This is a genomic window from Vibrio sp. St2, from assembly GCF_947311885.1.
In the GTDB taxonomy this organism is placed as follows: domain Bacteria; phylum Pseudomonadota; class Gammaproteobacteria; order Enterobacterales; family Vibrionaceae; genus Vibrio; species Vibrio coralliilyticus.
On the sequence record NZ_CAMZNA010000002.1, the window covers coordinates 518,050 to 748,735 of the forward strand.

The 230,686-nt window shown below is 45.6% G+C and carries 213 protein-coding genes and 2 pseudogenes (2 of these 215 running past the window's edge); 87 read left to right on the forward strand and 128 right to left on the reverse strand.

Going from position 1 to position 230,686, the window contains the following annotated elements:
- Positions 1-606 carry the start of a S8 family peptidase gene (locus tag QMA41_RS08805; protein WP_281629409.1) on the reverse strand. Its footprint begins 1,104 nt before the window's first position, so only the first 606 of its 1,710 coding nucleotides appear in the window; its start codon is at positions 604-606; its stop codon lies beyond the left edge, outside the window.
- A gap of 461 nt (positions 607-1,067) precedes the next feature.
- On the opposite strand from QMA41_RS08805, the gene QMA41_RS08810 reads away from it, so the two are divergent.
- From QMA41_RS08810 to QMA41_RS08820, 3 genes are read left to right on the forward strand one after another with little or no spacing between them, the layout of a single operon-like run.
- Positions 1,068-1,631 carry a hypothetical protein gene (locus QMA41_RS08810; protein WP_281629410.1) on the forward strand — a complete coding sequence of 188 codons (564 nt, stop codon included), beginning with the start codon at positions 1,068-1,070 and terminating at the stop codon, positions 1,629-1,631.
- Positions 1,632-1,664: 33 nt separating this feature from the next.
- Complete coding sequence (locus tag QMA41_RS08815) at positions 1,665-2,186, forward strand: AAA family ATPase (RefSeq protein WP_281629411.1); 522 nt, start codon at positions 1,665-1,667, stop codon at positions 2,184-2,186.
- A 55-nt stretch (positions 2,187-2,241) separates the two neighbouring features.
- Positions 2,242-2,718, forward strand: a complete 477-nt coding sequence (locus QMA41_RS08820; protein WP_019275915.1) for a PaaI family thioesterase — start codon at positions 2,242-2,244, stop codon at positions 2,716-2,718.
- Between the two features lie 75 nt (positions 2,719-2,793).
- Here QMA41_RS08820 and ompW read toward each other — a convergent pair whose 3' ends face one another.
- The 4 genes from ompW to QMA41_RS08840 form a co-directional block, all read right to left on the reverse strand.
- Positions 2,794-3,438, reverse strand: a complete 645-nt coding sequence (ompW, locus tag QMA41_RS08825; protein ID WP_171351809.1) for an outer membrane protein OmpW — start codon at positions 3,436-3,438, stop codon at positions 2,794-2,796.
- 259 nt (positions 3,439-3,697) lie between these two features.
- Positions 3,698-4,951, reverse strand: a complete 1,254-nt coding sequence (locus tag QMA41_RS08830; protein WP_281629412.1) for a peptidoglycan DD-metalloendopeptidase family protein — start codon at positions 4,949-4,951, stop codon at positions 3,698-3,700.
- A gap of 217 nt (positions 4,952-5,168) precedes the next feature.
- On the reverse strand, positions 5,169-5,468 hold the full coding sequence (locus tag QMA41_RS08835) for an isoamylase early set domain-containing protein (RefSeq protein ID WP_006961487.1): 300 nt from the start codon (positions 5,466-5,468) through the stop codon (positions 5,169-5,171).
- Positions 5,469-5,568: 100 nt separating this feature from the next.
- Entirely contained in the window at positions 5,569-6,186 is a 618-nt protein-coding gene (locus QMA41_RS08840) for a hypothetical protein (protein WP_277685193.1), read from the reverse strand.
- 69 nt (positions 6,187-6,255) lie between these two features.
- Between QMA41_RS08840 and QMA41_RS08845 the strand changes: the two genes are divergently transcribed.
- The 3 genes from QMA41_RS08845 to QMA41_RS08855 are packed head-to-tail and all read left to right on the forward strand — an operon-like array spanning position 6,256 to position 7,889.
- Complete coding sequence (locus QMA41_RS08845; RefSeq protein ID WP_019274342.1) at positions 6,256-6,663, forward strand: GFA family protein; 408 nt, start codon at positions 6,256-6,258, stop codon at positions 6,661-6,663.
- A 12-nt stretch (positions 6,664-6,675) separates the two neighbouring features.
- Positions 6,676-7,047 (forward strand): hypothetical protein, encoded by a 372-nt coding sequence (locus QMA41_RS08850; protein ID WP_227495732.1) that lies wholly within the window; start codon positions 6,676-6,678, stop codon positions 7,045-7,047.
- 53 nt (positions 7,048-7,100) lie between these two features.
- Positions 7,101-7,889 carry a carbon-nitrogen hydrolase family protein gene (locus QMA41_RS08855; protein ID WP_171347134.1) on the forward strand — a complete coding sequence of 263 codons (789 nt, stop codon included), beginning with the start codon at positions 7,101-7,103 and terminating at the stop codon, positions 7,887-7,889.
- A 51-nt stretch (positions 7,890-7,940) separates the two neighbouring features.
- Here the strand turns inward: QMA41_RS08855 and QMA41_RS08860 are convergent, their stop codons facing one another.
- From QMA41_RS08860 to amt, 5 genes are all read right to left on the reverse strand, one after another.
- Positions 7,941-9,194 (reverse strand): FAD-dependent oxidoreductase, encoded by a 1,254-nt coding sequence (locus QMA41_RS08860; protein WP_099607932.1) that lies wholly within the window; start codon positions 9,192-9,194, stop codon positions 7,941-7,943.
- Positions 9,194-10,576 (reverse strand): FAD/NAD(P)-binding oxidoreductase, encoded by a 1,383-nt coding sequence (locus tag QMA41_RS08865; protein ID WP_281629413.1) that lies wholly within the window; start codon positions 10,574-10,576, stop codon positions 9,194-9,196. The genes QMA41_RS08860 and QMA41_RS08865 overlap by 1 nt, the downstream gene beginning before the upstream one ends.
- The gene (locus tag QMA41_RS08870; RefSeq protein WP_021455536.1) at positions 10,573-10,893 is read right to left on the reverse strand and encodes a (2Fe-2S)-binding protein; all 321 of its coding nucleotides are present in this window, start codon (positions 10,891-10,893) and stop codon (positions 10,573-10,575) included. Before QMA41_RS08870 ends, QMA41_RS08865 begins: the two co-directional genes overlap by 4 nt.
- Before the next feature lie 254 nt (positions 10,894-11,147).
- Positions 11,148-12,431 carry an HD domain-containing phosphohydrolase gene (locus QMA41_RS08875; RefSeq protein ID WP_281629414.1) on the reverse strand — a complete coding sequence of 428 codons (1,284 nt, stop codon included), beginning with the start codon at positions 12,429-12,431 and terminating at the stop codon, positions 11,148-11,150.
- Positions 12,432-12,446: 15 nt separating this feature from the next.
- Positions 12,447-14,636 (reverse strand): ammonium transporter, encoded by a 2,190-nt coding sequence (gene amt, locus QMA41_RS08880; protein WP_281629415.1) that lies wholly within the window; start codon positions 14,634-14,636, stop codon positions 12,447-12,449.
- A 197-nt stretch (positions 14,637-14,833) separates the two neighbouring features.
- Here amt and QMA41_RS08885 point away from each other — a divergent pair, with 197 nt between their 5' ends.
- Complete coding sequence (locus tag QMA41_RS08885; protein ID WP_038160013.1) at positions 14,834-15,313, forward strand: YbaK/EbsC family protein; 480 nt, start codon at positions 14,834-14,836, stop codon at positions 15,311-15,313.
- 74 nt (positions 15,314-15,387) lie between these two features.
- On the opposite strand, the gene QMA41_RS08890 is transcribed toward QMA41_RS08885, so the two are convergent.
- The 3 genes from QMA41_RS08890 to QMA41_RS08900 all read right to left on the reverse strand — a co-directional run bounded on the left by QMA41_RS08890 (position 15,388) and on the right by QMA41_RS08900 (position 21,011).
- Complete coding sequence (locus QMA41_RS08890) at positions 15,388-16,932, reverse strand: M28 family metallopeptidase (RefSeq protein WP_198561923.1); 1,545 nt, start codon at positions 16,930-16,932, stop codon at positions 15,388-15,390.
- An 82-nt stretch (positions 16,933-17,014) separates the two neighbouring features.
- On the reverse strand, positions 17,015-19,354 hold the full coding sequence (locus QMA41_RS08895) for a M4 family metallopeptidase (RefSeq protein ID WP_281629416.1): 2,340 nt from the start codon (positions 19,352-19,354) through the stop codon (positions 17,015-17,017).
- Positions 19,355-19,799: 445 nt separating this feature from the next.
- A complete protein-coding gene (locus QMA41_RS08900; RefSeq protein ID WP_064486616.1) occupies positions 19,800-21,011 on the reverse strand; it encodes an MFS transporter in 1,212 nt (403 codons plus the stop codon).
- Between the two features lie 90 nt (positions 21,012-21,101).
- Between QMA41_RS08900 and QMA41_RS08905 the strand changes: the two genes are divergently transcribed.
- Entirely contained in the window at positions 21,102-22,802 is a 1,701-nt protein-coding gene (locus QMA41_RS08905; RefSeq protein WP_281629417.1) for an ABC transporter substrate-binding protein, read from the forward strand.
- On the opposite strand, the gene QMA41_RS08910 is transcribed toward QMA41_RS08905, so the two are convergent.
- Positions 22,780-23,760 carry a ribonuclease Z gene (locus QMA41_RS08910; protein ID WP_281629418.1) on the reverse strand — a complete coding sequence of 327 codons (981 nt, stop codon included), beginning with the start codon at positions 23,758-23,760 and terminating at the stop codon, positions 22,780-22,782. The genes QMA41_RS08905 and QMA41_RS08910 overlap by 23 nt on opposite strands.
- A gap of 8 nt (positions 23,761-23,768) precedes the next feature.
- Complete coding sequence (locus tag QMA41_RS08915) at positions 23,769-24,644, reverse strand: LysR family transcriptional regulator (RefSeq protein WP_281629729.1); 876 nt, start codon at positions 24,642-24,644, stop codon at positions 23,769-23,771.
- A 157-nt stretch (positions 24,645-24,801) separates the two neighbouring features.
- On the opposite strand from QMA41_RS08915, the gene hisC reads away from it, so the two are divergent.
- Together hisC and QMA41_RS08925 are read left to right on the forward strand one after the other, a co-directional pair.
- A complete protein-coding gene (gene hisC / locus QMA41_RS08920) occupies positions 24,802-25,920 on the forward strand; it encodes a histidinol-phosphate transaminase (protein ID WP_281629419.1) in 1,119 nt (372 codons plus the stop codon).
- Positions 25,904-26,677: an ABC transporter substrate-binding protein gene (locus QMA41_RS08925; protein WP_281629420.1), complete on the forward strand. Its 774-nt coding sequence runs from the start codon at positions 25,904-25,906 to the stop codon at positions 26,675-26,677. Before hisC ends, QMA41_RS08925 begins: the two co-directional genes overlap by 17 nt.
- 30 nt (positions 26,678-26,707) lie before the next feature.
- Here QMA41_RS08925 and QMA41_RS08930 read toward each other — a convergent pair whose 3' ends face one another.
- The 10 genes from QMA41_RS08930 to QMA41_RS08975 form a co-directional block, all read right to left on the reverse strand.
- On the reverse strand, positions 26,708-27,526 hold the full coding sequence (locus QMA41_RS08930; protein WP_281629421.1) for a transporter substrate-binding domain-containing protein: 819 nt from the start codon (positions 27,524-27,526) through the stop codon (positions 26,708-26,710).
- A 210-nt stretch (positions 27,527-27,736) separates the two neighbouring features.
- Positions 27,737-28,162 carry a YccF domain-containing protein gene (locus tag QMA41_RS08935; protein ID WP_006961507.1) on the reverse strand — a complete coding sequence of 142 codons (426 nt, stop codon included), beginning with the start codon at positions 28,160-28,162 and terminating at the stop codon, positions 27,737-27,739.
- Between the two features lie 28 nt (positions 28,163-28,190).
- Positions 28,191-28,484: an antibiotic biosynthesis monooxygenase gene (locus QMA41_RS08940; RefSeq protein WP_281629422.1), complete on the reverse strand. Its 294-nt coding sequence runs from the start codon at positions 28,482-28,484 to the stop codon at positions 28,191-28,193.
- Between the two features lie 40 nt (positions 28,485-28,524).
- Entirely contained in the window at positions 28,525-29,253 is a 729-nt protein-coding gene (locus QMA41_RS08945) for a sulfite exporter TauE/SafE family protein (RefSeq protein WP_021455525.1), read from the reverse strand.
- A 112-nt stretch (positions 29,254-29,365) separates the two neighbouring features.
- Complete coding sequence (locus QMA41_RS08950) at positions 29,366-30,910, reverse strand: cryptochrome/photolyase family protein (protein ID WP_281629423.1); 1,545 nt, start codon at positions 30,908-30,910, stop codon at positions 29,366-29,368.
- A gap of 1 nt (position 30,911) precedes the next feature.
- Positions 30,912-32,234 (reverse strand): DASH family cryptochrome, encoded by a 1,323-nt coding sequence (locus QMA41_RS08955; protein WP_281629424.1) that lies wholly within the window; start codon positions 32,232-32,234, stop codon positions 30,912-30,914.
- A gap of 75 nt (positions 32,235-32,309) precedes the next feature.
- The gene (locus tag QMA41_RS08960; RefSeq protein WP_281629425.1) at positions 32,310-33,527 is read right to left on the reverse strand and encodes an MFS transporter; all 1,218 of its coding nucleotides are present in this window, start codon (positions 33,525-33,527) and stop codon (positions 32,310-32,312) included.
- 9 nt (positions 33,528-33,536) lie between these two features.
- Positions 33,537-33,719, reverse strand: a complete 183-nt coding sequence (locus tag QMA41_RS08965) for a hypothetical protein (RefSeq protein WP_080748888.1) — start codon at positions 33,717-33,719, stop codon at positions 33,537-33,539.
- A 123-nt stretch (positions 33,720-33,842) separates the two neighbouring features.
- Positions 33,843-34,445, reverse strand: a complete 603-nt coding sequence (locus QMA41_RS08970; RefSeq protein ID WP_281629426.1) for a glutathione S-transferase N-terminal domain-containing protein — start codon at positions 34,443-34,445, stop codon at positions 33,843-33,845.
- A complete protein-coding gene (locus QMA41_RS08975) occupies positions 34,436-34,849 on the reverse strand; it encodes a rhodanese-like domain-containing protein (protein ID WP_043009910.1) in 414 nt (137 codons plus the stop codon). Before QMA41_RS08975 ends, QMA41_RS08970 begins: the two co-directional genes overlap by 10 nt.
- A 121-nt stretch (positions 34,850-34,970) precedes the next feature.
- On the opposite strand from QMA41_RS08975, the gene QMA41_RS08980 reads away from it, so the two are divergent.
- Positions 34,971-35,909 carry a helix-turn-helix domain-containing protein gene (locus QMA41_RS08980; RefSeq protein ID WP_281629427.1) on the forward strand — a complete coding sequence of 313 codons (939 nt, stop codon included), beginning with the start codon at positions 34,971-34,973 and terminating at the stop codon, positions 35,907-35,909.
- Positions 35,910-35,976: 67 nt separating this feature from the next.
- Here QMA41_RS08980 and QMA41_RS08985 read toward each other — a convergent pair whose 3' ends face one another.
- On the reverse strand, positions 35,977-39,459 hold the full coding sequence (locus tag QMA41_RS08985; protein WP_281629428.1) for a hypothetical protein: 3,483 nt from the start codon (positions 39,457-39,459) through the stop codon (positions 35,977-35,979).
- Between the two features lie 255 nt (positions 39,460-39,714).
- Here QMA41_RS08985 and norR point away from each other — a divergent pair, with 255 nt between their 5' ends.
- Positions 39,715-41,244, forward strand: coding sequence for a nitric oxide reductase transcriptional regulator NorR (gene norR, locus QMA41_RS08990; protein WP_281629429.1), 1,530 nt, complete (start codon positions 39,715-39,717; stop codon positions 41,242-41,244).
- A 260-nt stretch (positions 41,245-41,504) separates the two neighbouring features.
- Here the strand turns inward: norR and QMA41_RS08995 are convergent, their stop codons facing one another.
- A complete protein-coding gene (locus tag QMA41_RS08995) occupies positions 41,505-41,987 on the reverse strand; it encodes a hypothetical protein (RefSeq protein WP_281629430.1) in 483 nt (160 codons plus the stop codon).
- Positions 41,984-43,150 (reverse strand): MFS transporter, encoded by a 1,167-nt coding sequence (locus tag QMA41_RS09000; protein ID WP_281629431.1) that lies wholly within the window; start codon positions 43,148-43,150, stop codon positions 41,984-41,986. Before QMA41_RS09000 ends, QMA41_RS08995 begins: the two co-directional genes overlap by 4 nt.
- Positions 43,151-43,296: 146 nt before the next feature.
- Here QMA41_RS09000 and QMA41_RS09005 point away from each other — a divergent pair, with 146 nt between their 5' ends.
- From QMA41_RS09005 to QMA41_RS09020, 4 genes are all read left to right on the forward strand, one after another.
- Positions 43,297-44,205 carry a LysR family transcriptional regulator gene (locus QMA41_RS09005; protein WP_281629432.1) on the forward strand — a complete coding sequence of 303 codons (909 nt, stop codon included), beginning with the start codon at positions 43,297-43,299 and terminating at the stop codon, positions 44,203-44,205.
- 118 nt (positions 44,206-44,323) lie between these two features.
- Positions 44,324-46,171, forward strand: coding sequence for a M3 family metallopeptidase (locus tag QMA41_RS09010; RefSeq protein ID WP_281629433.1), 1,848 nt, complete (start codon positions 44,324-44,326; stop codon positions 46,169-46,171).
- Between the two features lie 368 nt (positions 46,172-46,539).
- Complete coding sequence (hcp, locus tag QMA41_RS09015; protein WP_281629434.1) at positions 46,540-48,201, forward strand: hydroxylamine reductase; 1,662 nt, start codon at positions 46,540-46,542, stop codon at positions 48,199-48,201.
- Positions 48,202-48,262: 61 nt separating this feature from the next.
- Entirely contained in the window at positions 48,263-49,294 is a 1,032-nt protein-coding gene (locus tag QMA41_RS09020) for a hybrid-cluster NAD(P)-dependent oxidoreductase (RefSeq protein ID WP_281629435.1), read from the forward strand.
- On the opposite strand, the gene QMA41_RS09025 is transcribed toward QMA41_RS09020, so the two are convergent.
- Positions 49,295-50,158 (reverse strand): LysR family transcriptional regulator, encoded by an 864-nt coding sequence (locus QMA41_RS09025; RefSeq protein ID WP_281629436.1) that lies wholly within the window; start codon positions 50,156-50,158, stop codon positions 49,295-49,297.
- A gap of 94 nt (positions 50,159-50,252) precedes the next feature.
- On the opposite strand from QMA41_RS09025, the gene QMA41_RS09030 reads away from it, so the two are divergent.
- Complete coding sequence (locus QMA41_RS09030; protein WP_281629437.1) at positions 50,253-51,212, forward strand: nitrilase family protein; 960 nt, start codon at positions 50,253-50,255, stop codon at positions 51,210-51,212.
- A gap of 69 nt (positions 51,213-51,281) precedes the next feature.
- Here QMA41_RS09030 and QMA41_RS09035 read toward each other — a convergent pair whose 3' ends face one another.
- From QMA41_RS09035 to QMA41_RS09055, 5 genes are all read right to left on the reverse strand, one after another.
- Positions 51,282-52,655, reverse strand: a complete 1,374-nt coding sequence (locus QMA41_RS09035) for a YjiH family protein (protein WP_040121942.1) — start codon at positions 52,653-52,655, stop codon at positions 51,282-51,284.
- A gap of 293 nt (positions 52,656-52,948) precedes the next feature.
- Positions 52,949-53,848, reverse strand: coding sequence for an AraC family transcriptional regulator (locus QMA41_RS09040; RefSeq protein ID WP_281629730.1), 900 nt, complete (start codon positions 53,846-53,848; stop codon positions 52,949-52,951).
- Between the two features lie 71 nt (positions 53,849-53,919).
- Positions 53,920-57,009 (reverse strand): efflux RND transporter permease subunit, encoded by a 3,090-nt coding sequence (locus QMA41_RS09045; RefSeq protein WP_281629438.1) that lies wholly within the window; start codon positions 57,007-57,009, stop codon positions 53,920-53,922.
- The gene (locus QMA41_RS09050; protein ID WP_281629439.1) at positions 57,006-58,148 is read right to left on the reverse strand and encodes an efflux RND transporter periplasmic adaptor subunit; all 1,143 of its coding nucleotides are present in this window, start codon (positions 58,146-58,148) and stop codon (positions 57,006-57,008) included. The genes QMA41_RS09045 and QMA41_RS09050 overlap by 4 nt, the downstream gene beginning before the upstream one ends.
- Entirely contained in the window at positions 58,138-59,025 is an 888-nt protein-coding gene (locus tag QMA41_RS09055; RefSeq protein WP_281629440.1) for an ABC transporter six-transmembrane domain-containing protein, read from the reverse strand. The genes QMA41_RS09050 and QMA41_RS09055 overlap by 11 nt, the downstream gene beginning before the upstream one ends.
- Before the next feature lie 420 nt (positions 59,026-59,445).
- Here QMA41_RS09055 and QMA41_RS09060 point away from each other — a divergent pair, with 420 nt between their 5' ends.
- From QMA41_RS09060 to QMA41_RS09090, 7 genes are all read left to right on the forward strand, one after another.
- Positions 59,446-60,633: an acyl-homoserine-lactone synthase gene (locus tag QMA41_RS09060; RefSeq protein ID WP_082315090.1), complete on the forward strand. Its 1,188-nt coding sequence runs from the start codon at positions 59,446-59,448 to the stop codon at positions 60,631-60,633.
- Position 60,634: 1 nt separating this feature from the next.
- A complete protein-coding gene (locus QMA41_RS09065) occupies positions 60,635-63,148 on the forward strand; it encodes a hybrid sensor histidine kinase/response regulator (protein ID WP_281629441.1) in 2,514 nt (837 codons plus the stop codon).
- Positions 63,149-63,371: 223 nt separating this feature from the next.
- Complete coding sequence (locus tag QMA41_RS09070; protein WP_281629442.1) at positions 63,372-63,929, forward strand: hypothetical protein; 558 nt, start codon at positions 63,372-63,374, stop codon at positions 63,927-63,929.
- A 20-nt stretch (positions 63,930-63,949) separates the two neighbouring features.
- Positions 63,950-64,837, forward strand: a complete 888-nt coding sequence (locus QMA41_RS09075) for a sterol desaturase family protein (protein WP_281629443.1) — start codon at positions 63,950-63,952, stop codon at positions 64,835-64,837.
- Between the two features lie 6 nt (positions 64,838-64,843).
- Complete coding sequence (locus tag QMA41_RS09080) at positions 64,844-65,521, forward strand: response regulator transcription factor (protein WP_043009893.1); 678 nt, start codon at positions 64,844-64,846, stop codon at positions 65,519-65,521.
- The gene (locus tag QMA41_RS09085) at positions 65,518-66,813 is read left to right on the forward strand and encodes a HAMP domain-containing sensor histidine kinase (RefSeq protein WP_281629444.1); all 1,296 of its coding nucleotides are present in this window, start codon (positions 65,518-65,520) and stop codon (positions 66,811-66,813) included. The genes QMA41_RS09080 and QMA41_RS09085 overlap by 4 nt, the downstream gene beginning before the upstream one ends.
- Before the next feature lie 66 nt (positions 66,814-66,879).
- On the forward strand, positions 66,880-67,032 hold the full coding sequence (locus QMA41_RS09090; protein ID WP_006961538.1) for a hypothetical protein: 153 nt from the start codon (positions 66,880-66,882) through the stop codon (positions 67,030-67,032).
- A 32-nt stretch (positions 67,033-67,064) separates the two neighbouring features.
- Here QMA41_RS09090 and QMA41_RS09095 read toward each other — a convergent pair whose 3' ends face one another.
- From QMA41_RS09095 to QMA41_RS09115, 5 genes are all read right to left on the reverse strand, one after another.
- Positions 67,065-68,054: a succinylglutamate desuccinylase/aspartoacylase family protein gene (locus QMA41_RS09095; protein WP_281629445.1), complete on the reverse strand. Its 990-nt coding sequence runs from the start codon at positions 68,052-68,054 to the stop codon at positions 67,065-67,067.
- 105 nt (positions 68,055-68,159) lie between these two features.
- Positions 68,160-69,638 (reverse strand): putative basic amino acid antiporter YfcC, encoded by a 1,479-nt coding sequence (gene yfcC / locus QMA41_RS09100; protein ID WP_281629731.1) that lies wholly within the window; start codon positions 69,636-69,638, stop codon positions 68,160-68,162.
- Between the two features lie 251 nt (positions 69,639-69,889).
- Positions 69,890-70,888, reverse strand: coding sequence for a succinylglutamate desuccinylase/aspartoacylase family protein (locus QMA41_RS09105; RefSeq protein WP_064486646.1), 999 nt, complete (start codon positions 70,886-70,888; stop codon positions 69,890-69,892).
- Positions 70,889-70,901: 13 nt separating this feature from the next.
- Positions 70,902-71,330, reverse strand: a complete 429-nt coding sequence (locus QMA41_RS09110) for a MarR family transcriptional regulator (protein ID WP_281629446.1) — start codon at positions 71,328-71,330, stop codon at positions 70,902-70,904.
- A 25-nt stretch (positions 71,331-71,355) separates the two neighbouring features.
- Positions 71,356-71,982, reverse strand: a complete 627-nt coding sequence (locus tag QMA41_RS09115) for a cytochrome b/b6 domain-containing protein (protein WP_064486647.1) — start codon at positions 71,980-71,982, stop codon at positions 71,356-71,358.
- Between the two features lie 143 nt (positions 71,983-72,125).
- Here QMA41_RS09115 and QMA41_RS09120 point away from each other — a divergent pair, with 143 nt between their 5' ends.
- Both QMA41_RS09120 and QMA41_RS09125 read left to right on the forward strand, forming a co-directional pair.
- On the forward strand, positions 72,126-72,557 hold the full coding sequence (locus tag QMA41_RS09120) for a cytochrome c (RefSeq protein ID WP_172846180.1): 432 nt from the start codon (positions 72,126-72,128) through the stop codon (positions 72,555-72,557).
- Between the two features lie 65 nt (positions 72,558-72,622).
- Complete coding sequence (locus QMA41_RS09125; RefSeq protein WP_281629447.1) at positions 72,623-73,288, forward strand: hypothetical protein; 666 nt, start codon at positions 72,623-72,625, stop codon at positions 73,286-73,288.
- Between the two features lie 31 nt (positions 73,289-73,319).
- On the opposite strand, the gene QMA41_RS09130 is transcribed toward QMA41_RS09125, so the two are convergent.
- Positions 73,320-74,225, reverse strand: coding sequence for a DMT family transporter (locus QMA41_RS09130; RefSeq protein ID WP_281629448.1), 906 nt, complete (start codon positions 74,223-74,225; stop codon positions 73,320-73,322).
- 145 nt (positions 74,226-74,370) lie between these two features.
- Positions 74,371-74,823 carry an Lrp/AsnC family transcriptional regulator gene (locus tag QMA41_RS09135; protein ID WP_019274291.1) on the reverse strand — a complete coding sequence of 151 codons (453 nt, stop codon included), beginning with the start codon at positions 74,821-74,823 and terminating at the stop codon, positions 74,371-74,373.
- A gap of 340 nt (positions 74,824-75,163) precedes the next feature.
- Between QMA41_RS09135 and QMA41_RS09140 the strand changes: the two genes are divergently transcribed.
- Positions 75,164-76,099, forward strand: a complete 936-nt coding sequence (locus QMA41_RS09140; protein ID WP_095571037.1) for a LysR family transcriptional regulator — start codon at positions 75,164-75,166, stop codon at positions 76,097-76,099.
- A 36-nt stretch (positions 76,100-76,135) separates the two neighbouring features.
- Here QMA41_RS09140 and QMA41_RS09145 read toward each other — a convergent pair whose 3' ends face one another.
- Positions 76,136-77,752, reverse strand: a complete 1,617-nt coding sequence (locus QMA41_RS09145) for an NAD(P)/FAD-dependent oxidoreductase (RefSeq protein WP_281629449.1) — start codon at positions 77,750-77,752, stop codon at positions 76,136-76,138.
- Positions 77,753-77,956: 204 nt separating this feature from the next.
- Between QMA41_RS09145 and fdxA the strand changes: the two genes are divergently transcribed.
- Positions 77,957-78,280: a ferredoxin FdxA gene (gene fdxA / locus QMA41_RS09150; protein ID WP_021457767.1), complete on the forward strand. Its 324-nt coding sequence runs from the start codon at positions 77,957-77,959 to the stop codon at positions 78,278-78,280.
- A 65-nt stretch (positions 78,281-78,345) separates the two neighbouring features.
- Here the strand turns inward: fdxA and QMA41_RS09155 are convergent, their stop codons facing one another.
- Positions 78,346-79,083: an RNA methyltransferase gene (locus tag QMA41_RS09155; protein WP_281629450.1), complete on the reverse strand. Its 738-nt coding sequence runs from the start codon at positions 79,081-79,083 to the stop codon at positions 78,346-78,348.
- 134 nt (positions 79,084-79,217) lie between these two features.
- Positions 79,218-80,396, reverse strand: a complete 1,179-nt coding sequence (locus tag QMA41_RS09160) for an MFS transporter (RefSeq protein ID WP_006961566.1) — start codon at positions 80,394-80,396, stop codon at positions 79,218-79,220.
- 212 nt (positions 80,397-80,608) lie between these two features.
- Between QMA41_RS09160 and QMA41_RS09165 the strand changes: the two genes are divergently transcribed.
- Positions 80,609-81,106 (forward strand): GNAT family N-acetyltransferase, encoded by a 498-nt coding sequence (locus tag QMA41_RS09165; protein WP_021457765.1) that lies wholly within the window; start codon positions 80,609-80,611, stop codon positions 81,104-81,106.
- 31 nt (positions 81,107-81,137) lie between these two features.
- Here the strand turns inward: QMA41_RS09165 and QMA41_RS09170 are convergent, their stop codons facing one another.
- Positions 81,138-82,115: a phosphotransferase gene (locus QMA41_RS09170; protein ID WP_281629451.1), complete on the reverse strand. Its 978-nt coding sequence runs from the start codon at positions 82,113-82,115 to the stop codon at positions 81,138-81,140.
- Complete coding sequence (locus QMA41_RS09175) at positions 82,112-82,399, reverse strand: GNAT family N-acetyltransferase (protein ID WP_038160144.1); 288 nt, start codon at positions 82,397-82,399, stop codon at positions 82,112-82,114. Before QMA41_RS09175 ends, QMA41_RS09170 begins: the two co-directional genes overlap by 4 nt.
- 170 nt (positions 82,400-82,569) lie before the next feature.
- Between QMA41_RS09175 and QMA41_RS09180 the strand changes: the two genes are divergently transcribed.
- The gene (locus tag QMA41_RS09180) at positions 82,570-83,307 is read left to right on the forward strand and encodes a PilZ domain-containing protein (RefSeq protein WP_019274283.1); all 738 of its coding nucleotides are present in this window, start codon (positions 82,570-82,572) and stop codon (positions 83,305-83,307) included.
- Between the two features lie 69 nt (positions 83,308-83,376).
- Here the strand turns inward: QMA41_RS09180 and QMA41_RS09185 are convergent, their stop codons facing one another.
- Positions 83,377-84,807, reverse strand: a complete 1,431-nt coding sequence (locus QMA41_RS09185; RefSeq protein WP_281629452.1) for a methyl-accepting chemotaxis protein — start codon at positions 84,805-84,807, stop codon at positions 83,377-83,379.
- A gap of 278 nt (positions 84,808-85,085) precedes the next feature.
- Here QMA41_RS09185 and QMA41_RS09190 point away from each other — a divergent pair, with 278 nt between their 5' ends.
- Complete coding sequence (locus QMA41_RS09190) at positions 85,086-85,550, forward strand: GNAT family N-acetyltransferase (protein ID WP_021457760.1); 465 nt, start codon at positions 85,086-85,088, stop codon at positions 85,548-85,550.
- Here the strand turns inward: QMA41_RS09190 and QMA41_RS09195 are convergent.
- Positions 85,547-86,449 carry a DMT family transporter gene (locus tag QMA41_RS09195; protein ID WP_172853422.1) on the reverse strand — a complete coding sequence of 301 codons (903 nt, stop codon included), beginning with the start codon at positions 86,447-86,449 and terminating at the stop codon, positions 85,547-85,549. The two genes, QMA41_RS09190 and QMA41_RS09195, sit on opposite strands and share 4 nt — an antisense overlap.
- A 303-nt stretch (positions 86,450-86,752) precedes the next feature.
- Positions 86,753-87,922, reverse strand: a complete 1,170-nt coding sequence (locus QMA41_RS09200; protein WP_006961574.1) for a tetratricopeptide repeat protein — start codon at positions 87,920-87,922, stop codon at positions 86,753-86,755.
- Between the two features lie 353 nt (positions 87,923-88,275).
- Here QMA41_RS09200 and nagB point away from each other — a divergent pair, with 353 nt between their 5' ends.
- The 5 genes from nagB (at position 88,276) to QMA41_RS09225 (ending at position 94,024) form a co-directional block, all read left to right on the forward strand.
- A complete protein-coding gene (nagB, locus tag QMA41_RS09205; RefSeq protein WP_006961575.1) occupies positions 88,276-89,076 on the forward strand; it encodes a glucosamine-6-phosphate deaminase in 801 nt (266 codons plus the stop codon).
- 253 nt (positions 89,077-89,329) lie between these two features.
- The gene (locus QMA41_RS09210) at positions 89,330-89,878 is read left to right on the forward strand and encodes an ECF-type riboflavin transporter substrate-binding protein (protein ID WP_281629453.1); all 549 of its coding nucleotides are present in this window, start codon (positions 89,330-89,332) and stop codon (positions 89,876-89,878) included.
- Positions 89,879-89,884: 6 nt separating this feature from the next.
- Positions 89,885-91,576, forward strand: a complete 1,692-nt coding sequence (locus tag QMA41_RS09215; protein ID WP_281629454.1) for an ABC transporter ATP-binding protein — start codon at positions 89,885-89,887, stop codon at positions 91,574-91,576.
- The gene (locus QMA41_RS09220) at positions 91,573-92,412 is read left to right on the forward strand and encodes an energy-coupling factor transporter transmembrane component T (protein WP_281629455.1); all 840 of its coding nucleotides are present in this window, start codon (positions 91,573-91,575) and stop codon (positions 92,410-92,412) included. The genes QMA41_RS09215 and QMA41_RS09220 overlap by 4 nt, the downstream gene beginning before the upstream one ends.
- 133 nt (positions 92,413-92,545) lie before the next feature.
- Positions 92,546-94,024, forward strand: a complete 1,479-nt coding sequence (locus QMA41_RS09225) for a DUF1566 domain-containing protein (protein WP_281629456.1) — start codon at positions 92,546-92,548, stop codon at positions 94,022-94,024.
- Between the two features lie 57 nt (positions 94,025-94,081).
- Here the strand turns inward: QMA41_RS09225 and QMA41_RS09230 are convergent, their stop codons facing one another.
- Entirely contained in the window at positions 94,082-94,861 is a 780-nt protein-coding gene (locus tag QMA41_RS09230) for a PilZ domain-containing protein (protein WP_006961580.1), read from the reverse strand.
- A 364-nt stretch (positions 94,862-95,225) separates the two neighbouring features.
- Here QMA41_RS09230 and rsgA point away from each other — a divergent pair, with 364 nt between their 5' ends.
- The 4 genes from rsgA to QMA41_RS09250 all read left to right on the forward strand — a co-directional run bounded on the left by rsgA (position 95,226) and on the right by QMA41_RS09250 (position 99,585).
- Positions 95,226-96,281, forward strand: a complete 1,056-nt coding sequence (rsgA, locus tag QMA41_RS09235) for a ribosome small subunit-dependent GTPase A (RefSeq protein ID WP_281629457.1) — start codon at positions 95,226-95,228, stop codon at positions 96,279-96,281.
- A 208-nt stretch (positions 96,282-96,489) separates the two neighbouring features.
- A complete protein-coding gene (gene sstT, locus QMA41_RS09240; RefSeq protein ID WP_006961582.1) occupies positions 96,490-97,707 on the forward strand; it encodes a serine/threonine transporter SstT in 1,218 nt (405 codons plus the stop codon).
- Between the two features lie 281 nt (positions 97,708-97,988).
- Positions 97,989-98,471 (forward strand): molybdopterin-dependent oxidoreductase, encoded by a 483-nt coding sequence (locus QMA41_RS09245; RefSeq protein WP_021456568.1) that lies wholly within the window; start codon positions 97,989-97,991, stop codon positions 98,469-98,471.
- Positions 98,455-99,585: a GGDEF domain-containing protein gene (locus QMA41_RS09250; protein ID WP_172849134.1), complete on the forward strand. Its 1,131-nt coding sequence runs from the start codon at positions 98,455-98,457 to the stop codon at positions 99,583-99,585. Before QMA41_RS09245 ends, QMA41_RS09250 begins: the two co-directional genes overlap by 17 nt.
- 101 nt (positions 99,586-99,686) lie before the next feature.
- Here the strand turns inward: QMA41_RS09250 and pstB are convergent, their stop codons facing one another.
- The 4 genes from pstB to QMA41_RS09270 all read right to left on the reverse strand — a co-directional run bounded on the left by pstB (position 99,687) and on the right by QMA41_RS09270 (position 103,228).
- The gene (pstB, locus tag QMA41_RS09255) at positions 99,687-100,436 is read right to left on the reverse strand and encodes a phosphate ABC transporter ATP-binding protein PstB (RefSeq protein ID WP_006961585.1); all 750 of its coding nucleotides are present in this window, start codon (positions 100,434-100,436) and stop codon (positions 99,687-99,689) included.
- 57 nt (positions 100,437-100,493) lie between these two features.
- A complete protein-coding gene (gene pstA / locus QMA41_RS09260; protein WP_019274275.1) occupies positions 100,494-101,357 on the reverse strand; it encodes a phosphate ABC transporter permease PstA in 864 nt (287 codons plus the stop codon).
- Positions 101,358-101,378: 21 nt separating this feature from the next.
- Complete coding sequence (gene pstC / locus QMA41_RS09265) at positions 101,379-102,311, reverse strand: phosphate ABC transporter permease subunit PstC (RefSeq protein WP_021456570.1); 933 nt, start codon at positions 102,309-102,311, stop codon at positions 101,379-101,381.
- Positions 102,312-102,406: 95 nt separating this feature from the next.
- Positions 102,407-103,228 carry a phosphate ABC transporter substrate-binding protein gene (locus QMA41_RS09270; protein WP_006961588.1) on the reverse strand — a complete coding sequence of 274 codons (822 nt, stop codon included), beginning with the start codon at positions 103,226-103,228 and terminating at the stop codon, positions 102,407-102,409.
- 374 nt (positions 103,229-103,602) lie between these two features.
- On the opposite strand from QMA41_RS09270, the gene QMA41_RS09275 reads away from it, so the two are divergent.
- A complete protein-coding gene (locus QMA41_RS09275; protein WP_281629458.1) occupies positions 103,603-105,246 on the forward strand; it encodes a methyl-accepting chemotaxis protein in 1,644 nt (547 codons plus the stop codon).
- Positions 105,247-105,350: 104 nt separating this feature from the next.
- Here the strand turns inward: QMA41_RS09275 and QMA41_RS09280 are convergent, their stop codons facing one another.
- Positions 105,351-106,070 carry an SDR family oxidoreductase gene (locus QMA41_RS09280; protein ID WP_281629459.1) on the reverse strand — a complete coding sequence of 240 codons (720 nt, stop codon included), beginning with the start codon at positions 106,068-106,070 and terminating at the stop codon, positions 105,351-105,353.
- A gap of 154 nt (positions 106,071-106,224) precedes the next feature.
- Here QMA41_RS09280 and QMA41_RS09285 point away from each other — a divergent pair, with 154 nt between their 5' ends.
- Complete coding sequence (locus QMA41_RS09285) at positions 106,225-107,118, forward strand: LysR family transcriptional regulator (RefSeq protein WP_095663512.1); 894 nt, start codon at positions 106,225-106,227, stop codon at positions 107,116-107,118.
- On the opposite strand, the gene QMA41_RS09290 is transcribed toward QMA41_RS09285, so the two are convergent.
- The 19 genes from QMA41_RS09290 to QMA41_RS09380 all read right to left on the reverse strand — a co-directional run bounded on the left by QMA41_RS09290 (position 107,115) and on the right by QMA41_RS09380 (position 128,689).
- A complete protein-coding gene (locus tag QMA41_RS09290; RefSeq protein ID WP_281629460.1) occupies positions 107,115-108,551 on the reverse strand; it encodes a coniferyl aldehyde dehydrogenase in 1,437 nt (478 codons plus the stop codon). The two genes, QMA41_RS09285 and QMA41_RS09290, sit on opposite strands and share 4 nt — an antisense overlap.
- A gap of 128 nt (positions 108,552-108,679) precedes the next feature.
- Positions 108,680-110,419, reverse strand: coding sequence for a protein-disulfide reductase DsbD (gene dsbD / locus QMA41_RS09295; protein WP_281629732.1), 1,740 nt, complete (start codon positions 110,417-110,419; stop codon positions 108,680-108,682).
- Positions 110,419-111,300 (reverse strand): FAD:protein FMN transferase, encoded by an 882-nt coding sequence (locus QMA41_RS09300; protein WP_281629461.1) that lies wholly within the window; start codon positions 111,298-111,300, stop codon positions 110,419-110,421. The genes dsbD and QMA41_RS09300 overlap by 1 nt, the downstream gene beginning before the upstream one ends.
- Positions 111,290-112,513, reverse strand: coding sequence for a DUF3570 domain-containing protein (locus tag QMA41_RS09305; RefSeq protein WP_281629462.1), 1,224 nt, complete (start codon positions 112,511-112,513; stop codon positions 111,290-111,292). The genes QMA41_RS09300 and QMA41_RS09305 overlap by 11 nt, the downstream gene beginning before the upstream one ends.
- Before the next feature lie 19 nt (positions 112,514-112,532).
- The gene (locus tag QMA41_RS09310; RefSeq protein ID WP_281629463.1) at positions 112,533-112,997 is read right to left on the reverse strand and encodes a DUF4266 domain-containing protein; all 465 of its coding nucleotides are present in this window, start codon (positions 112,995-112,997) and stop codon (positions 112,533-112,535) included.
- Positions 112,994-113,458 carry a TlpA disulfide reductase family protein gene (locus QMA41_RS09315; protein ID WP_281629464.1) on the reverse strand — a complete coding sequence of 155 codons (465 nt, stop codon included), beginning with the start codon at positions 113,456-113,458 and terminating at the stop codon, positions 112,994-112,996. The genes QMA41_RS09310 and QMA41_RS09315 overlap by 4 nt, the downstream gene beginning before the upstream one ends.
- A 24-nt stretch (positions 113,459-113,482) precedes the next feature.
- Positions 113,483-114,676 carry a hypothetical protein gene (locus QMA41_RS09320; RefSeq protein WP_281629465.1) on the reverse strand — a complete coding sequence of 398 codons (1,194 nt, stop codon included), beginning with the start codon at positions 114,674-114,676 and terminating at the stop codon, positions 113,483-113,485.
- Complete coding sequence (tadF, locus tag QMA41_RS09325; RefSeq protein WP_281629466.1) at positions 114,669-115,238, reverse strand: tight adherence pilus pseudopilin TadF; 570 nt, start codon at positions 115,236-115,238, stop codon at positions 114,669-114,671. Before tadF ends, QMA41_RS09320 begins: the two co-directional genes overlap by 8 nt.
- Positions 115,228-115,662 carry a TadE/TadG family type IV pilus assembly protein gene (locus tag QMA41_RS09330; RefSeq protein WP_006961600.1) on the reverse strand — a complete coding sequence of 145 codons (435 nt, stop codon included), beginning with the start codon at positions 115,660-115,662 and terminating at the stop codon, positions 115,228-115,230. Before QMA41_RS09330 ends, tadF begins: the two co-directional genes overlap by 11 nt.
- The gene (locus tag QMA41_RS09335; RefSeq protein ID WP_281629467.1) at positions 115,656-116,390 is read right to left on the reverse strand and encodes a tetratricopeptide repeat protein; all 735 of its coding nucleotides are present in this window, start codon (positions 116,388-116,390) and stop codon (positions 115,656-115,658) included. The genes QMA41_RS09330 and QMA41_RS09335 overlap by 7 nt, the downstream gene beginning before the upstream one ends.
- Positions 116,387-117,241 (reverse strand): type II secretion system F family protein, encoded by an 855-nt coding sequence (locus tag QMA41_RS09340; protein ID WP_281629468.1) that lies wholly within the window; start codon positions 117,239-117,241, stop codon positions 116,387-116,389. Before QMA41_RS09340 ends, QMA41_RS09335 begins: the two co-directional genes overlap by 4 nt.
- On the reverse strand, positions 117,238-118,143 hold the full coding sequence (locus tag QMA41_RS09345; protein WP_281629469.1) for a type II secretion system F family protein: 906 nt from the start codon (positions 118,141-118,143) through the stop codon (positions 117,238-117,240). The genes QMA41_RS09340 and QMA41_RS09345 overlap by 4 nt, the downstream gene beginning before the upstream one ends.
- Positions 118,140-119,477, reverse strand: coding sequence for a CpaF family protein (locus tag QMA41_RS09350; protein ID WP_281629470.1), 1,338 nt, complete (start codon positions 119,475-119,477; stop codon positions 118,140-118,142). The genes QMA41_RS09345 and QMA41_RS09350 overlap by 4 nt, the downstream gene beginning before the upstream one ends.
- A complete protein-coding gene (locus tag QMA41_RS09355; RefSeq protein WP_281629471.1) occupies positions 119,477-120,643 on the reverse strand; it encodes a P-loop NTPase in 1,167 nt (388 codons plus the stop codon). Before QMA41_RS09355 ends, QMA41_RS09350 begins: the two co-directional genes overlap by 1 nt.
- Entirely contained in the window at positions 120,643-121,269 is a 627-nt protein-coding gene (locus QMA41_RS09360) for a CpaD family pilus assembly lipoprotein (RefSeq protein ID WP_095559845.1), read from the reverse strand. The genes QMA41_RS09355 and QMA41_RS09360 overlap by 1 nt, the downstream gene beginning before the upstream one ends.
- A gap of 7 nt (positions 121,270-121,276) precedes the next feature.
- Positions 121,277-122,686, reverse strand: coding sequence for a type II and III secretion system protein family protein (locus QMA41_RS09365; protein ID WP_281629472.1), 1,410 nt, complete (start codon positions 122,684-122,686; stop codon positions 121,277-121,279).
- A gap of 18 nt (positions 122,687-122,704) precedes the next feature.
- Positions 122,705-123,544 carry a Flp pilus assembly protein CpaB gene (gene cpaB / locus QMA41_RS09370; RefSeq protein WP_038160217.1) on the reverse strand — a complete coding sequence of 280 codons (840 nt, stop codon included), beginning with the start codon at positions 123,542-123,544 and terminating at the stop codon, positions 122,705-122,707.
- A gap of 24 nt (positions 123,545-123,568) precedes the next feature.
- Positions 123,569-123,751: a Flp family type IVb pilin gene (locus tag QMA41_RS09375; RefSeq protein WP_006961609.1), complete on the reverse strand. Its 183-nt coding sequence runs from the start codon at positions 123,749-123,751 to the stop codon at positions 123,569-123,571.
- A 57-nt stretch (positions 123,752-123,808) separates the two neighbouring features.
- Positions 123,809-128,689 (reverse strand): DUF1566 domain-containing protein, encoded by a 4,881-nt coding sequence (locus QMA41_RS09380; protein WP_281629733.1) that lies wholly within the window; start codon positions 128,687-128,689, stop codon positions 123,809-123,811.
- 171 nt (positions 128,690-128,860) lie between these two features.
- Between QMA41_RS09380 and QMA41_RS09385 the strand changes: the two genes are divergently transcribed.
- Complete coding sequence (locus QMA41_RS09385) at positions 128,861-130,903, forward strand: hypothetical protein (RefSeq protein ID WP_281629473.1); 2,043 nt, start codon at positions 128,861-128,863, stop codon at positions 130,901-130,903.
- A 12-nt stretch (positions 130,904-130,915) separates the two neighbouring features.
- Here QMA41_RS09385 and QMA41_RS09390 read toward each other — a convergent pair whose 3' ends face one another.
- Positions 130,916-131,839, reverse strand: coding sequence for a LysR family transcriptional regulator (locus tag QMA41_RS09390; protein WP_045986491.1), 924 nt, complete (start codon positions 131,837-131,839; stop codon positions 130,916-130,918).
- 114 nt (positions 131,840-131,953) lie between these two features.
- On the opposite strand from QMA41_RS09390, the gene QMA41_RS09395 reads away from it, so the two are divergent.
- The 3 genes from QMA41_RS09395 (at position 131,954) to QMA41_RS09405 (ending at position 134,268) form a co-directional block, all read left to right on the forward strand.
- On the forward strand, positions 131,954-132,475 hold the full coding sequence (locus QMA41_RS09395) for an NAD(P)H-dependent oxidoreductase (RefSeq protein WP_281629734.1): 522 nt from the start codon (positions 131,954-131,956) through the stop codon (positions 132,473-132,475).
- Between the two features lie 21 nt (positions 132,476-132,496).
- Positions 132,497-133,885, forward strand: a complete 1,389-nt coding sequence (locus QMA41_RS09400) for an MATE family efflux transporter (protein WP_281629474.1) — start codon at positions 132,497-132,499, stop codon at positions 133,883-133,885.
- Positions 133,886-133,953: 68 nt separating this feature from the next.
- Complete coding sequence (locus QMA41_RS09405; protein ID WP_040122381.1) at positions 133,954-134,268, forward strand: NIPSNAP family protein; 315 nt, start codon at positions 133,954-133,956, stop codon at positions 134,266-134,268.
- A gap of 68 nt (positions 134,269-134,336) precedes the next feature.
- Here the strand turns inward: QMA41_RS09405 and QMA41_RS09410 are convergent, their stop codons facing one another.
- A complete protein-coding gene (locus QMA41_RS09410) occupies positions 134,337-134,978 on the reverse strand; it encodes a MarC family protein (protein ID WP_038160229.1) in 642 nt (213 codons plus the stop codon).
- A 156-nt stretch (positions 134,979-135,134) separates the two neighbouring features.
- Here QMA41_RS09410 and nfsA point away from each other — a divergent pair, with 156 nt between their 5' ends.
- The 8 genes from nfsA (at position 135,135) to QMA41_RS09450 (ending at position 144,084) form a co-directional block, all read left to right on the forward strand.
- A complete protein-coding gene (nfsA, locus tag QMA41_RS09415) occupies positions 135,135-135,857 on the forward strand; it encodes an oxygen-insensitive NADPH nitroreductase (protein WP_281629475.1) in 723 nt (240 codons plus the stop codon).
- A 431-nt stretch (positions 135,858-136,288) separates the two neighbouring features.
- Positions 136,289-138,040 carry an SgrR family transcriptional regulator gene (locus QMA41_RS09420; RefSeq protein WP_040121995.1) on the forward strand — a complete coding sequence of 584 codons (1,752 nt, stop codon included), beginning with the start codon at positions 136,289-136,291 and terminating at the stop codon, positions 138,038-138,040.
- A gap of 194 nt (positions 138,041-138,234) precedes the next feature.
- A complete protein-coding gene (locus QMA41_RS09425) occupies positions 138,235-139,233 on the forward strand; it encodes an ABC transporter substrate-binding protein (RefSeq protein WP_019276358.1) in 999 nt (332 codons plus the stop codon).
- 73 nt (positions 139,234-139,306) lie between these two features.
- The gene (locus QMA41_RS09430; protein WP_019276357.1) at positions 139,307-140,206 is read left to right on the forward strand and encodes a proline/glycine betaine ABC transporter permease; all 900 of its coding nucleotides are present in this window, start codon (positions 139,307-139,309) and stop codon (positions 140,204-140,206) included.
- Positions 140,199-141,422, forward strand: coding sequence for a glycine betaine/L-proline ABC transporter ATP-binding protein (locus QMA41_RS09435; RefSeq protein ID WP_281629476.1), 1,224 nt, complete (start codon positions 140,199-140,201; stop codon positions 141,420-141,422). The genes QMA41_RS09430 and QMA41_RS09435 overlap by 8 nt, the downstream gene beginning before the upstream one ends.
- A gap of 245 nt (positions 141,423-141,667) precedes the next feature.
- On the forward strand, positions 141,668-142,615 hold the full coding sequence (locus QMA41_RS09440) for a hypothetical protein (RefSeq protein ID WP_281629477.1): 948 nt from the start codon (positions 141,668-141,670) through the stop codon (positions 142,613-142,615).
- Between the two features lie 223 nt (positions 142,616-142,838).
- Complete coding sequence (locus QMA41_RS09445; RefSeq protein WP_281629478.1) at positions 142,839-143,792, forward strand: alpha/beta hydrolase; 954 nt, start codon at positions 142,839-142,841, stop codon at positions 143,790-143,792.
- 1 nt (position 143,793) lies between these two features.
- Positions 143,794-144,084 carry a hypothetical protein gene (locus QMA41_RS09450; RefSeq protein WP_006961623.1) on the forward strand — a complete coding sequence of 97 codons (291 nt, stop codon included), beginning with the start codon at positions 143,794-143,796 and terminating at the stop codon, positions 144,082-144,084.
- 85 nt (positions 144,085-144,169) lie between these two features.
- On the opposite strand, the gene QMA41_RS09455 is transcribed toward QMA41_RS09450, so the two are convergent.
- Positions 144,170-146,155, reverse strand: a complete 1,986-nt coding sequence (locus tag QMA41_RS09455; RefSeq protein WP_281629479.1) for a hypothetical protein — start codon at positions 146,153-146,155, stop codon at positions 144,170-144,172.
- Between the two features lie 95 nt (positions 146,156-146,250).
- On the reverse strand, positions 146,251-146,661 hold the full coding sequence (locus QMA41_RS09460) for a hypothetical protein (protein ID WP_006961625.1): 411 nt from the start codon (positions 146,659-146,661) through the stop codon (positions 146,251-146,253).
- A 450-nt stretch (positions 146,662-147,111) separates the two neighbouring features.
- Between QMA41_RS09460 and QMA41_RS09465 the strand changes: the two genes are divergently transcribed.
- From QMA41_RS09465 to QMA41_RS09490, 6 genes are all read left to right on the forward strand, one after another.
- The gene (locus QMA41_RS09465) at positions 147,112-147,462 is read left to right on the forward strand and encodes a DUF4144 family protein (RefSeq protein WP_281629480.1); all 351 of its coding nucleotides are present in this window, start codon (positions 147,112-147,114) and stop codon (positions 147,460-147,462) included.
- A 90-nt stretch (positions 147,463-147,552) separates the two neighbouring features.
- Complete coding sequence (locus tag QMA41_RS09470; RefSeq protein ID WP_019276350.1) at positions 147,553-148,260, forward strand: class I SAM-dependent methyltransferase; 708 nt, start codon at positions 147,553-147,555, stop codon at positions 148,258-148,260.
- A gap of 24 nt (positions 148,261-148,284) precedes the next feature.
- Complete coding sequence (gene fos / locus QMA41_RS09475) at positions 148,285-148,689, forward strand: fosfomycin resistance glutathione transferase (RefSeq protein ID WP_281629481.1); 405 nt, start codon at positions 148,285-148,287, stop codon at positions 148,687-148,689.
- A gap of 47 nt (positions 148,690-148,736) precedes the next feature.
- Positions 148,737-148,949 (forward strand): GDCCVxC domain-containing (seleno)protein, encoded by a 213-nt coding sequence (locus QMA41_RS09480; protein ID WP_348650163.1) that lies wholly within the window; start codon positions 148,737-148,739, stop codon positions 148,947-148,949.
- Between the two features lie 38 nt (positions 148,950-148,987).
- Positions 148,988-149,752, forward strand: coding sequence for a carbon-nitrogen hydrolase family protein (locus tag QMA41_RS09485; RefSeq protein WP_281629483.1), 765 nt, complete (start codon positions 148,988-148,990; stop codon positions 149,750-149,752).
- Positions 149,753-149,843: 91 nt separating this feature from the next.
- Positions 149,844-150,278, forward strand: a complete 435-nt coding sequence (locus QMA41_RS09490) for a GNAT family N-acetyltransferase (RefSeq protein WP_281629484.1) — start codon at positions 149,844-149,846, stop codon at positions 150,276-150,278.
- A 72-nt stretch (positions 150,279-150,350) separates the two neighbouring features.
- On the opposite strand, the gene QMA41_RS09495 is transcribed toward QMA41_RS09490, so the two are convergent.
- The 9 genes from QMA41_RS09495 to QMA41_RS09535 all read right to left on the reverse strand — a co-directional run bounded on the left by QMA41_RS09495 (position 150,351) and on the right by QMA41_RS09535 (position 157,207).
- Positions 150,351-151,163: a maleate cis-trans isomerase gene (locus QMA41_RS09495; protein WP_051912557.1), complete on the reverse strand. Its 813-nt coding sequence runs from the start codon at positions 151,161-151,163 to the stop codon at positions 150,351-150,353.
- On the reverse strand, positions 151,163-151,618 hold the full coding sequence (locus QMA41_RS09500) for a nucleoside deaminase (RefSeq protein WP_171340564.1): 456 nt from the start codon (positions 151,616-151,618) through the stop codon (positions 151,163-151,165). Before QMA41_RS09500 ends, QMA41_RS09495 begins: the two co-directional genes overlap by 1 nt.
- A 93-nt stretch (positions 151,619-151,711) precedes the next feature.
- The gene (locus QMA41_RS09505; RefSeq protein ID WP_006961632.1) at positions 151,712-152,107 is read right to left on the reverse strand and encodes a multidrug efflux SMR transporter; all 396 of its coding nucleotides are present in this window, start codon (positions 152,105-152,107) and stop codon (positions 151,712-151,714) included.
- 49 nt (positions 152,108-152,156) lie between these two features.
- Positions 152,157-152,480: an SMR family transporter gene (locus QMA41_RS09510; protein ID WP_006961633.1), complete on the reverse strand. Its 324-nt coding sequence runs from the start codon at positions 152,478-152,480 to the stop codon at positions 152,157-152,159.
- Positions 152,481-152,547: 67 nt separating this feature from the next.
- Entirely contained in the window at positions 152,548-153,150 is a 603-nt protein-coding gene (locus QMA41_RS09515) for a DsbA family protein (RefSeq protein ID WP_019276344.1), read from the reverse strand.
- Positions 153,147-155,006 carry an acyl-CoA dehydrogenase family protein gene (locus QMA41_RS09520; RefSeq protein ID WP_281629485.1) on the reverse strand — a complete coding sequence of 620 codons (1,860 nt, stop codon included), beginning with the start codon at positions 155,004-155,006 and terminating at the stop codon, positions 153,147-153,149. Before QMA41_RS09520 ends, QMA41_RS09515 begins: the two co-directional genes overlap by 4 nt.
- A 36-nt stretch (positions 155,007-155,042) precedes the next feature.
- Positions 155,043-155,420, reverse strand: coding sequence for an ectoine synthase (locus QMA41_RS09525; RefSeq protein ID WP_006961648.1), 378 nt, complete (start codon positions 155,418-155,420; stop codon positions 155,043-155,045).
- Positions 155,421-155,470: 50 nt separating this feature from the next.
- A complete protein-coding gene (locus QMA41_RS09530) occupies positions 155,471-155,725 on the reverse strand; it encodes an acyl carrier protein (protein WP_281629486.1) in 255 nt (84 codons plus the stop codon).
- A 9-nt stretch (positions 155,726-155,734) separates the two neighbouring features.
- A complete protein-coding gene (locus tag QMA41_RS09535) occupies positions 155,735-157,207 on the reverse strand; it encodes an AMP-binding protein (protein ID WP_281629487.1) in 1,473 nt (490 codons plus the stop codon).
- Positions 157,208-157,606: 399 nt separating this feature from the next.
- Here QMA41_RS09535 and QMA41_RS09540 point away from each other — a divergent pair, with 399 nt between their 5' ends.
- Both QMA41_RS09540 and QMA41_RS09545 read left to right on the forward strand, forming a co-directional pair.
- Positions 157,607-158,032, forward strand: a complete 426-nt coding sequence (locus tag QMA41_RS09540; protein ID WP_019276340.1) for a MarR family transcriptional regulator — start codon at positions 157,607-157,609, stop codon at positions 158,030-158,032.
- Positions 158,033-158,323: 291 nt separating this feature from the next.
- Positions 158,324-159,916, forward strand: a complete 1,593-nt coding sequence (locus QMA41_RS09545; RefSeq protein ID WP_019276339.1) for a BCCT family transporter — start codon at positions 158,324-158,326, stop codon at positions 159,914-159,916.
- Between the two features lie 56 nt (positions 159,917-159,972).
- On the opposite strand, the gene QMA41_RS09550 is transcribed toward QMA41_RS09545, so the two are convergent.
- The 8 genes from QMA41_RS09550 to QMA41_RS09585 form a co-directional block, all read right to left on the reverse strand.
- Entirely contained in the window at positions 159,973-162,096 is a 2,124-nt protein-coding gene (locus tag QMA41_RS09550) for a TonB-dependent receptor (protein WP_281629488.1), read from the reverse strand.
- Between the two features lie 157 nt (positions 162,097-162,253).
- The gene (locus tag QMA41_RS09555; protein WP_281629489.1) at positions 162,254-163,564 is read right to left on the reverse strand and encodes a SidA/IucD/PvdA family monooxygenase; all 1,311 of its coding nucleotides are present in this window, start codon (positions 163,562-163,564) and stop codon (positions 162,254-162,256) included.
- A gap of 52 nt (positions 163,565-163,616) precedes the next feature.
- Positions 163,617-165,401: an IucA/IucC family protein gene (locus tag QMA41_RS09560; protein WP_281629490.1), complete on the reverse strand. Its 1,785-nt coding sequence runs from the start codon at positions 165,399-165,401 to the stop codon at positions 163,617-163,619.
- On the reverse strand, positions 165,401-166,321 hold the full coding sequence (locus tag QMA41_RS09565) for a GNAT family N-acetyltransferase (protein WP_281629491.1): 921 nt from the start codon (positions 166,319-166,321) through the stop codon (positions 165,401-165,403). The genes QMA41_RS09560 and QMA41_RS09565 overlap by 1 nt, the downstream gene beginning before the upstream one ends.
- Positions 166,314-168,098 carry an IucA/IucC family protein gene (locus QMA41_RS09570; RefSeq protein WP_281629492.1) on the reverse strand — a complete coding sequence of 595 codons (1,785 nt, stop codon included), beginning with the start codon at positions 168,096-168,098 and terminating at the stop codon, positions 166,314-166,316. The genes QMA41_RS09565 and QMA41_RS09570 overlap by 8 nt, the downstream gene beginning before the upstream one ends.
- Before the next feature lie 216 nt (positions 168,099-168,314).
- Entirely contained in the window at positions 168,315-170,273 is a 1,959-nt protein-coding gene (gene fhuB, locus QMA41_RS09575) for a Fe(3+)-hydroxamate ABC transporter permease FhuB (RefSeq protein ID WP_281629735.1), read from the reverse strand.
- A 38-nt stretch (positions 170,274-170,311) separates the two neighbouring features.
- Positions 170,312-171,208 carry an iron-siderophore ABC transporter substrate-binding protein gene (locus tag QMA41_RS09580; RefSeq protein WP_281629493.1) on the reverse strand — a complete coding sequence of 299 codons (897 nt, stop codon included), beginning with the start codon at positions 171,206-171,208 and terminating at the stop codon, positions 170,312-170,314.
- Between the two features lie 25 nt (positions 171,209-171,233).
- Positions 171,234-172,001: an ATP-binding cassette domain-containing protein gene (locus QMA41_RS09585; protein ID WP_277685120.1), complete on the reverse strand. Its 768-nt coding sequence runs from the start codon at positions 171,999-172,001 to the stop codon at positions 171,234-171,236.
- A gap of 152 nt (positions 172,002-172,153) precedes the next feature.
- Between QMA41_RS09585 and QMA41_RS09590 the strand changes: the two genes are divergently transcribed.
- Positions 172,154-173,359, forward strand: coding sequence for an MFS transporter (locus QMA41_RS09590; RefSeq protein WP_281629494.1), 1,206 nt, complete (start codon positions 172,154-172,156; stop codon positions 173,357-173,359).
- On the opposite strand, the gene QMA41_RS09595 is transcribed toward QMA41_RS09590, so the two are convergent.
- A complete protein-coding gene (locus QMA41_RS09595; protein ID WP_281629495.1) occupies positions 173,356-174,087 on the reverse strand; it encodes a siderophore ferric iron reductase in 732 nt (243 codons plus the stop codon). The genes QMA41_RS09590 and QMA41_RS09595 overlap by 4 nt on opposite strands.
- A 323-nt stretch (positions 174,088-174,410) precedes the next feature.
- On the opposite strand from QMA41_RS09595, the gene QMA41_RS09600 reads away from it, so the two are divergent.
- Positions 174,411-174,968 carry a type II secretion system protein gene (locus tag QMA41_RS09600; protein WP_038160295.1) on the forward strand — a complete coding sequence of 186 codons (558 nt, stop codon included), beginning with the start codon at positions 174,411-174,413 and terminating at the stop codon, positions 174,966-174,968.
- A 109-nt stretch (positions 174,969-175,077) separates the two neighbouring features.
- Here QMA41_RS09600 and QMA41_RS09605 read toward each other — a convergent pair whose 3' ends face one another.
- The 4 genes from QMA41_RS09605 to QMA41_RS09620 all read right to left on the reverse strand — a co-directional run bounded on the left by QMA41_RS09605 (position 175,078) and on the right by QMA41_RS09620 (position 181,497).
- Positions 175,078-175,674: a fructose PTS transporter subunit IIA gene (locus QMA41_RS09605; RefSeq protein WP_038160297.1), complete on the reverse strand. Its 597-nt coding sequence runs from the start codon at positions 175,672-175,674 to the stop codon at positions 175,078-175,080.
- Positions 175,675-175,684: 10 nt separating this feature from the next.
- Positions 175,685-177,376 carry an alpha-amylase family glycosyl hydrolase gene (locus tag QMA41_RS09610; RefSeq protein ID WP_281629496.1) on the reverse strand — a complete coding sequence of 564 codons (1,692 nt, stop codon included), beginning with the start codon at positions 177,374-177,376 and terminating at the stop codon, positions 175,685-175,687.
- A 15-nt stretch (positions 177,377-177,391) separates the two neighbouring features.
- Positions 177,392-180,013, reverse strand: a complete 2,622-nt coding sequence (locus QMA41_RS09615) for a glycoside hydrolase family 38 C-terminal domain-containing protein (RefSeq protein WP_281629497.1) — start codon at positions 180,011-180,013, stop codon at positions 177,392-177,394.
- 80 nt (positions 180,014-180,093) lie between these two features.
- Complete coding sequence (locus tag QMA41_RS09620) at positions 180,094-181,497, reverse strand: fructose-specific PTS transporter subunit EIIC (RefSeq protein WP_019276325.1); 1,404 nt, start codon at positions 181,495-181,497, stop codon at positions 180,094-180,096.
- A gap of 171 nt (positions 181,498-181,668) precedes the next feature.
- On the opposite strand from QMA41_RS09620, the gene QMA41_RS09625 reads away from it, so the two are divergent.
- Complete coding sequence (locus tag QMA41_RS09625) at positions 181,669-182,316, forward strand: MurR/RpiR family transcriptional regulator (RefSeq protein ID WP_171747798.1); 648 nt, start codon at positions 181,669-181,671, stop codon at positions 182,314-182,316.
- On the opposite strand, the gene QMA41_RS09630 is transcribed toward QMA41_RS09625, so the two are convergent.
- Entirely contained in the window at positions 182,313-182,873 is a 561-nt protein-coding gene (locus tag QMA41_RS09630) for an SOS response-associated peptidase family protein (RefSeq protein ID WP_281629498.1), read from the reverse strand. The genes QMA41_RS09625 and QMA41_RS09630 overlap by 4 nt on opposite strands.
- 236 nt (positions 182,874-183,109) lie before the next feature.
- Here QMA41_RS09630 and QMA41_RS09635 point away from each other — a divergent pair, with 236 nt between their 5' ends.
- The 3 genes from QMA41_RS09635 to QMA41_RS09645 all read left to right on the forward strand — a co-directional run bounded on the left by QMA41_RS09635 (position 183,110) and on the right by QMA41_RS09645 (position 184,580).
- Positions 183,110-183,769, forward strand: a complete 660-nt coding sequence (locus QMA41_RS09635) for a nitroreductase family protein (RefSeq protein ID WP_006961689.1) — start codon at positions 183,110-183,112, stop codon at positions 183,767-183,769.
- A 31-nt stretch (positions 183,770-183,800) separates the two neighbouring features.
- The gene (locus QMA41_RS09640; RefSeq protein ID WP_099608025.1) at positions 183,801-184,091 is read left to right on the forward strand and encodes a putative quinol monooxygenase; all 291 of its coding nucleotides are present in this window, start codon (positions 183,801-183,803) and stop codon (positions 184,089-184,091) included.
- Between the two features lie 288 nt (positions 184,092-184,379).
- A complete protein-coding gene (locus QMA41_RS09645; protein ID WP_281629499.1) occupies positions 184,380-184,580 on the forward strand; it encodes a hypothetical protein in 201 nt (66 codons plus the stop codon).
- A gap of 90 nt (positions 184,581-184,670) precedes the next feature.
- Here QMA41_RS09645 and QMA41_RS09650 read toward each other — a convergent pair.
- A pseudogene (locus tag QMA41_RS09650) lies at positions 184,671-184,940 on the reverse strand (IS3 family transposase); the annotation flags it as partial.
- 307 nt (positions 184,941-185,247) lie between these two features.
- Between QMA41_RS09650 and QMA41_RS09655 the strand changes: the two are divergent.
- Positions 185,248-187,242: a hypothetical protein gene (locus tag QMA41_RS09655; RefSeq protein ID WP_281629500.1), complete on the forward strand. Its 1,995-nt coding sequence runs from the start codon at positions 185,248-185,250 to the stop codon at positions 187,240-187,242.
- A 412-nt stretch (positions 187,243-187,654) separates the two neighbouring features.
- On the opposite strand, the gene QMA41_RS09660 is transcribed toward QMA41_RS09655, so the two are convergent.
- Complete coding sequence (locus tag QMA41_RS09660; RefSeq protein ID WP_281629501.1) at positions 187,655-188,251, reverse strand: tyrosine-type recombinase/integrase; 597 nt, start codon at positions 188,249-188,251, stop codon at positions 187,655-187,657.
- Between the two features lie 151 nt (positions 188,252-188,402).
- Positions 188,403-189,230 carry an NAD(P)-dependent oxidoreductase gene (locus tag QMA41_RS09665; RefSeq protein WP_171339814.1) on the reverse strand — a complete coding sequence of 276 codons (828 nt, stop codon included), beginning with the start codon at positions 189,228-189,230 and terminating at the stop codon, positions 188,403-188,405.
- A 147-nt stretch (positions 189,231-189,377) separates the two neighbouring features.
- On the opposite strand from QMA41_RS09665, the gene QMA41_RS09670 reads away from it, so the two are divergent.
- From QMA41_RS09670 to QMA41_RS09690, 5 genes are all read left to right on the forward strand, one after another.
- Positions 189,378-190,259, forward strand: coding sequence for a LysR family transcriptional regulator (locus QMA41_RS09670; protein WP_253817434.1), 882 nt, complete (start codon positions 189,378-189,380; stop codon positions 190,257-190,259).
- A 238-nt stretch (positions 190,260-190,497) separates the two neighbouring features.
- The gene (locus QMA41_RS09675; protein ID WP_281629502.1) at positions 190,498-191,196 is read left to right on the forward strand and encodes an IclR family transcriptional regulator; all 699 of its coding nucleotides are present in this window, start codon (positions 190,498-190,500) and stop codon (positions 191,194-191,196) included.
- Between the two features lie 123 nt (positions 191,197-191,319).
- Complete coding sequence (locus QMA41_RS09680) at positions 191,320-192,009, forward strand: SDR family oxidoreductase (RefSeq protein WP_281629503.1); 690 nt, start codon at positions 191,320-191,322, stop codon at positions 192,007-192,009.
- A gap of 187 nt (positions 192,010-192,196) precedes the next feature.
- Positions 192,197-192,535, forward strand: coding sequence for a cytosolic protein (locus tag QMA41_RS09685; protein ID WP_281629504.1), 339 nt, complete (start codon positions 192,197-192,199; stop codon positions 192,533-192,535).
- A 321-nt stretch (positions 192,536-192,856) separates the two neighbouring features.
- Positions 192,857-193,696 carry a class I SAM-dependent methyltransferase gene (locus QMA41_RS09690; RefSeq protein ID WP_281629505.1) on the forward strand — a complete coding sequence of 280 codons (840 nt, stop codon included), beginning with the start codon at positions 192,857-192,859 and terminating at the stop codon, positions 193,694-193,696.
- A gap of 76 nt (positions 193,697-193,772) precedes the next feature.
- Here the strand turns inward: QMA41_RS09690 and QMA41_RS09695 are convergent, their stop codons facing one another.
- From QMA41_RS09695 to QMA41_RS09705, 3 genes are all read right to left on the reverse strand, one after another.
- Positions 193,773-194,675, reverse strand: a complete 903-nt coding sequence (locus QMA41_RS09695; protein WP_281629506.1) for a GyrI-like domain-containing protein — start codon at positions 194,673-194,675, stop codon at positions 193,773-193,775.
- Positions 194,676-195,343: 668 nt separating this feature from the next.
- A complete protein-coding gene (locus tag QMA41_RS09700) occupies positions 195,344-196,270 on the reverse strand; it encodes an alpha/beta hydrolase (RefSeq protein WP_281629507.1) in 927 nt (308 codons plus the stop codon).
- A gap of 37 nt (positions 196,271-196,307) precedes the next feature.
- Positions 196,308-196,706, reverse strand: a complete 399-nt coding sequence (locus tag QMA41_RS09705; protein WP_171351543.1) for a hypothetical protein — start codon at positions 196,704-196,706, stop codon at positions 196,308-196,310.
- A 265-nt stretch (positions 196,707-196,971) separates the two neighbouring features.
- Here QMA41_RS09705 and QMA41_RS09710 point away from each other — a divergent pair, with 265 nt between their 5' ends.
- Entirely contained in the window at positions 196,972-197,889 is a 918-nt protein-coding gene (locus QMA41_RS09710) for an AraC family transcriptional regulator (RefSeq protein WP_281629508.1), read from the forward strand.
- Between the two features lie 88 nt (positions 197,890-197,977).
- Here QMA41_RS09710 and QMA41_RS09715 read toward each other — a convergent pair whose 3' ends face one another.
- Positions 197,978-198,862 (reverse strand): LysR family transcriptional regulator, encoded by an 885-nt coding sequence (locus QMA41_RS09715; protein ID WP_038160342.1) that lies wholly within the window; start codon positions 198,860-198,862, stop codon positions 197,978-197,980.
- 117 nt (positions 198,863-198,979) lie between these two features.
- Between QMA41_RS09715 and QMA41_RS09720 the strand changes: the two genes are divergently transcribed.
- Positions 198,980-199,651 (forward strand): type 1 glutamine amidotransferase domain-containing protein, encoded by a 672-nt coding sequence (locus QMA41_RS09720; RefSeq protein WP_171351546.1) that lies wholly within the window; start codon positions 198,980-198,982, stop codon positions 199,649-199,651.
- Between the two features lie 52 nt (positions 199,652-199,703).
- On the opposite strand, the gene QMA41_RS09725 is transcribed toward QMA41_RS09720, so the two are convergent.
- Positions 199,704-200,087, reverse strand: a complete 384-nt coding sequence (locus QMA41_RS09725; RefSeq protein WP_045986453.1) for a helix-turn-helix domain-containing protein — start codon at positions 200,085-200,087, stop codon at positions 199,704-199,706.
- A 150-nt stretch (positions 200,088-200,237) separates the two neighbouring features.
- On the opposite strand from QMA41_RS09725, the gene QMA41_RS09730 reads away from it, so the two are divergent.
- On the forward strand, positions 200,238-200,780 hold the full coding sequence (locus QMA41_RS09730) for a nuclear transport factor 2 family protein (protein ID WP_281629509.1): 543 nt from the start codon (positions 200,238-200,240) through the stop codon (positions 200,778-200,780).
- A gap of 318 nt (positions 200,781-201,098) precedes the next feature.
- Complete coding sequence (locus tag QMA41_RS09735) at positions 201,099-202,658, forward strand: methyl-accepting chemotaxis protein (protein WP_281629510.1); 1,560 nt, start codon at positions 201,099-201,101, stop codon at positions 202,656-202,658.
- 85 nt (positions 202,659-202,743) lie between these two features.
- Here the strand turns inward: QMA41_RS09735 and QMA41_RS09740 are convergent, their stop codons facing one another.
- The 5 genes from QMA41_RS09740 to QMA41_RS09760 form a co-directional block, all read right to left on the reverse strand.
- Positions 202,744-203,400 carry a DUF1826 domain-containing protein gene (locus tag QMA41_RS09740; protein ID WP_281629736.1) on the reverse strand — a complete coding sequence of 219 codons (657 nt, stop codon included), beginning with the start codon at positions 203,398-203,400 and terminating at the stop codon, positions 202,744-202,746.
- A 381-nt stretch (positions 203,401-203,781) separates the two neighbouring features.
- A complete protein-coding gene (locus QMA41_RS09745) occupies positions 203,782-204,660 on the reverse strand; it encodes a 6-carboxytetrahydropterin synthase (RefSeq protein WP_281629511.1) in 879 nt (292 codons plus the stop codon).
- Positions 204,661-205,055: 395 nt separating this feature from the next.
- On the reverse strand, positions 205,056-205,754 hold the full coding sequence (locus QMA41_RS09750; RefSeq protein WP_019276295.1) for a VC0807 family protein: 699 nt from the start codon (positions 205,752-205,754) through the stop codon (positions 205,056-205,058).
- Positions 205,755-205,933: 179 nt separating this feature from the next.
- Entirely contained in the window at positions 205,934-206,716 is a 783-nt protein-coding gene (gene map / locus QMA41_RS09755) for a type I methionyl aminopeptidase (RefSeq protein WP_281629512.1), read from the reverse strand.
- Positions 206,709-206,933 (reverse strand): ParD-like family protein, encoded by a 225-nt coding sequence (locus QMA41_RS09760; protein WP_006961764.1) that lies wholly within the window; start codon positions 206,931-206,933, stop codon positions 206,709-206,711. The genes map and QMA41_RS09760 overlap by 8 nt, the downstream gene beginning before the upstream one ends.
- Positions 206,934-207,261: 328 nt before the next feature.
- On the opposite strand from QMA41_RS09760, the gene QMA41_RS09765 reads away from it, so the two are divergent.
- Both QMA41_RS09765 and QMA41_RS09770 read left to right on the forward strand, forming a co-directional pair.
- Positions 207,262-208,569, forward strand: coding sequence for a hypothetical protein (locus tag QMA41_RS09765; protein ID WP_006961766.1), 1,308 nt, complete (start codon positions 207,262-207,264; stop codon positions 208,567-208,569).
- A 163-nt stretch (positions 208,570-208,732) separates the two neighbouring features.
- Positions 208,733-209,530 (forward strand): Cof-type HAD-IIB family hydrolase, encoded by a 798-nt coding sequence (locus tag QMA41_RS09770; RefSeq protein ID WP_281629513.1) that lies wholly within the window; start codon positions 208,733-208,735, stop codon positions 209,528-209,530.
- Positions 209,531-209,678: 148 nt separating this feature from the next.
- Here the strand turns inward: QMA41_RS09770 and manA are convergent, their stop codons facing one another.
- The 3 genes from manA to mngA all read right to left on the reverse strand — a co-directional run bounded on the left by manA (position 209,679) and on the right by mngA (position 215,622).
- Positions 209,679-210,866 carry a mannose-6-phosphate isomerase, class I gene (gene manA / locus QMA41_RS09775; RefSeq protein WP_171351562.1) on the reverse strand — a complete coding sequence of 396 codons (1,188 nt, stop codon included), beginning with the start codon at positions 210,864-210,866 and terminating at the stop codon, positions 209,679-209,681.
- Between the two features lie 50 nt (positions 210,867-210,916).
- The gene (mngB, locus tag QMA41_RS09780) at positions 210,917-213,556 is read right to left on the reverse strand and encodes a mannosylglycerate hydrolase (protein WP_281629514.1); all 2,640 of its coding nucleotides are present in this window, start codon (positions 213,554-213,556) and stop codon (positions 210,917-210,919) included.
- Between the two features lie 125 nt (positions 213,557-213,681).
- On the reverse strand, positions 213,682-215,622 hold the full coding sequence (gene mngA, locus QMA41_RS09785; protein ID WP_281629515.1) for a PTS 2-O-a-mannosyl-D-glycerate transporter subunit IIABC: 1,941 nt from the start codon (positions 215,620-215,622) through the stop codon (positions 213,682-213,684).
- A gap of 288 nt (positions 215,623-215,910) precedes the next feature.
- Here mngA and QMA41_RS09790 point away from each other — a divergent pair, with 288 nt between their 5' ends.
- Positions 215,911-216,630, forward strand: coding sequence for a GntR family transcriptional regulator (locus tag QMA41_RS09790; protein ID WP_281629516.1), 720 nt, complete (start codon positions 215,911-215,913; stop codon positions 216,628-216,630).
- Between the two features lie 26 nt (positions 216,631-216,656).
- Here QMA41_RS09790 and QMA41_RS09795 read toward each other — a convergent pair whose 3' ends face one another.
- From QMA41_RS09795 to QMA41_RS09835, 9 genes are all read right to left on the reverse strand, one after another.
- Complete coding sequence (locus tag QMA41_RS09795; RefSeq protein ID WP_040122059.1) at positions 216,657-217,247, reverse strand: hypothetical protein; 591 nt, start codon at positions 217,245-217,247, stop codon at positions 216,657-216,659.
- 87 nt (positions 217,248-217,334) lie between these two features.
- Complete coding sequence (locus QMA41_RS09800) at positions 217,335-218,180, reverse strand: DMT family transporter (protein ID WP_281629517.1); 846 nt, start codon at positions 218,178-218,180, stop codon at positions 217,335-217,337.
- Positions 218,181-218,323: 143 nt separating this feature from the next.
- On the reverse strand, positions 218,324-220,096 hold the full coding sequence (locus QMA41_RS09805) for a GNAT family N-acyltransferase (protein WP_165579833.1): 1,773 nt from the start codon (positions 220,094-220,096) through the stop codon (positions 218,324-218,326).
- 1 nt (position 220,097) lies between these two features.
- Positions 220,098-220,550 carry a hypothetical protein gene (locus QMA41_RS09810; RefSeq protein ID WP_038160379.1) on the reverse strand — a complete coding sequence of 151 codons (453 nt, stop codon included), beginning with the start codon at positions 220,548-220,550 and terminating at the stop codon, positions 220,098-220,100.
- Between the two features lie 15 nt (positions 220,551-220,565).
- Positions 220,566-221,003, reverse strand: a complete 438-nt coding sequence (locus QMA41_RS09815) for a YHS domain-containing (seleno)protein (RefSeq protein WP_006961785.1) — start codon at positions 221,001-221,003, stop codon at positions 220,566-220,568.
- The gene (locus QMA41_RS09820) at positions 221,000-221,746 is read right to left on the reverse strand and encodes an NRDE family protein (protein WP_040122062.1); all 747 of its coding nucleotides are present in this window, start codon (positions 221,744-221,746) and stop codon (positions 221,000-221,002) included. Before QMA41_RS09820 ends, QMA41_RS09815 begins: the two co-directional genes overlap by 4 nt.
- Positions 221,747-221,749: 3 nt before the next feature.
- On the reverse strand, positions 221,750-222,271 hold the full coding sequence (locus QMA41_RS09825) for a hypothetical protein (RefSeq protein ID WP_172853709.1): 522 nt from the start codon (positions 222,269-222,271) through the stop codon (positions 221,750-221,752).
- Positions 222,272-222,322: 51 nt separating this feature from the next.
- Positions 222,323-223,453 (reverse strand): D-alanine--D-alanine ligase, encoded by a 1,131-nt coding sequence (locus QMA41_RS09830; protein ID WP_281629518.1) that lies wholly within the window; start codon positions 223,451-223,453, stop codon positions 222,323-222,325.
- Positions 223,437-224,036, reverse strand: coding sequence for a VTT domain-containing protein (locus QMA41_RS09835; RefSeq protein WP_006961789.1), 600 nt, complete (start codon positions 224,034-224,036; stop codon positions 223,437-223,439). The genes QMA41_RS09830 and QMA41_RS09835 overlap by 17 nt, the downstream gene beginning before the upstream one ends.
- Before the next feature lie 322 nt (positions 224,037-224,358).
- Between QMA41_RS09835 and QMA41_RS09840 the strand changes: the two genes are divergently transcribed.
- A complete protein-coding gene (locus QMA41_RS09840; RefSeq protein ID WP_031343434.1) occupies positions 224,359-225,135 on the forward strand; it encodes an SDR family oxidoreductase in 777 nt (258 codons plus the stop codon).
- 4 nt (positions 225,136-225,139) lie between these two features.
- Positions 225,140-226,135 (forward strand): AraC family transcriptional regulator, encoded by a 996-nt coding sequence (locus tag QMA41_RS09845; RefSeq protein ID WP_281629519.1) that lies wholly within the window; start codon positions 225,140-225,142, stop codon positions 226,133-226,135.
- On the opposite strand, the gene QMA41_RS09850 is transcribed toward QMA41_RS09845, so the two are convergent.
- Positions 226,132-227,037 (reverse strand): LysR family transcriptional regulator, encoded by a 906-nt coding sequence (locus QMA41_RS09850; protein ID WP_021455300.1) that lies wholly within the window; start codon positions 227,035-227,037, stop codon positions 226,132-226,134. The genes QMA41_RS09845 and QMA41_RS09850 overlap by 4 nt on opposite strands.
- 126 nt (positions 227,038-227,163) lie before the next feature.
- Here QMA41_RS09850 and QMA41_RS09855 point away from each other — a divergent pair, with 126 nt between their 5' ends.
- The 4 genes and pseudogenes from QMA41_RS09855 (at position 227,164) to QMA41_RS09870 (ending at position 230,293) form a co-directional block, all read left to right on the forward strand.
- Positions 227,164-227,727, forward strand: a complete 564-nt coding sequence (locus tag QMA41_RS09855; protein WP_281629520.1) for a nuclear transport factor 2 family protein — start codon at positions 227,164-227,166, stop codon at positions 227,725-227,727.
- Between the two features lie 13 nt (positions 227,728-227,740).
- On the forward strand, positions 227,741-228,703 hold the full coding sequence (locus QMA41_RS09860) for an NAD(P)H-dependent oxidoreductase (protein ID WP_281629521.1): 963 nt from the start codon (positions 227,741-227,743) through the stop codon (positions 228,701-228,703).
- A gap of 108 nt (positions 228,704-228,811) precedes the next feature.
- A complete protein-coding gene (locus QMA41_RS09865; protein ID WP_281629522.1) occupies positions 228,812-229,681 on the forward strand; it encodes an alpha/beta hydrolase in 870 nt (289 codons plus the stop codon).
- 150 nt (positions 229,682-229,831) lie between these two features.
- Positions 229,832-230,293: pseudogene (locus tag QMA41_RS09870) on the forward strand (GNAT family N-acetyltransferase).
- 57 nt (positions 230,294-230,350) lie between these two features.
- Here the strand turns inward: QMA41_RS09870 and QMA41_RS09875 are convergent.
- On the reverse strand, positions 230,351-230,686 hold the end of the coding sequence (locus QMA41_RS09875) for a LysR family transcriptional regulator (RefSeq protein ID WP_281629523.1). Its footprint extends 570 nt past the window's final position; only the last 336 of its 906 coding nucleotides appear in the window; its start codon lies beyond the right edge, outside the window; the stop codon is at positions 230,351-230,353.

Here is a 230,686-nt window from a genome sequence, read left to right on the forward strand (position 1 = left end):
TTCTAGATAGTCTGCTTCTACGCCCTTGTAGTATTCACGCTTCTTACGCGGGATCCAGTGATTACCTTCTTTCAGCTTCAAATATTTTTTGTACTCACGAGTCACTTCTAGTGTGTCTTGATCCACATTGACACCAAGAGAGTTACCAAGGAAGTTCCAACCGTGAACGTCATCGATATATCCGTTACCGTCATCATCGATGCCGTTACCTGGAATTTCGTCTTCGTTAGTCCAAAGTTTGTTTTTCAGATCTTCATGGTCAACATCAACACCTGAGTCAAGAACCGCAACAATCACAGGCTGTGGCTTTAAAGGTGGCAGTAGTGATTCATAAACATAATCGGCACCCACACCCTGCAGGCTAGAGTAGTTTGCAGAAGCATTAAACCAGTCTCCACGATCATCTGACGGGTTGCTCATCATGCGTATTGAGAACAATGCGAAAGGTTTAACTGGCTTAGGCGAGTAATCTTCAACAATGTTACCTTTCACATCTTTGATGAAAGGCGAGTTTGCTGGAACTGGTTCAGCACTGACGCTGACTGAAACCGACGCTGAAGCCATCATAGCGACAACAAGCGCGGAAAGCTTATATCCGTTTATCATTCTGTTACATCCTATTTAATTATACGCTTACAAAGCGCACAAAAGATAAAATGCAACTCAATTAAGATCATTCACAAAATCAATTAAATGAGTATAAGATCTCACTAAGAGAGATATTTATCGCTCAAAATTTGAGATAAATTCTATTAATAATATCAACATTTATATAACGCATGACGTATATTAATTTAATCTTTTAATTCATAAATTTAAGATCATTAATTAAATAGATATCTATTCATAAATATCCAATAAATTATTATCAAATAACTCATTAATAATTTAAAATCTTATTTATTCCGAGATACCTCAATATTTATTAATATCATTATCCACAATAAATAATGGAACACCGATCATGAAAAATTGGAAACTTCAGAAAATACCTACGTATGGCATTGTGGTATTCATTCGATTATTAATTTATTTTAGATTCTCATCATTACTAATAGGTAAGAAACATGTCCCAGCCACTGCCACAACTCAACTTGTCTCACTTGCCGCTGCAACAAGCCCTAGTCGATTCGATCTATCACGCTTTTATCGACCACGAAGATGTTCTTGCTGCGGTATTGCTAGGCTCCTTGGCTGCGGAGACAGGTGACAGGGTTTCTGATGCCGATGTTATTGTCTTCACGACCAACGGTTTCCATCGAACATCGGAGCTGGCTTACCAAGCATTTGAAAGCAACAAAGAGATCTTTTACTGTCTCGAGGGCTTCCACAATGACCATGCTTTTTTCAAGAAATATATCTTCAACGATATGACCAGTGCAGAGATTCACTGTCTCGATCTAGAAGAACCTTTCATGCTCTCAAAACCTTATAAGGTACTATTTGATAAATCAGATATCGTCACCTCCCGCCTTACTGATGCGCCAGCACCCAAGCATAAAGACTTCCCAGCTTATACTAGCGGTGATCAAGGGCTTATTTGGGAGTTATTCGACTGCATCAAATGGCTCAGCCGTGATGACACCAACTTAGCAAAAGAATACATTAAGAAGCTGGCTAACAAGCTTTAAGTACGTCCAGTCACACACTGGTATGGAGACTCTTTGAATCGTCCAATTTTATACACCTTTTCTGGATTACCAGCCTCTGGTAAATCAACACTTGCTCAGCGCCTCGCACAACATACATCATCAATATATGTGCGTATTGATACGGTCGAACAAGGCTTGCGAGACCTATGCAGCTTTAAAGTAGAAGGGGAAGGCTACCGGCTCAGCTACAGAATCATTGAAGACAACCTTCGACTAGGTATTAGCGCGATTGCAGACTCTTGTAACCCCATAGAACTCACACGACGTGAATGGCGTGATGTCGCCACCAGTGTAGACGCCCGCTTTGTCGACATTGAAATTTGGTGCTCGGATAAAGAAGAGCATAAACATCGTGTTCAAACACGACCTAACACAGTTAAAAACCTTGTCTTGCCAAATTGGGAACAGGTTGAAAATCGCCACTATGAAGCATGGCCTGATGACGTCATCAGGATTGATACCGCTGGAAAAAGCATTGAGCAAGCCTTCACAGAATTGCTAGATAAGCTTGAAGTCTGGTCATCTCCTGCTTAACTAGACTGTGTATAACTCTTTGAAATCTAAAAATACTAACGTCTCAGGAGCCAGTATGGAGCAGAACAACGCCTTTCAGGAACAGATTCCCAATAACCATTGTTTTGGCTGTGGAGCCGAAAATGCGATGGGGCTACAAATCAAAAGCTACTGGAATGGAGACAATGAGTCTGTCTGTACTTTCACTCCTTCTGCTCATCACAGTGCCGGCCCTTTGCATTTCCTCAATGGTGGGATCATCTCAACCATCATTGATTGCCACTGTGTCTGTACCGCCATAGCGAAAGGCTATGAGATGCAAGGCAGAGAAATAGGAACAGGAGAGATGATTTGGTTTGCAACCGGAAGTTTGGATGTCAAATTCCTCAGACCGGTTCCCATAGAAGATGACGTTCAACTTATCGCTTCTATCATTGATGCGAAAGACAACAAAATAGAGCTCCAATGCGAACTGTTTTCTGGTAACACGCTTTGCTGTCAAAGCCGGGTTGTAGCCGTCAAAGTCCCCAATGAATGGTTTGAAGGCAGATAAACACAACTAAAAAAGCCAGCGACTCGCGTCACTGGCTTTGCGTAAACCATCCAACTTATTACGTCGAACCAGTCATTAGAATTTGTAACCGCCACCAATCATAAATACCCATGGGTCGATTGAAACATCAACAGATTGAGCACCTAGCGTTGCATGATCGAATGTAGCAGTTGTATCAATATCAGCATACCAAATCGACCCGTTTATAAACCAATCTTCATTTAGCATATAATCTAGGCCAACATTTGCTGCTAATCCCCAAGAGTCGTCTAGCTTTAAGTTACTCAGAGTCGCAGCCGTACCATTGCTATTAAAGCTCTCGTCAAAAAACGTTGTATAGTTAATACCAACACCTACATATGGACGAAGATCGCTGCTAGCTTCGCCAAAGTAATATTGAACCATAAAGGTTGGTGGTAAGTGCTTAGTCTCACCAATATCTTGATTTAGCAAATCCGTGGAAATTGTGTGTTTGAATGGGGTTGCAGCAAGAACTTCTAGACTGATGTTGTCAGTCAACATATAGCCAAAAGTCAGACCAATTTGTGTGTCTGAATCTACTTGCAGCTCTTTGTCTGAACCTAATATTTTATCACTGCTGTCATTTGGAGAAACCATCGCTAAACCAGCGCGGACAATAAAATCACCTTCTTGGTGAGCTAGAACATTACCGGAAACAAGGGCAGCAACGACTGCCAAACCACATACTGTTTTTTTCATTGTTGATTTCCTTACGTAGGGCTTTCTTTTAATTAATGATTGAGGGAATCTTATTTATTGTGGCGTGCAAGTTAACACACAAAGACCTTACTCTTTTGATGGAAATCAATTTGTGAATTTTATTGATTAGCGATTTACATTTGTTTCGACTTGATCACCTTTTCAATGCAAAACAATGACATTTATGTAATGCAGCCTTTGCGTGTGTCACAGACAAAAAAAGCTCCCGAAGGAGCTTTTTGTTTAGATATGTTTGCGGTTAGCCTGTGGTTTCAGGTTCACTTTGTTTGGCAAGTTGAATTTCTTGTTGTCGCAGCATCGCGTCAAGTTCATCTCGACGTACCTTAAATGCGGTCATTTCACTTTTCGGAACTGAGCTCGCCATTGGTATATTAGCCGTCATGGCATTAACAGGCCTGCCACGGTCAATCAATTCATAGTGAATATGAGGACCAGTCACACGGCCAGTCGCACCAGACAAACCAATTCTTTCACCACGTGATACTTTCTGCCCTTTTCGAACGAGGATTTTACTCAGGTGCAGATAACGCGTTTTGTAGCGGCTACCGTGCTGGATCACAACATAGTTACCCGCATATGGGTGTTTGCGGGTCATGACAACCACACCGTCACCAGTTGACACAATCGTCGTACCTGTTGGCGCAGCCCAGTCAGTACCATTGTGCGGAGCAATTCGCCCAGTGACTGGGTGTTTCCGCGTTGGGTTAAAGTTAGAACTTAGTCGGTAATCTGCGTTAAGCGGTTTACGTTGGAATGCGCGTTGCAGGCTATTACCATTCTTATCGTAGTACTGCCCATCAGAGTGAAGGTAAGCCGTCACTTCTTTGCCGCGATTATAGATTTTCACCGCTTGAAGCTCTTTGTTACCCGTTAGTTGCTCGCCAACATATTGCTTCGACAAGACCACTTCAAACACATCCCCAGCACGGAGATCGCGGGCAAAGTTAAGCTTGTCTTTGAGCAGCGATACGATCTGTTCGTTCTCACTACTTCCTAACCCCAATCGGTGCAGAGATTGAGAGAAGCTACCTGCGATTTCCCCAACTAGCGCTTGTTCTTTCCAAGTGCCAGGAATCTTCACATCCTCAAAGGTATAACTGCCATCATCGTGACGATTATAAACAGCGCGTTCTACGATGCTGAACTCAAGCTCCATTTTCGCTAAGTTCTTAGTTTCAGCATCTCGCCAAAATCTTAGAGTATTTCCAGGTTTTAAAGTATCCAGCGCAAGATAGTTAAGGTCTGTTTCCATAATCTTCATCAGCTCGCTATAACCAAAGCCTAGCTGGCTGAAAATGGAACTCAGATTATCGCCTTTCTGAATCACGTACTCATAGTTTGGCATGTCATGAATGACTTCAACATCAGTAAGCAAGTCATTCACAATGCTGGATTCAGGAAGCGAAAGATCAATAGTGCGCTGATACTGGTTGCTTTTGTTTGTTGCAGATAAAACCAATGCGGCAACAACAGGAAGGCTCAAAAGCATCATTTTTCTCGACTTGGAGAGCTCTCGAAAGCGAGATGTCAATCTTTTGGATTGCACAGTTTGACCTTATTGCTTGAATTTCAGAAAGGCCTAAGGGTACGAATTTATGCCTAGCTTGTCACCTATGGAATGTCAGGTTTGGATCAAAAAAGGCGCAAACGCGCCTTTATAAATATGACTTATGGTTGATAGTAATCACCCACTTTCACATGCATTCAGATTACTGATAAGTGGAAACTAAACCATTATCTGAGCCAAAGCCGTTTGGCTGATATTGGTCCGCATTCGGATCGTTTATCCATTTTTCATTATCAACCAAATAACGAAATTCAAATTCGCTGTCTTTCGGCAGACGCGTTTTAAACTTGTAGGATTTACTCTTAGCTACCTTCTTCATTTCGGTTGGTTGCCAATCCAGAAAATCCGCTACGATAGCCACTGACTGTCCAACTTGTTCCGCAGCAAGTTCGAACGTTACTTCTACTTCGTCTTTAGTTTTAAAGAATCGCTTATTGATCATGTTTAACTCCATTAACGACAAAAACAAATCCATCTCATAACTTGTCAGGCCAAATAATAAGCAATCCGTACTCCATGCACAATACCGTATTGAACACTGATTATTCGACACGTTCCAGGCTATCCTGCCCAGTCAACTCGAAAAGTATAGTCGTTGAAATGGTAGGCTCTTGTGACATGGGTTGATCAGCATCACGTTGTTTAATACTCACGCTAATATTGTGCTGCTGTTTTTCTAGTGCATCGACGACGATCCGGTCCCCCAGAAATTGAGCTTCTTTCGAAATCATGCGTTTTCTAAAATCATCATAGTGAAACGTGGCTAGATAGTAGAACACGCCGGAGCCCTGATTTGAGACAGTCATAATCGAGGCAAACATCGTGGGGGTAATCTGAAGCAACTTGCTTGTATCAACAGTGACGACGCCACGCTCTTCACCATCTTCATACGTGCCACTTGCCAGACCTTTCGTTGGGTTTAGCTCTTCCATAAACGTATAAGCCTGACTTTCGGGCACTTTCACCGTCCAAGGGTTTGTAGTCGAAAGACCAAAAACAGACTGCATAACCACATCACTGCTTGCAGCTTGATTAGGAAACTTTGCCATGATCTCTTCATCAGAAAGACTGAATCGGTACAGGCCAGCGATCGTGACTACTATTAATAAGAGGATTGGAATCAAAAGAATCAGAGGAATTGGTAAAAGGCGCTTTTTCATCTTGTAGTATGTCTTATCAGATACATGAACATAGTGACGTCATGTTAGCAGCAAGGACAAGGAGATAAAATGGAACACGAGCAGAAAATACGTATGGCCGATTGCAGTTGTGGACAGGTCAATCTGGTTTGTCGTGGTGAACCAGTGAGAACGTCAGTCTGTCACTGCTTTGAATGTCAAAAGAGAACCGGGAGCGTTTTCGGAGTCCAGGCTAGATTTAATCAAGAGCAAGTTTCTTTCAGCGGTGATCTTGTCGAATACACTCGTATCAGTGATTCAGGTAATGAAGTCACCTACTCTTTTTGCCCTAGGTGCAGCACGACAATGTCACTCAAACTCAGTGCCGCCCGAGATTTCATTGTCATACCTGTCGGTATTTTCCAAGAGCAGGATTTTCAGACCCCAAGTTTCTCTGTTTACGAAGAAAGGCAACACGGCTGGGTCAAATTTGACTGCCAGATGGAACATCACCATTAACAGAATGAGATATTGATTCACAAACCTTCTCTTAATTTGGGCTGTACTCTGTATTCAGCTCTCACAGTGACGGACAATGATATGAAGTTTGTTGTTTTACTTTCAGGATTGATGTTTCTTTCCACAGCACACTCCACCGAAACGGAAAAAGCGTATGAATGGGTGACAGATCTCGACTTGATGTTTCAGTTGGATGATACTCCCGATACCGTTGAAACATTCAACGATCAGGGCATGGAGTTTACTCACTACTTTTACAGTAGCCTGAACCATTCTTTTCTAGTCAACATTGAAACCGGTGAAGTGTGCCACGCCTATATCGGACCCGAAAGAAAAAGCTGTTTTCCATGCGGTGAAAATGAAGTCAGTGACGTCTGTCCGTAGCAGATAGCGATTTTCCTCAAACCTTTTCGTTCTTCAAACAAAGAGACCATTCTATGCAGATCACTCTGGTTCAGAACAAGGTGTTTTATAAAGACAAAGCACGCAATCTTGACCATATTTCCTCATTAGTCGCTAACCAAAAAGAGGTTGGTGAAATTCTGCTTCTTCCTGAGCTTTCAACGACAGGTTACATTTTTAACACCACAGAAGAAATTCATGCGCTTTGTGAGGACTTTTCTGACAGCGAAACGATAGCCACACTGCAGAATCTGGCTAAGCGGCACAATACCTTGGTTGTTGCGGGGCTGGCGGAAAAGCACGGCGATAAGTTTTATAACAGTGTGGCTGTAGTAGATGAACATGGGCTAAAAACTCGCTTTCGCAAGGTCAGCCAAACCAATATCGATAAGCGTTACTTCTCACGAGGTGACCAGCTAACCTGTTTCGAACACAAGGGAGTGAAGTTTGGTATCGCTATTTGCTTTGATCTCTGGTTTCCAGAAATCACTCGCGAATATGCCAAGCAAGGTATCGATGTACTGCTGCATCCAGCGAACTTTGGTGGCGAATACAGCTTGCATGTCGCGAGAGCAAAAGCACTCGAAAATGGTTACTACATAGTGACCTGCAATCGTGTGGGCGAAGATGTGACTGAAGAGTTGGTTGGAGAATATCGTGGCGACAGCCGGATTTGCACACCTAATGGGGAGTTGATTGCCCCTTTCCACCAAGAAGAAGCCATCTATACTCTCGACATTGAATGCCCGTTGCCGACACCACGCAAAGTACTCGGTGTGGAACTGCTTCCTGAAATGGCCTCAGTGAGTGACGTGCTGAGCTAAAAAAGAGCCAGCGTAGTCGCTGGCTCATGTCGTATTCAAAAGCAAACCTATCTATAGCGCATGATCCAGTTGGTATTTACCGATCATTTCCCCTTCGTTATTTAGGAAACGCTGGTAGGAGAAAGGTGAAATATCAACACAAGTCGGTAAACTTCTCACCAACTCATCGAGAATTCGACCCGTAATCGCTGAGGTCAGCATACCGGTACGGAAATGGCCGCATGCATTGAGGTAACCTTCTACACCCGGAACCGGACCAAGAATCGGTAACTCATCTGGTGAGCCAGGACGCAGCCCCGCCCAACAGCGCTTGATGTTCATGTCCTTGAGAGCAGGGATGGATTTCATCGCACCCTGACCTAACTGCTTGATGTACTTAATATCATTGCTGGTATCAAATCCACGTTCTTCGGTCGTAGAACCAATCAAGATCTCACCGTTGTCTTTCTGCGCAATGTAACAGTCACTGGTCGTCAAACAGCCGTTGAGTAACTTCGGTAGTTTCTCTGTGATGATCACCTGCCCTTTAACCGGGAACACTGGCAGCTTATAACCTGTTGCCCATTGGCTGATGGTTTCTGCCCAAGCACCTGCAGCATTGACCATCATTTTACACGGTAAAACACCCTGTTCTGTTTTCACTGCTGTAACGCGATTACCCTGCCTCTCAATTCCTGTCACTTTAGTATTGAGATAAAGTTCAACCCCGTTCTGGCGAGCGGCTTCCAAATACGCTTCATTGAGGCGATATGGATTAATTTGATGGTCACAATCAAACTCCATCGCACCAATGGCGTCTTTGGATACGTTAGGCTCTTCAGCATGCAATTCTTCTTGAGAAACCCAACGAACATGGTTGTGACGATTAGGCACCGCTGCTGCGATTTGTTCAGCGTACATACGGTCATATTTATCGAACATCACAAACTTCAGGCCAGTGCGTTCAAATTTGAAGTCGACACCGTGGTTTTCAACCAGCTCCTCGTATAGTGCTGGGTACATCGCATTCGACATCATCGCCATATCAAAAAATGGTTCTGGCATAATATGCGGGTTCATTTCCGGTGCTTCATTTGCTCCTGACTCCTGCATTTGCTTCGATAATGTTTTAAATAGAATGACGCCACAGCCAAGACCAGTCGATTCACCCATTGCCCATAGTCCACCGGCAGATGCACGAGACGCATTTCCCGGATATTTAAAATCAACAACAGCAATCTTGAGATCTTTCTGACGGCTCAGGAAGTACGCAATGGACGCCCCAATAACACCACCACCACAAATGACTACATCATACGCTTTCATTACTCTTCCTCCAGCGCTGCAAATGGGATTGGATCGAGTGGGAATCTAGGGCGAACTAGGCCTTGTTCCTGACTAAATCCTTCTTTCTTCAATCGGTCGTAGCAATAGTGGGCACAGGTTTTGCCTTGGCAATCACCCATTGTCACGCGGGTGCGCATTTTTAAGGTCACAATGTCTCGGCAACCTTGAGCTATCGCTTCATCTATCGCTTTTTTCTTCACCTGTTCACAGCGACAAATCACGGTATCCTCCTCTGGTAGAGAGAGCAGGCCGAGTTCGCGGAAGCCCGCATTATCAAAGGCCTGACGGAAACGATAGAGGCGTGACAACTTACGTCGCATTGCAGCAATGTACTGCTCTGCGTCTGCACTACCCAGTTTGCCAAGTTCACAAGCAATAGCTTTTGCGGCGATCTTACCTTCCAGCATGGCGGCATCGGCACCCGCAATTTTAGCGCTGTCACCTGCACAGAAAATGTTTTCCTGACTGCTTCGCTGCCATTTATCGACAGCAGGGATTGCCCCACTCATGTGGTCATAATCAATATCGAGGCCGATAAGCTGAGCGAGTTGCGAGCGAGCCGCAAAGCCATAACCCACCCCTAACGTATCCACAACATGAGTCACAGCTTGAGAGTGATCTGGGAACCAGTTGTCATCGTAAGGCGCAACGGTAACTTCATTGAGCTGGCGGACACCTTCTGCTTTCACCAATCCCCATCCATAGTGGAGCGGGATATTATGCTGCTTGAGGTACCACATCATCGATAGCCCATCCAACGCTTGTTGAGGACGATTGAGCATCGCCAGCGTTTCTTTGGCTACCGACGAAAACTTCGCCGCTTCATAAATCGCTTCAACCTGACAACCCGCTTTATGCAGTTGGCAAGCGACCAGAACTAACAGCGGGCCACTCCCTGTAATCACGACTTTGTTACCCGGTCTGACTAGCCCACTCTTGAGCTGAAGCTGTATCGCACCTAAAAGCATCACACCCGGAAGCTGCCATCCCGGAAAAGGGATGCTTCGTTCCTGACACCCCGTCGCCAATAGCAAATGGTCATACTCGATATTAGACAGTTCGTGGTCATGGGTAACCAATAGATTGTTGTCACCCAAAGGCCCTAGGACTCGTGTCTGAGTTCGCAAGTCAATGAAAGACGCATTGCTTTGATAGTCCTCTTGAAGCTTGTCCATCGCAGTGGTCAGCTTTTCGTCCAGATGGGGCATGTCCGCCGTTTTTCGCCATGGTCCTCGATAAATAACACCACCAGCTTTAGGTGCTTCATCAATCACAGTGGAATGAATACCAAAGCGTGCAAGTTCAGTTGCCGCCGACATACCTGCCGGTCCACCACCTACAATCACGACTTTCTTAGTCATATCTCACCCCCTTGCTCAAGTACCAAGTTTCGGCTGGTCTCAACCTCCATATCTGGCTTGACGATAGTCTGGCAGGCTCTCTGCTTGTGGCGACCATCAATGTGCAACAAACAACAGTGACATACCCCCATCCCGCAGTATGGGCCGGATTCAGCACCGTAATCATTTGTCATCAACTGACGAATATTTGAAGCCAACAAAGCGCTTAGCACACTTTCACCTTCAACCGCCGGAATGGGTTTCCCGTCAACATTTATGGTGAAGGGCTTATCGAGCACCTTAGTAATATCTTGGTTTCTTTTTGTAATAGAATTCATATACCTCTCCAATGCAACAAAGCGCATACGCATCATACCCATAAAAAAAGTAAGGGAAATGATCAAAAAAGACGCATTTTCAATTTAAAAAGAACCATCACAATTATTAAGGGAAATACTTGTGCTACTACTCAGTATCTCATCAGACCACTGCAAAAATATGGAAGATAAGAACAAAAGTAGGTTCAAAGAAGAACAGAAATATATGTAATATTTATTAAATGGAAGGGTTTTATTGGATTAGAAAAATTAATTTAGATGACATAAACAAAATTCTGACTTTCGAATTCTTCAAGCTCGAACAACCGATCTAGCATCTCCTGATTAAGCCTGCTCCCTCTCTTAATTAAGACTTTTCCGTTTGGCAGGGAGACATCACGTTTTATTTCAATCCCTGGTTTTAGATCGCCAATACTGACGCAATATTCAAATGTACTTGTATTATTTCTGCGCTTATCTTCTAGCATATGAAAATAAGTATTCAGAATGAGCGGATCATAATGACTCTTAGATTTTTCTTTCATTAAACTTTCAGCAACCGCAGGCAAACGAAGCTTTGTTCTATCAACGTGATTGACCGTTAGATAATCGTAATCCTTCACCACTCTTATAATTCTCGACAATACAGGGATTTGCTCTCCTTTTAATCCTTCAGGAAACCCTGTTCCATCCATATTTTCATCCTGATATTGGATTCCCGCGAGAAGTGGTTGGAATGACGCATTATGCAGAAGTAAGTCAGCGGCTTTATGACCTGAGCCACACGGGCCAATGTGATGAGCTGTGTACGCTGAAGATAACTGCTGTTTAGACTGACAAGAGACCATGCCAATAAGATGGAGCAGAGCCGCTTGATAAGCTTGAGCATTTGATACTTCAGATGACGTTATATGCCCTGCAAGCTCCTTGACGTGTTCAGCGATTCTCAGCAAATCTTGCTTTTCAACATGAACACTTTCAGAGATCACGTTCACCAACAAACTCAACGTATTATTCATCAGTTCTTTGTGCCTATGGCTTGCACTTTTGTACTTTAGATCGAGTTGTTTAATGTGTTTATTCTTCTCCTCTATCTGCCCTTGCAAGCTTTCATTATCTCGGAGAAGCTTAGCGTTGATGGCTTCCTGATGTTTCGCATATTTTTCTATGCCTCCCGTCATTTCAAACTGGGACTTGAGCCGAAGCAGCGTTTTCTTTACCTCTTCGTTTTCCCATGGTTTAGGTAATACATAGCTAACATCCCCTTCGTTGATAAACGCTGTTAAATCATTCTGCTCCGCATTACTTGATAGTGCGACACGTATAGCCCCAGGTTGGACATACCTAGCCTCATAAAAGAATTTAGAACTACTCATGGACGGCATACTGGAATCCGCAACAACGATGGAGACTTCGTAGTCATTGAGATATGTCAGGGCCGAAATCGGGTCATTAAATGTCACAACACAGAAGTCTTTCCTTAGCAGTCGTGACAGTGCACGAGTGATTTGAACTTCACTATCAACGATAATGAGTTTTACTGCGGTGTCTCCATCCATAAGAGCTCCCTGCCACTAGTGATGGTTTGATATAGGTAAGCGCACAGTGAATTTGGTGCCTTTACCGACTTTACTCACTACATCGATTTTGCCCCCATGATTATTCACCACCCCATGGCAAATAGATAACCCTAGCCCTGTGTTGCTCATGTCCATGCGAGTGGTGAAAAAGGGATCAAAGATTTGAGGCAGATTTTCTTCAGCAATACCGATCCCACTATCCACAATATGAACGACTACGTCTTTGTCACAAAGGCTCGTCATCACTTTGATTACACCGAGTTCACGGCCAATTGCCTGTAACGAATTCTGCAGTAAATTAACAAAGAGCTGTTCAAGTTGATGTGCACTACATGAAACTAAAGCATTTTCAGCATCGTAAGACTCAATAATCCGACAGTTCGACTCAATACGATCTGAGAGGCTTTCAATTGATGATGACAAAATGACGTTAATATCTCTTAAGTCGAATTGCTCATCACTGTAATCTGAAAACGTCTTGATATTAGAAAGTATGCTGTCAATTTTCAAAGCCCCTTCCGACGTTGCCTTAATAAGCTCATCGCTGTCTTCGAAGACAAAGTCGAGATCTTCTTCTTCACAAATTCGATCAATTCGGCTCAACACTTCCTTCGCAACAACAGGATGTGCCGACGCAACCGCAGCAAAGGTTTTGTACTCTGTCACTAAGACTTTGAAAAAGCGATTGTAGTCTTTAAGCGTATTAATGTTGCTCAAGACATAGCTGATAGGTTCATTGATTTCTCTGAGAAGCCCAGAGCTTACCTGACCGAGATTCGACAGCTTCTCATCTCTCTCTAGCCTAGCTTCCATATCCTTGATACGTTGGTTCGACTCAACAAGAGAATGATGCTTTTTGGTGACCTTCACTAATGCTTCTTCGAAGCGTGACAACACCCGATTGTATTGACGGGCAATCATTCCAATCTCAGATGTCGGATCGTAATCGACTCGCTGTGTAAAATCACCGCTCGCCTCCTGATGCTGCATTACAGCGACGAGATCATAGAGATCACTGCCCGCTTCATGAGAAGAGATATTAAGACCGATAACCTCTTCTTCCTGCTTCACTCGCAAAGAAATTACTTTGTTAAGCAGGTAGAAACTCAAATAGCTGATAGGAAAGACGAATGCACTGGTCGCGCTAATACCGAATATCTGAATCAGTAACTGGCTGGTTCTATCTTCCGCTATCAGTACTCCAGAAAATGCGTCTTGAGGTGCGAATAAAGCGACAGCCAAGGTCCCCCAGATACCATTTGCCAAATGAACAGGGATTGCTCCAACTGCATCATCAATTTTCTTTCGAATTAACAAATGGTTGGTCAAGGTATAAATCAGTGCAGCAACCATACCTATCACAACCGCACTAGGTGCATTGACTAAGTTACAGTTCGCGGTAATTGCCACCAGTCCCGAAAGAATACCGTTGCAGAAATGAGGAACATGCACTCGCTTAATCAAGTGAAGCGAGACCAATGCGGACGTTAATCCGCCCATCGCTCCAGCGAGTATGGTATTGAGGATAATATTGAAAGTATTTGAACTAAATGCAAGCGAGCTGCCCGCGTTGAATCCCAACCATCCAATCCATAGGAATACGACACCTGCGACCGTCTGTACCAAGCTGCTGTGATTAAAAGCCTGCCCGTCTTTGAAACGGTTCAACCTTGGTCCAATCACAATCACTGCGGCTAACGCCGCCCAGCCTCCCACCGCATGCACCGTTGTCGAACCAGCAAAATCGACAAAGCCGTATTGCGATAACCAACCTTGTTCCGCCCACACCCAGTGACCCACAACAGGGTAAATAAAGGCAGCAACCAGAACAGAAATCGCGATATAGCCCTTGAGGCTACCTCGCTCTGCGATAGCACCGGAAATAATCGTAACCGATGTGGCACAAAACACCATCTGATAGAAGAAAAATGCACCCTCATCAATAGCATCAAATTGCGGGATCATGAACTGATTAGTGCCTGCCAGTCCTTGCCATGATTCACCAAACATAATGCCGTAACCAAGCAGCCAATACAGTCCCAGAACCACAGCTAAGTCGATTAAATTCTTAGCCGCGACATTGACCGTATTTTTTCGTCGTACAGTGCCAGCTTCAAGCAGCAAGAAGCCGACCTGCATCAGCAGGACCAGCAACGTACACAAAAATACGAACAATGAATTCATAACACCTATATGTTTTCAGCGCCTTATTAAGCAACTGAACTTACATCCATGTAATTGCATATGTGTATAAATATAGATCCAAATTCAACAGATTGGTTTACGGCGAAGCAGCCTTCACACGAGTCGAAAAGCGCAAATGGTGACTTAAGTGTTCGTTACCTATACTCAACATGGGCCCCAGGCACATGGAGGTTTGTATGAGTATTGCAACACGATTAGACCAATATCTAAGCGAACACGATATCCCGTTCCAGACAGTCAGGCATAGCCACAGCCAAAGCTCACTTCAGAGCGGTGTTGCTGCAGGTATACCTTTGGTGTGTCTGGCAAAGGGCATCGTTCTGGAAGATCACGATGGTCATCACATGATGGCTGTTTTACCCGCCAACAATAAGATCAGCTTGTCCCGGCTAAATGACGAGCTAAATGCCAATTTCCACCTTGTTAAAGAGCGGCAGATTTATGAGATGTTCGACGATTGTGAGAATGGTGCCATACCACCTGTTGGTAGCGCCTACCATATGTCGACCACTTATGATGAAGTGTTGACTCGCCAGAACTACGTCTACTTTGAAGCAGGCGATCATGAAACCTTGATCAAACTCGATCAGGAATCTTTTCGCCAATTAATGGGCCAGAGCAAAATGATGAGATTCAGTAGCCAGATCTTCCATTAACTTAATTTAAAACGAAATCCGGTGACGATTCATCATCAAAAGAAGTCCACCAATTGGTGGACTTCTTTACGTTACTATTGCTTCTGGTCCTGAGCGTTCTCAGGACTAAAGCTAGCCACAATATCTACTTCATCAAAGTTGCGGTAACCACGAATCATAATGTTGAACTCACCAGCTGGTTTGTTAAACACGCACTGTTCGTTGCTGCCATTCTGGAACGGACGACAGTCATATTCTGTTTTCGAAACCGGACCTTCATAGGTCACGTATAGATCCGCATCGCCACTGCGTGGGCCTGTAATGGAAATCGTTACTTCGCCCGGCTCTGTAGTGCGGAAAACAAAGAACTGTTCATCGAAATAACCGGATGTCAGGTTCTCCACTGGTGTACCGTTTTCCAGCTCCTTCACTGGCGACTCTGCTTCATCCAAACTGGTTTCCACCAAGTATGCGATGGCTAACTTAGCAAATTTAGTCGCATGGCTTGCGGTTGGGTCGGAATTCTCCAACGTGTCGTGCTCAGTGTGGATATGCGGGTTGTAATCATTGAACATGGTTTCAAATGGCATTGCTGACGGGTAACCAGCGTTATGCCATGAAGCGTGGTCAGAACAGGCGTAGCCACAGCGGTCAAAATCATAAGTAATTTCACTCGCGTAGGTATCAATCAACTCGCTGAGAAATTCCGTTAAATTCGCGTCTGTGTAATCGTTGATGAAAGTAATATCATGAGCCGAACCGTTGTAGTTGGTCATATCCAGTTGCAAAGCAGAGACAACATCCGCCTGCTCGCCTTTCAGCGTTTGTGCGATGTCCTGAGAACCTCGCAAGCCCACTTCTTCTGCAGCATAGCCGTAGAACTTGATGGTGCGATCTGGCTGGATACCGCTAGCAATCATAAGACGCAATGCTTCTGTCACGGTTGCAATACCCGAAGCGTCATCATCGGCTCCCGGTGATATTGTACCTTCGGTTGTCCATGACCCAACTGTTGAATCTAGGTGACCACCCACCACAACGATCTCGTCTGGATGCTTGGCACCGACTAAAGTTACTTCAACCGATTTCTGTGGGTAATCACTGTGTGAGATTTGCTGAGCTGAGGCATAAGGTACATCCTTAATCTCTTCTTGCCAGCGCTCTAGCAACCAGTCCGAAGCAGCGATACCCGTAGAAGTGGTATAAAAACGGTTAGTAAAGCTGGTTAGGTTTTCAATGGTAGTAACCATGTTGTTTGGCTCAACTTGCGCAATCAACGACTCGACCGTATCGTGGTGGCTGATCACCGGCTTCTCAAACGTACTCATCGACAGTGGCATACCCGCCGCTTTCATTGCGCTTGCCTTGTCCTCATGCACCATGTAACCACCACAACGGTGTTTCGCTTCATGCATATGACTGGATAGTGCCGCCAGCTGCTTCTCATTGATTTTGGCAACCACAGCATTTGGATTTGCTGCAAAGCCGCTAAATACCGCTGCACCATGCTGCGTTATCAAATGCTGAGCATCAGCATCCGTGGTAATCCATACTTCCCCATCTTTCAATACGTTGGCATCTGATGCTGCAAAGGCAGAAGCGCTCCCAAATAGAGCTAAAGCTAATAATGTCTTTTTCATAGCAGAACTGAGTTCCTTGTAAATTCTGTAGACGTGATACAAAGCAGGGCTCCATTCGGAGCCCTGTCGTTTTTAGAATGGATTAGTTGGCTTTGATGAAGCGGTAGCGCTTCGTTTCAGAACAAACGTCACCTGAGGTACATACTTGGTACTCAACATCAATCGTGCCGTTGTGACGGAACTTATCGACGTAAGAAGTAAATTCAGTTGCACCCACCACTTTGCCGTTACGTTTCACAACAAAGTAGTCGTCTGTTAGGTATTCCCAAGCCAGCTTAACGCGTGCCTTGCCATTAGGCTGCTTGTTACCAAATTGCAGTTTGAGTGGGAACGCGTCTGTTGCCGTATCTTCAATTGTGATGGTCTTGTTGGTAGTCGTTGCAGCACCTGCATTATCCGTTACCGTCAGAGTCACAACGTAATCACCAGCTGCCGCGTAAGTGTGGCTAGCCACTGCACCTGACTGAGAGTTACCGTCACCAAGGTTCCACTGGTAAGAAACAATCTCACCATCGCTATCACTACTTGTGCTGGTTAGGTCAACTTTCTTGCCTGTGACAACGTGATCGAATGAAGCGACCGGCGGAACGTTAGTGCTACCAGAATCAAACGATGCTTTTAGGTTTGCATCGGCATATTCTGAGTAACCGAATACGTTGACGGTGTAACGACCAGCCGTTGGGTTTTCGATGACACAAACTTCATCAGTCACCGACTCACTCTTACAGATGTTTTCCTGCGAGCTTGGCGCATAGTCAAGGCCAACATAGATGTCTGGGTCACCAGTTGAAACACCAAGTTCGACTGTTAGCTTATCTTTACCTTCAGGCACTTCGATGTCGAAGTAGGTCTTCGAACCTGTACCGCCAGCAACAGTAACGGCTTGGCCATTTTCTAGACGCTGATACTCTGGTTCTGGCGGTAGCGGTGGCTCTGCACATGGCTCAACACCCACAACGCCAAACGCTGCTACGACGTCTTCAGAGTTATAACCTAGGTCATCTGCTGCGTTTTTCACGCCACATGCACCTTGCCAGAAGTCACTGTCTTCTGCCCAGTAGATCTGGTTAGCCAGAACAAACAGTTCGAACGCCTTCTTAGTATCCCAACCCTGAGTGGTAGCGATGTGATAGAAAGCTTTATTGAATACACCAGAACTGTAGTGAACATTCAGCCCATCGTAGTAATCAGAAGCGTGGTTGATAGAAGAACCGTCACGTGAAGGATCGTCCATGTAGCGCAGTGCGCCGTCTGCTTTGAAGATGTCACGACCGACCATCCAGTCGTTGGTCCCTTTCATGTAGTATTCAGCAGCTTCACCAGCGATATCTGAGAAGGCTTCATTCATACCACCAGATTGATTCGCGTAGATAAGACCTGAGTTTTGCTCAGTGAAACCATGGCTGACTTCGTGCGCAGACACATCCAGACTCACCAATGGGTAGAAGTAACTTTCACCGTCACCGAAGGTCATCGCCTGACCATCCCAGAAGGCGTTTTCGTAGCCGTTGCCGTAGTGAACACGCATCATCAGTTTGAATGTCAGCGGCGCTGTATCAAACCAATCTTTGTACATGTCGAATACAACGTTACCGAAGTAATGCGCATCGTTCAGTGGAGAATAAGCACCGTTAATTTCTTTGTGCTCGTTGCGCGGACATTCGTAGGAATAAGGCGTTGTACCTGAAGTTGCACCGTTTAGATCCACAGTTACAACGTTATCGGATTCCATTACACATTCAGTGCCGTTTTCCGTCACATCAAGATAGTGGTAATCAGTACCGTATTCATATTGACCCGTTTTCTCGTTACCACCAGGACCAGTACCGATTTGGGCATGGGCAATACCTTCCCAACGGTCGATGATTTCACCGCTGTGTGCATCCAGCATAGTAAACGGACGCGATGGGTGTGCTTTACCTTCAATCAGATAAGAGATTACGTAAATCAGACGAGTTTTATCACCGTCTTGATATACATAAAGATCGTCTTTTGCGTTCGCTAAAGATGGGCTCGCAGCAACACCAGCTTTAAGATCTTTGCTCGCTAACTCTAGTGCTTGTGCGCGGTTTAAAGAAGGTTTTACGAACTTACGATCAACGCCGGCCATCTTAACGTATTTGCCCTGAACAGCTTTTAGGGCGCCGCCTTTGGCACTTTGCGTTGCGTTTAGGTAGTGGCCCCAAACAGGCACTCCCCAGATGTTTTGCTGGACTTTAACTTTGTAGATGCCGCGCTTCTTCAGATTCACTTCTTTTACCATTTTGAAGCTGGAAGCATTGTCGACACCAAGCTGAGAATTCAGCCCAGAAAATGATGTAAAGTTGATTGGTTTGCTTAAATAAACTGACTCACCGGCATGTGCAGATAGTGACATCGCACTCGCCACGGCTACTGCCAAAAAACGCTTGGCTATTTTCATTATGATTCTCCTTATCGTGGCATTTTATAAATGCCGGGGAGAAACATATCATTAACAATTAGAATTAATACTCACTATTCTTAATAATTATTTAATAAACCAAACAAGCGCACAATATGATTAGCATTTATTTTATCAATCATAAAATAAATTAATTAAATTCAACCTAAAAACAAATAGTGTTAAATATATAGATTACAACGTCACGATAAGAATAATGGTTATTTGTATAATACAAATAACCATTATGGATAGAACTATCTAATTCCAATTCAATCAATAAAATCAGTTAATTATTGAATGCAGTAAGAGATTAGACGACAAACCATCATAGAAAGATATTTATTTAAATATTAATCTCATTAAAAATAAATGAGTAAAATAATATTTATAAGCACGCAGATAGCACACTGCATTCAAAATATAAACCACACAACAATGATGATTATTGAATAAATCGAATTCGGCTGAATAATAAGATTAGTGCGACCAAGAGTTGAAGTATAAAGCATGAAACGAACACCGCTTGCTCACCAAAGCTAGCAACCATATACCCTGACGCTGCTAAACCAAACGGCATGAGCAACTTAAACAACGAACCCGTAATTCCCGTCAGCCTGCCGAGGCATTGCTCATCGAACGCTTCCTGGCGGTAACTCCAGATGCAGATCGAGCTGTATAAGCCAATGGCAGAAATCCACAAGAAGGCAAAGACCAGACTCCACACTCCGGGAAGCACCAGAGGAATGAGGAAACCAAACGCCTCCAACGCAATTGAGGCAATCAATAACTGGCCTAAACCAAACTTGGTACGTATTTTATCTGCGGTAAATGAACCCAATAAGCCACCTACACCCGAAGCGGCAATCAAGTAGCTCACTTCAACTGAATTCAGACTGAGAGTGGATTTCGCATAGAAAATCGACTGAATCCAGAATATTGCACCTGTAGTGTTAATTACCATCACGGCCAAGGTGATGTACCACATATTGGTTTCAGCACGCAGTATCGCCCACCCTTCTGCCAATGCTTTTAGCACGGGGGGATGCGATTTCGGCTCTGGTTTCACTAAAGCTAACTTTTCCAGTTGCCAATAGGCCAGTACCAGCATCGCTGCCACTCCAAGAAAGACATTATGAATCGCTGACAAGAGCATCAACGCACCAGAAAGTACCGGTCCAACCGTTTCCATAAAACTACTCAGCGAACTCATGCGCGCAATAGCAGTATTTTGCAGTTCATGAGGAATACCGTTTTTCATCATCGCCATGCGTGCATTGTGATAACCGTAATTACACGCCATCATGAAAAACGCCGACGGAAAAAGAACCCAGAGCGGGTTATCCAACCATTCCACCGCAAAATAACAACTCAATACCATCAGCAACTGGCCTAACAACATCATTTGAGACCAGCGCTTTTTGTCGACTCTATCGACCCATACACCAATAAACAGCGCCAGCAATAAATTAGGTAGGAATTCAACTGCTCGCATCCAGCCCATCATCTGAGACGACTGAGTCAATTCATACACCAACAAAGGCAATGCCAAATTATAAATCTGGGCACTAAACGCCACGAACAATGCGCTGGAAAAGAGCACCACAAACGATCTATTTTTCCACACTGAATTTTGAGGGTGAGATAACGTCTCCATCGAATAATCCTTTCTTCCTGATAAGAATCCACTATTATCCGAACCAAAAGATGAAGAAAAATAGAAATAAGAAAAAGGAATTTCACCTTTATGCGTTACTGGAAATCCCTCGCGTTCTGCCGTGATAATCTGCAATTTGATCAATGGCAGCCAATGTCCTTGGACAATTTCAGCCAATCACTGGACTGCACAAGACGCAATGCCCAATTACTCATTAAACGCTTGATCAAAGAACGTTTCCTCGAGTGGCAGCCGGGGGTAGGCCGAGGTAATTTACCCAATGCAAAGCTATTGAAGTGCCCAAACGAACGATTGGAGCAACAAGCTTTTCGTCTATTAGAGGAAGGAAAAATCGCACAGGCTCTGGTACTGATCAAGGACGCACATCGCGATCTATTTCTAGAAAACTATCTCGCTCAGTTTCAGCCAAAAGATGAGTCAAAACATATACTAAAGATCCCTTTCTACCGCGGCACTCATTGCCTAGATCCCGTCTTTATCACGCGGCGAACAGAAATCCACCTTGCACGCTATCTTTATGCCAATCTGCTTACCATCAATACCGATAATCTCGGCATACAAGCTGATCTGGCACACTCATGGAAGCTGAGCGGCCACACACTTGAAATAACATTACGCAAAGGGCTTAAATTTCAGGACGGCAGTCCTTTGCTGGCTCAGGATATCAAAGCTCACTTTGAGCGATTGATGAGCTCAGACGCTGGTTGCAAAGTTCTGTTCGAATTTATCGATGACGTCGTCGTAATCGATGACCTATCTATTCACTTTGTCAGCCATTCAATGCCGAGTCTACTGCCTAAACTGCTGGCACACTCTGCTATGGGCATCACCAAAGCAATCAAAGGTAAAATCGTCGGAACTGGTCCATTCTGCTTAGAAGAGCAAACTGAGTGGCGAACACTGATGACCGTTAATCCACACTATCACGGGTTCAGACCTTGGATAGACGGTATTGAGATCTGGAACATTGGTGATAAAGCTAAGAACTTTGACCTTAACAGTCATGTCGTACATGGCAGCCACATACGTGAAGGACACGCATCTGGCTTCCGTGCGCAAAATCAATGGGAGGAAGGTTGTGTCTACGCAACATTCAACGTGAATCGTAATGGATGGATGGCCAAACGAGCTCATCGGGCTGTGCTGCAAGAGGTTTTATCTCATATGGGCGCACCGCATTCACAACAGTGTGAAGCGCTCGCTGTAGCGAGCGGCATGATGTCTTCTCCCGAGTCACTCAAACCATCAGCGTTAGATTTAATTGCAGAACATATTCGTTCGCTCCCTATGCCGGAAGCGCCTCTCTCTGTCGTCACCTACCAACTTGCAACCCATATAGAAACCGCTCGGTTAGTTGTTGAATCGCTAGAAAAGTTAGGCATAGATGCCAAACTGACCGTTCATGAATACCCCGTGTTTGACCAACTCAGTACCTTATCTCAAGCGGATGTCATCATTTGTGGCGAAGTGTTCGGTGAAGATACTGAAATGTCTTGGTTAGGATGGCTATTTAACACCAGTGCTCTTACCGCCTGCCTGACCGATAAAGAGCAACATTGGATCAAGCAGAAATGTACTGAAGCAATGGCACAACCTAAGCTAGCTGCGAGACTCAAAAAGTTTGAAAAGATTGAGAAAAGCTTAATCAGAAATGGCATTTATCAACCACTCTTTCATGTAGAGCAGGACCTCAATATCTCAGACACCGTGACAGCGCCTGCACTGCTTGCTAACGGCTGGATAGACTTCAATCAGGTGGTGATGAAATAGGTGGATCGACTAATGTCACTTTCCCCTGTTTGTCGATCCGATAGCGCAGTAAGTCTTGTGCAAGGAATAAGTTGCCAGAATATACCTGCTCAGCCTCTGAGCGAATAATCTCGACTGGCAGCTCTGCTTCAGGGTGAAGCTGATAACGTGGGCTGAAATGGGTGAGAATCAAGTTAGGGATACCAGCGGCTTCAGCAAACTCCGCAACCAACTTTCCGTAGCTGTGGCCGAACTCTTTTGCCTGCTTGGCGAAAGTTTGGGCATAAGTCGACTCATGCACCAGCAAATGGCACTCTTCACACAATTGTTTGAGCAACTCAGGATCGGCATTGTCACCGGCGATAACAAGCTTTCTTGGCCCGTGTTCTAAGTAGGTGAACTCTTCGCTGATCAGCGTTTTGCCTTCATGTTCGACATTTTGCCCTTTGACTAATTGCCCCCATAGCGGGCCTCGAGGAACACCTTGCTGTGCCAGCTTGTCAAAATCTAGATAGGCTTTAATCGTACTTTCAGAAAAACAATAGGCGAAGGAAGGCACGCGATGCTCTAATTCACACAATGAAATGGTGAATTGACCGATCGTCATTGAGGGTAAAGATTCAGCAGAGACAAACTGAAGCTCGTAAGGCAGGTGAAGCTTAGTAAATTGCATTGTCGCTTCAAGCCACTCTTGAATCCCTTTCGGCGCAATAATGATTAATGGGTCTGAACGACGATTCATACCAGCGCTGGCAAGTAAGCCCGGTAAACCGTAGCAATGATCACCATGTAAGTGAGTAATGAAAATCGCCTTAAGGTAATTGAGAGACAAAGGCGTATGCAGCAATTGGTGTTGGGTAGCTTCACCACAATCAACCAGAAACCAACCTTTGCCCTTGCTTTCCATCACGGCCGTTGCAGAGACATTTCTGGCTTTGGTCGGTGTGCCTGATGACGTCCCTAATACACAGATTTCCATAACTTACCTTATTGTTGCTCCAGCCAGTCAGATAACGCTTTGACCGATTCATTCGGCTCTTGATTGGCCGAAAGCAAAAAGTAACTATTGCCAGATCGGATACGTTTATCAAACGGGCAGAGCAAGCGATTTGACTTTATATCCTGCTCCGCCAAGGTCACATCTCCCACGGTCATCCCAAACCCCTGCTGAGCCGCGTTCATCGCCTGATCTAACGTAGCAAACGTCTGATTCCCTTTTCCTTTAAGTGTAGATTCGTCACAACTGTTGCACCAAAGCATCCAGTCAGACTGCTCTGGGTTTGCATGTAACCAAGTAAAGCGATTAACCAAATTGTCGTGTAGAGATTCATCTGGCTCAACGAACTGTGACCACAGCTGAGGAGAACAAACGGGCGCGAGAATTTCGTCAAACAACAAGGTTTGGGAGACCTGCTTGCTTCGCACTGGCTTACCATAAACGATCACCATATCAAAACTGTCAAAGTCCGGATGAAACTGGTGCTTAGTAGTTGAACTCAGTTCGACATTCACTTCAGGGTTAGCCTGCTGAAAATTAGCTAAGCGCGCTAGTAACCAAGTGGTAATACAACTTGGTGCCAGCAGTTTCACACGGTTGGCACTTTCGGACACTTCTCTCACCGATCTTTGTAAGCGCTTGATGATGTCCTGCGCGAGTGGAATGAACATACTCCCTTCAGGCGTCAGGGCGAGCCCTCGAGCGCGGCGATAAAACAAGCTCACTCCCATCAAAGATTCGAGAGACTGAATCTGCCGACTGACCGCGCCTTGCGTCATGTTGAGCGACTCGGCGGCATGGGTCAGGTTAAGGTATTCGGCGGTTGCCAAGAATGCCTGTAAGTTTTTCGTCGAAGGTAAGCGCATCATTACCACCATACTAGCTATGCATTTTTTGCATAGCTAGTATGCCTTTATTTCGATTCTACTCAAATAGGTTTTTGACTACATTTTTATCAAATAAGAAATTCTAGTTATTAATTTGATTTCAATTCGATTAATTATGCAGTAAAGGAATATTGAAATGGCGTCACTGGCAGACAAGATTGCACCAGATAACATAAAAAAATTAATACCTTATCAATCCGCACGGCGAATTGGAGGTTCTGGTCGACTGTGGCTCAACGCCAACGAGTTAGAGCAACCACTGCATTTCAGTGACCAACAAAATGCTTACCATCGTTACCCTGACTTTTTGCCTCAGGACATCGCTTCTGCTTATCAGGATTACTGCCACACCCAAAAGCCCGTTCTCGCAGTGAGAGGCGCTGATGAAGCCATTGACCTTCTCGTGCGCACTTTCTGCCAACCGGGTAAAAGCCGCATCGCTATCTGTAGCCCTACGTATGCGATGTATGAATTTTGTGCTGATTCACTTGCCGTTGAAACCATTGACGTCCCTTTGCTTGCGCCGGATTTTGCTCTGGATGTGGACGGTGTTGTGAAAGCGGCGGAGTCGGCAAACTTGGTGTTTCTTTGTTCACCCAATAACCCGACAGGCCAGATGCTGAGTCGACAAGATGTACTGTCTGTTCTCGACCAAACGCAAGATCAGGCGTTGATTGTCGTGGACGAGGCATACATTGAGTTTGAACTTGAAGAAAGCGTTGTCAGCTTAATCGACCAATACCCTAATCTGGTTGTTATTCGTACTCTCTCTAAAGCCTTTGGCCTTGCGGCAGTGCGATGTGGCTTCATCATCGCTGATACATCTGTGATGAACTACCTATATAAAATGGTTCCCCCTTACCCAATGCCAGACAGTTCAGCCGAAATCGTGTTAAACGCACTGAGCCTAGAAGGGTTGGCCAAAGTGACACAAAGTACTCAGCAGTTGATCGCCACTAAAAATTGGTTTGTTGACCAGCTCCAGTCATTAAGTTGGATTGAAAAGGTCTACCCTTCTTCCACCAACTTCGTGCTGATTCGTACCCGACCGGATGTCGATCTGTTCAACTACTTGCTTAAAGCTGGAATTGTCACCCGCAATCAATCACATGAACCGAGCCTGAAACACTGCGTGAGAATCACGATTGGCTCACAAGAATCTATGCAGGAAGTCGCTACCATCATTAGCCACTTCGCTGACCCAGTATCAACGAAAAACGAAGATAAGGATTTCGAACATGAAAAAAGTGCTTAGTGTCATTGCTTGTACTGCTGCCCTTCTGTCTGCACCCACTTTTGCAAAGCAAGTACGTCTGGCATCCGACTTCACTTACCCGCCGTTTAACTACAAAGATCAAAGCGGCAACCCAACAGGGTTCGACATCGAAATTGCCGACGCACTGTGTGCTGAAGCCAAACTGGAATGTACTTGGGTCGCCCAAAACTGGGACTCGCTCATTCCGAGCCTACTGGCACGAAAGTCGGATGTCATCATGGCTTCGATGCGTATTACAGAAGAGCGCAAAAAGCGTGTGCTGTTTACCAACAAGTATTACCAGACTCCGGCTCGTTTTGTCACAGCGACGGACGCTAAAGTCGACATTTCAGCGCAAGGGATGAAAGGCAAAGTCATCGGTGTTCAAGGTGGCACAATTCACGATCGCTACGTGACGGACAAGTTCGGTGACGTTGCAGAGATCAAACGTTATACCGGTCAGGATGAAGTCTACATTGATATGGTAAACGGTCGCTTGGATCTGACTTTTGGTAATTCAGATCAGCTAGCCTTAGCGTTTCTGGCCAAAGACATTGGTCAGGGCTTCAAATTTGTCGGTCAGCCTGTTACCGACAAAGCCTACATAGGTGAGGGAACAGCGTTGGCATTACGTCAGAATGACAAAGCGCTAGCTGAGAAATTCAATAAAGCCATTGTCGCCATTCGCGCCAACGGTACGTATGACAAGATTGCGAAAAAGTACTTCTCTTTTGACATCTACGGCGAAGAGCTGTAAATCCATTCGGGCCTGTCTTCAGGCCCTTTTTTATCGCTTAGCCGCCTGTTTTCGATAACGAAGCATCACCGCGCTATCCGGCTGATAAGCGTCAATCAAAGCCGCCAGCTTCCCTTGTTTTTTCAACGTTTCAAAGCTGTGGTTTAAAGCGCTCACCACCTCTGGTGATGTTTGTTTCCCCGTAACTAACCACAGCGCTTTGCACAATTGCTTCACTTTCATTACTTCGACAAAGTTATCGGGATCAAAGCCATATTGTTCCATACGATAGGGGTAACTGACCGTTACTAAAGGTGCGTAGTCGACCCGATTCGCACGCAGCAAACGAATCGCATCTTTACCGTAGTTAACAGGGATAATCCGCTGAAAGCCCAGAGACTCGATCAACTCTTCAAATGAACCCTCGGTTTGTGCACCAAAACGATAGCCTTTGAGCGCCTGCAGCTCATCCGTTTCTAATTTAGGCCCAGTAATATGACGATAGATCCCGACTTCATAGGGAGAGACTTCACCAATCCAATGAAATTTATCCTCTCTCACTGGCGTACGCGATACAGAGAAGAACAAGGCGTTCGCACGATTCTGCGTAATTCGCATTGCCCGCTTCCACGGAGTGAAGTGCACCTGATGAACTTCCATCGGCAGGGATTGAGCAGCGTCTTGTACCACAGCTTCGACAAACTTGACCACATAACCTTCTGCCACACCATCCACTTCCACCTGTAGCGGTGGAAATTCCTGAGTGTAGAGTTCCAGTTCCACGGGATGGGGATGCGCATCACTGGCAATGGATACGATCAAGCTTGACGCGCAGAGGAAGGTTTTTATCTTTGTTATCCAGCGCAGCATTGAGTGTTTATTCTATTTTTATAGCAGCAAATTTAGCGAACTACTATAAATGACAATTATGTCGGGTCAATGCCATACAGGTCCAATTTGTCGGGTGACGCTGTCTCTTTTATTGGAGGAGATAGAAGAATTTCTGACGAGCCTTTCCGGACTAGACTGAAGTTGCTTAATAATTGACGGACAAAAGAAAAGCCCCTATTGGGGCTTTCATTATTTAGAATATCTTGCCATTGCAGCTTGCTCTTTAGGTACCACTGTTTTACCAATCGGCGCTAGCGAGATGTACGCCAGTTTGAGGTGCTGAATAGCAAATGGAATACCTATGATGGTCACAAAACACGCCACCGCTGACAGGATGTGGCCTATCGCTAACCAGATACCTGCAAACACAAACCAAATGACGTTGCCGACCAGACCGAGCGGGCTGGTTCCAATATCCATTTCATTGGTCAGCTCATCTCGGGCAATCGCTTCCTGACCAAATGGGAAGAAGGAAAAATTCCCCATGACAAAACAGGCGCGTCCCCATGGAATACCTACGATACTGATGAAAGCCAGCAGACCGAAGAACCACCACATCAGGCCCATGACAACGCCACCGAGCAAAAACCAAATTATATTACCTATCGTTCTCATAACCTGTTGTTTCTCCTTTTAGAAAACCTTAACCGAACACACTCTCATAGTGTTCTACGGTCGGGAATGGATCATAAAAATGATGTAAAAGTGCTTTCCATTCCTGGTACTCAGCAGATTGTCTGAATCCGATTTCATGGTCTTCCAATGTTTGCCAGTTCACTAGCAAAATATAGCGCCCCGGATTTTCAATACAACGTTGCAACTGATGTGAAACATAGCCTTTCATGCTTGAAATAATGGCCTGAGCTTTTGCAAAGTTTTGCTCAAAATCTTTCTCCATATCCGGCTTCACATCCAGAATTGCGACTTCTAGTATCATGGTTTTTCCTTAACCTAAGATGAACATCAATAAAAATGACTTATGCCAAACCCTGCCAGACTGCCGTCGCGCCACTTACGGTACACAGCATCAATGCCCCAAGACGAATCTTTTCTTTGGGTAGAGACTGAGTCGTTGCTAAAGCGAGTTTATAACCCAGCCATGCAGCAGGAAGAAGCGGAATACTGATCCACAGATGGTGCGTAGTCAAAAAGCCCGCCGGCATTTGGATAATCAACGAAATGATTGAGCTGAATACAAAAAAGGCCGACAAATTGCCTCTCAACTGATTCGCTTCCTGATGTTGTAACAACAAAGCCATCGGCGGTCCACCAATACCTGAACTGGTGCCGAAGAAGCCAGAAAAGAAACCTGCAACGCCCATGCGGGTTGGTGTCGGTTCAATACGAAAAGGAAGTAAGCTCACTGCGACAGCAAACAGCACCAATAGACCAAGCCATAATGCCAACAAGTCGGTAGATACCATCACCAATAGCACGCCTCCCGCTATAGAGCCAGGGACACGGCCAATCAACGCCATCTTAAGCCCACCAATCTCTACGCTATCACGGTGCTTCAAAGCATTCAGAATTGAGATATAGAGCGCTACCAAGCAGATAGGGGCGGGAACATAATCTGGCGAGACAAGAAACAGTAGAGGCGCGGCAACAATGGCTAAACCAAAACCGATCGCTGTCTGTACGAACGAGCCAAGGAAAATCAGGAAAGCAGCAAGCAATGCCTCTGTCGTTATCCATTCAGCAAACATATAAAGAAAGACCGTTGGGAACAAAGGTCTTCATCATAATCTAATTTGTTCTCAAGCGATCCCAAAAATACCTTCTGGCACGTTTTTATTTTCCACCACGCTAGAGATTGAATTACAAGGCTTCGATATGCTCCAAATAATACTCTGCCTTTTGCAAAATCTCACTTTGTGCATGGTCATCAAGATTGTCCCAAGATCGATAAATAACGCCAATACGTGGGTTCTGCGTTAGCATTTCTCTGTGTTTGTGCATGAAGCGCCAATACAAGCTATTCAACGGGCATGCGTTGTCCTGCGTTTTTTCACTATGGTTATAATGGCATCCTTTGCAGTAGTCACTCATTCGATTGATGTACGAGCCACTCGCAGCATAAGGTTTAGTTCCCACAATGCCACCATCCGCGAACAGAGCCATACCTCGGGTGTTAGGCATTTCTACCCATTCAATCGCATCCACATAGATACCGAGATACCATTCATCAACCTGGGCTGGGTCAATCTCTGTTAACAAACAAAAGTTGCCCGTCACCATGAGTCTTTGAATATGGTGCGCATAGGCAAAATCCAACGACTGTCCGATGGCTTCCTTCATACATGCCATCTTCGTCTCTCCAGACCAAAAATACTCAGGCAAGTGGCGTATAGCGTCGAAGTGGTTGTACTCAGCATAATCTGGCATATTGGCCCAATACACGCCTCGGATGTATTCCCTCCAACCGAGTATTTGACGTATAAAGCCTTCTACCTGAGAAATATCAATGTCTGGGTTTGACTCATACGCTGACAACGCACTATCAATCACTTCGAGAGGGTGAAGCATTTTGCTGTTTAAGGCGAAGGACAATCGACTATGGTAAAGCGACCATTTTGATTCATGCGCCTGTGTCATTGCATCTTGAAACCGACCAAAGTTAGGTAGGCATACGGAGCAAAAGTGGGCAAGCAATGTCAGACTTTGATTGCGGTTAATCGGCCATAACAACGGGCCTTCAAGTTGCCCTATGGTGCTGATATTGTGCCGCTCAAGCGACGCTCTAATCTCGGTGACATCATTGCCAAACATTAGAGGGGTCGGCAAACGCTCTATATCCGCTGCTTTGAGTTTGTTGCGATTGTTCGCATCGTAATTCCACTTTCCACCTTTGGGTTTTCCATCATCCATTAAGATGCTGAAGTTTTTTCGCATTTTACGATAGAAGTGCTCCATCATAATGTGCTTTCCTTGAGGAAAGTGCTGCTCAATCTGCTCAAAAGGAAGAAGGAAATGTTCACTCTCTGTACGTTGAATACGGCAGCCTTGTATCTCTATTTCATCGAGGAGCGTTGCTAAACGAAACTCATCTGGTCTTTGATACTCGAACACTGTTGCACCAGACTCTTTGACATAGTGATGAACGAGTTGCGAGACATCAGAAAATTCCAAAGTTTGGCCCAGATTGAGATGCAACACTTCGTGCCCATCTTGCTGAAGCTCATGCGCAAAGGCCTGCATTGCAGCGAAAAATGCACACACCTTTTGTACGTGATGCCTAACATAAGTTGCCTCTGGATGGAGCTCTGCAATCAAGTACAACACTGATTCGTCTGATTCATTAAACCAAGAGTGACGCATATTGAGCTGATCGCCGAGAATAAGGCGGATAGTGTTAAACGTCATCTTACTCATCTCCTTTTGAACAAGAGAGTGGCCAGTCGACCATATCAACATGATCACTTGGTGTAATCACTTTGTTTCCATGCCACCGCTCTATGAAAACCTTATCTGGATCGTACATTTCCGTTTGTTTCGCTAAATTAAAATGACGAGAACCTCTAAGGTCCGCACCCACGCCCGCCAAATATTGCCAATTCCCCCAGTTCGAAGCGACATCATAATCAACAAGTTGAGTCTCGAAGTAGGCTGCCCCGTAGCGCCAATCCAAACCAAGTTCATGAATCAAACAACTTGCTACGAGCTGCCTGCCTCTATTGGACATGTAGCCCGTCGCTTTAAGCTGATTCATGCAAGCATTGACGATTGGGTATTGAGTTTCACCATGCTTCCATTGCTGAAAACGGTAGCTGTAAAAACTTGTCAATGGAGCAGCATCTTTCAAGCCGGAAAACTTAAACAGACGTCTTCCCCACAGTTTTCCGTACCAATGGAAATACTCACGCCACAACAGCTCAAAGAAAATCCAGTATGTTGAGTCATTTGCCCCCTCCCTCTGCTCATATTCTTGAAGCAATACAAAGATCCTCTTCGGACTCAGGCATCCTACGGCTAGCCACGGAGAAAACTTAGTAGAAAAGTCAAAACCATCAAGCTCGTTGCGAGTTTGTTTGTAGTGACTTGCTAAAGATGTAGTAAAGTAACCTGAACAGTGAGCAAACCCTAGAGTTTCTCCGCCAGCGAATAGCAGACACGATACCTGTTCCATGTTTAATGTGCTGATTACCTGCGCAGGTGGTTCTGGCAATGCAGACAGGCTTGAATCTACACCGATAGGAAGGTGCTCGACTTGCTTTCTGAATTGAGTAAAAGTGCTGGGCAATTCACCTAACGTAAAAGGGAGAAGGCGTTGGCTGAAGAGTGTGTTAACTGGCTCTTGAATGCAGGTGAGATCCGAGTGTAGCTGAGACAACCTATCGACTACGCTTTGCTCATTGACACCGGAAAAAAGATCACAGTAAAAATGCGTGACGCCGTAATCTTGGATAAAACGATTGAGAACATCTAGGGGACGGTCATCAAAAACGAGCAATTTCTGGCCCATATTTTCGAGAGACTGCGATAAACAGGCCACGGATTGTTGCAGAAATGCCAATCTCTCAGAGCCTAAACTCTGCTCTTGTGAATAACGAACCAGATATCTGTCCATTTGAGGCAAGCAATAGACGCAAAGCAGGCTGTCAACTTCGCAACTCGCCTGCCATAGCAATGGGTTATCTTGGATGCGAAGATCACAAGTGAACCAGTAAAGACCAACTTTTTGTTTCAAGCCTCAGCTCCTGACTTTTCTCTTTCACGTTAGTACGTGAAAAACAGGAACTAAGACTTGTGGTGAATAAATTTATTACGCTACTGCAAAGCGTCGAACAGGCTTGTCGTTGATTGGCAGGTGAATAATCGCCGCAGCAAACGCGAGTACAACCGTCGACCACCAAATGGGCTCATAAGAACCGTAGTAATCGTAAATACGGCCACCAGCCCAAGCGCCTAAGAAGCTACCGACCTGATGTGTGAAAAAGACCAGCCCATAAAGCGTCGACAGATACTTAGCGCCAAAGATCTGCCTTACTAAGCCAGACGTCAATGGCACCGTACCTAGCCAACAAAAACCAATGGCCGCACCAAATATCGCCGCTGTATGCTCTGTGACTGGCAACGTCACAAATGCGCCAATCACCATGGTACGCATCAGATACAGAGCCGACATCACATGGCGTTTGCTGAATTTATCGCCCATCACTCCCCAAAAGTAAGAGCCGAAAATATTGAAAACCCCGACGTAGGCGAGTGCCATCGCAGCCGTTGAGGCTGGTAACTGTTTGTCTGCTAAATAGCTAGGTAGGTGCGTCGCAATGAACATCACATGGAAGCCGCAAACGAAGAAACCAAGATGGATCAGCCAATAGCCTCTATGAGAAAACGCCTCTCTTAACGCCTGCCTAAGCGTTAAATGATCTTCCTTTGTTTCACTGGAAGAGTTTCCTTGGCTGGCCGTTGTTTTCGGCGCTCGCATAAACAATGCAAATGCAATCATTGTTGAGCAGAGAATAGCGAAGCTCTGTAATGCCCCTTGCCACCCCAAATCACTCAGCAGCATCTGCGCTCCGGGAATCATAGCAAACATACCAAAAGAGCCTGCGGCGGTGGTCAAGCCAAACGCTTTTGCTGCGTGCTCCGCAGGGACAACTTTAGCAACAGCACCAAGGACAATGACATAGCTGGTTGCGCTCAGGCCTAAACCAACGAGAACACCAAGTGTCCAATAAAGTGTTGAAGGTTCGACAGCGATCGAGGTCAAATACAGGCCGACGCCATACGCGATAGCACCTGCAATGATGATGCGTTTAGCACCAAATCGGTCGGCAGCCATACCGACGAACGGCTGAAATACACCAAAAAGCAAATTTTGCAGCGCAATAGCAAAGCTGAAAAATTCACGTCCTGTGTGAAAGTAATCGGAAACCGGCATCATGAAGATACCAAATGATTGCCTGATACCCAGGCAGATGACCAAAATGGCGATGCCTAACCAGACCATTGCTGGAAAACGGAAAATGCTCATGAACTTACCTTAATGATGGTGATGATGAGAATGGTCACCGGACATATCATGACTTTGCTGGTGGCAACCGCTATTGGTGGCCTGCTCCGCTAACAGCTCCATCAGACGCGGTGACTGATGGACGGCCAACAGAGTTAGGCAAAGCAATACCGTCATTCTCACGAGCTGAGCAAAAAGTGATTGAGAAAACATGATTCATAGTCTCAGCAAGAAAATAAAGAGCGCGAAGTGTATTGAGCCTCTCGTTATGACTCAAATGACATTTTTACAATGACTCTATGCATGTTAATCATAGAGCCATTGTAGATTCCTCAATCACCCGTTACGCCACTCTGTGGCGGCTTCAATCGCACTGGTCAATCCGTGCCACTCAAGCAAGCTTCTTTGGTAGTTCGCCGCTTTGCCTTGAAGAGAAAGGCCGTAACTCTCAAGCCGGTAAGCTAATATCGCATAGAAGGCGTCAACCATGGTCGGCTCATCGTACATAAACGGCAGCCGAGCCTTGGCAAAAATGGTGTTGATACGCGTGAGATCAGAAGCCAGCTCTTGCATAGGAAGTGGGTCGACATCCGGTTTATCCAGAGTAAACGAGCAATACGTTCTCAATGCAACAAAACCTGAGTGCATTTCACAGCATAAACTCCGTGCTTCTGCTCGTTGAGACTCGCTTTGAGGTAACAATTTCCCTCCCGATAGCTCGTTTAAATACTCACTAATAGCAAGCGAATCATGGATTACACAGTTGTTATCCGTAGTGAGTGCTGGTACGAGCCCTGTCGGAGACATCAGTTTAAGCTGTTCTTTCGCCTCAGGTTTCGATAGATCGATCACCTGAGTTTCCATCTCTATTCCTGCAATGTAAGCACATATCCAAGCGCGCAAAGACCACGTAGAATCTGTTCCAACAATTAAACGCATGTTTCAACCTCCTGTTTAACCAGCTCAAACCCTTCATCAAGCCAGCCAGTGACTCCACCAATCATTTTTTTCACAGGTCTACCAAGTTTTGCCAAACGAATAGCCGCCTTCTCGGTGCCATTACAGTGTGGCCCCGCACAATACACCACAAACTTCGTGTCTGGTGGAAAGGCATTCAGGCTCTTTTCATTCAACCTCGGGTGAGGAATGTTAATCGCTCCCTTTACGTGTCCTTGCGCAAACAGCTCTTCTCCTCTGACATCAAGCAACACAAAATCCATACGATCATTGCTGATGGCATGATGAACATCCCAGCAGTCTGTTTCAAATTCTAATAGCCGACTGAAATGCACCAACGCACGCTCACTACTAGCGGCTGGAACTCTAGTTACTGCACTTGTCATAACGTCTCCTTGTTTGTCTTTTGAATCATTATTGCGTTGAAATGAGCAACTCAACACTGGCCTAAAAGTCAATATTCGATAATAATCAGCCAAAGACTGTCACTCACTAACGAGTTTCCAGATGATCAAAGTTGCCATTCTTGCCCACTCTCACATCACCTTGTTTGAAATGTCCTGCGCTGCGGAACTGTTTGCCTTGCCTCGACCAGAGTTCGATCCTTGGTATGACTGCGAGATAATTAATATGGAGAATAAAGATGTTGACAGCACAGGCGGTGTTACTCTCAGGACGACATTCGTAGAGAGTTTAAAGAGTTACCACACATTGATCATTCCCGGCTGGCCGACTGGAGACTACGCGATTCCTCCCCTGATTCAGCGCGAGATTCGTCAGTTTGTCGCTGATGGTAAACGCGTTTTGTCGCTCTGTTCAGGCTCTTTTTTGCTGGGAAAACTCGGACTGCTTAAAGGGCGTAAAGCCACCACACACTGGATGTATGAAAATGCATTTCGTGAGCATTTCCCTGATGTCGAATACCAGAAAGATGTACTTTACGTATTAGATGGACAGATTGGTTGTTCAGCTGGAAGTGCATCTGCCCTCGACCTTGGTCTGGCGATTATCCGTCACGACTACGGCTATCAGATTGCCAATCAGGTCGCGAAAAGGCTGGTCATATCTTCCCACCGAACAGGCGGACAAGCGCAGTTTGTTGAAACACCCATGCTCAAAGTTCCGGGCACATTTTCACAAGCTATCGCCTGGGCGTCTGCGAATCTGGATAAAGCCATCACTGTCGAAGACTGGGCTCAACAAGCCAGCATGTCTCGACGTACTTTTGATCGTAAATTTCGCGCCAGTTTCAGCCTTTCCCCTAAAGAATGGCTAATCCAACAGCGCATCGAAAGGGCAAAAGGGTTGCTGGAAACCGAGTCCCTACCAATCGAACAATTGGCTAACCAAGCAGGGTTTGATAACGCCGTCACCATGCGCCATCATTTTCGCCGCTTGGTGGGCGTTTCACCGCAGAAGTACAGAGCGCAGTTTGGAAATATCTAGTCTAGGAAGTTTTCTTTTTCAACGTAGACAGAAACGGGCGCATACAATGCACCCGTTTATCAACGTCTTAGCTAGGGGGATTTAACACTACACTTTGATCAACAAAGACATTTTGTTTCTCATTAATTAACGATTCCACACTTCCCCACACCACAACAGATTCATCTGCTCTAACTGCGTAAAAACCTCTACGTCCCGCAAATAGCCGCTCCACATTCACTAATTTACTGGCTAACTCAGGGTTCTCACCACCATCAGGTGTACTCGTAGAAACTTCTCCCCACGATACAACCGTTTTGTCATTACGCAATGCTGCAAAAGAACTGTAGTTGCTCACCATAGATTTGACGGACGATGTTTGAAAGTAACCAAATTCTAGTTTGTAGGTTGAACTGTCATGCTGCCAAGAAGTTAAACTACCATCTTCTTTTAGTACAGCGAACCCACGAGCACTTGTCACCACTTGCTTAACTGGACTATCAGATTGCGGAATCTCTTTGGGTTGAGTGTATAAGCACCAAGAGTAGGTAGTCCCATCGAGCTTATATCCTACATAGCAGGAAGGAAATATACTAACAACTAACTGTTCAATACCTAAAGGAAAAGGGGTTAGATAGGCTCGATAATTCCACCAAATAGTGTTTCCAACTTTGTTGAGTATTACAAGGCCATCATGGCTTGTTACAACCGCTTTGGCTTCGCCAAGTATACCTTCGGGAACATGTGATGGGTATACAATCCCCCAGCCTAAACGAGGCCATGTTACGAGAGTTCCATCTGCTTTCAATACCAAGCCTGCTGTCATATTCGAAGCAACATCAACAACACCAAAACTAAGAGAGGCACTAAGAGAATCTTGGGCAACATCTCCCCAGATAACCAATTCTCCAGTGTCTTTTAGTGCCGCTAAAAACCATTCACCAGTAAAAATTTCAGTCACTCCAGAGGACAATTTATCCATAACGGCACTTGAGTCACCACCTCTTTTGGAGTTACCCCAAGTAACAACACTTCCATCACTTTTTAGTGCAGCAAAGCTACCATCGCCAGTGTGAATAGACTTTACACCAGACGTAAGCTTGTCTTTCACTAAAGAGAAGCTTTCAGAGTATTTTTCTCCCCAAGCAACAACACTTCCATCTTCTTTTAAAGCAACGAATCCATTACCATCACCGTAATGTATAGAAGCCACGCCCGCTACCAACTGATCACGCACCTCCAGAGAGCTTCCACCCTTGTCACTATTTCCCCAAGTCACAACTGATCCATCCTGCCTAAGAACAGCGGTAGCATAGAAGTTATCAACAATATTGGCGATTGGAGAATAGGTTAATGAGTGTGCTTGTTTGTGTCCCTTGGTTGCCGCTTGAATCAGCCAAGCCTTTCCGGCGACAGGATCAATATCCACACCTAAGCCATTAATATACATTAGACCCAATTGGTATTGAGCTTCCATGTCTAAAGCGAGTGCTGACGATTCATAAAGCTTGAACGCCTGCTGATAGTTTTGCGTTACGCCCTTACCTGTTTCATACAATTTCGCAAGAGTCGTTGCAGCTGCCACATATCCCTGTGAATGCGATTTATCCAACCAGTTGTATGCATTTGCGTAGTCCAATACAACGCCAAAACCAGACAAGAAAAAATGCCCAATTTTGAATTGTGCTTCAGCAGAACCTAACTCGGCTGCTGCCAAATAATACTGGGCGGACTTTTCGGGGTTTAGATCAACCCCAATACCTTGCTCGTACATAGCGGCAATTTTTAGCAATGAAGGGACATGCCCTTTGTTAGCAGCTTGCTCATACCACTTTGCGGCCTCTACGTAATAACGTTGAGACATCTTAGCCAAGCGCTCATTTTTTTCACCAAGGCTGAACATAGCTTCAATAACGCCAGCTTCTATAGCGCGAAGCGTCCAATCTGTTTGTTTTTCTTTAAAAGTACAACCAGGGTCATTGATAAGACTACAAACCTCACCCAATTGATATAGGGCGCGTGGATCAAAATCGTAAAATGCAATTGCTTTGCGATACCAGTAAAGCTCCTCATTACGCCCCACGAGTTCCCCCATGTTTGTATACGCAGGCGAAAAGTCTTGCTCTATAGCTTTTTGATACCATTGCTTGGCTCGCTCAAGATCAATATCGACACCTAACCCGTGTTCATAAAGATGACCCATACTATTTTGAGCACTAGGCTCAGGAGAACTCCCCACAAGTGCTTTATCAAACCATGTTTTAGCTGTTTGGTAATTGAGCTCCACACCTTTACCATTTACATACAACTCGCCAATGCGTGTATACGCCGGCTTGTAATTAGCATCTGCAGCCTTATGGTAATATTCAAGAGCCGTAGTATAGTTGTAATGTACGCCTCGCCCATTTTCATACAAGTTTCCTAATGACACATAAACAGCTGCGCAATAGTCTGGTAGTGTTTCTAGCAAATCACACTGTTTTTTGGCGGTTTCATACCAAGTAAGTGCTTTATCAAAATCTGGGCTACCTAAATGGCCAAGTTCATACAATTCAGCAAGATTTAGTTGCCCGATGATATAACCTTGTTGGGCGGTTTCGACTAATAAAGTATGAGCTGCAACGTAGTCTGTTTTCCCACCTTGACCATAGGCATAAAGTTTTGCGAGATCATTCTTGGCCGCCACATCACCTTGAGCAGCAGCTTTTCCATACCATCGACGTGCCTGTTCAAAATTTGAGGAGGTGTAATCTTGTCCATTGAGTTTACCGGTAGCAAAGTGCTGCGCTAACTCAAACTGAGCAGCGCTGTAGCCTTGCTCTGCTGATCTTTCTAGATAGTAGCGCCCTGAAGAAAGATCTTGATCTCTGCCTATTCCATTTAGATTAAACTCAGCCATTTTGTACAAAGCTAAGCTGTGATCATCTCTTCCCGCTTGCTCATACCATTCGTAGGCGAGCGCATAATCCTGATCCACAGACATACCCTGTTGGTATGCTCGTCCTAGATTAAATTTTGCGCTTGGGCTTCCATTACCTGCTGCGCGTCGATACCAAACGATCGCCTCATCGCTGCTTTGTTCAACTCCTTTACCATCTTCGTGCATAACACCAATCAAGTTTTGCGAGGTACTATGTTCTTGCTTTGCAGAAGATTGAAGCCAATGGAGAGCCTGATCGTAGTCAACTTCAACACCACGTCCGGAATAATAGGAATTTCCTAAGTTATACTGGCCAAACATATTCCCTTGATTAGCAGAAGCTAAAAACAGACGATTCGCCGCATCGTTATCTTGTGCAGTCACGACACCTTCTGTGTACATAACCCCCAAGTTGTTCTGAGCACCACTGTGACCTAGGTCCGCGGCTTGGGTATAAAGTTCAAAAGCTTTGGTTTGATCGCCTTGATCATCGTAGGCTAAAGCATCCAAAAACAAATCTTGCGCTCTTTGAGAGACACTTTGCGTGGTGCTATTGCTTCCAGAGTCATTAGCACCTCCACCACCGCCTCCACCTCCGCAGCCACCCGCTAAAAGAGAACAGAGTAATAAAGGGAGTAATTGATATTTCATAATAATTTCAACTAGAGCAACTGATTAAATACTTTTTATAGGATTTCAAAGGCGTGGATGATATTAGATTAACCACTCTAAATCACCCAATCCATCACTTAAATCAATTAATAATTCGACAACTCTCACATATGCGAACTATTGCACCTCAAAATTGACCTTAATCAAACGTATGGCGTTTCTATCCTTTATGACGATGTGAAAACGACAACGCGCTGATAGCATGGCTGACGTCGTTCACTACCGAAGTCAGCTATGGATGCAAAAATGAATCAGGTGCTATTGGAAATAGCCCTCAACCTGAGTTCCAACCTCAACAGCGAAGCCCAGTATCAGCACTTGATTGATGGTATTGATCGGGTATTTCCTTGCGATGCCAGCGCGCTATTCATTTTGGATCAGGATGGATTTCTCACCCCCGTTGCGGTGAAAGGCTTGTCCACCAGCGTCCTCGGTCGACGGTTCTTTCCTCAAGCGCACCCGAGGCTGGAAGCAATCATGGCGAGCAAGCAACCGGTTCGGTTTAGTGCCGATTGTGAGCTACCTGATCCCTTTAGTGGTGTACTACTCAGCGAAGAGGCTGAGCTAGATGTGCATGACTGCCTCGGTTGCAGCTTATACGTGGATGGACAACTGGTCGGCATACTGACGCTGGATTCGCTCAACATCGGCGCGTTTGATGCCATAGAACCAATGACCATTGAGACGTTTGCAGCACTGGCGGCTGCCACGTTACGCAATATTGGCCAAATTAAAGCGCTCAAAGCACAAAATCGCAAACAACGCTCTGTCACTCAAACCCTGATTCAGCAAGCCCGCTCAAAGCAGGGGGAGATGGTCGGCCTTAGTCCTCAAATTCAGCAGCTTAGAACCAATATTGCCACCGTCGCTCAATCAGATTATGCCGTTTTGATCACAGGTGAAACGGGTGTAGGAAAAGAGTTGGTGGCTCATAGTGTCCACGCGCAATCAAGCCGCCGAGACAAACCAATGATTTACGTCAACTGCGCGGCTTTACCCGAAGGCTTGGCAGAAAGTGAGCTGTTTGGTCATGTCAAAGGCGCCTTTACCGGAGCCAACAGCTCACGAGCAGGTAAATTCGAGCTGGCTGATGGCGGCACCATTTTTCTTGATGAATTGGGAGAGCTACCTTTAGTTCTGCAAGCGAAGCTGCTGCGTGTGATTCAGCAAGGTGAGCTGCAACGTGTGGGTAGTGACAAGCATTTACTGGTCAATGTCAGAATCATTGCGGCAACGAACCGTTCACTTGAAAATGAAGTCGAACAAGGGCAATTTCGCGCTGACCTGTTCCACCGTCTAAATGTGTTCCCGATTTCCGTTCCTGCGCTGCGCAACCGTGAGGGTGATATACCTGTTCTTGCGGGCTACCTTCTGGAAAAAGTTCGCAGCCAGTTCAACATTCCGAACCTGCATTTACACCCCAAAGCCTTGGTGCTTTTGGAAAAACAGAACTGGCCCGGTAATGTACGAGAACTAGAGCATACGCTAACCCGCGCAGCGTTAAGAGCCATTCAAGATCAACAGCAGATTATTCACCTCAATCACTTTGACGGCGGCTTTGAGAATACGGATGTAAAAAGCACATCACACTACCTGCCGCAAAGTAGCCAAGGAATGAGAGATCTCGTTGAGTCTTACCAGAAAGACCTGATTGTTCACGCTCTGGAAAAATCGAACCGGACATGGTCTAAAGCGGCAGAGTTTCTACAAATGGACCGTGGTAATTTGTACCGAATGGGGAAAAAACTAGGCGTTGAAACCTAAGTTCAATAACACATAGGTAGGCCCGCAGGCCTACCTGATCTCTCACAACCGTCTAACAAGACTAAGCCAAAGAAAGTGTCGCCTCCGAACAGCCCCCTTTCTGGTGTGATTGTCTTAGTTTTTCCTTGAGATAAACAATGAGTTCATCAACAGCTACCTGAGTAATTGTCCCGTCCTCACGACATTTTATCGCTAGACTGTTTTCGGCTCGCTCTTTGTCTCTCACTGCAAGCACATATTTCAACCACATTGTTGAAATTTCAATCTTCCAACGACTGGGTTGTATCGATCATTTTGAGTGCCTGATGATAGAACACTTCGATCAAAACCAGTGTCGAGTTATGCTCTTGCCATGTAAACCTAGAGATTCTTCCTTGGCTCTGCATGAGGTCACACTGCTCCGAATGACCGATTGTAGGAAGTGAGAACTCAATAAATTGATAAGGGCTACGCTTAACCGATTGATAGGAGAAAAGTAGCTGCTCTCCCAATGATTGACCTTCTAAGCCGCAATACGCTGCAACTGTTTTCTCATGCTTAGAAAACAAAGTTGATTTAGCCCAAACCAAAGGCAAGGCGCCGTCACAAAGTATCACTTCCCGTGTGTAGATCGGGCTTTGACTGACCACACGTAACGGTTGAATCTGGAAATCTTCACTCGCAGAACGTAAAACCTGTGTCAGTGAGCCCAAGCTTTTCATTGCTTGAGGCACTGCTGTTGAGTCAATCACGCGGAAATTCATGCCACTTCCTCCACAACCGTCTCTCTGAGGTCAGGGACTAACTTGAAGCACAAAAGGCTTACCACACCAATTAAACTACCCAGCAATAGGAAAAAACGCTCTGTACCAAACAGGTTTTGCAAATCGAGCACGAAGGCGCTCAACGCCTGCCCCAGAAAATAGAACATCACAAAACCGCTCAGCACGGATGTTCTCTGCGCTGGTATGCTCGTCTGAATAACCAGATGAGTGAGCACTGGCAGCAATAATCCAAACCCAATACCTGTGCTGACTAATACTATGTACGCGCGCCAATCATATTGTGTTTGCGACAACGCCCAAAATGAGGTGGTGAAACACACGAAACAAAGTGCCATGACAAGTTTCTCACCATAGTTGATGACGCCATGTCTAAAGAAATACGCTACGAAGGCTGACAACAGACTCATCGCCCCCATCGCCAACCCCGTTTCAGAGCTGTTGAAACTTTGAGACGTTTTCAATAGATAAGGTAAGCCAAGCAATACTAGGTAGTATGACAACATACCCACACACCCAAGTAGATAAAACGGCAAAACCGACCTAAAGCCCAACCAGCCCAGTTTAGGCCGAAATTGAGTACGCACTTTTTTACTTGAGGGAATTCCTTTTAACGACATTGCGAGTGTAAGCAAAGCAATCAGGTAAATAGTAAAAGGCAGTCGCCAATGCAAAGAGGCTAACCAACCGCTGGCAACGACAAAAGCAATCCCTCCAAGGTTTACCGCAATGGCCTGTTGAGAGATGAAATGCACTCTTTCCTGACCTAAAAAGTAGTCGCTAATCAACTGGTTGATAACCGTCATGCAGATGACGATACTTGCCCCGAAAATGACTCTTACAACAAGCAACGCTGCTAATGAATCCAGCCACAAGCCACTACTACCCGCGACTCCATAAAATCCAAGCCCTAACATTAAGCTTTTCTTCTCCCCCAAGTAGTCAATCATACGACTCACAAATGGCGCAAAGCCAATGACCGCAATGGAGGGAAGCGTCATTAACAGTGAAACGCCGAACGGGTCATCAAACACATGGTTTAGTTCAGTCAAAGACGGCGCAATCGCAGCATTGGCCATGACGAGCAAACTGCTACCAAGTAGTAAACAGGCTCGGGTTAAGTTAGGAACTGATGAAGTTTTCATTATTGGCCTTAAGTAGGGCTGACATAGTCCAAAGGTTAGAAGTTTTCACTCAAGCCAAATAGCGCAAAATTGGCAACACAGCGTTGCTTTGGATATAGGTTTCAATGTGTTATTAAAGAATCAAATTGAGAGAGAAAGCAGATAGTATGGACTGGAACCTAAACGATCTTCCGATATTTATTGCCGTCATCGAAACTGGCAGCGTTTCAAAAGCAGCAAAAAGGCTTGGCAATCAAAAATCCAGTGTCAGCCGAGCCATAAACAGATTGGAAGAGTCGTTGAATATTAAACTGCTTGAGAGAAACAGCCGACATCTGAACCTGACCTCAGACGGAGAACAGCTGTACAATCAACTTAAGCCGCTGATGCAGAACCTGTCTGCAATCAAAGAGCAAGTTCCATCGCAAACTCTGTGTGGCACGCTCCGCATCGCGACTACTTTCGCCTTTTCTCGGGAAATATTGTCACCTAACCTTAAGGCCTTCACCGAACGTTACCCCGATATACAGCTATCTATTCGCAGCATGTCGCACCGTGCTCACTTACTGGAAGACAAACTTGATCTCGCGATTCAGCTCGGTGATTTAGCCCCTTCTGGTTTTTATGCCAAAAGGCTCACTGTTGTGAAATTACTCTGGTTCTGCACACCTGAATACTTGCTGGCGAATCCAGAGCTCCAATCGGCTACGTTGGAGACTTTGCAACAGCACGTCAGTTTTTATCACGATCAGGAGAATAACCAGTCGATGCTGTACTCAACAAGGACTGATGGCGGTAAACAAACCATAGAGTTTAAACATGCCAACCAACTGGATGATGTTCTTCTGGTGCGAGATATGGTCGCATCTGGCAGTGGCGTTTCTCTGCTGCCTGACATTTACTGTCGTCAATTGTGTCGTGACGGTAAGCTAGTACAAATCGCCCATGATATTAACGTTTTACCGCATGTGAATATTTCAGCCGTTTACGCTAGCAAAACCACTCATTCTCCTCGCTTAAAAGCCATGCTCAACTTTATGGAGGAAATCACCGCACAGTACGTTGGCGAGTGTTAAACGTAAACTCGCTCAGAGCTCGGTATTGAGAAAACATCAAAAACGCCACGTATGTAACTAATTTCATTATATAAATCATGCCATAATAGTGCTTCACACCACCATTTTATGGACTGAAATGACTGCAACTCAATACCTCAAAGATCTTAACCAGCGTTATCTAGACGTTCATCGTACCAAAGAAGATTTGTTCTGGGACACCTACATGGGGATCAGCAACGAACATGATCGTTTTGCCACTGCGCAAACCGCATGGACTCACTTCCTGAGTAATGCCGATCAGATTTCTGACATCGAACAACAGCTCAGCACGCTCAATGAAATAGCTGACTTAGAAGAGCGTAAACAAACTCAGATAGGGCTTGAAGGCTGGCTAGCCACTTTCCGCTCACACGCTATCGAAGGAGATAAAGCTCAGGCACTCAAGACAGAACTGATAGCATTTGAAACGGAACTATTTGAGAAAAAACAAAATCATGCACTGGTTTACGTCAACGAAGAAGGAGAACAAGTTGACGCCTCTTTACCAGCACTACGCTCAACCATAATGGCAAACGAGAATGAAGCCGTGCGCCAGTCAGCACATCAAGCATTGTTAGATCTTGAGCAATGGCTACTTGGCAATGGCTTTATCGATTTAGTCAAACTGCGTAACCAGTTTGCTCGCTCGTTGGGGCACGACAATTTCTTCGATTACTCAGTACTGAAAAACGAAAAAATGACCACCACTGAGTTGTTTGCCATTCTGGATGATTTCGAGCAGCGGACCAGACAAGTTAATCTCACCAGCTTAGATAAACTCGCCAGTGAGAAAGGCCAAAATGCGCTCACAGGTTACAACTTCAATTACTCTTTTTCTGGCGATTCGATGCGTGAGCTGGATCCATACGTTCCGTTTTCCAAGTCACTCAGACGCTGGGTAGAATCTTTCGGTCGGCTAAACATTGATTACTCTGGTGCCGAACTCACTCTGGACTTGCTGGATCGTCAAGGTAAATACCAAAACGGTTTTTGCCACGGCCCGATACCTTCGTTTTATGACGACGGGCGATGGATAGCAGCCAAGGTCAATTTCACCAGTAACGCAAAGCCCGATCAGATTGGCAGCGGTTATGATGGCATCAACACCCTTTTCCATGAAGGGGGACATGCCGCCCACTTTGCTAACGTCAAAATGAACTCACCTTGTTTTTCTCAGGAGTTTGCACCGACGTCCATGGCTTATGCCGAAACTCAATCCATGTTCTGTGACAGCCTGCTGAATGATGCTGACTGGCTGAAACAATACGCTCTGGATGCGAATGGAAATCCAGTTCCAGACGAGCTCATTCAATCGATGATCAATAGCAGCCAGCCGTTTAAAGCGTATCAGGAACGTAGCATTTTGGTGGTGCCTTACTTTGAGCGAGCCTTGTATCAGCTTAGCGATGAGGAACTGACGGCAGAACACATTACAGCATTGGCTCGTCAGTGTGAAAAGCAGATTCTGGGACTAGAATGCAGCCCTCGCCCATTGATGGCGATTCCTCATTTACTTTCTGACGAAGCGTCCTGTGCTTATCACGGTTACTTGCTTGCCAACATGGCCGTCTATCAGACACGCGCTTACTTCCTCAACAGGTTTGGGTACCTGACTGACAACCCTGATATTGGCCCTTTGCTGGCAGAGCATTATTGGCGTGCAGGCAATCACTTGTCTCACAATGACACCATCAAGAGTCTGACGGGGGAAGGCTTCAATGCCAAATATCTTGCCGAGGCATGTAGCCTCACCGCCGAGCAAGCGTGGGAAATTCAGAAACAAAAGATTGCTGATTTAAACTCCCGTGAACGACCCGATGCCGCACCGTTGAATGCAAAGATCAATATTGTTGATGGTGCTGATTGCTTAGCTGACAACGCTACATCCGATGAGCTGATGTGCAAGCAGTTTGAAGACTACATAGCAAAAACGTACGGCTGTTAACCTTCTCTATGAGCCAGATTCAAGTCTGGCTCATCTCCCATTCAATGGAGTTGATGTTAAAAGCACATCGCACGCTCCAGCTCACCCCATCATGATAATCATCATCTAACTTTCTGTTTTACTCGCTTATCCTCAGCTCAAAATTCATACATTTTACTGACTGTCTTATTTACTGTTTAGCACTTCGCAGTATTTATTGATGTGTTATTTACATCATCACCGTTGTCATCTAGACAACAGCTCTATATCCAAATACAGGCAAATCCTTTAAATATCAAATATTTAAATAGTGGCACGCTCTCTGCAATTATAGCGCTAAACAAATCCAAGCGGCGTGACCGCATAAAGACTATTACTGGAGAAGCGCAATGTTCTGTATTCAATGTGAACAGACTATTCAAACCCCAACTGTTAAAGGTTGTTCTTTCGCCCAAGGCATGTGTGGCAAAACATCTGAAGTTTCGGATCTACAAGATGTACTGGTCTATACCCTTGAAGGTGTTTCGTACTGGGCAGAACAAGCTCGTCGCTTTGACATTATTGATGACGAAGTTAATCAATGGGCGCCAAAAGCCTTCTTCTCGACCTTAACCAATGTGAATTTCGACCCTGAACGTATTCTTGAACTCGCTGCGCAGGCTGCGCAGTTTAAATCCCGACTTAAAGAGCAGACACTCGCTGCGGCAAAACTGGCTGACGTTGAACTTGAGCCCGCACCTAAAGTCGCTAATTTCGAGTTACCAGCGAGTGCTGAAGCGATCCTCGAATTTGCTCCTCAGGTTGCGGTCAACCGTGGCTATCAGGAGATCAGTGAAGATGTGATTGGCCTACGTCTGCTGTGCCTTTACGGCCTGAAGGGTGCTGCCGCTTATATGGAACACGCACGCGTCTTGGAGCAAACCAATAACGATATTTACGCTGAATATCATGAAATCATGGCGTGGCTAGGCACTGATCCAGAAGATCTTAACGCTTTGCTTGAATGTTCAATGCGTATTGGTCTGATGAACTACAAAGTTATGGAAATGCTGGACCTTGGTGAAACCACTACTTTCGGCCACCCAGAGCCAACTCAGGTCAACGTTAAACCAGTTAAAGGCAAATGTATTTTGGTTTCGGGGCATGACCTCCATGATCTAGAGAAAATTCTTCAGCAAACCGAAGGAACCGGAATCAACGTTTACACCAACGGTGAAATGCTCCCTGCGCACGGTTACCCTGAACTGAAAAAATACCCGCACCTGGTCGGCAACTACGGCAGCGCATGGCAAAACCAGCAGAAAGAATTTGCTAACTTCCCTGGCGCGATTGTCATGACGTCTAACTGTCTGTTGAACCCGAACATGGGTCAGTACTCAGATCGTTTGTTCACGCGTAGCATCGTTGGCTGGCCGGGTGTCGCACACATTGAAGGTGATGATTTCAGTCAAGTGATTGAGTGTGCACTGGCGCAAGACGGTTTCCACCACGATGAAATTGAACACATGATCACCGTAGGCTTTGGTCGCAATGCGTTGATGAGTGCAGCCCCAGCAGTGGTTGAGCAGGTCAAAGAAGGTAACATTAAGCACTTCTTCTTAGTTGGTGGTTGTGACGGTGACAAAGCAGAACGTAGCTACTACAACGATTTCACCGCCAGCGCGCCTGAAGATACTCTGATCCTGACACTGGCCTGTGGTAAGTTCCGCTTCAACAAAAACCAGTTTGGCGACATCAACGGTATCCCGCGCTTACTGGATGTTGGCCAGTGTAATGACGCCTATTCAGCCATTCAGCTTGCCCTAGCATTATCGAAAGAATTTGATTGCGACATCAACGAATTGCCGCTAACACTCGTGCTGTCTTGGTTTGAGCAGAAAGCCATCGTAATTTTGCTCACTCTGTTCGCACTAGGTGTAAAAGGCATCTACACAGGCCCAACCGCACCTGCATTCCTGACCGATAATCTCATCCAAATCATTCAGGATAAATTCGACATGCGCAGTATCGGCAATGTTGAAGACGATCTGAAAACTATCCTAGCAGCTTAATCCCTGCCTTTTGATAGCCCAGTCAGTTTGTTTGGCTGGGCTCTTTTACTTGTGAGGAATTATGATTCGCGAATGGCAAAATAACCAACCCGCCCAACTTCGTTGTGTTGATAAGTGGCAGGAAACGTCAGATACCGTCAGCTTGACACTGACCTCTGATACTCCCCTACCAAATGGATTTGATTTCAAACCGGGTCAGTTTATTTCGTTAGGTTTTGAGTTCGACGGCAAGGTGGAATACCGCGCGTATTCTATTTCTTCGTTACCGGGGGAATCGCATCTTAAATTGACCATCAAACGAGTCGAGAATGGCTTAGTATCCAACTACATCATTGACCACTTCAATTCCGGAGACAGCGTCTTGGCACTGGCGCCGACTGGACCATTCAACAGCATCGATTGCCCACCGAAACATAAAGTGGCTTTGCTCAGTGCAGGTTGTGGCATCACACCTGTCATGTCGATGGCAAAACACTGGCTGAAAACCAAAGCAGACGTCGAGATAACCTTTATTCACATGGCGAAAAGCGCTGCTCAGACTATCTACTTTGATGAGCTGGAGTCCATGGATGCGCAATACCCAAATTTCCACTTAAAACTTCTGCTTAAAGACAATACAGGCACACGCCACCCGCAAGGACGGCTCGACAGAGAGTGGTTAGCCAAACTCTGCCCGGACCTTAACCAACGCACGGTTTATCTCTGCGGACCAACTCTGTTTATGCAGGATATGGAGAGCAACGCGTTGGCGCTGGGCGTTGAGGCGGCGCAATTCCATCAGGAAAGTTTTACCCCTATCGAAGCTCATAATGAAAGCTTGTCAGATGGTGTTGTTCAGTTCGAAGTGCCAGCGTTTGGCGTATCAAAAGAAATCAGCCAAGGTGCGACCTTAGCTGACGTGCTGGAAGAAAGCGGGGTGCCGATTATTATCGCCTGTCGCAGCGGCATGTGTGGATCCTGCAAATGTAAAGTGACTAAGGGCGAAGTCAGCCGCACCAGTACGGAAACGCTGACTGAAGAAGATCTCGCCAATGGTTATACCTTAGCGTGTTCGAGCCAAATTCAGTCCGACGTCGAAGTTGAGTTGTGTTAATCAGCGCGATTTAACCAGATCAACAAAGCGAGACACCAGTGGATTGCTATTGTCTCGCTGCCAAACCAACCCAACCTGCCAACTGGCATACTCACCATCCAAGGGGATGTAACGTATGCTAGGGCTATGAATTTGCTGAGCACTTTTCGGCATAATGGTGAATCCAAGACGCGCAGACACTAACGCCAGCAAAGTTAAAATATCGTCTGCTTCTTGCTCCGCGACTAAATTTTGGTGCTGACTCATCAGATAACGGTCAATCTGAAGATTGAGCCCGGGGCCACGATTGGAGGCCAATTTGAGGTAATGCATGTTTCGCAACGAATACCAGAGATTGCCTTCATCCAAGTGCTCACTCTCATGGACAGCCACTACCAACTGATCAGAATAGAGCGCTACTGCATCGTATCTGTCTTCATCAGGTATTCGATTGAAGCTCAAATCCAATTCACCGCTATTCAATTTCTCCAACTGAGTTTGAGAAGGAATGTCATTGAGTGTCATGCTGACATCGGGATAACGTTGTTTAAATTGTGCCACCCAATGCGGTGCCTGATGATACGTCGAAATACCAAAGCCAATGTTGAGGTGGCCAGCTACGCCCTGAGAAACTCGCTCAGACAGTCGGTGAAACTGTTCGAACCGTTCGACCAGTCGTTTCGCTTCAGGCAACAGGGTTTGCCCTGCGGCACTCAGCACTGCTCCATGCCTGCCTCGTTCAAACAAACGAGCAGCCGTCTTCTCTTCCAAGCGCTGAATCTTTTTCGTTAGCGCTGACTGGGTGATGAACAGACGCTCCGATGCCAAGCGGTAGTTTTTGCTCTCTGCCAATACACAGAAAGCTCTCAGGTGCTCTAAATCCATTCCAGTTACTCATTGAATGTCGAATATCTTTCATTATATGGAATTGATAAAGATATCTAAACTCGATGTCAGTTACTTAACTGGAGAGATCACAATGAAGAAGCTGAAAGTGGCATCGGTTCAATTTAACCATCACGCCGGAGACAAAGCGTACAATTTGTCGACAATCAAAAAGTTTGTTTATGAGGCTCAAACTCAGGGCGTAGAACTTATTACCTTTCCAGAAATGTGCATCAGCGGCTACTGGCACCTCAACACACAGGAGCGCCATGAGATTGAAGCGCAGGCAGAAGCTGTACCTAACGGTCCATCCAGTCAGGCTTTGCTGGCGCTATCACGAGAAACGGGAATCACCATTGGTGCTGGTTTGATTGAAATTGATGCCGACGGCAATTTGTACAACACCTTTGTTCTCGCCATGTCAGATGGTCAAATCACTAAACATCGTAAATTGCATACTTTTGTTAGCCAATACATGAGCAGTGGCAACGAATACACCGTCGTCGACACGCCTCACGGCTGGCGAGTGGGTATTTTGATTTGCTGGGATAATAATCTGGTTGAAAATGTTCGCATCACGGCTCTTAAAGGTGCTGACTTGTTGTTAGCCCCCCACCAGACAGGTGGCTGCCATTCGAGAAGCCCGAACGCTATGGGGCTCATTGACCCTCAACTATGGCACAACAGAGACTCCAAACCGCAGGCGATCAAATCGGAGATGCAAGGCAGAAAAGGCCGAGAGTGGTTGATGCGCTGGCTACCTGCCCGTGCTCACGATAATGGCCTTTTCCTAATATTCAGCAACGGTGTTGGCGTCGATGTTGATGAAGTGCGTACTGGCAATGCGATGATTCTTAACCCTTATGGCGAGATCATCACTGAAACGGACAGTGTCGAAGACGATATGGTGATAGCGGAACTCGACCCAACAGAGCTGGAAATGTGTACTGGCCGACGCTGGATTCGTGGACGACGACCCGACTTATACACCGATCTGACCCAACCTCTTGGGCATGAACTGAATCCGTACCATGCCCGCTTTGATGATAAATAGCCCATAAACAAGTTAGCCCGCCAAGTCAGACTTAGCGGGCTATTTCATCAAGCAATGTCAATCAACGTATCAGAAGATCCAATGTGCGACCAAGACAATTATTGGCAGCGTAACTAGCGTTCTTAGCAGGAAGATGGCTACCAACTCCAAAAAGTTCACAGGGACTTTACTGCTTAGAATGACAGAACCAGTCTCTGACATGAAAATCAGCTGAGTTACAGACAACGCTGCCACAACAAACTTGGTCAGATCAGCATTAATCGTTGACGCTGCAATGATCGAAGGTACGTACATATCAGCAAAACCAACAAGCATAGTTTCTGCCGCCGCAGCCGCTTCCGGAACATTCAACGCGTTTAGCAGTGGAATGAACGGTGCACCCAGTAATGAGAATAATGGCGTCGTTTCAGCGACAACCAGACCTAAAGTACCGATCGCCATAACCACAGGCAGCACGCTGATTACCATGTCCAGTGCGTTGTGCACACCTTCTTTAGCAACCGCCCCAAGGCTTTTCACTTTGCTTGCTCTGTGCAGTGCCAACTTCAAGCCAAAGCCCATAACCGACTGGCCCGCAGGCACCAATTCGTCATTACGATTAGGCTTAGTACCATCAATGTACAGGTCTTTCTTATACGATAACGGTGGCAGATACTGAATCACCATCGCAGCAATCACACCAGACAAACAGATAGAGAAGTAGAACGGGACAAAGAAATTCTCTAAGCCAACCTGAGTTAATACCACCAGCGAGAAAGAAATCCCAACCGGAGAAAACATAGTCGCGACAACCGCTGCTTCACGCGCAGTGTATTTTTTATCTTCATATTGTTTACTAGTCAGAATTACCCCAACGGTGCCATCACCTAGCCAAGAAGACATACAGTCAATCGCAGCACGACCTGGCAAACGGAAAACCGGGCGCATAAAACGGCTCAGAACAGTACCGAGCAACTCAAGCAAACCAAAGTTGAGTAACAGTGGCAGCAGCAAACCGGCCAAGAAGAAAGTCACCAGTAAAGAAGGCAGAAGGTCATTAAGAACCAGCCCACCCGTGTTGCCGTTCCAAATCACTTCAGGCCCGATCTGATGCAATGCCATAAGAGTGAACACCGCACCTAAAACTCGAACGACTAGCCAAACTGGCGTCAGAACAAACAGTCTTGTCATCAATGCAGATTGAGTCACAAAAGTTGGCTTGATGAGACTGGCAAGAATAGAAGCGACCGCAGAGAAGCAAATCACAGCGGTGACGGTTGGTAAAATCGCATCCCCAAGGACCGCTTTGACGCCTTTCGCCATCAGCGCTAGCGGAAAGGTGAAGTTGCCATCAATGGTTAAAGGTGCAAGGAAAAAGAAAAGACCCAACAAAGACGGAATTGCGAACATCAATATGTTGCGACTGTTTTTGTGGTTCTCTTCGGCTAAAAGTGTATCACTCATCTGACTGCTCCCTAGATGATTATATTTTCACAATTAGTGAATAAGTTCTCTTTGCCGCAATTATAACGACAAAGATTTCACACTCAAGCAAATAATGAAAAATAATTCACTAAAAACGCATAACAATATAAATTAATACGTTATAGAGCTAAGGTGATTGGTGGCATTTTGTACGCACGTGCTTTAACAATAACCACAGACTCTTTAATTACCCCCTTTTATATCGAGCATAAATATGACTATTTATGCAGCACCAATAAACAAAATGATTCGAGTAGGATCGATGAATAGAGTTAGCGGATAATAGGTATCTGAAATGAAAACGTTGCCCCTCCTGTTAAGGTCAACTCAATATCACGAACCATTTCAATCAAAAAAGCACTGCCATCAATTTCCAACTTCTGTTCGTGTACAATCTCAAACAGCGCTTCTAAAGCCGCACTGTAAGCAACATCAGAAATCAGATACACCTCAGCACACAGGTAGTACCCTTCAGGAATCACAAAATCGTAGAGAGCTTCGTCGACTTGCCAATCACCAATGAACGTCTCAATTTGGTCCCATACTTTTTCAAGTTGGTTAATCGGTGTTGCGCCAAGTAAATTGACAGTTTTTTTGCCATAGATTTCGATCACCGAATCCCAGTCAGGATCTTCCAGAGCAATCTTTTTCATACCTCGCTGAGGGTACCAGATCAACTCAGTCGGCATAGACTTGGCCAGCTCGTTCTCAATCGACTGCTGAGCACCGGGATGAGCAAGCTTAGCGATAAAATCAGCGGTCTCTCGCGGTGTGGACTCATAACCCATTTTACGAATTTGTTTCGCCGTCACACCAAGCTCTCTCTTTAAAGCCTTGCCTAAAGCTTGTGAAGAAGAGAAACCGCAATAGTGAGCAATCTCCATCACACTCCAAGGTTCATCATTGAGCAACAGATTCACCGCGACTTGCAGTCGTAATCGGCTGAGATACTGCCCTGGCGTCTCATGGAACAATTCGCTAAACTGACGATGGAAATGATAAGGAGATATAGCGCTCTCTGTAGCAATTTGCTCCCACGATCTGTGTTCTGCCAGTTCGTCATGCATCAACTTCAATGCGTGAGCAAAGCGCTTTCTAAAATGCTCTGGTAGTGGTTCTAATAACGCAATTTCGGGCACCAGTTTAAACGCTGGTTTCTCTTGCTCTGACATAGATACGGGCCTCACTGGGGCGACCAGATCACTATCGCCCGTCAAGCGGATAAAATCAATCACGCTCAGCATTAGGCTCCCTCTAATGCCACTTCATCTTCGACAGGCTTTGCCGCTTTACGACTGGTCATCCCCAGCAGTATTGGGATCAGAAGCAGGGTTACCGCCGTGGCAAATAGCTCACCAAACACCAATGAAACCGCTGCAGGTTTTAAGTACTGCGCTTGCTCAGCGGTCTCACTGAGTAGCGGCAGCAAACCACATACCGTAGTAATAGTCGTGAGGAAAATCGCCCTCAATCGACTGGTTCCAGCCGTCACTAAAGCCTGTTTAAGCGGCACACCGCTGCGATACTCAGCGTTAAAGCGCGTGATCAGTACCAATGAGTCATTGATCACTATGCCCGTCATTGCCATCATGCCAAACATAGACAGCAAACTGATTGGCAGATCCATCAAGTAGTGACCGAAGATAGCACCAGCAAAACCAAATGGAATCACTGCCATGATGATGAACGGCTGCCAGTAAGACTTCAGCGGAACCGCCAACAAGATGTAAATCAGCAGAAGGGTCAAAATCATCGCGGAGCGGAAGCCATCTGAGACTTCACCAATCTCTTCAAATTCGCCGCCTGCTTTGATCCGAACTCCTGGATACTGCTGATGCAGCGTTTTGATCTCAGAGCTAAGCTGAGCCATAGTCTGCTCAGGCGCCTGAACGTCTCGGTTCTGCTTCCAATAGAGGTTTACTACTTGCTCACGATTACGTCGGTAGAGTATTTGAGGCTCCTGCTCATGACGAAATTCAGCAATATCACCGAGTAAGACACTCTTCCCTTCAGACAGCAACACCATAGTCTGCTCAAGCTGAACGAGGGTTTTACGCTCTGAACGAGGATACTGCAGCAGCACCTTGGTTTCTTGGCCTTGTTCCAACAAGCGATGAATTTCTCGCTCACCAAATGCCTCACCCGCCAATCGCGCCAACTTGTCTTGCGTCAATCCGAGCTGCTGACCATATTCATTAAGCACTAGCCGCACCTGAGGCTGGCCGCTTTTACCGTCATCATAAATATCCGCTACGCCAGGCAAAGCAGCCAGTTTGTCCGCTAATTGACTACTGACGCGCTTAGCAAGTTCACGGTCACTGGATGATATCGAGATGAATGTTCCACCAGCAGGCGCTTCAGCCGCACTAAACTGAACTGAATACGCTCCTTCAATGCTCCCAGTATGAGTACGCCAACTATCGGTCAGTAAATTACCCGGCAAGAGGCTCAGGGCTTCACTGGTTAGCTCGGCGGTCACTTCCACCTCCCCATAACCATCGGACCACGCAAGCAGGTTGACCACGGGTGGCAGGCTCAACGGGTAGTCTCGCATCAGCTCGTCTTCGACGTTGATCATCGCCTGTTCGATTTGATCTAAGGCCTTCTTTTGTAACGGCAAAGGGGCACCGTCTTCTAGCTCGACTTTCGCGGTAACGTATCGACCGGGGATTTCAGGGAAAATGGCACTTCGAATCGTCCCAGTCGACCACATGCCATACGCCAGTACGATCGCGGCGACAAAGCCCAGCAGTGATGCCAGTTTATAATCCAGTACCTTCTCCAAAGTGGGCTTGTACACTCTGAAATTGAACCACTCCAAACCACCGTGAGCCACAGACTGAACGCGAGAGAAAATACCGTTGTTTTTTGTACTTACAGACAACTGTGCTAGGTGCGATGGCAGAATAAACTTACTTTCAATCAGAGAGAAGATCAGCGCAAATATCACCACAGCGGAGAACCCAGCCAGAATCTTCGCAAAATCGTTGTTAATCCAAAGCATTGGCGAAAATGCCGCAATAGTGGTCAAAACACCAAATACCGTTGCAACGGAAACCGAGTGTACACCGTGCCATGCCGCTTTGCGCCCGCTCGAATGTTTGCCTCGCTGCTCGTGAATGGCCTCGCCAACAACCACGGCATCATCGACTAGAATCCCCAATACCAGAATAAAGCCAAACAACGTGATGTCATTGATGCTGTAGTTAGCCAGTTGCATCGCTCCTAAGGTACCTGCGATAGCGACTGGTATACCCACAGCCACCCAAAATGCCAATTTCAGCTCTAGAAAAATGCCCAGTAGCACCACAACAATCAAAAGGCCTTGCCACGCATTATCACCGAGTCTGAACAGTTGATCTTCAATATAGGGTGCCATATCTGCCATGGTATTCAGCTCAATGTCTGAAGGCAGGATTTTGCGTTGCTCCGCCAAGGTATCCTTAATTGCATCGCTCACTTTGAGCAGGTTGTCGGTCTGGCTAGTGCTGATCAGCAGAGCGATTGCGTTGATGCCATTATTACGGACGATGGAGCCACTGCGCTCATAGCCACGACTCAGCTTAGCGATGTCACCTAAATAGACGGTACCGGATGGACGAGAGACGATCGCCAGACGACGCAGCTTCTGTACGTCATCCGCATAGCCATCACCACGGATGACCATGCGGCCCTTGTCACTGATCAGCTCACCCGTGCGAGACTCAAGTGACATCTGTCCGATGGTGCTGGCTAAATCTTCCAGACTCAAACCCAGTTTCTTGAGCTGCGCTGGATCTGGCTCAATGATAAGTTGTGGTTTGCGACTTCCCCAGTTGGATACTTTAGAAATCTTGGGATTACTTTTTAGCGCTTGCTCGACCTGTCTTGCGATGGGTTGAAGCTGCTCATCGCTGCGTGGCCCCGAAACGACAACAAAGGCGGCCAAGTTAGTAAATTCATTTCTAACCACCTGAGGCTTTTCAGCTTGAGCAGGAAAACCATTGATCGCATTCACTCGGTTACGTACATCATCCAGCAGCTTGTTGATGTCGGCGCTGCTGGTTTTGCGTACAACAACGCTCGACATTCCTGCGCTAGACTGGCTGGTCACCTGTTTAATACCAGAGATACCACTGATGGACTCTTCAATTCGCTGCGTAACACTCTCATCAATCTGTTTAGCTGTACCTCCCGGGTAGGCAACATTGATCACAACCGATGACGGCGCAATCTGCGGAAAGGACTCCACACGGAGTTGACCAAACGCCATAACACCACTGGCGATGATCGCGAGCATCAACAGATTCGCCCCTACGGGGTTGTTGATAAACCACTTAGTCAGCCAGCTCATTGATTACCCTCCTGCTTCGCAACCAATATCTGCGCAGCTTGAGGAGCGACTTGCTTCCCCGGTAACATCGACAGCAGTGGGTACACCACCACCTGACGTGCCTTAGCGCTGTCCTGATCAAAGCGGGCATAAACCTGATTACGCGCTTGTCCTATTTGCGTAATCCACTCTTTCTGCAATCGGTTCTGCTCATCAAGTGTCCAGACGTATCCATCTCGTGTGATCGCACTGAGTGGCAAGGTCACTATTTCTGGCCTTAGCCCGAGACTAACGATGACTTTCACCTGTTGATTAGGCAGCAAGCGAGTCAATCCTTGATAAGGCTCGCGAACAGACAAAACCACTTGTCGCTGACGTGTGGTTGGATCAGCCTGCGGCGAGAAATATCGAACTTGTGCCTGCCACTCGCTGCCATCTCGATTCACAATTGTAATCTCAGGCTGACGCAACGCGGATTGCACCTGCTGCCAGTGAAGTTCCGAAACAGGCAGCTCGACATCCAGTGAGTCGCTGGCGGCGAGTTCAAAAGTCACCTGACCGGCTTCCAACCATTCACCGGGGCTGATGTTACGACGCATGATCACAGCATCAAACGGCGCTGCAATACTCGCTTCCTCAAGCAACTTTGCTGCACTGGTGTAAGCCTGTTTTGCCTGCGCGAGTTCTGCCTTGGCTGCCAACACCTGTGGCTCACGGCGGGCATACGGAGAGCTTTTGGTTGGCGATAACATTTTTAACGCGACTGTTTGTTCGTGCTGTGCCTGTTTTAGGTTTAGCTCTGCCTGCTTAACGCTGCTGTTCGCCTGAGCCAGATTAGACTCTAACGCGCTGGTGTTGAGCTTCGCCAACAAGGTCCCTTTTTTCACCAGTACGCCCGGTTCGATATCGGGATTCAACCACGCTAATTGAGCACTGCTTGAGGCCTTAAGCTGGATCGGCCAACGCGCAGTGGTTGTTGCCAGCAAAGTCAAATTGGAATCGTGATCTTCCGGCGTCACTTGCAGTACCGAAACGGGGTTTTTGCTCGGCGCTTTTTGCTCAATCACAACTGGCTGAGGCTCTAAAACATCTACAACCACCAATGCCGCGAAAATTGCCCCACAGCCAGCTAATATTGCAAGAGTCTTTTTAAATTTCATAAGGCTTCTCCTCTACAGCCAATTGAGCGGGGTTTTGATTTAGTCGTTGGCTGATCTCCATCAGACGCGACAAGGTTTGCAGTGTGATAGGCAGCATCACTGCTGTTTCCACGAATTCCAGTGAGTAAGTTACGATGGAAAAAACCTGACCCACAGTAAGATCAGTAAGAATGCTCACCATCCAAAGGTTGGTTAGGACTGCGGCAAATAAGACTATAAAGATCAGCCCATACACCAGCGCTTCGGTATCGGACAGTTTGATTTCACAGCGTTTCAAGCGTTCAAAGTGCGTTCTAATCGCCGCAAAAGGCTGACCGCTGAGCACTCGAACCTGTTGCTCTAACTGATCATTTAACGCGCCATTAAGTCGCGTAAACGTTTGATGGAACAGGGCATAAATCAGCAGCATACTCAGCCCTGCGATCAACACGCATAATGCAAGTTTGATGTGAAAAGTGGCGAGAATGACAACGGTAGCGACCAACTGCACAACGGCAGTAATCAGCGATGGTAAATCTTCTTCTAGAAAATCTACCAGCTCGCGGGACATGGACAGTCGGGCGTCTTTGACTGATACCGATTGACCGCGCAAATTACGCTCAACCAAATTGGACAACCGCACTCGGATCCCGCCATAAACGCGAGTATCGTAAAAACGACGTGCAACGCTGATGACCACCAGTACAAACAAGATCGCTGCAAACATAAGCAACGGCTGCAAGTTTTGCTTAAGCACACCATCAATAGCAAAACCGATAAACAGCGGCAGCAAAATCATAAATACGTTCTCAGCCAGAACCATCAGCCAAGTAAACATGACTTTAATGGGACTCAGCCGGATAACGGACCGAAGTGTGATGGGTTGATTGAACAACATTATTGATCCCACAAATGAATGTGGCGCCAGTATTACCAATTATTAACCAGAAAAAGTGTCCCAGATTGCTGTTTTGGGCAGTAATCTTTGTAGAGTTACTTAATCTGAGTCACCAATATTCAATAATTTAATGACAAATACATCATTAAATTAATCATCTGAGATCGCATATTTGGTGCCTTTACACGTAAAGAAGAAACTGTAAAATGCAAGACGCAAGCTAAGAATTAACTTCGTTTACATTATACGTCCTCAGATACTTAAACTGATTTGGGAAATATGACGTACATTAAAGTTAAAACTATCGACAAAAATGCTGTTCAAGTCGCTTTTCTGAGCATGGAAACACGAACATCCACATGATATATTTGAGATTTATAAAATACACAACAATTATTCATATTCTTAATAAGGTATATCATGAGCCTTGATTTTCATCTGGATCTTCTGTCGAGTAAAAATTTGACCATTAAAGAAAAGAAACAAGCTCTGGTTGACCTTGTTCTTCGCCATTTCAGCAATAAACAAAGAGAGGAACTTTTTCTGAGTGTCACTAACTTTCGTAAAAAACAGTTAGTTACACTATTTCCTGAATATAGATTAAGGAGCCTTTCAACACTATTTGAATTAATTGACTATCATGACTTCATAAAAAAATATCCCAGTTCATTTCCTGAGAATATACGTAATTTAGAATACCAGGCATCATGTTATTACTCTCACTGGTTAGACTTTTGGTGCCAGTGTGAAATTGAAGCTATAAAGAAAAACTCTCCTACATTCAATAAAATAAACTCAGGAGATAAACTATCCTTCGAGGATAACGATTATACTTGCATGCTAGTTGACAAGGTTGAGGACTCTGGGCTCATCGTAAAAATGCCAGGTCATGCCAACGTTATGTCACTAAAAGATGCTATTACTCTCAGTAATCTGGAACAGTTTATACAAGATGAAAAGTGGTATGAGATGCTTCCCCTACTTTCCTTATCACAACAAGGAAAACACTTTATTCTGTATAAAAATAACCCTACTGAGCCATACCCTACGTTAGTCGCTTCTGCGCTCGTACAAGATTGGGTAAACCAAGCTAGCTGGTTGAGTTACACCCCGCAATTTACTAATAACAAGTGGAAGTTCTGCTTACCAAAGCAAGCATACTATGAATTTTCTCGTCACCAGTTGTTTGACACGCCAGCATTCCCCAGTTGTTACTCTCTTTCAGAGTTTGACCATCATTTTAAGCTTGCGCTCTCAAAGCCTGAACAAGTATGCGAGGTTCTACGGTTGGCAGTCAACGGAAGTACCCAGCAGAAGCTCTATTTCTTATACTTAGCACAGAAAAAGCTAATGAGCTTAATGCAACAGAAGGGATATAAATTTGGATTTACGGTAATAGAACAAGTTTTTATGCTGAACTATTATCAATCAATTGGTGAAAATGCATACTTCCATGCGGGTTATTGTGATATAAATGACGACCATAAAATCACTTACCGTGGTTTTTGGAATTTTGAGAAGATGGCAGAAGCACTAAACAACACCAAATTCAGAGAGTATAAACGAGCCGTTTTTTCACAAAAACAACTGTGTTCCTTAAATGAATGATATGTCTGATTTAGATTCAATAGTTATACTTTATCCTAAGGCTATAACCCTAATTATTGTAATAGCAGCAGTACTGCTATGGATTGTTTATTATTGCTTTAGAATTAGAGCAAAAGAAAAAATCATTGGCTCATACCATGCTTCTTATATTGCATATTCTCTATGTATCATTTCTTGGATAGGTTGTAACTTTTATTTTCATACTGGACTTCTTCCTTATCTAGGGACTGATTCCGGTATTTTCATGGCGAAGTTAGCCAACCTAGCCTCATTTTTCGCTTTCGCTTTCGCATATTATCTATCATGCCAATTAGCAGCGGATAAGAAAAAATCCAAAGTACCATTGTGGCAAAAAGCTACGTTTATTCTCTCTTCTATATATTCCATATATATTAATATTCAACCAGGACTAACTGTTGAAAATATAGAAATCGAAGGCCCAAGTCAGTTCGTATTAGTTTTTGGCCCGCATACCTTTTATTTCTTTATAATTTTAGTGCTCTTTGTTCTTCTGACACTATTAAACCTCATGGTAATGCGAACAAACATTGGTAGAATAGCACAAGCAAAAAACAACTATATGATCGCCGGTATTCTAATTTTTATGATATCCACAGTGATCATACACCTTGGGGTTACCTATTTCTTTGGCGACTTTTCTCTAACATGGTTGCCACCAGTATTATCTATTAGTGAAACTCTACTATTCGGCTACGCCTTGTTAACAACTCGTTTCTACAGCTTTAAGTACATTATGTATACAACGACGAGTGCTCTTCTGGTTAGTGGCATTTTCGCAGTTTTTCTAAGCTACGCTTTTGCCCCTTTAGTTAACAAAGATGCCTTGTTCCTAATTCCAGCCATCGCATTTATTGGTACGACTTGGCAGGTGCTTTACAAGCGAATCAGTCGCTATGTATCTCTTCTTATCTATGGCAATAAAAACACACTAGTACAACAAATTCTCGCATTAGAAGAGGATTTTAAGTTATCAATCGATGACGCGATGGTACGTCTAAGTAACTTACTCAATATCCCGAACGACGAGCTGCGGCTTGTCACCAGCGATGATGCTGATTCTAGTTATAAAGGTTTCTTATCATCCAACGACTCTATATTACTGTTTGATGAACTGTCTGAGGTCACTAATAATCCGCGCAACTTAAAAAGCTCGGTAAAAGCCTTATGTGATGAGATGAGTTCCAATAATATCGCTTTGGTCATGCCTCTGTCCGATCAATGCCAGTCAATAACGCACCTCTTAATTTCGTCGCATAAAATCAATAAGCAACTTTTCTCCAGTGAAGAGATTTCTGCACTGAAAATACTGTTAAGTCGTATACAAAGTTCTATTGAAGCCGATCAGAAAATTAATCAGAACCGAGTATTGGCTCACTCTATCGCTCATGAGATGCGTAACCCTCTCGCACAAGTACAATTAAAGCTAGAAGCACTAAAGCAGCGTATCTATAAAAATGGGCCAATAGAACAGACCCAGCTTGATATAGAGGATAGCCTACAAGCGATACTGCGGGGTCGCCAGCTGATTGACCTTATTCTTCGGGAAGTAAACAGCTCTGTCACAGAGCATGATTCAACGACTTTTACGTCCATCCACACAGCTGTTAAACACGCCGTAGATCAGTATGGCTTTGAAAATAGTGTGCTTATGGAGAGAGTTCGACTTCCAGAACACACTGATTTTGTAATCAAGGTAAATGAAACGCTTTTCAATTTCGTCATCTTTAACCTAATTCGCAATGCCGTTTACTATTTCGAAGAATATCCAAATAGCCGTATTGAGATCAGTACTCATACAGAATTGTATGGTAATGTCCTTGTTTTCCGCGACACAGGGCCAGGGATCGACGAGTCTGTTTCAAATAAGATCTTCGATGATTTCTTCTCTTACCAAAAGAGCGGTGGAAGTGGCCTTGGTCTAGGTTATTGCCAGCGTGTTATGCGTTCATTTGGAGGCAAAATTGAGTGCCGTTCCAAGCTAGGCGAGTTTACAGAGTTCCATCTGTACTTCCCTATCGTACCAAATGCTCCAACCTTAGACGCATTCGATGTACCTGACCTAGCAAACAACCCTAAAGGCCAACTCAACCCAGAGCAATCACATGAGACGAACATCGATATTAACAACGATGCTCCAACCGTGCTTATCGTCGATGATCAAAAAGTTCAACGTTCTCTTGCACAGATGTACTTAAATCAACTTGGAGTCAATAGCATACAAGCCAGCAACGGTAAAAACGCCATTGAAGTATTCAAAACAACCCAAGTAGACCTTGTTTTAATGGACATTCAAATGCCGGTTATGAACGGCTTTGATGCAAGTCAGAAAATTAAACAGCTGTCTCCTAAAACCCCTATCATCGCATTGTCTGGTGAAACTGGAGACATCGAACTGGAGAAGATTCATAATCTAATGGATGGGCGATTAGATAAACCCACCACTTTACCCGCTCTAAAACATGTTTTGGCAGACAGATTTGAAGCCGTAACTTGATCGAATGTGGCACATACGCTTCGCCAACTCATGAGAGTTTGTTATCAGCACTGAAATCAATTGAACAGTTTGCGTGACATCAAATAAAAACCAAGCGCTTACGTTTCAATTGATTTCAACCCTCCTCTAATTTACTGATTTAGTCAGTAACCTTTTGTTAACCCCTTCGCACTTATTCTTCTCGCCATATTTAACACAACAGTAAATATGGGACGGAGATGAAATGAAACTGTTCGCTTCAATACTGACTACTGCCGTGATTACTGGCTCTGTTTGGGGGCTGGTTGTACTTCAGCCTACGATGGCCGACAGCACGCAGCAAGCGCAGATTAACAATGAATCCAGCGATGTTTCTCGTGGCGTTAAACGAGGCAGTACGTCGCAGCAATACTTACGTGGAGTAACCAAAACAATCTCCCTTGAATCCTTACCTTCGCTGTGGCGAGAGTTTGATCGCAAGCTGGTCGAACCCGATAAGCTCCCAGACAAATTGGACAGAATCGTTGTCTTGTATCAAGAGCTCAACAGCGACTTTACTGAAGCTCAAGTCACCATAGGCTACCCAACCGAAAAGAGCCCATTGGCGATCGACTTAGTCGCGCTACCTGCGATTGAGCAGGCGGAGCTGCTGATGAATAGAGGTAAACATTCAGAATCGGAACTCATTGACGCTTGGGGACGAATTAATTTTCAAAAGTCCGTCGATGCTTTAGTGGAGATCCACTACCTCAATTCACAAGGACAACCGGAATCCACCCAGTTGTCTGTCTACTATAAATAAAGGGGCACAGGAGATACGTTATGGAGTTTATGTCTCAAATTTTCTCTGAGGCGACCATTATCTTCACCGAAACTTGGGTGGACGATAACTTTGTTCTCATTGCCGTTGCGATCTTTTTGATCGAGCTGATTCGATACGCGTTCAAAAAGAAACTGAGCTGGAATATGCTGGGTGACAGTGCGACCAACTTTGTGACACTGCTTTTCCTCTTAGTGACGATATTCTTTGTCGGCTTAGCCTACGTTGCAGCGTTTGTCTTTGCTTATGAGAATCTTAGCCTGACCCATCTTCCTATCACCGGCTGGACCATTCTGGGTTGCTTGATACTGGCAGATTTAGCCTACTACTGGGAACACAGATTTTTGCACAGCAACGGCTTAGCGTGGGGGACACATTCCGTGCACCATAGCTCTCCGTATTTTAATATTTCCGTGGCTTACCGCTTCGGGCCGCTAGACTGGTTTTTCCCATTCTTTTTCCATTTGCCGTTAATACTGCTTGGCTTTAATCCTTTTGTAGTCTTGCTGTGCGAAACCTTTGTTCAGCTATTCCAGACGCTGCTGCATACCGAAACCGTGAAGAAGTTTCCGAGACCAATAGAAGCCATCTTCAATACACCGTCACACCATAGAGTTCACCATGCGACGAATAAGCAATATCTGGATAAGAATTACGCGGGTATTCTGATCATCTGGGATCGTATGTTTGGCACCTTTGCTCGCGAAGATGAAGAGGTGAAATACGGAGTTTACCCACGGATTAATTCCGTCAATCCATTTAAAGTATACTTCCACGGCTATGCCAAACTGATTCAGCAATTGTGGCATGCACCGAGCTGGAGTTATCGCCTACAACTTCTGGTCAAGCCGCCCATCTGGGCATGGAAACAAGAACAACAAAGGAAATAGAGCATCATGAGTATTAACGCCCTGCTAATCGAAGACGACAGAGATCTGGCTGAAGCCATCAGTGACTATATGGAGCTCGACGGCTTTGAGTTTGATTTTGCCTACAATGGCGCAGCGGGGCTTAATCTAGCGTTAACCAATCAATACGACATCATTCTCACCGACATCAATATGCCCAAAATGGATGGTATTGACGTCTGTCAGTCACTCAGAGAGCAAGGCGTCAGTACTCCTGTTCTGATGCTCACCGCAAGAGATACACTAGATGACAAAGTCACAGGGTTTGCTGCTGGATCTGATGACTATTTGGTTAAACCTTTTGCCATGGAAGAGCTCAAAATTCGTCTGCAAGCGCTGATTCGGCGCTCGCAAGGTACCGTCACCTCTCTTAAAGTCGGTGATCTGAGTATCGACTTAGATAAGCATCAAGCCACTCGTGCAGGCCAAACCTTAAAGCTTCCACCTGTGTGTTGGAAAATGTTGGTTTGTCTGATGCGTAATAGCCCCAACGTCGTCAGTAAAACCAAGCTGGAAGAAGAAGTCTGGGGAGATGAGCTTCCCAGTGCCGATAGCTTCAAAGTCCACCTATTTAAACTTCGTCAGGCTATTGATGCCCCTTTTGATACTAAGCTGGTTCATACCGTGCACGGTGTAGGGGTAACAATCAGAGAGGAGGAGGCATGACTCGGGTCAGTATAAAGCGCGATATCTACCTCTACCTGTTTGGTATCGTCATCAGCTTAACTGCAATTTATGGACTGATGATCAACCAGAGTTACCAAACGGGGCTGTATGAATCCGCCAAGTATGGCTTTCTTTATGAACTTAAAGCGGCGGAAAGCGAGTACCTCAAAACTGGGCAACTCCCTCAATCTCAAAGTAGTACGCTTCAGGTCTACCTCGATTTCAATCAAGTCCCGCAGAAGTTTCTGACCGCCTTCGACTGGAACAGCTTTGAGAACGACGCCATCTACGAACGCTATATCCCCGCCACCGATGCAGCGTCGGGCGAATATCTGTATGCCGCCTACCATCATATCCCCAGTATCGATGCCACCTTGTATGTGGTGTCTCAGTATGACGAGTCCATTTATCTGGAATTGTTTGAGCTCAATCCTCCCGAGTCGGTCAGCCAATTTAACTCTGCCTTTATCATGATTGGCGGCTTACTGTTGCTGGTCTTTCTCATCATCCGCTTGTTGATCTATCGCCTGACCAAACCCATTCTCGTGCTTTCTCAGTGGTCGGAAACGCTGGATCTAAATCAGACAGAGAAACTAAAACGCTTTCGCTATCGCGAGGTGGATCTTCTCGCCAACCAGTTGGTCGAAAGTGTCCGTAATGAAAGAGATGCGATCGAGCGTGAGGAATTCTTTCTCAGAGCCGCCAGCCACGAGTTAAGAACACCCGTCTCGATTATGTCTGCCAGTGGCGAAATGCTTGGGCGCTTGTCTGATTCCATGCCGCGAGGCGGGCAAAGAGCGGTTGCTCGTATCCAACGTTCGGTGGCGACGATGCAAACCCTCATCACCACGTTGTTATGGATGAGTCGAAATACCCAGACGGAACTCGAAGCCAGCCGCGTCAACTTCAATCACCTTGCCAGTGAGATCATCGAAAGTCATCGCTATCTGATTGAAAGCAAAGACATCAGTGTAGAGTTGGACGCCAGCTCAGACTCTTTACAAACACAGGTTCCACTCGCGCTAATCCAAATTGTCCTGACCAATTTAGTACGCAATGCTTTTCAACACAGCGCTGACGGCATTGTCCATATTGAATTGTCTGAGGAGCACATTACCATCTCCAATCCCGTAGAGCTGTCGGATAGTCAACAGTCCACCGAAACGTCCTTTGGAATTGGCTTGGTTCTGATTGAAAAAGTGTGTCGAAATCAGGGCTGGCACTTCATTCATCAGCAGAAAGATGACACCTATTTAGCCAAAGTCGATTTACAGAAAGAGTATGAATCGTAGACGGTAACCAAAAATTAACCTGCCATCGACTATCCTTGTTCCCAAGTTAAACAGCAGGAGTCAAACATGGGAACCTGGATTTTAGAAACATTACTTTGGGCAATCGTGACCGTTGCGGTTTGTGTCGCTATCTGGGGATTCACCCTACCCAATATCCTGATTGCACTAGGGGTCTCTGTCGGTGTCTCATTGCTACTCGGGAATAGCTGGCGCAGTTAACGGAATGCACCAGACATCGAATCAAACGATGATTACTTAATCATCCTAACAATGAGAGACCCCGGAGAACGCAGTGCTTCCAGATTGCAACTGAGAACAGTGCCAGATTCCGGGGCATAGTAACTAGCGACATCAAACCCTAGGCTGTTGTATTGAATCGCAAGCAACTCACCCTTCTCAACCTTCTGCAACAAAGACACCTTTGGCTCGACAAAACCACCTTGCTTCGCCCGAATGCTGATGACTTGCTTCCCTTCTAGACACGAGTCATTTTCAACAACCTCACCTGGTAACACCTTATGATAGCGCAGCACATTCAGAACACCTTCTGCGGCACGCTCAACCATTTCAGCATCATGGTATCGGCCAGAACCGACCTCCACAGTGATGCTTGGTACACCATGTTGATTCCAAGTGGATTCCAAAACGCCTGACTCACCCGGATCGTTCAAAATAACATCTGGATTCATTAGCTTAGCCAGTGTCCTTGCCTGCTCAATACGGTAGTCAGCAAACACGTATAGCGGGTAGCTGGTGCCGGTGGTTTGAGTATGCAAGTCAATCGCGATTTCGGCATTGGGCTTAAGGACATGCTGCCAAAGGTTCCCTAAATAACGCGCCGCTTCATTGCCCGCCTTATCTCCGGGGAAAAAGCGATTGAGGTTAGCGGAAGAGACATCCGGATCAACGGTGTGAAAGTCACGACTATGGTGAAGAATGCCGCTTAGGTTGATGGTCGGGACGATAGTAACGCACCCTGCCAGCGATTGCCCTACCAGCGCTTTTGCTACTTTCAAAGCGGTAACAATACCGTTTTGCTCATCCCCATGAACACCTGCTGTGATCATGACTTTTGGACCAGGCTTCGCACCTTTAAATACTCGGACAGGCATTTGCTGCCACAAGCCAAGTGCATCCGTTGCGACGGCAAATAAAAACGCATGCTCACCCGCTTGCAGTGAATCAACATCAAGCGAATGAATAATTGGAAAATGTTCCACCACAGGGGCAACGTCAGACATACCCAAACTTCCTTATAGAACAAAGGCGAGCATACACTCGCCTTGAAAAAACAGCTTACTTTAATCTCTGTTGCTAGTTGTGAATAGCACCAGATTAGAATTTTGTTAGGCAAATCCCGCCATGTGCGCGGCAACCACGACGATGCTGGAAAGCCCGAACAGAATTAACATAAAGCGACCACAGAACTTGACCCAAACGCTCCAGTCAATGCGACACACACCCAGCGTAGCCATTAGAGAGGCTGAGGTCGGAACGATGATGTTGGTAAAGCCGTCACCCAGCTGGAAAGCCAATACCGCAACTTGACGTGTCACACCTGTGATGTCAGCCAGAGGAGCCAACAACGGCATAGTAAGTGCTGCCTGACCAGAACCAGAGGTCACAAAGAAGTTAAAGATGGATTGGAACACATACATCAGCCAAGCCGCCATCACATCTGGCAAACCGCTGATCAAGCTTCCTGCGCTATTTAAAATCGAGTTTAGGACACTGGCTTCATCAGTTGAACCTCCGCCAAGGATCAGCAATACACCTTTGGCACAGCCAACCAGTAACGCAGGTGCCAGCATGATACTTGCACCATCTTTAAACGCCGCCGACGCATCGTTTAACGTCATCCCATTAAGACGGAAAATCGTGCCAAGGATTGCCACAATGAAACCCATAGTGAAAAACTGAGAGGCAATTTCAGGGATATACCATGCGTGAGCAACAACACCCCAAACCACCCAGGCTGTCGTGCCAGCCACGGTTAGCAGTACTAAGGTATCACCAAATGTCCATTTTACCGCTGGTTGATCCGACGCATCCTGCTTTCTAAAGTAAGCATCTGTGTTGTAGGTGATTGATTTGCTTGGGTTCGCTTTAATTCGCGATGCATAAGCCATGGTAAAACCAATAGCTAGTAGGGTGAAGCCTGCCCACATGACCATTCGCATCGTCATTCCAGACAGCACCGGAACTCCGGCAATACCTTGTGCAATTGCAACGGAAAATGGATTCATCCAAGACGTCGCGAAACCAATTTGGGTCGCGACATAAGTCACCATTACGGTGGTGATACTGTCATAACCCAATCTCACCATTAATGGCGCGATGATAATGGCAAAAGCGACCGCTTCTTCGCCCATACCAAAAACGGCTCCGCCCAAAGAAAACAGCAGAAACAGCACTGGAATGAATAAGATCTCGCTGCCCTTTGTTTTGTCGATCAGATAGAGGATACCGTTGTCTATCGTGCCAGTGCGGATGACCACACCAAACGAGCCACCGATGAGCAACATGAACATGATAACGCCAATAGCGCTGCCCCATTTAGAGCCCGAAACCAGCCCTTCAAAGGGGAAGTTCATCAGGCCAATACCGCCACCCGATGCGAAGAAACCAACGCTGTTGTACACCAGTTCCCCTTGCTCATCCCTTTCATAAGAGAAAGATTCAGGGTCGATGACTGAACGTGTTTTTTCTACTCCGTCCGCGATGTAGGCCACTTCTTGGCTCTCAAATGAGCCAGCGGGTACAAAGTAGGTGAGAATGGCAGCGAAGATACCGATAATAAAGATGAGAACTAAAGTGTCGGGCATCTGCCAGGTTTGGGCTTTTTCTACCCCAGATTGTTGTGTTTGAGCGTGTGACATCTTATGAATATTTATAGTTTAAAAACGCATAAAACATCACACAATTAGTTAGTATGTTCAACTACTAAAGAGCTCAAAATCGCCCTTTGAAACAATTTAATACGAAAAAACAGTAATTCTTAATAATATAATTTCATCACTGTTAAATATTGTCGATCAGCCAAAAACCACAAAAATGGTAAGCCCCTCATTGATAACTAATCAATCAACCGAACAACCAATGACCCCGGAGCACGAACCGACTCAACATTGTGGCTGATCACAGTCGCTTTGATTGGTGAGTAATACGTCTGGATCTCATCACCAAAGCTGTTGTACTGAGTGGCCAGCTTCTGCCCAGCTTCAACTAAATCCATCAGCTCCACATGACAAATTACGAATCCGCCTTGCTCAGCCCGAACACTGGTGATTCGCTCTCCTTCCACACAAGGGTGGTCCAGTTCGACAACATCGCCTTCTATAAGCTGATAATCCTTGAAAATATTCTGTACTCCCGTGGTCGCGCGCTGAATCATCTCCAAGTCAGTGTATCGACCTATCCCTACTTCAATGGTGATGGATGGAATATCAGCACGGTTATAAACTGTTTCCAAAATGCCCGGGTCTCCGGGATCATTGAGAATCACATCGGGATTAATGAGCCTTGCCATTCGAATCGAATCATCCAATCGATAGTCAGCAAAAGCGTATAAAGGATAAGCCGAGCCACTGGTCTGAGAATGGAGATCGATGGCCAAATCCGCATTGGGTTTCAGCAAGTTCTCCCAAAGGCTATTGGCATAGCGGCTAGCGTCATCGCCATTTGGATTACCTGGGAAGACGCGGTTAAGGTTAGCGGATGAGCTATCGGGGGCAGCAGAATGAAAGTCTCGGCTATGCCTTGCGATTCCAGAAAGGTTAACAGTAGGCACTATGGTAATGCAGCCTGAGATAGACTGGCCTTCCAGCTCACGCGCCAGTTTTTGTGCCGTTAGAATTCCGTTTTGCTCATCACCATGAACACCTGCAGTGATCATGATACGTTTACCCGGTTTATCACCTTTAAACACACGTACAGGCAATGTCTGTGGATGACCAATGGCATCTGTGGCAACCGCAAACCAGAACTTATGCTCTCCCGGCTCCAATGCATTTACGTCCAACGCTTGTATCGTTGGATACATAGGCACAATGCACTCATTTAGTGGCTTCGTCATCAGTTCTCTTCCCTTAAACAGCGGCGACCATTTTTTGCAGCAGGCGGATGATTTCATCACGCTCTTCAGGCTCAAGCGAGCTAAGCAGCTTTTGATTGATCGCCATAGGGATAGGAACCAAGGATTCCTTTAACGCTCTTCCTTCATCAGTCAGATAAATACGAAAAGCGCGACGGCTATTAGGATCAGGCTGGCGCTCAACCAGACCTAAATTTTCCAACTTATCAAGAGTGCGTGTCGTAGTTGAATTTTCCACTTTGGATTTCTGAGCGATATCGCGTTGGGTCACGCCTTCCTCTTCCCACAAACACATAAGCGTTGGCCAAAGGGCAAGTGTTAATCCATGCTTTTTTAGTTCCGTATCAAAGGTTTTTGCAGCATCATTCGCCACCACATTGATCAACCAGCCAAAGCTGCTTTGTCTATCAAACGTCTCACTCATCGACGAGTTCTCTCAACCAGTAAATTTACAAAGAAAAGGCAATAATTGTCATGGTAACTGATGTAGCTATAACTAGCACTAGCAAAGCTCGAAGTTGAGAAACAAACAGAAGCGTCGGATACTGAGACACGCCTTTCTGAACACCAGTAACCATCGCCCAAGTTAACGGCTTAGCACGCAGTTTGTAAACAATGATTGCCCCGACATGCAGCGCGATCAAAACCGGAAAAACATTAGCCAAGGTTAAATGCACAACTTCCAGCATATTGAATAAGCCATCCGTTAGCCAAATCTCCGCCAGAGGCAAATTGTCTAACATCCCAGCTAACGCCAAACCAGAAACGCACTGTAGAAGCAATGCCGTGATCATAGCCACAACCATCCACCCACCCGCTGGATTGTGGCCAGGTTGTGCACTTGCCCTACCCATCATATAGCGGACAACTACTTTAGGTGAACGTAGAAACTGCCTGAAACGACTGGTTTCGCTACCCACATAACCCCAAATTAATCGCCAAAGAATAAGGGTAAACAAGGCTAATCCGAGTTGTACATGCGGGCCGTTACCTGAAAACCCAGACGCCATTAATGCAATAAACAAAACAGCTTGTAACCAATGATAAAGGCGTGTCGCCAGATCCCAAACTTTCATTTTCCACCTCGACGGTATTGTTGATGAACTAATCTTTGCATAAATTTACACAGCAATAGTTGCAATTGCAACTATTGCTGTGTAAATTTAATTTCATCAACGAAGAAGATCCTTTTCGGATCGATTAATCAGGAGAGAGTCACATGAAAAAGATACTCATCGGTTTAGCAGTGGTGCTGCCTTTAACTGCAATTGCACAAGACTTTAGTCAGCAGATAACAGAACGCCAGAATGCCTTTGAAGACATTGAATCGACCAGCAAACTGGTCAACAAAACCTTGAATGGCCGTGATACCGATTGGAGCAAGCTTGAAAATCAAAGCCAAAAGTTAGCAAACCACAGTCAAACGCTGCTGACTCTTTTTCCGCAAGGAAGCGATATGAACAGCAAAGCAAAGCCTGAAATCTGGAGTAAACCAGACAAATTCAATCAATTGCTCACACAAATGGATCAAGGCTTCCAAGACCTCTATCAAGCGAGCCAAAACAAAGACATTAAGATGGCCGAATCAGGTTTTGAAAGCGCTCAAGATACCTGCCGCAGTTGCCATCGCAGCTACCGTTCTCGCTGGTAACTTCATTTAATAACCACAGATAGCAATAACAAATAAAGCCATTTTCAAACTATTAAGGAAATAACATGAAATTTATTCGCTCATCCGTACTCTTAATCTCTCTTTTCATTTCAGGTACCGTCTTCGCTGCGGACTATGGTGTCGAGCTCTCATGGAACACAGACGATGCTGAGCAAGTATTAAAAACGCTACCAGAACAAAAAGCCGCATTTGGCGAGTTAGTCGAGCAAGGAGCTGTCAAAGATATGTTTGTTATTCGAAGCAAAGTGGATGGCAAACCGATTCAGTTATTGAGGTTCGTACTTGAGGCAGACAGCGAAGCCGATGTACAGCGTAAGCTAAAAGACTTGCCTATGTACAAAAAGGAGCTGGTCAAGATCAGTAACATCCGCATGTTGGGATCTAAATGGCTAGATAACACGCCTGTCTACAACAACTACGGTGTTGTCATCACTTGGAAAGAAGGCATAGAAGCGCTTGAAATGGACAGAGTATTAGGCATCGACTTGCAGCGTGTCATCAGCCTCAATCAAGCTGGGTTTATTACCTCCTCTTATCTTGATACGCAGAAACTATCTAATGGTGTCGTACGCCCCATTTACTCAGTCTCTTTCCTTGCAAAAGATGCACAGCATGCTCGTGAACTCAGTAACCAGTTTGAAGCGGTAACTCTAGGTTATGCCACTATCGAAATTCAGCACTTAGGCCACAAGATTAGCTTAAGTCGATAATAGAAAAGCGGACTGCAAAGTCCGCTTTTATTTAAGATTCTTTATTCGACGTGACCACAACACTAAACAAAATTAACACCCCACCAATAACCTGCATTGCAGTGAACGACTCCTGCAACCAAGCCATAGCAAATAGGGCGCCGAATAACGGCTCACTCCCCATCAGCAAGGATACGCGCGTTGGAGACGTACGGCGCACTGCATAGTTCTGAACATAAAAGGCAAACAAGGTACAGAACAAGACGAGATAGATGACCGTTAACCAAAACTCCCATGAAGCAGGAACAACAAACTCAGATGTAGGTAAGTAAGTAACGGCGCATACAATTGCCACCAATGCCACTATTAAAGATTGGAGTGATGTTAAGGTTGATGTGGTGATCACCTTACCTTCCGTAAACCGCTTGGTCATAGTAACCATTAATGCACGGAGCAGAGCCGCCGTTAAAATGAAGTAATCACCACTGTTTAGGGAAAACTCAACACTCTCTTCGCTCGTCAGTAATAAAACGCCAGCCACACTGCAAGCCGTTAGCCCCCATAAGGTATTACTGACTTTCTTTTTATTGATCAACAGCTCTGCGAAAGCGGTCAGAATGACAGACAAGCTGATCAAAAACGCCGCGTTTGATGCTGAGGTTTGGGAAACACCAAACACTTCACAGAAAAAAATCGCCGATAGAATAAAACCAGTGGGAATCGCTATCTTCCAGTCTTTATTCAATCCTCGGCGAAAGTCTCGAATCACCACAGGTAACAGACATAAAAAGGTGATCGAAAATCGTATCGAAATAAACACCAAAACACTTGTGTATGCCAAGGCACTTTTCGTCAGGCCGTAACTCGTCCCCCAAAATATCGCAACCAGTAACAACAATGATTCCGTTACGGGGAACCTCACATTCCCTTTTTTTAGCGAATTTGCAGCTGTTGTCATTTCATTCCTCCATCCTTGTGAATGCTATTGCGAGTACGTCCCTGTACGCGCACTTGTCCAAATAAATAAGTCCTTTGTAGTTGGTGATAAAAACACTGAATCACGGGATTTGTTTTAATGGTTCAGGTTCAAATCTCGAAAAAGATTAACGTTGAATAGTTTGATGCAGTACTACGGTGTTGTTTAATGACTGAATGCCGTTAAACGACTCTATTTCGTTACACAGGGTATATATCGACTGAAGATCTGGCGCTTCAATGAGAGCAATAATGTCATAAGATCCTCCTACGATACTCGTCAGCCTTACCTCTGGAATCTCTCTAAGAGCTTCCGTCACATTATTCTTTTTGCCTTTCTCACATGAAATCAGCAAGTAACTTGCTGCTGTTCTGCCTTCTTGCTCAACTCTGATTTGAGCGGTATAGCCTTTAATGATACCGGTTTTTTCCAACCGGTTGATGCGCTCAGTAACTGCGGTGCGCGATAAACCAATGTTACGCGATAAGTTAGCGATTGACTCGCGGCCATTAGATAAAAGGTTAGAGAGAATTTTCCGATCCAGTTTATCTAGGCCCTGAAGGTTAGTCGTTGACATCATATATCCTGCCGTACGTTGTTATTATTAATTTGCTTTTTATAGGTTGATGGTTTTAGGTAAAGAGAGTCGATACAACTCTACTGGAGTAAAAGTCGGTTATTTTTCGAGAGTGGCGCTATCCGTCATAACCATCAAAACCAGACAGCTCACCCTTGTTCACAATGATTCGACGCTCTAGTCACGAGTTAACTGGATAATCATTGAGATGCATCCCCAGCACTTCTTCTTTGTTCATACATCACGTATTGGAAGCACTGGGTATACCGTCAATTGACTTGCTCAGTATCCATAAGTAACTTGAGCGAAACAATACAGCCAAAATGCAAAGGATAATTGCACTGTGGACACAAATAAATTAATCCCTCTCTTATCAGAGATGGCAATTTTCGTCAGTGTTGTCGAGTCTGGAAGTTTTTCAAAAACCGCCCAGAAGTTAGGTGTCTCACCGTCTTCCGTTAGTCGTTCTATTACTAGGCTGGAAAGTGCATTGCAGGAAAGGCTACTGGAAAGAACTACCCGAAAAATGCGCCTTAGCACCACAGGGCAAGAAGTTTATAACCTGTGTAGTGACATGATGAACTCAGCCAAAATGGCGATATCCGCCGCTCAGGCTGACAAAACGAATGTATCCGGCGCGTTACGAGTCGCAGCACCAAAAGCCCTGTCACGACAAGTTTTGATGCCGATGATTTTGGATTTCATCGACCACTACCCCAATATCTCATTGCAGCTTAAAGCCGCCGATCACTATATCGATCCAATAGGTGATGAAGTAGACATACTCATCCATATCACTGACAACCCCACAGCAGGCCTAATCGCCAAACAATTAAGCCAGTGTCGTCTGATCATGTGTGCCAGTCCTTCCTACATCGAAAAACATGGTATGCCCACGCACCCAGAAGACATATCTGAGCACAACTGTCTGTGTTTAGGGGAGAATCCAAAAGATCGAATATGGGACTTCACCAATAACAATAAAAAACTATCGATAAATGTGAGTGGTTCATTCGCGGTAAACCACAGTGAAATTCGCCGAGAAGCGGTATTACGTGGAGTAGGAATTTCTGTTTTTCCTGAGTTCGTGATTCAGCCTTACATCGATTCAGGAGACGTAGTTGAAGTGCTAAAAGACTGGCATGTCGGTGGAAACTACCAAGGCAAAATTATTGCTCAATATGCTCAATCTAAATACATACCCAGCCAGATTAAGACTTTTATCGAGTACTTGCAAAGTCGCTTCAATGAACAGCAGCAAATAAAAAAGGGCAGCTAAACTACTTAGCTACCCTTTTACTCATCATCAAAAGCACTATGCGTTGTCGATATCTGCCACCATGGCTTTGGCCAGCGCCTCTGCTACTTTAATACCATCAATGCCCGCAGATAGGATACCACCTGCGTAACCCGCACCTTCACCAGCAGGGAAGAAGCCTTTCAAATTGATGCTCTGGAAGTCTTTGCCACGCTTAATGCATACTGGCGAAGAGGTTCGGGTCTCAACACCTGTTAGCAAACCGTCTTCTGAAGCAAATCCTTTGATCTTCTTATCAAAAGCAGGAATAGCTTCACGAATCGCTTCGATTGCAAAATCCGGTAGCGCTTTAGAAATATCTGTCAGATGGATACCTGGCGTAAAAGATGGTTGAACGTCACCGATCTCACTTGGATCGCGACCTTTCAGGAAGTCACCAATCTTCTGTGCTGGTGCATCATAGTTCTCACCACCTAGCACATAAGCACCTGACTCAAGCTCACGCTGGAAACGGATACCAGCCAGAGGATCACCAGGGTAATCTCGCTCAGGATCAATACCTACAACAATTGCACTGTTTGCGTTACGTTCTGAGCGCGAATACTGGCTCATACCATTAGTCACAACGCGACCTTCTTCTGAAGTTGCCGCAACCACTGTGCCACCCGGACACATACAAAAGCTGTAAACGGTGCGGCCATTCTTACAATGGTGAACCAGCTTATAGTCCGCAGCACCCAAAATAGGGTTACCTGCATTAGGACCAAAACGTGCTTCATCAATCATCGATTGCTTGTGCTCAACACGGAAGCCGACAGAAAACGGCTTAGCTTCCATATAAACACCACGCTCATGCAGCATTTCAAAGGTGTCACGTGCACTGTGTCCAACCGCTAACACAACATAACGAGATTGAATCTCTTTACCGCTTGATAGTGTTAGACCTGTAATTTGCTCTCCGTCCATGTGGATATCATCGACGCGAGTGCTAAAGCGGATCTCACCACCCAGCTCGATGATTTTCGCGCGCATTTTCTCAATCATGGTCACCAGTTTAAAGGTACCAATATGCGGCTTACTGACGTATAGAATTTCTTCTGGAGCGCCCGCTTCCACGAACTCAGTGATCACCTTTCTTCCGTAGAAATTTGGATCTTTAACCTGACTGTAGAGTTTGCCGTCGGAGAACGTACCTGCCCCGCCTTCACCGAACTGTACATTGGATTCTGTGTTCAGAGTACGTTTACGCCAAAAGCCAAAGGTATCTTTGGTACGTTCACGAACTTCTTTACCTCGCTCAACCACAATCGGCTTAAAGCCACTTTGCGCGAGAATCAATGCAGCAAACAAGCCACAAGGGCCGAAGCCAATAACCACCGGACGTTCAGTAATGTTCTCTGGAGCCTTAGCTACAAACTTGTACTCCATATCTGGAGTCTGCTTAACATGCGGGTCATCCGCAAATTTCACCAACAATGGCTCATCGTTTTCAACGACAACATCAAGTGTGTAAATCAACAGAATATTTGTCTTTTTACGAGCATCATAACCACGTCGGAATACATTGAAAGAGATCACTTGGTCTTCAGAAATACCGAGTTTTTTGGTGATGGCGGCAATCAGTGCCTCTTCCTCGTGGTCGAGAGGGAGTTTAATTTCAGTTAAACGTATCATGTTGATGTCTCGTAATATCAGGTGTCTTAGCCAGAGTCGCTCAGCGACCAGCTCACAATGGCGCGCATTTTACGAGAATTTGAATTGTCTGTCATACTAAATCAAGCGAGAACAAAACATTCACAGTAGAGGATGTTGAATTTTGCCTTGGGATGAGTATTATCCCCATTCCTCAATTTTTGACTAACTTAAGAGCGGATCATCATGGCGTTCGTCGTAACCGATAACTGCATTCAATGTAAATATACTGACTGTGTCGCAGTATGCCCTGCAGATGCCTTCCACGAAGGGCCAAACTTCATGGTGATCAATCCGATTGAATGCATTGACTGCGGCTTATGTGTCGATGAGTGTGACGCGAATGCAATTTTTCAGGAAGACGAAGTGCCTGAGGACCAAACGCTTTACGTTGAGTTAAATGCCGAACTTGCCGAACTATGGCCTGTACAAACCGAAGTGAAGCCAGCAATGGATGATGCCGAGAAGTGGAATGGTGTGCCTGATAAACTGGGTATGCTAGAGAAATAAAGCACTCTAACTTCAGATACAAAAAAGCGCAGTAAATCACTGCGCTTTTTTGCATTCAGGACTTTTTATTCACCATGCTGACGACGCAAGTTATCTAAAATAATTCCCGTCGCCATAGCCACGTTGAGTGACTCTGCACCACCAAAAGCGGGAATGGTTATCTTGTCGGTGACAAACTGAGCGGCTTGCTCACGGATACCATGAGATTCACTGCCCATCAGAAGAATACCCTCAGCGTTAAATTCGGTTTTGTGGATACTTTCGCCTTCCAAGAACGCGCCATAAACAGGAATGCTTGCCTGCTCTAAGTAACTTGGCAGATCCAGTTGACTGACTGTGACACGGCCAAAACTGCCCATAGTGGCACTGATGGTTTTCGGGTTGTACGGGTCCGCGCAATCTTTACTCGCAACAATATGCTTGATGCCATACCAGTCAGCAACACGAATGATGGTGCCGAGATTACCGGGGTCTGACACGCCATCTAAAGCAATCATCAACCCCTGAGCTTGAGGTACCGTAACCGAAGGAATTTCTACCACCGCAATTGCCGCGTTATTACTGACCAGCGTACTTGCTTTAGTCAGATCATCTAACGACGCTTCGATACACTCGAAATCAGCTAATTGATCTCGATTCGCGGCCAAAAAATCGCCGGTAGCAAAAATCTGTTTAACTTGAAGCTCACTGTTCACCAATTCAAGTACGTTCTTCTCACCTTGGACCAAAAACAGACCGTGCGCTTTGCGCTGTTTCTTTTGGCCTAAAGCACGTAGTAATTTGAGTTGGTTTTTCGAAATCATAATGTATCCAAGGTGAAAACGGGATGTCCCAGATAAAAGCGCGGCAATTATAGAGTAAAGCACCCCAGACCTAAAGAGTCTCATCCCCTAATCCACAATCATAAAAAAGCGAAGGCTAAACCTTCGCTTTATCTCTAACTCCAGCGGAGAACTCGCACTTCATTACCTTCTTCAGGCTTGGCGGGAATATTAAGCGACAAAATGAACGAAACGACCGCCATTGCCGCGCCAATGTAGAATACGGCTGACGGGGACACTAACCAGATAAGGCCAAAGGATACCGGGATAAATACCGCTGCAATATGATTGATGGTGAATGACACACCCGCTGTCGAAGCCATGTCTGCAGGATCGGCAATTTTTTGTAGATAGGTTTTGATCGCTAACGCTAAAGCGAAGAATAGATGATCAATAACGTACAAGGCTGCCGCCCATTCCGCACTTTGCACCAAGCCGTAACCGATAAAGACAAATATCAAACCTGTGTATTCAAACAACAAAGCTTTACGTTCACCCACTTTACCGATGAACTTGCCAATTCTTTTCGCGAACAGGAAGTTAAACAGGTAGTTGATCAGAAATAGCATGGTGATATCTGCCGCCGAGTAACCAAACTTCTCCACCATCAGGAAGCCTGCGAAAACAGTAAAGATTTGTCGGCGTGCACCACTCATAAACGTCAGCGCGTAGTACAACCAATAACGCTTGCGCAACACCAGTTTCTTATTCTGCTGGACTTGGGTTTGGAACTGCGGAAATGCAAACGCCATCCAAACCACCAACAGAAAACCAATGCCACCAAAAGTCAGATAGACCCACTTGAAGTCCATTTGAAACACTTCCAGACAGACCCAAAGCGCACCATAAGTGATTAGTGATGCCAAAGCGCCCACAGAAATAAACTTACCTAACATCTCTGGTGCTTCGTCTTTTGAAAGCCATTGCAAAGAGAGAGACTGCTTTAGGGTTTCAAAATAGTGAAAACCAGTAGACATCAACAAAGTCGTTAATAGCAATCCAAACAGTGAAGGGAAAAAGCCAGTAATAGCGGTACCCAAAGTGAGCGCCCCAAGCGCAAGTAGCATGAACTTCTGTTCGCGAATGAACATCAAAACAAACACAGCGGTGAAGGCCAAGAAACCCGGGATCTCGCGGACACTTTGAAGAAGGCCAATATCAGCACCATCAAAATTCGCTTTTTCAATCACGAAGTTGTTGAGCAGCGCCATCCAACTAGAGAAAGCGATGGGCACCACGATAGAAATGATGATCAAAAAATTCTGAGGAGTTTTCCAGCCAGCCGACGTGTTCATTTTTCATTCCTTTTATGAGCTCTCAAACACCTTAAGTCTTCGCCAACAAATAAACAAACTTATTTACAATTTATACGTCTTAGCCACCGCTCAAGCTTCAAACATGTCAGAGTTAAATTTATACCTATTAAAATAAGTGAAAACAATGCTTTATCTTTGGTTACTTGCTCGTTATGGTTGAGTGATGTTTAACCAGTCGAGAAGGTAATAATATGGAAATAATAATTCGCCCTACTCTAGTGAGCGATGCAGCCGCAATGTGTGAAATTTTTTCACAACCTAAGGCGCAGCGTGAAACCCTCCAACTCCCTAAGCCATCTGTGGCAATGTGGACACAACGACTGGAAAACATGCCTACTGGGGTCTATAGCTTTGTCGCGGAACTAGATGGAAAAGTAGTAGGGAACATCGGTTTTGAGCACTCTCAGCGACCGCGTACCGCTCACCGCGGCACTTTTGGGTTAGCAGTTCATGATGATTATCATGGAATGGGCATCGCCAGTAAGCTGATCGAAACCGTCCTTGATTTAGCGGATAACTGGCTGCAAATAAAGCGCGTTCATCTCGAGGTTAATACCGATAATGGCGCGGCCATCGCGTGCTATAAGAAATTTGGCTTTGAAATAGAAGGTGAAGCGAAGAATGCGGTATTCAGAGAGGGCGAATACCAAAGCACTTATTATATGGCCAGGATGAAGCCAGAATCATAAGGGTAATAGCGAGCTATTGAAAAGGCTTACCTCATGGGTAAGCCTTTAACAACTCAAGCGCCTTGTAAGCCAACGCTTCTGTGTAATCATTGATTTTCCAATGGCCGGGACTCCAACCTTTGACAAATCGATGAAAATCCGCCCATGCAATCGCAAATAACGGCCGCCAGCTTTGCTCGACATCGTTGGCATCAATGTCAGGCTCTAATTTGTTGAGTGCCCGTTTAAGGTGGGAAAAATAGGTATCCAGAATCCAGTTTTCCATTTCATCACACTGTTCCGGGTCAACCGCACTGCTCATGAACAGAGCGACATCTTTCATCGCACATCCCCGCCCAACATACTGAAAATCGACCGCTGCGGCTTTACTGCAGTCAGAAGTAAAACAGAAATTAGCCAGTTTGGCGTCACCATGGACCAGTGTCTGATATGGTGCTTGACGAAGCACTTGGTCAATTTGAGCCGCAGCTTGTTTCAAGGGGAGATCATCTAGCGCTTCCAATTCATCAGGTCTTGTATCTAGGTGCCAATAAGTACCGACGTCCCACAAGCCTTCTCCTCGCTCTCCAATATGCGAAGCATGAAACCAAGCAAGCCACTTTAGCGAAGCTTCCATTTGCACAGGACCCGCGTGTTGATGCGTTTCGGTGTAACCCAATTGATGTAAGTCTTCCATCACCAGAAGGAGTTCCGTTCCTTGCTGTTCAACGACTAAAGGCTTAGGTTGCGGACAATGACTATCGGTCGCCTGAGCAAAGCGCTGATACCAATGCAGCTCAACCCGATAGGATTTCAGTTTACGTTGGTGGGAGAGATCGCTATTCCAACCTCTCGGATGATGGGAAGGTTTAGGCAATTGCACATGCTTGATAACAATACTGGTTTCATCTACATGGAGCCTGACCAATTCGCCATAGCCACTCCACAACGATTGCAAAACTTCAGTGCCTTTAAGTTCTTTATAACCTAAACGTTGACTCAAAGCTTGGTAGTCATAGGAGGTGCTCATGGCTGTTCCGCAAGCAAGTGGGACCATTCTGGATGACGTGACATATAATGCACGACATAGCTACAGACAGGTTTGATTGTGACTCCAAGACGCTCAAGCTCTGGCAAGATCGTTTCCATCATCACTTTCCCATACCCTTTTCCTTGCAAAGCCTCCGGCACTTTGGTCGACGTGATGACGTAGACATCATCATGTACTTCGAACTTCATAATAGCTTCATGTTCTGCTTCTAGAGAAACACGAAAAAGTGAGTTTGGTTCATCAAAAACTACCTTATGTAACATGCAGACTCCCAAAAATGATATCTAGCTCAAACTTATTGAGTATTTTGCTATTTGAACAAACGGTAAAGCACACATAGAATCGAATGCATCCAAGAAAGTAATAATTCTTTAACTAAGGATAACTTTGCCTATTCCTAAAACGATAACATGGCGACTCTAACGGAGGCTAGATGAATACTCAGGCGATTGCTAATAAAGATCAACCTTCACGATCACCTTCAAGAGAGAAGAGTGTTTCCACGTTGAATAGTACTGATGCACTGGCAATGTTGGAACACGGAGGAGAACTCACTATTGGTATCACAACACCCGTTGGTACCACTTTTAGGTGCAAAACAACATTCATCGGCTCCCATTCTCAAAACTTGGTTCTCGCTGAGTTACCTAAAATCTCAGATGATGATCTCGACTTTTTCTTCCAACCAGGCTTTTGGGCTGCGATAAGAGCTATTTCTCATCGTGGTGAAGGCGCTATTATCCACTTTCGGAGCCAACTTGAACATGTAATGACTGAGCCTGTACCAATCGTTGCATTGACGGTTCCCAATGCCATGCAGGTCACCCAATTACGTAAAGAGCCTAGGTATGATGTGAATCTTGCCGCTCGTGTTAATGCATCGACTCATAGACTCGATTGTCAGATTCGCGATCTTTCAAAAAGTGGTTGCCGTTTTGTCACTGCACCATTAAGTCGCGCGTTTCAAATTGGCGATGAGATTGCTTTGGAAGTGCACTCTAGCATGGGAAAATCAAGTAAGTTTGAGCCTTTATATGGCAAGATATGTAATCTGCAAAGCTCGCTGCATTACGCGCGTTACGGTGTCCAATTCGATGAAAACGGAACCACCAATGCTAAGCACTTGCTGGCGAACCTGAAATTTGATGGTTCTAAACTGACACTGCGTTAGATTTTTCTAAAAACACGGCAATAAAAAAGGCTTGGTGATTAACCAAGCCTTTTTAACGTCTGATAAACGTTAAGTGCGATATTGCTTAAGGATATCAGCCAGTGAAATGGACGCCTGAGTCAGGTTGGCGACACCTTTTGAAGACTGCTCAGCCACACTGCGGATAGTATTAGACTGAGTACGGATATCACTCAGCTCAGAAGCAATGTCATTTGCCACCGCACTCTGCTCTTCCGCGGAGGTAGAAATCTGAATACTCATATCCATGATACCGCGCGCCGATTCTGAAATAGATTGCACATCACTACCAATGTCTTCAATTAAATCGCTACTGGTGCGAGCTTGCTCTACAGTCTGTTCAGTAATCGAAGCAATGTTTTGGCTTTCTGCCTGCAATTTTTCAATCATTGACTGAATCTCAACGGTTGCTGCCTGAGTACGGCTAGCTAGAGTACGAACCTCATCCGCTACCACTGCAAACCCTCGGCCTTGCTCACCTGCGCGCGCCGCTTCAATCGCTGCATTGAGTGCCAGCAGATTCGTTTGCTCTGAAATCGCATTGATCGTCGTGATCACCTCATTAATTTGAGTCGTGTTGTCATTCAGCGTTGCAACAGAGCTGGAAGCTTGCTCGATATAGCTCGACAGTTTATCAATCTCGTTGATCGCAGACTGGACACGCTTGTAGCTACCATCAATGTGTTGCGAATCTTGCTCCGTTTGCCCCATGGCTTGCTGTGAAATGTTGGACACTTCTTTCGCAGAAGCAGTCATCTCTTCCATCGCTGTCGCAACAGAATCTAAAGATGCGTACTGGTTGCTGATCTGAGACTCACTCAACTTCATCTCTTCTTCAAACGAAGCAGAGGTTCCACTTAGTGTATTGGCGTTCTCTTTAACATTGTTCACTAAGTCCGTTAGCGTATCCATTGCTTTATCAAGAGCGCAACCGATAGTACCGAACTCGTCTCGCCCTGGGTGGAAGCCCAAACGCGAAGTCAGATCGCCTTCGCCAATTTTTTGAGTTGTGGTGTAAAGCACCCATAACGCTCCACCAATAAACGTCGCAACCCAGTAACAAAATACCGCAAAAGGAATCACCCAAACAAAGCTAAAGAAGAAACTGGATAGGGCTTGGGAGCGAGCTTGCTGATCTTGTACCTGATTGTTTAAAGTCAGTTGGTAGACATTGCCATCCTTACCGGTTTGAGACACGGTCACAATGCCGTTGTTGTAAGCAGGCTTACTCACGCTTGAGACCTTGCCAATATTGGCTTGGCCAGCTATCGACGCTTCAGAACCCGTACTCAACATTCCATCGAGTTGATGACTCGCGGCTAAAATCGCCGTTTTCTCAATTTGTTCAATTTTAGAGTAATAATTTCCACCAGCGATGCTGCCAATAGCAACAAGAAAAATGGCAAAAATCACCCACATTTTGTCATTGATAGACATTTTAATAAAAAGCTTATCTATCGTTCTGAAATCTACTTCTTTCATGTTAATCCTGCCTCTTCTAACCAAGAACTCCCTATACGGAATGTTGGTTATATAAAACTATCGGCCTATAAGAGTAATTTATGAGACATGAATCAAGTAACAATGAAATGTAATACTATTGAAATGTCATTTATGAGATCTAACCCTTACTTATACGACCTATCGTACTGCAATAACTCATTACATTCGCAACATTTAAGCAACTGATTGATTAGTGGTGATTGAGAAATTTCTACGGAAGATTTAGATTATTTGTACACCATCAACAAGGAGAAGTGATGAAGATAATAGTAGACGAATTAGACCACCCTGATGTCATCCATTTGCTCCAAGAACACTTGGCGGATATGAATGCGACATCGCCACCTGAGAGTGTTCACGCTCTGGATACATCTGCCTTAAAAGCCCCTGAAGTCACTTTTTGGACAGGCTGGAAAGAAGAGCAACTCTTAGGTTGTGCCGCCATTAAAGAGCTGTCTGAGTCACATGCTGAGTTGAAATCAATGAGGACAACACCTAGCGCGCGAAATAAAGGCGTCGCCTCAGCTCTTCTTCAGTATGCGATTGAACAGGCAAAACTGAGAGGCTATCAGCGGATTAGTCTAGAGACAGGCTCGATGTCCTTCTTTAAGCCTGCCAGAGAACTGTATCAAAAGTTTGGCTTTGAATACTGCTCTCCTTTCGCTGACTACCAACCTGACCCAAATAGTAACTTTATGACTCTCGATCTAAACGAGCATTAACCCGAGACCTGCTCAGCGACACGTGATTTCTTCAACAGCTGGGCAGGAGAGAACCCCGTTACAAGCATAGTACCAGACAACACAAGCACGGTTCCGGCAAAGGTATTGAGGCCTATCGGCTCGTCAAGGATCAACGCTCCCCACATGATGCCAAACACCGGGATCAAAAATGTTACCGACAGTGCAGATGCCGCCCCTTCATCAGCCACTAATCGGAAATAGAGTAGATAAGCCACACCTGTGCAGACCACACCCAGCGCAACCACAGAGAGCATTTCGTGGGTGCTTGGCTCACCTTGCATCGGGACAAATGGAAGCAAAGGTAATATCCACAGAACGGCCGCCCACATGTTTCCGTGCGCATTTTCAAATGCAGCTACTTTAGGAGCTGTTTTGGTATAGTTGGTCGCAATTCCATAACAGCAAGCTGCCATGACACCTGCGGCAATGGGTAGTGCTGCGCTAATACCAATGTTCACCGCATCCCAGCCAACTAGCACAACAACGCCACTCACACCAAGCAACATGCCAAATATCGCTTTACCGGTCAGAATGGATTTATGCCAAAACACGCCAATCAGTGCTCCCCAAATCGCCGCCGTTGAGTTCAGAACGGACAAAGTCGATGCATTGAGTGTTTGAGCGGCGTAAGCGAACAATAAAAAAGGTAACGCCGTATTAAACAAGCCGATGATCATGAAGTGTTTAAAGTGATTTCTGAAAGCTAATTTCTTGCGTAGATAAAGAGAGACTAGAAACAAACTGATCGCAGCAAAACCCACTCTGAACTCAATCAAATAGGCTGGACCAAACGTATTGGCGGCAATCTTCATAAACAGAAAAGAGCCACCCCAAATTGCAGCGAGACAGATTAGGCGCAGGAAACTAGCGGTAGACATGATTTATCCCTCTTATTGTTTGCGCCTAATGTGAATCAATTGTTAAGCAGAATCAATCATAAATTGCATTACATTTCCGAAAATGGCCATATTCTCAGTTAACGCATTTCATACGCTTTCTTCGAGAGTATCACAATGAATTTAAAGACTATTTTTTAGGTCGGTTTGGGTAAGTTAAATAGATTCATCTCGTTCAAAATCGCAACGCGAATACCGATGCCCACTACATGTCCGTGCGACGAGAAGATGCAACTGGAGAGTCTGTATAAAAACAAAGCCCCTTAACAAGTAAGGGGCCGCATATCATGCTTTGTCGATATTAGATTGAGAAAAATCGAGCTTCTCTTTAATTGCAGGTTGAGCGTCATTCTCTGGTTGAGGGTCACTGCCATCATCTGGAGAAACCAGAGGCTCTTGAGAAAGATCCAATTCGAGCTCCTCAGTAGCCTGGCTACCAAGTACCTCTTTCTCTTCAAGGGGAATATTGCGCTTATATAACTTGTTGAGCGCTTTAATCACAGCGTGCTTGCTGACTTTCTTATCTTTAATTTTCTTTAGGATAGGCTTAGATAAAGATTGCAAACCCACAACCGTATCCACACCAAGGTTTAATGCTACTTGGTCACGCAATACTCTTGCAGGCTCATGACCTAACTGCCCAGCCAAGAACAACCAAATATAAGCAATCGCATTGCCATTTGGACGATGATTCATCCAAGCTTCACCAGCATTATACATAGCGTCGGTGTAACCTTTTTCGGCCGCGCGTTCGAGCCAGTAACACCCTCTGGCATGATTAGACGCCACGCCAATACCGTGAATGTAGTTCAACCCAAGTTTCATACGCCCTTCATTGTTTCGCAACGCAGCGGCTTTCTGATAATACTCTGTGGATAGGCTTGGTTTAGGTTCAGGGTTATGCGGTGACGCATACCAGTCACCTAGAAATATCAGGGCGTCGACATAATTCTGCTCCGCTGCCTGCTTCAATATTTGAATCGCTTTACCAATGTTCTGATCCGTTCCTCGACCATGGAATAAAGCTGTCGCCATTTCAAATTTATGGGGAATGCTACCTTCCATCGCAGGAATACATGTTTGCCAGAATTTAGCTTCTTCTCTCAGCACTAAGTCCTGATTCATCTTATTACTGATGCGAACAACACCGTACATGCCTGTGACGTTGTCCAGCCGCGCTGCTTTGTTGTACCAGTACAGTGCTTCTTTCAGTCTTGAACGTTCAGCTTCCTTCGCCAAAAACAGGATGGTCGGAATATGGCCACTCTCGGCCTTATGAATCCGATCTTCATGTTCTTGCTTACGGTTTTTTTCCATTGCTTTCCGGTAAGCGATTTCACGCTCTTTACGCTCTTGCTCCAGTCGTTTTTTACGCAGCTGAAGTGCAAGCATCCACATGAACATGCAAAGCAGTAACAAACCGGTCGCCCCGATGGCGATCCCTATAACATTCATCTATATCTTTTCTTCACCTTCGACTGGCGTTTTTGTCGTATGAAATTCTTGTCGGCCAGCCACAACAAAAGTTGAGGATTTATACCATCTTTCTCTAATTGTACCTCACTCCAATGATTGGTTGATGAATAAAATACAAAACATGTCACAGGAGCAAACATTTACACGCTTAATTTTCGAAATAAATTTATATTGTTAGTGACAGGCTCCTTTTGGGAAAAGACAGCTAAAAACTCCCCTAAATGAAAAGAAACGTGAAAAGTTGACCAAAAACAATAGCCGTCTCAATAAACTTATTTTATAATGCAAATTAATGTTTCAGAGCATCATAATTCCAATACTAGGGGCAACCAATGAGACTAATCCCGTTAAATAAAGCTGCACAGGTCGGTAAATGGGCTGCGGCGCACATTGCTAAACGCATTAACAACTTTGAGCCAAGTGCTGATCGTCCGTTTGTACTAGGTTTACCAACCGGCGGTACACCGCTTGCTACGTATAAAGCGCTTATCGAACTGTACCAAGCTGGTGAAGTAAGCTTTAAACACGTTGTAACGTTTAACATGGATGAGTACATTGGCATTCCAGCTGATCACCCTGAGTCGTATCGCTCTTTCATGTACAGTAACTTCTTCAATCATATTGATATTCAGGAAGAGAACATTAACCTGCTAGACGGTAATGCGGCCAATCACGAAGCCGAATGTCAACGCTATGAAGACAAAATCAAGTCTTACGGTCGCATCAATCTGTTTATGGGTGGCGTCGGTAATGATGGTCATATTGCCTTCAACGAACCTGCGTCTTCACTATCTTCTCGCACCCGCATTAAGACACTGACAGAAGACACCCGTATTGCAAACTCCCGCTTCTTCGATGGTGATATCAACCAGGTCCCTAAATACGCTCTGACTATTGGCGTGGGCACTCTGTTGGACGCAGAAGAAATTATGATTTTGGTTACTGGCCATAATAAAGCACTGGCATTAGAAGCCGCCGTAGAAGGCAGCGTCAATCACCTATGGACAGTCTCCGCGCTTCAGCTACACCCTAAATCTGTCATTGTGTGTGATGAGCCTTCGACACAGGAATTGAAGGTGAAGACAGTGAAATACTTCACAGAGCTTGAAGCAGAAAACATCAAGGGTTTCTGATTCATCAAACAAGCTCAAGTAAGCCAGTAAAAGATAATAAATCCGATGCATAAAGCATCGGATTTTTATTTTCTAACCTATCGAAACCTTAGAGGTGGTTTCTTGAACATACCGGTTAGCCATCAAGACAGTTAGCTTTCCAAGCTTATTCCCAACAGGTATAATCTGCGCCTTAAAATCACAAGTGAACAAAAGTTAACCAACCTGATTACTTGTGACTGTTCTTTAAAGATTTAGAGCAAAAGGGCTATCTATGAATCTTTCAGCTAAAACTGTGGTTGTAATTGCAATTGGCGCCGCACTGTATGGTATCGGTGGATTACCAATGTTTGGCGTTCCGGTATTCGCTAACACCACGCTGAAGCCAGCGATGGCAGTTCTGGCACTGTTTTCAGTTCTGTTCGGGCCTCTGGTTGGTTTCTTAGTTGGATTCATTGGCCATTGGGTTACAGACCTATTTGCTGGCTGGGGTGTATGGCTGACTTGGGTATTGGGCTCTGGCATTGTCGGTATGGTGATTGGCTTCTTCCCTCGCCTAACCGGAAATCGAATCTCAAAGGGCGAATTCAGTTATAAAGATTTTTCATTGTTCGTCATTCTCGCTCTCATCGGAAACATTGCCGGCTATGGTTGTTCCGCATTTCTAGATACAGTGCTTTATGCTGAACCTTTCACTAAAGTCTTTACCCAGCTGACGATTATTGCTGCGGGTAACACTGTCCTTATTGCAGTGGTAGGCTACTTCATTCTTAGGTCTGTCGCTAAACGAAACAAACAAAGCCGTAACCTAACAGAGGCTTAATCGGCAATGACCATCGTATTTTCTGACTTCTCTTTTAGATATGAGTCACTGGATAGACCGACGCTAAAACATATCAATCTAAGGATAGAGAAAGGAGAGAAAATCGTCATCATTGGCCCGAGTGGTAGTGGAAAATCTACGCTAGGCCAATGTCTTAACGGGCTTATCCCCCATTCCATTTCCGGCGAGATATCCGGCTCTTTGACCTTGAATGGTCAGGACGCATCACAATGGGAACTACACCAGTTTACTGAGCAGATAGGCACTGTTCTTCAAGATACCGATAGCCAGTTTGTTGGTCTTAGTGTCGGTGAGGACATAGCCTTTGCTCTTGAAAACCAGTTGGTGTCGAATATCGACATGTACCCAGTCGTTAAATCAACGGCTCAAATGGTAGAACTTGAAGATATGCTTACCCGTTCTCCTCATGATTTATCGGGCGGGCAGAAGCAGCGAGTTTCTCTAGCGGGCATTCTCGTCGATGACGTCGATACACTACTGTTCGATGAGCCTCTTGCAGCGTTGGATCCTAAGACAGGCCGCAAGACTATTGAAATCATTGACCAGCTACATAAAGAGAGCGGCAAAACCACCATCATTATCGAACATAGGCTGGAGGACGTTCTCCACCGCCCTGTGGACCGAATTATCCTGATGGAACAAGGGGAAATCGTCGCGGATATGACGCCAGATGCCCTACTCACGTCATCACTTCTGGAAAAACACGGAATCCGCGAGCCCTTGTATTTGTCTGCACTTAAAGCAGCCAACGTTGTACTCAGTGATGAGGACAAACCGTCCACATTAGGTGGAATTAATCTTGAGCAACATGCCAAGCAATTCTCTCATTGGCAATGCGACCTGGCAGTAGCATCAGCACAATCAAACACATCCTTACTTTCCATTGATAATTTGACTTATTCCTATGATGGTGAAAAGAACGCTCTTGAAGGTGTGAGTTTCGATATTCATCAGGGCGAGTTTGTGTCTATTCTTGGTAAAAACGGATCCGGTAAGTCAACCATCACCAAGTTAATCATGGGTGTCATCGATCCTGATGCCGGCAGTATAGAAATGCGCGGCCAAGATTTGTCAACACTGTCCATATTTGAACGAAGCCAGAAAATTGGTGTGGTCATGCAGAACCCAAATCACATGATTTCACACCATATGATTTTTGATGAAATCGCATTCGGACTGCTCAACCAAGGTCTGAATGAAAAAGAGATTGAACAGAAAGTACTTCATGTGCTCGAACTATGCGGGCTAAGCAAATATCGCCATTGGCCGATTTCTGCTCTGAGCTATGGACAGAAGAAGCGAGTTACTATTGCTTCTATTTTGGTTCTTGAACCGGAGCTGCTCATTCTTGATGAGCCGACGGCTGGCCAAGATTATCGCAACTACACATCAATGCTCGACTTTATCCAGACACTCAACAAGGAGCTAGGTATCACCGTTGTGATAATTTCTCACGACATGCATTTAGTCTTAGAGCATACTCAGCGCTCAATTGTAATAGCGGATAGCCGTTTGATTGCAGATGCTCCAATGACCCATGTATTTTCTCAACCTGACTTGCTCAACCAAGCTAACCTGACGACAACCAGTTTGTACGATATGGCGGAGAGACTCGACGTTGCAGACAAAAACCAGTTTATGCAGCATTTCATCAAACTGGAGCAGCGAGTCGCATGAATACCTCAAAAATGAAGTTTGGTATCAGTTATGTGGATACTCAATCTCCTTTGCACCAACTGAACGGCATCACAAAATTTCTGTTATTTATCGCTTGGATCACAGTGGTACTCACCACTTTCGATTTGCGCCTTATCTCAACCCTGATAGCAGGCGGGTTATGGTTGCTTGCAAGCACCAAAGTACCATTTAGAGTCTACAAACCTTTATTGCTAGGAACAGGTGGAGTACTGATGCTAAATGCACTCTTTATGTTCTTACTAGCACCACAACAAGGTAGTGAGTTGCTGGGGAGTACAAACGTCATCCTTAACCTTCCTGGCCACTATGCATTAACACAAGAAACTCTGTTTTATTTGGTAACGGTGACTCTTAAGTACTTTAGCATGTTCCCGGTTGCGCTGGCGTTTGTCTTCACAACCCACCCAACTGAGTTTGCAGCGAGTCTTAACCGTATTGGCGTGCCTTATAAAATTGCATACGCCGTCAGCCTGACATTACGCTATCTACCTGAAGTAAAAAAAGATTTCATCAATATTATGCATGCCCAACAAGCACGAGGGTTGGATATATCCAAAACTGCGCCGCTATTTAGCCGAATGAAAAACGTCGCCAACATCCTTGGGCCATTGATCTTTTCTAGCTTGGAGCGAGCAGATGAAATCTCTAACGCAATGACACTGCGCGGATTTGGTCGCCACAAACGACGCAATTGGTATAGCCAGAAACCTCTTTCCCGCGCAGACAGATACTGTATCACTGGTATCTTCGTCATTGTAACTCTAGCCATAGTCAAAAGAGCGCTAGAGCCCCAGTTGTTCTGGTATCCATTCTAAATTCCTCTCTAAACCGAGCACTCTGCTCGGTTTTTATTATCTACTCTCTTTACGTTCTTTTACTCGCTCACTACTCTCCTTTACACATCTGACGATAAAATTCATCATATAAATCATTGAGCAAGGATACGTCATGAAGATAAATTACATGGTCATCACCCTGATGGCCTATAGCATCTCTTGGACTAGTTCAGCCAGTCTGACCTACCCTATTGTTGATACAGGCCAAACAGAATGTTTTGGCATTAAACAAGCGTCTTCGACCTGCCCCACCTCTTCTGCCGACACTTTCGGTCAGGACGCACAATACGTTGGTAACCATCCCACATACCTAGCCAACATCGACGGCACCGTCACGGATAAGGTGACAGGGCTAGTTTGGTCGTCAACCACTGATATCAACAACGACGGTAAGATCAACGCCGACGACAAGCTCAGTTATCAAGAAGCGATTGAGTATGTAGACAAGTTACGTCTTGCTGGTTACGACGACTGGCGTTTACCTAGCATTAAGGAACTTTACTCGTTGATCTTATTTGATGGTCAAGACCCCAGCGGACTCAAACAAACTGGCGATGTTAGGTTAATACCATTCATAAACGATCAATACTTTGCAATGAACTCTGGAGACACACTATCGGGAGAGAGGCTCATTGACAGTCAGTTTGTATCGAGCACTAAGTATGTCTCAACAACAATGCGTGGAGATGAAACAGTATTTGGCGTTAACTTCATAGATGGTCGAATCAAAGGCTATGGTATTGAAAATCCACGAGGTGGTAAGAAAACCTTTTATGTTCTAGCTGTACGCGGCAATACTTTGTACGGTCAGAATCAATTCACAGATAACAAAAACGGCACGATCGAAGACACGGCTACTGGGCTGCTATGGCAACAAAGCGATAATAGAAAGAATGTTAAATTCCCGGAAGCCCTAAGCTACTGTCAGAACTTATCACTCGCAGGCCGAAGTGATTGGCGCTTACCAAATGCCAAAGAACTGCAATCCATCGTGGATTATTCTCGCTCTCCTAATACATCAAATTCTGCAGCTATAGATCCGATGTTCGAGACCACTACAATTCGCAATGAAGAAGGACAAACAGACTACGCCAACTATTGGAGCGGTACCACTCACCAGAATTTGCGCAATGGCGCCAATGCGGCTTATATCGCTTTTGGTCGTTCAATGGGATACATGAACAATCAATGGATAGATGTTCATGGTGCGGGTTCACAACGAAGTGATCCTAAGTCTGGCAGCAGCAACATGTACCCAACAGGTCATGGACCTCAGGGAGATGCGGTACGTGTCGAAAACATGGTGCGCTGTGTGGCAGGCGGTGATGTCCAGTTTGTGCAAAACCCACCTCAACATCAACGCATGGCTAAAGTTTTTACTAACAGTGGGACAAATACCAATTCTATGAAAAGTAGCCGCCCACAAAAAGATGTCTCAGGCTCAAGGGGGTTACCGCCAAGAATGGATCGAAATGGTGACGGGAAACTTTCACGCAATGAGGTAAAAGGGCCGTTGAAAAAAGATTTTAGCCGCCTAGACCGGAATAACGACGGTTACCTCACACCAGATGAAATTCCCCCAAGACGCTAAGGCATAATAAAAGGGAGCGCCTGGTACAAAGGCGCTCCCTTTCTTCGTAATACTTTACTAAAGTGTAAATTTTTGGCTCATCTGACAAAAGTTGAGCCCTTCAATTAAGCTTGCTACAGGCTCGAGACTACTTTTCTCAAACTGCACTCCGAATTTACAATAGCGGCTGGTCATTTTCACGTTTCTGACCACAGCTTCAAGCACTTGAGGCTCTGCAACTTTATCGGTTTCCGTTACTTGGATGCTCAATGAGATAAGATCACCAACTTTATGATTAGTCAGGTTGCGATCGACAACAATCAAGCAGCCATTACTCGAGATGTCGCGAATCTGACACTTAAAGTGATGAGATTGTGGAGCCAATACCCCTTCTAACGCTAACTCTAATCGAGCACTTTCTCTCAACCCAGCAGCAACCTGAGTCGCAGCAGGTAAAGTAATAAGAAATAGACTGTTACCTCCCGCTTCAATCACATATTCCAGCTTACTCTTAAAGTAAATTCTTGCGCCTTCACCAGCCTCAGAAATGACGCAGGCTTTGATCGCGTAACCGCGCTGAAAAAATACGGCCACTTCTTTGGGGGAAACCTTTGGCATCTCTAGCAGCATGAGGTTGTTTGAGTGGAGACCAATATATTTGGTTTTGCCTTTAAGGTTTTTGCCTGTTGGCGTGGTGATCAGGAATGCAACTTCACTCAACGGCTTAACATCACGGAAAGCATCTTCACCATATTTGATGTTATCAGAAGGCGGTTTGGGAGCTTCTTTAGTCTGGGCAGCTTCAGCGGAAGATAGCTCGATCACTTCCGCTGTCTCGCTTTGCGTCGCTTCTGTCATTATTCTACTGTGTCCATATAAACCAACTCACATATACAGTTTATAAGCAATCACACGGTATCAGCAAGAAAAGTTAACATTAGATTTACATCAATTTATAATGCGCTTAAAAAAGAGTCGATTAGAAGAAAAATCGAGATTATAATCTGGCTGAGTTTGGCTAAACTCACCACAAAATCAAACCGAAAAATTTAGGAGGATACGATGATTGTAGCAAGAACCCACCCGGCAGAATTAGTGAAGACCTCATAAGTAACAATAGGTTACAGACTTCCCTTCCTTTGCCCGGTGTAATCATACCGGGGTCTAATGACCCTAGCTGACAAATTAATGCAGAAACCCTTCTGCAGGTCTGGGGTACACAATGAATATCATTCCCAAGCAGCCGTTGAATTTACCTCAACTTGGCTGGAATAACTTATTTCAACAACAACTGACACTTGAAGAACTTGAACACAGCCGCGTTGCACGCGTAGTAGAGCACCATAGAAGTGGCTACAAGCTGCTCAACGAAGATGGTGAAACAACATTAGCCATCCATAAGTCACTGCCCATGATGACTGTCGGCGACTGGCTTTTGTTAGACAAACAAGGTGGCTTCGAGCGTTTATTGGACCGCCAATCTTTGTTTGCTCGTAAAGCTGCTGGCAGCAAAGTCGCCGAGCAGCTGATTGCTGCAAACGTGTCCACTTTGTTTATCGTTTGTGCGCTTAACGATGACTTCAATCTAAGCCGTATTGAGCGCTATCTGGCCACTTCAAACGAAGCCGAGGTCGAGCCTGTCATCGTGTTAACAAAAGCTGACCTAGTCACTGATGCAGAAGAGAAGCGACAACAAGTGCAACAACTCGATCCTTTGCTTATGGTAGAAATGCTCAATGCTTTAGATGGAGAGCAATATACATCGCTAAGCAGTTGGTGTAAGTCAGGCTCCACTGTCGCTTTCATGGGCTCCTCTGGTGTCGGAAAGTCGACTTTGGTCAATGGCTTACTCGGCGAGTCTGTTCAGTTAACTGGAGGCATTCGAGAAAGTGACAGTAAAGGACGACACACCACCACTGGCCGTTCAATGCACTTCCTCCCAAGTGGCGGTGTCTTAATTGACACACCTGGAATGAGAGAATTGCAATTGTTCGACTGCGCGGATGGCGTGGCAGAAACCTTTTCAGATATCGAAGCGTTTGCGGAGAAGTGTCGCTTCTCTGACTGCCAACACGACCGTGAACCGGGTTGTGCGGTAATAAATGCAATCGAGACAGGGCAATTAGAACAGCGAAGGCTGAATAATTATCTGAAGTTGATGCGCGAACAGCAAAGAAATAGCGCTACTATAGCTGAGCGTCGCGCTTCTTATAAACAGCAGACTAAGATGTACAGGAACATTCAAACGGCCAGCCGAAGTCGCAAACAAAGTTTGTAAATTTAAAAGGGGCTAAACGCCCCTTTTTTTGTACAATACTGACAACATAAATAACATAATATTCACATTTTAACATTTCCAATAATTTATCATGCTAAAAATCAATTAATTCTAGACACATTATATCAACACGCTAGTATTGTCCCACTCAGTTATCAATAACTGAAATTACTAGAAGTTTATAAAATAATTCATTGCAGGGATAACTATGCAACACAACTCTATCTTTGCCCGCTTTGCTCGCGGAAATCTGGTATTACAAATCTTAGCCGGTATCGTTCTCGGTGTAGGCTTGGCAACTGTATCTCCAGAATACGCACAAAGTGTTGGTTTACTCGGAAGCTTATTTGTCGGCGCATTAAAAGCCGTCGCCCCTATTCTTGTTTTTATTCTGGTTGCTGCATCAATCGCTAATCAGAAGAAAAATCAGCACACCTACATGCGTCCAATCGTGGTTCTGTACCTTTTCGGCACGCTGACCGCGGCGTTAACCGCAGTCGCACTTAGCTTCATGTTCCCGACCACATTGACACTGGTTTCTGGTGCTGAAGGTGCCACTCCACCTCAAGGTATCGGCGAAGTTATGAACACTCTGCTGTTCAAAATCGTTGATAACCCAGTGAGTGCACTGATGAATGCTAACTACATTGGTATTCTGGCGTGGGCGATTGGTTTGGGCCTTGCACTTCACCATGCATCAGGCACAACTAAAGCAGTATTTGAAGACTTGAGCCACGGTGTCTCTCAAATCGTTCGCTTTATTATCCGTCTAGCACCATTTGGTATTTTTGGTCTAGTGTCTTCAACGCTAGCAACGACGGGTTTCGATGCTTTGGCAGGTTACGCGCAGCTACTAGGTGTACTGCTAAGCTCAATGTTGTTTATTGCACTAGTCGTAAACCCTATCATTGTTTTGGTCAAAACTGGCGAAAACCCTTACCCGCTTGTATTCCAATGTCTACGTGAAAGTGGCGTAACAGCCTTCTTCACACGTTCAAGTGCTGCGAACATTCCAGTAAACATGGCACTGTGTGAGAAACTAAAGCTTGATGAAGATACATATTCTGTCTCCATCCCGCTAGGTGCAACTATCAACATGGCAGGTGCTGCAATCACGATCACCACATTGACACTTGCAGCTGTTCATACAATGGGCATTGAAGTCGATATTCTGACCGCCCTACTTCTGAGTATCGTTGCTGCTGTTTCTGCATGTGGTGCTTCTGGTGTTGCAGGTGGATCACTACTACTAATCCCATTGGCTTGTGGCCTATTTGGTATTCCTAATGAAATCGCGATGCAGGTTGTGGCTGTAGGCTTCATCATCGGTGTGGTTCAAGACTCAGCTGAAACCGCACTCAACAGCTCGACAGACGTTGTGTTCACTGCAGCAGTATGTAAAGCGAAGCAAAAGCAGAACGCTTAATCTTCGTTGTTTACACACATATTAGAGCCCGGCGACATGCCGGGCTTTTTTTATTCGCTATCCACCGCGTCTTCCATAGAAATCATCGTAATAATTGCTTCTCAGGAAGTGTCTCCCACCCTTAAATATTTCATAACAAGCTAAAGACTAAACACTGTTAGCTCAGGGAGTTAAGCCAGGTAAATCGACTTAGTTGGTAAATTAATTTCCATGGCTAATATCTGAACATATACTTAGTGACATAATGCTTATTAATTAACTGCCGTATTTAAGGAAGTTCTATGAGAGGTGTTGTTATCGCCTTTGTGCTTCTGTTTAGCACGCCCCTGTTCAGTGCAGAGTTGGTCGTTCGCATGGAAAACCAACAGCCTAAGACTTTGGTTTATGACCAACTGGTTTCCCAATACCCCTCAATCACCTTCACAACCCAGCTTCCATGGTACCCAGATGCCAATCAATTCACGGGCTTTAGAGTCTCTGACCTGCTCAAGCAGCTTGGTGTTGAAGACACGCTCGCGGTTTCATTCATAGCTCTAAATGATTATGCAGCTAGTACCACGATCGAAAACATCCTCAAGTATGACCCGATAGTTGCCTACAAAATGAATGGCGAGAAAATGAAGGTGCGAAATAAAGGTCCTTATTGGCTGGTCTTTAATTTAGATAAGTACCCTGAGATCGATAACACCGCTTTTCACTCTCAGATGGTGTGGCAAATTGACGAGATAAAGATTCACAGATATATCGATGAGAAATCCAACTAGAGTTCGTAGTTTTAACCAGATTCTGTCTAGAGCTAAGGTATTACTGATCTTTCTCTCTGCGATACTGATCGTCGCCAATCTTTACTTTCTTTCTGCTACTCGAGACTTAGCCCACTCTTACAGTGAACAGCAAAACCAAGCTACGTGGTTTCTATTTCAACTAACAAAAGAATTTTCTGAGCTGAGAGCCATCACTCCTTTAGCTGAAAAAGATGACGAGTTTTTAGATCTTACGATACTAAAATACGAGCTCACTTGGAGTCGCTTCGATCTACTAATAAACAGCCGCGAAGCCGATACATTTATTGCATTACCCGGAGCAAAGAGCTACTTCAAAACCTTGTTTGAGCAATTTAAGAGCTTGGAGCACAAAATAGAGCGGTTACCTGAAGACCGAGAACTGGCATACAGCCTCGCAGAAGACTTCGAATATCAATACATGTCGATGATCAACTACGTAAATACGAACTTTCGTATTAAGAGTCCGCTATACCAATCTCAAATGAAGCAAGCTCAGACAATAACACATGCGCAATTCGTCCTGATGATGCTACTTTTTGCCTGTGTTGGTGTCGTCAGCTATATCATCCACAAGGAAGCACTATTTCATAAGCAAGCATCCCTGACTGACTCTCTGACAGGGATTGCGAATCGCTTAGCATTCATGAGGCAACTGACTGATTACATCGAACAGAATACTGAATTCTCATTGATTTTGCTCGATCTCAACGGTTTCAAAAAAATCAATGATTCCCACGGCCATCAAGCAGGCGACCTCGCGTTGAGGATCGTCTCTGCGCGCTTGGTCGAACTAATGAGTCGTCACAATCTATCTGTATTCAGGATTGGTGGTGATGAATTCGCGGTTCTCACCAACTCATCAGATGAAGCCACCATCAAACAGCTGTCGGAGTCCATCAATCGCTGCTTTGACGACAGTATTACTATTCAGAACCAGAAGGTCTATCTTTCCACTAGTCTAGGAATTGCAACCTATCCACACGACGCTACCAGCCTTAACCAACTGATTTCCATTGCCGATCAGAGTATGTACCAAAAGAAGTTCTCTACCAAAAGCGGTGACGACAACGTCTTTAGCCTCAAAAGACACTAGCAATAGTCCCAACCCCGAGACATAAAAAAGCCCCTCTCGAAGAGGGGCAAAGTACCATCGCTTATTGTTATAGTGATAATGCCAGTAAAACGGTTGGGTGATTAACCGAAATCACCATTTACATATCCCTTAGTGCGGTCATCTTTTGGTTCGCTAAAGATAACCTGAGTGTCATCGTGCTCCACCAACTCTCCCATCAGGAAGAAAGCCGTACGGTCTGAGATACGACGAGCTTGCTGCATGGAGTGAGTCACGATAACAATTGTGTAGTTTTTCTTGAGTTCTTCCATCAACTCTTCAATTTTGTGTGTCGCAATTGGGTCAAGGGCAGACGTTGGTTCATCCATCAAGATGACATCTGGTTCCATCGCAATCGTACGAGCGATACACAAACGCTGCTGCTGACCACCAGAAAGACCAAATGCGTGTGATTTCAAACGATCTTTGACTTCATCCCAAAGTGCAGCACCACGTAAAGAGCGCTCGACTACGTCATCAATATGCTTTTTATCCTTGATGCCCTGTGCACGTAACCCGTATGCCACGTTTTCGTAAATGCTCATTGGGAATGGGTTTGGCTTTTGGAAAACCATACCAACTTTGATACGCAGGTCTGCTACATCGATGTTGCCATAAATGTTTGTACCGTCCATATCCAGCTTACCCGTAATCTTAACGCCTTCAATTAGGTCATTCATACGGTTAAGGCAACGAAGTAGTGTAGACTTACCACAGCCTGAAGGGCCGATAAGCGCTGTAACTTGGCGTACAGGAATAGGTAGGTTAATGGATTTCAAGGCTTGGTTTTCGCCGTAAAACAGATCTAGGTTTTCAATATCAAATTTGTTCATGTTCTCAATCTCTTAAATCTAAAATTCGTGTTAGTGCTTAATCAGTAATGTCGCTTGTTAGTAGCTCGCTGTGTTGATGCGACTTGCAATTAACTTAGTGATCATGTTGATAACGAGAACAACGACAATCAGCACGGTTGCTGTACCATAAGCTTGGTTCCACTCTTCAATAGTGAACAGCTCAGTAGTCAGCTTATAAAGGTGAACGGTCAACGTACGACCTGAATCGAGAAGCGAGTCAGGAATACGTGCCACCATGCCCGCTGTCAGAAATACAGGAGCTGATTCACCAATTACACGACCAATACTTAGAATGACCGAGGTTAAGATACCTGGCATTGCACTAGGCAATATCAAACGCCAGATAGTGTAGATTTTTGAAGCGCCTAAGCCATATGAACCTTCACGATATGTCTGAGGTACTGCCATTAGCGCTTCTTCCGTAGTACGGATGATAACAGGCAGAATCAGAATACTCAGTGTTAGCGCACCCGATAAAATCGAGAAGCCAAGACCAAGAATTGCCACGAAGAAAGTCATACCGAATAGACCGAAGATGATTGACGGGATACCCGCCAATGATTCAGTACAGAATCGGATAACTTTTACGAGCTTACTACCCACTTTGGCATATTCTGTTAGATAGATAGCCGTCATGATGCCCAGTGGCGCGGCAACCGCGATTGACGCGATTACCATGTAAACCGTCGCTACAATCATTGGGAAGATACCGTGTTCTTCGCCAGTACGAGTGTAGTTGTCCGTAATGAAGTTCCAGTCTACGTGCTGTAAACCGTTCGACAAAATGTACCAGATAATCCAGAACAAAAAGCCAACCGTCAGCGCAGCGGCAGCCCAGATAAAGCCGTTAAAGATGTTGTCTTTAAACTGGCGTGCTTTTTTAAGTTTTGCGCGATCCATAATAGTCACCTTTAACCCGCTTTACTTCGCTTTCTCGCGATTCAAATAAAGCAATGCTGCGTTAAGCATCATGATAAACACCAGTAGAACAACACCTGTTGCGTAGAGTGCATTGGCGTGAACACCACTTGCGTAAGACATTTCAATGGCGATGTTAGCGGTTAGGGTACGAGCCGAGTCTAGTATGCCTTGTGGCATCGCAGGGGCATTACCCATTACCATGATGATTGCCATCGTCTCACCCAGAGCTCGACCGATACCGAGAATAACACCTGTCATAATGCCGGAACGTGCTGCTGGAACGAGCAACTTAAAGATGGTAAAGATTTTGGATGCGCCAAGAGCTAAAGAGCCCTCTTTGTAAGTACGAGGTACCGCGCGAATTGAGGTTTCTGAAACCGTAATAACCGTAGGAAGAATCATCACACCCAGTACAATGATACCCGCTAGAATCGTGTTACCTGCCGGAACATCAAAGACGTTCTGAATCAAAGGAACAATGATTACCAGTCCAAAAAAACCATAAACCACTGATGGAATACCCGCTAGCAACTCTACGGCAGGGCGAATGATGTCAGCTAAACGCTTCGGTGCGATTTCGGCAATAAAAATCGCCGTTAAAACACCCACTGGCACGCCAACAATAACTGCGCCAAACGTCGACACGATAGAAGCAACAATCATTGTTGCAACACCGTATAGCGCTGGCGGCAACCAGTCCTGACCAAGCACTATGCCAGTCACACCGGCTTCTTGGAAGGCTGGAATAGATTCTTTAACGATGAAATAGGCGATAACCGCCAGAGACACAATGCCAATTACAGCACTGGTAAGGAATAAGCCATGGAAAATGCGCTCTTTCCAGTCCACACGCTTTTGAGCACGTAAACCAGGCTTAGAAACTTGAGTCGCTTCAGTATTCATAAGCTTGTCACTATTTGTTGCGATGGTCATAAAATTCTTACCGTTCTCACGAATTATGTTCGCTTGAAGTCAAGAAAAGGCTCAGCCCAAAGTGGGCTGAGCAATTAAGAAGTCTTACTAAAAAATTAGTTAACTGAGATGTAGCCTTTGCTGTCTACTAGAGATTGAGCTTCAGTAGAAACCATCCAGTCTAGGAATTTCTGAGTTTCAGCAGAAGGTTGGCCGTCTTTGTAAAGAACAAGGAATGGACGAGCGACTTTGTAAGAACCGTTCTTCACGTTGTCTACATTAGCTTCAACACCATCGATAGGTAGTGCGTTTACTGAGTTATCAACAGTACCTAGAGAGATGTAGCCAATTGCATATGGGTTAGATGCAACCATAGTTTTTAGAGCACCGTTACCGTTTGCAACTTGAGCACGCTGAGAGATAGCTGATACTTTTTTACCAGAGATTTTCTTCTTCAGCTTCATGATGTCTTCGAAAGCACCGCGAGTACCTGAAGCTGTGTCACGAGTGATTGCTACGATTGGCTTATCAGCACCACCAACTTCTTTCCAGTTAGTGATGTCGCCTTTGTAGATAGCTGTTACTTGTTCAGCTGTTAGTGCTTTTAGGTCGTTCTTAGGGTTAACAACTACTGCAATACCATCTAGTGCAACAGTTAGCTCTTTAAGAGCTGGCTCTTTTTCAGAGTCTTTCAGGTTACGAGAAGACATACCTAGGTCAGCAGAACCGTTTTTCGCTGCTTTAACACCAGCAGATGAACCTGGGCCCTGAACTTCGATAAATACGTTCGAGTTAGTCTTCATGTATGTTTCAGAGAAAACTTCCATCAGTGGAGTTACGCTGCTAGAGCCCACTGCAGAGATAGTTTCTTTAGCAGAAACTGAAGTCACTGCCATTGCGCCTAGAAGTGCGATTGCACCGATAACTGTCTTTTTCATCACAATTTCCTTAGTTGGCATTATTGCCGTTGTATTTCACTTGAACGGTGCTCACTTTAGGACTCAAATGTGACAGTTGTGTTTCACTTCGTTGAAGCCTGTATGACAGATGAGATTTGCTAGGAATTTTTGATGGGGAATTACTGACAGGTCAAACAATGGTGTAACAAGCTGTAAGATTCGACTATCGAAATACGACAATAGAGCAATAACCCTATGACTTAAAAAGAAAATGATTTTCGAATTTATTAAGGATAATTTTATAAAATCATCATTTTCCAGATTGAATTATATCTGAGACAAATTAGAATCATTCCTCCTAATTATAAAAATAACAACATACAACTCACTAACAATATAGAAGAGGACAATTCATGCGCCAATTACTTAGTGGGCTTTCCATTAAGCTCCAGGTAGTGGTTCCTGTCATATTCACATTGCTACTACTAGTGGTCGGGATAAGTTACAGCACAACCAGTCTTAAAAATGCTTTCAATCAAGTTACCGTCTCAACAGAAAACCTCGTTAATCATAAAGATGAACTGACTCAGATCATCGATAACACTTATGGCATGCGAATCAAAGCCATCTACAGCCTTTTTCGCGCTGAAGATGTAAAGCAACTGGCGACACATTTGCAAAGCAAACAGCAGGCAAACCGTCAGTTACTCCAGTCTCTCAGTACAGTAGAAGGCTTGGAGCAAGAAATTGCTGATATGAACACCGCTATCGACCATTACGTGAACTACTCCATCAATGTGATGATCCCTTTGCTCAACGTGCGCCACGGCAGCGACAACCCACCAGCAGGGTTTGAGACCAAATATGATCGCGCGGCAGGCGACTATCGCACTGCAGGCAACCAAATGGTTCAGGCAATCGATAGGCTATCGAAAAAGCTCAACACATTGGCACTTGATGAAGTGCATGCTAACGAGGCCATCCACTCCAATGTGATGAACAGCGGTATTGTCGGTCTTTTATTGGTTCTGTCTGCAGCGCTAGCCATCAGCTGGATGCTGGCGGGTATCATAGTGACACCGATTAAGAAACTACAGCAAGCAATGAAAGAGCTCGCACAGGGCAACTTGTTGGTTTCCGTAAAAGAGGATGGTAACAATGAAATCTCTGCCCTGTCTCGCGACTTCAATAGCACAGTTGGGCAGCTACAGAATACGGTCGACTCACTGGTTCGAATCAGTGTTGATGTTGCATCCGCTTCCACTGAATTAGCGGCGGTTATGACTCAGTCAAGCACCAACTCTGATCAAGAGAAAAATGAAGTCGAGCAAGTTGCCTCCGCGATTAACCAAATGGAAAGTACCGCAACGGAAGTCACTCAGAATGCCAACAACGCAGATTCCGCTTCCATTAATGCGGATAAACTGGCGCGAGAAAGCTTAGAAACATTTGAACAAAATACCCGCGCCAGTGAAAAGATGGCTCAGCATCTTTCTCAAGCCGCTGGGGTGGTTAACTCGTTAAAAGAGCAGTCGGAGCAAATTGGCAAGGTCATTGAAGTGATAGAAAGCATCTCAGAGCAAACCAACTTACTCGCACTGAATGCAGCGATTGAAGCGGCTCGCGCAGGAGAAAGCGGGCGTGGTTTTGCCGTTGTTGCAGATGAAGTAAGAATGCTTGCAGCTCGAACTCAGGAGTCGACAAAAGAGATTCAGGTGATCATTGAAGATCTGCAGCGCCAGTCTGGTGTTGCAAATGACAGCATGAACTCAAGCCTTGAAATGATCGAACAAAACCAAACTCAAGCGGCCAAAGTGAGTGAGGCACTCGGTCACATCAGTGCATCAATTTCAGAATTGACGAGCATCAACGCTCAGGTCGCCGTCGCGTCTGAGGAACAAGGCCAAGTCACATCCGACGTCAATAACAACCTAAGTAACATCTATGAACTGGTGAGCCAAAACGTGACTGGGATTACCCAAGCCGCCGCAGCCAGTCATGAGTTGTCTACTTTGGCTGAAAAACAAAAACAGCAGCTAGGCTTTTTTAAAGTTTAGAATAACAATCGCCGACCCATGGGTCGGCGTTTTTACCCCACTAAATACCACTAGCAAAGTAAAAAAGGCCAGCATTCGCTGACCTAATTTGAATCATAAAGTGATTATGGCTGTTGCTTAGTTGGCGCTAGCGCAATCTCACGAATACACACGTTTTGAGGTTGGTTGTAAGCAAACTCGACCGCACGAGCGACATCATCTGCTGCCAAGACACCACCCATGTCCACTTTCCAGTCGTCATAGCCATCTTTGATTTCCTGAGAAGTCGTGTGAGACAACAGTTCAGTCTCTACCGCACCCGGAGCAATCGTCGTTACACGTACGTTTGACGCGGCTACTTCTTCACGTACATTTTCAGAAATGGCGTGAACGGCAAATTTAGTACCGCAGTATGCTGCATGATTCGGGAACGTTTTCTTACCCGCGATAGAGCTGACATTGATAATCGTGCCGCTGTTGCGCTCCATCATAGGTGCCAGTACAGATTGCATACCATTCAGTAAGCCAAGTACGTTGACATCAAACATGCGTTTCCATTCAGTCGAATCCTGAGTATCAATCTGACCTAACAACATAACGCCAGCGTTGTTCACTAAGCCATCAACCGGGCCAAATTGCGCCTCTGCTTTTGCAATCGCTGCTTCAAATGACGCTTTGTCTGTCACGTCCACTTTTTCACATAAAGTGTTTGGCAGATCTAGTGCTTCAAGACGCTCAACACGACGAGCAAGCAGAAGCAGAGGATGACCTTCGTTGCTTAGACGACGAGCAATTGCTTCACCAATACCAGAACTTGCACCTGTGATTACGATTAGTTTTTTCATCTTTATTTCCTCTGTAGTTGTTCAGTAGCAGCTCTGTTTCGCTGCGATGGAGGTATATTACGTAAATCGTTTTTGTTGATATATATCACTTCAGTTGAAACACTGTTGCTACAGTGCAACAATAAATAGAATTAGATTTGATTGGATATCTACTGTGCTCAACCAGATTAATCTCGCTGACATCCGCTCTTTTGTCCTCATCGCACAATTGGGGAACTTTACTAAAGCTGCAGAAGCGCTGGACGTGTCGCGCTCTCACGTATCACGCCAGATAAGCAGCCTTGAAAATCAAATGGGCGTGACGTTACTGATACGAACCACTCGAACACTCAAGCTCACTGAAGCAGGGAAAGCCTTTTACCAGCAATGTGAGAAAGCGCTGCATAATATTGATCAGGCGTTATTGGCTGCAGTGGATGACGTAGAAAAGGTACAAGGCGAAATAAAGATCAATTGCGTGGGCGGCTATCTCGGGGAGGAGCTGATCGCTCAAATTGCGACGGAGTTTATGCATGTGCACCCCGATGTCAGCATCAATCTAGACTTCAGCAGTCATCGGGTGGATTTGATTGAAGATGACTTCGATATAGCCTTTCGCATGGGCAGACTTGAAGACTCAGGATTCGTCGCTCGAAAGCTGCTTGATATCAAAATGGGGACTCTAGCCAGCCCTGGCTACCTAAAACGATATGGTCAGCCTAACCACCCTAAAGAGCTTGTTCAGCATCATTGCTTAACGGGTTCAGTCAAAAGGTGGAGCTTTGAAAATACAGCGGATACGCAACACTACGATGTGTTAGTCAATGGCCACATGCAGTGCAAAAATGGCCGTGTACTGGTAAAAGGCGCGCTCAATGGCAACGGCATCATACGAGTGCCGATGATTTACTGTGAAGAAGAACTAGCACGAGGAGAACTGGTCGAAGTATTTGATCACTGGGGAATTCCGAGCGTCGATTTTTCGGCCATCTATCATAGAGATCGTTTTCAGCCTAAGCGGCTACGAGAATTCATCAGCTTTGTGAAGCACTACTTCGATACTCGCTAGCGGATAAATAGTCGCCCTAAGACTTTTTCAGCCAAATTTCTGAAGCGCAAAAGAATCCGGCTTCTTGGCAGCCAAGCTGGGGAACTCAAAACGGTTTTTGCTTTAGAGAAAGTCTGAAAACCTTCGAAGCCATGATAGTGACCAATGCCAGATTCCCCTATCCCGCCAAACGGTGCATCTTCAGCCGCCACATGTAACAGAGTATCGTTAATCGCAACACCGCCACTGTGGGTCTGCTCGATGATTTGTCTCTGCAGGATGCGATCTGTCGACATCAGATACAAAGCCAGCGGTCTTGGTTTAACGTTAATGTAATTGAGCGCCTCATTCAGATGGCGGTAGCCAATCACAGGTAGCAGTGGACCAAATATCTCTTCCTGCATCACCTGCATATTTTCTGTAACCCCCGTAATCAAATGCGGCAGCATCTGACGCCCATCCAACGTCACATCCTCTATGGTATAAATACCGGCACCGTGGTCTTTTGCGTCCGCTAACATCGTGTGAAGACGGTCATACTGCCGTTCGTTGATGATGTGGGTTACCGTTGGCGCTTTATCGCCATCTACATACAGTGCCTTATAACGTTTCAGATACAGGTTGATGAATAACAGCTCTTTTCCTTGGGGCAGCAGAACATAGTCTGGCGCAACACAAATTTGCCCGGCATTAACTGATTTGCCAAGTAACACGGCATCAACTGCTGCGCGAAGATCAATGTCATTATCAATCACGACAGGCGACTTACCACCGAGCTCCAACGTCACAGGGGTAAGGTTTTTCGCCGCAGCCTGAGCGACTAGCCTCCCTACTGGCGTCGACCCCGTAAAGATAAGATGATCAAAGGGGAGCTGAGAAAAATAGCTGGCGATATCCGCTTCGCCCTCAATGGGATAAATGTGTCGGTCTAAGCAAGACAAGATCTGGCTGAGTACTTGATTGGTATGATGAGTATGCTCACTCAGCTTAACCATGACTCGGTTTCCCGCCGCAATCGCCGTCACGATAGGTGCAATGCTCAACACGATTGGAAAGTTCCAAGGGACAATAACCCCTACCACACCTAGCGGTTGATACTCTACTGTGATTGAAGAAGGAGATAGCAACAAGCCCGCTTTACGTCGACTTGGTTTCATCCACTTTTTCAGGTGCTTGATGGTGTAATTGATGTGAGAGACTGCGGGTAAAATATCGCAAATCATGCTGTCGAAACGGCTACGCGCACCATAGTCCTTTTGCAGAGCCTCAACCAACTCTTCCTTGTGTTCAAGTAAAGCTTGCTTAAGGATCTTTAGCCTTTTCATCCGCACGTTGTAGCCAGAAAATGGCTCACTCAAATAAAAAGCCCGGACTTCAGCATAGAGATGAAGTAACTCTTGCTGCGTTCTGATGTGTTCTTTTTGCCAACGATTAAGATCTACGACGCCTTCCATGTGCCATCATTGCCTGATTGGTTATTCTTTGCCCATAAGTATAGTAGCCAGATTCGACAGCAATGTCTTGGCTAGCACGTCCCTAACGTGCATAAGATAAAGGCGACATAAATGCCGCCTTCTGTTAATTACTGCAATTGGGTCATCACAGATTGAAAATGCTCAAGCCCTGTGGCTCCGACAATTCTCTGCTGAGCAATTTCCGCTCCTTTGGTATCGAAGAAAAATACCGCCGGTGGACCAAACACATTGCGCTCTGCCAGCCACGCCATCTGCTCAGGGGTACTCTCTGTGACATCAAACTTAATCGTATTCCAGTCAGCAAACTTATTCTGTACAGATTGGTCGCCAAACACTTCTTTCTCAATGACCTTACACGAGACACACCAGTCGGCATAAAGGTCAATCATTACTGGCTTACCTTGCTGCTTCGCGAGTACTAATTGTTGATCCAAGACTTCAACAGAGCTGACTTTCTCAAATGGTAAAACCGCGACTGGTTGGTCTGATGTAGTCTGTGCAACATTAAGTGGTTTAAGAGGATCATTTGAGCCTGTCAACATGCCGACAAATAAGATCAACCCGTAGAACAGAGACATAAATGCGGCCAGTTTACGGGTCCTCGCCCAACCTGGTTGCGCTGAATCCAGCGCGCCAAAATGAATACCGCTTCCAATGGCAAGCACCGCCCATAAGAGCATCGTCAACCAATCCGGAATAAAACGGCTCAACAACACAATCGCGACCGCCAGCAACAACACACCGAACAGTTGCTTCACGGCAATCATCCAAGGGCCGCTTTTGGGGAGCAATTTACCGCCACTCATGCCAATCAGAATCAGTGGCACACCCATACCCAGAGCCATTACAAACAGAGTGACACCACCCAAGACCCAATCTTGCGTGGTGGAAACATAGAGTAACGCCCCAGCCAATGGTGCACTCACGCAGGGCGACACCACCAGAGCCGAAACCGCGCCCATCACAAACACACTCGCCACTTTACCGCCGCCCAGTTTGTCTGAGCTTGCATTCAGTTTCTGTTGAATGGATGCCGGCAATTGCAGCTCATAAAAGCCAAACATCGCTAAAGCAAGCAAGACAAACACCACCGCAAATATCGATAGCAACCAAGGTTGCTGCATCGCCGCTTGCAGGTTAACACCTTTAGCCAGCGTCGTGGCTAAGATCCCCGTTAGCGCATAACTGGAAGCCATACCCAACACATAGGACGTTGACAAAACTAGACCTTTTCGGCCTGTCATTTTTGCGTCACCACCAATGATGCTCGACAAAATAGGCACCATGGGCAACACACAAGGTGTCAGTGACAGCCCTAAACCAAGTAGGAAAAAGATGAGGAGAGCCTGAGTTTTGGACGCGCTGCCTAAGAGCTCAGACAGGCCCGCCGTGTCTTCCGCCAAACCGCCAACTTTATCCCAAATAGAGGAGCTGCTGTCATTCAGTGTATTGGCGGGCAAGTCGAGTTTGATCGTCTGAGGTAAGTAACACAGACCTTTTTCTGAGCAACCTTGATAACGAACCTTTAGTTGACCTTCGCCACCATAAGGTACCAGCACGGTTACTGGCTTATCGAAAACGACGACTTCGCCAAAGTACTTGTCTTGTTTCTGTTTGCCCGGTGAAGAAAATTGAGGGTCAGTCAACTCAACGCCGCTATCTGCTGAAAACTTAAATCGGCCTTTATAGAGATAATATTCAGGCTGAGTCGCGAAATGGATCTGCACACCTTGTTCACTGACCGACCATTGATAAGGAAATGCCTCTTCGACAGGCAAAAAGTCAGGATCCTGCGCGAACGTAAAGGCAGAGATAAACAGTAATAATGGCAGGATGAAAATTCTGATCACGCTACAAACTCCGTGTCTTGATGAATAGCTAATTGATCGTCAATAAATACAACACCGACTTGTTCAGGGACTGGTAAAGTCGGCTCTAATGTCAATGCCGTACTGAGGGCGCCGGCTTCCAGTGTCGTTGGAGCTAAGACGCTGACAGAGAGCACTTGAGGATGTGTTCCACGTTGCGACAATATGTGTGAGCTTTCCTCATCACCAAATTGGAAACTTCTCTCGTAATGAGCGGATGTCGTCAAAGCGGCATCAGCCAGTGGCAATGAGAAAAATGGCTCATGCTTATTCTTCGGATTAAGCACCGCCACATTGAAAGGTGAACCGTCTGGCTTAGTGCCAAGCGCTCGAATGTCTCCACCAAAATTCACCAGCGCAGAGGAAACACCAAATTTCTCTGCGATCATCACCGCCTGATCGACCGCAAACTCTTTAATCACTCCACCCAAGTCAAATTGAGTCTCTGCGTGAGGGATAGAAAGCGTTTTATCTGATAAAGACCAAGCATCAACGCCCATAAACGCTTTAGCGCCTTCATAAGCCGCATTTCTGTCCAATTGAGGCGTGCTGGCCATCAATGACTTGACCGTACCGACCGTTGGGTCAAAAACACCTTTCGTGCCATCAACCAAACGCTTCAAAACTTCAAATACAGCGTAGCTTTCATCATCCAAAACCACAGATGATGATTGACGTTGATTCACATGCTGATTGAGCCAAGAGTGAGAATCATAAAAGTTAAATTTCCGCTCTAATCTCAGAGTATTAGACTCGATTAAAGCCGCTATATCTGCGGCTTTCTCTGAGTGATACAACTGAACTTCACAAGGAACCGTCATCGCCTGAAATCGGTGAACAAACGGCGGATTAAAACTCATAGGTTGCCCCTACTGCCCACCACTGAGCTTCAAAACCGTTGGACTGCTCGTAATAAGCGCCAAGCAGATTGAAACGCAGTTTCTTATGCACTTTAAAGCTTGCGCCTAATTCATAGGCATTGGCCGTAAAATCACCAAGACGTAAATCAGAGGTCGCATAACCCGATGAAGCAAACGTAGGATCGCTACCATTAGGGTCACGGTAGAAATCAGCAGCACTTTGGGTGTACCAGAAATAACCCGGAGCTAGCGTTAGCCAACTGTTGACCGTCCAAGAAAGCTTGCCGCCAAGCTGATGAGAGGCTACGCCCCAGTCGTCCTGGAACCATTTGTAACGAGGGCGAACCACTAGAGTTTCGGACATTGCCCAGAACGCCTGAATATTTACGCCACCTGACAAACGAGTATCCGGGCGTGAATCCTGACCAAGAAAGACCTCGTCAGTACCAATCGAGCCATCGCCATCAATATCCACCTCACGCAACACCGTCAGATAGTGATTGCTAAGATAACCAGAACGATAGCCCGCATAGCCGGTAAAGACCATGTAGTAATTTGGCGAGAAGGTTTGTGAAAGTCCTGCCTCAACATTCCCTGTAAAGATGTCTTCCCAAGATTGTGGATTGGTCGAAGTTTGATATTTGCCAAACGTCATCGTTTCATCAAACAGAGTAGAGAAGCCTAAGCTGTACGAGCGGTTTTTCTGTGCGTCTGCGTAAATTAGCCCTTTACCATTTAAGCCAATACTGCGGTAATCCTCTTCTTTGGAAAAGTTAGCGCCGAAAGTCCACTCGTTACGCAGCTCGTCTCGGTAAGTCGCGCTGCCATTGATCGATTTACGGGTATCTTCCAGCTCATATTTCTGAATTTTGTAGCCACTGCTGTGGGGATCGTAGCCAGCGCGGATCACCTGATCCGTCATGTTTTGAGCTTGTTGAGTTTTCGTCGCACGGTTTACCGCATCCGCTGCACTGCCAATTGGAGTGGTTGGCCCCCAAGACGGTGACGCACCAGAAACGGTGTCGTAGCCCAATTCAAGATTGATGGTCCAATCGAGACCAAAACTCTTTTCGATAGAAACAACGCTGTCGCCTGCTTCTACTTTATCGTCGTACTCTTCGTAATTTAGATAGTGAACAGAGATATGGTCTTCTGCCAGCGCACTATTCGCCACTGCCGCTGCGCTCAGCAGCGTTAAAGGTAGTTTTTTCATTCTGATTTATTTTTAGTATTTAGTTACAACCACAGCCGCCGCCACCGACGCCACTGCCACCCACTGAACCTTGCTTGTATGAGAAGACTTTCTCCGAAAATAAGTCGAACTCAGGCACCGGCCCTCCGGGTTTCATCTCTTTCTTAGCCAGAGTTCCTTTTTCCCACGGCTTAACGGGTTCAATACCCAATGCTTCGTCGACAAAAGCGAGTGCTGACTTTTCATTTGCGACGGCTTGTGGCTTATTCAGCGTTAAATCTTTAGCCTGAGGTTTGACTAATTCAACGTTGCGACGAGCACCGATTTCAGAACTGCCACTGGTGTAGACCTGACCAGAAATCACCTCTTCTTCAATGCTGGAACCACTGACAGATGTTTCCGTAGCTTGGGAAGGTTTTTTCCCTAACTGACTTAAATCCACTTTGGGTGCAGCAACGCTCAGCGCCGGAAAGCAGAGAGCAAATACAAGAACGACTGGCTTCATAGCTGCACTCCCATATCAGCCAGATCAGTGAGAATAACGTTACGAATATCGTTGATGGCGCCAAACCGAACTTTGAGTACTTGGCCCTGATAGATGTAGTAGAGAGCTGGCATACCAATCGGCTTGAACTCGGCGATCAACTGTTGCTTTGGATCGATGACGACAGGAAAGGTCAAACCTAACGATTTTTGAAACTCAAGGCCAACTTCGACCTCTTCATCGACATCCACACCGACAACAGTCACGCCTGTCCCTTCTAGTTCACGGTAGAGCTGATTAACCAAAGGCAGCTCATGGCGACATGAAACACACCACTCCGCAAAGAAATCCACTATCGTTAACTGGCTTTGATCCAGCTTGAGTCCCGTTGACGCTGAATCTGTAATGGTGTCTCCTTCTTTAAACGCAGATGCAGAGAAAGAAGCGCATAAAGCGAATAGCACAACCAATTGTTTAATCATTATTTTCTCCATAATTTTGTTGTTTTATTTCTGTCCGAAGTTAAGCGTGGTGTCATACTGAACTTCTAATATCTTTGAAAAGTACTCATCGAGTTTCTCGGTGTTGGTTGCAGAGAAAACCTGCCCCTTGATTCCGTCTGTATTTGCGGCGTTGATGCAGCTCTGAAACTGAGCTAGGCGGCTGTCTTGGACATTGAAACCAATAAAATTGAGCTCAATAGCAAATTCATTGGCTAAACGGTCACAAAGGCCAGCGTCAATCAGGTCATCCAGTACATAACCACTATCAACTCCATCAGTCATCAGAATCAGCTTTTGCTTAGGTGCGAGCGAATAAGGGTTATATCCCCATTCTTGGCGCCATCTTGGAATCAGTTGACGAGCCCCCCAGATAACCCCTTGATAGGAGCGGGTGCCACCTGTCGTAGTCAGGGCATTAATTGCTGTTTTCACTTCGCTCATATTGTCGGTAAGCGGGACAAGGGCAGCTGAGGCACTGCAATCTGCGAGAAACTCGTCCGGTGCACGATGGCTGACCGCCTTTTCAGAATGGATTCGGTCTAGGTTTTGAACGGTTTCATTCACCAATACAGAGCCGCCAGATTCTTTGGTTAATCCATCAATACAGAAGACGCCTTTGTCATCCAGCCAAGCGGCATTGCGAGCAGATACCCCATCAGAAAAAGGCACAATAGAGATACTGATTGCTCGCCTTCCATCGATTTGTACATTGTCTTGCTCTATGCGCTCTATTGCTCGAGTAAGGATGCTCTTTAGTGTATCGATTGACCCTGTCATGGAACTAGAAATATCCAACACTAAAGTCATTTCCGTTGGGGTCACACTGGCCGATTGATTGACGTGCGCTTGCTCTACTGAGCCTGATTGTGCTGAATACGAAGCCTGTGCAAATTTCAATGATGAGAATAGCCCTGTCAGCTGATACCCCATGTTCAGCTCACAGCCTGAAGCACTGTATATCTCGCTTTTCACCAGTTTTACGTTGGGCTGGTAATACTCCAAATAGGCCTGATTAACGCTAGGATCGGAGTAATCGGCAAATGCACACGCCAAAGAAGCCGCGTCTACGGCTTGCATCGCACGGCTGCTCAGTTGTACCTGAAAGCCAATCATGATGGTCGCAGCAGATAGCACCACCAAAGGAATCAGCAGCGCTAAGAAGGATAAGGAGACAGAGCCTGTGTGTTGCTTAAGCACTGTAGCGCCTCCCTATCATGGTAGCTTGGCTGCGCATAGATGTTGGAAGCGGTAACGGCAGCCAATTGAAAATGGCACTATCCGACTCCAACGGCTCAGAGACACAAAGCGTTACCTGATATAGGCTCGCAGTCTTACCACGTAACGAGGCGATCGAGCTTCGGCTAACTGGAGCGAGTGCAGAAAGAGCATCTATCGTTTGTTCTACCTCGCAGTCACTGCCTGCTTTTTGGGTGACGAGCTCTGTGAGTCCAGCAGTCACAGTTCGAATTTCAAGTACAAGCCCTATACGCTCTGCTTCAAAACCTGTGGGTAAAGAACGCTGTGCAACACTCAACAGTTGATTAGCACTCGCATCGTCATAGGCTATGGCGCTACCTTGTGGCACTAACGCTCTTGCAGCAGCGCTCGCCATCGAATATGCCGTACTATCGACACGACTTTGAAGGTAGAGCAGCTTGTACACTGCGAACAGCCCCAAAACGATGGTCAGAATTCCGAGCACAACAAACGGAAACTCAATCACGGTTGCGCCATTTTGCTTTGAAACACTACGCATCATGACTCACCAATACGGTTCGACTTAAAGACGCCACTGAAGGAAACGTTTCAGACAGGGCTGGTACCAATAAAAAGGTAAAACGGTATCGAATGTGGTACTCGGCCATCACCGCAGTCAGAGAAGTGGTCGTTCTCCCCAAAGCTAAAGATTGAACGCTATCGCTATAACGTGGAGGGTCAATGTCGATCTTCTCTAGATCGAGCAATGGAAACGAGGCGATGCGATCGCGGATTCGACTGTCTAAAGTCGTGGAAGGTGGCAGCGTTCTTACATCCCTAACCGCAGCATTGACGGCAGATTCAAAGATCATGGTGACCCACATCAGGCGAGCAAATTCAAATGCCGCCAGTAGCACAATCATCAGGGGAACAATTACCATTGCAAACTCTATCGTCTGGCTCCCAGAATGACGCTTCATCACCATGCGCTAGCTCCCAGCTCAGCAAGATGCTGGTAATACGCTAAGTTGTTCTCTAACTCCGCTTTGGTCAGATCGCCCATCGCGATCGTTCGTGCAGCATCGACCTCACCTTGCAACGCATAAGATAATGCTAGATTAAGCCGCAGCTTAGTTGTCGCTTCACCACGTTGGTAAATTGGGTAAAGAATCCGAATACTTTGACCTGGCTGACCATCTAGCATCCAGCTCAACGCGAGGTTGTTTCGGTACTCTAAGCTGTCCGGCCTGATGTTAATCGCCTGCTGAAATGCGTCACGAGCAGCCGCATAGCTTTTTTGCAATGAATAGCTCACACCAAGACTGTTTAGCGCCACTTCGTCTTTCTCGTTTCCTTCCACCGCTCTGCGCAGTGATTCCGTCGCTAAACGAACATTTCCTAATGCTAAGTGCGCGCGACCTAATTCACGATCAAACTGTGGGGAGGGCTTAATTGCACTGCCCTTTTTGAGGTAATGCAGAGCCTCATCGTAACGAGCAGCTTGATTACTGGCACTGCCCGCCAGAAACAAAAGCTGGGGATCATCTGGAGTCATCTCCAGTTTCTGCTTATAGATGCTAAGCGCATTATCCGCATGACCGTTTGTCAGTGCGGTTTCCGCCAGTTGAAAATCGGATTGCTCAACCTGACTGTCTGTAGACTGACAACCAAAAACCAATAGACAAAAGCAGGCTGAGAGAAATGGTTTAATCATAATGTGTCCAAGGTATTAAACAGGCTGAGAACAACAGGGGCGACAATCATGACCACGACTGGAAGCATGATGAACACCACAAGTGGGAAAGACATTTTGGCTGGAATTTTTCCTACCCATTCTTCGAGATCAAGCAACTGGTATTGACGACTATCAGACGCAATCAGGCTCAATGCCTGCGAGAGAGGCGTACCAAACTGAAGCGCTTGAGACATGGTCACAACCATGTTGTTGATATCTGGTAACTCCAATCTCTGATCCAGATTCTGCAAAGCTTGCTGCGGAGAATCCAGCACCGACATTTCCGTTGCGGTCAGTGCCCATTCTCGGGCTAAAGCCGGAGAAACTGACGTCATTTCTTCACCAACAACACGGAAAGTGTTTTCCAATGTCAGCCCAGAAGCGACGCAGACCACCATAAGATCGAGTGCATCGGGTGCCACTTTGGAGATTTCCTGACGAATCTGGTTAACACGCCATTCGAGCAGTCGATCAACCGCAATACCACAAGCGATTGCCACCGCTATGTCCTGAGCAAAATCCGCCGACGACCAGTCCAAAGAGCGGCAAAAATGCCACAAACCAGCGCCGCAAAGCATCAAGACAAAGCGAATCAATACAAACTGGGTTTCTGCATGATTTTGGTTAAAGCCAAGTAATGCCAATTGTTTTTGACGAGCAGGGTTCGACTTCCATCGCCATTTTTCGCCTAGTGAGCGAGTATGCAGTGTCGAAATACTGACCTGTTTTAAGCGGCGATGGATGACGTCTTGCTGACGTGCAAGCTGAAAGCAAATCACGGAGCTAATGACGCCCACCACAATCAGTAAGGTCGCAATCATAGATATCATGAGAACTTCCTATTTTTTGTCAGCGAATGGAGCGTGAAGCCGCCAAAAGCAATACTGGCTGCACAATAAATCAAAATCGACTGACCGCTTTCGGTGTAGACCAGTAACTCGAACAATGACACATCAATCCACGCAACAACGGCCACCAGCAACAAAGGCAGCAATGAGAGAAATTTTGCCGTCATTCTCGGTTCCGCGGTCATACTTTTTACCTTCTTGAGCATGGCTCGATTGTCATGCATGGTGCGGCTCAGATTGTGGAGGATCTCCCTCAACTGACCACCGTTACTCTGATTAAGAATCAGAGCGACGGAAAAATAACGAAAAGTACGGTAAGGAAGGCGAGTACAGGCTTCATCAAGTGTTTGACGCAGTGAAATACCTAGCGCCAAATTGTCTGTAATAAGCGCAAATTCCCGCCCCAATAAACCTGTTTGAGAGTTCGCCACTTGTTCGATGGCTTGAGGAACAGAAAGTCCGGCGGACACCGCACGACTAACAAGGCCCAACACCTGAACGATATTGGTATCAAACTCTTCAATTTGCTTTTTACGACGCACAACAAACAGCGCACAGAACAAGACACCAAAACACACTAAAACAACAGCGGTTTGCCAATACCATGCCAGCGCTTGCAGCCAGAATATCGTACCAAGCGGTAAAGCGAATGCTGACAAAGCAAGCAGTAGCTTGTCCTGACTTGGCAACAAGGCATCAGTACGATACAAGAACTCGCGCACTCTCCCGCCAGACTGGTGCGATTTGACAATCGAGCTTAAATGACTCGTGCCCGCATCAGGGACGTACTTCGACAAACGTCGCTTCACATTACGACGCTGGCTGTAGTAATGAAGAGAAACCGCTACGGTCAGGCACCAAATCACGACCAGAGCAAGGATCATAAGTCGAGCTCCATGGCCGAACGTAATTGGCTGTCAAGTTGGTAATATTGCGCTTTGGATGCAAAAGTAGGCAAGCTTCTGGCACTCATGTACTTGCCCAGCAGTTGACCCTGATGATCTTCGCCCTGAACCTCAAAGCGGTAGAGATCGTTGGTGACATATTGCTCACCTTCCAAGCCGATAACCTCTGTGATAGCGACGACACGACGCTTGCCATCACGCATTCTCTCAACCTGAACCACCACATCAATCGTATCAGCCACTTGTCGACGCAATGCAAACAATGGCAAGGTGGATTGCGCCATCATCAGCATGTTTTCAATTCGAACCAATGCATCTAACGAAGAGTTCGCGTGTAAGGTCGACAAAGAACCTTCGTGGCCAGTGTTCATGGCCTGCATCATTTCAAAGGCTTCGTCACCACGCACTTCTCCGAGGATGATGCGATCAGGACGCATCCTTAACGCATTCTTAACCAGCTCTCGCTGACTGACAGCAGCGAGCCCTTCTGCGTTTGCAGGTCTGGTTTCAGCTCGAACCACATGCGGCTGTTGAAGTTGAAGTTCTGCGGCATCTTCAATGGTGATAATTCGCTCATGAGGCGAAATACTGAATGACATCGCATTGAGCAGCGTCGTTTTACCTGCACCGGTTCCACCCGCAATCAAAACGTTCAACCGACAACGAACAATGATGTCCAGTAAGCGCACCATACTGTCTGACATGGCGCCATTTTGCGCCAGCTGATTTAGAGACAGTTTTTCCTGATTGAATTTACGAATTGAAATACATGTGCCATCCAACGCAAGTGGAGGGATCATGACATTGACCCTGCTACCATCTTCTAAACGCGCATCAACCAGTGGTGAACTTTCATCAATTCGACGACCTACTTTGCTCACGATTCGACGAGCTAGGTTGAGCAACTGCTCTTCACTGCGAAACTCGACCGACGTCTTTTGCAATTTACCCAACTTCTCGATGTAAACCTCATTGGGTCCATTAACCATGATGTCACTCACCATAGGATCGTCGATCAATGGTTGTAGCGGCCCCAAACCCAATAGTTCATCCACCAGCTGTTTAACCACTAGCGCGACTTCACGATTGCCCAGCGGCAGCTGATGAGTCGCAACCACGTCCGTCACCAGCAGTAAAATCCTCGCTTCTAATTCCTGAGGACTCAGCTTGATGACAACGCTGGCTTCAATCGCGTTCACCACCTGAGAGTGGATCAGATGATAATGTTCACGAATAGGATCCGATTGCGCGGCTACGGCACTGTGTGCGTGATTTATCGCTAATGGCTCTTTCGCTCTTGTCGACTTAAACATTACGCCCCTCGCTTCCAGAATCTGAATGAGCGTGATTGCGGTGTGCCTTCAACTTTATCCGCTAAGTCAGAAAACGCTTGGCTGACCTTACGGTTCCCTTTGATGGCAGACTGCCCCAGCGACTCTTTAGCTAAGAAGTGATTCGGTGCAAAAGGCACTGAAACATCAATATCAACACCCAGTGCACGGTGAACGTCATTCAATGCAATCAAGGAGGCTTTGTTCGATTTGGTGTGATTGACGACTAAAAGGTTTTGCTTAGCGAGGCCAGCTTCTGCCCCAGCAGAAAGGAAGCTAAAGATTTGCCCAGCATTACGAATTGACGACAAGGTTGGCTCAACGACGATAACGCGCACATCTGCACTTTTTAGCACGCTCATACCGACCTGATCTCTCAGAGAGAACGAGGGAATATCAAAGATGAGATTATCGGCGTGCTCTAGGCAGTATTTACTAAAATGTTCTAACGCGTTTTTGTCCGGCCAAAACGGGTCAGTATCCAAAGGTAAATAGCCCGTGAACAAGGTTAAGTCTGGCTGAACCGTAATGCCACTTCGTTCAAAGACTACTGGCTCAAGGCGCTCTGGATACTGCAACATTTCAACCAAAGCGGTATTCCCTTGAACATCGAAGTGCAAGTCCAGATCCCCTGAGGCAAAATCAAGGTCAGCCACTGCTGTCGACTGGCCACGGCTGTTCATCATTCGCGCGAGATTCGCAACGACAGTGGAAGTGCCAACGCCACCTTTAGTACCCACCACAGAGATACGTTTCCCACTTTGGTTTCCATTGTGATGGTGACCAAAATCGAGAGACGCGAATGCATCCGGTGCAATAGGATTCACCAGATATTCGAGAGCTCCAGCCGATAGTAAACTGCGGTAGTAAGCGATCTTCTCATCATCACCAATTGCGATGACCTTGCAGCCTGTACGATGAACTAGATTACTCACGAGGCTTTGAGCATCTTCAATTGACAAACCAATCACATCTAGCGCAATAACGCTGTGGTTATTGATCAGTGCCTGCTTGATGATCTGCTCACGCTCTAAAGAAACCTGAGTAAGCTGAGTGATCCCTTGCTCTGCAAATGCAAGGCTTAGATGGTAGCTGTCCAGCGCCGGAGAGCTTGCCACCAATACTGAAAGGTTCTGATTTTTCATCATTAGTTACCACCCGTACTAATCGAAATCACCGAGCCGTTATCCTGACTATTTTCATTGGTGCTTGCTGGAGCAACATAAGCATCAATGGCTGCAACGGCTTTTGCCCCATTCGTTGGACCGAGCTTTTCACCCACAACCAAATCTTTCGGGTTAGCGACCATTTGCGCTAAAGCCGCAGCATTACTACACCCGTATGCCTGATGCGTTTTATATTGGTTGAAGATGACCGGCTGTGATTTATCGGTACCACACCCAGGTACTTTGGCACGAAACGACTCAACGATGACCTGCACATCACCAGATTGAGTTCCGGTCGCACGTTCAGTCATAATCTGGTGCTTGGCGAGGCCCTGTCCGAGCAACAGGTTTGAAATAGGCTTAACCTGAGACTGTCCTTTAGGCGAATAGCTCACCAATTTCACTCTTAGGCTATAGGGGTTTCCACGCTGAACGATGAAGGATCGGATATCCTGTTGCTGCTGCGGAGTGAGCGATTTCTTTTCGACCGCAAGAGTAAGCTTATTGGTTACGGAGACCACATCAATGGCAGGTTGACGCGCTATTTGATCAGAAGCACAGCCACTCAGGACGAGCAAAACAGGCAAAAGTAACGATTGTAATTTCATGCGCACCTCAGTAGTAAAATCCATTGTCGCCCAGTAAACGAGGCTTGCGGTTGTCGGTGTAAGTTGCTTTGCCACTGGTTCCGACGAAATCCTCGTCAGGCAGCGCCAGCAGTCTCTCCAGATCGCTTTGTGGAATCAGAGCATCGGTAGGAATCGGTAAGTTATCGCTTCGTGTTGGCTCGACAAGGTAAGCGGTAGCAATAATGATCAGTTCTGTTTCACGGCGTTGATACTCGTTAGAACGGAAAAGGCCACCTAGAATTGGAATATCCCCCATACCCGGCAGTTTTTGCAGTTGCTCAATTTCACTGCTTTGCAGCAAACCGCCAAGTGCAAAGCTCTGCCCGCTAGCCAGTTCAATCGTTGTTGACGCTCTACGTGACGTGAAGGAAGGCAGCACATTGCCATTTAAAACCGCTTGATTATCAACAGACACACTGCTGACCTCAGGCTCAACCTTTAAGCTGATTCTATCTGGGCCAAGCACAACAGGTTTGAAGTTCAGATTGACACCAAATGGTTTGTACTCAACCGTCGCAGTGTCTCCTTGAATCAGAGGAATTGGCACTTCGCCACCAACTAGGAAGTTGGCTTCTTCACCGGACATTGCGGTCAAGTTTGGCTCTGCCAGAATCGACATATCACCAGTAGACGCCAGCGCATCAACCAAGGCACTTAGGTTAGGTTTGCCCCAACTACTTACATCCCAAGGCTTATTGTAAAGAAAGCTACCGACCGTATTCTCAACGGTGCTGCCATTGGTGACCAGAGAGCCCCACTTAATGCCGAGTTTATTCGATACATTGCGCGAGACTTCTGCAATTCGAATACGGATGTTGACTTGCGTTGGCATCGTCACGACCAACTGGTTAATCAGCTCGTCACCATTCGAGTTTTGCTGATTTTCAGAGTTACTCTCCGATGATTTACTGCTTTTTGAAGAGTCATTGTTATTGCTCTCTTGCGGAGCGACGATCGGAGACAAATACCCTTTCGCCACATTAACGATACTGTGCGCCATTGCCGGAGTCGGTACAGACCCTTTAAGCCACAGCTTGCCACCGAGTGACTCAGAATTCACAGAAGCATCAGGGAACTGAGCTTTGATTAGTTCATCCAATTCCTGAGTATCATGGACCACGCGAATTTTGTTGCTGTAAATCACTCGTTCCTGCTCATTAAGAACGGTGATCGTGGCAGTGCCAGTCTGCATACCAAACACCATGATTTTGGTATTGGTCATAGGTTGGTAGTCCGCGATGTGTGTATTGGAAATAAAAATCGACTTTGCCTTTTCTGACAGGCGAATCATTTTCGCTTCATTTATGTTCACTTCGAGGGCATTTGCCCATGTTGGAAGCGCAAAAAGCCAACCGGGAAGCAGCAACAAGCTCCACCAGCGCAGTAATGTGTTCATTGTTTCGTCCTGAAGTTGTTAGTTTTTGTCGCTGTTTGGTCGTAACTGAATCAGGTCTACGTCCGGAGCAATTAGTTTGCTTTCCGGATTCAGCTGAGTCGTTGTGATGGTATGGCTTTGCGGTAATGAAAAGTCTGTTTCACCCGAACCACGCAATGAAAGAGTCAAGCGGCCTAACTGATTAGCAAGCACAATTTGTGTTGCCTGCTCTGGCGTCACTTCAAGTGATACAGAGCTGTTATCCGGTATTTTCGCCCCGTAGTCATGACGCTTTTCCTGGAACCCTTCAGATGATGAGAGATTATTGAAAGCAAGAATACGAACGTTGGTTGCAATAGTGCTGACGTAAAGGCCTTCAACCACATTATCGTACTTCTTCAACTCGCTGACCTTAGAACCCAGCAGTAAAATATCGACCTTATCACCCGGTTGAACAAAGCCAGAATTGGCAGTTACCTGATCAACAGGCACCGATACCGCTCTATACCCTACTCTGACTTTCAAGGCTAATGAAGCCCCACCCTGTGGTGGTATCAAGTCAGCCGCAGCGATAACTTGCCCTTGCTTAATTGCAATATGTGCAATACCACTCGCTAGGTTAATGGAAGTGATCTCATCTTCCGTCACGTAGTCGACGTAATCAGAAAGCTGCTCTTCACTCAAAGATTGCCAACGAAACATATTGGGTGTGTAGACATCGCCGACACCGATATCCTGACCCGAAACCAGCACTCGCTGGAAAACTTGCTCAGGTTGCTCTTTCGTCTGATGTTCTGAGTTATCTTGCCCAAGCAGCAACAATCCTATACCTACGCTAGACAGTAAGATAGACAACATCATCAATCGCTTAGCCGTCATGATTATTCCTTCAGCCTTGTCGGTTTAGTTACCAGAATCCTGAGTTTGCTCCAGTGATTCGATCACTGTCTCGTAGGCACCCACAATGGCTTTGGTTAACTTGCCATCACTGCCCCCAACAAATGAAAGAAGAACAACAGACATTGCCGCTGCCAAAATCGCGTATTCAATCGCAGCTGCGCCACGTTGCTTATTTTTATTTAACATGAATAGACTCCTGAAAAAGAGAAGGTTCAGCCCCAATAAAAGGGCTGAAAGTTATTATTATTTTGAGATAAATCGGTATAGGTAATGATGCCCACCCGAACCATATATCTGAGTATTGATAATTTTGCTTTGCAACAAATCTACAGATTCAAGAACGTTACCTTGCATGCCGTTAGTGACGTATTCTTCCTTTTTGTAGCCACTGGTATCATTAGGGAAAACGTTGGCAAACACAGTTTGGTCGATTGGATTCAAACTCAATAGCTCATACGCATTTGGTAGTCGCCAATTCGATTCTCCGCAAAAAGATTGGGAATTAAGTGTTCTTAGTTCTTCTTCAGCGGAAGCCAAGAGCTTATAGCGATTACTTGCATCAGTATCTTGGAATAGTTGCCAAACTTCGCCAGTTGCCACGTTTTTAGCACATCTCGCGTTATTTCTTTCAGAGATAGACAAACCTTCTGCAGATAAGAATTGCCATGAGACGGCGTTTTCACGAACTAACCGAACTAACGTTACGCTACGTTCACCGTTTTCAGCGTTTGCAGAGAGCATCTTGGATGCGGAACTATAGTGGTGATTAGAATATGAGAATCCGTACTGGTAAGCTGAACTATATGCCCAATTTGTCCAATAAGAAAATTGGATACCACCGTAATAATTGGTGCGGTCATATTCCGGTAGCATAGCCTTGTGATTAGGGAACACTTCGGTGTTAATTGTATATCCATCACCTTTTATTCCATCGCGCTTGTGCGTGGCTAAGCTCTTCAATTGAGTAATGTGAGGCACAGACCAATCACTATGACCACAAACGTTTTCGCTATTGGCTCGCGCTAACGTCCCATTAACTCCCATCACGCTAGCAACACCAGTGCCATCAGGGAAATAATAGGTGTCATCAGATCCATTAGGTAAACCATCAGTCAGAAGCATCCAAACCCTTTTTTTATGTCCAGAAGACACATCTTCAACGCACCTCCAAACTTTTAGTGAGTTTGCTTCTGCAGGTAAATAACGGCCTAAGATATCAATCTTTGCAAAGCGTCCATCAATCATTGCATCAGCCACATCTACTCGGTAGCCAGAATCATGAGCACGGTTAAGACCACCCTTAGCATCTTGATATAGCGAATCGACATCATGTTTAGATTCAATTGAACTAATCTCAGCTTTAAGCGCACTCAGAATCTTATTTACTGAGTCATACTCACCGGTTAGGCCTAAAACACTTTGCTCTAGTACATTAAGGGCTGAATTATTCGCTTGAATTGCGACTTCAAAAGCAGAGAGCTTTTCATAGAAATCTAATGTTGCTTGATGAATCTCAATACCTAGGGTAACCGAATCCAGATTATCCTTACTCGTTGTCAGCAAAGAAGAATTGGCCTTTAATGTATTTAAACTGACAGCACTTTTTGCAATGTTAATTGTGGCAAGTAACACCTTATTATTCGCTGATAACACTTTGTGCTTCGTGTGATAGGCTGCGAACCTTTCAACAATCTTGCGGTTTGTTGAATCCGCTTTGGAGTTCGAAAAGTAAACATGTTGAGTTAGTAACGCTAAGCTCTCTTCGATCTTAGCCTGATCAGCTTGATAAACTGACAACACATTTGTCAGTCGTACTTGTTCAGCTAAAGCTTCGTCACCAAGTACAGCGTGACTTTTTATCTCTTGTTCACTACTTTTTAGCCAATCAATGAAAAACAAATTCGTTTTGTTAATCTCATCCACTTGGTTACTAATAAGGCCTTCTATCACCGTAACCTCAGCCTCAATTGTCGCTAGTAATTGATCGTTTGGTTGTGGCTTCCACTTCGAAATTACGTAGTTCCAATATCCCGAGGCATCAACTTCAATTCCGTTGGAAACGGTAACAACTGCACCTTGCTTGTTCGACCATATTTTGCCTAGCCCATCTGAGATCAACTCATTTCTAGCATACTCTGGGAGAGTATCTTCACTTCTAGATGACAGGGTAAGCGCTTCCCCTAAATCGGGAAGTTTCCATGCTACAATTTCACAATCATTTTGTTCTTCGACTTTCGATAAAACGTCGACTGCATTTGATACATAGAACTTCGACGCCCAAAACATCGGAGAACCTTTCCCTTCACTATCATACTCAGCGATACAATTCTGTTGGGATGTTTTCCAACCGCTGTTTGAAGCAAAACTCGTTGCTTGCGAATAGCTGATCATTGGTACAAATTGAAGCGCTGCAAAATCCCCTGACATCTCTGTGGACCATAAAATTTCACTTGCAACGGTCTTTAACCCAGATATCGCGTTGGGCTTTAGCCTCAACCCTACGTTTTCTTTGACGTACGCTTGAGGCCCTACAAACTGAGGCTTGCTTGTCACAGTCTGCCAAATTAAGCCCTGATCGGTAGTAAACTCATAGTATTCTGGCTTATCAAAATCCACTTTGTTTCCACCCACAGACGTCGAAATATACGCCCAATCAATTGAGTTGGAGTGTTGCCCTTTATACTCCAAAACAACCCCATTTGTAGGCGCTGGCAATTTTGGCAGCTCTGTAAAGGCAGTGTCATTACTGGCTTGCGCGCCCGCTGGCATACCGTTTTCACCATTAGCACGAACGCGTACCTGAACCTGATCGATACTTTTGGCGACATCGCCCACTACCACAGGTTTTTCTAGCACTGGAGCCCAATCAGTTCCCTGATTCATTGACCACTCATAGTCGGACAATGAGGTAAAGCCAGTGACAAAGGTCCAGTCCAAGGTATCAGCGGTGTCATCCACCACCACACCTGTTGGCGCTGCTGGCGCTTCTGGTTGCTTTGTCAGAGCCTTAGTGTTAAACAAAGCTGGACTAGCAAGGCGTCCTGTGACGGGATCGTACTTAACACGGACCTCTAAACTACCAACGGCATAAACTTTGTCTTCAAGTTGAAGAGGTTTGCTCTGAACTGTTACCCAACCGGCACCGTCGACGCGATATTCATAATCACTATCCGAATTAAAACCATCGACCCAATCCCAATTGAAGGTATTTAACGCATCATTAACCAGTCCATTCATCGGCGCACTTGGCGTGCTCGGAGTGACAGTGAATGCCTTGTCTGAACACAAGTTTTCACCGACAGCATCATCGTCTGATGCTTTGATACGTACACAGACTTGTCCCACTTTGAATACTTCATCAGGAATAGCCTGGGGCTTTGATGTTACAGGGCGATAGCTGATTCCACTATCAAGTGAGTATTCGTATTGCTCCGCGTTCGGATAACCGTCAACGTTCGTCCAGTTCAGAAGGTTGTCAGCATCGTTGATGACTGGAAGCGTCGGTGCAACAGGCTTGTTCAACACTTTGTTGAACGCGCTGCTCACCACCAGACTTTTACCAGCCGGGCGGCCATCAATCGGGTTCGCTTTCACTCTCAGTTGAATGGTGTTGGCTGGAATGTTTACATTGCCAATTTGGTAAGGGTTCGCTGACGCATCTTGCCATCCGCTGCCGAGATTGATTTCATAATCAGCGGCGTTACCGAAACCAGACACGTTTTCCCAAGCCAAGATATCTGAATCATCATTCGCAGAGACTAAAACCGGAGCGACGGGCGCATCAGGAGTGACCGTCATCGCGGTCTCTGATTTCACCACCAATCCAGCAGGACGGCCTGAATTTTGGTCGGCTTTAACTCTGAGTTTTAAGTCTCCGACTGGAATCGCAATATCAGCGATGTTTTGTGGTTTGCTCACTACATCGTGCCAATTTTTTCCACCATCCAGAGTGTATTCATAGTGAGCGACGAGCTGAAAGTCTGCCGAGTGTTGCCAGTCAAAGTTATTATCAGCATCGTTGAGTGTCAAAGATGTCGGAGCTGCAGGTACAAGCGTCGCCGTGAACGCTTTAGTCGATAGAAGTGCCATGCCTGATGCCAAAGATCTCGCTGGCTTTGCCATGATACGCACCTGAACATCACCAACACTTCTTGCCGGAGCACCGACATTAATGGGCTTTGACGTTGCCGGTTGCCAGCTTTGACCTCTATCTAACGAGAATTCGTAAGCGTTAACCTCTGTGAAACCCGGAACAAATTGCCAATCAAAAGTGTCAGCCGCGTCATTGACGACTCCACCACGGGGCGCTCTCGGTCTGGTCAGAATATTGTCACCATCTAAGTCTTCTGGCTTAATTTTAAGATGCTCATAGTAATCAGAACCGATCTGAGCTAACGCTTCTTCCGTATTGCTCGCGCCATGAGATAACTGATCGGTACGAAGCTTTAGTTGCGCGGCGTCTAAATTCGCCAATCTTTGAATCGAGCCTTTTCTCGCCACTTCCTGACTGACACCGTCATTGACGGAGCTTTCCTGAGCAGACTGCAAGACTCGGGTAATCCCTCGCGCCAGCATGTGTATCTCTCGACTTTCCTGAGAAGTATCTGCCGCATAGTCAGACTTAAGCACATCGGCGGAAACACTTAGCTCGCTAGCAAGGCTTTCTGCAGCTTCATCAAACGTTGCCCCAGAACTTGTTGCTAGGCTGGCAACCATCGACGTCATAGGGCTGATGATGCTCGGTTGTGATGATGGCGTTTCCAGAGTGAAGCCCTGAGTGACAGCTTGATTTGGGTTGTCCATGTCAACCGTCACATTGGCAATGGCTTCTACCAGCAACTTGTAATTTTCGACGTTGCCTTCAAAAGGCAATGTGTACTGACCCGACTTGTCCGTCTGAACCGTTGTACCATCTCCACTATCACAGACCGCATTGTTGTTTTTATCCAGACAAACATTCGCTTTGTAAAGATAACCATCGAGTACCACACCAGATAATACTGAGCCAGAGTTGCCTGTTGCAGGCGTCTCATTTGAAGTCAGTTTTGGGTCAGATTCATTTCCTCCGCCACAACCGAAAAGTGCAACGGAAATAGCCCCGACACTGAGCTTTTTGGTCAGCATTTTCACCGCTGGATACTCCTTAAATTTGTAGGTCTAATCAAAATTCCGGCGGCGATATTAATTTAAATGATATTTATTATCAATATCATTTGATCTTTTATTTCACATGGTGATTAAATAATAGAGATAAATGCTAGGTCTGATATTAATTAACAAGATTATTGGTTTAACATGCTTAAGAATACAACAATATGCAGTGTAGCCCTTGCTGTATCTAGTGCTATAGCTCTATCCGCATGCGGTGGTGGCGGAGAATCTGGAAGTTCATCATCGGCGGCAACAGCCAGCACATACAGCTACCAAAGTATGGCATCCTGTGCGGATACTGACCTTGATGGCAGCTGTAGTAATTATGAGAAACAAGTGGCGGTTACGAGCGGCTATTCGAGAATGATCGATGCCAATGGGGCAATACTTACCTCTCCCGCTGAATTGAGTATCATTTCTCCCTTCACGACTCTGCTCCACAGTGAGATGTTATACAACCCATCAACGAGTGGCAGTGTAGAAAAATCAAAGGTTTACCTTCAGTCCGTGCTAGGTCAACACGTAGGCGTCGACTTCACATCGGTGGACGTCAGCCATGGCCCTCAGCAAGCGACAAATCTTCTGATGGCATCGCTGAAACAAGCTCAGACCCAGGGCTCAAGCAGTTCGCCAATGGTGAACATTGCCCAAGCTCTTGATGCTATGATTGAACACAAGACGCTTGATCTTTCCTCAATAAACTTGGCGACTCAAACATCACGCCACGTCAGTTTTGATGGTTCACTGTTAATTCATGGGTCACAAAGCGATGCTGGCTTGGCCGCTATGAAATCGATCGCCCTTAATCCAGCCAACAGCAGAATAATCTACGTTGACGCGCGAGATAATGTTCGAGAGCTGGACACGGCGACAAAACAATCGGTTGCAATCGGCGCTTCGAGTTCATCATTTAGTTCTCGTAGTATCGCTTCCTATGATGACGACGATGAAGATGAGCATGACGATGATGATCATTATGGCGGAAATGCTAACAAACTTCCTGGATATCAACAGGATACCTCCAACACACTCAAGGAAGTCGTTCCCGCGCTCAATAGTGTTCAGTCATACAAATTGTACGAACCTAATGGCGTTCGAAACCAGAGCTTCGTCTGTAATACGACAGGGGGTAACGGCATATTCCTGACCAGCCTGCAGGACAAAACAGGCAACCCGAATACCAACGTCGCCGTCAGAGCAACAACGCGGAAATTGCAAATCGATGCGTACGGAGGTGCATCAGGAAGCGAGCTTCCTGTTACTCCACCACCTGCTCCACCGACCGTTCCGCTGTCTGCGTCTTCCTGCTACAACGATAACTTTGAGTGGATGCACCCTCTCTATCAGCAAGGTACGATGATTGCTAAGTTGGATGACGGATTAAATGCAAACGGGGATCAGCTACGCCGCTTAGACGCCACTACGCTCAGTATGGAGTCCATTACTTACACGTTGGATTCTGATGAGAAAACCATTGTCTTCTCCAAAGATGATAATGAAATTCTGATTATCTCGGATAATCGTCAATCTGCACCTAAGTTAGTTGAAACTAAGACTCTAACCGAACGGTTAGCCTTGAATATCACCGACGTCTTAAATGCCAGCTTCGCTTCTGGCGGTCAAATAGTGATGGCACTGGCATCGGAAAACAAAATCATTTGGACAGATAAAGCGCCTAATACTCAGCAACTTGGCTCTGTTAATCTAGACGGTCAGGTCAAGCTGATGGACTCATCGCCCAATGGCGCGTTCACCGTTGCCATCACTGCCACCAGCGTCTACTTGCTCGACAATGTTAAGCGAGAAATCGCTAAGCAAATCAGCTTTGACGCGAGCCAGACAACAAATCTGTTTGTCCAAAACGACAAAGCGATAGCTATTAACAAAAATGGAGTAGATTACTTCCAGTTCGCCAACATCTCAGGGCCTAAGCTAAAAGTTGCTTCTCAATTAGTAACCAAGGAGCTGCTTGAGAGTTGGGAAAAAACCTCGACCTCTCACTGGAACTCAACCAGCTTAGGTTATGTGCTGACTCAAACAGGAACATCGGCAAGTTCAGCGCAGGCGTTTAATGATGTCACGTTAAATTGGAGCCCTTCAACAGCGACACAGGCTAGCCAGATTACTGGAGTCTACATAAACGGCACAAACCGTGGTGACAGAGTGCAACTATACAAAGCGTTGTAACCATAGGGAGGCCTAGCCTCCCTTTATTTTGTGAGTACACTTTGCAGCGAGATTCTCAGCCATAAAGTCGATGAAAGTTCGAACCTTAGCGGACATGTGTTTTCGGCTCGGGTATACGAGGCAGAGATCGATTTTTTGTGTGGGAAGATCGCTAAATAATTCCACCAGCCGACCTGTAGCGATAGCTTCTCTGGTGTGCTCTTCAGGAAGACGCGTTATCCCAATCCCTTCCACACACATTCCCATCTCCATTTCAGGACTGTTAGCCGAGAAAACGCTCACTACGTCCACTTTAATGGATTCACCGTCAGAGTCGCTGTATTCCCAAACATTCGGGTTCTTTTGGTAGCTGTAGGTAATGGCTTTATGTTGACTGAGCTCGGAAGGGTGTTTGGGCGTGCCATATTTTCTCAGATAACTTGGAGCGGCAACCGTCACGGACCTCGCGGTTTTTATTCGGCGGCTGATCAAGCTTGAATCTGCGGCTTTATGCACCGCGCGCACTGCCACATCAACACCTTCAGCCACAAGATCAACTTTGCGATCACTTAAATCCACTTCAAACGTTACTTTCGGGTACTGAGCCATAAACTTAGCCAACATAGGGCTGAGTTCTACTATGCCAAAACTGACCGGACAGCTAATTCTGAGGTGTCCTTGAGGTTCACTTTGTTTGCCACCAAGAGCGTTCTCAACTTCTCCTGCACTTTCAACCAGTTGCTTACAACTTTCATAATACAACTCGCCTTCAGGAGTCAGGCTCAAAGTACGAGTGGTGCGATGCATCAGCCGAACCCCAAGGCGTTCTTCTAACTTAGAGATTTCTTTACTGATGTAAGAGGTCGAATGGCCTGTGGCCTGTGCCGCATTGGTAAAGCTGCCAGTGTCCACAACGTGTACAAAGATCACCATGCCGTCTAGCAGGTTTGTTTTCATTTTCCAACCCAATTAAAAGCCATATGGAAACAATCATTACACATTTACCCTATTAATCAACAACAGGAATCAACTTATAGTTAACTCAACGCAAAGATGAATGAGGAAATGATGATGAAAGTATTGGCATTTGGCGCAAGTAACAGCAAAAACTCAATTAACCAGCAACTCGCTTTCTACGCAGCGAAGCAGATAAAAGACGCAGACATTTCACTACTTGATATAAACGATTTCGAAATGCCTCTCTTCAGTGAAGACAGAGAAAAAGAGCTCGGCTCCCCACAACAGGCACAGCAATTTTTCAAAGCCATCGGTGAAGCGGATGTAGTGGTGATTTCTTTTGCTGAACATAACGGCTCATACACTGCAGCGTATAAAAACCTGTTTGACTGGACGTCACGCATTGACATGAAAGTGTTCCAAAATAAACCTGTCATCATGCTAGCCACGTCACCTGGCCCAGGTGGTGCAAGCAGTGTACTAGGCGCAGCTCAAGGTTCAGCACCCTATTTTGCTGCCGAAGTGAAAGGCGCTCTGTCATTACCAAGCTTTTACGACAATTTCGATTTAGAAAAAGGCGCAGTGAGCAATCAAGAGTTCAATCAGAAACTGCTTGATATCGTAGAAACGCTTTAGTCAATCTGATCGAACTTCGCCATGTCTCATCCACTTCTCACTAAGCCCGTCAAAACAGCATTACTTTCGATGGCAGCACCTGCTGCCTTCGGCATGCTGATGACCTTTCTCTTTCAACTGGTCGACAGCTACTTTGTCGGCCAGCTTGGCACTCAACCTCTGGCTGCAATGAGCTTTGCCTATCCCGTCTATATTCTGATCGTCAGTCTGTTTATGGGTATTGCCTCTGGCGTTTCAGCAACAGTTGGAAAAGCATTAGGGGAAAATAATCAGCGTAAAGCGCAATCCCTGACCAGCTTGTCTGTACTGCTGTTTAGTGGTGCCACCCTTGTGCTGGGCTTAGTTGGATATTCCGCGTTACCTACTACCTTTGCACTGCTTGGTGCAAACTCATCGACCATTGGCCTTGTTGCCCAATACATGGGCCCACTCTACCTCGGTATGTTCGTTCTGGTCGGTGGACTGATTGCCAACTCGGCTTTGATGGCAAAAGGGATCATGGTTCAAACCACCTTAGTGATGGCGCTTGGCGGTATTACCAATGTCATATTCGACTATCTACTTATTTTCGGCAAAGGGCCTTTTCCTGAGCTCGGCTTAATGGGCGCCGCGATCGCGACCTTGATTTCCTGGCTGGTGATCCTGCTTCTCATGCTCGGTTTGCTCTACAAAAACGCCCTGCTCTCCCTGCGCTCAATTTTTTACGTCAGCACACAAGTTAAAGAAGTGCTTACCATCTCTTCCCCAGCAATCGCCGCACAGATTTTAAACCCTGTCGCCATCGCCGTGATCACCAGTCTGGTCGCGCAATATGGCGATAGCGCCATTGCTGCCTACGGTATTGCAACTCGCATCGAGTCTTTGTTGTTAACGGGCATACTCTCATTAAGCGTGATCCTAACGCCATTTGTCGCCCAGAATTACGGCGCTCAAGAGAAGCAAAGATTGGATAAGGTGATCGCTTACTCAGGAAGAATGACCGTCTATTGGGGAGTGATGGTGTTTGCCATTGTTGCCTTCTCAATCGACTCCATTATGGCTATTTTCTCAACCAATAACGACATTATCGAGCATGGCCGTTGGTACTTTATTCTGGTGGGTGTGTCATTCCCAGCCTACGGGTTGGTGCTCATCACCAGCGCATTTCTTAATGGTGTTCAGCAAGCGAAGATGTCGCTCAAACTGACTCTGGTTAAATCGCTCGTGCTCACCATACCGCTTGCGTTGCTCGGCGCGCAATTTGGCAGCGAGTTTATCTGGATAGCGATTAGCACAGCCAATATTGTCGGCGCAATGTACGCTAAGCGCCTTCTAGAACAATGGCTTGATGCTCATCGATCGTCCTTGCTCAGTCGCTCGCCAAAGCTCGATTACTGGCGTGATGTCAAAACTTTGTTTCGTCTGACGTAAAATATTGCGTTTGTTATTAAATCGGATTACAACAAGAAACATCACTTTATCTACCAGTGGATGACACTTTGAAACTCATTGAACTTCGTGAATACAAGCTCAAACCCGGCATGACTCAACAATGGCTAGACTGGATGCACGAGGAAATTCTTCCTTATCAGATCTCTAAAGGCATGAAAGTACTCAATACCTATATTCACAAGGGTGAAGACGGAGAAGATTACTTTATCTGGTTACGCGAATTTGACGATGAAGCATCACGCGAGAAAATTTACGCGGAAACGTACAACGAGTGGTGGATCAGCGAAATTCGCCCACGGGTATTTGAACATATCGACCAAGACTCAGTCTCAGTGCGTATATTGACGCCTTCGGGTATCTAATCACGAATTGAACCGCATTAAAAAAGGCCATCCATCAGGATGGCCTACGTTTATCAATTCAAAAGTGCTTAAACAAAGACAGTTTTATAAGCTTCCGCCAAACCTTCTATCAGCATCTGAGTACCAATCACCGCCAAAATCAAACCCATCATTTTAGTCACCACGTTCAGCGCACTTGGACCAACGGCTTTCACCAGCTTGTTACCAAACAAAAAAAGAACGTAAGTGATGGCACACAATACCCCAAACGCGACGATAGTAATGATCGTCTGGTCAAAGCCACCTGTCGTGGCGAAGTTCATTGCTGTGGCGATCGTGCCGGGGCCAGCAAGAATAGGCATCGCAAGCGGAGAAACCGCAACACTCAAAGCCGCTTGTTGCTGCTCTGGAGAATAGGCTTTTTCCTTGGTTTTATGATGAGTGGAATTGCCTTGCAGCATATGAAAACCGATCAGGAACACCAAGATTCCCCCCGTGATGCGCAGCGCGTATAACGTGATGCCAAACAAGTCAAAAATCAATTTTCCAGAAATGGCGAACACTGAAACAATCACAAAAGCAAAGAAAACCGAACGAAAAGCAATCGATTTTACCGTCTGTCGGTCATCATCGCTGGTCAAGCCAAGAAAAATGGGAATATTGGCAATCGGGTTCATGATGGCGAAAAAACCCATAAACACAGTAACAGCATGCACGACTAATTCTTTCATAAGTCCTTCTTATTCTATAAATTTTCGATTTCAGTATAGAAGGAGACCATAACTGTGAAACAGAAAAGTGACAACTAAGTGATCTCTGACTCGACATTTCCACGCATACTCGATATGTTGCACAAGCAATTTATACCAAGAGCAAAGGACTCAGCCATGACACCGACGATAGACACTATCCTGTCTCACCGTTCGATCCGTAAATTTACCGATCAGGCCATCGATTCATCTCAGCTAGACACCATTATTCAGTCTGGCCTTGCAGCTTCGTCTTCCAGCATGTTGCAAGTTGTGTCGATCATCCGCGTCACGGATAAAGAAAAGCGTAAGGCGTTAGCGCATCTAGCAGGCGAACAGCCTTACGTAGAAAGCGCGGCAGAGTTTCTTGTGTTTTGTATTGATTATCAGAGACATTTTGAGATTAACCCGCAGGTAAAACCTGAATTTACTGAGCTGACACTGATCGGGGCAGTAGATTGCGGCATTATGGCGCAAAATTGCTTAGTGGCAGCCGAATCGCTCGGGTTGGGCGGTGTTTACATTGGCGGTTTGAGAAGCTGTGCTGAGGAAGTTGACCAGTTACTGAATCTGCCAGCCAACAGCGCGGTATTGTTTGGGCTGTGTTTAGGTCATCCAGATCAAAACCCTGAAATCAAACCGCGCCTTCCTGCACACGTCATTGTGCATGAAAACGAGTATCAGCCTCTGAATCTAGACGATATTCGTGAGTACGATGAAACAATGCAGACCTACTACGCAGGCCGTAGCAGCAACCAAAAACAAAGTACTTGGTCTGAGCAAGTCACAGGCAAACTCGCTGGCGAGTCCCGCCCGCACATCAAAGGTTATCTAAACAGCAAGGGCTTAGCCAAAAAGTAACACCTAGCAGACTCAGGCACGGGCCTGAATTCGTGGTAAAAAGAGCAGCACTGCCAATCATGTTCGTGGGGGTTTTAGGAGCATGTTTGCCTGCCAGTGCTGCTGTCTTTAGCCACTTACCAGTGGCAAAGTTGTATCAAAGCCAGAATCGCTGAACGTTCCAACCAAGAATCCGTTTTTTCCAACCTCTCATGGTAGTACGAGACCAGATTTCTCTGCTTGCTATAGTCCATCTTTCTTCTCTCAGCTTGTTTGTGTTGACCCGTTTATTATTCCCTTTAAACCGGAACAGAAAAACCGAGAGATTTATAGTTTTTCCTTCCTGTTTTTATCAATCATGCGCTCAGACAAAGCATTATTGGGCAAGATTTTGTAAAATAGGGAAATCAAATGGCTAAGCAGTGCTTATTTTTCTGCTATCTGGAGTACTTGTGTCGGATTTAAATTTATTGCGTTACTACTCTCGCCTCGAACCATTAGGCGTTGGAGAGGAGATAAAAACCGCCTTGCCCCAAGTCGCTGAGATGTTGTTTACCAGCCCTCGCCATGCGCGCAATTTACTCAATCAAATGCAACAACTAGAGTGGTTGGAATGGTCACCTAAAGTCGGACGAAACCAACGTTCTGGTTTGCTGCTCAACCATCCGCTGGATGAACTGAAATCTCAACTGGCTGCCAAGCGTATTCTGGAAGGGAAGTATGAGAAAGCCCTCAGCATTCTCGATGATGATGAAACCGCATTTGGCCGCTTGCTACAAAGCACGTCGGGAGCCTCACTCAGAGAAGGGTTGCTTCATATTCAGCTGACCTACAAGCGTCCTTTTGAACGCTTAGTGCCTCATCAATTACAGCGTTCCAGTGAGCGATACTTACTGCGCCAGATTTATTGCTGTTTGGTGAGCAGTGACTCCGAAGGCAACTTAGAGCCTCAACTCGCACATCATTGGCAATACGATGAGACTCACTATCAATGGACGTTTTATCTCAGGCCGGCCCTCACATTTCACAACGGCGCAGCGATAGACGCAGACAGTATTGTAAGCCTGTTTGCCAAACTCTCCACTCTTGCTAATTACCAGAGTGAACTCTCTCATTTAGTCAGCGTTACTTCTCCGATGGCGAACAAGGTTGTGTTCCAACTTTCAGAACCCGATCAAGGTTTTGGCGGCCTTATCTCTGGCGTAAAATATGCGATTCAGCCAACCAGCCAAGTCAACAATGCCCACAGTTACGCGGTGATTGGTTCTGGCCCCTTTCAGGTAAGTGAACATTCACAAACTCGCCTTTGCCTAGAGGCCTTCGAGCGTTACTATGGCTGCCGCGCGTTAACCGATCAAGTCACTATCTGGAAGCTTGATGAGAGTGAATTGGCCAACAAGCAGATACAAACTAACCAGCCCGGCGCTCAAGAAAGCAGCGAGTGCAATTATTACCTCTCTCATGCGGTGGACGTGAAAGTGCGCAATGACACTCAGCAGACTCGTATAGAAGATGGCTGTATGTTCATACTGTTCAACCAGATTGCCTCCACCACTCTTAATGATGCTCAGCGACGCTACCTGTCTTCACATTTAAGTTCGTCTCGTGTTTTTGAACAGCTCAAATCGAGTCAGACACTGTTTGGCTGCGAAATCGCGCAGAACATGCTGCCAATGTGGCATCCGATTATTCGTCCAGAAGCGGCCAACGTGGCGCTGCCTCAGCAACTTGATATTGCTGTCTACGACTATACGGTGTTGAGAAACTGTGCCTTTGCTGTCAAAGCGATATTGGCGAAATTGGGCGTAAAAGTAGAGGTTAATACCTATTCTTATCGAGAACTCAATGAACTTGCTCAAAGTCAGCAGCTTAACGAATCGATGATCATCACCAACATCAATCTGGACGATAATCGACACGCCTCCGCGTTTAACAGCCTGTATCACAACCCGGTTCTACAACGCTGCATCGGTGAAGATTCAAAGCGCTGGCTCACTCAATCACTCAATACACTAAGATCGCAAACACCGCTACATCAATACTTGGATGCACTGGAACCCATCGCTTCCGCCCTGATCAATCAGTACTGGCTAACACCGCTTTTTCACCACCGTCAGACACTGCGTTTCCACGGAGTACTCAAAGATGTAGAACTGACCAACTGGGGCTGGCCAGACATCAGAAACGTATGGTCGGCTGACTAGCCTAGAAATCATTTGTACTCTTATATTTAGTACACTAAGGGAGAATTCAGCTTGAATTCTCCCTTTTTAATATAAAACCTGAAACACAGCCGCTAAAACCAATCTCTCACTTCTTATAACTAACAAAGTAATCATTTGAACTCTAAACATTTTTTTACTACTCTGTGCTTGTATACATCAGAAAGGAATTCGAAATGAAATACACAACTGCAGCGTTAGCATTAGTTGCCGCCAACGCAGCCTTTATTTCTCAGGCTTCAGCCAATGAATGTGGCAAAGTCACGATCGCCGACATGAACTGGAATTCAGCCAGTCTTATTGCCAATATTGATCGCTTTATTCTTGAACATGGCTACGATTGTGAAGCAGAGCTGATACCGGGTGATACCATGCCAACAGGCACATCCATGATAGAAAAAGGTCAGCCTGATGTTGCCCCTGAACTGTGGAGCAACAGCCTGAAAGACGCATTAGATAAAGGTGTCGAGGAAAAACGATTACGCTATGCAGGTCGCTCCTTAGTCGATGGGGGCGAGGAAGGTTTCTGGGTTCCATCTTATCTGGTCAAACAATACCCTGAAATGAAAACCATTGATGGCATCAAAAAGCACGCTAACCTCTTTGAACACCCTGAAGATCCTGACAAATCCGCATTCTACAGCTGTCCGGCTGGCTGGAACTGTCAAATCAGCGCAGGCAACTTGTTTAAAGCACTTAAGCTAGATAACTCTGGCTTTGTCATTGTCGATCCGGGTTCAAGTGCTGGTCTTTCAGGTGCCATCGCAAAAGCTTACGAGCGTGAAGAGGCATGGTTCGGCTACTACTGGGCTCCAACTGCGGTTCTGGGTAAGTACGACATGGTTAAGGTCGATTTCGGTAGCGGTGTGGATGAAAAAGAATTTATCGACTGTACAACTAATGCAGAATGTGAAGCGCCTAAAGCCACTATGTATCCACCATCACCAGTGCACACCATCACAACCGAAGCTTTCGCGACACGCGCACCGGATGCATACCAATACTTTACCAAACGTGGTTTCACCAACGCCGATATGAACCAACTGCTTGCTTGGATGGAAGACAATCAAGCCGATGGTGAAGAGACCATGTACTACTTCCTTGAAGATTATCCGCAAATCTGGACCAAGTGGGTATCTCAGGACGTAGCAAATAAAGTAAAAAGCGCGCTTTAACAGACCGTTAGAACACGTATGAAGTACTCCAAAGCCAGCCCTGTCTGGCTTTGGTTTTAAAAGGAATTAAATGATGTCTGCAGAAAACTGGTTTAACAGCTTTCCTGAAATGGAACGCTCAGATCTTAGAGCTATCCGCAAAACGCTTGATGGCGCCTACCGCGAATTCTCCCGTGAACATGGTGAGTTCATTGAATCTCTCTTCGACCCACTGCTCTCTTTCTTAATCTGGTTTGAAAAGCTCCTTCTCTCCACTCCTTGGGTCTTGGTGCTGGCCGTCTGTACTGGGCTCGTTTTCTTAGCCAGTCGTTCATGGAAACTCACTCTGGGTTGCTTTGTCTCTTTGATACTGATCGGCTACTTCGGTATGTGGGAAGACACCATGCGTACCCTGAGCATCATCACCGTCTGTACCATGCTTTCAATAGCTTTAGGGATCCCGATAGGCATTGCAATGGCACGTTCGAATCGCATCCAGTCCGCCGTCACGCCTATGTTGGATATCATGCAGACCATGCCCGCCTTCGTATACTTAATCCCTGTCGTAATGCTATTGGGTATAGGTAAAATTCCGGGGCTAATCGCCGTTGTCATTTATGCTATCCCTCCGGTTATCCGCCTAACTAACCTCGGTATTCGACTGGTTGATAAAGAAGTGCTTGAAGCAGCAACTGCCTTTGGTGCCAGCGCCAAACAAAGACTATGGGGCGTGCAATTACCACTTGCTATGCCAACCATCATGGCAGGGATCAACCAAACCATAATGATGTCTTTGTCGATGGTGGTTATTGCATCCATGATTGGCGTCAAAGGCTTAGGCCAACCTGTACTTAAATCCATTACCAACCAATACTTTACTTTAGGTCTACTTAACGGCTTTGCCATTGTGGCGTTGGCGATTCTATTTGACCGCGCGTCACAGGCCTACGCAAAACGTACTCAAGCCCATCTAGGAGATATGAAGCATGACTAAACCTCTTATTGAAATCAGTGGCTTGTATAAGGTATTTGGCCGAAAGCCACAATCTGTGATGGATCGGGTAAAGGCGGGCGAGAGCAAAGATAAAGTCCTCGCTGATACAGGCCACACGGTCGGCCTCAAAGACATCAACTTGCAAATCAACAAAGGCGAAATCTTCGTCATCATGGGCCTTTCTGGGTCCGGTAAATCGACGCTTATCCGCCACTTTAACCGCTTGATTGATCCGACCGAAGGTCAGATTCTGGTCGAAGGCACAGACGTTATGAAGCTCAATCAAAAAGAGCTGGAAGAGTTTCGTCGCCATAAGATGTCGATGGTTTTCCAGCGATTCGGTTTACTACCGCACCGAACAGTGGTGGAAAACGTCTCTTACGGGCTTGAAGTGCAAGGGATTGAAAAATCGCAAAGACGCGCCAAAGCCGAACAATGGCTGGATACTGTTGGTCTAAAAGGCTACGAGAATCAGTACCCAGCGCAACTGTCTGGTGGTCAGCAGCAGCGTGTTGGCTTGGCAAGAGCACTTTGTACTGATGCGGAAATTCTCCTGATGGATGAAGCGTTCTCTGCGCTCGATCCTTTAATCCGAAGTGAGATGCAAGATCAACTTATCGAGTTGCAAGAGAAGCTGCATAAAACCATCGTATTTATCACCCACGATTTGGACGAAGCACTCCGACTTGGCGACCGCATCGCGATTCTGAAAGATGGCTTGTTAGTACAGCAAGGTACACCTGATGAGATCTTGCTGCATCCTGCCGACGACTACGTTGAAGCGTTTGTAAAAGACGTAAATCGAGCTCGCGCTCTGACCGTCGAAACCGTAATGCAGCCACCAGCCTACCGCATTTCAGCGACCAACATTCAAGAAGCCATCAAGCAAATGAAAGGCATCAAGCAAGATTACGCCTATCATGTGACTGAAGAGGGCTATCAGGGTGTCGTGACCAAAGAAGGCCTACTGGATGCAGCGAAAGACACTTCCAGTGAAGAGTTTAACGAAGAGATTTACGAAGAGGTCCCTTCCATTTCTCCAGATGCTGCTATCGAAGAAGTACTGATGGACAGCATCTCTTGTGATTACTCACTACCAGTTGTTGATGATGAAGGTAATCTGCAAGGCGAGTTGGAACGAAGTGCCGTTGCAGAGATTTTCTCAGATCAAGTGGAGGAAGATTCCCCAGCCCCAAAGTTGGATAAAGTCTCCTAGGCTCAACGAGAGCCAAGCTGGCTCTGCAAGCACGAAGCAAGAACCCCGTACTATTGTGGTATGGGGTTTTGTATAAATAGCCGCCCTTTCTAACACTCCTCCTTACCACAGCAAACTATCAATCCATCTCGGCTAACTTTTCGCCATTGCTTCAAACTTTGAACATAATCACGCAGTTGCATTTGAAATCAAAAAATTAGTCCGTATTGTGTATGGGAAAGCCAAAATACTGTATGGATAAACAGGTGTCAGCCAATAAATTTCAAGTCCACTATTACTTCAACGACGATTCTCACTCGATGGATGCACTGGTGCGACACCAGTGCGAAGCTGAGATCATCGCCATACTTTTTGAAGTTGCCACCACAATTGATGAGAACATTCAGATAGAAAGCGAAGCACATCAGGAAGGCGGTCTGCGTGACATCTGGAAAGTCGCCAACGCGAACGCTGGTATCCTTTCCGTAATTGTTGGCATTGCCTCGCTGGCTATCCCCCTTCTTCCAAAATCAGACTCCGAGCTTGAACGTTTACAAAAAGAAGAACTGCGTTTGAGCATTGAGGAACGTAAGCTGAGAATTGAAAAGCTAAAAGCGGAAGTAAAGTCTGAACGTGTCACCCCAGAAACGGTGTCAAAGGTTGCTGAGGTTGTTAACGAAAATTATAAGGTCATCACACGGCGTTCCAACCTGTTTAAGTATCTTAGTGCATACCCTAAAGTCACCAAAATTGGCATCAATGGACTCACCGAATCCGGCTCTGATGCTATGCCCGAGTTACACATCAGCAGGGCCGTTTTCAAAAAATTTGTCTTACCTTCCCACCGACTACCGATACAAACCATCGACGATGCAGTCATAGAAATAGTTTCGCCAGTATTAAGGCAAGGCAACTATCGATGGAAAGGCATCTGGCAAGGACAAAACATCAGCTTTACGATGAAAGATCTGAGCTTCAAACAAGATGTTCTGAGCAAACAAATCAGCTTCCAACATGGCTCTTCTATCCGCTGCGTCATGAATATTCGCTCTAAGCTAGACCACATTGGTGAAATCGTGATCACCAGTTTTTCCGTGGAGACGGTTCTGGAACATGGTCATGGCGTTGACTCTCATGAAACTCCGCAGGGTAGCGCCTATCATCATCGACGAGGTTTGGAGGCGGCTCAGGGCGATCTGTTTGAAACCTCTTGAGAGCTGAAATTACTTTACCTTTACTCACCTAAGGCTTTTCTCTCCCAAAATGTGCTCTATAACATCAAACACATTTTCGTCTTCAATCACTGCTTAAGGCTACGTTAATCCCATATTCACAGCGATTTGACCGCTATCTCCCAAAAACTGAACTGTATGTATATACATATTAATTTTATAAAATTAGAATCAAAACTATGCAGTCTAGTGGTAAGGAATAATAATGATTGAACACTTGGAGTCAGGTATCCGAAAACTGGTTGAAGGATTCATTGACGCTGGAAAGCCTTGTCCTTCTGAGCAACCCATTGAAGCGAGACGCGCCGGTTATCAAGCAACAGTTGAGCTGGCAGGCAAAGGCCCTGAGATGGCGCAGGTGTATATCGATATCGTTGACGGGATTACGCTCAAAATTTTCAGACCCAGCAACGCTTCTCACCTGCCGATAACGATTTACTTCCACGGAGGTTGCTTTATCAGCGGAGGCTTTGACACCCATGAGCAGCAGTTGCGTCAACTCGCGGCCGAGTCCAACAATGTGGTGATCGGCGTTCAATACCGATTGGCGCCAGAGCACACTTATCCTGCCGCTCACGATGATGCCTACAATGCCGTTGTCGCAATCCGAGAAATGGGCTCGAAATATGGTGGTGATACTGAACGTATCTCCTTGGTAGGCGATAGTGCCGGCGGCCATCTCACATTAGTGACAACAATGCGCCTTAAGCAAAGACAAAACTGGCTACCTGAGCGCCAGATTCTCATTTACCCAATGCTCGATCCGCATGGTTCATCGGCCAGTTACAAAGTTAATGCAACCGACTACATCATTACCGACAAAATGCTGCTGTCTGGCTTTGATATGTATCTTGGTGATAAAAGTCCAGAGCACATTGATGCAAACCCTGAACTCAACCCGCTGTTATGTGGTGACTTTCGAGGTTTACCTCCAACTTCGATTATCACAGCAGAATTTGATCCATTAAGAGACGAAGGTGAGCAGCTTTACCGTCAGCTGTTGAAACATGGTGTAGAAGCGCATTGTGAACGATATTTAGGTGTCATACATGGTTTTTATCAGCTTTCTGCTGTCAGTCAATCAGCAGTACGTTGTATTAGTCGTATTGCCGCCGAGCTGGCTAGCTCGACTCCAAGTACATTAAACAGAGGTCACTGACATGATTGAATTGGATTACCTGGTTCAAGTCACTAAGCTACCGAGCGATCTACAGAGTGCTTCTGGGGATGTGAATCACCATCTGTACGACACCTATGAAATTTATCAACGTGTCATCGATTCTAACTTGCTGTGGCGAGTCTGGTTAATTGACGAATACGATCAGGTGTGGCTTGAAGTTAATTTCATCAACTCTGACGGTGAGGCAGAGTTTCACACCATTATGATCGATGAAGGCACCTACCACAAAGTGGACTTTGATCGATACCAAGCGCTAGATAAGCTTGAGTAGATGTACCGAAACCAGTAAATGATAAGAACAAAAACGCATCACCGACTGGGTGATGCGTTTTTATTTTTCCTTTGTTTACGAACGTTTAATGATATCGAGTACCCGGAAAGCCTTGATGCAACCCTGTCGATATCACTTCATAGCGATCAGCGCTGAAGTTAGGAAACGGATCGAATACGGCTCGCGGTAAGCGAGGAAGCTGGACTAAATATCCCTTCGGAGCGGCCAGAAAGCCAACGTCAATGCCGATTTTCTTTAGCTCTGTTTCAAGCTTCGGTAAATAAAACCCTCCACCAACGTTACATGACTGCACCTTTAGTACACCAACCTGTCGAAGACCCAAATCGAAAAGCTTTCTTGCCAATCCTGTCGGTGTCAGTGATGTTTCAATACCACTTTGATTCATACAAACTGGGCCATAAGGATTACCGTGAGCAACCACATCCAAACGATGATTGAACGTCAAAGATGACAGTTGATCGGATTGCGCGTGAGGGAACAAGTTATTGAGGTGGCGAGAGCTTACGTCACCGTCACTATACAAATTCCCTTGAGGGATACCATAGCGACTCTTAACGTTCTCTCCAAAATGTCGAAACAGTGACGCCGGCTCCCCTTTCCCAAGTAGTAGTACATGACGATATTCACCCGAGGAGACCCAATTGTTCAGGCTGGTAGCGGTTTGATTCAGCAACCACCCCGTGGCTCCGGCTCGGGTTACCTTATGCACGCCGAAAGAACCAGCTCCTTCAAACAAAGCATACTCGTTACTTGAAGGGAAGCGTCGAACTCGTTGCCAAGCTCCTTGTATATTCGCGACAAAATCAGCGCCTTCTACAGCCCCTTCACCTAAGTAGTAATGCAACCCTGGCTCCACTTGTTGCCCAATGAGTGTTGAGTCAACGACCTTACTCACCTGTAAAGCGCCACTTTGCGTCATCTGCTCGCCCAATACCGCAGTTTCTTCTGTGGCAAGCTCAACAACTTCGCTCGTATAGACGGCATCAGCCACTCTCGCTCCATTAAACATCGTCCTTGAAAACAGTAGCCCTTGCGCGATTTCTCCCAACGCTAACTCGCCAATCACCTCAGGGGCAATTAGCGTCACTATCGTGATCGCAGCTAGCGAAGGAAAGCTCCAACGACTATGATGCGGTTGTTGTTTTATTTGACGAACATCGTTAACCAAAGCTTCGCCGACCATAGAGTAACCATATTTTGAGCCAGGTAGATTCTCAATATGTTGATACCACTCCTGTAGGTTTTCCCTATTTGCCTCTCTTAGCGATGGCCAGCGGGCCAAAAGTGTCGTTTGCAACATAGCTCCAACTCGAGCATAGGGATGTGAACCATTTTGATACTGCGAAAAGTCGTCATAGACAGGCTTCCAGTCAGTTGCCGATTGCTTAAGTTCAGCCAATAACACCTCTTCTAAGCGATCTTTGAATGTTCCTCCTCCTGAGAAACCTGAAATCAAAAATTGACGTATTGAGTCTGCATAACGACTACCCGTTTGCTGTGCTAGCTTTTGGAGCAGTTGAGATTCTCCATACTTTTCTAAACTTATGTTCAACGCTATCGAGTATATGGCCAAACCAGGAAGATCATTTTGATAATAACGTTGCAGATACAGTGCTTCATCTTCCGCTGAAGGGGAAACAAGCTCCAGCTCTCGTGACAAGTTGTCCAGAAAAATCTGCTTCATATACTCTGCTGGAAACAGCTCATAATGAGGCAAATCGTGAGCCTGTGACATAACGAATAACGTAGCTGACTCATTAATGATGGCGACATCTAATGAAGAGAGACCTTCTGTACTAAAATTTTGGTTGGCAGATTCCTTCAGCCGCGCAAAAAACAAGTCTGGCATATAGGTAATGCCGTGCTTCTTTTTCACCACATTGAGCGCGTCGACTGCACTGAGTGAATGCTGCTGAGATTGCCAGTCCACCCACTGACTGACCTTATCCCTCATCGCTTTATGATGTTCGTATTGATTGTACACAGAGGAAGTCGCGCTCGTGGGTAAACTTAGCCCAAGCGCTAAAATAGACAACAGTATTTTTTTCACAATTTTATATTCTGTAGTGTATTGAAAAAAGGGCACAATCTGATGAGTAGTGCCCTAAAAGAGGTAAGAACTTCAGTTCGTCATGAATCTAGGGATTAGCGATTGAAGTCGACTGGATTTGCCACTTCTAAACGAGTTAGAACATGATCAGGAAGGTTATTAAAGAAGGCATTAAGGTCAAGCTCAAACGGGCTGTTTGCTCCCGAGCGGCACATGATTAAATCGTCACCCATTATGGCCAGTTTCGGTGTAACTCCATCCCATATCAGCTTAGCGGTAAGGTTTAAATCACTGATATTAATGCCACAGTCGTAAGTTCTAGACCTCAGAACCCCATCTTCAACTGTGTAGCCGCCTAACAGAGCGATCGGGTGCTGAGATTTCGGAAAGACAATAGGTGCATCTGGAACTGAAGAAGAAGCTTCAGGAAAGGTAATGGTTTCAGTAGCTGAAACGCAGGTTGCAGCAAGTAGGGCCACTAAGCCAATGACGTTGTTAGTTTTCAATTTTAATTCTCCAAATATTTATAGTGGGAATAATCCCAATGAGAATGTATATCACTAACAAACAGTCATTCAATCCGCATAAAGCTACGATTACTGTAGGAAATAGCCGTTTTATCTTTTTATGCACTCAATGATTAAAAATAAATATAAAACAACACCTTAAATATACAAATTTAATATCAACCGTCTCCTAGGAATACTAAAAAAGCGTCACAAGAATAAGAACATAAGAAGCCACCAAATTTAAGCCCAAACAAAAACAATTTTAATCAAATAGTTAAAGTAACAAATCCAACATTAAACAAGGGAGCAGCAATAGGCCAAAGCACCACATCTATGTATTAAAGTCAGCAAAAATTAAATGGTTGATATCTCACATCAAAAAAGGAAAATGTTTATACAATAGAGTCTTGATCAAGTTTTGTTCACCTAAAAAACCAAGGAATCGTTTTGATAGCTACCGCAATCAACAAAGAGGGCAATGAGATTCAATGGCCCGCTTTACTTAAGTTCGAAGGTGATAACGAACTCATTTTCCTCGCTTCACAAGATATGCTTTTTCGAGAATTAGAATCACTGATACTCGACACCAACGATTTGGTCATCGATTCTGGAGGGAGGTGTTTCCAACTGGAATCAGACTCTGAAAAAATCGGGGTAAACATGACGCCAAAAACATACGACCTGACCGAAATAACCGACCTAATTCAGGCACATGAATTCAGCAAAGCTCAAGTTTGTATTATAAAGATTCAATTTGATTCCATTCACGCCGCGATCGATTCATTACGCGAACAATAAAAGATCAACATTTGTTCACGCCGGACGTTCGCGCTTACAATACGCTTCTCTCCTGTAGCGGATTCGCTGCTCACACAAAAGGTCTCTATCATGTCTGAAATGTACACCAAACACGCTAAACAGTACGATGCTGTCGTCAAGGACAACATTTACAATGCCTTGCTAGAACGCCCTTCAACCATGGCGCTTCTCGATGACCTTTCAGGTGCTGATGTCGTTGACATGGGCTGCGGTTCAGGCGTGTATGCTGAGTGGTTTATCAGCCAATCGGTGAAGCAACTGACTTGTGTTGATGCGTCTAGCGATATGATCGATCTTGTTCAGGCCAAACTGGGCGATCAAGTCAGCGCTTACGTACAGGATATTGCGAAAGGCCTTCCTCAAGAGTCAAGCAGTAGCGCCGATGTCATCGTGTGCCCTCTGGTGTTGCACTATATCGAAGATCTCACACCAGTCTTTGCAGATGTGTATAGAGTTCTTAAACCCGGTGGTTACATCGTATTTTCAACCCACCACCCTTTTGCAGATTTTGAATGTTCAATCTCGGGCAATTACTTTGAACGCGAATACATCGAAGAAGAGTGGAACACGGTCGGTACGCCAGTCAAAGTGAGCTTCTATCGACGCTCTCTGATGGAAATCAGTGAGGCAATTAGTGCGTCTGGGTTAAAGATATCTCGTATTACCGAAGGTAACGTGGATGAAAAAGTGAAATCCGTTTGTGAAGTTACCTATCAGCGTTTGAAGAACAACCCTAATTTCATTTTCTTCCGTTGTGAAAAGCCAAGCGCAGACTAATCAAACAAAACCTGTGGGGTAACGATGATAACCGGACTCAACCACATCACTCTCGCTGTAAGTAACGTAGAACGTTCGTTGGACTTCTATACTCGCGTTCTTGGCTTCGAGGGGGAAGTCAAATGGGAGAAAGGCGCTTACCTCTCGATCGGAGAATTGTGGTTGTGCCTATCTCTAGACTCACCTTGCCCTAAAACCGATTACAGTCACATTGCATTTAATGTTGCTGAGGATGACTTCGCGACCTTATGTGAACACCTAGAAAAACACAAAGCTGAGCAATGGAAAAGTAACCAAAGTGAAGGCTCATCTGTGTATATTCTCGACCCCGATGGGCACAAACTAGAGATTCACTGTGGAAGTTTGGAAAGCCGTTTAAAAAGCTTAAAATCAAAACCTTACCGTGGATTAAAGTGGTTGAAGCCCTAGTCTGATATTCGCACCTATGCTTAAATAGTGCAAACGGTGGAGGTGCAATCATGGAAGTAGTAACAGAATCCAAACTGGCTTGCCCTAAGTGCGGTTTTTCGAGCCTAGAATCTATGCCAGATAACGCCTGCGTTTACTTCTACGAATGTAAAAGCTGTGGCGAACTCCTTAAGCCACTACCAGGCGACTGCTGTGTATTTTGCTCTTATGGCACGGTTCCCTGTCCACCCATTCAGATTTCAGGAAAATGCTGCCAATAGCTTAGCAGCAAGCCATTAAAGGAAAGGTATAACTAAGGATGGAACAAACACTAATCATTGGTTTGGCTCAGGCTCCAGCCAAGAGAGGAGACATTGAAGCCAATTTGCGCGCTCACCTTATGCATGTGGAGCAATCTTCTCAGCTTGGAGCAAATCTCGTCGTGTTTCCTGAACTGTCTTTAACAGGGTACGAACTGGATCTAGCCGACGAGCTTGCCTTTGACCCATCAACTTCTGCGATTAAAGCACTTTCATCCGCAGCTACTGCGCATAATATTACGGTCATTGCGGGCTGTCCGCTTACAGTGCCAGACTCAAAACCACATATTGCCGCGGTTATTTGCTTTCCAAACGGAGAGATCGAGTTCTACTCCAAACAGTACCTGCATGACGGTGAAGGCACTTATTGCGCTGCAGGAAAAAACAATTACGTGCTCAACATTAATAATAAGCGTATTGCGCTTGCCGTATGTGCAGATTTTACTGAACCTGAGCACGCCCAAGGCGCAGCCGACAACAAAGCAGATCTTTATCTTGTAAGTGCCCTGATCTCACCAACTGGTTTCACCCCTGATGCTAATATTTTGTCTGGCATTGCTCGTAACCATGCGTTCCCAGTCCTCCTTTGCAATCACATATCGAAAACAGGTGGATGGGATACTTGCGGCAAGAACAGTGCTTGGAATGCTCAAGGGGAATTAGCAGCTACATCCGACAATGCTCAGCAAGGTCTACTTATTTGTACGATTAGTAAAAACCACCTTTCAGCACAGTTTCATTCTCTTCAGGAAAGCGGCTCTTGATCACCAATTTTGACAAATCGGTAACTTATTGATAGGTATTGATTTAAAACATTGTTACGTCCAACATCATCTGCTTAGCAAGGAGGCTAAATTGGTGACCATCCGCCCAATGACAATCGAAGATTACGACGCCGTAATCCGGTTGTGGCTTCAGACTGAAGGCATGTCCGTAAGAGATGCCGATTCTCGTGAGAACATTGCGCTCTACCTCGACAGAAACCCCAATTTAAGCTTCGTAGCAATCAGTGAAGGTAATATTATCGGCGCCGTCTTGGTCGGAACCGATGGCAGGAGGGGCTATCTGCAACACCTAGCAGTCTTACCTCAGTTTCGTGGTCAGAGAATTGGCTATCAGTTAATAAGCCAATCCATTAACGCACTAGCCAAGATTGGTATTCCTAAAACTCACCTGTTTGTCTACGACGACAACCTCAATGCACAAAAATTCTATGAGAAACTGGGTTGGTTCCCTAGAGATAACATCAGGATGTATTCGTATAATTCTTCTCGTAATTCCAACGTCTGAATAATCAGATAGACGAAAACCTTACACTAGAACAAAGGCAGTTAACCCATGCCAACTGCCTCAAAGGATGCTCTAGCTGAAAAGCCTGCCATAACGTTCAATCTTGGCATCTGAGCCAATTGAACGTAATGCATCCCACAAAATTAGCTGATTTCCAGTGATCATGGTAACACCTAAAGTTTCTTCAACCGCTTTGATAATGCCAACAGATCTTTGTCCGTTACCACCGACAAAAACAGTGTCAGCACCTGAGTCCAAAACAACGTCTTTTATCCAAGTGTAAAGGGCTTGAGGAGTAACATACTTTTGCCCACTTTGAATACCACAAGAACTATGATGAACGACATTGAATCCCGCTTTTTCAAAGTAGCTTGCGCCTTGTGCGCTTAGGTCATAGTCAAACCACGCAGGGTTCACTACTGCTAGCTTTTGAGTACCCAGTTTCTTAAGTGCACGCTCTGCAGAAAGACAAGTTGAAACAATCGGTATCTCTCTTGCTACTGGTTTAAGACGTTCAATCAGCGCTCTTTCTCCATCCGGTCCATGTTTATAAGCTGAACTGGTAAAGGCTAAACCCACACAATCAATTGGTGACTGACAAACTGCCTCTACAGCCTCATCCAGATAAGGTGCCTGCACAAAAGATTCCACAGGAGCATGAGGAATTTTGTCATCCATCTCACCACCCGCTCTCATCGCTGAAAAAAAGATACGACTGCCGTGAACCGTTGCATGATCTCCTGCCATGGCGCCAATTTCGGCTTCTGGGCCGACATCAGCATGCGGCACCACAACGCCAATTCGAGCCGTTCGGTTCCAGCCGTCTGGCTCGAATAAATGTTCAATCGATTGTGTATTCTGAACTTCCAGTTCCAGCTTACTCATTAAAATTTCCTTTTACTTTGCAATAGCTTGAATGGTTCAAGCGCATTTTCCGTTGATTGTTTACGAACCAGCATTCCCCATTTTTCAGGGAACCCTGCCAACGCTGAGTATGAATTGCGATAATCAAAACCATGACGTGCGGCTTCATCTCTATCAGCGACATAAACCACCTCACTAATACCAGCGAATAGCGCATTCAAGTAGCACATGGCACATGGTTCACCTGAGGCGAGCAGCGTTAAACCTCTGAGATGAGAAGACTTGGTATTTCGGCATGCATCACGAATCGCTTCCACCTCTGCATGGGCTGTAGGATCATGGTTTTCCAGTACTCTATTAACCCCTTTGCCAAGGACCTCTCCTTTTGAATTAACAACATAAGCCGTGAAAGGGATGCCGCCCTGATGCACATGATCGACTGAGTAATTCACCAGACCATCTAAAAGCGTATCCATATTTTCGATCTTGCTCTTACACATATTCACCTCGCATAGAATTAAAATCTGGGTGTAAGTGGGTATTTTCAGCACCACTTACACCTCAATCGATCATTGGTTTGAAGCTAATACTTGGTCAGAAGATTGAAGCTTTTCACTACTCGCCAACTTTAGCCATATAACACCAGCGATAATGACACTTAGCCAAAATGCTTGATACAGAGTCAGCGTTTGGTCAAAGACAATAGCGCCAAATACCGCAGCACCAATTGCCCCGATACCAGCCCAAACCGCATAACCAATACCAACATCGATTTCTTTAAGGGCCACACTGAGTGCATAAAGTGTCAGCAAAAAGAAAATGACGGCGGATACAGACCATTTTAAAACGGTGAATGCTTCACTTCCCGCCACACTCAATGCATAGCCGATTTCAAATACGCCTGCCAGCAGCAGCATTATCCAAGCCTGTTTCGTACTTGCTTTGTTCTGTTTAGTTGTTGCCATGTTATTAACCTCTTATTTTTTAATAATTTTTATGATTTACCGACGTAGTTTATGCAGCGCCACTCATTCTCAGACCAATCACTCCACCAATAACCAGAACAATGCCTGACAGCTTTTGTAAGCTCAGACGTTCACCAAAGAACAAAGCGCCTAAGATGACAATTCCGACACCAGCTGCAGAGGTCCAAATTGAATAACCCACCCCGACATCAAAACTGAGTAGAGCGAGGCTGAGGAAGAAAGTAGCTATCGCACCACTAATCAATGTCGCTGCGGTCCACTTTGGGTTAGTGAAGCCATTCGCATTGCCAGCAGAGATAGCCACTGCGATTTCAAATAGCACTGCCGTGCCGAGGTAAAGCCAACTGATCATATTAATATCTCCTAGTGTTTATGATTGTTGTGGCTCAGTTTCCCTAAGCCACACTTTTAATGCCTTTCTAAGCCTGTATTTCGTCCAACGCTTCTATCGCGAGCCTTAGCTCTGTCGGGTCTGGGACTCCTGAGAACTTTCGTGAACCAACATAAATGGTTGGAACAGAAGAGATACGAGCCTCTTCAACCGCATGTTTCAGCGCCGTTTGGTGGTGCTCTAAGTAGGTTCCATTTGATAAAGCTTCAAGAACCTCATCTCTCTCCATGCCAATCTGGCTGGCAATATCGGCAAGAACATCTGGCTCACCAATATCTCTTTCCTGTTGGAAAAAAGCCTTCATAACGGCAACTGAAAATTCGTCCCCTAGACCCACTTGCTCTGCCAGTGCAAACACTTGGAAAGCTTTGTCTGTTCTCGGTTGAGGAGAAATTTCTGGGAGTTTCAACGCTACTCCTAACTTCGCTGCCATTGGGTACACAGAGCGCTCCCAAATTTCTGGCAAATATCGGTCTTCCGTTCTTAGTGTCGGTACTGGAGCGGGCCTTAATTCAAAAGGACGCCACTTGATTTCAACATCTAATCCCTGAATGACCTTGTTAATCACGTGATCTGCAAGCAAGCAGTACGGGCAGACGTAGTCGGTATAAATCTGAATTTGCTTTTTCATAAAATCGACCTGTTCTCATTAGAAGACTTTGGTTTTCTAGCCTGCGGGACCGTACCCGACTCAGTCACCATGTTTGGGTGGTGGGCATCAACTAAATCGATCAATTGCTGGTAGTTTGGCTGTTCAAACCGAATCGGTTCACCGATGTAATTCATGGTGCCGCCGTCGCTATATGGCTGCGCAAGCGCATCGCTAAAGCCATCAAACTCAAGTGTTTCTAACCCATACAACTTGCACAGTAAGCTATTAAACACCGGGGAAACTTTAAGCCACTTACCGTCAATTTTGACTTCGTTGTACCAATGTAAGAATACTTCTCCACCGACTAGGTCCTGCAGCTCAGGCGTTGAGATATGGTTGTTCACCCGATTGGCGACGATACGACATTCAATACCTTGAGAATGACAAGTGGCGGCGTAAAGGATCGCCTTATGTAAACAAAACCCTATACCTACTTTGACAATAGAGCTCGCTCGGAGACCCTTCTCACTGATGTCTGTGTTGAACACCATATACGCAATTTTGTCTCGCACTGCATAGTAGAGTTTGACCGCGGTCTCTCGCTTGTTGAGTTTCTCTGAACCTAACGCTTTTTGCACAAATGACTGCACATCAGGATGCTGATAATTAAACACGGCCTCACTCTCAGAATGTTCAGCTACTTTGGGGGCTTTCTTAACATTCGGCACGCGAATCTGGTTGCTCTCTGATCGCTTTTTACTTTGAGTTGCTACCCCCAACATCGCGGCGATTCGCCCTCGTTGGATATCATTTGTTCCCGAATAGATTGGCCCTGACAGTGCGTTACACACCTCCTCGCCAAAACCATTTGACGCGACATAACCGTATCCACCGTGAATGTGAAGTGCATCGACCGATGTCGCCAAAGCGTTTTCGCTAACGAACACTTTAGCGATAGCCACTTCACTCGTAATGTCCTTGTTATCAATCATTTTTTCAGCAACGTGGTAAAGCCACTGACGACTCAGTTCATAGCGGATTTTCATGTCTGCAATTCGGTTGGAGACCGATTGAAACGAACCAATAGGGCTATCAAATTGATGACGCGAGTTCACGTAGCTGACACAGCGATCTAAGCGGCGTTTCATCTCACCCACGTTGAGCATAAAGGCAAAGAGAATTTCTCTTTGCATCACATGACTGAGGACGAAAAAGCCTGCTCCACGTCGGCCAATCATATTGGCTTTGGGAACACGACACTCTTCCAGTGTCAGTTCACATAGAGGAGAAGTATGTAGGCCCACTTTCTCCATCTCTTTCCCAAGGCGCACACCTTGAGTTTTGGTATCAACTAAAAATGCAGAAACACAGTCTGCTGTACTCGAGTCACTGGTTTTTGCATAAACGACGATAACGTCAGCGATGCTTCCGTTAGTGACAAAAGCTTTGTGTCCGTTGAGCACATAGTCATCACCCTCTTCTCTCGCCGTTGTCGTCATACTGAGTGCATCCGAACCAGCTTGCGGTTCGCTGATGGCATGAGCACCGATCAGACGACCTTTGACTAATGATTCCATAAACTCATGTTTAAGCTCCTGCGAGCCAAACTTATTCAGAGCGGTAATCGTGCTCGCTAAATGCGTAGCCACCGAAAAGCTCAGACCGGAGTCTTTACATATTTCTCCCAGCCGTTCTAAACCGTGTAAGGTCGAAAGCACGGATTCACGCTTGTCGATATCACTACTGACTGCTCGCTCAAATATCCCAGTTCTGGCAATTGCTTCCCATTTATCACGCGGAAACCGTCCGCTACTGGCTTCATTTTCTAATTCATGTATCGCGGCATCGATGAAACTTCTCGCACGCTTTTTTATATTTTTATCCTGACGTTGCATTTTGCGTCCTTTAGAAACTGTTATTGGACAATCAAATTAGTACTGTGAAAATCCATCAGCACTTAGCTGATGTTTCTCTTGGCCAGTTAATGGAGGGTTGAATACGCTGACTAGATGTAAGTCGTCACTTTCGTCAGCAATCAGGATATGTGGGTCATTTTCATCAAGTGCGTAGATTGCACCCGGTTCAATATCGTAGATTGTGCTGCCATCGGCTGAAATCACTTGCCCCTTGCCGCTGATGCAATAACAAGCTTCTAAGTGGCGACGATACTGAAGACGAGACTCACTACCCGCCTCTACAACGGTGTGACAAACCGTAAAACCCATCCCATCTTTCTCAGTGAGTAGTCGAAAGCTTGAACCATTGCCCCACTGAACACCTTCAAGTTCCTTTTTGTTTCGATGTATCATTTTTTGCTCCTTCAAATACGTGTTGTTTGGATTTAGCGTTTAATGCAAAGCTAAGCTGTTAGCGGTGCATGTTCATGAATAAATTGTTCAATGCGTTCGATCGAACTGAAGTCTTCAGGTGCGATTTCGATATCACCGGTTGGTATCTCAAACTCTTCTTCCAGCCAGGCCACAAGTCGAACAAGAGACAAGCTATCAATGACGCCTGTCATAAGAAGATCGCAGTATTCAGGCAATGTCTCAGCAGCGATATCAGGAGCTAGCTCCCCGCAGATGTAGTTTTTAATCTCGGTACGGTAGTTCATGTTTTCCTCCTATAGGTTTAATGTGTGAACAATTTTGGTTCTGTCCGGCTTCCCTGTAGATGTTCTGGGCAGGGAAGTTTTACTAACGTGAAAACGAGATGGAATAGACGTTCTGGGCAGATGCTTGGCGCACAGCAGACGCAGGGACATCCCATCAAAATCCTGTTCTGAATTACAGTGAACAACGGCGTGAAGTACCGAGCCAGCAACCTCATCCCTTACCGCCAGTACAAGAGACTCTTTGACCTGCTGCGAAAGGTTAATGACATGTTCGATATCCTTTAAATTAGTGCGCACGCCTCGAACCTTTACAATGAAATCAGTTCGACCAATCAATGAAATCTCGCCACGGTCACTGACGGAAACCCGATCACCCGATTTGTAGAACCATCGGTTATTGGCTTCATCAAAATAGAAAGCCTGACTCGTTTTGTCTGACTCGGTGTAGCCAAGGGACATGAAAGGCGTAGAAGTATGCAGTTCCCCTTCACCTGCACCGTTAAGCTCAAAACCTTCATCATTAACGATCTTAAAAGTTGAGCCTTGAATAGGTATTCCCAAAGGAAGTACTTCTAGCTGACAGATCTCTACAGAATCGGCACTAAAAACAAATGAGTCATTGGTTTCCGTACAACCATAAACATTGTGGAAGCGGGAAGAGGGATAGTATGCCGCGACTTGCTCTCTCAATGATTTCGTCGTGACGTCCCCCGTAAACACAATATGTTCAGGTGAGTACACACTTGGTTCTGCCTTACTATCCTGGCAAAGCAGCGTATAAAGCATAGGTACACCTTGTATAAGGTTTGGCTGGGTTCGAGAAACTAAAGCTTTGAGATAAGAAGCCTGCGTTGCTTTTTCCTGACTCACCATAATCACGCAAGCCCCGAGCATCAGTGGCGCCCATACTTCCAATAGGCTCAAATCAAAGTTCAGTGGTGCGTAACTCAAAACCTTGGATTCATTGCCAAGGCTAAAGAATTCTTCTGACCAGTTAACAAATGCATCGATTCCACTTTGAGTTAAGCGAACAACCTTGGGAACACCGGTTGACCCTGATGTTGTGAGCATTAATGCCACATCTTTCTTGTCCTCTAGAGAAGACACACATTCAAAATCCCAAGACCCAACAACAGAAACCTTATCTTCAATTTCACTTATCGCCAGCTCACAGCAGACAGCGGCTTTTTGATAAATGTGAGGTTTAACTTCATCACCCAAATCTTTAGAAATCAGCAATGGAGCACAGCCCTTTTTACCAAGAGCCACGCACAAAGCCACATTTGCAACAGACTTGACTGCAGACACCGCGACAGTTACCTGACTAGGGACCTTCAATCGGACCAATTCTTGTTCGGCATGCTGAACAAGCTGATCAAATTGGCGGTAACTCCATGTTTTATCTTCAGTAACAAATGCCGTGCTTTCTGGATCTTTTTTCACTTTTTCCGATAGCGCTGACACAACCCTCGCCAGTTTCATGACTCTTCCTTGTCCAATAACATTAACTTGCATGTGCAAGCATATTATTAATCAGCGATAATCATGTCAACATGCTTGCACATACAACATGTTTGATATTTAGAATGAAAATTATGTGTTTTTATTACTAGAACAAAAGGTTAAGCGACAAATATATATAAATAGGTTATATGAAACAGTTCTTTATAATGATGATTTTGAATTTAATAAAATAAATCGATGCAATGAAACGCCTAAAATGAGAACTTTATAAAACACTAAATATGTGAAGAGTTTCACAATAATCTGTTCTACTGCTATAATTCAGTCTTACAAATTAAATGCATGTACATATTTATATAAGCAAATAACAACAAATCGGTAAGGGTGACGCCTCACCAACGACGAAGAGGTCCTCAAATGAAAACGCAATTTCTTCTCTGGCAAAAACTGAAAATTGTCATCGACAGCGTTGAAGCCCAGATAGCGAAAGAACTACAACAAAAACATGGGTTAGGTATTACAGAGTACCGAGCGCTAAGCTTGTTAATTGAGGCTCCTGATTCAGAACTAAGAATGCAAGAGCTCGCTAAATGCTTAGGATTGAATCAAAGTTCCGTCACCAGACTCGTAGAAAGACTAGAAAAAGGCGGCCACACTATCCGCGACTTGTGCCCAAAAGATAAGCGAGGCGTGTACACCGTATTAACTGGCAAAGGCCGGGAAGCTCAAACCTCAGCAGAAAAAGAGTATGCTGAATTCCTCAACAATGCACTGAGCGAAGCAGCTCTGATCGAGGACAATGCGGATATAGTGCAAAGTCTGCGCGAGATGATCCAACTATAGCGACACTGAAATACCCCCCTCTTTTACCCTCTCGAAGGTTATGGCAGCACCGACAAAAGCAAGGATCGCTGCCTGCCCATAAAATACTCTGCTTATACAGCGTTAGCCTCTCTAATGAGGAGAGCAAATCACCATTGAGGCCTGACACATTTCATTAGACCTCTACTTAATCTTCCTTCCATTATTTACTCAATTATTGTTAATAAACCAGACTCACTTTCGTTTGAACTGGCATTCTGTTACCCTTCGTCGGAAAATTTATTTCGAACTCTAAATAATTAGCGAGGATTAATGAGTAGTACTAAGGATAGGTATAGTATTGAAAATACCGATTATACCGTCGGTCAGGACAACGTTCAGAAATGGGGTTTTGACGTTCACAATCCAGTTTTTGGTGCCAGTGCGGGCCTGATCATTGTCTTTCTTGTCGCCCTTCTTATCGCCGATCCTACCGTTGCAAAATCCACTATTGATGGCGTAAAACTGCAAATCATAGAGTCATTTGACACGCTGTTTATGTGGTCAGGAAACGTGTTCCTGATTTTCTGTATTGGTCTGGTCTTATCGCCGTTTGGTAAAATTCGTATCGGTGGCGTCGATGCCAAACCTGAGCATTCCAATCTTTCATGGATCGCCATGCTATTTGCCGCTGGCATGGGTATCGGCTTGATGTTCTGGGGTGTTGCTGAGCCAGTTGCTTACTTCACTGGTTGGTTTGAAACACCACTAGGTGTCGAGCCATACACTGAAGAAGCAGCCAAAGTGGCCCTAGGTGCAACCATGTTCCACTGGGGTCTACACCCATGGGCGATTTACGCAGTGGTCGCGTTAGCGATGGCCTTCTTTGCCTTCAATAAAGGTCTGCCACTTTCTATTCGCTCGGTGTTTTATCCTATTCTTGGTGATCGCACTTGGGGTTGGTTTGGTCATATCATCGATATCCTTGCAGTGCTAGCGACACTATTTGGTCTTGCAACCTCATTGGGTCTAGGCGCTCAGCAAGCCGCGAGCGGTATCAGCCATGTGTTTGGTATTGATGGTGGTCTCGGGTTGCAGCTGGGAGTAATTGCATTTGTCACCAGCCTTGCTGTTGTGTCTGTTGTCCGTGGTATTGATGGCGGTGTCAAAGTGTTGAGTAACACCAACCTGATTGTGGCCTTCGCCCTATTGATGTTTGTGATCATTGCAGGTCTGGCGACGGCGCTAGGTACCATTCCAACAACACTGACTGGCTATGTGGAAAATATGCTCCCATTGAGTAACCCATATGGCCGTGAAGACGAAGCTTGGATGCAAGGCTGGACAGTATTCTACTGGGCTTGGTGGGTATCTTGGTCACCATGTGTCGGTATGTTTATCGCCCGTATTTCAAAAGGCCGTACCGTACGCGAATTCCTTTCTGCAGTTATCCTAATTCCAACGGCTATTACCCTAGTCTGGATGTCCGCATTTGGTGGTATCGCGATTGAGCAAGTCATCAATCAAGTCGGTGAACTGGGTCAGAACGGCCTGACTGATATTACTTTGTCACTGTTCTACGCCTTTGACGCCATGCCAATGGGAACACTGCTTTCAGTAATCTCTATCGTATTGATTATGGTGTTCTTTATTACCTCATCTGACTCGGCGTCACTTGTTGTCGATAGTATTACGTCAGGCGGTAAAGTGGATGCACCGATTCCACAACGCATTTTCTGGGCATCGGTAGAAGGTGCTATCGCAGCAATGTTGCTTTGGATTGGTGGTACAGAGGCCATTCAAGCGCTTCAAGCAGGAACCATCTCAACTGGCTTACCATTTACTGTGATTCTGCTAACCATGTGTGTCAGCCTACTGATGGGTATGCGCACAGAGCTGCAGCATCACAAACTCAGCTATGCGTAAGAGATACCAATAGAAAAGGCCGCTCTGTGAGCGGCCTTTTTTACTTAATGAAACTCTTAGAACTTAACTTGATAGTTCAAAGTGTACGTACGGCCGCGGCCTTTGTATTCGTACATTGGAGAGTTGCCGTACCAATGGATTGCACGCTGACTCCAAGTAGTTAGGTAATCTTCGTTCAGTAGGTTTTTAATACCGAAACCAAGGCTACCAACAGGAAGCTGATAGTTACCCACGAGGTCAACCACGGTGTAACCGTCAAGTTTGCGATTGTCAGCATCGGTGTAATCAAACGTGGTCAAGCTTTGCAGCTTCACGTTGTAGTCGTATTCATACCAGCCAACCCATGCGCTTGCTTTTGACGTGCTTGCTTCCATGGCTTCGTAATCTTCCCAACCTGAATCCGCTTTGATTTCCGAAACAACATAGTGCCCAGAGGTACCTAGCTGAAGGTTATCCATCGCCCAGTAGCTAACTTGTGCTTCAAGACCATAAACACGCTTTGGATCAGAAACGCCACTGATACTCTGGTCGTCAGCGTATTCAATTGAGCCGTCTGAGTATGAGTAGTACGCTGCTGTTTGCAGAGAAACATTATCCCAATCGCTGCGATAACCTACCTCGTAACTGTCGGTCTTAATGCCTTCCAGTTTAGTATCATTAACGTTTACCAAAGCATCTTTACCGTAGTACTTGGCTGGGTTTGCCAGATCAAAGCCTTGAGAGAAGTTAGCCCATACTTGAGAAGACGGTGTTAGGTGATAGATGGTACCGATGTTGAACAAGCTTTCTGCATAGTCCGTCTCACCGCCAGGAACGAAGTCAGAGCTAGCATTCTTCTGGAAATCAGAGATCTTAGTGTTTAGATATTGATAGCGATAACCACCTTGAAGCACCCAATCCGGAGTTAATGCGTATTCTGCTTGAATAAAGCCCGCAAGCGCATCGGTATCTACACCCGGATAACGGCCTTCAATGGTATCGATAACGTTAATCATACCGCCGCTGTTTTCAGTCGTGGTTTGATCGTAGATAGCATTATCACTGTCAAAACGATCAATAAATCCATCAACCCCGTAAGTCAGATTGAGCTCACCGAAAGACTTATTCAGTGCGGTTTTGATAGACAGGATATCGGTGTTTTGGGTCGATGAACTCAACACCAGTTCAGTGCCGCCACCCGCTGTGTATGGCGTAAAAGTGTGGTCTTCTTTACGGTAAGAAACTTCTGCAATCAACTGATGATTAAGGAAGTTAGCATGGCTGTATTGAGCACTCAGCATAATGCGCTCCGTACCTTGCTGACGATCAGCTGAGTAACCATCACGGACTTCAACAAACTGGTAGTTTCCGCTACCGTCTTTTTCAAAGTACAGACCGTATGGCGAATCTTGTTGGCTGTCGTAGTACTGCGCTAGCAAGTTTAGGTTTTGGTCTTCTGCAAGATTGATCTGCAAAGTACCCAGTAGGTCAATCGTCTCATTAAACTGAGTCGAGCCTTGGGAAATGTCTGGCGTAACGATTGTGCCATCAGCGTCAAAGTAGCCTTGAGTTTTGGTGTAGGCAACCGATGCTCGGCCCTGCACTTTCTCGTTCCCGCCTGCGACGGATTGCGCCAGTTTGTAGTCGAAATCTTCACTTGAATTCAGACCAGACGTACCGCCAACAAAAGTCTCAAACTCCGGTTCTTCACCCTGCGCTTTTTTGGTGATGATGTTGATTACACCACCGCTAGCACCAGCACCGTAAATTGAACTTGCACCTGATAACACTTCGATTCGCTCAATATTAAACGGGTCAATTGAATCCAACTGGCGGCTGATCGAGCGAACAGACTGTAGAGACACACCGTCAATCATCACCATGATACTGCGGCCACGTAAGTTTTGGCCTGAGTGAGTACGACCACCGCTACTAACATCGAGTGAAGGAATCGTCGCCGCTAGGATTTCATCCAAGCTTTTACCACCGCGATACTCTTGCTCGATTTGCTCAGCATCGATATACCAAACAGTACCTGGGATCTCACTGATCGCTTTTGGTGTTCTGCTGGATACCACCACCATTTTCTCTTGGGTCGTAGTGTATTCTTCAGCGTTTGCTGCTGAAGCAACGGTTGATGTTGCTGCTGCCACTGCAATTGCAACAAGGCTAAACGGGAATGCCCCTTTATTGAGTTTCATGTTTATCACTCTGTTTATAATTAAATCAAAAGCGTTATTAGAACGAGAATAGTACTCACTAACACTTTCACTTCCACCTTTATATAAAACTATTATTGGTATAATTATTTATATAAATCAGATATATAGAAATTGGCAATGCTGTTATTTTCACTTCTCAAACCGAGAGCGATTCATGGACTTTCGAAGGTGTCGTCCATTCAATCATGCCCTTTCCAGCATCAAGGTCGTAGAGGGGCTCTTGAGCTAAGCAGTTGATTATTCTTGCGCTTCTCCACGCCATTAGGCTCAGCTGTGGCTCCGCAATGCCGTGACTATGCATACCCGCATTGACGGCGAAAATCTTGTTGCTCGCAGAACCGCTCCACTTGAGTTCAAAATCAGGACTCATCTTGTAGCGCTGCTGCTCGTCAAGTTCCAACAATGGCAGGATGGCATCGAGACAGGCAGGATAAGGTGACTGAAAACCGGTCGCCAGAATCACAATATCAGCATCATGTACTTCGGATTGCGAGCTGAGAGCATTGGATGTTTCCAGTTCAAAGCTTGCTTGCAGTTCGGACATTTTGTTAAGCGTGCGGTGAGGTAATAGGCGCACCCATTTGTCTTCTTTCAGAACATCAAACCTGTGGTAGAGCTCCTGATAAATCTCCAACAAAGCTTTTTGTGTCACGCCGTCAGACGTAAGCTTTTGCGCCTGTACTTCTGCTTGCTTAACTTCCGGCGCTAAACCGACAAAAGCATCAACGTAATCTGGGGTAAAAAACTCATTGGTAAACGCCGCTTCATCCAGAGGTTGGAAATTTGATCGTCGTGAGATCCAGTCAAGCGAGGCGACCTTACCCCACTTACCTCTTAGTACATTAAGGAAAATGTCTGCCCCACTCTGACCACCTCCTACAATAGCAACGCGCTTACCAGTAAAATCACGTTGGCGCAGGCCAATTTCAGCCGCATGAAACACACGCTCACCAATATAGGCTGTCGCGCAATCAGGAATAAACGGTACCTTACCCGTCCCAATGCATAGGTTCTTCGCAGCCACTTTTCCCTGACTGGTGTGCAGCTCGAAATGGTCACCCGTGAACTCAACATGCTCGATACGAGAAGAGAACTGAACGTTATCTAACTGATGAGCCACCCATGCGAGATAATCAGAAAATTCGTGACGACTAATGCAGCTCAACTCCGCAGATAGAAAACGGTAGAACTTCTTGTTTTTGACTAAATAGGACAGAAACGAGTAAGGGTTTTCTGGGCATACCGCGCTGACTAGATCCTTGAGGAACATGGTCTGCATATTAGTGTTATCAAGCAACAGCCCAGGGTGCCACGAAAAATGCTCCCTACTTTCAAAGAATCGGGCATTGATATGGTTTTTCTGAACCAATAGTGCGGCAACACTGAGATTAAATGGGCCAGCTCCAATGCCAGCCAAATCAAGTATGGTGTCGTTAGTGCGTTCCATAATGAACGTTCCTTAGTTGTTATTAAATCAAGGCTTAAATAAGCGTTAAACCTTATTGCAGCTCTGTGGCTGCTTGTTTATTTGCTGACAGATAAAGCGGATTATCGAGCTGGTCGTCCATATCCGGCAGCATCCTTGATGAGCTCGAATCCGTGTTGTGTCTGAACTTGGCGAGGTTAAGGCCAATTCGAAGTATTCTGGGCTTAAATAGATCAAAGGATCGGAAGCGCTCTTCCAGCTCAGGAAGCGATTCTGAATAACTGCGAATGCGGTTTCCAAGTATCTGGTAGAAGGTTTCCTCGCTGACACCGATTTGCTCCACCAGCGGAGAGATAAAGCGCAAGACAGTAACGAAATGTCCGGTTTGAAGATCATGAATGATCAGCTCTTCGGGTAATCGCACCGTGACTTCTTTTACTGAGTCAGACAGTGAATCCTGTTCAGGGTAATGCTTGTCGACCAAACGCATATCACCTTGAAAGTCTTTAAGAAGGATTCGCTTGGGTAGGGAGTCTTCCATTACCAAAGTAACGTTCTGACCATGTGCAATCAGAGAGACGCCATACTTGCACAGCAGGTGGTAGTAAGGGATCACGACCGCATCGAACAGCTGGCCAAGCCATGACTCGATAGACACACCCGATGCGAGAATGTACTCGCTAATCAATGACGTCCCATGGCAGTCAGTCTCCATCAAGGCAGCCATTAGTATCGCGCTTTCACCATCTTTGAGCTTAGAGATTGCCGACTCTCGCCAGATCACACCAAGCAACTCATGATAACGATAAGGCGCGTGTTGCAACTGTGCGTAATAATGTTGAGCGGCAAATGCTGCTGCGGGCTCTTGCAGTACTTCGGCTTGCTTTTCCAACAATGTTGGGTCGCTTTGGAAAACAGAATGGATCCAGTCAGAAGCGGTAGGGCCCGCTAGAATATAACGCCCCGGAATACCGCGATAGCAGGAAGTATTCATCACTGTTAGCGGCAGTTTAATATCAAAATTCTGTGGACGGGTGACATTGCTCAACGTACGTAAGGACAGCTGAGGAAGAAACTGATCACCAAACTCACCCAAATAAATCAACTGCTTGCAGGCCTGTTCACGAGTAAATAGCAAAGCAAGTTTGTTGTACCATTGCCAAGGGTGGACAGGCACAAAATGGTAATCAGCAACATCTTGATCCAATCCGGAAATCACCGTTTGCATTTGGTCAATGTCAGCCTTGTTGACTGCGCTTTCCACCAGTTGGCCCCAATTGACTTCTTGATTGGTCGATACTTGAAGAATATCGTTGTGTACAGCGACCCAGCCTAGCTGAAAGGCTTGATGGGATTCAGGTGCATAGCGCAGCAAGTCCTCACTCCCCCAACCTCTTCTACCTTTGTTAAAAGCAAATTTTGGGTGACCATCGAAATAAGATTGTTGCTCTTCACACGACATTAGACTCAAATCTTTAGCCGTTATCGATGCCTTGCGCGCCATTAACTGACAATCACTCCACAAGGTTGCATTGAGGTCTTCAAGGTGCTCTGCCATGGCTTCATCTGGCATCTCAAGCAAAGCCTGAATGTCGCGCATAAACAGTGCTGCACTAAGCGGTTCTTGTTCACCATTTCGTGATGTGCGAGCCAGTGATTGCGGCTCAATCACGATTTGGCCCCAGATGTTTTCCTTTCCGTCAAACTGGTAGGTGGTACCATTATCAAGCTCAAGCCTAAAACCTTGTTCTAAACGTCGGATCGAAAACGCCTGCTCGTAACCAAATTCACTGATGAGCTTGGCGACCATTTTGAGGTTCGCAATGTGCCAATACTTGTGAAGTGCGGATTGTGTCATCACCATTGCTCCTCAAAGAATCGATCACGATTGAGCATTAACAACGCAGAACGTTTGTGAGGAAAATTGAATTCCATACATTTGTCATAGCCAAGCGGCAAAATGCGCTTGAATAGCCTCTGATTGTCGTGGCGAGGTTCAAGAACAATACGCTGAGTTCTGGCGTCATCAATAAAGAGATAGTGACTGATTGCTCTCATCCAGCAATCAAAATACTTAGGCCCACGAAAACTTTCTTCACCGACCAACAAGTGGATACCGCGGTCAAAATTTTCGACCGGATAATACGGGCTCAATCGATCTTCAGCGACCCAGTAAGCTTCAATGTAACCAAAAGGCTGACCGTTAAACTCCCCTATCAAAGGCACAATATGCGGATCAGCGAGTCGCTGCTGAACAAACTCAGCCAGTTTCTCTCGACTCCATGCTTGCTCCCAAAATTCGGCCACACGCGGATCGTTCATCCAAATCGTAAAGTTATCGAGGTCTTTCTCCAACGTAAAAACACGAAAACTCACGGTTAATTCAGACTTAGCGTCATAACGTTGGTAGACCAAACCTTCCGGCATCGGTGGCCTCTTTGGGTGATGGCGATATCGGCTATCCGTCTGGACCTGAAGCAATGGATAGCGATCGGAAGGCTTGTGCTTTAGCCAGTTAAATTGGCTCTGATAGAAGGCGGCGCGCTTTAACGTACGGTCAGTAAAGATAGGCAACTTCTGCTTAACTTTGTGCCAGACATTGATGTCCTGACATTCGATCTCAACAGCCAAAAGCTCAACATGCTGGCTAAACAAAGCATCCAGTTCATCCACCATCAAAGACAATAAATCAGCTTGGTTTAGGCCACTATCTTGTATAGCGATAGTGACTTTAGGCAGGTTATCAGGCTGATAGGTTACGGTGCGAAACTCATGCATGGCTGGTCTCCTTAACGCGAACTAACGGGTTAGGTAAATCGAAATAGATCACCGCAGGATCGGGAATAGAGTTTTCATTGAAATTCTGCAGGTAACAGAAGAAATTGCCCTTACAGCATAAGGACTGGCTTTCCAGTACATAGCGCAAACACTGATCATCTCGAACTCCAGTATCTAACAACCGACGGAGATGTTTATGTAAGATAGCCACGAGTTCCAACTCCTCAACTCCACATTGGGCGGCTAAGTTGCTGATGACGTTGTACGAGGAATTAATGATCAGATAGTAGGCGAAATAGCGTCTTACCTTGCCCTGATCCCAATAATTCTCAACATCTCGCTTGGCTTCTTTTAGCTGCTCACCAAAAAGTTCAAAAGCAAGATCGGTATAGCCTGTTCCTTGGCAGTCTCGATAGTACATTCCGATTGGAAAACCATTCTCCAACTGCATGACTATGTTCTGCTGATGGGCGAGGAACACCACACCAAAGTTAGCTTGCAGATGAAACAGAGGCACCACTGTGTGTCGGCAGTAAGCGTCAAACCAATCTGTTGCCGCATGTTTCACATCAATGTTTTGTGTGCGGGCATATTCACTAACACGGTTCACCAAGAGACTTGCCCCACCATACGGGTTTTGTTGGGTCAAGGTAGCCAACACGACGGCTTCCTGATCAGGCTGGGTTGCTAACGGGTTATCACGCAATGCGACAAGGCTTTCATCAATCACTTCACCATTTTGATCCACTAAGCCAAGGAATGCAGGCTCCTGTATTAATTGGAAACCCGCCCCATCGCCAAGTGTTTCCTGTAGTGACGAGTGCTGGAAAAGATCATTCAATCGCGTACCACGTACGACTTCTTTGAGTGACAAATTGCGAATGGAGTTAGTCAGTTTGACACTGAGAGAAAACTTCAACATGTATGGTAACGACGGGGAATACAGCGAACGTGTCGACGATGTTGGATACCACTGTGCGCCCAACTGGCCTAGTTGACGAATTTTGCCCTGCTGCAAATAATTCTGAATGCTTGGCAGTTCTTGCATCACTTGCCACTGCCAAGGGTGAGCAGGCAACAGCGTCTCGCCATCATTCAGTCGACCTTCAAGCCCATGGCACAAAGCCCCATCTTGTGAGACTAACGCCTGCAATCGCTGCGACAACGTAGAATCAGCAGAGCTATCGCCAATCAGCACATCTTCGCTAACCGCCAACCAAACTAAAGCAAAATGACCACCAAACTCAGGAGAGAACTGCTTCGCGTCTTCAAAACTAAATTGTTCACGACTCTTTGGTGCTGGGTGGAACGAGTGACCAACCAAAAGACTCTGCTCTGCTTGAGTAAAGTCCAGCCGCTGTTCAAACAATTTAGCTCCATACGGATGATGCTGCGCAGCCAGATAAGTATTGTGGTAGCTCTCAGTCACACGCTGGGTGAATATCGCTTTTTGCTCTTTGCTGAGCAGCCCAACTAAGGCAGGCTCATCAAGCACTAACGCAAGCAACTGAGAAAACCTAATAGGTTGAGAAACATCGGTTGCCTGGTCATTCAACATGGCTGGAAAGAGGTATTCGTGACCTCCAAGTGAAGAAAAGTGACTGAGCTTAATTGAAATACTTCGTTCACCGGACAAGGGAATGTTGTACAAGGTAACAGAGGAGTTATGCTCAAACTGAATAAGCTCACTTTCGCGCGCAAGGGCATTAAGAAAGCATGCAACGGGAACATCATTAACTGCTTCGAAAGGGGGGATCTGATCGTTTAAACGATTCATTAGATATCTCGATTTCCATATAACTGACATCGAGAACGATAAGAATTCTTATTTTCGTTAACAAATAAAATTAACTAAATAATTAAAATAGCCACCTCATTAATATAAAAATATCAAAAAATCTGTGCCGTATACTCATTACAAAGTTGGCACAGCTATAGTCCAGTAAGGCTTAGCGAGTGGTTTGAACAAACTAGACCACTCTCACCAACAGCATTACTTTCTCATCAGATATAGGAAGTAGGCTCCGCCTAAAATCGAGGCTAGTAAGCCTGCGGGGAATTGCCATGGGAACCACAGCGTTCGACCGATCCAGTCCGCCATCACCATCACCACTGCACCGATAAGCGCAGCGGTAATTAGTTGATTCTTGGCTTGATATTGATTGAGTGATCTCGCCATATGCGGCGCCAACAAGCCAATAAAACTTAGCGGGCCAATAACAATCGTACATAGCGTAGTAATAGCCGCGACTAAGATCAGCAGCAGTAAGCGAACCTTGCGACAATCAACACCAATGCTGCTGGCGGTAGTTTCACCAAGGCCAATCAGCTCAATCCAGCGTTGAGCCAGTAATGCCGCTCCGCCAAGTACAGTCACACCCACGAGCAACAGGCCAATATCGTAACTTGAAACCAAATAAGTAGAGCCGGAAAGCCAGGTAAGTAGCGCGCGGACATTGTCCTGCCCTGACGTCATTGCGATGCGCAAAAAAGCATCCAAGCCAGCACTAAGTGCAATACCAGTCAGCAAGGTCTGAGTTGGCGCAAAATTGTGTTTGCGACCGAACAACCACACCAGCCAAGTCACCAGCAATGCGCCACTTGTACCAAGCAGCATTTGCTCATGGCGCTCAACCGCAAAACCCAGCATTGCTCCGAGAACGAGTGCTAAGGCTGCGCCCGAGCTGATACCGAGAATCTCAGGGCTCGCCATTGGGTTGTTTGATACGCGCTGAATGATGGTTCCCGCAAACGCCAAACCAATACCTGCAAGTAAGGCAACAAATACGCGCGGCAGACGGAGCTCAAGCACCGCCATCGAATCGGCAACCGACCAGCCCGTCTGATTCTTACCGACAAATATCCCTACCACAACTGCGATAACAAGCATAACCACCAAGCCTGAGACCACTTTAATTAGACTCCGGTGACGATACTGCTCAACCACCTCATCGCGTGCCTTAAGGTCCGATTGCAAGGATTTGCGTTGCAGCAGCCAAAGCAAGAAGGGAGCACCTAGCAACGCCGTCATCGCCCCGGTTGGCAGTAGCTCGCCACCCACTCCGGAGAAAGGCTGAATACTCAGGTCGGCGAGTAGCAACATGGTTGCTCCGACTAAACCACTGATCAGAATCTGCCAGTGCAGCGCTCTCGCGCCTAACATTCTTGCCAGTGCTGGAGCGACGATACCGACAAAACCAATCAAACCGACTTCACTGACAACCGCCGCGGTCACAAAGATAGCCAGAGTCAGACACGCTACTTTGATTTGTTTGACGTTCACACCCAGTGACGAAGCAACCCCATCGCCAAACTGCAACGCTGATAATGGTCGTTGCAAGACAAGCAACAACAGGGTTGGAATAATCACCAAGGGCAGCAAAGTCGTGACACTCGACCAATCATTCTGATTCAAGGTCCCTGCGCCCCAGACAAATACACTGGTTAGCTGCTGCTCGTGTAACAGCAATAACATGGTATTGAGGGCACCAAAGAACAGGCTGACAACCATACCCGCCAACACCATATGAACGGGCGAAAAACCTCGTTTCGCACTTAGAGCAAACACCAGAAAAGTCGCCAGACATCCACCAATAAAGGCCGGAATAAAACCAGCAACACTCATTCCAGCAGGTAGGAGGAGTATTCCCAGTACCATGCCCAGTTCTGCGCCTGCCGCAACGCCTAACGTAGTGGGTGAGGCAATCGGGTTACGCAACACAAACTGCATCACACAACCTGCAATTGCCAGCGCAAAACCGCAAATGACGGCAATCGCCAAACGCGGCAGATAAGTCAGATGAGTGATCAGGTGTTGATAGTTTGCCGCATCATAGTGAAACACCGTATCCCACAACAGAGACCAGCCTTGTGAGTAAGGGGCAGTGATCTGCACTAGCCAGACAAGGGTCGCCAATAACAAAAACGCCACTAAAGGCGTTTTTAAGTTCATCGCAGCACGACGTTCAGTCTGCGTTTGTGTCACGTTCATTATTTATCGCTGGTCAGTTGTTCTGTGATGTGGTCACTGAACCTTTGTGCAGCAATCAGGCCGCCGAAAGTCCAGATAGCCGGTAGCTCATACACGGAATCGGTACGAGTGAATTCCATCGCCTGCCACAGCGGTGATTGAGTCAGTTGCTTGCGCTCTTTGTCTTTTAACGGACCAAAGATCATTAGGTTTGTTTTCTGATGCTCAGCTAACTTTTCAGTCCCCGCGGTAGTAAAGCCCCACATATTGGTTGCTTCGTGCCAGTCGTTCTTCAGGCCCATCTTTGTAATCGTCGACTGTGCAAGCGAGCCATCACTATGAATTCGTAGCGTTTTATCGTTAATAAAGCGAACGAACATTAAAGGTTTCAGATCCGCATTTGCCGCTTTTATCTTGTCACCATTGGTTTTAAGACGAGCCGTGGTTTGCTCAATCACCGTTTGTGCTTGCTGCTCATTGTTGAAAAGCTTGCCAAGAGAACGTGTGATGCTCTCCGCCGATGCAAGCGGTGTTTTTGCATCACTGTAGACGGTATAAACCAGAACTGGCGCAATCTGCTCTAGCTGCTTGTAGGCCGGTGCAATGTGTTCACTAATTAGGATCACATCAGGCTTAAGGTCGGCGATCAATTCAAGATTTGGCTCGCGGCGGGAGCCAACATCAATGACATTTTTATCCAGCTCAGGTTGTGCCACCCATGTATTGTACCCTGCCACATCGGCAATACCTTGCGGCATAACACCTAGGCTTAATACGGTTTCAGTTAATGCCCAGTCGAGCGCGACAACCTTCTTTGGTGCCTGTTCAAAAGAGGCAACCCCGAGCTCGTGTTTGATTTCGAATGCATTCGCGGCAAAGGCTAGAAAAGAGGTCAAAAGTATGATGATTCGTTTCACAAACGGATTCCTCAACGATCAAAAATTATGGGATGTAGCTGATAGGATGGCCGGTATCCGGATGCGGGAACAAGGCCAGCTCCATACCGTAGATCTTCATGAGAGTGTCAGGTGTCATCAATTCTTGTGGTGTGCCCTTGGCGATGACTTGACCCGAGTGCAAAGCCACCAGCTCATCACTGAACTTGGCCGCCATGTTCACGTCATGCAGCACCATGATAACCGTCAGTCCCAAGCTTTGATTCAGCTCTCGAATCAGCGCCAACAACTCATATTGATGCGCCACATCCAGCGCTGAGGTCGGTTCATCCAGCAAGATGCACTGACTTTGCTGGGCAAGTAACATTGCCACCCACGCGCGCTGCCTCTCACCACCAGACAAAGTAGCAACAAAACGATCGCTAAACTGGGTTAACCCGACCTTCTCAATCGCTTCGTCCACTAACGCGTAATCTTCTTGACTGTAGCGGCCAAAAGCACCTTTCCACGGATAACGTCCAAAGCACACCAATTCACGCACCGTTACGCCATCCGTCATTGGAGGGTGCTGAGGCAAATAAGCAACATTAAGGGCAAAATCTTGGCTGGTGTAGGAAGACACCGCCTTTTCACTGAAAAGCACTTGACCACTGGCGGGTTGATTCTGTCGGCTGAGTAATTTAATTAGCGTCGATTTGCCGCAACCATTGTGACCAAGCAAGGTCGTCACCGCGCCCTTTTTAAAGGTCAGACTTGTCGGATGTAAGATGGTTTTATCTTCGATTGCAAACGAAGCATCCAGTAATTGAAACATGAAAATGAAGAGTTGTTTTATTTGGCACCAGCGGTTAACTTTATCACACCGCAAGGTTAATGATAATTATTTTCATAATCATTAAATATCACGTTATTTCGATGCATTTTCATCACCAAGATCAATAAGAAACCGACAAACGGTGCTTTCTAATGTCAGTTGTAAAAAATACACGTATCCAACTCAGTGTGATTGGTTTAATCGCCGCCTTGATGGGAATTGGCCAAAATGGGCTTTTGGTGTCATTACCCTTCCTGGTTGAGCACTCCGCTTTTGCCTTACCAACGTGGTCAATCTTAATTGCCGTCGGGAGCTTTCTGTTTCTCCCCGCCGCCCCTTACTGGGGACGCCACAGCGATCAATTTGGTCCGAAACGAGTCGTCATTCAAGCACTGCTGGGAATGGCAGTGAGCTTCTTGCTATTGCTGGTGTTTGCAATACTCAGTGATCAAGGTCAGCAATGGATCGGGTGGTGCCTAGCGGGGCTCGTATTTGCGCGAATCATCTACGGTTGTACCGTCGCCGGCATGGTTCCCGCCAGCCAGCATTGGGCGATTCTCCTTTGTGGTGAGCAAAACCGGATTCAGGCCATTACCTCAGTGAGTATCGGCCTCAGTACAGGGCGTCTACTTGGGCCTTTGCTTTCTATTGTGCTACTGAAGTTCTCGCCTTTCGCCCCATTAATGGTGATGGTGCTGTTCCCTGTCTTAGCGTTAATGGGAGCTTACTGGCTCCCTTCCCCGCCATTGGACAAACCATGTGCAGGTGAAGAGAAACCTCGCCCTTCTTGGATACCTAACACTCCACTGATGCCATTTCTGTTGTCTGGTTTACTACTGTGTTCGGTCATCGCGTTGCTGCAATACAGTTTCTCTCCACTGATTTTTAGCGTCACAGAATGGCCGACTGACCAAATCAGTAATGCTATCGGCATTCTTCTGACAATCAGTGCCGCCATGACTCTGAGCACTCAGATACTGGTTATCAAAAAGAAGAAGCTGACGCCGACGGCAATGTATCAGTTAGGCGGGCTGGCAATGCTGATTGGGTTTGTTTTGTTCCTTATACCCAACATCTGGCTATTCGGCGTTGCAATGGCGATTGCAGCCAGTGGCGCTGCACTCTTGGTCCCTGCTTATACGGCGAAAGCCACGGAAACAGACAAAAGCTCACCAGGTGCGATTTCGGGGTATATTTCAATGTCACACACGCTCGGATATGGGCTCGCTTCGCTATTGGCTTATAGTGCCACCATCAATCCAATTTACCCGATCTACATTTGTATCGGCTTTTCCGCAATCATTCTCACCATCGCGCTTAAACAACGTAGCGCCGGAGCGTTGGAAACACAGGGCTAGGCTTTATTATCCGGATGTCGCGGACAATCCTCGCAGAGTTTACGTCCGTGACATTTGTATACCAGACAACAGCTGGTGCGCACCAGTTTCAGCTCTCCACTTTGTTCATCCACGGTCAGTGTTTTAGCCAATTTAGCTGGCAGCCCACACGCATCCAACCAAAGTGAAGCCTGCTCAAGCAGATAGTCATTCGGAATATGCGGGGCAAACTTGCTCAGCTTGACCAGACAACCCAGCACGCCATCAGCGAACAAGTGGTTGGTAAAGCCCGGACGAATCCGCGTCCACTGGCTCATCTCTTCACGGAAAAAAGCAAACAAGGCCTGCAGTTGAACGCCTGCTTTTGCTACTAACTCCGCCTCTGTGCCATGAACATGCTCTGTCGATTCGAATTGAAAGCCTGCTACAAACTCCGACTGCACTTTTTGTCCAATGCGAGTGAGATCAGGCAAACCATGTAATGCATAAATGGAGATGAATGAAAGGTAGACGGGTTGCCAACAAATCAGATCCCACGTTCGAGTTAGCCAATAGGCAGAACCAGCTTCCGGGTGAGCCGCCTTAAGGCGCTCATACAAGTCTTGGATATTTTCACTGCACGGATGATCGACGTGGAGAATGTCTTGCTGAGGCGCATCTTCGGGGATCGGTGAAATCACACCAGCCAGATAAGGCGTTACTTGTTGAGAGTATTCGAAGAGGTGTTCGAAGAAAGCGTCTGAGCTCATAGTGGCGATATTTATAGAATCAAAATCAGCTTGTTAGGATAGTGATAACACGAGGTTAATGCAATTGATTATTATTAACCAAAATACCGAATGACAAAATTCAAAATCCAAACTAATTCAGTTTACGGACTCGCTTTCAAAGGCAGCGTTGCGACATTAACAAAGTTCAAGTAGCTTTTCTGCTCTCGATTCATTAATCTCAGTTATTTATAAAATACCTTTCAGTGATTTTAGTTATTTGTTGTCTCCATAATTGCCCCTATTGGATGGTTCTGGTACGTGGTTGTAGCCAACATGTGCATAGATAATAGGCGTATTGAAGTTTGAAAAGAAAAGCAGGTTTTACACTCATTGAACTAGTTACTGTCGTGGTAATTCTAGGCACTCTGGCCGTCGTGGCTGCACCTAAATTTCTCAGTATTCAAAAATCTGCTCGTGAAGCAACCATAGAAGGTATTGCAAACGCGATGGAAGGCGTTGTAAGTCAAGTGAGCGCCAAAGCTTATGTTAACGGATTGACACCTAGCACCTCTAACCCAGGTAATCAGCAGGACTATATCTTGGATTTCGGTATCGGAACTGTTGAAGTTGATTGGGGGGCTCTATGCCCAGAGAGTGAGGGCGAATCGGGAGATGCATTGACCATGCTCGATTTTATGACGCTGGGTACAACCGATGATCTCACAACAGCCATCGGCAATCGGCATACTGTGATAGGCTTTGAACACTCTTTTTCTGACACTGAGCTTAACAGTAGCAACATCACCACTCTGCCGCAGGGTTGTTATGTCATCTATGATTCCTTTGGAGGAAGATCTTCTGGCACCTGCCCAGCAGAGGGCTGTGTCTGTACCGTACGGGTTGAAAATACCAACTGTTAAATCAAAGTCGCCTTCCCATCTAAGCAAATCCGTTTTGCTTACTTTCAGCACAAAAAAGCCCGGTCATGCCGGGCAAAACAGAGAGAAAAAATCCCTAAGACTTATCGTCTTAAAGCAATAAGAACAAGAAAGCAGAAATCAGAACACCCGCCCCCAAGACAAGTGGATACGCATGACGACTGATATCCTTTGCCATTTCGGGTTGCTCTTGTTCTACTTCCGGTTCAGGGGCTGCTTCTGTTGACACTTCTTCTTCAGCGCCAAACAGCTGCATGACTTCTTTACTCGATTTCGCTGCCACCAACTGGTCACGGAAATCGTCATCCACCAAAGAGGAAGTGAGCGTAGTCAGCACTTCCATATGTGTTGAACCAGCTTCTGCTGGCGGAATGGCGAGCAAAAAGATCATGGTCACAGGCTCATCACCATCCAGACCTTTCCACATCATTTCATCTTTAACGAATGCACAGGCAAATACGGGTTCCGTGACAGCAGCAGATTTACCATGCGGCACAGCAAGATATTCACCCAGTGCTGTCGGTCCCTCGTCTTCACGCTTCAATACCGCTTCTAGAAACTGACTCTTATCCGTCAGTTTTCCTTCTTGCTCGATTTTGTCTGTAAGAGCATGAATAGCAGCAATTCGGTCATCAAACGCCGCATCAAGCATGATCAGATTTTCAGAGGTGAGGTTCGCAAGTTTCATAGTGTGGCTCCTATTGCTCTGTCAGCCAGACAAATTGATACGGATTAAGAGTAAACTGTTTATCAAAGCTCTGGTCGCTGACCAGATCCTTACCACCAGAGCTCAGAGTGACGGATTGTGTCTGCTGAGACAAGTTGACGACGAAGCGAATCGCCTTGTCACCTTCGCCACGCTGTAAGCCAAACAGGCCATCACCCAGCTCTAATACCTGCTGAGATGAACTTGGTGAGAAAGCAGATTGCTGCTGGCGTACGTTTAGCAAGCGTACCATTTCACTGTAGACGCTATTGCGCAGTGAGCCTTGCTCAGCCAACTCGGCTTCGAGCGATTCGACTGAGAACTTTTTGCGGTTGATACGACGATTGATGCCAGACTCTTCCATTCCGGCCACATCGTTCTCACTGCCAAGGAAGCTGTGGTAGTAGACCGCAGGCACACCAATGAAAGAGAGCAAGATTGACTGCGCTGCGAGAAACTTCGCCGCTTTCGTCTGTGTGTCATCTTCAGGCTCAGTAATGGCACTCAAATAGTTAATGTTGAGCTCGTACGGTGACTGAGTACCATCCCCATTGTTCTTGTAGTTGACTCGACCACCCTTACGCTCAACCTGCTGACACATCATGTGGCGATCGTCGTCGCTAAGAATACCTTCCGTCGGACGTACACCAATACCATCATGGCTGGCAAGGAAGTTAAAGTAAGTCGTTTTGCTTCCAGCTTGCAACGATGCCATGGCTTCGCTTGTTAGTCCCTTCGCCCACTCGGTCAACACACTGCTGTCCTGGCTTAGGAAAGCATGCAGCGTTAAAGGTGGCAGTGGGAACTGGTAAACCATATGAGCTTCATCGCCCTGACCAAAGTAAGAGATATTCTCTTTATGCGGCACATTGGTTTCTGTAATCAACAAAGAGCCCGGCATAACGTCATCAAGAACGATACGCCATAGCTTGATGATTTCATGAGCTTCCTCAAGGTGAATACAAGTTGTGTTAAGCACTTTCCAGATAAAGCCAATGGCATCAAGACGAATAGAACGGCCACCGTTCGCTGCGTACATCAGCAAAATATCGATGCTTTCCAACAGCACTTTCGGGCTTTTAAAGTTAATGTCGATCTGATCGTCTGAGAACGTTGTCCAGACATGTGTCGTCTCACCCGAGGCCTTGGTAAACGGCGTCAGGAGCGGTAGTGCGCGGGGACGCGTAACGCTCGAATAATCAAGGCTCGGGTCAGACTCTACAAAATAATCCTGATAAGCCGCATCGCCCGCGAGATAGCGCTGGAACCAGTCGCTACTCTTAGAGATGTGGTTAATCACGCAGTCGTACATCAGGTCAAAATGTTCCGCCAGCTCATTCAACTCTTTCCAGTCACCCAAGTTCGGGTCAACCTTGCGGTAATCCACTACGCTGAAGCCGTCATCCGAAGTGTATGGGAACATTGGTAGAATATGGATATTGCTGATCGCGCCACGCAAGTACTTATCGGCAAAGTACTTCATGGTATTCAGCGTCGGCTCTCCCTCGCGGCGAATACTGTCGCCGTATGTGATGAGGTACGCCGTCGACTCGTCGACCCAATCCTGATAAGACGGCGCATGACCACGCCACTTATCAACCAGTGCTAAAATGTCCTGTGTCAGTGATGGTGCCAGCTCTTCACCGTACAGCTTGGCAACTTTGTTATAAATCTTCTCTTTCATTGTGATTCCAACCTGTTAAATCTTGAAACTAACGCGCAGGTCAATGGCATTGTTTGGTTTGACTATCCAATTCTGCTCGACACTCTGCTCTCGGTGATTGACACGCTCAACATCAGCGAAATGAGCGAACGCGGTGACATCGAGTTGCTGTTCACTGTCCGTCGCATTAAATAGGCGCACAATGACCGCATTGTCTTGATAGAATGAATGGCCAACGCTGGATAAAACCAACGGCTGGTTCAGTTCAAACAGGCTGAATTTTTTCTCGGCTTCACGGCTATCAAATCGAACCTGAAAACGTTCGAGACGATTCTCAAAGCTATTGAGCGACTGTTTCTGGTAGCTGAATGGGCTATCAAGATATTCGCTTTCCAGCTCTCGGATTGTCTGATGCTCAGCGTTGTCCGCCAAAGCAATAGCAAAGCTGAACTGCATAGATTTCTGTAACTGAGCATCCGGCGTGTACACCACGGTGTTATTGATGCCAGAGGCGCGGCCAGGTCGCCATAACAGGTCATCTTTACCAAGCTTGCCCGTTGCCTTGAACAAAGTCAGAGCAATCAAATCACTGGTGTCACCTTTCAGGATCTGGAACTCTTTCAAACCACGACCGTTAACAATCAAAGCTCGATCCTCTGCCGCTACCGCAACCGCGCCATCGGTGGTTTCAATATCTACCGGACATTCGCGGAAGCTGTCACGCCAGCCATCAACATTTGGTGCCACCGGACGAGTCATCAACGCAAATGGCTGAGTGCTGATGGATGTGTCGGTCTGAACATCTGAATTAATCAAAACGCGTACACGGTGATCATCAACCTGATTAAGCGTATCGATCTCTACTTCCAGCGATTGTTTACCTTGAGTAAGCGTCAGGCGAACGATAAATTCCGCTTGAACAGATTTTTCACCGTTCTGGCGAGCTTCTAGGTTCTCCGGAAGCTCTAGACTTGCTCTCAGTATCATCGACTGCTGGCTTTCACCCACATGAGATTCAACCCAGCTTAGTTCGCTGGTGTACAGTGGCGTATCGCCTTCCAGCGGTGAGAAGTCATAAGAATCGCCGTCATCGGCCTGCTCTTCAAAGCGGATAAGCTGCTCAATGATGCGCTCTGAACGTTTATCTTTAAGCTTAAGCTGACCATTCTCTAACCAAAGCGCCAGTTGGCTATTTTCAATCTGAGTTACAGAAGATACCTGCACTTGGGTATCGCAATCTGTTTCCACTACCTGAAATACCTGATAACCCATTGCTGGCAGATCTGCCACATCAACATTGAGCTCAAATCGGTAGTAAGGAGGAACAGGCACTTCTTTTTCGCCATCTTTAGTCACTTCGATGACTTTACCTCCATCCAGTGTTTCACGAGTGACCACTTCACTGCGAAGGGTTTTCTCGCCATCACTTAGCGCGATGGATTCATGCTTGGAAAACGCAACAACACGAGTAATGCCGCTAAATGACGTCGTCTGGCCGTTGAAGATCATGACTTCCGAATCATCACAGGCATTGGTGGCAATTTCTTTGACAACTAAGTTGTACAAGCCATGACAGATTTCTTCCGCCTGCTTAAGACGATGCATGATATCAGCGTTGGTGGCATCGCTATTACAACCACCCATGCTGTCGTGCGCATGGCACTCAAGGATCTTCTTCCATGCCAAGTCCACAAGCTCTGTGTGCACCGTCATGCCCTGTGCTTTGGCAATCGCAATCACCACTTCCAGTTTCTTGATCAAGAACTGTTCGATCTCAAAGTTAAGCTTTTTGATGTCGTAGCGCACAGAACCAATGGTCTTGTGAATACGTGTGTAGCGCGGTGTTTTGAACTCACCATAGTAAGTCTCAAACCCTTCACTATTGCGGCGTAGGAAATCGACGAAGTTTTCCATCGAAGAAATAGAATACACATCGCCAGATGGAGAACGCTCAGACGCAGCCGCTAACGTGGCTGGCAAATTCGGGTCGATATTGACTTGGTCGCCACCCGATGGAATCAATACTTCATCAAGGCCTGACAACGACTTGATCTTCTCAATCATTGGGAAGATTTTCTTATCCAGATGCTCAGCATCCGGCACGATGTTCTTCGCTGCACCGTAACCATGAACTAGGTTGTAAGCGTATATCTCATCGCCACCGTGAGATTGCCACATGAAATGGGATTTGCTGACATGTTGGTCATAATCAATACCGCGCCAGAAGACGATGTTGTCGATACCCATACCGCGGAATAGCGTTGGCATTTGCGCGTTATGACCAAATGTGTCAGGCAGGTAGCCGACTTTCATGCTGTGGCCCAACTCTTCTGCGATGTGCATGCCGTATTTCAGGTTACGGATGATGGACTCACCCGCTACGTTGTAAGTATCGGTCTGGGTGTACCAAGGGCCAATGAATAGCTTTTTGTCTGCCACCAGCTGTGCAATACGCTCACGCATATGCGGCAGAACCTTCAGGTAATCTTCAACAATCGCAGACTGACCATCTAGGTGATAGCAGCTGTAATCCGCCTGACTTTCCAAAGTTTCAATCACTTTGGTGAAGTTGTAAGTCGCTAAAACGTCACTGTCTTGCTGAGTAAAATACCACTCACGATCCCAGTGAGTATGTGGAATGACATGTACTTTAGTCATGGGAGTTTCTCTAATCTAAATTCTGATTCTTGTTACCAGAGGCTCAATTTTGGAGAGCAGAGCCTCTGGTATGTGACGTGTTAGGCGTTAGCGCTTTGTGGCTTGGTACACAGCAGTAGTGCTACTGCGATAAACATAGAGCCAGCGAAGACGGAAATGGTGTAGCTGATTGGGTCTGAAGATAGGAACCAACCCCATACAGCTGGTAGTGGCAGGCTTTGCCATACATCCAGTACAACCGCGAGCTGTGTGCCGATGATAGAACCCAGAATCATGATTGGAATCATCTTCGGATTCTTCAGAATGAATGGGATTGCGCCTTCTGAAATACCGATCATACCTAGCATCAGTGAGGTTTTACCCACCGTCTGCTCTTCCGGAGTAAAGACACGTTTTCGGAACTTGCCATCCAGAATCGCTGCCAGACCAACACCAATCGGCGGAATAACGATACCCAGCTCGCGAGCAATTAAGTCAAAGCCTTCGCCCATGCCGTTCAGACCAAGTGCAACCGAGCCAGCAGCTTTGTTAATCGGGCCACCAAGGTCAAACGCAGTACCCGCAGCAATCACCATTGAATAGATACCGCGACCTGCATCGCCTGCCTGAGTGAACAGTTCAATCATCGCAATGTTCAAAGCGCCAAAGAATGGGTTGATCACGTATTCCATGGTCAGCACCATCACGACACCTGTGACGGCTGGAACCAATAGCATAGTCTTGAGCGTGGTCAGCTCTGACTTCACCTTGATTACATCATTGAGGTAACGAACCAGATAACCGACAAGGAAACCAATCGCAATCGCGCCAAAGAAGCCCGATGGCGCCCAGCCTTCAAGGTCAAAGAAGCGCTTGTAGACCTCATCACTCATGATACCGCCGATAAAGGCTGGAATCAGAGCCGGTTTACCCGCAATCGAATACGCCAGATACGCAGCAAAGATTGGGTACATAAACTTGATGGTCATAAAACCAAGCTTATCGAGCGTTTCAATTGGCGTGCCGGAGATATCGACAAATTCACCCGTGATCTTCGCGACTGCCATTAGCAGGCCACCAAGTACCACCACTGGCAACATGTAGCTGATGCCCGTCATGATGTGGCCGATTGCCACCTGATACGCGGAGCGTTTTTCTTCTGCTACTTCAATATCGGCGTCAGACTTCTCTTTACCACGCAGGAAGACGGTTGGCAGGAGTTCATCTACGCGCTTAATCAATTCTTGAGTGCGAACTTTCAGCGGGTTGGCATTATCAAAACGTTCCATGTCCATGATAGGTACATCGACAGCCAGAACAACGCCGTCTGCTGTCGCAATATCATGCGCTGTCAGCTTGTTCTTAACACCATCACTGCCCTGGGTTTCCACTTTGACTTCGTAGCCCTGCTTCTCAGCCCATGCCTGAATTTTTTTCGCTGCCATAAATGTGTGTGCAATGCCGGTAGGGCAAGCGGTCACTGCAACGAGTTTTTTCTTACTCATGGTTGTTCACCGTATTCTTATCAACTCCGCCAAGTATATTTAGCGTCCACGTACCAAGGTACAGTTTCCTGATACAACCCACGTATGACGATACTTTTGTGATAGCAATCAAGGAAAATATTTGCCAGTTAGCGCCTAATAATGACAATTTCATTACTAAAATTGTATGCGATGAATACATTTAAGGGCATTGAGCGTGTCATCTATGAGTACTTGATCAGCCACGCGAGTGAGCTGGCCGAGATCTCTGCGAAAACCATTGCGAACAAAGCACTCACGACGACGACCTCAGTCAATCGTGTGTGTAAAAAGATGGGCTACGCCAGTTACACTGAGCTCAGGTACAAGCTCGCCGCTGATCTGAAAAAGCAGACGCAATCTGTTATTGAAGAAGATGACCAAATTCAACGCATCGAAAAAATCGCTCACTCATTAAATCAATCACCTGTGGTGTACCTCTATTCCCGTGGTGCCTCGATTGTCAGTGTCTCTTACCTTTCACGATTTCTGTCCTTGGCGAATGTTCCCCACTTAGTGATCACGGATATCCACCAATTGGCTCGCGCCGAAAGTGGTACCGTTATGCTGATCAGCAAGTCAGGAGAAACGCAGTCTGTGGTGGATATGGCCCACAATGCAAAACGCAAAGGCTTGAAGGTATTTGCGATCAGCCATACAGGGTCAACGCTCGCGGGGATTGCCAGCACCAACTTAGATCTTGCTGAGCAAGTCGATGGTATCTCACCATATAGCCGCGAATCGCAAATCCACATTCTTGAATTGGTCGATGCTATTGGCCGCGAGTTATTGACGCACTAAGCCGCAGTAATTAAAAGTTCATCGCTCCAACCTAACTCAAGGTAACTTTGTGCCTGTTGCGGTGTTGCCCTTACCCACTGCTCAACACCAATATCAGGGACAAGAAATGGCATGCGATGATGGTATGGTAAGCATTGTGTGTTCGGGCTTGTAGTCAGGATGACCAAATTGCCATCATCCGCCAGAATTCCGGCCATATACAGAGGCATGCCATCTGAATTGGTAAACAAGAACTTGTTCTTTTTTCCTCCACTCTCACACCACTCATACCAACCGTTACAAGGCACAATGACACGCCTGCGGATAAATCCGTTGCGAAATGTGGGCTTACTGGCCACCGTTTCTGACTGAGCATTAATAATCAGTCGCTTAGCCCATTCAGGCCGAGTTCCCCACTTGATATCTTTCTGACAATACGCCTGTGCTTCAAACGCTACCACAGAGACATTTTCAGTCGGTTTCAAGTCAAGGTTCATCTGAGGAAAGAAGTCGATCCCTACCAGTTGGGAGACCACTCTTGCCAATGGATCATCCGTTACATTCAAGCGTCCGCACATCTTGCTCCACCTCTTGTCGAGCACTCTGTCTAATTATGGACAATTATTTCCATAATGATTGGAAGTTTTCGCTATTTTTCCCCTTCTTCAATATCGTTAATCTACACCCATCGACATTGTTCATATCGAAGTCTTCGAGTTTTTGAGCTTGTTCGTTTACTTGAAATAAGGGTTCAACATCGTCCGAGCGGTTCGTGAGACCTAATGCAATTATCTAAATTCAACTAGGAGCCAACATGACTCACCCAATCATCAAAGATCTAAACACTCGTTACACAGCAAAAAAATACGACGCAAGTAAGCGTATCTCAGCTGAAGATATGGAAGTCATTAAAGAAGCGATTCGTTTATCTGCTTCTTCTATCAACTCACAACCTTGGAAGTTCATCGTTCTTGAAAGTGACGAAGCAAAACAACGTTTCCACAACACGTTTGCCAACATGCACCAGTTCAACCAACCGCATGCTAAAGAAGCGTCTCATACGATTTTGTTTGCTCACAACCCTCGCTTTACCAAAGACAACTACAAAAAAGTGGTCGATGCAGAAGTGACCTCAGGCCACCTGCCAGCAGAGCGATACAATGACATGTTAAACGGTGCGTTCGGCTTTGCGGAACTCAATACAGATGAGACAGGTTTCAACGGTAACTGGACAAAAGCTCAAACCTATATCGCACTAGGTAACACGCTACACACGTTGGCGCGCATGGGCATCGCTTCAACACCTATGGAAGGGGTAGACCCAGAGCTGATCGGTGAAGAGTTCAAAGAAGAACTGGAAGGCTTTGTGTGTGATTTTGCGTTAGCACTGGGTTATCACAAAGACGGTGAGGATTATAACCACGGCCTTCCAAAAGCACGTCTACCTCTAGAAGACGTCATCACGACACTGTAAAGCATCAGAAAATTGACGAAAAGGTAAACAAATGAGCAAGTTAACGATTATCGCGAATATCATTGCCAAAGAAGGCCAGGTTGAGTTGGTTAAAACTGAACTAATCAAGTTGATCGACAAAACACGCGCTGAAGATGGCTGCATTAACTACGATTTGCATCAAGACAACGACAACCCAGCGCATTTCGTTTTCCATGAAAACTGGACGTCAGAAGCCGCGCTGGATAAGCATCTCGCCAGCACGCATATCGCTGACTACGTCGCAGCTGTTGACGGCGCGGTGGAGACATTCACAATCAACCGCATGACGCATATTGCCTAAGCGCACAGTTATCGGGATAAAAAAAGCCGCATTAAGCGGCTTTATTTTGTATGTGAAGAGATCTCTACTAAAGAAAGTTAGGCTGACAGAGATGTACTTATCGTTCTAAGACGTTTTTGGACAAAAATGCTTTAGGGGTCAGTCGCGAATTACATGTTCCACGAAAAAACTTGCATAAATGAATCAGGCACGGCGGATCGCGGTTGCAAGCTAATGTCCAAAACCTGTCACCTGCGGCGTCTTGAGAAGTGGTGCTGAGCGATCTAAATGGGACAGGCACTTTAAAAAGTGCAGCAAGGTCAGACTGAAGAGCAACTATTGGATACGATTGGGCAGCCTGCTGATTGTTTGCAAGATGACGGCCAAACGAAAGTATTGCAATACGAGCCAGCTCGAAGTGGCCGTATTTCCTCGGTGTCTTTGCATCCCCAGCGCTTTAAGGTGACGCTTAAAAATGGAAAGGTGGTTGACTGGGACAGGAAGCAATAACTCACTAAGGGCGAGTCGTCTTCTCTGTCTTGTATGAGAGGAATAAAGTTTCATACTCGTTAACTTGGCCATCCGATAAACACGTTTCTGGACATTTTGCTGTTCAAAGTGAACTGGGCTTAGATACCCAAGAGCACCGTGCCTTCTCGTCCGATTATAATCAACCTCTATGTACTCGAAGGTCGTTTGACGCATCTGGTCTCTAGTCATAATCGGCTCGTGTTGGAGCGCTTCGGCTTTCATAGAACGGAGGAAGCTCTCAACACAAGCATTTTCCCACCAAATTCCTTTCCTACTCTTACTTTGTTCTAGATTATAAGTCGTTATGAGGGCTCGATAATCTTTTGAGCAGTGCTATGACTTACAGGACTGATTTGGGAAAACCGTGGGTCATGGCAAGAAGGTCCAAAGTATGTTGTTGGCAATATGGAATAGGTATTGCTAACAAAGACCTGATAAGCCGTCAAAAATTTCGTTTAATGAAAAGCCGATACAAAGTTTTTCGCAAAACGTCATTCACTATTGCCAGCAATTCCTCAACGCATGATTTAGTCGTTGACCCTTCCTATTTCGGTTAAAAACCCAATTATCAGCGCATTATTTAACACAAAATTAGACAACAGAATTAGGTTTCCAGGAATCAAATCATTTAAGGAATATTCATCTCATGTCTGACGATCCCTCAAAAGCAAAAGCAAAAGAAGAAGACCTTTACAACAACTTTTATGAAATCCTCGTTGAACTTTGCAAAAAGTTAAGAAAACGCTTTTCTACAAAAAAAACAGAATATAAGAAAGCTTATCAATCGCTTTTAGAAGAGCTGATAGTATTCAATAAGCTCATCGACCGGGTAAGATCTGGGCTTACATTACCTTCTGAAGAATTAGGACGATCTGCGACATCTGAAGACCTCAATCAGATTGTCTATGGCACATTTAAAACTCTCACAGAGCAATTTTTTGAAGATTTTTTGACGCTGGATTCCGACGAATCCCTGCAACTGATGCGTGAACAGATTCTTGGATTTTGGTCGAGCAATATTTATTGGGCAATGACTGATCATGAAGTGGTTGAAAAGCTGCAAACCAAAAAAGACAAAAGTGCCAAACTGTCGGAATTTCAGAAATCTTTCTACACCCAGGCGATGGATTCATGCCATCAGTTAGATCAACTTTTGCAATTGGTCATTTGCATTAAATTAGAGTCCGGTACCCCGTTAGAGAGTCGGTTTGATGTGACATTGCAAGAAAATAAAATTGACGAACTGTCCAAGCAAGATATCAAAGCTTTGAAATTTGATAAAATAGAAGCCGTCGAATTAAAATGGACGATGAATATTAAAGGCGAGTCAAAGTCCATTGAAGGTTCGATAACTCCCAAAGATATCCGCGTTCTGAAAAAACCTCCTGAGTTGAATCTTAAGTCGATGAAAAGACGCCTTCGCTGGTCACTCGATTTACAAGCCCCGACTGAAGCTACACAATCTCTGAGTATAAGAGAGTTGGATGAAGACCATCGCAAAGCCTCAAAGAGTTTATCTAATTCGTTTATTCTTGGAGGATGGCGCGTAAGTAAAAAAATGGATACACAAGTGGTATTAGAGCCCCCTGAGTATTTAGATTGCTTGTTGCCAGGAATCGATTTCCATTTATCTATCAATAGTGGGTCACGCAAAGTGCTTAACTCCTTTCGCACTGCACTGGAAATTCATTGGGAGATTAAAGGAAGAAACAACACCAAAGTACAGTGGTTTCATAAGGTGTGTAAAACGAGTGATAAAAAACACTTTACCTTAGAAATAGAAGAGCGAGCAGGCGCCAGCGAAGGTGCTGATAAGAAGAGACTAACCTCAGCTGATGACCTGTTTAATATGTGGATAAAGCTTTTAGAATCTAGCCCCGTCAATTTCGATCCAATCTTTGCGGATATTGAGAGATGTTTGCGAGATAACAAAGATTTTATAATACCACCTCGAAAGTCGGCTACAGAAGCAACACCACCTTTGAAGAAATTTAACCAAAAGAGCAATAAAAATGCCAGTTTAACTTCTGAGGAAACCTCATTGTGCTTGAAGTTGAAAAATATCCCGGACCAAATTTCAATGCCTAATGTGGCTAAACTCATCAGTGAGCTAGGGATTGCTGATGAGTCAGACAGTGACGACGATGAGCGCTTTGAAAGTGGGGGGAGTGAACCTGTGCACGGAGAAGGCTTGTCGCCACAGGACGCGGTTCGATATGCCGGTCGAGAGCTTACTCCTGAGTACACTAACTCAGAATTACCGGAAAATCTTAGACAAATCCCAAATAGTGGCAGTGGATTAAATTGTTTGATTTTATCGGTATTGACCGCCTTGTGGAGAACGGATCAAACGGAGGAAATACTGGCAGCTGCCAATGAGATTCGACAATTTGTTGGGTACTCGGGTATGTTGACTGTTGATGGTCCTGGAGCCACCAGGGTTATTAATTACATTGAAGCGGCCTACAACAGAAGAATTCAATTGATAGAAGTACAACCCATTGATGGTCAATGGCAGCTGACGGGGAGAAGCCATAACGTGGGTTTTAACGATCGTGAACCCATAGTTGTGTCGTTTAGAAACTGGCATTTTGAAGCCATCATTGAGAACAGCCTCACAACTGGAGGAACTCTTGATTAAACTACACGAACCTGGAGTGACGATTCCCACGGCTCTAAAGAGTCGAGTCCAAAAGAGCATAATGCGTCAACAACAAAAGATGGCACAGTAACGAAAAAAGGCGATAGAAAAATGACTAATGACCAGTAAAGACTCCATCAGCCATCAACTGAATTAGTCACGACTTAATCTGACAGGTACCAAGTCGAAAAGTGGCTAACTGTCAGATCAGGTCTGAATTAGTACAACTTAAATTTCCTTACCCAAATCCATTCTAGCTTAAGCTTAACCAAGTTCTCTGCTACTTTGAAAATTGTAGTCACAAACTTCATTGACAGTCATCAGATTTGTTATCACCATCCAGTACTGCTATTTCTGACTCAGAAATGGACATAGGCTTTTCAGAAGAAAAGTCTATAGTAGCGACTACCTGTCAGCAGTCTGTTTTTTCAGACAGCCTCAGTGCGTCCTCTAGCTCAACTCCAAGGTATCGAATTGTGTTATCTAGCTTCGAGTGCCCAAGCAAGATCTGTACAGCTCTGATATTTTTCGTTCTGGCATATATTAAAGTAGCTTTGGTACGTCGCATGGAATGAGTGCCATAATAATCAGCATTCAATCCTAATTTTTCAGCCCAATCTCGAATAATTGAACGATAAAATGAGTAACTGATAGGTTGTCCAGAGCGTCGACAACTGGGGAATAGAACGCTGTTTGCCTCTAGGGACGCTGCAAAAATCCATCGGCTAATACTTTGCTGTGTTCTCGGAGTAATCTCATAGTGGACATCGGTTCCAGTTTTTTGCTGGATACACTGAACCCTTTCATAGATAACTCCCTGCGATGAAACATCATAAACGTGTAACTTTAGTAAGTCACTCGCTCTTAACTTGCTATCTATAGCTAGGTTCAGTAGTGCGAGCTGCATAAGATCGTTTTCAATCTCCAGCCTAGTTCTGATCCGCCAGCTCTCTTCAAGCTTAAATGGCCTTTTGATGCCACTGCATTTTCCAGAAGATAACTGTCTCATAATGACCTCCTCTTAGTGCTATTGGTCAACATGAAGTTTGGCTGTTACATTTAGTTGGGGTCAGGGAAATCTGAAACGTTGGTGGACAGAATGAGTTAGATGATTCAACCTAACTCTTCTCATTTCTAAGTGCTTTAATACTTCAAAGTATCTACATTTTTATTGCAGAGTATGTATTCAAGCCTTTCCAAAATGGTTGATCTGCCTGATGCTTCTTGTGACTAACACGAGGCTCACTTTCTGTTGCCAAATTCATGTTCCAAGCATCAAATGCATCTGATTTAGGGTCATAGCCAAGTGCCTTTTTGGTTTCTGTAATGTCTAATCTTTTGAATCGGTTATTTGAGATCCCGTGAGCGATAATGAAAGGCTCATCGTTTAACTGTGACTCAATACTATTAATGAGTAATGAGCACAGGTCTTGTGGTTCGCTCCAAGCACTTAAGTCTCGTGCGCTCATTTGCTTCCACTCTTGTTGATATTCAAAAGCGCCAATTCGTACCGCAACCACTTCGATATCTTTTTGATATGCGTAATACGCACCTAACCCCTCACCAAATACCTTGCTGACTCCATATAAATTCTTCGGACGTGTCGGCATATCTTCTTTTACTTGAATATCAAGTGGGTAGCCCTCTATTGTTTGAGCGCTGCTAGCGTATATCACTCGCTTAACTCCATTTTCATAAGCACTCTGGAAGATGTTGTAAGAACCAACAATGTTAGCGGGAAGTAGGTGCTCAAAAGGAGTGTCGGGAGCAGCAAGCCCTGCTAAGTGAACCACAGCATCAATATCATTATCTTCAAATACTGAGCGAGTAGCTGCAAGATCACCCACATCTAACTTGATTCCTCGTTTATCCACCACATTTAGATCAGCAAGAATCAAATTGTATTCAGGAAACAGAGCATCAATATGCTTTACCAGTGCAGAACCAATTCTTCCGTTTGAACCTGTGATTAAAATTGTTTTCGACATTTGTCATCTCCACTCATAAATGCGCCCTAACTATGAACACGATGGTGATCAGTGATAAAGCGGCTAAATTTTAGATTTTGTCTTTCTATTTGCGAGTAGATTAATTACCATTTTGATATGAATAAAATGATATAAATTAATACTGACATGAACACTGCTAATATCAATGTAATGATGCTCAAGACGCTAGATTCTCTGCGAGAGACTGGCAGCATCAGTCGTACTGCTGAACAACTTCATGTTACTCAATCAGCGGTGAGTCACGCTGTGAAAGCTCTGGAAAAAACGTTAGAGACGCCAGTGGTCATACGCCACCCAAGGGGAATATCGCTTACGGCAGCAGGGCTAACCGCCAGTGAATCTGCAACTGTAGCGCTAGAGGCAATTGATAATATTTTAAAGTTAGCTTCTTCATCTTTGTCGGGAACGGTGAGCATTGCTGCTATTAACTGTGTTTCGAGAGTCATTTTGACCGAGGTGTTGAGCACGGTAAGAAAAACCCATCCAAATGTAGAAATCAACCTATTCACTGGAACCGATCAAGAGGTAGAGCACTGGGTCAAAAGTGGTATTGCCGATATTGGCATCGCCTACAACATGGAGCCATCATGCAGTGAACTGCTGTTTGACGATGAGTTTTATTTCATAACCCCCTTTGGGCAAGCAAAAACATCGAATATAGATTTGAGTAGCTTAGACAGTAAGCCAATTATTGTTTCATCCTCGGGGTGTGAGATTTTCATCCAAGACCTATTTGATCACCATCAACATGAGCTAGCGATTAAGACTACGGTATCAGATACAGCGGCACTGTTTTCGATAGTATCTTCTGGCTATGGGACTTCTCTTGTACCTGGTTTAGCATTTCCTAGTGATTGGAAATCGTTGGTCACACGGCAAGCTGTTTTGCCAACCTTAACCTGCTCATTAAGGATGATGTGTGCCCAAGGGCAAGATGAAAATGCTGCCGTTCAAGCGCTCATGGAGGAAATTAGAAAGGTGGCATTGAGTAAGAGAAGTCTGATTTAATTGCTAGAAAGCCCAATTGTGTGGTGCTAAGTTCAGTATCCCTAACACTGAATGGGGCAAAACCTGTATTAACGAGATTAAATGAGTACTGAAGTGCAAACTGTGAAGGTCCTTGCCAGAACTGCTCTAGAATTACCACCGAATTTTGTCAGCTCTCCAACCCAACTTATTTATGATGCGCTGTGTGGGTTATATTAAGTCTTAGTGATTTATCTAACCTAGTTCCATAGAGACGCTAATGACAACCAAAATCCGTAGCATTCAGTCTATCGAGCGTACCTTCTCTATACTTGAGGTACTTTCTCTTCACCCAACTGGACTCTCTCTACAAGAGATCAGTAACAGAGTCGATATCAACAAAACAACGGTTCACGGCTTGCTCGCAACACTTCATTCACTTGGCTATGTGATGAAAAGTAAGCAAGGTTATAGCTTGGGGCTGCGCTTTCGCGAGCTATCTAAACCTTTGGAACAAAAGGACGAGACTATCCGAACGCACTTTGCTCCACTCATCGGGAAAATGGCCCAGCTCACCCATAACACTGCCTATCTAGCGGTTCAAAGCGGCTTACAAGAATATCTCTATATAGATGCTATAGAACAAGATAACCTTCTCACTATTCGCAGTCCGCGTGGAAAACGTGAGGGGTTAACGTCATCAGCTATCGGCAAAGTGTTTTTAGCTTTTGATGAGGGTCTTTTACGAAATTTACGGCTCAATAATCAGATCTCTAACGCGCTTGAAGCAGAGCTTACAGAAGTGAAAAAGCAAGGCTTTGCCCTAGATCTGGAACAAGCTGAGCCCGATCTTCATTGTCTCGCTATCCCGCTTTATATTAATGGTGAGTTTGTCGCAGTCGCTGGCGTAAGTGGCAATGCAAAAGAACTCAAGCGTGAGCGGCTCATCCATTTTGCCGGTACTTTTCTGAGTAAGTAGATAAGCTCAGCTAAGCTGAGTTTGATAATGTCGAATCTCGCCCAGTTATCCATGCAATCTTGAGGTAATCGTAGCTCTCTGTAATAGGCTTCTTTTACCCAAAGAACCTATTGAGGATAAATTATGTTTACTGTACTGATTACTGGGGCTAATCGCGGTCTTGGCCTTGAGTTTGTTCAACAATATCTTGCAAAGGGTTGGAATGTATTAGCTGCTTGCCGTGCCCCAGAGCAGGCAAGTGAGTTGGTTAACTTATCTGAAACCCATAATATTGAACTGCTTAAGTTGGACGTGACCTCTGAGCAGGATATTAACCAACTTGGCAAACAGCTAAAAGATCGCCCAATTGATCACTTAGTCCTCAATGCAGGTGTTTTAGGTGAAGATTGTGCAACACTTGGTGAAATGACTCAGTCCAAGTGGCTTGAAGTTTTGAACATTAATACCGTTGCACCAGCCCTTCTTATCCAAACGCTTAGAGAAAATGTTGCTGCTAGCAAGCTTAAAACTATTGTTGGTATCTCAAGCCGAGTTGCCAGCATTGGTGACAACAGCTCTGGCAATATGTATAGCTACCGTACATCAAAAGCTGCGCTTAACCAGATCCTAGTCTCTGCAGCACGAAACCTAGCAGAACAAGGGGTTAAGACCTTAGCGGTTCATCCTGGTTGGGTTCAAACAAATATGGGGGGTAAGGATGCAACCTATACTCCACAAGAGAGTGTGGCAGGTATCATCAATGTGACAGAGTCTTTAACACTAGAAAGGTCTGGTAGCTTCCGAGTATTTGATGGCTCAAACATCGAGTGGTAATAAACAGTTTTTAATATGTGTAATTCATAGACATCCATTCAACTGTACTGGATGTCTATGGACAGAAAAATCCAGACAAAAGCTACAGTGGGTAAAGATGTAGCGGCTAAGTAAAGCCACTAATTCTCTGCTCCGCTCTCCCCCTGATAGTGATACAATCCCCGCATCAGAATTACCGAGAAACTCTATGTTTATCCATCATGTTAATGGCATCGACTGGCTGGTGATTACCGCCTTTGAAGAACTGAAACCTCTATTTATTGAAGACGCTGGTGCGCTCCCTTCTTGCTTCTCTGCAGCCAGCGAATTGAGCCTGATTGATCAAGCCAAGCGCACTTATGGATATTTACCTTCACTCGACGGCGTAGTCACTGATACTGGCACTTTTCAAAGCCGTGATAACGATGAAGATTTAAATCCACAGCTTGCGTGCCTAGTTGAGGGACGTGGTCGGGTGTTTATCTACCACGGTGGCTTTGTCGCTTTTGTGGATGACGAACAAACCTTTATTACTCGAATGAACTGAAAACTATCCGGTAACTTGAAATCGGTGAACTGCCTAGTAAGGATTGGGGCATCAATTCGCCAGTAGCTTTGCTAGGTTGACTCTAAACGAGTGATACCCCCATCCAACCCTGCTTTCTGAAACTGTTAGCTACCCCAATTGACCCCGCTCTTAACTTGCTATAGTCTCAGCGCGATTTTTACTTCATCCAAAAGGAAGCACTTTCAATGATTAACAATAAAAACATTACTTCTTTAACGCATCCTTACTGCATTTTAGGGACAACATCGGCCCTGTAGTTTGTTGTGAGGATGGCAATTTAATCATTGTCGGAATTACAAAATGTTTGAAAAAATTAACAATGCAACGGCTAAACCTGCTGTTTGGTCAAAATATACAGCGGATGTCCTATGGACTGACAGTCACATAGCAAAGCAAATGCTGGAGTTTCATCTAAATCCTGCTTTAAGCCTTGCCTCTAGAACGTCGCCTTTCATTGACGAATCTGTTGCATGGCTGGTTTCTGAATTTAAGTTAAACGAAACCTCCAAGGTCATTGATTTTGGTTGTGGTCCAGGGCTTTATACTCATCGACTTAAAGCAAAAAGTATCGGCACAGTTGTTGGTTTAGATTTTTCCAAAAACTCATTGAAGCATGCGACAAAACAGGCTGAACAAGCAGGCCTAGATATTGAGTACAACTATGGGAACTATCTTGAATATAGTGATTCACGAAAGTTCGATTTGATCACCTTAGTTATGTGCGATCTGTGTGCTTTGAGCCCAAAACAACGTTCAAAGCTTTATGGCAAATTTAAGTCACTGCTTGCTCCAAACGGCTCGATTGCACTCGATGTTTATACGGAAACAAGATTTGCCAATCAAAATGAATCTCTAAATCTTGAAAAGAACTCTATGAATGGTTTCTGGAGTAACAAGGATTATTGGTGCATTCAGTCCTCTTTCAAATATGAGGATGAGAAGGTTACTTTGGATCTCTATGCGATCTCTCAGGAAGACAAAGAGTGGACGGTGTTCAACTGGCTTCAGCACTTTACTGTTGAAACTCTAAGTCAGGAACTCGATGCTCATGGCTTAGAGATTAAACGAGCTTACAGCGATCTAAAGGGTGCACAATTATTTGATGGTGATGAGATGGCACTAGTTATTGGCCACAAATAGCTTGGTACTTGACTAAAAGAGGGCATTGCGCCCTCTTTTTGCATCAACGGTTTTCGGGGTCCGCTACCTTGAACCATTACTGCTTAATCGCAGTACAAAAGCTCACATCGGAGTGTTGAGTCACTGGGTCATAACTGTGGTAAAGCTCGAAACAAGGTCGATCATCGTTTTCCATTCCAGAATTAATCACGTTACTCATTAGATCATCCCATGCTTTTGAGTACTGATTAGGCTTGGTAATCATCTGACGCATAACCGCGTAATCGCCACCCGGAAAGTCCTGCAGTTCTATATTGCCCGGTACTTCCGTGTCTTCTGGCACCATTAAGCAGATATCGGTACGGCACTTATCATTTGGGGTAATTTCCGGATTGTCGTGAAAAATAAAGATGCAGGTGTTTTCTGCCAGTCCCTTCATTCCAGCCCACTGATAAAGGCGACTTGATGGTTCCTGATAGCCTTCGCCATAAGGACCAGTAACTCGAATATAGGCTAGTTTTGTTGCTTCAAACTTTTGAATTTCCATTGTCTTGCTCCACATCGTTGGTTCCGAGCCAGTATATGGATCGCCACTCTCGCCTTCGTTTCCATTCTTGCGCAACGTGTGTCCAATCTTGCTGTTTCGTGCCAGTTTGGAAAATTCTTGATAGTTTTCACAATCTCTAAACTCAGTTGGTGTTACGCCATAGTGCTGCTTGAATGCCTTAGCCAGACTCTGCGAAGAAGAAAAACCATACTCAAGTGCAATGTTGAGTATTGGTTGCTTAGACTTGAACAGGTCATCAGCAGCGGCGGCTAGTCTCAGGCGGCGAATGTAGTCAGCCAGAGTCTCACCCTGTACCGCTTTAAACGTGCGATGAAAATGATATGGCGATAAGTTAGCCAAGGCGGCGACTTCTGGCAGGTTTAAAGGTTGGTTAAAGTGTTTTTCCAGATAGCGAATGACTGGAGTTAGCCGTTTTTTGTAATCAACGCGCATTCTTGGTTCATCCTTGCTTTATTTGCTGAAAAGCCTACCCCACAGCACGCTCGCTTCAAAGCTATGATTGGATAAATGTATAGCGTGTCTCGACAATTCACCTAAGACAAGAACAACTGTCAACACTTGGAAGCCGCACATAGCAGGCTGAAGGATGATATAGCAGTAATAGTATGTATCTGACTGATATGCAGAGAGTTGTGTTTAGTAGATCATGAGTGGTTACAAAATGACCATTGTAAAGAAAATCAAAAAGAGGAATATGGACTTAGGAGCTGCAAACAGGAGATAGTTTTATGACTTTATTTCTGACAATCATGATTTTTCTGAGCTTCATGGCTATGCTCGCTATTGGCGTTATGTTTTCCCGCAAGCCTCTAAAAGGAGGTGGATGTTGCAAAGCATCCGACGTAGATAGTATTACAAAAAACAACATCAAGAATCGCTCTGATACTTAACTGAGTAAACGTGCTCTGAACATCGACTCGAACGATTCTGGCACAATAGATTTGTTCACCAATTTGTCTTTCAACACCATTGACTCTTAGCGCTATGTGTTAGCCATGCTGCTAACTCTTTTTCTACATAACGAGTCAGTATGAACCTAGAGTTGCGACATGACAAAAACGCTTTAGTGCAAGCACACTAAAGCGTTTTTCTTGATCAGATTATTTATTGAAGAAATCCGCTACAGCATTTGCTGATAATGCTACCGCTTCTGGTTTGTAGTAAAAATCGACATGACTAAACTCGCCCAATGCTAGCACTTCGTGCTCATTAGTTAGTTTCTCAATAAATGCAGTTGAGCAAATCGCAGTTGGTGCATCCTGACCATATACCACTAATGTTGGCTGCACGATTTTGTCGGCATAATGCTCACAAAGAGAGAACAATGATTGCATTGGTTGATCAGCGACATGCATGTTAGTGAAATTCTCGACCGCTACAGGACCTCGATAGCCATCACGGCCATAATAGTCATAGGTCTCGCCTGCCATTTCTGGGAAAGCTGCTTCACCAACAAACTCCTCTTTCGACTGTTCGTCGGTCAAACCAAATGGAGCAACATAATCTGGCTTACCTGTTGCAAACATTTGCTGTTTCGATGCGTTTGCTGCTGTAATCATCTGGTGAGCCATTGCTTTATCCGTCCACTGGAAGGCATCCGCAGCCATCATTCCTGATACTAGGGCAATCTTTTTAATACGATGGTCAGTCACAGCGGAAGACGCCATGATTGAACCACCTTGGCAAATACCAAGGCCATAGATTTCATCGACATAAGGTAGCGAGCCCAAGAAAGAAACCGCATCCCATGTATTCTCGATTAAGCGAAACATGTATCGAGATTGCATGTGCTCTCCAGGAAGTGATGGAGAATCCCCCATGCCTAAGTAATCAAACGCAAGGAAGATAAAACCACGCTCTGCCATTTCTGGACCGTAAGTGGCTAGCACCTGCTCTTTGACTTGTGGGAACGGGCTCGCACCAAGAATTGCTTTGTATTTTTTCTTCTCATCAAACCCTTCTGGCAGGTACATATTACCAACGAGTTCCACACCAAATGATTTAAATGTTACTTGTTTAATATTCATCGCTATACCTTTTGTCTCTGTCGCTCTATGGGATTGATTAGTTTTCAAATACAGGAATCAACTCTAATGTGGTTGCTTCATGCTTCTCTTTATCAAACGTTAAACGCATTATTGGATAAATAAGCCCTAGTAACTTTCGATAGGCTTTATTAACTCGAGGAGTCACCATTTTTAAGTCATCAGGGACTTTGCCATTCACGAGCACTTCTAGATCACCGATTTTCATCGCCCCATTTGGTCGACAATCAGTGCTCGGGGCGTTGATGAATGCGTCATACCAACTACGCTTGCTGAACTTATACTGTCTGATAAAAAATCTACCTTCTGTTTGCACAATGGTGATGTCTATAAAGCGGTGTTCGCCACATCTAATTTGATGCACTTTTTGACCATCAACGGCTTGAATCAACTGATTCAACCTTGCTTCATTTCGCATGATAGTTATCACCCCGTATAAGCTGTCTCGTAATTGATAGCGTTATCTTAGGCGGGAATTGCTGAAGTAGCAGTGCACAAAACCACGAGAGTTGTATACAAATCTCCGAGATGCCCCTTTTCGTTATTTTGTATACACATTACGGTGTTTTATGTACTGTGATATTGCCTAGGCTAACGCATAGTAGCTTTAGCAATAACCGACATTTGCGTGAGTTATTGTCTTTGACTGGCGCCAAAGTTGCGTTACGAAATGAGGTTTAACTATGAAAAAATTCCACTTTGATACGATTGTAGAACAAAATGAAATCCTTGGGCTTCGCCCACCAGAGCACCCTCTAATTGACGTGATAAAGATAAGTTCAAACAGTGATGATAACCAATTGAACTGCGAAGAGGATATTTCACTTTCTACTAGCTTCTACTCGATATCGCTCAAACATATCATTTCTGGTGAGCTCATGTATGGGCGTACGCGGTACGACTGCTCGAATGGCACCATGCTGTTTTTTGCACCTAATCAAGAGGTATCCGCCAGTGGAATTAAAGTGGATGCGGTAGCTCGAACTATCTGTTTTCACCCAGACTACATTCGTGGCCACAAGCTACAAGATGAGATAAGGAAATATCAGTTCTTCAATTATTCTGTCAATGAAGCTCTTCACCTTTCACCAAAGGAAGAGCGACATATGGCAAATATGTTTGATGCACTTGAGCTTGAAAACAGCAATAGCCTGGATGCCTTCAGCAAAGAGCTTATTTTGTCACAAATCAGCACTCTACTGATGTATGCCAACCGTTACTATCACCGCCAGTTTTTAATGCGCAAAGAAGCAGATACATCTGTATACGATAGATTTTCGGTGCTATTGGAGGCTCGCTTAGAAGCTGTTGTTCAAGAGTCGGCTACAATCCCTGAAGTTGAGGAGCTAGCTCAAGGCATGAAAATGACCAGTCGATACCTAAGTGACGCTCTGAAAGCGGAAACTGGCAAAACAACCAAGGATTGGATTCATTATGCTTTAATCGAAAAATCAAAAGATCGCTTGCTTTCAAGTAAGGATTCTGTGGCGACTATCGCGTACGCTCTTGGTTTTGAATATCCGCAATATTTTTCACGTCTGTTCAAAAACAAGGTAGGGATGACACCATCTGAATATCGAGCAGAAAACATTCGTCATTGACAGAAAGTTGCACTCAGCAAGAGTTAAAAATTCTTATACTCGAAAAGACTGCTATCTCTTTTTGCGGGAAATAATTCATTAATGGTATTTACTCTTGCCAATCGGCAAAATAAGAGACCAAGTAATCTATCGCCATTCTCGCTTTCTGAGGTAAAAACCGTCGATTCTGATACACAATCCAACTGCTTGATCCTTTTCCCCAAAATGGTTCCAGAACTGGAATCAGTTTCCCTTCTTCAATCGCATGGTTAAAGCTGCTTTTGGGTAAATACGCGATACCGAGGCCTTGCTCACAAGCTTCAATCACGGCTGTGGAGTTATTGCTGCGCCATCGACCATGAACACGGACGGCATTTAGTGGTTTACCTTCATGTTCGAACAGCCAATGATCATTGTTGGCAATAATACAGCTATGTTGCTTTAACTGTTCAGGATGAGTCGGTTGCCCAAATTGTTCGAGATAGTCACGACTTGCAGCAGCGGCCATAGGCCTGTCTGCCAATTTTCTTGCCACTAATCCTGAGTCATTAAGCCGACCATAGCGAATAGCAAAGTCGATACCGTCTTCAATGAAATTGACCATGCGAGTATTGAAATCGAGTTCCACCGTCAAATCTGGGTACTTCTTTGCAAACGCCATCAAAGCCGGCGCTACATAATTCTCCGCAAATGCCCCTGCGGCGCTCACTCGCAGCGTACCACTGAGCTGAATGTGCTGTGAGGAAAGCTGCTCATTCGCATGCTGAAGCCCGTTCACCAGCTCTTTGCATTGGCGATAGTAAATTTGCCCGGCATCCGTCAATGACACCATACGCGTCGATCGGGCAAGCAACGCCACCCCAACACGCGCTTCAAGTCGGGAGACTTGCCGGCTAACGTGACTCGTACTGCATCCCAGCTGCTTCGCCGCAGATGAAAACCCTTGGCTCTCCGCTACCGCAACAAACTCATTGATCCCTTCGAAACTGTCCATACTCACCTTTGCTATATGGCAATAATGTTTTGCAGATTACCCATATTATCAATCAAATGATTCACAATTAGTATGTGGGTGAACTAAAAATATGAGTCAGCGAGAAAGGATAGAATCATGAAAAAAGTACTAATACCTGTCACTAATCACGCCACACTAGGCAGCACAGAGCAAGCAAATGGCACATACGCGCCAGAACTCACTCACGTGCTTAAAGAGTTAATCAACGCTGGTATTGAATACGATATTGCTTCGATCAAAGGTGGTAAAGCACCGTTATACGGGACAGATATCGAAGGAGATAACGTTAATGCGGAGATCTTGGCAGATGATGATTTCCTAAATCGTATCAACAACACGATTCCAGTATCTCAGCTAAACAGTGACGATTACGATGCCATTTTCTATCCGGGTGGTTTTGGCTTGCTGTCTGATCTTGCCGTCAATAAAGACTTTGCCACGATCGCCGCTAAACATTATGAAGATGGTGGTGTTGTAGCATCGGTATGTCATGGCCCTGCGGCGCTGCTTCCAATTACACTAAGCAATGGCGAGAAGCTATTGGCTTCTAAGTCGGTAACAGGCTTCACCCGAGAAGAAGAAATCGACTTCGGCACTATTAACGATATTCCATTCTTACTGGAAGAGTCACTAGCACGAAGTGCAGCACGCTTTAGCAAGGTTCAACCTTGGCAAGAGCTTGTCATTGTCGACAAACGTGTCATTACAGGCCAAAACCCAACCAGTGCACACGGTGTAGGCCAAAAGTTGGTGGAAATTCTAGCTTAATAGATTTGGCATCAAGGCATAAATTCCACAGCCTGCCTTGGTGCCAGCTCTTCTATGCATTTCTCTCGTCGTAAGCTTTGCGTGCACGTTCAATATCCTGCCTATGGTCATCAGCCCACGAGACTAATTGATAAAGAGGCTTAACTAGCTCTCGTCCCATCTCCGTTAAGCAGTATTCTACTTTTACCGGTACTTCGGGGTAGACCGTTCTATTCACATAGCCCTCTCGCTCTAAATCTCTCAATGTTTGAGTCAGCATCCGTTGAGATATGCCTTCAATCCTTGATTTTAAAGAGTTGAACCGATCTTCCCCATCCACCAACGCAAACAAAATCAAGAGCGACCACTTGTCACCGATTTGCGAAACCACATTGCGCACCGCGCAATCTTCATTGTTATGAAAAACTCGTCTTTCAGCCTTAGCTTGTTGAGCCATTTTTTGCCCCCTATCAAAACTCTAAGCGCCGCGTAGGTTACCAAAATGTGCCTAGCGAACGTATAAGTGCCTTCTTGTTATGTAGGTTACTAATAATTACTATAATGATCAATGTATACCTAAACAACAATGAGTACCTTGGAGAGAGCCATGCTAAAACTAATCACATCCACTATTCTTTTGCTATTAACTACAACGAGTTATGCGCAATCATCAGACAACTTAACGATTGACCTACAAGAGTTGCAGAAACCAAACTGGACTGAGCAGGAGCTGGCCAACGCCGAATTGATTACCGATTTTGTGCAGAACTTAATGAATGACCATAACTTTGATTATGTTCTGGAACACTACAACGACAGCGCTTATACACAACACAACCGTAACTTGCCTGACAAAGTGACAGGCTTGGTTGGCTTCCTGAAAGAGTTCGTAGAGGATTACCCTGATTACACCTACGACGTAAAACATATCTATGTGGATGGTGACTACGTGATTTTCCATTCACATGCCACTCTGGATAAGGAAGACCGAGGGAACGATGAGAAAGGCATGAATATCATTGATACGTGGCGCATCGAAGACGGCAGAATTGTTGAGCACTGGGATTCAATTCAAGCTCTAGACTTCTCGATGAGACTTTATTCTCTGCTAAGTGGCGGTGATATCGAAAACGCTAATGGTGTATTCTAAATCCCCCAGCACATACAAACATATACAAAGGGCGAGCATCGCCCTTTGCCATTTCTGAGATCCCCCTACCTGTTGACGAACGCTTTCATATGCGTCTATCAACGACCCTAGAAAATCTATCTAACTCTATGTTTCACCTAGCTATTAGGCGACACAGCCGCCAAAGTAACAGAAATGTGACGATCTACTGGAGTTTTAACTCTATTTACTAAAGTTATTACAACTTATGCAGACAAACTAATAACTATTAATACTGTTGCTTATTGCTATCAAGCTCCAGAAAAAACTTTTAAGCAGATTTGCATAGAGACGTTCAGAATGAAGAAAATAATCCTAATCGCGGTTTGTATCATGTTTGGCATTGCGGTGGCCGCCAGCATGATCTCAACCTACCTCATATCCAGCCAGAAAATCGATGAGATCATACTCCATAAATCACAAGTCCAAGCCGAATTCCTCGCTGGCAATGCAGGCTACATTCTTGAAAACTCACAACAACCTCTTAAAGACCTGCAAGCGTTAGTCAGCAAGCTGAAACAACGCTCTGATGTTAGCTATGCAATTGTGATCGACAGCAATGTCACCGCTATTGCTCACAGTGACAAACAGAAGCTCAATAAAACTTATGAAGACAGCTATACCGTAGATGGAGCAACGAGAGGCGTGCAGCAATACTCAAAATGGTATGCGGATGTACAGCAAGTCTGGGTGTACGACATTATGGCGCCAATCTATGTCGACGGTAAGCTATACGGCACCTTTGACATCGGTATTCCTATTACCGAAGTCAGTCAGGCGACAAATGGTATTGTGGCGTATCAGTTGACATCTATGGTGGTGATCTTTGTGATTTGTGTGGCGCTGCTCTTCCTTCTGCTGGGCAAGTTGATGCAACCTCTTTCGGTACTGAAAAATGCTCTGCATGATATCTCTCAAGGGAACGGTGACTTGACGGTTCGCCTACCTATTAAAGGGAATGACGAAGTCGCTCAGATTTCTTCTGCATTCAACGTCTTTGTCAGCAAAGTCCATGAGATCATTTCTCAAGTGGTCAGTACTGGTGCAGAACTTAACAACTCAGCGACCGCTCTTCGGCAACAATCTCAACAAGCACTTGCCAGAGGACAAGAGCAAAACGAACAAACCATGCTGGTTGTGACATCAATGAACGAGATGATCGCGACGGTCAATGAAATCGCGTCCAATGCTGCTGGTGCCGCAAATGCTGCGAGCACAGCAACAAATGAAGCCCAAGAAGGCCACAAAACTATCGAGAGCACGACCACAGCGATTACTAACTTGGAAACCGAGATGAACAGCACGTCAAATATCATCGTGAGCTTGGCCGATAATACTCAGTCAATTGGTTCTATTCTCGATGTGATTAGAGGGATTTCTGAGCAAACCAACTTATTGGCTTTGAACGCTGCTATCGAAGCCGCTCGCGCCGGTGAAGCTGGTCGAGGGTTTGCTGTTGTTGCTGATGAAGTACGTAATCTAGCAACCAAAACCGCTCAGTCAACCGATGAGATTGATGCGATGATTAATCGACTGCAAACCGAAGCTCAAAGTGCAGTGAGCTCAATGAACAACAGTAAAACCTTGATTGCTCAGGGCACGTCACAAACTCAATTGGCACGACAATCACTGGAAGAAATCACCACCCAAGTCATGACCATTTTGGATATCAATACACAAGTAGCAACCGCCACAGAGCAGCAATCTACCGTGGCCAATGAGATCAACATGAACATGGACACAGTGAGCAACTCAGTGAAGCATGGCCTTAGTGCCAGCGAACAGCTTGAACAATCCAGTCAGCAACTCGCAGAGCTGTCACAAGTGCTCGACAGCCATGTGGGCTCTTTCAAAATCTAATCCGCGCCATACCGTCGACTAGATACTGTCGAAAAAGCCAGTAACCACAGTTACTGGCTTTTTTATTTGCTTGCCATCAAGCGGCTTAGCCGAAGTCCAATGTCATCAGTAACCTTGGTTGATCAGACACATTCGAAGGTGAGCGGTGTACTAAGCCTGTCTCTTCATTGCCTTCCCATCGTCCACCCTTTAGCAGCGCAACATCGCCGCAAACAAGCTGCTGAATGTCAGACTCCTGACGATATAAACCAGAGACTGAATCCGGCTGTCCGTTGGCGCCACGTCCTAGTTTTGTGCGATCGAGTACGTGGTTGGATAACCATTGAGTCGCAACACCATGGTATGTGGTCACTAAACGACAAGGCACTTGGTCAACATGAAAACGTGGACACATAGCGCCGCTCAGTGTCGCTAAGCGCAAACCAGCCTGCTCTATGTCGAACAGATAACAAAACATATCAACCAGCTCAGCCATGTTCTCTAACAGCTTTTTAGGCGCGGTGCCATCTGTCGCGTAATCTAGCGCTTCATAAGCCGATTCTGGCGATAGAGTCAGAGATTTGCTGAGATTCGGATTTGCAGCTACAAATTGGCTTACATCATCAAAAAATGCCGGGTCAAAGTGACGTCGCCAAATCGCGATGTTGACCTCGTCCTGATAGATGTCCCCCAACACAGTCGGTTGCTCCCCTAAACTGAAACTGGGCACCTCAATTGACGTATCTTGGGTACTGATGACCATCGGTTCAGCGACAACTGCATTCATTGAATGACCTCCTATGCGGCAAACGTATCGTATTCCTTTTACAACCTTGCCTGTTATCGATTGATAGCAGCAAGGCCAACTATCGAAACGTTATAACATAACAAATAGAAAAAACAAAAACAGCTTGCGGCCTAAGATTTACCGAGATGAATGTATAAGCTTAAATTAAGGTGGTAGGCGCCGAGTGCAACTCATTGAGTTTGAAAGGCATTAGCGTGAAAGCCAATCACTGGCTGTCAAAAAGAGAGATAGGTAAGCCCGCCAGATGAGATGCTCAACCTTCTCTCCCGAGAACGTTGAGCGAGTATGCGCTGTAATAAATGAAACGCGCAGCGGGCTATAAGCGACTTAGTTCGATTAGCGGAACGCCATGGCACCCTTGCCCACGCCTTCATACGCGATGATCTGCAAGGATTGATTAGACTCTAGGCTTGGCTTTATTTGATCTGCAATATAGCCAGCTAACAGCTCGACTGTAGTGTCGGTTGGCAGAATTTCGGTTTCACTCTTCGCGATAGCTAACTCAAACTCACCCTGTGGCGCAGTATAGCGGAAACCATAATGGCTCTCGTCTGAGATAATTTGAGCGCGTGGGCTCAAATTCAGCTTTGTTACGGATACCTGATCTTCGACTGAACCTAAATAGATATCTTCCCAACGTTTTGCGAACGCCGCTTCTTTCTCATTATCACGTTGACCATCCACCAATATTTCAACCGGAGATCGGTGACCATGCGCAATGCGCTGACAGTTACCATCGTGCTTTTTCAGGCCATGAGTGTAGTGATAAAACGCGCCGGCAATATTTTCGTGGCGAAGTGTGATTTCTAATCCAGTTACGTTGCTTGGCAGATTATCACGGAGGATGTGATAAACGTGCTCAGTCAGACTTTCGATAGTGATCGCTTCTGCATCAATCAAGCAGTAAGCTTCGTCTGGACATTGAAGGTGGATGCTTTTGTTGTCACGCATGACATCCAGTGTGGCATAGCCGGGCTTGCTTGTGTTGTGAACGACAGCAGCGCTTTTCATCGGCACTAGCAGACGGTGATCAACATACAGATCGACGAGGTGTTTAATCTGCTTCTTTACCTTGCCAAAGTCTAACACCATGCTCATTTCATTGAGCTCACCCGACAAGGTCGCATCTAAAATCCAACTATCTCCCACGATGCCTCTGTGTTCACAAATGAATGAAGAATCGATAACGGTAAGATCTCTTACAAATAGGTTCAAGTTGAACTCCTTACTACTTTAATGAGATACGGGAGGCTGATTAACATTTCAGCAGGCACTTCGTCTCATTATTTGTGGTTGAATGAATTGGAGTGGCAGGATGTTACAACGGCTTTGCGAAGTCCACCTTTTTTGAATCTCTTTCACAAGAAAAGTGCAATATCTATGCAATACTCGCTAAAAGTCATGTAATTCTCTAAGCAGCCACACCTTAACCGGGGTTAGACTCTACATTTTAGGCGATCAGAGGAAAACCCGCTTCAATCCTTGAGCTGCTCATATTTCAACCTCTAATATTGCTCACGCCAGCCAAAATAAAACAAGCCTGAACGGTTATCCGCTCAGGCTTGTTGGGGGTATCTATGTTCTTCGGCTTGAATCTACCGATGAGAGATCTACTTGTTGGTATGGAATATCTGCTCGGTTTCCAGGGAAGTCATTGCTCGAATTTGACGCCATAGGTAATAAAAAATACCAAACATCATCAGCATGCTTGGAATCGCAATGGCTGGATAGCTGTACAGAGTGAGCTTGCCCAACTCTTCGTTAAATTCAGGCGTGCCTGCAGGGCTGGTGACAATCCAAGTTGCAAGGAAATAGTTCATCGCAGAAGAAAACGCAAAGGTACTGGCGAATAGATAGTTTGATGACATCAGGCATCGCTCAAACTCTTGAGATTTACCGTTCTCTTCAAGACGTTTGGTGATCAAAGAAAGGTTTAAAACCGTGTCGTTCAAGAGCATCTTCTGCATTAGTGGGTAGCGCGTAAAAGTAGAGCCCAACACCGCTAAGCCGATCAGTCCAGGGATCAATGCTTCTTTTAGAGCCAACCAACGCGTATCAAGCTCCAACAGACCGATGCCGCCAGTCAGTAACACACTGACAAAACCAAGCGCGGAAATAAAGTTGAACTTCTTGTTACGGATAAGATCCATACCGCCGTAACCAATAGGGAAGAGCAAAGCGACCACAAGAGCCATTGCCGTGCCTAGGTGCTCTTCACCACTAAACTTCATCAATATGAATGAAGGGATGAATACGTTAAAAAGGATCTCAAATAATGGATTCGACTTTTTCGCCGTCGTGTTGCTCATAATTTCCTACTAACTCTATTATGTCGGCTGCTATTTACTTTGGGGGAAGTGTTCATTGCTTAGCGCAAGATGTAAAGCGCTAAAACGTCGAGTTGTGTAACGACTTATTAAATACATAAGCAACCAATACATTGACTCAAATGATACGTAACCCCACTCGAGTCAACTCTATCACAACGCTAAGCGCAGGACTTCTCTTCATTTCGCAGCGTCAGCACTTCATAACCCGTACTGGTTACCAGAACTGTGTGTTCAGATTGGGCGGACAACTTTTTATCACGGGTCACCACCGTCCAGCCATCTTTCTTTGTTTTTACTCTCGCCGCTCCCTGATTGATCATAGGTTCAATGGTGAAAACCATGCCTTCCTTTAAAGTCAGCCCGTGATTGGGCATTCCGTAGTGAAGCACTTGAGGCTCTTCATGCATTTCACGACCAATACCATGCCCACAATATTCCCTGACAATGCTGTAGCCATGAGATTCAGCATAACTTTGAATCGCATGACCGATATCCCCCAGAGTGGCACCGGGCTTCACTTGTTTGATTCCCTGCCACATGGCAGTGTAAGTCACTTCAACAAGCTTTCTCGCTAACGGAGTGGCCTCAGGCATCACGTACATCTTGCTTGAATCCGCAATGAAGCCGTTCTTTTCCAGTGTGATGTCCAGATTGATAATGTCTTTAGGTTTCAAAAACTGGGAAGCTTTCGGGACTCCATGACAAACCACTTCATTGATCGAAGAGTTCAACACGTATTGATAGTCATACTGCCCTTTGCTGGCAGGGCGGGCTTTCAACTCATTAACAATAAAGTCTTCCACCTTATTGTTAATCTCCATTGTCGATACGCCGGGTTGCACGTAGCCATCAAGCATATGGAACACCTCAGCAAGCAGGCGACCAGATTCACGCATTAACTCTGCTTCCGCCGCAGTTTTGATGATGACGCTGTTATTCAACCGTTTCCCCTTCCGCTGATGCCACATTGGCTGCTGAGACTTCTGCCGACTTCATCAGGTCAGAAATAATTTGATTGAACGACAGCTGAGGATGTAGCTCTGCCAACATACCCATTTTGATCCAAAACTCTGCCTGAGAGTTAATCGAACGAGACATCACGGAGCTGGCTTTTCTGATCTCTTCATGCAGCTCATCTGAAATTTTGACAATACCCAATATTATACGCCTTATATACGAAGTGTATATTTATTGTATATATTGCGCTTAATCCGTCAAGCCAATTTCTGATCAGGTGAACAGAGGATTTGGAGCCTTGAATAGCAAACCAAAATACTCCTACTTGGGATTAATGGTCTAACCAGATATTGATAGCGAATCACTCATTCCTTACTGGGTTTGGTAATGCGCTATTGTTCATATTGTGTAGGAGTATTCGCACATAATGACTGGTTGACAAATGAGCAACAGCTGTGGTGCTCTAGGCAAGCAGACGCATCTAAAAAATACCGATTAAAGTAAAGTTCTAGACGGGGTATTGAAGAATATGATTACCGATTACGCAAAATATCTAAGCTCTGAGCTTCCAAATTACTGGGGCGAGATTAAAACTTCTTGGAAATCGCCAGAAAGTGGCAAATATATCTATCTAGAACTCACAAGTGGTCACCCTTTTCTTAAACACGTTGAAGACTTTGTTAACGAAAATATCTCTGCAAGAAAAGTTGTTTCGCCGACTGCTGAAAACGCTCGTATGCACTATGCCTATGAGATGAAAAACAACCCTCAAAATAGCGAAATGATCGTTTCGAGAATGACGCGGAGAATGAAAGAAGGTAAGGGCGATGTTAAACCTCCAGAGTCAGCAAATATCTCGATTCGTTCTTTGAAAATCATCTATAACAAAGAGTTGCTAGCGACATATAAAGCGTTTCTCAATACCAATTACTCACTTGGCGAAAACTCAGCTAATAAAATTGGTGCCACCAAATTCCAGTCTAAGTTTCAAAATGACACAGAATATACGGACTTCTGTGCACCGGTGCTTAATCGAAGAAATGGCGAGTTGATGCTCTTTCACGGCACCTCACCTTATATCGGTGATTTAATTGCAGGTGGAGGGTTCAGACCAGACCTAGGGAAGAAAAATGCGAAAACAGGTTGCTATGGGATGCTTGGTCAAGGTGCATATTTCTCAGACAATTTCTCGAAGATTATGACCTATTCGACCTGTCCACAGTGTGGTGACTATCGCTGTTTTTGCAGAGATAATACAGGCCGAAAATTCAGTAAAACAGCGCTAATCTCCAGAGTTTGCCTTGGACACTCTAAACTGTTTCCTCACCTTATCCATAAAGCGATTCCATTCACATCTGCCAGGAATGATTTTAGAAAAGTGAGTTCAGATCACGCCAAAGAGCTGGGTTATGATTCGGTCATTTCCAGAGGTACCAACAACAACTTCTGGAATATATCCAGTGGCAACAATGAATTTATGATCACTGGTGCCAGCCAAGCTTATCCGGAGATTATCTTTGATTATGTAATTGGTGAAGATAACGTGTCTGACAACAATTACTTTATCAACCTCATTTCAGGTGCATTGGCGAAATACGATGGCGCAACTAAATTTCGACAAAGCAGCCAATCCAAACACGCTGTCAGAACACTGAAAAACTTAGTAACACGCAGAGAGTCCGATAAACTGGTAACTGCGGTAAATTACTATATGTCGGTCTCAATCAAAAATAGCGTATTAGCCAGTCAGTATGGCAATCCCCTCAAGCCAGGATCGCGCCTGCACAAAATGCTCCAGACTGCGATGGTAGAAAGTGGGGCCTATCAAGATTATTAAACAATTCTCTCAGACTGTGTGGCCTGACTAACTCAGGCCACAATCTGACGGACTCCTGCTCTGCATTTCTGCTTGAGATCGCTGCGTTTTCCTGTACTTTACCTGATATTCGCTTGAGCATTTTTCGAGCCTTTCGCTTTCTGCATTTTTAGGTAAACACAACATGTCGCTTTCAGATATCAAATTCATCGCTGCCGATATGGACGGCACTCTGCTGGATGAAAACAGCCAGCTAAACCCTGAATTCTTCGAACTGTACGAGCAGCTTGAACAGAAACAGATCATTTTTGCAGCGGCATCGGGGCGTCAGTATTACAGCCTGATGGAGACTTTCTCTCCAATTAAAGATCGTATGATGTTTGTCGCTGAAAACGGCACGCTGGTCATGCACCAAGGCAAAGAGCTTTACAGCTGCACAATTGATGGCAGTGCCATTGAAGCCATCATTCAGCAAGCACGAACAATTAGTGGAACACACATTGTGCTTTGCGGTAAAAACTCAGCTTACATCGAAACGCAAGACCCTCGCGCGTTGGAAGAGTTTGCCAAGTATTACCACCGCTGCGAGTATGTTGAAGATCTACTCAGCGTTGAAGAAGAGTTCATTAAAATCGCCATTTGCCACTTCGATGGAACTGAAGAACTCGTGTTCCCCGCCATGAACGAGCACTTTGGCGACAGTCATCAAGTGGTGGTGAGTGCTAAGATCTGGCTGGATGTGATGAATGCAGAGGCTTCAAAAGGCGCAGCCATTAAACATCTACAACAAACGCTTGGCTTTAGTCATGAACAAACCATGAGCTTTGGCGACTACCTAAATGACTTAGAAATGCTCAAAGAGAGCTATCACTCCTACGCGATGGAGAATGCTCACGACACCATTAAGCAGACCGCTCGATTCCGCGCACCAAGTAATCGAGAGAATGGCGTCCTTGAAGTCATTAAGGACAAGCTGCTTTAAACTCTCCTTAGATACAGAAGAAAAAACCCGCCAAGGCGGGTATGGTCAACAGAGCTGTTCAACTAAAATTACGACCATCAAACCAATATTGAGCCTTCAACTGCCAAGTGAAGGCTCCGGTATCTAATGCCTACCCTAATACGGGGGATCAGTTATAGGCACGAGCCAAAATACCGTTCCCTTGATATTGGTAAACGCTGGAATTATTGCTGACGAACACGGACTCTCCCGGCTTAAGTAGCACCTGCTCACCATTCGACTGCACGTATGCTTCCCCTTCGACGCAGAATAAAATTTCGGCACTGCGTAGATAAATCGATTTCACCTCATCGCTTACCGATAAGATATCAAAGCCAAAATCATCGACAGGAATGGGGTAAGTTAATCTGCCCTCTTTGACTACTGGCTCCATTTTTATTGTGCTTGGATCTATCGGCGTGAACTTTGTATTGTCGATAAGCTCTGGCACATCAATGTACTTAGGCGTTAACCCCGCGCGCAGCACATTGTCTGAGTTGGCCATGATCTCTAAACCCGTCCCTTTAACATAGGCATGAGGTGTTTCTGCATGTAAGAACATCGCCTCACCAGGAGCCAGTTCAATCGTATTAAGTAGCAAGGGGGAAAACAAACCAATGTCATCCGGATAGTGCTGGGAAAACTCTTGACTGTATTGTAGAGCTTCACGACATATCGCTGTTTTTGTAGGTCGTGATTGCGCCGCACCCAACTGTGCTAACGCACTCTGTTTACGTTGACCTGCCAGCGACATGATCGCACTGAAGAAAGTCTCTAAACCTTCACTGTTTGGGTTTGTCATTAATGCTTCAACTTCAAAGCTGAGTTCTGCAATGCTCGCCTCTCTGAATAAGGCAATGATTTGCTCGATTGGTCTAAAGCCGTTCATCGCTTTGTAAAATGTTAGTGCATAAACCAGCTCTGGTTTATGGTTTGCATCTTTGTAGTTTCGGGTTGGTGCGTCCAGAGCGATACCTTGCGCATTCTCACGTGCAAAGCCTATCTCTGCCTTTGATTTGCTTGGGTGAACTTGAATCGACAGCGGAGTTTCGGCGGCAAGAACCTTAAATAGGTAAGGCAGTTCACCAAAGCGCGCGGCTGTGTAATCCCCTAACATACCTGTACTGTCTTGCACCAGCACGTCTGACAGAAGCATCCCTGTTCCCGCGACTTTTGAGCAACCACTTGGGTGAGCCCCCATCCAAATTTCAGCCTGAGGCTGAGCTTTTGGGTTTTGAATCCCAAACAGTTCTGAGATGGATTGCGTACTTCCCCAAGCGTAATTTTGAATTACATTATCAAGTTTAAATAACGGCATCTTGTTCTCTCTCATGGCTGTGCTCGCTCGTCTGCGAGCACATATGTGAGTTAAAATTTCACTTGGAAGGTTTTCGCCTGGCAGGCTTTTAGCGTGCCGAATGACTCCAGCGCCACTTGGCTATCACGTACTTTCTCTTCGAAGTTAGTTTCTCGCCATGAAGCCACAGAGGAAGTAAACGAGACTTTATCTTCGATTTCGCCAGCTTCTGCTGGGTTGTAAACGCGTAGAATCAGAGCTTCTTCGTCTTCGGCTTTTTTCAGCACACTAAGAACAGCGCCTTTCTGTTCTTTACTCAGCAATGAGTAAGTAAGCGGTCTATCCTGCTCGCCTACGTTCAGCTTCATCGCGTTGTAAGGGATCTTGTTGTAGCACTCAATCGGAGTCACGTTATCGCGCGCTTCGGCCATAATATTGGCGTCAATATGATTTCCAACATAGCCAAACAGAGCGAATTCACACACTAACTTACCGCGCGTTTGTGAATCGGGCGTTGGGATCTTAATACCTGATGGACGACCTGGACGCAGCAAGAGCTCCTCTTTGCCCAATACGCCGACACCTCGCAGTAAAGTAAGCGCAAACGTGTCTCGCTGCTCATTGCCTTGGCTTGAGATCACTTCAAACTCACGTAGGCCATTGGTCATTAGCGCCAACCCACCCGTTTGATTTTCAACCGCAGCAAAGTTCATTAGCTGGTACACAGGCACTGGAGCTTCTTTCCACTTCTCTTGTTCCCAAACCGCCATTGCCGGATCGTTGGTTGGGCGAGAGATAAGGCCAAATTGGTTGTCAGCGACTACCTGCTGGGAAACAAATGGCGTAGGGGCAAGCACGCGAACGCGGTGATCGTTAGCTTGATTATCCAGTTCCATCCGCACTTCAATACGGCGTGAACCTTGTTTGAGAACCACTTGGCAATCGACATCAACAAAGCCATTTTGACCACTACGAGCCTCACGCTCTTGCAGGTTTTCAGGCACCTCCATACGGAACTGAATGTTTGCAACCGACTGGAAACCTTCGTGCTTAATATCGACTTGAGCATCGAACTCGTCTGAGTAAAGCAGCCACTCTTTGCGTGATGGCGAGTAATCATATTCATCACCATCGTCCGAGCCATCTTCAACCCGTAGAACTTGGTCAAAGGTCATCTCTGTCTGTTTATCAAAAATGGTCAGTGTGCCGTTATCATTTACAGCAATTCGATAGAACTCGTTCTCAAGCGCATCCCCCTGAGCCTCAATCGCTTTCACTTTTCCTTGCTGATTGGCTTGAACGTGCAAAGTGGTAAAGCCCATCGCAGGCACTGCATATTTGACTTGAATATCGTACTCGATAAACGGGTCGTAGTTACCGTAGTGAACGATCTGGCGGTCAATCTTCCCCGGATCAATCACACGCTGATCTTGAATAAAGTACTCGACCGGTTGACCGTTATCGTCAAACAGATCGAACTGCTCAGCACGAATTGTAATCGTGGTGTTGATCACCTCTTCACGCTGATAAGGTGAAAGATTGAAGAAAGCGAGTTTATCGCAACCTTCGCGAGTAGGCATATGGTCAACAATCTTACGCTTGTAGAAATTGATTAGATTGCTCGCCATGTCGTCAGCCAGAATATAGCGGTTGAGGATTTCAGCGTGTACCTTGTCAGAACAACAGCAGCCTATCGAATCATGAGCGTGGTTCTTCATGCTCTCTTTCCACATTTTTTCGATCAAGCCGTGGTGGTACTCAAAACCCAGCGACCAAGCAATTGACGCCAAAGGTTCTAGGACATTTACAATCTTGTTTTCAACTTCAGCGTGAATCAGTTTGATGTCCATTCGCGTTGAAGAGATGGTACGGTGAACACGCATGTATTTGCCGTCGTTAAATTCACCTTTGATGATATCTAGGTTGTCTCGCTCTTCACGAATACGGTCAAACACTTCCTCAAAGCGACTCATGACAAACTCACGTTCAGGATAAATTTCACGTAGCTTGTCCATCACCTCAAAGATGTCTTTCTGGATAGGCATTTGGTCATGACCGTTAGGCAACAAAATGTCTTTGGTCACCGAAGGTTTCTCTAGCACCGGGAAGTATTTGTCTAAACGCGCACGCAAACCCTCTTCATCTTGCGGTAAGTATTTACCAATGGCGTAGCCCAATGGTAGAACTTGCGCCATGACTTCAGAACCATCATTCGATTGCCATAGGAATTCAGTTTTGTCTGTCCCGTGGCGCTCAGAGCAGCCCCGCCAGAACATGGCGGTATCAATATCAAAGCCGTTGTAAATCATCGGTAGCTGAGAGCTCATCGAAAACGAATCTGGCAAGTAACCAATCTTCATTGGCTCGCCTAAAGCTAGGCAGTCACGCAATCCATAAAGCATGTTACGCACAATCGACTCACCGCCCACTTGCATGGTATCGGTTTGCGAATACCACGGGCCTACAATCAGTTTGCCTGCTTCAGCCAAGGCTTTAACACGCTGTTTGTTCTCAGGTTTAATAGCGAAGTAATCTTCAAGAACCGCCGTTTGACCATCAAGAACGTAGTATTTGTAATCAGGATCGCTTTCCAGACGCTGCATGATTTCTTCCATGTTGTTCACCAGAAGAATTCGCGACTCTTCTGTAGTGAAATACCATTCACGATCCCAGTGCATGTGTGGAGTAATATGAACGCGTGATGTAATCATTGTCGTATACCTATTTACTGCTGAGCAGTGACGAAATTTTGAATACCAAGGGAATGTTTTTTATACAAATTCACTGATTTTGGGCACAGCTATCCCGTGCCCATCAGTTTGTTTATTACTGAGTGTTAGTTTTGAGTAGCAACCTGAGCTTCGAACTTACCCTTTTTTACCGCATGGGCTCGCCAAGCAAGTAAGGTCACTGTAGAGATGGCAGTACCAATGATGGCAGCACCGAACCAGATAGCCGCTGCGGTAAAGGCACCAAGACCAGAGTCATGCAGCAAGAAGATGGAGAAGATACCTGCTCCCGGAGTCGATAGACCAATGCCCGCCGCACCAATCATCGCACCAGTCACCACTGAACCTAAGAGGAACGAGCCAATAACACGGATTGGATCTTCGATTGCCATTGGGATGGCACCTTCGGTAATGCCCGCTAGGCCAAGCAGCCAGGTCGATTTACCCGTTTCAATTTCAAAGTCTTTGAACAGACGCGGAGCGAGCATTGTGGACGCAGTGACTGTGAATGCAGAAACCATTTTTACCGAGCCGAAGATAGCATAAGGGCCATAAACACCATTCGCCATGGCACCCAGACAAAATGCGTAAGCGGCTTTATTGACGGGACCACCTAAGTCAAATGACACAAACAGACCGATGACTGCGCCAAGAAGCAAAGCATTGGTACCTGACATACCATTTAGCCAATCCGTAAGACCTTGGTTTAGCCAAGCAACCGGTTTGCCAATGACAAACAGCATCAATGAGCCCGCCACTAAAGTACCGATAACGGGATACAGATAGAAAGTCAGGAAGCCATTGAAGGCAGGGCTTAAGCGAACATTCTCTTTCACCCAGCGCATAACATAACCGGCAATCAAACCACCTACTACGCCACCAAGGAAACCAGAACCGATTAAATTCGCAGCGATACCAGCAGCAAAGCCAGGGCCCAATGCAGGCTTATCGGCCAGCGAGTATGCTGTGTAAGCAGCGAGAACCGGTACCATCAAAGTACCAAGTAGACCACCACCGAGTTTACGGTACATCCACAACCATGAATCTTGTGTGGCATAGAGATCTTGCAGGTCAAAAATTTGTGCGATGAGAACAGCGACCGCAAGAACAGTACCACCTGCAACGATCAAAGGTACCGCATAAGAAATACCAGACAGTAGCGCTTGTTTGAGTTCAGTTTTTAGCGGTAATTTTTTAGGCTTGTCTTCCATCGCAACTGCAGCAGAGCTGCGACCCGCTTTACCGGCTTCTATTGCCTCATTTAGGATGCGCTCAGAGTGCTTAATCGGCTCTGCTACTGGCACTTCTACACGTGGAATACCATTGAAACGCTCCACTTCTTTGATAGCGACTTCAGCAGCAAAGACCACAGCAACGGCTTTGTTCAATTGTTCAGCAGTTAAACGGTCTTCAATGCCATTTGCTCCCTGCTTCTCAACGTGAACGTTATAGCCAAGTTTGCTGCCAGTTTTTTCCAAATATTCAGCCGCCATATAGGTATGAGCAATACCCGCTGGGCACGCTGTCACACACACAATGGTCGGAGCATCAATATTATTTGTCTTACAGTTATCTTCAAATTCCTCTTGAGATTCTTGCTTGCCAAGCAGATCAAGAATTTGTTCTACATTTGTAGCATTCAATACCGCTTGACGCACATCGTCATCAACCAGTGTGGTTGTCAGCTCCGTCAGCAGATGCATGTGGGTAGAGCCCGCTTCTGCATTTGGAATGGCGATCAGAAAGATAAGATTAACGTCTTCTTCCTCATCTAAACCTTTCCATTTCAAGTCTTGCTTTAGTGTCGCGACTGCAAAAGCAGCTTCTTTTACTGCGTCAGTTTTACCATGAGGTACCGCCAGTCCTTCGCCTAGGGCTGTAGGTCCCTGCTCTTCACGAGCAAATACCGCTTGCAGATACTCTTCTTTATTATGCAGTTTGCCTTGTTGGTTTAATTGTTCGGCAAGCGCTTCAATCGCTGCATCACGACTGTCAAAAGTCGTTTGTAGGTTAATCAGCGATGGGTTGGTAAGAGATGTTAGATTCATAACTTTTGTCCCATTGTCACATTTATTGATTGTTGTCCGTTCAACAATGAGAATAATAATACCTTTTAGATACAAACAATCCACGATCAAGATCTCGTTTGAATTAAAATATGTATTATTTTTGTATTATCAACATTGATTCATTTACAAACTAATACTTGTATTAAGCACCTTAATTCGTATTATGTTGGCTTTACAGCATTAGATTACTCAAATGATAGTTCAAACACCGCCCTCTCGTTTGTAACGAGATCATGATGACGTCATTTGTATTGTGTAGAGGTAAGCATGGCAAGATTGCCGATGTATCGCCAAATTGCGGACGCAATTCGAGAAAAAATAAGCAGTAGTGAGTATAAGGTTGGCGAAGCGCTACCTACAGAAGCGCAGTTACGGGAAGAGTTTTCCGTCAGCCGCGTTACAGTAAGACAAGCTTTAAAGCTACTGATTGAGAACGAAGAGCTTGAAAGCATTCAAGGCAGTGGTACCTACGTAAAAGAGAACAAGGTTAACTACGACATCTACCAGCAAAGCAGTTTTGCTGAAAAATGGGCTCACCTTGATGGTGTCACTCATAGTGACGTACTGGCATTTGAAATCCAATCCGCGTCTTTGACAATGGCTGAGCACTTAGAGATCAGCGAAGGCGAGCGTATATTCTACATCAAACGCGTTCGCTTCCTCGACGACAACCCCATAACAGTAGAAGAAACCTGGATGCCGACTGAGATGTTTCCCGATCTCACTTATCAGGTGATGCAGGGCTCAAAGTATGACTTCATTGAAAACCAAAAAGGGCTAGTCATTGATCGCAGCGAGCAAGAGATCATTCCAGTTCTTCCTCCTGACGAGATCGCAAAGCAACTCGGTATAGATCCAGCAGAGCCAATTATTGAAAAACGCACGCGCGGCTATTTGCATGGCGATACTGTCTTTGAATACAGCCGTAACTATTTCAAATCAAGCGACTACAAATTTACCTTGATAGCGAAAAGACACAAATCTTAGCCACAATAAAGCCTGTTTTTGCTCAATCAGGCTTTTTCTTTCTCCGAGAGTTCTGCGAGTTGCTGCGTGATTTCTTCTTGCCTCTTGGAACAGCGTTCAACTGCCTCTGCGGTCACCTTAAGGGCTTTAGCCATCTGAGACACATTGTGTGTTGCACTGAATACCGTACTCTGAAGTGGTCTTAGCAATAACCAGTACACAGCACCGATGACAGCGATCAAGATGACACCGACCAAAGCGACGATCAACACGATCTTAAACTGCAAATCGTCGAAGAATCGCTGACTCTTTTCACTGACAACTTGTTGCGAGTGCTGAATAGCGGCAGGGAAGCTAGCAACGGAGTCTCTGGAGATGGAGACCAGTTGATTGAGGTTAGAAATAGTCTCACTCAACGTCTGCTTTTGTTGTTCAGTCAGATTATCACTGTGCGCAATACCATCGAGAGCGCCAGCAATATTATCCAACGATGCACGAGTTTGATCGATGGACTTCTCTATCCCGTCCAACTCCAGCGTAACATTAACGTCAATAAATGCACTGTCACTCTCAGGTGGTTGCTGTCCAAAAGCACTCAGAGAGATTAAAGCAAGCCCCAGCGTCATCCAGATTTTCATCGATTACTTCTCATTAAATTCATATCTCTTCTCCATAATTTAGCTGTGATTTCAGCGCGTTACTGAGACACATAACAAAAACGAGAGTTAACTCCTGAAACGAGCAGTAAAAATCAGCGCAATGCCCCCTAAAATCAGCAATGACGACATGACTGCATTTAGAGTAATCGTTTCACCAAGTAGTAAACTACCCGCAATAAACGCAATCACAGGTACCGCCAACTGAGAAACAGAAGCTTGAAGAACGGAAAGTTGCTTTAAAACCTGATACCAAAGAATGTAACCGAACCCTGATGCGAACACCCCAGACAGTAGCGCCCACATTGCTCCCTGCGCAGTGACGGACTCCAATGAGAGTAGTGCAGGGCTGAGCATCAGAGCCATCAGGCTCGCCACCAAAAAACCATGAGTTATCGACTGAGCAGCATTGGCAGTATTACGGCCCAGCAATGTGAACCCAGCCCAACAAATACCTGAGATCAACATTAAAGCAGCGGAACCGAAATCGGGTGTCTCGGCAGACGGCAACATAAGCACAACAAACCCCGTCAGAGAAATACCAATGCCAATGCTCTCACCTATTTTAAGGCGGTTACCTGTCATTAAATGGAAAGCAATCAGTGCCATCTGAACCATTCCGAATAGAATCAACGCTCCCGTCCCTGTAGTGAGCTGGGTATACGCGAATGAAAAGCTTACCGCATAACCAAACAGTGCTCCCCCAGCCCACCAACTGGCTCTGTCGCTGACAAATTGGTAGTTCATCTGGCCTCTGAAAGCTAAGATAAGCCATAGCGTCACCGCCCCAGACACCAAACGAATCAAAGTAAAGGAGCCTGGATCAATAGCGTGATTTGCGAGAGCAAACCGACAGAAAAATGAGTTAGCGGCAAACGCAGTGAGCGCAGCGACAAGAAGAATAGATTTGTGCATAAATTTCCCTTTCAACCATAGGATTGTATGGCGAAAGCTGAGGTTTAGGATAGCTCGGTTGTTTCTGGTTAATACTCGAAAGCTATATCGATAGACAATTAAAAAGCCGCGATGATTATCGCGGCTTAGACTCATGGATGAGTTTAGTGAGACTGTTCACTGCTTAGTTGTGCAGAATGAATATCTTGATACGCTTTCGCTTCATCCCGCCCCATATATTTACCTAATGTTCTGACTGGTACCGAAGTCAGGTCGACAACAATCAAGCCATCCAGCGCAAAGTTAAAGGCAGGGTCAACATTAAAGCAAACCAGCTTACCGTTCATTCCGAGGTATTGTCTCAATAACACAGGTAACCCCATACCTTGCTCAAGGCGACTCAGCACTTTAGAGAGCAACGGTAAATCAGCCAATGAACTCAGCATGTCCGGACGCCAGAATTCCTGACCACTTTTCTCTAGTGGTGTGGTTGGCGACACAAGCTTTGCCTTCTCTTCATCGTAATAATGGACAGACATTACCGATGCAATCAGCTGTCTCGCGACCGGGCTGTAATCATTGCTGATACTGACCGGACCAAATAAATGTGTGTATTTCGGATGGCGCTCAACAAACTTGGCGATGCCTTTCCATAGCAGGAGTAAGGAATGCATGTTACGTTGGTATTGTTTCGACACCACAGAACGCCCAAGCTCAATCGACTGGCCTAACGTATCAACGAACGCTTCGTCATAGTTAAACAAGCTGGTGGAATACAGCTGCTCTATCCCACCTTTAGCGATCAGTTCATCCACAAGACCTAAGCGATAAGCACCCACTAAATCTTGGTTTGCACGGTTCCAGACAAACAACTGATGGTAGTGCGGGTCGAATCTGTCGATATCGCACGATAAACCGCTGCCTTCACCGACTTCACGGAAGCTCTCTTCACGCACACGGCCAATCTCCTCCATCATGTGTGGAATCACATCCGTTGGAGCGCAGTAAACATCAAAGTCACCTTGTTCGAGGAGCTTGTATTGTTCAATCTGCGACAACTCATTCTCCAATGTGGCAACACCAACAGGGGCAATGATTGGCTCGGCATCATCCGTCTGCAGTGCAGACGTCTGTGGCTTTCCCATACTGCCCATTAAATACGTGTTCAGGCGGAAGTACTGGGTAATATCTTCTTCATCCTCAAAACCTTTGATTTCTGAGAATGGGATAGCATTGCCGATTGATACGGATATCGTCTGCCCTGATTTGTTGAGCAGTTCACGTCCAAGTAGCGCCGTTCTCAGCAAAGGGTGGATTCGTCCCGCTTGATAGAAGAGCTTGCTGTTCATACCATTGATAAAAACCGGCACCGTTGTCGCTTCGGCATGCTTCACAAACTTGGCGACAGACTTACTCCAGGCTTTATCGGTGATTTTATTTTCGTTTGCCTGCCAAGCGGAGACTTCGCCCGCAGGGAAGATAATCAACACCCCACCCTCTTTGAGGTGTTGATTGGCTTCTTTGATCGCTTTTCTGTTGGTCTGTCTTGCTTGTTCTCCACCAAATACGTTCACTCCAATGAACAGATCATCCAGTTCAGGAATGCGTTTTAGCAGTTCATTCGCCAGCACTTTTACGTCCTTTCGCGCCTTAGAAATCAGAGACGCGAGAATTATCCCTTCGATGCCACCAAACGGATGGTTAGCCACAATCAACACCGAACCTTCGGCGGGGATATTTTCCAGACTGCCATGATCAACTTCATACTGAGTGCCAATTCGGTTGAGTGCTTCTTGCATAAACTCAAAGCTGTCTTCCGGCAAGATATCTTGCTTGTAGAGTGCGTCGAGCGTTGATAAACCCGTTGCCCACTCCACCATTGACTCACCAATACCAAACGGCGTTTTTCGCGGCAATCTGAAAGGACTATCCAACATATTAAGCTCCTTTTGCTAGCAGGTTGTTGGTAAACGTTCCTTCCGTTTTCACATCACGGATGAAGAGGAACACACCGCACGACCAAACAATACATGCCATACCAAATAGCAGACCACCGTCGTCACCAACAATCTCACCCATAGCGTTGAACTCAGGCATTACAATGCCTAGTGGCGTGAATAGGTGGAAGAAAATCGCACCTGTCATAATGCCTGCACTCATTGCCGCACCAACACCGTGTAAACGAGTAAACAACAGGATTGAGGCAATCAGCTCGGAAAAACCAATTAAGTAACCACCGTAAACACCAAACCATTCAATCCCTGACCATTCCCCTAGCGTGCCAAAGATATGGTCCGTTTCATAAGAGCCAGAGAACTTAAAGAACAACGATTGAATAAAGACAAAGGCAATAAACGCTGAAGGAATATGCTTAATCGGAGAAAATTTCATAGAGGGAAGTCCTTGTTAGTTAACTAAAGTTGGCCAATTGATGTCAGCTTGTTTGATGTGACCTGCGCGGTCGTCATCCCACCAGCTTTTCACTTCTGCGTCATAGTTCAGGTAAAGCTTACCGTCGACGATCGCCCATTGTTTTGGATCTGCTGACGCAAAATCGTTTTTAGCTGAAATCGCCCACGCGCAGTAACCGCCATATTGAGGAGCGTAAGCCTCAGGGTCTGCTTTAAATTTGTCTAAATTTTCCTGAGAAGAGAAATACCAGTCAGCACCCTCATACTCGACTTGCCACTTGCTGTCTCCTTTAACAGGTTTGCCTTCGGTAAAATAGGCAACCGTGTCATAACCGCTCACTGCTTTGCTGCTGAATATTCCGGTGTAAATTTTATCTGCTGACCAAGATGGGAAACTGACTAACATGATTAAAAGGGCAAATAACTTCTTCATTTGAAGACTCCTTGTTCTACAACGTCGGCCTTCAAACAACTTTGTGTCGTTCGAAAATCAACATTGCGGTGATTGTCGATTGATTGGTAATTCATCTCTTGTTTAGTAGAAGACACGACAACTGAGGTAAAACTTACAGTGCGAGCGTCATTTCTTTCCATAAGAGGAGAAAGGTGCGGATAGCTGTCATCAAACGTCTGATGAAAGCGTTTACCTATCTCTTCATCTGGCGTCGTCAACACTAATTCGTTAAACAAACTTAGGCGATATTGTCTGGCTTCTTCGTAGTGCAAAGCCGCCGAGACTATCGGCGCAAACGCATGTGAACGAGTAAGCTGCTCCCCATCCCAAGTCCATAACACGGTTTCATTCGCTGTTCTGCGTGTATCGAAAGAAACCACAGTGAAAGGTGCAAAATGTGTCAGTTCCATTTCCAATAATCGAGCATCGACAGTCTGACTGGAACAACTGCTAGCAAGACGTTTAATGATCATACCCCGACTGGTTAGCGGACCTTTTGGTGTCTTCCCTTGGTAGAAGTTAAGTAGGCACACAGTAACACCGTGTTCATTGGCGGAAATCCAACTGCCTCCACCCACAGGGTCAATCGGCATCACACAGTGCACACCATCAATGACCAGACTTTGTGGCTCAAGCGCTGGCAGGCGAGAACGCTGCTCGTCGCGATTGAAATAGACTTCGTAGTGGTTATTGCCATGGTAAACCCAAGATAATGTACACATAGATTACTGCGCCCTTTGGTAAGTTGCCGTCGTTGGTGCGACGCCAAAATGGCTATCTGAGGCCACGCCTCTTAACGATGCCACGACTTTCGCCATCGCAAAGTGATGAGTAGCGTGGAGCGCGGCGAAGGTAATTTCGCGGACAAAGGTCGAAGTCACTTCTTCAACGTGCGTTTGAGAGAGCATCACTTCTGTTTCGACTTGTACTGGCTGGTGTAATTCATTGGCTGGTAAACCAAACAGCCACTCAATCAGCTCAGCGATTTCCTGCTTAGCGACATTAATATCTCGCTCGACGTTATGACCGCGGCGGCGAACGTTGTAATCAATTTTGTCACGGTCCAAACGAATCGCATGAAATAGGTCTAGCCAATGACGGTAGTGCTCACCAATCGAGCTGCTCACATGAGGCTGGGCGATATAAGTATAATCTTCCGGTTGCAGCGTTTCTAAAAACTCGTAGCCCTGATTGAGCGTCTCAATGCAGCCGACAACGGCCTGAGAAGTCTGAGATTTAGCAAGCATGGCTGAAAGCGTCGAAGTATTCTTCATAAACATTTTTCCTGCGCAGAGCTATTAATCGGTCATGGGATAAAGCTGAGTCAGCAATTTTTCTTCTCGCCACGCCCGTAATAGCGCACCCAGAGAAGGCGTTTGATGGCCTTGCTGTTTGTGTTTAGAGCCAATTTGATAAAGCAAACGGTACTGCTTAAGCAGCGTACTGAAGATATGCGACAGTGATGTGTCGCTGTCCCAGATATGCGCAGCTTCACTACTTGCGCCATTGATTTCGAGAATGTCGAACGCTTCACCACGCATTAATGCGTTGATATCTTTAAATTTCACATCCAGACGACCGTAGTTAAAGCCTTCAAAATCACCGAGAACTTCGTCCAGCTTTTGTTCGAGAGCCTCCGTTATGAATTGATTGCCATCGCGGAAGATACAACCACGCGAATGGCTGCCCGCAAATGCCAACTGAAACTCGTCCCCTTCCGGAATAACCACATCGAGATGTTCACTATGACGAGGCAAATACAAATGCTGGAGTTTGCCTGCGCGTGGACAGTGCTCAATCAGCTGCTTGAGTGAAGAGCGTCCATCACCCGTCACACGTGGGGAGTATTTAAGAGTGATGGAAATAACCTTGCCTCGCTCCTCTCCCGGTTGTCTGACATAGAATATTCCCGCTTCAGCACTGTAGTCTGAGCGAACTTGCAACAGAAATCGTCCTTGAGAAGGGAACTGAGCAATATAGTCTTTGAGTTGTTGGTCGCCATTCACCAACTTGACCCCAACCCCTCGGCAACCCAAATCAGGCTTTGCCACAAGAGGGTAAGTAATTCCTTGTTGTTTGAGTTGTTCTTTTGCTTGTGTAAACAATTGCTCTTCGTTGATGTCAGATTTCTCCAACGTAATGAAAGGCAAAATCCACTGGCGAGTAATATCTCCAGCCGCGCTGAAAATGTCGTGTTTGGATTCTCCAACCATACCGCTAAGTTTGATCGCAGGGTTAGCAATCAGCGGCAGTGCCCAATCTCTGTGATACAGGCTTAATGCTGCACTTTGGATAACCACAGGCGCATAAACGAACCAAGCTGGTAAAAATTCAAATGGCGAGATGACTCTTTTCGGTTCATGGAGAACTGGCATTCCCGCATTGACCTTTCCTTGTGGAATCATTTCGACATTAGCGAGCTGTGTCATAAGAGCCTCTTAAGAATGTTTTTGTAATAATTTTATTGAGCATCCACATTAAGCATAGACCTGCCGGAATCAGCACCCAGCTTACGTGACTCTCTTTCAGCCAGGCCACACTGCCTAACTGGTAGAAGGAACCAAAAATCAAAGCAGTCCAAAGCCCTGTTGCACCAATCACCGCGACAAAAAATCGCATCATAGGCACATCAAGAAAACCACTTAGCGTGAAGCCCACCGTGCGTAGGCCAGGAATGAAACGAACAATAAACAGGGTGATAAACGCGCTCTGGTGAAGTTTCTTCTTCACTTGACGGACACGTTGATATTGGAAAATTCGATATCGTAGGAAGCGTACACGTTGTGCACTTTTCCCCATCAGATAGAGGCCAAGATCTCCTGTAGCAATCCCAACGAAGATAGCCGCTAGCGCCATACTCATTGGCATTAGCTCTTGTACTGCGAGCGTTGCCGCGGTCACGATGGCTAAGTCTTCCAGTAAATAAGAAAGCAGGATGATGCCAACAAACAGCATTGCGACTGATGTATGCCCAGCGTACAACCATGCCTGTATCTGATTTGCTAACTCCATCTCTAACCTCAGCAATACTTCTTCAAATGTTCAGCGCTACTCGCATAGGCCGGCTAACTATCCATGGCGTTTATTGCTACGCCATGGTTAACAAGATAGGGAAATCAATAAGAAAATTTCACATACATACAATTTAGTTGAAAAAAATCCGCTAAGGGGAAGAAACCACTGAGTTTTTTCGCGATACAGATCAAGACTCGATGGCACAATTCGCGAGTAAGCTGTCATTATCTGCCAGTGCGTGGCGCGATCAGATTGCTTAATATTTCCTCAACGACATGATGCAACCTAGCAGAATGGCAGTCACAGTGAGGAAAAAGAGATGATAGAAACAGCATTAATCACAGGTGCTTCTGGCGGTATAGGCCTAGAGCTAGCGCGTATACACGCTGAAAAAGGTCGAGATATGATTTTAGTCGCCCGCTCTGAAGACAAACTTAACGAGCTTAAACAAGAGCTCGAAGCGAAACATCAGACGCAAGTGTATGTCATTGCTGAAGATCTGTCCGATCCTCTTTCCGCTGATCGTATTGCCGAGAAAGTTAAAGAGTTAGGACTTGAGATCGACATCCTCATCAACAACGCTGGCTTTGGTGGCCATGGTCTTTTCCATGAGCGCGAATTGAGTGCCGATCAAGCGATGATGCAAGTGAACATGATTACACTCACAAACCTTACTCATCATTTTTTACAAGATATGGTCGCACGCAAGCGCGGAAAAATTCTCAATGTTTCTTCCACCGCTTCCTTCATGCCGGGCCCGCTGCAAGCAGTCTATTACGCAACTAAAGCCTATGTTACTTCATTTACTCAAGCGATAGCCGAAGAAGTCTCTGAATACAATGTGACTGCCACTGCTTTATGCCCTGGTGCGGTTGATACCGGCTTTGTTAAAGCAGGAGATTTAGATGGGCTCGATGTGTGGAAGAATGCCAAATCTCCGCGATCTGTCGCTGAATGTGGCTATAAGGCGATGGAAAAAGGTGAGTTGGTCGCTTTTAATGAAACAGGATTGAAGCTTATGCTTAACTGGGTGGTCCCCCTACTACCACGTAAGACTGTGCTAAAAATGTCACGTCAATTTATGGAAAAAAACTGACACCATGAAAAGAGCCAACAAATTTATCATTGCGCCCAACTGGAAGTTACTGCTCAGTGATATGCAAATTGACCCTGCTGATGTTCTCAAATTCGCAGAGTTACCCGCCGACCTGTTTAACCGTGAGCACGCCAGTTTGGCGCCTCACGAATATTTCCAGCTTTGTCACGGAATGGAGCAAGCCGCCGGGGAGCGTGAAGTTCCATTGTTACTCGCGGAAAACTTTTCAGTGGAGTCATTTGATGCTCCTGTCTTCGCCGCGATATGTAGCCCGAATATGAATGTGGCACTCAGGCGTCTGAGCCAGTACAAGCCACTGATAGGACCGATGGTTTTGACAGTCAATCAGGCAAAGAGCTTTACCGAATTGACCACTAGCTGTTACGGCCACCGTGGTCCACTGCCTCGTGCGTTGGGACTGATGGAGTTAGTATTCTTTACGCAACTCATACGCGCCACCACCCGTGAGAACATCAAGCCCACTCGCTTGTCTCTGCCTGAACTGCCTGAGAAATTGTCTCTATATGAAGACTATTTCGGCTGTGCAATAAGTAAAGGAAAAAGCGTGAGTATTCGTTTTTCAGCGCAGGACGCCGCACGTCCCTTTCTGACTTCAAATTCAGCCATGTGGGAGTTTTTTGAAACCAAACTCAACCAGAAATTAGCTGACTTAGATCAGTCCGCCTCAACCGCTGAGCGCGTGAAGGCAGTTCTCTTAGAAGCCTTGCCAAGTGGGGACAGTTCTATTGAAGGTGTTGCTGAAAAACTAGCGATGAGTAAGCGCACACTCCAGCGCAAGCTCAGCAGTGAAAAAGAGAGCTTCCAGGTATTGCTGCAAAATGTGCGTGCTGAGCTAGCCGACCATTACTTAGAAAAATCTCAGATGTCTCTAGGGGAAATCTCTTTTCTTCTCGGTTTTCAAGAGTCTAACTCCTTTATTCGTGCCTACAGTTCGTGGAAAGGTGTGTCACCGGGCCACTTTCGCGAGCAGTGTCATTAATTTGATAACGCGCTTTTCTCCAGCAGGAAGTCAATCAGGACTCGAACACGTTTAGCTTTTTGGGTGTTCTTATGAAAATAAACGTAGAGCCCAGAGTAAGGAGCCCAATACTCCTCAAGTACTGGTACTAGTTGTTTAGAGGCAAATAGATCTTCCACCATAGGATCGACAATTCTGCCAATACCTAAACCTTTTAGCGCGGCATCCAGCATTAACCCGGTATCATTAACAACTAGGGCATGAGGCATTTCCACCGTTAATCGTTCCCCCTGATTACTAAGCTCTAAGGGTGCAAGTTGATTAGAAGAAATAAATCGATACTGGACGAGTTTATGTTGCTTGAGAGCTTCGGGTGTGTCAGGCATTCCGTACTGCTCAATGTACTCCGGAGAGGCAAACAAAGCTTCCCTCATCGCTGGCGTCAACTGCCTCGCGATCATGCCTTCTTCGACGCGATCACCAAAGCGAATACCCAGATCAAAACCTTCATTGAGAATATCAATTGCCGCATCAGAGATAGATATTTCCAACTGAATATTGGGGTAACGCTGGCAGAACTCCGCGTATATAGGCTGAAGTAGATATTGATACACAAACCTTGGGGTTGTCAGCCTGACTTTGCCGGACGGTACTTTGCTAAGATCACTGATACTCTCAAACGCCAAACTCAGATCTGACATCGAATCCGATGTCCTCAGATGCAACAAGCGCCCTGCTTCCGTTAATTCAATACGTCGAGTTGTGCGAGTAAACAAAGGCAGTCCCAGTTGTTCCTCCAAGGCTTTCAATGCATTACTCACAGAAGGTGAAGCCATTTCAAGCTTCTGCGCCGCTTTTGTAATACTTCCTTCACGCACAATGGCATGAAAAACCGTTAACTGATTGAAGATAGTGCCATTCATCTCAAACCCTCCAATTATTAGCTCAAGACTAACAATTATTTAGATAAATACCATCTAATCATTACGAATCAATTCTCTTAGACTGATTTCCATACCAACAGTAATCACGTAATGAGTGAGGAAATCATGTTCAGAACCATCAAATCTGTCGCTCTTCTAGCAAGTACTATCGCCTTTTCGAATTCCGTGTTAGCGCAGTCAGGAGCCGAAAACATGTCAGCAATTCAAGACGCCAAAGCGATTAACAATGCCAAACTTTGGCCAAAACCCGACAACCCAGTAGCAGCTGGCTCTGAAAACAGTGAAGCACTCAAAGTCGTGCAAGGTTTTTTCGCCGCTTACGCCAAAGGTGACCTTGAAGGAATAAAACAATATGTCTCTGAAGAGGTGGAATGGCACATTCCCGGCCGCCACTCCTCAGCAGGCACAAAACGCGGCATCACCGAATTTACCGAGTTCTTTGGCAAACTTGGGCAGGCAGGATTTAAAGCGGAAGTCATGATTCTTGCGGCAAATGATACCTATGTCATTGATGCTCACCGTGGGTTCAGTACGGCTGCCGACGAAAATATCGACCTGAACTGGATTCTTCTCTACCAAATTGAAGACGGTAAGATCAAACGCGTTCAAAATTTTTCAGGTGATTTATACACCTCTGACGCTTTCTTTAACGCATTTTTTGCTCAGTAACGGGAGAACCATCGTGAGCCAAGTATTAGTCATTTCAGGTCATCCTGATCTTAACGCTTCTTATACCAACACCGTTATTTTGGAGCAGATTCAAAGCAATTTGAATGATGTGGAAGTACGTTGTCTCGATAGCCTTTACCCAGACTATCGAATTGATGTAGTCGCTGAACAACAAGCGATGTTAGCAGCGGATGTTATTGTGCTTCAGTTCCCATTCTATTGGTATGCGGTTCCCGCGTTAATGAAGAAATGGATCGACGATGTCTTCAGTTTCAACTTCGCTTATGGGCCTGAGGGTGACAAGCTGAAAGGTAAAGACTTCATCTTATCCTTTACTGTAGGCGGCCCTGCTGAAAGCTATGACCCGCTGGGCTACAACCATTTCACGGTTGAGCAGATGCTTCATCCTTTGCAGCAAACCGCTTATCTTGCTGGAATGAACTACCGTCAACCTATCTACACCCATCGCATGGTTTACATTCCAAACGTATATAACGAGTTGGAGGATGTTCAAGCGCGCGCAAAAAATCATGCAGAGCGTCTGTGTTCGCAAATTTCGGAACTACTGACTTCACCAACAACACGAATTAATAAATTTATCACCGAATGGTTTGCAAGATTTGACGTATTACCAGAGGACAGCGATTTCTTTACGCGCCATCTTGCACGAGACCTCACCCTTTCAATGCCTGAAGGACAATTCCTTGGTCATGAGGGATTTCGTGATTGGTATCGAATTGCATTAGAAACATTTAAACCCAACTGTCAACACTTGGTAGAGCAAATCGAAGTCATGCCCAATGGCGATAAGTTTGACGTAAAACTACGAGTCCGCTTACTGGCAGACACTTATCCTGATTCCACCTTTGTCGGTCAGTCGGTGAACATTTTGGTCGACGAAACTTGGCAAGTAAGCTTCGACACACAAGGTGATGTTCTTATCCACAATTATCTTGTGGCACCTGTCGTGAGTTAATCACCAAGAAGTCCCTGCTTTCGAGCCGGGGCTCTGGTTATCTTTTCTACCGTAGATGTATCAAGCATCTGAAAATACTATTTAGTCAGCCAAATAAAGAGCATGCTCATGAAATCTATCATTCTAAATACTCAAATCGGAACACTGGCCGCCAACCTGTATCTTCCTCAAGAAATCAAACAGACACCACCCGTCGTTATTGTCACTGGTGCTTGGACAACAGTGAAAGAACAGATGCCCGCGGTTTACGCCGAAGCTCTAACTAAACAAGGTTTTGCCGCTATTACTTTTGACTTCAGAGGCTGGGGTCAGTCGCTGGATGAAGTTAAATATCTGGAAGAACCTGCAAGAAAAATAGAAGACATACGAGCGGTTATTGATTCACTCGCTCAACGCAAAGATATCGATGGCTCAAACATTTTTGGACTGGGTATTTGCGCCTCCTCTGGCTACATGCTGGATGCAGTAGAATCAAACCCGCACATCCGAGCTGCGGCGGCTGTCGCTCCTTGGCTACACAACGCCGACTTAGCGAACGCTATCTATGGCGGCGAAGCCAGTGTTCAAAACCTCATTCAGTTAAGTGAAGACGCTGCACAAGGTGAGCAAGCAGTCTACATTGAAGCAGCAAGTACGACAAATCAGAATGCGTTAATGTACCAAGCGCCATACTACACAGAAGCCAATCGTGGACAAGTGGCTCAATATGACAATCTGTTCAATGTCGCTTCTTGGAAAGGCTGGTTAACTTATGATGCGGTTTCCGGTGCAGCAGAACAGGACAAACCTATTTTATTGGTTGCTTCTGAGGACATGGCTTTACCTGATGGGACGCATCAGTATCTGGCAAATGCCAAAGATAACGTAAGTGCTATTTGGTTGGAGGGCGTTTCGCAATTCGATTTTTATGATGTGCCCGTGCATGTAGAGAAAGCGACTCAAGCAGTCGCACAGCATTTCCGCAGCCACATTAAGTAAATTCAGCACGACTTCCACTGCATCAAGCCCTGAACTTATCCGGCGGGGCTTTCTTCTCATTTAGTATCACAATTACGACACATCCGAGTTGCCTTTTCTAAGCCAACATCGCTTACTATCAACTCTAATTAAATCAAGGCGTTGAAATTAGTGTCTATTCAGCTACTGCCTATCTCCGAGCAAGAATTTCCTGAGGTTTTTCCTGTTGTAAAACAGGCGCTTTATGAGCATGTTGATTCTGTGTTTGGCTGGGATGATCAGTTCCAGCAGCAGCGACTGTCTACCGACTATCAACCAGAATGGTTTCATTGAGTCGTTAGCAAACAGAACAAAATCGGGCTAGTGTGCTTCAAACCTTACGACACCGCTTACCACATTCACTTGTTGATCCTCTTCCCTCTGTATCAAAATCAGGGGTTTGGACAAGTGGTCATGCAGCAGATCACCACTCTCACTAAAAGTGAAGGCCGCAACGAAATCACGTTATCCAGCTTTACTCGCAACACCAAAGCGATCCAGTTTTACACTCGATTAGGCTATCAAGTCACTGAAGAAGATGAATGTTTTGTCTCAATGACATTAGATCTTGAACAGCAAAAAATGGATTACTGATATGCAGATAGAGACACCGAGACTCCTCCTAAGGTCACGACTATCCAAGGTATACAATCAGTTACCAAGTAGCCGCTCTTTCATTTGCTTACTGTTGAAGTCGTCGATCAGTCGTTCTTTGAACGCACGCAAACGTGCTACTTCTCTCTGCTCTGATTTTGATAACATCCAGATATCGTGTTTGATTTCCGGTTCACATTTGGGAACACGAACCAATGTTGGTTCTTTGTCGGCAATAAAGCACGGCAAGAGCGTAATCCCCATGCTCTGCTTAGCGGCTTCTAACTGCATCGCGCTATGGTTCATTCGACACGAAATAGATAAATGACGCAGAGGGGAGTCATTAAAAATAGGGCTTTCTTTGCCTAGCTCTCCCCAACCTATCAGTTGAGC

Bases quoted from the DNA above. Each gene is read 5' to 3' on its own strand.
- QMA41_RS09800 (WP_281629517.1), bottom strand. From the start codon at position 218,180: ATGCACAAATCTATTCTTCTTGTCGCTGCGCTCACTGCGTTTGCCGCT.
- QMA41_RS09590 (WP_281629494.1), top strand. From the start codon at position 172,154: ATGTCAGTTGTAAAAAATACACGTATCCAACTCAGTGTGATTGGTTTA.
- manA (WP_171351562.1), bottom strand. From the start codon at position 210,866: ATGCCGTTATTTAAACTTGATAATGTAATTCAAAATTACGCTTGGGGA.
- hisC (WP_281629419.1), top strand. From the start codon at position 24,802: ATGGCGTCACTGGCAGACAAGATTGCACCAGATAACATAAAAAAATTA.
- QMA41_RS09020 (WP_281629435.1), top strand. From the start codon at position 48,263: ATGATTCGCGAATGGCAAAATAACCAACCCGCCCAACTTCGTTGTGTT.
- QMA41_RS08810 (WP_281629410.1), top strand. From the start codon at position 1,068: ATGTCCCAGCCACTGCCACAACTCAACTTGTCTCACTTGCCGCTGCAA.
- QMA41_RS09695 (WP_281629506.1), bottom strand. From the start codon at position 194,675: ATGCGCGTTGATTACAAAAAACGGCTAACTCCAGTCATTCGCTATCTG.
- QMA41_RS08975 (WP_043009910.1), bottom strand. From the start codon at position 34,849: ATGACAAGTGCAGTAACTAGAGTTCCAGCCGCTAGTAGTGAGCGTGCG.
- QMA41_RS09070 (WP_281629442.1), top strand. From the start codon at position 63,372: ATGAAACTGTTCGCTTCAATACTGACTACTGCCGTGATTACTGGCTCT.
- QMA41_RS09740 (WP_281629736.1), bottom strand. From the start codon at position 203,400: ATGGTCATCAGTACCCAAGATACGTCAATTGAGGTGCCCAGTTTCAGT.
- QMA41_RS09435 (WP_281629476.1), top strand. From the start codon at position 140,199: ATGACTAAACCTCTTATTGAAATCAGTGGCTTGTATAAGGTATTTGGC.
- QMA41_RS09270 (WP_006961588.1), bottom strand. From the start codon at position 103,228: ATGAAAAAGACAGTTATCGGTGCAATCGCACTTCTAGGCGCAATGGCA.
- QMA41_RS09300 (WP_281629461.1), bottom strand. From the start codon at position 111,300: ATGAGTTTTAATCCGCCGTTTGTTCACCGATTTCAGGCGATGACGGTT.
- QMA41_RS09670 (WP_253817434.1), top strand. From the start codon at position 189,378: ATGAACACTGCTAATATCAATGTAATGATGCTCAAGACGCTAGATTCT.
- QMA41_RS09715 (WP_038160342.1), bottom strand. From the start codon at position 198,862: ATGGACAGTTTCGAAGGGATCAATGAGTTTGTTGCGGTAGCGGAGAGC.
- QMA41_RS09790 (WP_281629516.1), top strand. From the start codon at position 215,911: ATGGCAAGATTGCCGATGTATCGCCAAATTGCGGACGCAATTCGAGAA.
- QMA41_RS08905 (WP_281629417.1), top strand. From the start codon at position 21,102: ATGCGTTACTGGAAATCCCTCGCGTTCTGCCGTGATAATCTGCAATTT.
- QMA41_RS08900 (WP_064486616.1), bottom strand. From the start codon at position 21,011: ATGGAGACGTTATCTCACCCTCAAAATTCAGTGTGGAAAAATAGATCG.
- QMA41_RS09395 (WP_281629734.1), top strand. From the start codon at position 131,954: ATGAAAGTATTGGCATTTGGCGCAAGTAACAGCAAAAACTCAATTAAC.
- QMA41_RS09050 (WP_281629439.1), bottom strand. From the start codon at position 58,148: ATGAAATTTAAAAAGACTCTTGCAATATTAGCTGGCTGTGGGGCAATT.
- QMA41_RS09380 (WP_281629733.1), bottom strand. From the start codon at position 128,689: ATGCTGACCAAAAAGCTCAGTGTCGGGGCTATTTCCGTTGCACTTTTC.
- QMA41_RS09275 (WP_281629458.1), top strand. From the start codon at position 103,603: ATGCGCCAATTACTTAGTGGGCTTTCCATTAAGCTCCAGGTAGTGGTT.
- QMA41_RS09830 (WP_281629518.1), bottom strand. From the start codon at position 223,453: ATGACACAGCTCGCTAATGTCGAAATGATTCCACAAGGAAAGGTCAAT.
- QMA41_RS09200 (WP_006961574.1), bottom strand. From the start codon at position 87,922: ATGAATGTTATAGGGATCGCCATCGGGGCGACCGGTTTGTTACTGCTT.
- QMA41_RS09710 (WP_281629508.1), top strand. From the start codon at position 196,972: ATGAAAAAATTCCACTTTGATACGATTGTAGAACAAAATGAAATCCTT.
- QMA41_RS09685 (WP_281629504.1), top strand. From the start codon at position 192,197: ATGTTTATCCATCATGTTAATGGCATCGACTGGCTGGTGATTACCGCC.
- QMA41_RS09855 (WP_281629520.1), top strand. From the start codon at position 227,164: ATGTTCAGAACCATCAAATCTGTCGCTCTTCTAGCAAGTACTATCGCC.
- QMA41_RS09185 (WP_281629452.1), bottom strand. From the start codon at position 84,807: ATGAAAGAAGTAGATTTCAGAACGATAGATAAGCTTTTTATTAAAATG.
- QMA41_RS08910 (WP_281629418.1), bottom strand. From the start codon at position 23,760: ATGGAAATCTGTGTATTAGGGACGTCATCAGGCACACCGACCAAAGCC.
- QMA41_RS09055 (WP_281629440.1), bottom strand. From the start codon at position 59,025: ATGTTGTTCAATCAACCCATCACACTTCGGTCCGTTATCCGGCTGAGT.
- QMA41_RS09525 (WP_006961648.1), bottom strand. From the start codon at position 155,420: ATGATACATCGAAACAAAAAGGAACTTGAAGGTGTTCAGTGGGGCAAT.
- QMA41_RS08835 (WP_006961487.1), bottom strand. From the start codon at position 5,468: ATGATCAATAAGCGATTCTTTAAAACTAAAGACGAAGTAGAAGTAACG.
- QMA41_RS08830 (WP_281629412.1), bottom strand. From the start codon at position 4,951: ATGATGCTTTTGAGCCTTCCTGTTGTTGCCGCATTGGTTTTATCTGCA.
- QMA41_RS09725 (WP_045986453.1), bottom strand. From the start codon at position 200,087: ATGGCTCAACAAGCTAAGGCTGAAAGACGAGTTTTTCATAACAATGAA.
- QMA41_RS09090 (WP_006961538.1), top strand. From the start codon at position 66,880: ATGGGAACCTGGATTTTAGAAACATTACTTTGGGCAATCGTGACCGTT.
- QMA41_RS09585 (WP_277685120.1), bottom strand. From the start codon at position 172,001: ATGTTTCAATTACTGGATGCTTCGTTTGCAATCGAAGATAAAACCATC.
- QMA41_RS09635 (WP_006961689.1), top strand. From the start codon at position 183,110: ATGACTCACCCAATCATCAAAGATCTAAACACTCGTTACACAGCAAAA.
- QMA41_RS08960 (WP_281629425.1), bottom strand. From the start codon at position 33,527: ATGAGCATTTTCCGTTTTCCAGCAATGGTCTGGTTAGGCATCGCCATT.
- QMA41_RS09765 (WP_006961766.1), top strand. From the start codon at position 207,262: ATGATTACCGATTACGCAAAATATCTAAGCTCTGAGCTTCCAAATTAC.
- QMA41_RS09245 (WP_021456568.1), top strand. From the start codon at position 97,989: ATGAGAGGTGTTGTTATCGCCTTTGTGCTTCTGTTTAGCACGCCCCTG.
- QMA41_RS09040 (WP_281629730.1), bottom strand. From the start codon at position 53,848: ATGTCAGAGCAAGAGAAACCAGCGTTTAAACTGGTGCCCGAAATTGCG.
- QMA41_RS09555 (WP_281629489.1), bottom strand. From the start codon at position 163,564: ATGGAACGCACTAACGACACCATACTTGATTTGGCTGGCATTGGAGCT.
- QMA41_RS09835 (WP_006961789.1), bottom strand. From the start codon at position 224,036: ATGGAGTTAGCAAATCAGATACAGGCATGGTTGTACGCTGGGCATACA.
- QMA41_RS09075 (WP_281629443.1), top strand. From the start codon at position 63,950: ATGGAGTTTATGTCTCAAATTTTCTCTGAGGCGACCATTATCTTCACC.
- QMA41_RS08980 (WP_281629427.1), top strand. From the start codon at position 34,971: ATGATCAAAGTTGCCATTCTTGCCCACTCTCACATCACCTTGTTTGAA.
- QMA41_RS09505 (WP_006961632.1), bottom strand. From the start codon at position 152,107: ATGGCAACAACTAAACAGAACAAAGCAAGTACGAAACAGGCTTGGATA.
- QMA41_RS09350 (WP_281629470.1), bottom strand. From the start codon at position 119,477: ATGTTTAAGTCGACAAGAGCGAAAGAGCCATTAGCGATAAATCACGCA.
- QMA41_RS09535 (WP_281629487.1), bottom strand. From the start codon at position 157,207: ATGAAACTGGCGAGGGTTGTGTCAGCGCTATCGGAAAAAGTGAAAAAA.
- QMA41_RS09615 (WP_281629497.1), bottom strand. From the start codon at position 180,013: ATGACTAAAGTACATGTCATTCCACATACTCACTGGGATCGTGAGTGG.
- fos (WP_281629481.1), top strand. From the start codon at position 148,285: ATGATAACCGGACTCAACCACATCACTCTCGCTGTAAGTAACGTAGAA.
- QMA41_RS09410 (WP_038160229.1), bottom strand. From the start codon at position 134,978: ATGAAAGAATTAGTCGTGCATGCTGTTACTGTGTTTATGGGTTTTTTC.
- ompW (WP_171351809.1), bottom strand. From the start codon at position 3,438: ATGAAAAAAACAGTATGTGGTTTGGCAGTCGTTGCTGCCCTTGTTTCC.
- QMA41_RS09610 (WP_281629496.1), bottom strand. From the start codon at position 177,376: ATGAAAGAGAAGATTTATAACAAAGTTGCCAAGCTGTACGGTGAAGAG.
- QMA41_RS09230 (WP_006961580.1), bottom strand. From the start codon at position 94,861: ATGACAGAAGCGACGCAAAGCGAGACAGCGGAAGTGATCGAGCTATCT.
- QMA41_RS09675 (WP_281629502.1), top strand. From the start codon at position 190,498: ATGACAACCAAAATCCGTAGCATTCAGTCTATCGAGCGTACCTTCTCT.
- QMA41_RS09425 (WP_019276358.1), top strand. From the start codon at position 138,235: ATGAAATACACAACTGCAGCGTTAGCATTAGTTGCCGCCAACGCAGCC.
- QMA41_RS09865 (WP_281629522.1), top strand. From the start codon at position 228,812: ATGAAATCTATCATTCTAAATACTCAAATCGGAACACTGGCCGCCAAC.
- QMA41_RS09845 (WP_281629519.1), top strand. From the start codon at position 225,140: ATGAAAAGAGCCAACAAATTTATCATTGCGCCCAACTGGAAGTTACTG.
- QMA41_RS09165 (WP_021457765.1), top strand. From the start codon at position 80,609: ATGGAAATAATAATTCGCCCTACTCTAGTGAGCGATGCAGCCGCAATG.
- QMA41_RS09510 (WP_006961633.1), bottom strand. From the start codon at position 152,480: ATGATCAGTTGGCTTTACCTCGGCACGGCAGTGCTATTTGAAATCGCA.
- QMA41_RS08820 (WP_019275915.1), top strand. From the start codon at position 2,242: ATGGAGCAGAACAACGCCTTTCAGGAACAGATTCCCAATAACCATTGT.
- QMA41_RS09705 (WP_171351543.1), bottom strand. From the start codon at position 196,706: ATGCGAAATGAAGCAAGGTTGAATCAGTTGATTCAAGCCGTTGATGGT.
- QMA41_RS08940 (WP_281629422.1), bottom strand. From the start codon at position 28,484: ATGATACTAGAAGTCGCAATTCTGGATGTGAAGCCGGATATGGAGAAA.
- QMA41_RS09565 (WP_281629491.1), bottom strand. From the start codon at position 166,321: ATGCATGAGTTTCGCACCGTAACCTATCAGCCTGATAACCTGCCTAAA.
- QMA41_RS08935 (WP_006961507.1), bottom strand. From the start codon at position 28,162: ATGAGAACGATAGGTAATATAATTTGGTTTTTGCTCGGTGGCGTTGTC.
- QMA41_RS09250 (WP_172849134.1), top strand. From the start codon at position 98,455: ATGAGAAATCCAACTAGAGTTCGTAGTTTTAACCAGATTCTGTCTAGA.
- QMA41_RS09080 (WP_043009893.1), top strand. From the start codon at position 64,844: ATGAGTATTAACGCCCTGCTAATCGAAGACGACAGAGATCTGGCTGAA.
- QMA41_RS08845 (WP_019274342.1), top strand. From the start codon at position 6,256: ATGGAACACGAGCAGAAAATACGTATGGCCGATTGCAGTTGTGGACAG.
- QMA41_RS09375 (WP_006961609.1), bottom strand. From the start codon at position 123,751: ATGTTAAATAAAAATAAGCAACGTGGCGCAGCTGCGATTGAATACGCG.
- QMA41_RS09135 (WP_019274291.1), bottom strand. From the start codon at position 74,823: ATGATGTCAACGACTAACCTTCAGGGCCTAGATAAACTGGATCGGAAA.
- QMA41_RS09495 (WP_051912557.1), bottom strand. From the start codon at position 151,163: ATGAGTAAGCTGGAACTGGAAGTTCAGAATACACAATCGATTGAACAT.
- QMA41_RS09195 (WP_172853422.1), bottom strand. From the start codon at position 86,449: ATGTCTACCGCTAGTTTCCTGCGCCTAATCTGTCTCGCTGCAATTTGG.
- QMA41_RS08870 (WP_021455536.1), bottom strand. From the start codon at position 10,893: ATGAATTCTATTACAAAAAGAAACCAAGATATTACTAAGGTGCTCGAT.
- QMA41_RS09000 (WP_281629431.1), bottom strand. From the start codon at position 43,150: ATGAAAACTTCATCAGTTCCTAACTTAACCCGAGCCTGTTTACTACTT.
- QMA41_RS09355 (WP_281629471.1), bottom strand. From the start codon at position 120,643: ATGATGAAAAATCAGAACCTTTCAGTATTGGTGGCAAGCTCTCCGGCG.
- QMA41_RS09095 (WP_281629445.1), bottom strand. From the start codon at position 68,054: ATGTCTGACGTTGCCCCTGTGGTGGAACATTTTCCAATTATTCATTCG.
- QMA41_RS09805 (WP_165579833.1), bottom strand. From the start codon at position 220,096: ATGTTGGATAGTCCTTTCAGATTGCCGCGAAAAACGCCGTTTGGTATT.
- QMA41_RS09625 (WP_171747798.1), top strand. From the start codon at position 181,669: ATGAATACATTTAAGGGCATTGAGCGTGTCATCTATGAGTACTTGATC.
- QMA41_RS09530 (WP_281629486.1), bottom strand. From the start codon at position 155,725: ATGAACTACCGTACCGAGATTAAAAACTACATCTGCGGGGAGCTAGCT.
- QMA41_RS09520 (WP_281629485.1), bottom strand. From the start codon at position 155,006: ATGCAACGTCAGGATAAAAATATAAAAAAGCGTGCGAGAAGTTTCATC.
- QMA41_RS09035 (WP_040121942.1), bottom strand. From the start codon at position 52,655: ATGAGTGATACACTTTTAGCCGAAGAGAACCACAAAAACAGTCGCAAC.
- QMA41_RS09085 (WP_281629444.1), top strand. From the start codon at position 65,518: ATGACTCGGGTCAGTATAAAGCGCGATATCTACCTCTACCTGTTTGGT.
- QMA41_RS09365 (WP_281629472.1), bottom strand. From the start codon at position 122,686: ATGAACACATTACTGCGCTGGTGGAGCTTGTTGCTGCTTCCCGGTTGG.
- QMA41_RS09305 (WP_281629462.1), bottom strand. From the start codon at position 112,513: ATGAAAAAACTACCTTTAACGCTGCTGAGCGCAGCGGCAGTGGCGAAT.
- QMA41_RS09605 (WP_038160297.1), bottom strand. From the start codon at position 175,674: ATGAAACTTGCGAACCTCACCTCTGAAAATCTGATCATGCTTGATGCG.
- QMA41_RS09225 (WP_281629456.1), top strand. From the start codon at position 92,546: ATGAAGATAAATTACATGGTCATCACCCTGATGGCCTATAGCATCTCT.
- QMA41_RS09770 (WP_281629513.1), top strand. From the start codon at position 208,733: ATGTCGCTTTCAGATATCAAATTCATCGCTGCCGATATGGACGGCACT.
- QMA41_RS09335 (WP_281629467.1), bottom strand. From the start codon at position 116,390: ATGATTAAACCATTTCTCTCAGCCTGCTTTTGTCTATTGGTTTTTGGT.
- QMA41_RS09560 (WP_281629490.1), bottom strand. From the start codon at position 165,401: ATGACACAATCCGCACTTCACAAGTATTGGCACATTGCGAACCTCAAA.
- QMA41_RS09030 (WP_281629437.1), top strand. From the start codon at position 50,253: ATGAAGAAGCTGAAAGTGGCATCGGTTCAATTTAACCATCACGCCGGA.
- fdxA (WP_021457767.1), top strand. From the start codon at position 77,957: ATGGCGTTCGTCGTAACCGATAACTGCATTCAATGTAAATATACTGAC.
- QMA41_RS09290 (WP_281629460.1), bottom strand. From the start codon at position 108,551: ATGGAAGGCGTCGTAGATCTTAATCGTTGGCAAAAAGAACACATCAGA.
- QMA41_RS09840 (WP_031343434.1), top strand. From the start codon at position 224,359: ATGATAGAAACAGCATTAATCACAGGTGCTTCTGGCGGTATAGGCCTA.
- QMA41_RS08875 (WP_281629414.1), bottom strand. From the start codon at position 12,431: ATGGATGGAGACACCGCAGTAAAACTCATTATCGTTGATAGTGAAGTT.
- QMA41_RS09550 (WP_281629488.1), bottom strand. From the start codon at position 162,096: ATGAAACTCAATAAAGGGGCATTCCCGTTTAGCCTTGTTGCAATTGCA.
- QMA41_RS09315 (WP_281629464.1), bottom strand. From the start codon at position 113,458: ATGATTAAACAATTGGTTGTGCTATTCGCTTTATGCGCTTCTTTCTCT.
- QMA41_RS08895 (WP_281629416.1), bottom strand. From the start codon at position 19,354: ATGAAAATAGCCAAGCGTTTTTTGGCAGTAGCCGTGGCGAGTGCGATG.
- QMA41_RS09060 (WP_082315090.1), top strand. From the start codon at position 59,446: ATGAGCCTTGATTTTCATCTGGATCTTCTGTCGAGTAAAAATTTGACC.
- QMA41_RS09430 (WP_019276357.1), top strand. From the start codon at position 139,307: ATGTCTGCAGAAAACTGGTTTAACAGCTTTCCTGAAATGGAACGCTCA.
- QMA41_RS08950 (WP_281629423.1), bottom strand. From the start codon at position 30,910: ATGACGTTTAACACTATCCGCCTTATTCTCGGCGATCAGCTCAATATG.
- QMA41_RS09680 (WP_281629503.1), top strand. From the start codon at position 191,320: ATGTTTACTGTACTGATTACTGGGGCTAATCGCGGTCTTGGCCTTGAG.
- nagB (WP_006961575.1), top strand. From the start codon at position 88,276: ATGAGACTAATCCCGTTAAATAAAGCTGCACAGGTCGGTAAATGGGCT.
- QMA41_RS08865 (WP_281629413.1), bottom strand. From the start codon at position 10,576: ATGACTAAGAAAGTCGTGATTGTAGGTGGTGGACCGGCAGGTATGTCG.
- QMA41_RS08860 (WP_099607932.1), bottom strand. From the start codon at position 9,194: ATGAAAGCGTATGATGTAGTCATTTGTGGTGGTGGTGTTATTGGGGCG.
- QMA41_RS09280 (WP_281629459.1), bottom strand. From the start codon at position 106,070: ATGAAAAAACTAATCGTAATCACAGGTGCAAGTTCTGGTATTGGTGAA.
- QMA41_RS08885 (WP_038160013.1), top strand. From the start codon at position 14,834: ATGAGTATTGCAACACGATTAGACCAATATCTAAGCGAACACGATATC.
- QMA41_RS09820 (WP_040122062.1), bottom strand. From the start codon at position 221,746: ATGTGTACATTATCTTGGGTTTACCATGGCAATAACCACTACGAAGTC.
- tadF (WP_281629466.1), bottom strand. From the start codon at position 115,238: ATGATGCGTAGTGTTTCAAAGCAAAATGGCGCAACCGTGATTGAGTTT.
- QMA41_RS09110 (WP_281629446.1), bottom strand. From the start codon at position 71,330: ATGAGTGAGACGTTTGATAGACAAAGCAGCTTTGGCTGGTTGATCAAT.
- QMA41_RS09825 (WP_172853709.1), bottom strand. From the start codon at position 222,271: ATGCTTGCTAAATCTCAGACTTCTCAGGCCGTTGTCGGCTGCATTGAG.
- QMA41_RS09815 (WP_006961785.1), bottom strand. From the start codon at position 221,003: ATGAAGAAGTTATTTGCCCTTTTAATCATGTTAGTCAGTTTCCCATCT.
- hcp (WP_281629434.1), top strand. From the start codon at position 46,540: ATGTTCTGTATTCAATGTGAACAGACTATTCAAACCCCAACTGTTAAA.
- QMA41_RS09665 (WP_171339814.1), bottom strand. From the start codon at position 189,230: ATGTCGAAAACAATTTTAATCACAGGTTCAAACGGAAGAATTGGTTCT.
- QMA41_RS08915 (WP_281629729.1), bottom strand. From the start codon at position 24,644: ATGCGCTTACCTTCGACGAAAAACTTACAGGCATTCTTGGCAACCGCC.
- QMA41_RS08840 (WP_277685193.1), bottom strand. From the start codon at position 6,186: ATGAAAAAGCGCCTTTTACCAATTCCTCTGATTCTTTTGATTCCAATC.
- QMA41_RS09660 (WP_281629501.1), bottom strand. From the start codon at position 188,251: ATGAGACAGTTATCTTCTGGAAAATGCAGTGGCATCAAAAGGCCATTT.
- QMA41_RS09385 (WP_281629473.1), top strand. From the start codon at position 128,861: ATGCTTAAGAATACAACAATATGCAGTGTAGCCCTTGCTGTATCTAGT.
- QMA41_RS09720 (WP_171351546.1), top strand. From the start codon at position 198,980: ATGAAAAAAGTACTAATACCTGTCACTAATCACGCCACACTAGGCAGC.
- QMA41_RS09750 (WP_019276295.1), bottom strand. From the start codon at position 205,754: ATGAGCAACACGACGGCGAAAAAGTCGAATCCATTATTTGAGATCCTT.
- QMA41_RS09470 (WP_019276350.1), top strand. From the start codon at position 147,553: ATGTCTGAAATGTACACCAAACACGCTAAACAGTACGATGCTGTCGTC.
- sstT (WP_006961582.1), top strand. From the start codon at position 96,490: ATGCAACACAACTCTATCTTTGCCCGCTTTGCTCGCGGAAATCTGGTA.
- QMA41_RS09010 (WP_281629433.1), top strand. From the start codon at position 44,324: ATGACTGCAACTCAATACCTCAAAGATCTTAACCAGCGTTATCTAGAC.
- QMA41_RS09360 (WP_095559845.1), bottom strand. From the start codon at position 121,269: ATGAAATTACAATCGTTACTTTTGCCTGTTTTGCTCGTCCTGAGTGGC.
- QMA41_RS09155 (WP_281629450.1), bottom strand. From the start codon at position 79,083: ATGATTTCGAAAAACCAACTCAAATTACTACGTGCTTTAGGCCAAAAG.
- QMA41_RS09515 (WP_019276344.1), bottom strand. From the start codon at position 153,150: ATGAAAAAGCAAATTCAGATTTATACCGACTACGTCTGCCCGTACTGC.
- QMA41_RS09620 (WP_019276325.1), bottom strand. From the start codon at position 181,497: ATGAGTAAGAAAAAACTCGTTGCAGTGACCGCTTGCCCTACCGGCATT.
- QMA41_RS09795 (WP_040122059.1), bottom strand. From the start codon at position 217,247: ATGAAAATCTGGATGACGCTGGGGCTTGCTTTAATCTCTCTGAGTGCT.
- pstB (WP_006961585.1), bottom strand. From the start codon at position 100,436: ATGAACAAATTTGATATTGAAAACCTAGATCTGTTTTACGGCGAAAAC.
- pstC (WP_021456570.1), bottom strand. From the start codon at position 102,311: ATGACCATCGCAACAAATAGTGACAAGCTTATGAATACTGAAGCGACT.
- nfsA (WP_281629475.1), top strand. From the start codon at position 135,135: ATGACACCGACGATAGACACTATCCTGTCTCACCGTTCGATCCGTAAA.
- QMA41_RS09330 (WP_006961600.1), bottom strand. From the start codon at position 115,662: ATGGTGATGAAGCGTCATTCTGGGAGCCAGACGATAGAGTTTGCAATG.
- QMA41_RS09545 (WP_019276339.1), top strand. From the start codon at position 158,324: ATGAGTAGTACTAAGGATAGGTATAGTATTGAAAATACCGATTATACC.
- cpaB (WP_038160217.1), bottom strand. From the start codon at position 123,544: ATGACGGCTAAGCGATTGATGATGTTGTCTATCTTACTGTCTAGCGTA.
- QMA41_RS09160 (WP_006961566.1), bottom strand. From the start codon at position 80,396: ATGAACACGTCGGCTGGCTGGAAAACTCCTCAGAATTTTTTGATCATC.
- QMA41_RS09390 (WP_045986491.1), bottom strand. From the start codon at position 131,839: ATGAAAACAAACCTGCTAGACGGCATGGTGATCTTTGTACACGTTGTG.
- amt (WP_281629415.1), bottom strand. From the start codon at position 14,636: ATGAATTCATTGTTCGTATTTTTGTGTACGTTGCTGGTCCTGCTGATG.
- QMA41_RS09400 (WP_281629474.1), top strand. From the start codon at position 132,497: ATGTCTCATCCACTTCTCACTAAGCCCGTCAAAACAGCATTACTTTCG.
- QMA41_RS09540 (WP_019276340.1), top strand. From the start codon at position 157,607: ATGAAAACGCAATTTCTTCTCTGGCAAAAACTGAAAATTGTCATCGAC.
- QMA41_RS09310 (WP_281629463.1), bottom strand. From the start codon at position 112,997: ATGAAGCCAGTCGTTCTTGTATTTGCTCTCTGCTTTCCGGCGCTGAGC.
- QMA41_RS08890 (WP_198561923.1), bottom strand. From the start codon at position 16,932: ATGAAAAAGACATTATTAGCTTTAGCTCTATTTGGGAGCGCTTCTGCC.
- QMA41_RS09570 (WP_281629492.1), bottom strand. From the start codon at position 168,098: ATGAATCGTTTAAACGATCAGATCCCCCCTTTCGAAGCAGTTAATGAT.
- QMA41_RS09630 (WP_281629498.1), bottom strand. From the start codon at position 182,873: ATGTGCGGACGCTTGAATGTAACGGATGATCCATTGGCAAGAGTGGTC.
- QMA41_RS09120 (WP_172846180.1), top strand. From the start codon at position 72,126: ATGAAAAAGATACTCATCGGTTTAGCAGTGGTGCTGCCTTTAACTGCA.
- QMA41_RS09045 (WP_281629438.1), bottom strand. From the start codon at position 57,009: ATGAGCTGGCTGACTAAGTGGTTTATCAACAACCCCGTAGGGGCGAAT.
- QMA41_RS09485 (WP_281629483.1), top strand. From the start codon at position 148,988: ATGGAACAAACACTAATCATTGGTTTGGCTCAGGCTCCAGCCAAGAGA.
- QMA41_RS09210 (WP_281629453.1), top strand. From the start codon at position 89,330: ATGAATCTTTCAGCTAAAACTGTGGTTGTAATTGCAATTGGCGCCGCA.
- QMA41_RS08995 (WP_281629430.1), bottom strand. From the start codon at position 41,987: ATGAATTTCCGCGTGATTGACTCAACAGCAGTGCCTCAAGCAATGAAA.
- QMA41_RS09065 (WP_281629441.1), top strand. From the start codon at position 60,635: ATGTCTGATTTAGATTCAATAGTTATACTTTATCCTAAGGCTATAACC.
- QMA41_RS08970 (WP_281629426.1), bottom strand. From the start codon at position 34,445: ATGCGTTTAATTGTTGGAACAGATTCTACGTGGTCTTTGCGCGCTTGG.
- QMA41_RS09640 (WP_099608025.1), top strand. From the start codon at position 183,801: ATGAGCAAGTTAACGATTATCGCGAATATCATTGCCAAAGAAGGCCAG.
- QMA41_RS09215 (WP_281629454.1), top strand. From the start codon at position 89,885: ATGACCATCGTATTTTCTGACTTCTCTTTTAGATATGAGTCACTGGAT.
- mngA (WP_281629515.1), bottom strand. From the start codon at position 215,622: ATGAATCTAACATCTCTTACCAACCCATCGCTGATTAACCTACAAACG.
- QMA41_RS09130 (WP_281629448.1), bottom strand. From the start codon at position 74,225: ATGACAACAGCTGCAAATTCGCTAAAAAAAGGGAATGTGAGGTTCCCC.
- QMA41_RS09115 (WP_064486647.1), bottom strand. From the start codon at position 71,982: ATGAAAGTTTGGGATCTGGCGACACGCCTTTATCATTGGTTACAAGCT.
- yfcC (WP_281629731.1), bottom strand. From the start codon at position 69,638: ATGCCCGACACTTTAGTTCTCATCTTTATTATCGGTATCTTCGCTGCC.
- QMA41_RS09595 (WP_281629495.1), bottom strand. From the start codon at position 174,087: ATGAGCTCAGACGCTTTCTTCGAACACCTCTTCGAATACTCTCAACAA.
- QMA41_RS09345 (WP_281629469.1), bottom strand. From the start codon at position 118,143: ATGATCCTTGCTCTGGTCGTGATTTGGTGCCTGACCGTAGCGGTTTCT.
- QMA41_RS09180 (WP_019274283.1), top strand. From the start codon at position 82,570: ATGAATACTCAGGCGATTGCTAATAAAGATCAACCTTCACGATCACCT.
- QMA41_RS09450 (WP_006961623.1), top strand. From the start codon at position 143,794: ATGATTGAATTGGATTACCTGGTTCAAGTCACTAAGCTACCGAGCGAT.
- QMA41_RS08930 (WP_281629421.1), bottom strand. From the start codon at position 27,526: ATGCTGCGCTGGATAACAAAGATAAAAACCTTCCTCTGCGCGTCAAGC.
- QMA41_RS09025 (WP_281629436.1), bottom strand. From the start codon at position 50,158: ATGGATTTAGAGCACCTGAGAGCTTTCTGTGTATTGGCAGAGAGCAAA.
- norR (WP_281629429.1), top strand. From the start codon at position 39,715: ATGGATGCAAAAATGAATCAGGTGCTATTGGAAATAGCCCTCAACCTG.
- QMA41_RS09145 (WP_281629449.1), bottom strand. From the start codon at position 77,752: ATGATACGTTTAACTGAAATTAAACTCCCTCTCGACCACGAGGAAGAG.
- QMA41_RS09220 (WP_281629455.1), top strand. From the start codon at position 91,573: ATGAATACCTCAAAAATGAAGTTTGGTATCAGTTATGTGGATACTCAA.
- QMA41_RS09190 (WP_021457760.1), top strand. From the start codon at position 85,086: ATGAAGATAATAGTAGACGAATTAGACCACCCTGATGTCATCCATTTG.
- QMA41_RS09005 (WP_281629432.1), top strand. From the start codon at position 43,297: ATGGACTGGAACCTAAACGATCTTCCGATATTTATTGCCGTCATCGAA.
- QMA41_RS09175 (WP_038160144.1), bottom strand. From the start codon at position 82,399: ATGTTACATAAGGTAGTTTTTGATGAACCAAACTCACTTTTTCGTGTT.
- QMA41_RS09125 (WP_281629447.1), top strand. From the start codon at position 72,623: ATGAAATTTATTCGCTCATCCGTACTCTTAATCTCTCTTTTCATTTCA.
- QMA41_RS09735 (WP_281629510.1), top strand. From the start codon at position 201,099: ATGAAGAAAATAATCCTAATCGCGGTTTGTATCATGTTTGGCATTGCG.
- mngB (WP_281629514.1), bottom strand. From the start codon at position 213,556: ATGATTACATCACGCGTTCATATTACTCCACACATGCACTGGGATCGT.
- fhuB (WP_281629735.1), bottom strand. From the start codon at position 170,273: ATGAACTTAAAAACGCCTTTAGTGGCGTTTTTGTTATTGGCGACCCTT.
- QMA41_RS09340 (WP_281629468.1), bottom strand. From the start codon at position 117,241: ATGATATCTATGATTGCGACCTTACTGATTGTGGTGGGCGTCATTAGC.
- QMA41_RS09170 (WP_281629451.1), bottom strand. From the start codon at position 82,115: ATGAGCACCTCCTATGACTACCAAGCTTTGAGTCAACGTTTAGGTTAT.
- QMA41_RS09445 (WP_281629478.1), top strand. From the start codon at position 142,839: ATGATTGAACACTTGGAGTCAGGTATCCGAAAACTGGTTGAAGGATTC.
- QMA41_RS09700 (WP_281629507.1), bottom strand. From the start codon at position 196,270: ATGAATATTAAACAAGTAACATTTAAATCATTTGGTGTGGAACTCGTT.
- QMA41_RS08925 (WP_281629420.1), top strand. From the start codon at position 25,904: ATGAAAAAAGTGCTTAGTGTCATTGCTTGTACTGCTGCCCTTCTGTCT.
- QMA41_RS08965 (WP_080748888.1), bottom strand. From the start codon at position 33,719: ATGTTTTCTCAATCACTTTTTGCTCAGCTCGTGAGAATGACGGTATTG.
- QMA41_RS09730 (WP_281629509.1), top strand. From the start codon at position 200,238: ATGCTAAAACTAATCACATCCACTATTCTTTTGCTATTAACTACAACG.
- QMA41_RS09655 (WP_281629500.1), top strand. From the start codon at position 185,248: ATGTCTGACGATCCCTCAAAAGCAAAAGCAAAAGAAGAAGACCTTTAC.
- QMA41_RS08855 (WP_171347134.1), top strand. From the start codon at position 7,101: ATGCAGATCACTCTGGTTCAGAACAAGGTGTTTTATAAAGACAAAGCA.
- QMA41_RS09105 (WP_064486646.1), bottom strand. From the start codon at position 70,888: ATGACGAAGCCACTAAATGAGTGCATTGTGCCTATGTATCCAACGATA.
- QMA41_RS08985 (WP_281629428.1), bottom strand. From the start codon at position 39,459: ATGAAATATCAATTACTCCCTTTATTACTCTGTTCTCTTTTAGCGGGT.
- QMA41_RS09500 (WP_171340564.1), bottom strand. From the start codon at position 151,618: ATGGATACGCTTTTAGATGGTCTGGTGAATTACTCAGTCGATCATGTG.
- pstA (WP_019274275.1), bottom strand. From the start codon at position 101,357: ATGGATCGCGCAAAACTTAAAAAAGCACGCCAGTTTAAAGACAACATC.
- QMA41_RS08945 (WP_021455525.1), bottom strand. From the start codon at position 29,253: ATGTTTGCTGAATGGATAACGACAGAGGCATTGCTTGCTGCTTTCCTG.
- QMA41_RS09810 (WP_038160379.1), bottom strand. From the start codon at position 220,550: ATGAAATTTTCTCCGATTAAGCATATTCCTTCAGCGTTTATTGCCTTT.
- QMA41_RS09690 (WP_281629505.1), top strand. From the start codon at position 192,857: ATGTTTGAAAAAATTAACAATGCAACGGCTAAACCTGCTGTTTGGTCA.
- rsgA (WP_281629457.1), top strand. From the start codon at position 95,226: ATGAATATCATTCCCAAGCAGCCGTTGAATTTACCTCAACTTGGCTGG.
- QMA41_RS09850 (WP_021455300.1), bottom strand. From the start codon at position 227,037: ATGAATGGCACTATCTTCAATCAGTTAACGGTTTTTCATGCCATTGTG.